This window comes from Paenibacillus auburnensis (assembly GCF_927798115.1).
GTDB classification, from domain to species: domain Bacteria; phylum Bacillota; class Bacilli; order Paenibacillales; family Paenibacillaceae; genus Paenibacillus_AQ; species Paenibacillus_AQ auburnensis.
This window is the reverse complement of record NZ_CAKMMG010000005.1, coordinates 57,672-288,357: the sequence shown is the minus strand read 5'-3', so window position 1 is coordinate 288,357 and position 230,686 is coordinate 57,672. Positions and strand designations below refer to the sequence as shown.

The 230,686-nt window shown below is 50.5% G+C and carries 213 protein-coding genes, 2 pseudogenes, 2 riboswitches and 1 other annotated feature (2 of these 218 only partly in view); of the genes and pseudogenes, 154 read left to right on the top strand and 61 right to left on the bottom strand.

Annotated features, from left to right (window positions below; all coding sequences use genetic code 11):
* From L6H70_RS18725 to L6H70_RS18705, 5 genes are all read left to right on the top strand, one after another.
* Positions 1–546, top strand: the 3' portion of a protein-coding gene (locus L6H70_RS18725) for a glycine betaine ABC transporter substrate-binding protein (protein WP_236335535.1). 330 nt of this gene lie to the left of the window's left edge; only the last 546 of its 876 coding nucleotides appear in the window; its start codon lies off the left edge, out of view; its stop codon occupies positions 544–546.
* A 269-nt stretch (positions 547–815) separates the two neighbouring features.
* The gene (locus L6H70_RS18720; protein WP_236335534.1) at positions 816–1,427 is read left to right on the top strand and encodes a TVP38/TMEM64 family protein; all 612 of its coding nucleotides are present in this window, start codon (positions 816–818) and stop codon (positions 1,425–1,427) included.
* Between the two features lie 140 nt (positions 1,428–1,567).
* Complete coding sequence (gene yunB, locus L6H70_RS18715) at positions 1,568–2,728, top strand: sporulation protein YunB (protein WP_423802855.1); 1,161 nt, start codon at positions 1,568–1,570, stop codon at positions 2,726–2,728.
* 116 nt (positions 2,729–2,844) lie between these two features.
* Positions 2,845–3,513, top strand: coding sequence for an alpha/beta hydrolase (locus L6H70_RS18710; RefSeq protein ID WP_236335533.1), 669 nt, complete (start codon positions 2,845–2,847; stop codon positions 3,511–3,513).
* Between the two features lie 225 nt (positions 3,514–3,738).
* Positions 3,739–5,439 (top strand): alpha amylase N-terminal ig-like domain-containing protein, encoded by a 1,701-nt coding sequence (locus tag L6H70_RS18705; RefSeq protein ID WP_236335532.1) that lies wholly within the window; start codon positions 3,739–3,741, stop codon positions 5,437–5,439.
* Between the two features lie 22 nt (positions 5,440–5,461).
* On the opposite strand, the gene L6H70_RS18700 is transcribed toward L6H70_RS18705, so the two are convergent.
* A complete protein-coding gene (locus L6H70_RS18700) occupies positions 5,462–6,550 on the bottom strand; it encodes a M23 family metallopeptidase (RefSeq protein WP_236335531.1) in 1,089 nt (362 codons plus the stop codon).
* A 255-nt stretch (positions 6,551–6,805) separates the two neighbouring features.
* Here L6H70_RS18700 and lipA point away from each other — a divergent pair, with 255 nt between their 5' ends.
* Positions 6,806–7,708, top strand: coding sequence for a lipoyl synthase (gene lipA, locus L6H70_RS18695; protein WP_054942999.1), 903 nt, complete (start codon positions 6,806–6,808; stop codon positions 7,706–7,708).
* 213 nt (positions 7,709–7,921) lie between these two features.
* Positions 7,922–8,527 (top strand): YutD family protein, encoded by a 606-nt coding sequence (locus L6H70_RS18690; RefSeq protein ID WP_236335530.1) that lies wholly within the window; start codon positions 7,922–7,924, stop codon positions 8,525–8,527.
* Between the two features lie 85 nt (positions 8,528–8,612).
* Here L6H70_RS18690 and L6H70_RS18685 read toward each other — a convergent pair whose 3' ends face one another.
* The 4 genes from L6H70_RS18685 to ylbJ form a co-directional block, all read right to left on the bottom strand.
* Positions 8,613–10,055, bottom strand: coding sequence for a S41 family peptidase (locus tag L6H70_RS18685; protein ID WP_236335529.1), 1,443 nt, complete (start codon positions 10,053–10,055; stop codon positions 8,613–8,615).
* 65 nt (positions 10,056–10,120) lie between these two features.
* Positions 10,121–11,287 carry a copper amine oxidase N-terminal domain-containing protein gene (locus tag L6H70_RS18680; protein ID WP_236335528.1) on the bottom strand — a complete coding sequence of 389 codons (1,167 nt, stop codon included), beginning with the start codon at positions 11,285–11,287 and terminating at the stop codon, positions 10,121–10,123.
* 182 nt (positions 11,288–11,469) lie between these two features.
* Positions 11,470–12,273: an NAD kinase gene (locus L6H70_RS18675; RefSeq protein WP_236335527.1), complete on the bottom strand. Its 804-nt coding sequence runs from the start codon at positions 12,271–12,273 to the stop codon at positions 11,470–11,472.
* A 134-nt stretch (positions 12,274–12,407) separates the two neighbouring features.
* Positions 12,408–13,673 carry a sporulation integral membrane protein YlbJ gene (gene ylbJ / locus L6H70_RS18670; protein ID WP_236335526.1) on the bottom strand — a complete coding sequence of 422 codons (1,266 nt, stop codon included), beginning with the start codon at positions 13,671–13,673 and terminating at the stop codon, positions 12,408–12,410.
* 364 nt (positions 13,674–14,037) lie between these two features.
* On the opposite strand from ylbJ, the gene L6H70_RS18665 reads away from it, so the two are divergent.
* Both L6H70_RS18665 and L6H70_RS18660 read left to right on the top strand, forming a co-directional pair.
* Positions 14,038–14,421 (top strand): globin domain-containing protein, encoded by a 384-nt coding sequence (locus tag L6H70_RS18665; RefSeq protein ID WP_236335525.1) that lies wholly within the window; start codon positions 14,038–14,040, stop codon positions 14,419–14,421.
* A gap of 31 nt (positions 14,422–14,452) precedes the next feature.
* The gene (locus tag L6H70_RS18660; RefSeq protein WP_206101912.1) at positions 14,453–15,154 is read left to right on the top strand and encodes a DUF2225 domain-containing protein; all 702 of its coding nucleotides are present in this window, start codon (positions 14,453–14,455) and stop codon (positions 15,152–15,154) included.
* Positions 15,155–15,277: 123 nt separating this feature from the next.
* On the opposite strand, the gene L6H70_RS18655 is transcribed toward L6H70_RS18660, so the two are convergent.
* The gene (locus L6H70_RS18655) at positions 15,278–15,508 is read right to left on the bottom strand and encodes a hypothetical protein (RefSeq protein WP_054942935.1); all 231 of its coding nucleotides are present in this window, start codon (positions 15,506–15,508) and stop codon (positions 15,278–15,280) included.
* Positions 15,505–15,687 carry a YycC family protein gene (locus tag L6H70_RS18650; RefSeq protein ID WP_206101911.1) on the bottom strand — a complete coding sequence of 61 codons (183 nt, stop codon included), beginning with the start codon at positions 15,685–15,687 and terminating at the stop codon, positions 15,505–15,507. The genes L6H70_RS18655 and L6H70_RS18650 overlap by 4 nt, the downstream gene beginning before the upstream one ends.
* A gap of 129 nt (positions 15,688–15,816) precedes the next feature.
* Here L6H70_RS18650 and L6H70_RS18645 point away from each other — a divergent pair, with 129 nt between their 5' ends.
* Together L6H70_RS18645 and L6H70_RS18640 are read left to right on the top strand one after the other, a co-directional pair.
* On the top strand, positions 15,817–17,616 hold the full coding sequence (locus L6H70_RS18645; RefSeq protein ID WP_236335524.1) for a M3 family oligoendopeptidase: 1,800 nt from the start codon (positions 15,817–15,819) through the stop codon (positions 17,614–17,616).
* Positions 17,617–17,987: 371 nt separating this feature from the next.
* Positions 17,988–18,401 (top strand): O-methyltransferase, encoded by a 414-nt coding sequence (locus tag L6H70_RS18640; protein WP_236335522.1) that lies wholly within the window; start codon positions 17,988–17,990, stop codon positions 18,399–18,401.
* A gap of 123 nt (positions 18,402–18,524) precedes the next feature.
* Here L6H70_RS18640 and L6H70_RS18635 read toward each other — a convergent pair whose 3' ends face one another.
* Together L6H70_RS18635 and L6H70_RS18630 are read right to left on the bottom strand one after the other, a co-directional pair.
* Positions 18,525–18,758, bottom strand: a complete 234-nt coding sequence (locus L6H70_RS18635; RefSeq protein ID WP_042180472.1) for an alpha/beta-type small acid-soluble spore protein — start codon at positions 18,756–18,758, stop codon at positions 18,525–18,527.
* Positions 18,759–18,859: 101 nt separating this feature from the next.
* Positions 18,860–19,834, bottom strand: a complete 975-nt coding sequence (locus L6H70_RS18630) for an aldose 1-epimerase (protein WP_236335520.1) — start codon at positions 19,832–19,834, stop codon at positions 18,860–18,862.
* 135 nt (positions 19,835–19,969) lie between these two features.
* Positions 19,970–20,209 (top strand) — a binding site (T-box leader).
* Between the two features lie 61 nt (positions 20,210–20,270).
* On the opposite strand from L6H70_RS18630, the gene trpS reads away from it, so the two are divergent.
* Entirely contained in the window at positions 20,271–21,260 is a 990-nt protein-coding gene (trpS, locus tag L6H70_RS18625; RefSeq protein WP_054942930.1) for a tryptophan--tRNA ligase, read from the top strand.
* Here trpS and L6H70_RS18620 read toward each other — a convergent pair.
* Together L6H70_RS18620 and L6H70_RS18615 are read right to left on the bottom strand one after the other, a co-directional pair.
* Complete coding sequence (locus L6H70_RS18620) at positions 21,257–21,451, bottom strand: hypothetical protein (RefSeq protein WP_236335516.1); 195 nt, start codon at positions 21,449–21,451, stop codon at positions 21,257–21,259. The genes trpS and L6H70_RS18620 overlap by 4 nt on opposite strands.
* Before the next feature lie 209 nt (positions 21,452–21,660).
* Complete coding sequence (locus L6H70_RS18615; RefSeq protein WP_236335515.1) at positions 21,661–22,665, bottom strand: metal-dependent hydrolase; 1,005 nt, start codon at positions 22,663–22,665, stop codon at positions 21,661–21,663.
* Positions 22,666–22,924: 259 nt separating this feature from the next.
* Here L6H70_RS18615 and cyoE point away from each other — a divergent pair, with 259 nt between their 5' ends.
* Positions 22,925–23,848 (top strand): heme o synthase, encoded by a 924-nt coding sequence (gene cyoE / locus L6H70_RS18610; RefSeq protein ID WP_236335514.1) that lies wholly within the window; start codon positions 22,925–22,927, stop codon positions 23,846–23,848.
* A gap of 17 nt (positions 23,849–23,865) precedes the next feature.
* Complete coding sequence (locus tag L6H70_RS18605) at positions 23,866–24,483, top strand: SCO family protein (RefSeq protein ID WP_236335512.1); 618 nt, start codon at positions 23,866–23,868, stop codon at positions 24,481–24,483.
* A 75-nt stretch (positions 24,484–24,558) separates the two neighbouring features.
* Here the strand turns inward: L6H70_RS18605 and L6H70_RS18600 are convergent, their stop codons facing one another.
* A complete protein-coding gene (locus tag L6H70_RS18600; RefSeq protein WP_054942926.1) occupies positions 24,559–24,915 on the bottom strand; it encodes a hypothetical protein in 357 nt (118 codons plus the stop codon).
* A gap of 196 nt (positions 24,916–25,111) precedes the next feature.
* Positions 25,112–26,284: an MFS transporter gene (locus L6H70_RS18595; RefSeq protein ID WP_236335508.1), complete on the bottom strand. Its 1,173-nt coding sequence runs from the start codon at positions 26,282–26,284 to the stop codon at positions 25,112–25,114.
* Positions 26,285–26,540: 256 nt separating this feature from the next.
* Here L6H70_RS18595 and L6H70_RS18590 point away from each other — a divergent pair, with 256 nt between their 5' ends.
* From L6H70_RS18590 to L6H70_RS18530, 13 genes are all read left to right on the top strand, one after another.
* Positions 26,541–26,981 carry a hypothetical protein gene (locus tag L6H70_RS18590; protein WP_206105287.1) on the top strand — a complete coding sequence of 147 codons (441 nt, stop codon included), beginning with the start codon at positions 26,541–26,543 and terminating at the stop codon, positions 26,979–26,981.
* A 72-nt stretch (positions 26,982–27,053) separates the two neighbouring features.
* Positions 27,054–28,199 (top strand): transglutaminase domain-containing protein, encoded by a 1,146-nt coding sequence (locus L6H70_RS18585; RefSeq protein WP_236335506.1) that lies wholly within the window; start codon positions 27,054–27,056, stop codon positions 28,197–28,199.
* Between the two features lie 98 nt (positions 28,200–28,297).
* Positions 28,298–30,436 carry a peptidoglycan D,D-transpeptidase FtsI family protein gene (locus L6H70_RS18580; protein WP_236335504.1) on the top strand — a complete coding sequence of 713 codons (2,139 nt, stop codon included), beginning with the start codon at positions 28,298–28,300 and terminating at the stop codon, positions 30,434–30,436.
* A 58-nt stretch (positions 30,437–30,494) separates the two neighbouring features.
* Positions 30,495–31,238: a Cof-type HAD-IIB family hydrolase gene (locus tag L6H70_RS18575; protein WP_236335503.1), complete on the top strand. Its 744-nt coding sequence runs from the start codon at positions 30,495–30,497 to the stop codon at positions 31,236–31,238.
* Positions 31,239–31,255: 17 nt separating this feature from the next.
* Positions 31,256–31,741, top strand: a complete 486-nt coding sequence (locus L6H70_RS18570) for a DUF456 domain-containing protein (RefSeq protein ID WP_236335502.1) — start codon at positions 31,256–31,258, stop codon at positions 31,739–31,741.
* Between the two features lie 26 nt (positions 31,742–31,767).
* The gene (locus tag L6H70_RS18565) at positions 31,768–33,393 is read left to right on the top strand and encodes a putative polysaccharide biosynthesis protein (protein WP_236335501.1); all 1,626 of its coding nucleotides are present in this window, start codon (positions 31,768–31,770) and stop codon (positions 33,391–33,393) included.
* 111 nt (positions 33,394–33,504) lie between these two features.
* Positions 33,505–33,849 (top strand): thioredoxin family protein, encoded by a 345-nt coding sequence (locus tag L6H70_RS18560; RefSeq protein ID WP_206101896.1) that lies wholly within the window; start codon positions 33,505–33,507, stop codon positions 33,847–33,849.
* A gap of 103 nt (positions 33,850–33,952) precedes the next feature.
* Positions 33,953–34,876, top strand: a complete 924-nt coding sequence (locus tag L6H70_RS18555) for a COX15/CtaA family protein (protein WP_236335500.1) — start codon at positions 33,953–33,955, stop codon at positions 34,874–34,876.
* Between the two features lie 31 nt (positions 34,877–34,907).
* A complete protein-coding gene (locus tag L6H70_RS18550) occupies positions 34,908–36,680 on the top strand; it encodes a UbiD family decarboxylase (protein ID WP_236335499.1) in 1,773 nt (590 codons plus the stop codon).
* A 36-nt stretch (positions 36,681–36,716) separates the two neighbouring features.
* Positions 36,717–37,445 (top strand): Cthe_2314 family HEPN domain-containing protein, encoded by a 729-nt coding sequence (locus L6H70_RS18545; RefSeq protein WP_236335498.1) that lies wholly within the window; start codon positions 36,717–36,719, stop codon positions 37,443–37,445.
* Positions 37,446–37,568: 123 nt separating this feature from the next.
* Positions 37,569–37,708, top strand: a riboswitch (SAM riboswitch).
* 100 nt (positions 37,709–37,808) lie between these two features.
* Positions 37,809–38,825 carry a methionine ABC transporter ATP-binding protein gene (locus L6H70_RS18540; RefSeq protein WP_236335497.1) on the top strand — a complete coding sequence of 339 codons (1,017 nt, stop codon included), beginning with the start codon at positions 37,809–37,811 and terminating at the stop codon, positions 38,823–38,825.
* Positions 38,825–39,493 carry a methionine ABC transporter permease gene (locus L6H70_RS18535; protein ID WP_236335496.1) on the top strand — a complete coding sequence of 223 codons (669 nt, stop codon included), beginning with the start codon at positions 38,825–38,827 and terminating at the stop codon, positions 39,491–39,493. The genes L6H70_RS18540 and L6H70_RS18535 overlap by 1 nt, the downstream gene beginning before the upstream one ends.
* A 54-nt stretch (positions 39,494–39,547) precedes the next feature.
* Positions 39,548–40,426 (top strand): MetQ/NlpA family ABC transporter substrate-binding protein, encoded by an 879-nt coding sequence (locus tag L6H70_RS18530; protein ID WP_236335495.1) that lies wholly within the window; start codon positions 39,548–39,550, stop codon positions 40,424–40,426.
* A 181-nt stretch (positions 40,427–40,607) separates the two neighbouring features.
* Here L6H70_RS18530 and L6H70_RS18525 read toward each other — a convergent pair whose 3' ends face one another.
* Positions 40,608–40,856, bottom strand: coding sequence for a NifU family protein (locus L6H70_RS18525; RefSeq protein WP_054942914.1), 249 nt, complete (start codon positions 40,854–40,856; stop codon positions 40,608–40,610).
* 82 nt (positions 40,857–40,938) lie between these two features.
* On the opposite strand from L6H70_RS18525, the gene L6H70_RS18520 reads away from it, so the two are divergent.
* Positions 40,939–41,193: a YuzB family protein gene (locus L6H70_RS18520; protein WP_236335494.1), complete on the top strand. Its 255-nt coding sequence runs from the start codon at positions 40,939–40,941 to the stop codon at positions 41,191–41,193.
* Between the two features lie 15 nt (positions 41,194–41,208).
* On the opposite strand, the gene L6H70_RS18515 is transcribed toward L6H70_RS18520, so the two are convergent.
* Together L6H70_RS18515 and mqnE are read right to left on the bottom strand one after the other, a co-directional pair.
* Positions 41,209–42,270: an NAD(P)/FAD-dependent oxidoreductase gene (locus L6H70_RS18515; RefSeq protein WP_236335493.1), complete on the bottom strand. Its 1,062-nt coding sequence runs from the start codon at positions 42,268–42,270 to the stop codon at positions 41,209–41,211.
* A 40-nt stretch (positions 42,271–42,310) separates the two neighbouring features.
* Positions 42,311–43,417 carry an aminofutalosine synthase MqnE gene (mqnE, locus tag L6H70_RS18510; protein WP_206101887.1) on the bottom strand — a complete coding sequence of 369 codons (1,107 nt, stop codon included), beginning with the start codon at positions 43,415–43,417 and terminating at the stop codon, positions 42,311–42,313.
* A 299-nt stretch (positions 43,418–43,716) separates the two neighbouring features.
* Between mqnE and L6H70_RS18505 the strand changes: the two genes are divergently transcribed.
* Genes L6H70_RS18505 through L6H70_RS18490 form a run of 4 tightly spaced genes read left to right on the top strand, consistent with a single transcriptional unit; the run spans position 43,717 to position 45,878 of the window.
* Positions 43,717–44,076: a HesB/IscA family protein gene (locus L6H70_RS18505; protein ID WP_236335492.1), complete on the top strand. Its 360-nt coding sequence runs from the start codon at positions 43,717–43,719 to the stop codon at positions 44,074–44,076.
* 32 nt (positions 44,077–44,108) lie between these two features.
* Positions 44,109–44,678, top strand: a complete 570-nt coding sequence (locus L6H70_RS18500) for a hypothetical protein (protein ID WP_236335491.1) — start codon at positions 44,109–44,111, stop codon at positions 44,676–44,678.
* A 38-nt stretch (positions 44,679–44,716) separates the two neighbouring features.
* Positions 44,717–45,142, top strand: coding sequence for a hypothetical protein (locus L6H70_RS18495; RefSeq protein WP_236335490.1), 426 nt, complete (start codon positions 44,717–44,719; stop codon positions 45,140–45,142).
* 52 nt (positions 45,143–45,194) lie between these two features.
* On the top strand, positions 45,195–45,878 hold the full coding sequence (locus tag L6H70_RS18490; RefSeq protein ID WP_236335489.1) for a DUF4304 domain-containing protein: 684 nt from the start codon (positions 45,195–45,197) through the stop codon (positions 45,876–45,878).
* A 251-nt stretch (positions 45,879–46,129) separates the two neighbouring features.
* On the opposite strand, the gene L6H70_RS18485 is transcribed toward L6H70_RS18490, so the two are convergent.
* Positions 46,130–46,339, bottom strand: coding sequence for a hypothetical protein (locus tag L6H70_RS18485; RefSeq protein WP_236335488.1), 210 nt, complete (start codon positions 46,337–46,339; stop codon positions 46,130–46,132).
* A gap of 289 nt (positions 46,340–46,628) precedes the next feature.
* On the opposite strand from L6H70_RS18485, the gene L6H70_RS18480 reads away from it, so the two are divergent.
* Positions 46,629–47,291 carry a YheC/YheD family protein gene (locus L6H70_RS18480; RefSeq protein WP_236335486.1) on the top strand — a complete coding sequence of 221 codons (663 nt, stop codon included), beginning with the start codon at positions 46,629–46,631 and terminating at the stop codon, positions 47,289–47,291.
* A gap of 323 nt (positions 47,292–47,614) precedes the next feature.
* Positions 47,615–47,758 (top strand): sporulation histidine kinase inhibitor Sda, encoded by a 144-nt coding sequence (sda, locus tag L6H70_RS18475; RefSeq protein ID WP_082452054.1) that lies wholly within the window; start codon positions 47,615–47,617, stop codon positions 47,756–47,758.
* Between the two features lie 141 nt (positions 47,759–47,899).
* On the opposite strand, the gene L6H70_RS18470 is transcribed toward sda, so the two are convergent.
* The gene (locus L6H70_RS18470) at positions 47,900–48,874 is read right to left on the bottom strand and encodes an NAD(P)/FAD-dependent oxidoreductase (protein WP_236335579.1); all 975 of its coding nucleotides are present in this window, start codon (positions 48,872–48,874) and stop codon (positions 47,900–47,902) included.
* Between the two features lie 327 nt (positions 48,875–49,201).
* Here L6H70_RS18470 and L6H70_RS18465 point away from each other — a divergent pair, with 327 nt between their 5' ends.
* On the top strand, positions 49,202–50,395 hold the full coding sequence (locus L6H70_RS18465) for an NAD(P)/FAD-dependent oxidoreductase (protein ID WP_236335484.1): 1,194 nt from the start codon (positions 49,202–49,204) through the stop codon (positions 50,393–50,395).
* On the top strand, positions 50,396–50,671 hold the full coding sequence (locus tag L6H70_RS18460) for a hypothetical protein (RefSeq protein WP_236335483.1): 276 nt from the start codon (positions 50,396–50,398) through the stop codon (positions 50,669–50,671).
* A 75-nt stretch (positions 50,672–50,746) separates the two neighbouring features.
* Here L6H70_RS18460 and hemQ read toward each other — a convergent pair whose 3' ends face one another.
* On the bottom strand, positions 50,747–51,505 hold the full coding sequence (gene hemQ / locus L6H70_RS18455) for a hydrogen peroxide-dependent heme synthase (protein WP_206101879.1): 759 nt from the start codon (positions 51,503–51,505) through the stop codon (positions 50,747–50,749).
* Between the two features lie 244 nt (positions 51,506–51,749).
* On the opposite strand from hemQ, the gene L6H70_RS18450 reads away from it, so the two are divergent.
* The 3 genes from L6H70_RS18450 to dnaI all read left to right on the top strand — a co-directional run bounded on the left by L6H70_RS18450 (position 51,750) and on the right by dnaI (position 54,828).
* A complete protein-coding gene (locus L6H70_RS18450; RefSeq protein ID WP_236335482.1) occupies positions 51,750–52,046 on the top strand; it encodes a YuiB family protein in 297 nt (98 codons plus the stop codon).
* Positions 52,047–52,305: 259 nt separating this feature from the next.
* Positions 52,306–53,853, top strand: a complete 1,548-nt coding sequence (locus L6H70_RS18445) for a replication initiation and membrane attachment family protein (RefSeq protein ID WP_236335481.1) — start codon at positions 52,306–52,308, stop codon at positions 53,851–53,853.
* Between the two features lie 18 nt (positions 53,854–53,871).
* The gene (gene dnaI, locus L6H70_RS18440) at positions 53,872–54,828 is read left to right on the top strand and encodes a primosomal protein DnaI (protein ID WP_236335480.1); all 957 of its coding nucleotides are present in this window, start codon (positions 53,872–53,874) and stop codon (positions 54,826–54,828) included.
* Positions 54,829–54,926: 98 nt separating this feature from the next.
* Here the strand turns inward: dnaI and L6H70_RS18435 are convergent, their stop codons facing one another.
* The gene (locus L6H70_RS18435) at positions 54,927–55,085 is read right to left on the bottom strand and encodes a YqzM family protein (RefSeq protein WP_108722093.1); all 159 of its coding nucleotides are present in this window, start codon (positions 55,083–55,085) and stop codon (positions 54,927–54,929) included.
* A 350-nt stretch (positions 55,086–55,435) separates the two neighbouring features.
* Between L6H70_RS18435 and trxA the strand changes: the two genes are divergently transcribed.
* The 3 genes from trxA to L6H70_RS18420 all read left to right on the top strand — a co-directional run bounded on the left by trxA (position 55,436) and on the right by L6H70_RS18420 (position 58,493).
* Positions 55,436–55,753: a thioredoxin gene (gene trxA, locus L6H70_RS18430; RefSeq protein ID WP_206101875.1), complete on the top strand. Its 318-nt coding sequence runs from the start codon at positions 55,436–55,438 to the stop codon at positions 55,751–55,753.
* A gap of 168 nt (positions 55,754–55,921) precedes the next feature.
* The gene (gene uvrC / locus L6H70_RS18425; RefSeq protein WP_236335479.1) at positions 55,922–57,889 is read left to right on the top strand and encodes an excinuclease ABC subunit UvrC; all 1,968 of its coding nucleotides are present in this window, start codon (positions 55,922–55,924) and stop codon (positions 57,887–57,889) included.
* A gap of 454 nt (positions 57,890–58,343) precedes the next feature.
* Positions 58,344–58,493, top strand: a complete 150-nt coding sequence (locus tag L6H70_RS18420; RefSeq protein ID WP_236335478.1) for a hypothetical protein — start codon at positions 58,344–58,346, stop codon at positions 58,491–58,493.
* Positions 58,494–58,534: 41 nt separating this feature from the next.
* On the opposite strand, the gene L6H70_RS18415 is transcribed toward L6H70_RS18420, so the two are convergent.
* The 4 genes from L6H70_RS18415 to L6H70_RS18400 form a co-directional block, all read right to left on the bottom strand.
* Entirely contained in the window at positions 58,535–60,262 is a 1,728-nt protein-coding gene (locus tag L6H70_RS18415; RefSeq protein WP_236335477.1) for a CPBP family intramembrane glutamic endopeptidase, read from the bottom strand.
* 169 nt (positions 60,263–60,431) lie between these two features.
* Positions 60,432–62,000, bottom strand: a complete 1,569-nt coding sequence (locus L6H70_RS18410) for an ABC transporter permease (protein ID WP_236335476.1) — start codon at positions 61,998–62,000, stop codon at positions 60,432–60,434.
* A complete protein-coding gene (locus L6H70_RS18405; protein WP_236335475.1) occupies positions 61,997–62,725 on the bottom strand; it encodes an ABC transporter ATP-binding protein in 729 nt (242 codons plus the stop codon). The genes L6H70_RS18410 and L6H70_RS18405 overlap by 4 nt, the downstream gene beginning before the upstream one ends.
* Positions 62,712–63,107: a GntR family transcriptional regulator gene (locus L6H70_RS18400; protein ID WP_236335473.1), complete on the bottom strand. Its 396-nt coding sequence runs from the start codon at positions 63,105–63,107 to the stop codon at positions 62,712–62,714. Before L6H70_RS18400 ends, L6H70_RS18405 begins: the two co-directional genes overlap by 14 nt.
* A gap of 233 nt (positions 63,108–63,340) precedes the next feature.
* Here L6H70_RS18400 and L6H70_RS18395 point away from each other — a divergent pair, with 233 nt between their 5' ends.
* Together L6H70_RS18395 and L6H70_RS18390 are read left to right on the top strand one after the other, a co-directional pair.
* Positions 63,341–64,699: a TrkH family potassium uptake protein gene (locus tag L6H70_RS18395; protein WP_236335471.1), complete on the top strand. Its 1,359-nt coding sequence runs from the start codon at positions 63,341–63,343 to the stop codon at positions 64,697–64,699.
* Between the two features lie 15 nt (positions 64,700–64,714).
* Positions 64,715–65,386 (top strand): potassium channel family protein, encoded by a 672-nt coding sequence (locus L6H70_RS18390; protein WP_236335470.1) that lies wholly within the window; start codon positions 64,715–64,717, stop codon positions 65,384–65,386.
* A 40-nt stretch (positions 65,387–65,426) separates the two neighbouring features.
* Here L6H70_RS18390 and L6H70_RS18385 read toward each other — a convergent pair whose 3' ends face one another.
* Positions 65,427–65,966: a hypothetical protein gene (locus tag L6H70_RS18385; RefSeq protein ID WP_236335467.1), complete on the bottom strand. Its 540-nt coding sequence runs from the start codon at positions 65,964–65,966 to the stop codon at positions 65,427–65,429.
* A 388-nt stretch (positions 65,967–66,354) separates the two neighbouring features.
* Between L6H70_RS18385 and L6H70_RS18380 the strand changes: the two genes are divergently transcribed.
* From L6H70_RS18380 to L6H70_RS18360, 5 genes are all read left to right on the top strand, one after another.
* Positions 66,355–67,458 carry a rhamnogalacturonan acetylesterase gene (locus tag L6H70_RS18380; RefSeq protein WP_236335465.1) on the top strand — a complete coding sequence of 368 codons (1,104 nt, stop codon included), beginning with the start codon at positions 66,355–66,357 and terminating at the stop codon, positions 67,456–67,458.
* Positions 67,459–67,498: 40 nt separating this feature from the next.
* Positions 67,499–69,766, top strand: coding sequence for a helix-turn-helix domain-containing protein (locus L6H70_RS18375; RefSeq protein ID WP_236335464.1), 2,268 nt, complete (start codon positions 67,499–67,501; stop codon positions 69,764–69,766).
* Between the two features lie 241 nt (positions 69,767–70,007).
* Positions 70,008–70,964, top strand: a complete 957-nt coding sequence (locus L6H70_RS18370) for an ABC transporter permease (RefSeq protein WP_236335463.1) — start codon at positions 70,008–70,010, stop codon at positions 70,962–70,964.
* Between the two features lie 15 nt (positions 70,965–70,979).
* On the top strand, positions 70,980–71,879 hold the full coding sequence (locus L6H70_RS18365) for a carbohydrate ABC transporter permease (RefSeq protein ID WP_236335462.1): 900 nt from the start codon (positions 70,980–70,982) through the stop codon (positions 71,877–71,879).
* A gap of 57 nt (positions 71,880–71,936) precedes the next feature.
* Positions 71,937–73,583 carry a type 2 periplasmic-binding domain-containing protein gene (locus tag L6H70_RS18360; RefSeq protein ID WP_236335461.1) on the top strand — a complete coding sequence of 549 codons (1,647 nt, stop codon included), beginning with the start codon at positions 71,937–71,939 and terminating at the stop codon, positions 73,581–73,583.
* Between the two features lie 109 nt (positions 73,584–73,692).
* Here L6H70_RS18360 and L6H70_RS18355 read toward each other — a convergent pair whose 3' ends face one another.
* A complete protein-coding gene (locus L6H70_RS18355) occupies positions 73,693–74,592 on the bottom strand; it encodes a LysR family transcriptional regulator (protein WP_236335460.1) in 900 nt (299 codons plus the stop codon).
* A gap of 437 nt (positions 74,593–75,029) precedes the next feature.
* Between L6H70_RS18355 and L6H70_RS18350 the strand changes: the two genes are divergently transcribed.
* From L6H70_RS18350 to L6H70_RS18305, 10 genes are all read left to right on the top strand, one after another.
* A complete protein-coding gene (locus L6H70_RS18350) occupies positions 75,030–75,695 on the top strand; it encodes a succinate dehydrogenase cytochrome b558 subunit (protein WP_236335459.1) in 666 nt (221 codons plus the stop codon).
* Positions 75,696–75,939: 244 nt separating this feature from the next.
* Positions 75,940–77,682, top strand: coding sequence for a succinate dehydrogenase flavoprotein subunit (sdhA, locus tag L6H70_RS18345; RefSeq protein WP_236335458.1), 1,743 nt, complete (start codon positions 75,940–75,942; stop codon positions 77,680–77,682).
* A 152-nt stretch (positions 77,683–77,834) separates the two neighbouring features.
* Positions 77,835–78,599: a succinate dehydrogenase iron-sulfur subunit gene (gene sdhB, locus L6H70_RS18340; RefSeq protein ID WP_236335455.1), complete on the top strand. Its 765-nt coding sequence runs from the start codon at positions 77,835–77,837 to the stop codon at positions 78,597–78,599.
* 232 nt (positions 78,600–78,831) lie between these two features.
* A complete protein-coding gene (locus tag L6H70_RS18335) occupies positions 78,832–79,656 on the top strand; it encodes a DUF3891 family protein (protein ID WP_236335453.1) in 825 nt (274 codons plus the stop codon).
* 68 nt (positions 79,657–79,724) lie between these two features.
* The gene (locus L6H70_RS18330; protein ID WP_236335451.1) at positions 79,725–80,516 is read left to right on the top strand and encodes a potassium channel family protein; all 792 of its coding nucleotides are present in this window, start codon (positions 79,725–79,727) and stop codon (positions 80,514–80,516) included.
* 29 nt (positions 80,517–80,545) lie between these two features.
* Positions 80,546–81,475 carry a metallophosphoesterase gene (locus L6H70_RS18325; protein ID WP_236335449.1) on the top strand — a complete coding sequence of 310 codons (930 nt, stop codon included), beginning with the start codon at positions 80,546–80,548 and terminating at the stop codon, positions 81,473–81,475.
* A gap of 90 nt (positions 81,476–81,565) precedes the next feature.
* The gene (locus L6H70_RS18320; protein ID WP_236335446.1) at positions 81,566–82,108 is read left to right on the top strand and encodes a GNAT family N-acetyltransferase; all 543 of its coding nucleotides are present in this window, start codon (positions 81,566–81,568) and stop codon (positions 82,106–82,108) included.
* Positions 82,109–82,319: 211 nt separating this feature from the next.
* The gene (locus L6H70_RS18315; protein ID WP_236335577.1) at positions 82,320–83,057 is read left to right on the top strand and encodes an NADPH-dependent oxidoreductase; all 738 of its coding nucleotides are present in this window, start codon (positions 82,320–82,322) and stop codon (positions 83,055–83,057) included.
* A gap of 166 nt (positions 83,058–83,223) precedes the next feature.
* A complete protein-coding gene (locus tag L6H70_RS18310) occupies positions 83,224–83,424 on the top strand; it encodes a helix-turn-helix transcriptional regulator (RefSeq protein WP_236335445.1) in 201 nt (66 codons plus the stop codon).
* Between the two features lie 151 nt (positions 83,425–83,575).
* Positions 83,576–83,761: a hypothetical protein gene (locus L6H70_RS18305; RefSeq protein WP_236335443.1), complete on the top strand. Its 186-nt coding sequence runs from the start codon at positions 83,576–83,578 to the stop codon at positions 83,759–83,761.
* A gap of 81 nt (positions 83,762–83,842) precedes the next feature.
* Here the strand turns inward: L6H70_RS18305 and L6H70_RS18300 are convergent, their stop codons facing one another.
* Complete coding sequence (locus L6H70_RS18300) at positions 83,843–84,652, bottom strand: histidinol-phosphatase (protein WP_236335441.1); 810 nt, start codon at positions 84,650–84,652, stop codon at positions 83,843–83,845.
* Positions 84,653–84,708: 56 nt separating this feature from the next.
* Positions 84,709–85,611, bottom strand: coding sequence for a LysR family transcriptional regulator (locus L6H70_RS18295; RefSeq protein WP_054942874.1), 903 nt, complete (start codon positions 85,609–85,611; stop codon positions 84,709–84,711).
* Between the two features lie 405 nt (positions 85,612–86,016).
* Between L6H70_RS18295 and L6H70_RS18290 the strand changes: the two genes are divergently transcribed.
* The 5 genes from L6H70_RS18290 to L6H70_RS18270 all read left to right on the top strand — a co-directional run bounded on the left by L6H70_RS18290 (position 86,017) and on the right by L6H70_RS18270 (position 90,868).
* A complete protein-coding gene (locus L6H70_RS18290) occupies positions 86,017–86,472 on the top strand; it encodes a chemotaxis protein CheX (RefSeq protein ID WP_054942873.1) in 456 nt (151 codons plus the stop codon).
* Between the two features lie 28 nt (positions 86,473–86,500).
* Positions 86,501–87,277, top strand: a complete 777-nt coding sequence (locus L6H70_RS18285; RefSeq protein ID WP_236335439.1) for an SDR family NAD(P)-dependent oxidoreductase — start codon at positions 86,501–86,503, stop codon at positions 87,275–87,277.
* A gap of 171 nt (positions 87,278–87,448) precedes the next feature.
* Positions 87,449–88,906: a DEAD/DEAH box helicase gene (locus tag L6H70_RS18280; RefSeq protein ID WP_236335438.1), complete on the top strand. Its 1,458-nt coding sequence runs from the start codon at positions 87,449–87,451 to the stop codon at positions 88,904–88,906.
* On the top strand, positions 88,903–89,649 hold the full coding sequence (locus tag L6H70_RS18275; protein WP_236335437.1) for an ABC transporter ATP-binding protein: 747 nt from the start codon (positions 88,903–88,905) through the stop codon (positions 89,647–89,649). The genes L6H70_RS18280 and L6H70_RS18275 overlap by 4 nt, the downstream gene beginning before the upstream one ends.
* Before the next feature lies 1 nt (position 89,650).
* A complete protein-coding gene (locus L6H70_RS18270) occupies positions 89,651–90,868 on the top strand; it encodes an ABC transporter permease (RefSeq protein ID WP_236335436.1) in 1,218 nt (405 codons plus the stop codon).
* 161 nt (positions 90,869–91,029) lie between these two features.
* Here L6H70_RS18270 and L6H70_RS18265 read toward each other — a convergent pair whose 3' ends face one another.
* From L6H70_RS18265 to L6H70_RS18255, 3 genes are all read right to left on the bottom strand, one after another.
* Positions 91,030–91,143 (bottom strand): YjcZ family sporulation protein, encoded by a 114-nt coding sequence (locus L6H70_RS18265; RefSeq protein ID WP_206101850.1) that lies wholly within the window; start codon positions 91,141–91,143, stop codon positions 91,030–91,032.
* Between the two features lie 144 nt (positions 91,144–91,287).
* Positions 91,288–92,592, bottom strand: a complete 1,305-nt coding sequence (locus L6H70_RS18260; protein ID WP_236335434.1) for an aminotransferase class I/II-fold pyridoxal phosphate-dependent enzyme — start codon at positions 92,590–92,592, stop codon at positions 91,288–91,290.
* A 202-nt stretch (positions 92,593–92,794) separates the two neighbouring features.
* Entirely contained in the window at positions 92,795–93,409 is a 615-nt protein-coding gene (locus tag L6H70_RS18255) for a pyridoxamine 5'-phosphate oxidase family protein (protein ID WP_236335432.1), read from the bottom strand.
* 132 nt (positions 93,410–93,541) lie between these two features.
* Here L6H70_RS18255 and L6H70_RS18250 point away from each other — a divergent pair, with 132 nt between their 5' ends.
* From L6H70_RS18250 to gpmA, 3 genes are all read left to right on the top strand, one after another.
* Positions 93,542–95,155, top strand: coding sequence for an aminotransferase-like domain-containing protein (locus L6H70_RS18250; protein WP_236335429.1), 1,614 nt, complete (start codon positions 93,542–93,544; stop codon positions 95,153–95,155).
* Positions 95,156–95,398: 243 nt separating this feature from the next.
* Positions 95,399–96,184, top strand: a complete 786-nt coding sequence (locus L6H70_RS18245) for a helix-turn-helix domain-containing protein (protein ID WP_236335427.1) — start codon at positions 95,399–95,401, stop codon at positions 96,182–96,184.
* Between the two features lie 462 nt (positions 96,185–96,646).
* The gene (gene gpmA / locus L6H70_RS18240) at positions 96,647–97,396 is read left to right on the top strand and encodes a 2,3-diphosphoglycerate-dependent phosphoglycerate mutase (RefSeq protein ID WP_236335426.1); all 750 of its coding nucleotides are present in this window, start codon (positions 96,647–96,649) and stop codon (positions 97,394–97,396) included.
* Between the two features lie 98 nt (positions 97,397–97,494).
* On the opposite strand, the gene asd is transcribed toward gpmA, so the two are convergent.
* Positions 97,495–98,286, bottom strand: coding sequence for an archaetidylserine decarboxylase (gene asd, locus L6H70_RS18235; protein ID WP_236335425.1), 792 nt, complete (start codon positions 98,284–98,286; stop codon positions 97,495–97,497).
* An 89-nt stretch (positions 98,287–98,375) separates the two neighbouring features.
* Positions 98,376–99,470 (bottom strand): YheC/YheD family endospore coat-associated protein, encoded by a 1,095-nt coding sequence (locus L6H70_RS18230; RefSeq protein WP_236335424.1) that lies wholly within the window; start codon positions 99,468–99,470, stop codon positions 98,376–98,378.
* Positions 99,471–99,700: 230 nt separating this feature from the next.
* Between L6H70_RS18230 and L6H70_RS18225 the strand changes: the two genes are divergently transcribed.
* Entirely contained in the window at positions 99,701–104,779 is a 5,079-nt protein-coding gene (locus L6H70_RS18225) for a WIAG-tail domain (protein ID WP_236335423.1), read from the top strand.
* A gap of 142 nt (positions 104,780–104,921) precedes the next feature.
* Here the strand turns inward: L6H70_RS18225 and L6H70_RS18220 are convergent, their stop codons facing one another.
* Genes L6H70_RS18220 through L6H70_RS18210 form a run of 3 tightly spaced genes read right to left on the bottom strand, consistent with a single transcriptional unit; the run spans position 104,922 to position 107,323 of the window.
* Complete coding sequence (locus tag L6H70_RS18220; protein ID WP_236335422.1) at positions 104,922–105,707, bottom strand: ABC transporter permease; 786 nt, start codon at positions 105,705–105,707, stop codon at positions 104,922–104,924.
* A gap of 7 nt (positions 105,708–105,714) precedes the next feature.
* Complete coding sequence (locus L6H70_RS18215) at positions 105,715–106,518, bottom strand: ABC transporter permease (protein ID WP_236335421.1); 804 nt, start codon at positions 106,516–106,518, stop codon at positions 105,715–105,717.
* Positions 106,519–106,534: 16 nt separating this feature from the next.
* The gene (locus tag L6H70_RS18210) at positions 106,535–107,323 is read right to left on the bottom strand and encodes an ABC transporter ATP-binding protein (RefSeq protein ID WP_236335420.1); all 789 of its coding nucleotides are present in this window, start codon (positions 107,321–107,323) and stop codon (positions 106,535–106,537) included.
* A gap of 407 nt (positions 107,324–107,730) precedes the next feature.
* Between L6H70_RS18210 and L6H70_RS18205 the strand changes: the two genes are divergently transcribed.
* The 5 genes from L6H70_RS18205 (at position 107,731) to L6H70_RS18185 (ending at position 111,796) form a co-directional block, all read left to right on the top strand.
* The gene (locus L6H70_RS18205) at positions 107,731–108,585 is read left to right on the top strand and encodes a glycosyltransferase family 2 protein (RefSeq protein WP_236335419.1); all 855 of its coding nucleotides are present in this window, start codon (positions 107,731–107,733) and stop codon (positions 108,583–108,585) included.
* Positions 108,582–109,484 carry a glycosyltransferase family 2 protein gene (locus tag L6H70_RS18200; protein ID WP_236335416.1) on the top strand — a complete coding sequence of 301 codons (903 nt, stop codon included), beginning with the start codon at positions 108,582–108,584 and terminating at the stop codon, positions 109,482–109,484. The genes L6H70_RS18205 and L6H70_RS18200 overlap by 4 nt, the downstream gene beginning before the upstream one ends.
* Positions 109,481–110,218, top strand: coding sequence for a glycosyltransferase family 2 protein (locus L6H70_RS18195; protein WP_236335414.1), 738 nt, complete (start codon positions 109,481–109,483; stop codon positions 110,216–110,218). The genes L6H70_RS18200 and L6H70_RS18195 overlap by 4 nt, the downstream gene beginning before the upstream one ends.
* A gap of 47 nt (positions 110,219–110,265) precedes the next feature.
* Positions 110,266–110,997 (top strand): sugar phosphate nucleotidyltransferase, encoded by a 732-nt coding sequence (locus L6H70_RS18190; protein ID WP_054942856.1) that lies wholly within the window; start codon positions 110,266–110,268, stop codon positions 110,995–110,997.
* Positions 110,998–111,148: 151 nt separating this feature from the next.
* Positions 111,149–111,796, top strand: a complete 648-nt coding sequence (locus L6H70_RS18185) for a hypothetical protein (protein ID WP_236335412.1) — start codon at positions 111,149–111,151, stop codon at positions 111,794–111,796.
* Positions 111,797–111,879: 83 nt separating this feature from the next.
* Here the strand turns inward: L6H70_RS18185 and L6H70_RS18180 are convergent, their stop codons facing one another.
* The gene (locus L6H70_RS18180; protein WP_236335408.1) at positions 111,880–112,404 is read right to left on the bottom strand and encodes a GNAT family N-acetyltransferase; all 525 of its coding nucleotides are present in this window, start codon (positions 112,402–112,404) and stop codon (positions 111,880–111,882) included.
* Positions 112,405–112,614: 210 nt separating this feature from the next.
* Between L6H70_RS18180 and L6H70_RS18175 the strand changes: the two genes are divergently transcribed.
* From L6H70_RS18175 to L6H70_RS18110, 14 genes are all read left to right on the top strand, one after another.
* Complete coding sequence (locus tag L6H70_RS18175) at positions 112,615–112,902, top strand: hypothetical protein (protein WP_054942853.1); 288 nt, start codon at positions 112,615–112,617, stop codon at positions 112,900–112,902.
* A 25-nt stretch (positions 112,903–112,927) separates the two neighbouring features.
* Entirely contained in the window at positions 112,928–113,269 is a 342-nt protein-coding gene (locus tag L6H70_RS18170) for an alpha-helical endospore appendage domain-containing protein (protein ID WP_236335406.1), read from the top strand.
* Positions 113,266–113,568: a hypothetical protein gene (locus tag L6H70_RS18165; protein ID WP_054942851.1), complete on the top strand. Its 303-nt coding sequence runs from the start codon at positions 113,266–113,268 to the stop codon at positions 113,566–113,568. The genes L6H70_RS18170 and L6H70_RS18165 overlap by 4 nt, the downstream gene beginning before the upstream one ends.
* 4 nt (positions 113,569–113,572) lie before the next feature.
* Positions 113,573–113,977, top strand: a complete 405-nt coding sequence (locus tag L6H70_RS18160; protein WP_236335405.1) for a hypothetical protein — start codon at positions 113,573–113,575, stop codon at positions 113,975–113,977.
* A 243-nt stretch (positions 113,978–114,220) separates the two neighbouring features.
* A complete protein-coding gene (locus L6H70_RS18155; RefSeq protein WP_236335404.1) occupies positions 114,221–114,745 on the top strand; it encodes a GNAT family N-acetyltransferase in 525 nt (174 codons plus the stop codon).
* A gap of 441 nt (positions 114,746–115,186) precedes the next feature.
* Positions 115,187–115,285, top strand: a riboswitch (purine riboswitch).
* Positions 115,286–115,351: 66 nt separating this feature from the next.
* Entirely contained in the window at positions 115,352–116,689 is a 1,338-nt protein-coding gene (locus L6H70_RS18150) for a 5'-deoxyadenosine deaminase (RefSeq protein ID WP_206101820.1), read from the top strand.
* A gap of 287 nt (positions 116,690–116,976) precedes the next feature.
* Positions 116,977–117,357, top strand: a complete 381-nt coding sequence (locus tag L6H70_RS18145; RefSeq protein ID WP_206101818.1) for a GntR family transcriptional regulator — start codon at positions 116,977–116,979, stop codon at positions 117,355–117,357.
* Positions 117,354–118,223, top strand: coding sequence for an ABC transporter ATP-binding protein (locus L6H70_RS18140; RefSeq protein WP_236335403.1), 870 nt, complete (start codon positions 117,354–117,356; stop codon positions 118,221–118,223). The genes L6H70_RS18145 and L6H70_RS18140 overlap by 4 nt, the downstream gene beginning before the upstream one ends.
* Positions 118,216–118,854 carry an ABC-2 transporter permease gene (locus L6H70_RS18135; RefSeq protein ID WP_236335402.1) on the top strand — a complete coding sequence of 213 codons (639 nt, stop codon included), beginning with the start codon at positions 118,216–118,218 and terminating at the stop codon, positions 118,852–118,854. Before L6H70_RS18140 ends, L6H70_RS18135 begins: the two co-directional genes overlap by 8 nt.
* A 147-nt stretch (positions 118,855–119,001) precedes the next feature.
* Positions 119,002–119,661 (top strand): RNA polymerase sigma factor, encoded by a 660-nt coding sequence (locus L6H70_RS18130; RefSeq protein WP_341482752.1) that lies wholly within the window; start codon positions 119,002–119,004, stop codon positions 119,659–119,661.
* Positions 119,661–120,860: a hypothetical protein gene (locus tag L6H70_RS18125; RefSeq protein ID WP_236335401.1), complete on the top strand. Its 1,200-nt coding sequence runs from the start codon at positions 119,661–119,663 to the stop codon at positions 120,858–120,860. Before L6H70_RS18130 ends, L6H70_RS18125 begins: the two co-directional genes overlap by 1 nt.
* Positions 120,861–121,023: 163 nt before the next feature.
* Positions 121,024–122,922: an LTA synthase family protein gene (locus L6H70_RS18120; RefSeq protein WP_236335400.1), complete on the top strand. Its 1,899-nt coding sequence runs from the start codon at positions 121,024–121,026 to the stop codon at positions 122,920–122,922.
* Positions 122,923–122,930: 8 nt separating this feature from the next.
* Entirely contained in the window at positions 122,931–124,370 is a 1,440-nt protein-coding gene (gene wsfD, locus L6H70_RS18115; protein ID WP_236335399.1) for a glycan biosynthesis hexose transferase WsfD, read from the top strand.
* 91 nt (positions 124,371–124,461) lie between these two features.
* On the top strand, positions 124,462–124,635 hold the full coding sequence (locus tag L6H70_RS18110; RefSeq protein ID WP_082452049.1) for an aspartyl-phosphate phosphatase Spo0E family protein: 174 nt from the start codon (positions 124,462–124,464) through the stop codon (positions 124,633–124,635).
* A 45-nt stretch (positions 124,636–124,680) separates the two neighbouring features.
* Here L6H70_RS18110 and L6H70_RS18105 read toward each other — a convergent pair whose 3' ends face one another.
* Positions 124,681–125,112 (bottom strand): hypothetical protein, encoded by a 432-nt coding sequence (locus L6H70_RS18105; RefSeq protein WP_236335396.1) that lies wholly within the window; start codon positions 125,110–125,112, stop codon positions 124,681–124,683.
* A gap of 57 nt (positions 125,113–125,169) precedes the next feature.
* Between L6H70_RS18105 and L6H70_RS18100 the strand changes: the two genes are divergently transcribed.
* The 11 genes from L6H70_RS18100 to L6H70_RS18050 all read left to right on the top strand — a co-directional run bounded on the left by L6H70_RS18100 (position 125,170) and on the right by L6H70_RS18050 (position 136,428).
* A complete protein-coding gene (locus L6H70_RS18100) occupies positions 125,170–126,267 on the top strand; it encodes a CgeB family protein (protein ID WP_423802852.1) in 1,098 nt (365 codons plus the stop codon).
* Positions 126,268–126,297: 30 nt separating this feature from the next.
* Complete coding sequence (locus L6H70_RS18095) at positions 126,298–127,431, top strand: CgeB family protein (RefSeq protein WP_236335392.1); 1,134 nt, start codon at positions 126,298–126,300, stop codon at positions 127,429–127,431.
* 415 nt (positions 127,432–127,846) lie between these two features.
* Positions 127,847–129,325 (top strand): glycosyltransferase family 4 protein, encoded by a 1,479-nt coding sequence (locus tag L6H70_RS18090; protein WP_236335390.1) that lies wholly within the window; start codon positions 127,847–127,849, stop codon positions 129,323–129,325.
* Between the two features lie 110 nt (positions 129,326–129,435).
* Positions 129,436–130,527, top strand: a complete 1,092-nt coding sequence (gene wecB, locus L6H70_RS18085) for a non-hydrolyzing UDP-N-acetylglucosamine 2-epimerase (protein WP_236335388.1) — start codon at positions 129,436–129,438, stop codon at positions 130,525–130,527.
* Positions 130,520–131,506: a polysaccharide biosynthesis protein gene (locus L6H70_RS18080; RefSeq protein ID WP_236335386.1), complete on the top strand. Its 987-nt coding sequence runs from the start codon at positions 130,520–130,522 to the stop codon at positions 131,504–131,506. The genes wecB and L6H70_RS18080 overlap by 8 nt, the downstream gene beginning before the upstream one ends.
* The gene (locus tag L6H70_RS18075; RefSeq protein WP_236335385.1) at positions 131,503–132,342 is read left to right on the top strand and encodes a dTDP-4-dehydrorhamnose reductase family protein; all 840 of its coding nucleotides are present in this window, start codon (positions 131,503–131,505) and stop codon (positions 132,340–132,342) included. Before L6H70_RS18080 ends, L6H70_RS18075 begins: the two co-directional genes overlap by 4 nt.
* On the top strand, positions 132,312–133,307 hold the full coding sequence (locus L6H70_RS18070) for an NAD-dependent epimerase/dehydratase family protein (protein ID WP_236335380.1): 996 nt from the start codon (positions 132,312–132,314) through the stop codon (positions 133,305–133,307). Before L6H70_RS18075 ends, L6H70_RS18070 begins: the two co-directional genes overlap by 31 nt.
* Positions 133,304–134,029 carry a glycosyltransferase gene (locus tag L6H70_RS18065; protein ID WP_423802850.1) on the top strand — a complete coding sequence of 242 codons (726 nt, stop codon included), beginning with the start codon at positions 133,304–133,306 and terminating at the stop codon, positions 134,027–134,029. The genes L6H70_RS18070 and L6H70_RS18065 overlap by 4 nt, the downstream gene beginning before the upstream one ends.
* 32 nt (positions 134,030–134,061) lie before the next feature.
* On the top strand, positions 134,062–134,637 hold the full coding sequence (locus L6H70_RS18060; protein WP_236335378.1) for a class I SAM-dependent methyltransferase: 576 nt from the start codon (positions 134,062–134,064) through the stop codon (positions 134,635–134,637).
* Between the two features lie 28 nt (positions 134,638–134,665).
* Positions 134,666–135,388, top strand: a complete 723-nt coding sequence (locus tag L6H70_RS18055) for a glycosyltransferase family 2 protein (protein WP_236335377.1) — start codon at positions 134,666–134,668, stop codon at positions 135,386–135,388.
* Positions 135,385–136,428, top strand: coding sequence for a glycosyltransferase family 4 protein (locus L6H70_RS18050; protein ID WP_236335376.1), 1,044 nt, complete (start codon positions 135,385–135,387; stop codon positions 136,426–136,428). Before L6H70_RS18055 ends, L6H70_RS18050 begins: the two co-directional genes overlap by 4 nt.
* 86 nt (positions 136,429–136,514) lie before the next feature.
* Here the strand turns inward: L6H70_RS18050 and L6H70_RS18045 are convergent, their stop codons facing one another.
* Entirely contained in the window at positions 136,515–137,585 is a 1,071-nt protein-coding gene (locus tag L6H70_RS18045) for a glycosyltransferase family 4 protein (protein WP_236335375.1), read from the bottom strand.
* Between the two features lie 181 nt (positions 137,586–137,766).
* Here L6H70_RS18045 and L6H70_RS18040 point away from each other — a divergent pair, with 181 nt between their 5' ends.
* Entirely contained in the window at positions 137,767–138,690 is a 924-nt protein-coding gene (locus L6H70_RS18040) for a YhcN/YlaJ family sporulation lipoprotein (protein WP_236335374.1), read from the top strand.
* Positions 138,691–138,843: 153 nt separating this feature from the next.
* On the opposite strand, the gene nagA is transcribed toward L6H70_RS18040, so the two are convergent.
* The 6 genes from nagA to efeO all read right to left on the bottom strand — a co-directional run bounded on the left by nagA (position 138,844) and on the right by efeO (position 146,432).
* Positions 138,844–140,031, bottom strand: coding sequence for an N-acetylglucosamine-6-phosphate deacetylase (gene nagA / locus L6H70_RS18035; RefSeq protein ID WP_236335373.1), 1,188 nt, complete (start codon positions 140,029–140,031; stop codon positions 138,844–138,846).
* Complete coding sequence (gene nagB / locus L6H70_RS18030) at positions 140,019–140,747, bottom strand: glucosamine-6-phosphate deaminase (protein ID WP_236335372.1); 729 nt, start codon at positions 140,745–140,747, stop codon at positions 140,019–140,021. Before nagB ends, nagA begins: the two co-directional genes overlap by 13 nt.
* Entirely contained in the window at positions 140,747–141,625 is an 879-nt protein-coding gene (locus L6H70_RS18025; protein WP_236335370.1) for a MurR/RpiR family transcriptional regulator, read from the bottom strand. The genes nagB and L6H70_RS18025 overlap by 1 nt, the downstream gene beginning before the upstream one ends.
* Positions 141,626–142,382: 757 nt before the next feature.
* On the bottom strand, positions 142,383–144,185 hold the full coding sequence (locus L6H70_RS18020; RefSeq protein ID WP_236335369.1) for an FTR1 family iron permease: 1,803 nt from the start codon (positions 144,183–144,185) through the stop codon (positions 142,383–142,385).
* Positions 144,186–144,228: 43 nt separating this feature from the next.
* A complete protein-coding gene (gene efeB / locus L6H70_RS18015; RefSeq protein ID WP_236335368.1) occupies positions 144,229–145,533 on the bottom strand; it encodes an iron uptake transporter deferrochelatase/peroxidase subunit in 1,305 nt (434 codons plus the stop codon).
* Between the two features lie 5 nt (positions 145,534–145,538).
* Positions 145,539–146,432: an iron uptake system protein EfeO gene (gene efeO / locus L6H70_RS18010; RefSeq protein ID WP_236335366.1), complete on the bottom strand. Its 894-nt coding sequence runs from the start codon at positions 146,430–146,432 to the stop codon at positions 145,539–145,541.
* 430 nt (positions 146,433–146,862) lie between these two features.
* Between efeO and L6H70_RS18005 the strand changes: the two genes are divergently transcribed.
* Positions 146,863–147,048, top strand: coding sequence for a hypothetical protein (locus L6H70_RS18005; RefSeq protein WP_236335365.1), 186 nt, complete (start codon positions 146,863–146,865; stop codon positions 147,046–147,048).
* 107 nt (positions 147,049–147,155) lie between these two features.
* Here L6H70_RS18005 and L6H70_RS18000 read toward each other — a convergent pair whose 3' ends face one another.
* The 4 genes and pseudogenes from L6H70_RS18000 to L6H70_RS17985 all read right to left on the bottom strand — a co-directional run.
* A complete protein-coding gene (locus L6H70_RS18000; RefSeq protein ID WP_236335364.1) occupies positions 147,156–147,374 on the bottom strand; it encodes a helix-turn-helix domain-containing protein in 219 nt (72 codons plus the stop codon).
* Between the two features lie 10 nt (positions 147,375–147,384).
* Entirely contained in the window at positions 147,385–147,867 is a 483-nt protein-coding gene (locus L6H70_RS17995) for a DUF2975 domain-containing protein (protein ID WP_236335363.1), read from the bottom strand.
* Between the two features lie 208 nt (positions 147,868–148,075).
* A complete protein-coding gene (locus tag L6H70_RS17990) occupies positions 148,076–148,837 on the bottom strand; it encodes a SagB/ThcOx family dehydrogenase (RefSeq protein ID WP_236335362.1) in 762 nt (253 codons plus the stop codon).
* A 163-nt stretch (positions 148,838–149,000) separates the two neighbouring features.
* A pseudogene (locus L6H70_RS17985) lies at positions 149,001–149,129 on the bottom strand (LuxR C-terminal-related transcriptional regulator); the annotation flags it as partial.
* A 299-nt stretch (positions 149,130–149,428) separates the two neighbouring features.
* Here L6H70_RS17985 and L6H70_RS17980 point away from each other — a divergent pair.
* The 3 genes from L6H70_RS17980 to L6H70_RS17970 all read left to right on the top strand — a co-directional run bounded on the left by L6H70_RS17980 (position 149,429) and on the right by L6H70_RS17970 (position 154,661).
* A complete protein-coding gene (locus L6H70_RS17980) occupies positions 149,429–150,613 on the top strand; it encodes a hypothetical protein (RefSeq protein ID WP_236335360.1) in 1,185 nt (394 codons plus the stop codon).
* Positions 150,614–150,834: 221 nt separating this feature from the next.
* A complete protein-coding gene (locus tag L6H70_RS17975) occupies positions 150,835–152,799 on the top strand; it encodes an ATP-binding protein (protein WP_236335359.1) in 1,965 nt (654 codons plus the stop codon).
* Positions 152,800–152,981: 182 nt separating this feature from the next.
* Entirely contained in the window at positions 152,982–154,661 is a 1,680-nt protein-coding gene (locus tag L6H70_RS17970; RefSeq protein WP_236335358.1) for a hypothetical protein, read from the top strand.
* Positions 154,662–154,987: 326 nt separating this feature from the next.
* Here the strand turns inward: L6H70_RS17970 and L6H70_RS17965 are convergent, their stop codons facing one another.
* Entirely contained in the window at positions 154,988–155,995 is a 1,008-nt protein-coding gene (locus tag L6H70_RS17965) for a site-specific integrase (RefSeq protein ID WP_236335356.1), read from the bottom strand.
* Between the two features lie 603 nt (positions 155,996–156,598).
* Complete coding sequence (locus tag L6H70_RS17960) at positions 156,599–156,919, bottom strand: helix-turn-helix domain-containing protein (protein ID WP_236335355.1); 321 nt, start codon at positions 156,917–156,919, stop codon at positions 156,599–156,601.
* A gap of 200 nt (positions 156,920–157,119) precedes the next feature.
* Between L6H70_RS17960 and L6H70_RS17955 the strand changes: the two genes are divergently transcribed.
* On the top strand, positions 157,120–157,590 hold the full coding sequence (locus L6H70_RS17955) for a hypothetical protein (RefSeq protein WP_236335354.1): 471 nt from the start codon (positions 157,120–157,122) through the stop codon (positions 157,588–157,590).
* 798 nt (positions 157,591–158,388) lie between these two features.
* Here L6H70_RS17955 and L6H70_RS17950 read toward each other — a convergent pair.
* Entirely contained in the window at positions 158,389–159,306 is a 918-nt protein-coding gene (locus L6H70_RS17950) for a hypothetical protein (protein ID WP_236335353.1), read from the bottom strand.
* 523 nt (positions 159,307–159,829) lie between these two features.
* On the opposite strand from L6H70_RS17950, the gene L6H70_RS17945 reads away from it, so the two are divergent.
* Positions 159,830–161,437, top strand: a complete 1,608-nt coding sequence (locus L6H70_RS17945) for a recombinase family protein (protein ID WP_236335352.1) — start codon at positions 159,830–159,832, stop codon at positions 161,435–161,437.
* Positions 161,438–161,681: 244 nt separating this feature from the next.
* Here L6H70_RS17945 and L6H70_RS17940 read toward each other — a convergent pair whose 3' ends face one another.
* Both L6H70_RS17940 and L6H70_RS17935 read right to left on the bottom strand, forming a co-directional pair.
* The gene (locus L6H70_RS17940; protein ID WP_236335351.1) at positions 161,682–163,025 is read right to left on the bottom strand and encodes a reverse transcriptase domain-containing protein; all 1,344 of its coding nucleotides are present in this window, start codon (positions 163,023–163,025) and stop codon (positions 161,682–161,684) included.
* A 4-nt stretch (positions 163,026–163,029) separates the two neighbouring features.
* The gene (locus tag L6H70_RS17935; RefSeq protein ID WP_236335350.1) at positions 163,030–163,611 is read right to left on the bottom strand and encodes an SLATT domain-containing protein; all 582 of its coding nucleotides are present in this window, start codon (positions 163,609–163,611) and stop codon (positions 163,030–163,032) included.
* 242 nt (positions 163,612–163,853) lie between these two features.
* On the opposite strand from L6H70_RS17935, the pseudogene L6H70_RS17930 reads away from it, so the two are divergent.
* Together L6H70_RS17930 and L6H70_RS17925 are read left to right on the top strand one after the other, a co-directional pair.
* Positions 163,854–164,198, top strand: a pseudogene (locus tag L6H70_RS17930) (GmrSD restriction endonuclease domain-containing protein); the annotation flags it as partial.
* Between the two features lie 129 nt (positions 164,199–164,327).
* The gene (locus L6H70_RS17925) at positions 164,328–164,594 is read left to right on the top strand and encodes a hypothetical protein (protein ID WP_236335346.1); all 267 of its coding nucleotides are present in this window, start codon (positions 164,328–164,330) and stop codon (positions 164,592–164,594) included.
* A 135-nt stretch (positions 164,595–164,729) separates the two neighbouring features.
* Here the strand turns inward: L6H70_RS17925 and L6H70_RS17920 are convergent, their stop codons facing one another.
* The gene (locus L6H70_RS17920; RefSeq protein WP_236335345.1) at positions 164,730–164,984 is read right to left on the bottom strand and encodes a helix-turn-helix domain-containing protein; all 255 of its coding nucleotides are present in this window, start codon (positions 164,982–164,984) and stop codon (positions 164,730–164,732) included.
* 359 nt (positions 164,985–165,343) lie between these two features.
* Here L6H70_RS17920 and L6H70_RS17915 point away from each other — a divergent pair, with 359 nt between their 5' ends.
* From L6H70_RS17915 to L6H70_RS17840, 16 genes are all read left to right on the top strand, one after another.
* Entirely contained in the window at positions 165,344–166,321 is a 978-nt protein-coding gene (locus L6H70_RS17915; protein ID WP_236335344.1) for a LacI family DNA-binding transcriptional regulator, read from the top strand.
* A gap of 394 nt (positions 166,322–166,715) precedes the next feature.
* Positions 166,716–167,705 carry a LacI family DNA-binding transcriptional regulator gene (locus L6H70_RS17910; RefSeq protein WP_236335343.1) on the top strand — a complete coding sequence of 330 codons (990 nt, stop codon included), beginning with the start codon at positions 166,716–166,718 and terminating at the stop codon, positions 167,703–167,705.
* A 21-nt stretch (positions 167,706–167,726) separates the two neighbouring features.
* Positions 167,727–168,704: an N-acetylglucosamine kinase gene (locus L6H70_RS17905; RefSeq protein ID WP_236335342.1), complete on the top strand. Its 978-nt coding sequence runs from the start codon at positions 167,727–167,729 to the stop codon at positions 168,702–168,704.
* Complete coding sequence (locus L6H70_RS17900) at positions 168,701–169,999, top strand: 6-phospho-beta-glucosidase (protein ID WP_236335341.1); 1,299 nt, start codon at positions 168,701–168,703, stop codon at positions 169,997–169,999. Before L6H70_RS17905 ends, L6H70_RS17900 begins: the two co-directional genes overlap by 4 nt.
* A 24-nt stretch (positions 170,000–170,023) precedes the next feature.
* The gene (locus tag L6H70_RS17895; protein ID WP_236335340.1) at positions 170,024–170,950 is read left to right on the top strand and encodes an ABC transporter permease; all 927 of its coding nucleotides are present in this window, start codon (positions 170,024–170,026) and stop codon (positions 170,948–170,950) included.
* 26 nt (positions 170,951–170,976) lie between these two features.
* Complete coding sequence (locus tag L6H70_RS17890; protein ID WP_236335338.1) at positions 170,977–171,867, top strand: carbohydrate ABC transporter permease; 891 nt, start codon at positions 170,977–170,979, stop codon at positions 171,865–171,867.
* A 34-nt stretch (positions 171,868–171,901) separates the two neighbouring features.
* Complete coding sequence (locus L6H70_RS17885) at positions 171,902–173,548, top strand: extracellular solute-binding protein (RefSeq protein ID WP_236335337.1); 1,647 nt, start codon at positions 171,902–171,904, stop codon at positions 173,546–173,548.
* Positions 173,549–173,594: 46 nt separating this feature from the next.
* Positions 173,595–175,328, top strand: coding sequence for a family 10 glycosylhydrolase (locus L6H70_RS17880; protein ID WP_236335336.1), 1,734 nt, complete (start codon positions 173,595–173,597; stop codon positions 175,326–175,328).
* Between the two features lie 24 nt (positions 175,329–175,352).
* The gene (locus L6H70_RS17875) at positions 175,353–177,083 is read left to right on the top strand and encodes a protein O-GlcNAcase (protein WP_236335335.1); all 1,731 of its coding nucleotides are present in this window, start codon (positions 175,353–175,355) and stop codon (positions 177,081–177,083) included.
* A 188-nt stretch (positions 177,084–177,271) separates the two neighbouring features.
* Complete coding sequence (locus L6H70_RS17870; RefSeq protein ID WP_236335334.1) at positions 177,272–178,693, top strand: spore germination protein; 1,422 nt, start codon at positions 177,272–177,274, stop codon at positions 178,691–178,693.
* Between the two features lie 11 nt (positions 178,694–178,704).
* Entirely contained in the window at positions 178,705–179,793 is a 1,089-nt protein-coding gene (locus tag L6H70_RS17865) for a GerAB/ArcD/ProY family transporter (protein WP_236335333.1), read from the top strand.
* Positions 179,786–180,889, top strand: a complete 1,104-nt coding sequence (locus L6H70_RS17860; protein WP_236335332.1) for a Ger(x)C family spore germination protein — start codon at positions 179,786–179,788, stop codon at positions 180,887–180,889. Before L6H70_RS17865 ends, L6H70_RS17860 begins: the two co-directional genes overlap by 8 nt.
* A 250-nt stretch (positions 180,890–181,139) precedes the next feature.
* Complete coding sequence (locus L6H70_RS17855) at positions 181,140–182,147, top strand: ABC transporter substrate-binding protein (protein ID WP_236335331.1); 1,008 nt, start codon at positions 181,140–181,142, stop codon at positions 182,145–182,147.
* Entirely contained in the window at positions 182,128–182,904 is a 777-nt protein-coding gene (locus tag L6H70_RS17850; protein WP_236335330.1) for an ABC transporter ATP-binding protein, read from the top strand. Before L6H70_RS17855 ends, L6H70_RS17850 begins: the two co-directional genes overlap by 20 nt.
* A complete protein-coding gene (locus tag L6H70_RS17845; protein WP_236335329.1) occupies positions 182,904–183,650 on the top strand; it encodes an ABC transporter permease in 747 nt (248 codons plus the stop codon). Before L6H70_RS17850 ends, L6H70_RS17845 begins: the two co-directional genes overlap by 1 nt.
* A 39-nt stretch (positions 183,651–183,689) precedes the next feature.
* Positions 183,690–183,923, top strand: coding sequence for a hypothetical protein (locus L6H70_RS17840; RefSeq protein ID WP_236335328.1), 234 nt, complete (start codon positions 183,690–183,692; stop codon positions 183,921–183,923).
* A gap of 94 nt (positions 183,924–184,017) precedes the next feature.
* Here L6H70_RS17840 and hisC read toward each other — a convergent pair whose 3' ends face one another.
* Positions 184,018–185,091 (bottom strand): histidinol-phosphate transaminase, encoded by a 1,074-nt coding sequence (gene hisC, locus L6H70_RS17835; protein WP_236335327.1) that lies wholly within the window; start codon positions 185,089–185,091, stop codon positions 184,018–184,020.
* 361 nt (positions 185,092–185,452) lie between these two features.
* Between hisC and L6H70_RS17830 the strand changes: the two genes are divergently transcribed.
* The 6 genes from L6H70_RS17830 (at position 185,453) to L6H70_RS17805 (ending at position 195,189) form a co-directional block, all read left to right on the top strand.
* The gene (locus L6H70_RS17830; RefSeq protein WP_236335326.1) at positions 185,453–187,807 is read left to right on the top strand and encodes an S-layer homology domain-containing protein; all 2,355 of its coding nucleotides are present in this window, start codon (positions 185,453–185,455) and stop codon (positions 187,805–187,807) included.
* A gap of 243 nt (positions 187,808–188,050) precedes the next feature.
* The gene (locus L6H70_RS17825; protein WP_236335325.1) at positions 188,051–189,718 is read left to right on the top strand and encodes an extracellular solute-binding protein; all 1,668 of its coding nucleotides are present in this window, start codon (positions 188,051–188,053) and stop codon (positions 189,716–189,718) included.
* A gap of 168 nt (positions 189,719–189,886) precedes the next feature.
* Positions 189,887–190,792 carry an ABC transporter permease gene (locus L6H70_RS17820; RefSeq protein WP_236335324.1) on the top strand — a complete coding sequence of 302 codons (906 nt, stop codon included), beginning with the start codon at positions 189,887–189,889 and terminating at the stop codon, positions 190,790–190,792.
* Positions 190,793–190,810: 18 nt separating this feature from the next.
* Positions 190,811–191,698 (top strand): carbohydrate ABC transporter permease, encoded by an 888-nt coding sequence (locus L6H70_RS17815; RefSeq protein ID WP_236335323.1) that lies wholly within the window; start codon positions 190,811–190,813, stop codon positions 191,696–191,698.
* Positions 191,699–191,777: 79 nt separating this feature from the next.
* Positions 191,778–193,547: a sensor histidine kinase gene (locus tag L6H70_RS17810; protein WP_236335320.1), complete on the top strand. Its 1,770-nt coding sequence runs from the start codon at positions 191,778–191,780 to the stop codon at positions 193,545–193,547.
* On the top strand, positions 193,522–195,189 hold the full coding sequence (locus L6H70_RS17805; protein WP_236335319.1) for a response regulator transcription factor: 1,668 nt from the start codon (positions 193,522–193,524) through the stop codon (positions 195,187–195,189). Before L6H70_RS17810 ends, L6H70_RS17805 begins: the two co-directional genes overlap by 26 nt.
* Positions 195,190–195,289: 100 nt before the next feature.
* Here the strand turns inward: L6H70_RS17805 and L6H70_RS17800 are convergent, their stop codons facing one another.
* Positions 195,290–197,887: a beta-L-arabinofuranosidase domain-containing protein gene (locus tag L6H70_RS17800; RefSeq protein ID WP_236335317.1), complete on the bottom strand. Its 2,598-nt coding sequence runs from the start codon at positions 197,885–197,887 to the stop codon at positions 195,290–195,292.
* Between the two features lie 468 nt (positions 197,888–198,355).
* On the opposite strand from L6H70_RS17800, the gene L6H70_RS17795 reads away from it, so the two are divergent.
* Positions 198,356–199,324, top strand: a complete 969-nt coding sequence (locus tag L6H70_RS17795) for a glycoside hydrolase family 43 protein (RefSeq protein WP_236335316.1) — start codon at positions 198,356–198,358, stop codon at positions 199,322–199,324.
* A gap of 71 nt (positions 199,325–199,395) precedes the next feature.
* Here the strand turns inward: L6H70_RS17795 and L6H70_RS17790 are convergent, their stop codons facing one another.
* On the bottom strand, positions 199,396–200,223 hold the full coding sequence (locus L6H70_RS17790; RefSeq protein WP_236335315.1) for a TerC family protein: 828 nt from the start codon (positions 200,221–200,223) through the stop codon (positions 199,396–199,398).
* Positions 200,224–201,120: 897 nt separating this feature from the next.
* On the opposite strand from L6H70_RS17790, the gene nifB reads away from it, so the two are divergent.
* From nifB to L6H70_RS17710, 16 genes are all read left to right on the top strand, one after another.
* Complete coding sequence (gene nifB, locus L6H70_RS17785; protein WP_236335314.1) at positions 201,121–202,497, top strand: nitrogenase cofactor biosynthesis protein NifB; 1,377 nt, start codon at positions 201,121–201,123, stop codon at positions 202,495–202,497.
* Positions 202,498–202,503: 6 nt separating this feature from the next.
* On the top strand, positions 202,504–203,370 hold the full coding sequence (gene nifH / locus L6H70_RS17780; protein WP_039876645.1) for a nitrogenase iron protein: 867 nt from the start codon (positions 202,504–202,506) through the stop codon (positions 203,368–203,370).
* Positions 203,371–203,506: 136 nt separating this feature from the next.
* Positions 203,507–204,964 carry a nitrogenase molybdenum-iron protein alpha chain gene (gene nifD / locus L6H70_RS17775; protein ID WP_236335313.1) on the top strand — a complete coding sequence of 486 codons (1,458 nt, stop codon included), beginning with the start codon at positions 203,507–203,509 and terminating at the stop codon, positions 204,962–204,964.
* Positions 204,961–206,520 carry a nitrogenase molybdenum-iron protein subunit beta gene (gene nifK, locus L6H70_RS17770; protein WP_236335311.1) on the top strand — a complete coding sequence of 520 codons (1,560 nt, stop codon included), beginning with the start codon at positions 204,961–204,963 and terminating at the stop codon, positions 206,518–206,520. Before nifD ends, nifK begins: the two co-directional genes overlap by 4 nt.
* A gap of 286 nt (positions 206,521–206,806) precedes the next feature.
* Positions 206,807–208,168, top strand: coding sequence for a nitrogenase iron-molybdenum cofactor biosynthesis protein NifE (nifE, locus tag L6H70_RS17765; protein WP_236335309.1), 1,362 nt, complete (start codon positions 206,807–206,809; stop codon positions 208,166–208,168).
* A complete protein-coding gene (nifN, locus tag L6H70_RS17760) occupies positions 208,158–209,486 on the top strand; it encodes a nitrogenase iron-molybdenum cofactor biosynthesis protein NifN (protein WP_236335307.1) in 1,329 nt (442 codons plus the stop codon). Before nifE ends, nifN begins: the two co-directional genes overlap by 11 nt.
* Positions 209,461–209,871 carry a nitrogen fixation protein NifX gene (nifX, locus tag L6H70_RS17755; RefSeq protein ID WP_206101762.1) on the top strand — a complete coding sequence of 137 codons (411 nt, stop codon included), beginning with the start codon at positions 209,461–209,463 and terminating at the stop codon, positions 209,869–209,871. The genes nifN and nifX overlap by 26 nt, the downstream gene beginning before the upstream one ends.
* Positions 209,855–210,421 carry a DUF269 domain-containing protein gene (locus tag L6H70_RS17750; protein WP_236335305.1) on the top strand — a complete coding sequence of 189 codons (567 nt, stop codon included), beginning with the start codon at positions 209,855–209,857 and terminating at the stop codon, positions 210,419–210,421. The genes nifX and L6H70_RS17750 overlap by 17 nt, the downstream gene beginning before the upstream one ends.
* 37 nt (positions 210,422–210,458) lie before the next feature.
* Positions 210,459–211,211 carry a HesA/MoeB/ThiF family protein gene (locus tag L6H70_RS17745; RefSeq protein ID WP_236335304.1) on the top strand — a complete coding sequence of 251 codons (753 nt, stop codon included), beginning with the start codon at positions 210,459–210,461 and terminating at the stop codon, positions 211,209–211,211.
* On the top strand, positions 211,208–212,350 hold the full coding sequence (locus tag L6H70_RS17740; RefSeq protein ID WP_236335303.1) for a homocitrate synthase/isopropylmalate synthase family protein: 1,143 nt from the start codon (positions 211,208–211,210) through the stop codon (positions 212,348–212,350). Before L6H70_RS17745 ends, L6H70_RS17740 begins: the two co-directional genes overlap by 4 nt.
* Positions 212,351–212,558: 208 nt before the next feature.
* A complete protein-coding gene (locus L6H70_RS17735; RefSeq protein WP_236335302.1) occupies positions 212,559–213,332 on the top strand; it encodes a Cof-type HAD-IIB family hydrolase in 774 nt (257 codons plus the stop codon).
* A gap of 247 nt (positions 213,333–213,579) precedes the next feature.
* A complete protein-coding gene (locus L6H70_RS17730) occupies positions 213,580–214,818 on the top strand; it encodes a BclA C-terminal domain-containing protein (RefSeq protein ID WP_236335301.1) in 1,239 nt (412 codons plus the stop codon).
* Between the two features lie 165 nt (positions 214,819–214,983).
* On the top strand, positions 214,984–215,439 hold the full coding sequence (locus L6H70_RS17725) for a hypothetical protein (protein ID WP_236335300.1): 456 nt from the start codon (positions 214,984–214,986) through the stop codon (positions 215,437–215,439).
* Between the two features lie 115 nt (positions 215,440–215,554).
* On the top strand, positions 215,555–217,246 hold the full coding sequence (locus tag L6H70_RS17720; RefSeq protein ID WP_236335299.1) for a glycoside hydrolase family 13 protein: 1,692 nt from the start codon (positions 215,555–215,557) through the stop codon (positions 217,244–217,246).
* A gap of 141 nt (positions 217,247–217,387) precedes the next feature.
* Positions 217,388–218,122, top strand: coding sequence for a class I SAM-dependent methyltransferase (locus tag L6H70_RS17715; RefSeq protein ID WP_236335297.1), 735 nt, complete (start codon positions 217,388–217,390; stop codon positions 218,120–218,122).
* Positions 218,123–219,163 (top strand): MBL fold metallo-hydrolase, encoded by a 1,041-nt coding sequence (locus L6H70_RS17710; protein ID WP_236335295.1) that lies wholly within the window; start codon positions 218,123–218,125, stop codon positions 219,161–219,163.
* Between the two features lie 615 nt (positions 219,164–219,778).
* Here L6H70_RS17710 and L6H70_RS17705 read toward each other — a convergent pair.
* Positions 219,779–220,375 (bottom strand): phosphatidylglycerophosphatase A family protein, encoded by a 597-nt coding sequence (locus L6H70_RS17705; protein WP_236335294.1) that lies wholly within the window; start codon positions 220,373–220,375, stop codon positions 219,779–219,781.
* A gap of 272 nt (positions 220,376–220,647) precedes the next feature.
* Between L6H70_RS17705 and L6H70_RS17700 the strand changes: the two genes are divergently transcribed.
* The 8 genes from L6H70_RS17700 (at position 220,648) to L6H70_RS17665 (ending at position 229,099) form a co-directional block, all read left to right on the top strand.
* The gene (locus L6H70_RS17700; RefSeq protein WP_236335292.1) at positions 220,648–221,766 is read left to right on the top strand and encodes a GerMN domain-containing protein; all 1,119 of its coding nucleotides are present in this window, start codon (positions 220,648–220,650) and stop codon (positions 221,764–221,766) included.
* A 188-nt stretch (positions 221,767–221,954) separates the two neighbouring features.
* Positions 221,955–222,713: a ribonuclease PH gene (rph, locus tag L6H70_RS17695; RefSeq protein ID WP_206101753.1), complete on the top strand. Its 759-nt coding sequence runs from the start codon at positions 221,955–221,957 to the stop codon at positions 222,711–222,713.
* 1 nt (position 222,714) lies between these two features.
* Entirely contained in the window at positions 222,715–223,350 is a 636-nt protein-coding gene (locus L6H70_RS17690) for an XTP/dITP diphosphatase (protein WP_236335290.1), read from the top strand.
* Positions 223,351–223,945: 595 nt separating this feature from the next.
* Positions 223,946–225,874 carry a glycosyl hydrolase family 18 protein gene (locus L6H70_RS17685; RefSeq protein WP_236335289.1) on the top strand — a complete coding sequence of 643 codons (1,929 nt, stop codon included), beginning with the start codon at positions 223,946–223,948 and terminating at the stop codon, positions 225,872–225,874.
* A gap of 286 nt (positions 225,875–226,160) precedes the next feature.
* Complete coding sequence (locus L6H70_RS17680; RefSeq protein ID WP_236335287.1) at positions 226,161–226,595, top strand: NfeD family protein; 435 nt, start codon at positions 226,161–226,163, stop codon at positions 226,593–226,595.
* On the top strand, positions 226,595–227,530 hold the full coding sequence (locus L6H70_RS17675) for an SPFH domain-containing protein (RefSeq protein ID WP_236335285.1): 936 nt from the start codon (positions 226,595–226,597) through the stop codon (positions 227,528–227,530). The genes L6H70_RS17680 and L6H70_RS17675 overlap by 1 nt, the downstream gene beginning before the upstream one ends.
* Positions 227,531–227,628: 98 nt before the next feature.
* On the top strand, positions 227,629–228,084 hold the full coding sequence (locus L6H70_RS17670; RefSeq protein WP_236335284.1) for a cupin domain-containing protein: 456 nt from the start codon (positions 227,629–227,631) through the stop codon (positions 228,082–228,084).
* Between the two features lie 178 nt (positions 228,085–228,262).
* A complete protein-coding gene (locus L6H70_RS17665) occupies positions 228,263–229,099 on the top strand; it encodes an aldo/keto reductase (RefSeq protein WP_279306771.1) in 837 nt (278 codons plus the stop codon).
* Between the two features lie 127 nt (positions 229,100–229,226).
* Here L6H70_RS17665 and L6H70_RS17660 read toward each other — a convergent pair whose 3' ends face one another.
* The gene (locus L6H70_RS17660) at positions 229,227–230,054 is read right to left on the bottom strand and encodes a CPBP family intramembrane glutamic endopeptidase (protein WP_236335282.1); all 828 of its coding nucleotides are present in this window, start codon (positions 230,052–230,054) and stop codon (positions 229,227–229,229) included.
* A gap of 94 nt (positions 230,055–230,148) precedes the next feature.
* Positions 230,149–230,686: the 3' portion of an asparagine synthase (glutamine-hydrolyzing) gene (asnB, locus tag L6H70_RS17655; protein WP_236335281.1), read on the bottom strand. Its footprint extends 1,307 nt past the window's final position; only the last 538 of its 1,845 coding nucleotides appear in the window; its start codon lies beyond the right edge, outside the window — the gene reads right to left on this strand; its stop codon occupies positions 230,149–230,151.

The following is a 230,686-nucleotide window of genomic DNA, read 5'->3' as shown; positions in this document are numbered from 1 at the left end:
GATGGCACGAAGACAGGCCTTGCCGTTCCGGCGTATATGGATATCAGCTCGATTGAAGATTTGAAGAGCAGTGATTTGGCGGGAACGCTGAATAACCGGATTGTCGGCATCGAGCCGGGGGCCGGGATTATGATGGCAACGGAGCAGGCCATTGCAGACTACGGTCTGAGTGACTATACGCTGCTTGAAAGCTCATCGGCGGCAATGGTTCAGGAGCTGGAAAAGGCTTACCGGAACAATGAACCGATTGTCGTGACCGGATGGACACCGCACTGGATGTTCGCCAATATGGACCTGAAATATCTGGAAGATCCTAAAGGTGTATACGGGGGAGCCGAGCAGATCCATACTATGGTGCGTAAAGGCCTAGCGGCGGATATGCCGGAAGTGTATCAATTCCTGGATCAATTCAACTGGACCCCTGAAGATATGGAACAGGTTATGGTTGATATTGCAAATGGACAATCCCCTGAGGATGCAGCCAAGAGCTGGGTGGAAGAGCATGCCGATCAGGTGAATAGCTGGACCGTTCAGGCACAAGAATAGCATAAAGATGCGGCTTGTCCGCTTTTGCAGCAGATGAAGATGTATGCTATGATGAAAAGAACAGATGGCTACAAAACTGTAACCATCTCTGAGGTGACGGCTAAGACGTCTCATTTTAGCCGGTGTTTGTTCTTTACATACATCTTCATATGCACTTTATAAACTCTTTTCAATAAACACCCCGTAAGGGGTGTTTTTCTTGAAAAATAAACCATATATAAGTACTCAGCGGAGCTGATGAAGCAATAGCCGAGAAAGGAGACAGCTCCATGACAGAGACCATAAACACCTGGATTGATTGGCTGCTGCAAAGTCTGGGCCTGAGCGGACCCTATATTTTGCTGGCGACGATTCCGCTTACCCTGCTGCAGAGTTTATTCGGATTTTTTCCGCTGGCGGTACTGATTGTTCTGCATGTATCCGAATTTAATATCATTGGCGGAATGCTGGTCAGCTGGATGGCCTGCAATTTAGGCTCGGTGCTTGTTTATTTCCTGTTCCGCAGATACCTGTTCGGCTGGTTCGACCGGAAATGGCGCTCCAAACTGAAGCGTTATGACAAGTGGCAGCGTTATCTAGACCGGTACGGGATATGGACGCTGGTTCTGCTGCGCACCGTGCCCATTATGCCCAGCAATATTATTAATTTAATGTCCGCGGTTTCGCCGATTAAAGCCCGGTCTTATATCTGGGGCACGGTACTTGGCAACCTGTCTTATATCTGGCTGTTTGGAACGATTGGTTCATCCCTTATTGTCCCGCGGGAGGAATGGAACGGGTTCCTGCTCTGGTATGCGGTATTCATCGCGGTTTTGCTCGGAATCTTTGTTCGTTTCCACTGGGGACATTTGCAGGAGGATAAGCGGAAACGGATGGAGTAACATTATATGATCATCGTACAAGAACGTTTCTAACAGTGCCTGCACTGGAGGGACGTTCTTCTTTTTTGCCCCCTGTCTGAATACCCTATAGTAATTAGAGGCGGCTTGACCGCAGGGATACCGGGAGGGACGAATAAAGCATGGGCAGAATTCGAAAATGGGGAAGCCGGAGAGCCGTGATGCCGAACCTGGGCCGCCTGCGGCTGCCGAAGGTGAGCTTGCACGGCTTGCCGAGACCGGCAGGGCGCAGCCCGGCATTCAAGGCGAAGCCGTCGAAAGCCGGAATTCCGCGTCCGGCAGGGCGCAGTCCGGCTTTTAAGGCAAGACCGCGGAGCTCCGCAAGCCGGCTGTCCGGACAGGGTATGACCGGCGGACTCCGGGGCGGCGGGAAGCTGTTCAGGCTGCCGAGCAGCGGCGGCAGCAGGAATGGGGGCAGCGCCGGAGCTGCACCACGGCCGCGCAGGCGGGGGCGCTTCTGGCTCATTCTGAGCCTGGTGCTGGTACTGGGCATGCTGCAGGGCCTGCGTTATGTGGAGAAGCATCTGCGCCCGCCGATTATCCACCTGGCCCAGATCCGGGTGAAGCAAATCGCCACGGAATCGATTAACAAGGCGATTACCTCCCAGGTTGCCGATGGGGGCAACGCGGAGGCGCTCATTGACTGGAAAACGGATAAGAACGGCAAAATATCAGGCTTCATGCTTAATTACAGAGAGCATATGCGGATCACCTCACAGGCGGCAGAGGTCATCCAGTCCACACTGCAGGAGCTGCATAACCGGACAGAGCATATTCCGCTCGGCCAGGCGCTGGACAGTCCGCTCATCGCCTCCTTTGGCCCTGATGTTCCAATTAAGATTGAACCGCAGGGAGCGGTGAAGGTAGAACTGAATACCCGCCAGAAAAATGCGGGCATTAATATGATTCTGGTCGAGGTCTACATTCATATCGTTACCGAAGTCGCCGTCGTCGTTCCATTTGATATGGAGCCGCAGGTGGTGGATACAGAAATTCCTGTGTCCTATCTGATGGTTGTGGGAGACGTGCCAATGTATTATTACGATAACCAGGGCAGGCCTGTCGGAGAGAATGGCAGCAACGCGCCGGGGATTGCGATTCCAGCTCCTGAACAGTCCGGTGCCAAGACCGGGGAAACGGATAGCGGGGCAGATGCCGGGGAAAGTGGAACAGGTGCGGATAATCACAATGGTGCTGCAGTCACACCGGCTTCCGGCGGCGGGGATTCAGGGAACGCGGGGAAGGCAGTGGACAGCAGCACAGATGCAGGCGGAGGGGAGTAACCATGAATTAAACCTTGACGATTACACCGTTAAGGTTTAATTTTCAATAAATGGATAAAATAAGCCGTAAAACCCGAAGTCTGCGGTAAATCCCCTATAGGAAAAGAGGACAGGTCATGAACGGCTGTTTGTTCATTCACGGCTTCACCGGCGGCGAATATGAAATCTCCCCGTTGTCACAGTTTATGGAGCAGCATAATTACCACTCCCGGACGTTTACATTGAAGGGCCATGGCGGCAGCAGACAGGATCTGCTGCAGTCAGACCGGTTTGACTGGCAGAAAAGTGCTGAAGATGAATTGAATAAGCTGCTTGATGATTATGAGGCGGTTCATCTTATCGGTTTTTCCACTGGTGCGCTGATCGCCTCCCATCTGTCTGTGCAATATCCGGCCTGTATCAAATCACTCACACTGCTGTCAACGCCTGTATTCCCGCTGAATCCGCTGGAGATTCTGAGAACGCTGGGCAGCCTCACCATGCTTAAGAATTACTTCAGCAAATTCGGCTCCACACCCGCAAAGGCCACCCGGGAATTTCAGCGGCTCGTCCGTGAAAGCTTTGACATCTATCCGCAAATAACAATTCCCACCCTGATCGTGCAGGGCAAAAGGGACCACCTGGTCAAGACCAAAAGCGCAGGCTTTCTTCAGCAGACCATTCCCTCCGAGCATAAGCAGGTGCTCATGATAGAAAAAAGCGGCCATATGCTCTGCCATTGCAACGACAGTAAGCGGGTAATGAACGAAGTACTGCAATTCATTGAAAGCTCGGGAGCTTCATGACGAAGATGGAACCTAAGTACAACGGTATACTCCAGGTAGAGCCTATTTCACAACAGTCTGTGGAATAGGCTTTTGTTGTATGGCATACGTCTGAATTACATTGACAACATATCCAGCACATGTTAATTTCGATTGAGGGAAACCGGTTTCCTAGAATCGGGAAATAGTTCATTTTATATCAACAGAACCGGATTAATCATCCCTTCAAAAGGAGACTGTATAAACATGCCGACACACTGGTTTTTCTATCATACGGCCGAAGACCCGTTTGCTTTTCCCGCCGGCCCGGGTGCATTGAAGCTGCGGTTATTCGTGCAAGGCGGCCAGCAGTTATGCTGTACCGTAATTCATTCTGACCGTTATGATTCACCCGGCAGTGAACAGCCGCTGCTGATGGAGCGGATCGGTTCTGCCGGTGCTTATGAGATTCATGAGGCCGTCATTTTAACGGAAACCGGTAAATGCAGATATTTGTTTCATGCCCAGAACCCGGCAGGTGAGTATGTATGGTTCGGAGAGAGGGGAGTGGCTGGAAACAGAGAGCATGCCGGGTCTTTTCAGTATGCTTATATGCACAGGCCCGAGGCGCTGAAGCTGCCGTCATGGAGCACCGGGGCTGTTGTCTATCAGATATACCCCAGCAGCTTCAACCACGGAACCCTGCAGGGTATCACTGAGAAAATACCGTATCTCCAGGAGCTGGGAGTAACGGCTATATACATGACCCCTATCTTCGAGTCACCTTCTGAACATAAATACAATACTTCGGATTATTACCGGATTGATCCGGCCTTTGGCAGCATAGACGACCTTAAGGCACTCGTTGAAGAAGCGCACCGCCATGGCATTAAAGTATTGCTGGATGCGGTGTTCAACCATGCGGGAGATACGTTTTTTGCGTTCAAGGATGTCCTGGAGCATGGTGAGCATTCACGCTATAAAGACTGGTTCTTTATCCGTTCCTACCCGGTCCGGCAGCTTCCCTCACCTAACTATGAGACCTTCGCTAAAGCAGAAGTCACTATGCCTAAGCTGAATATGGATAACCCCGCGACAGCTGATTATATGCTTGCCGTGGCCCAATACTGGGTGCGGGAGGCGGGAATCGACGGTTGGCGTCTGGATGTGGCAAATGAAGTGAATCCGCAGTTCTGGACACGGCTGCGCCGGGAGCTGAAAGCGGAGTTCCCTGAACTGCTGCTGATCGGGGAAATTATGCATGCATCCGGCCCATGGTTAAGGGGAGACCAGTTTGACGGCGGTATGAATTATGTTCTGCGGGAGGCGGTGCTGGAGTTTTTTGCACTGCAGTCGGGCGGACCGGCGCGCTTTATGGAGCAGCTGCTTCATGCCGAAGCCCTATGCAACGATCAGGCCAACTCGGCCATGTTCCAGCTGCTTGGAAGCCATGATACAGAGCGTTTCCTGACAGCCTGCAAGGAGAATGGACGCGGCTGGGACCGGGAAGGCACGGCGCTTAAGCGGATGAAGCTGGCTGTTTTTTTTCAGTTGACCTATATCGGTATTCCGATGATTTATTACGGAGACGAGGTTGGCATGGAGGGAGCGACCGATCCGCACTGCCGGAAACCCATGCTCTGGCAGGCGCAGGAGCAGAATGCGGAGCTGCATGAATGGTACAAGACGCTGATTGCCCTGAGAAAACAGCATACCATCCTGCAAAAGGGTAGTTTCCGCCCCTGGTTCACAGACGAAGTGCGGGGTGTACTTGGTTTTGTCCGGCGCTGGGAACAGGATAAGATCGGCGTGATCATTAATAATTCTCCGAATGCCTACCAGCTTGAGCTATGCAGCCTCCGTTCTGACAAAAATGTGCTGACTGACTTGCTCAGCGGGGCAACCATCCGGAATTCTGGTCGGATTCTCGTGGAGATTGAACCCTTCGGCTGTTTACTGCTGTACTGAAACCCGCCAGGTCGACGAATGCTTATTTGCTCCTCTTATTTTTCCTCAGAGCCCGGTACTCCTGATTCTCCCACTGCTTCAGCAGCGGATATGGATCAAAGGCCCATTCCGTGATGCCGCGGTCACGATAAATGCCGTAATGCAGATGCGGAGGGAATTTGCCCTGAGTGCCGGGGCTTCCGTAGCCGGAGCTGCCTACCCAGCCGATAATCTGGCCTGGTGTTACAATATCTCCGCGTGTGACCGACTTATCATAACCGGATAAGTGCGCGTAATAGTGGTAGCGGTTCTCAATATCCCGTATGCCGATCCGCCAGCCGCCGTAGCGGTTCCACCCTTTAGTCTCAACGATGCCGAAGCAGGTGCTGCGTACAGGCAGGCCTTGAGGGGCAAAAAGATCCGTTCCCTCATGAATGCGGGCGCCTCCCCAGCTTCGGCCTGTGCCCCAGGTGCTGCGGTAAGCATAGTTATTTCCGAGGGGCAGCGGAAAGGCGCTGCCGGATAAATCGAGCCGTCCGAAATGTTCATACAGCTTGGCAAACTGGGCCACCCTCTGGGCGGCACGGCCGTTATGATAATACTCCCAGACGCCGATACTGAAGTCATTGGCAGAATTGCCGTATTTCAGCAGATGTCTTGCCATGCTGTAGAGCAGATCGGCATCGTTAGAAGAATCAGCTAGGCCATCTCCAGAACCGTCATACCCCATTCCGCCAAAGAAACTGATCGAGTCCGGAGAAGTATCCGCCTGGTCCGGATTCAACGGGCCGGACCATACCGGACCCGGAATGCTAATGGCGGTAATGCGGGAGGATGCTAGAGCATCTGCGGGTACTTTTTTCTTGGCGATGGTCCGTTCGTATTGATCAATCGCAGCGAAGCGGAACCAGGGAATGCCGGTGGCTGCACTCATCTGCTCATACAATTCTTTTCGCGCTGCCGCAGGGTCTGCTACGCCTGCTGCGGAAGAGCTGCCGGACTGGACTGCAGGAAGGTTGACCCTCCGGGCGGCTTCAGCGGCGGCAGCCTGGCTTGCGCCCCACAGCATTGCGGCTGCGGACAGGCACAATACGGTTCTCCATGGTAGGGTCTTTTTGAATAAGGCCAGCATGATAACTACCTCCTATAATCCGGGCGTGGAATGGCGGCAACGGCCTTAGCTTAGGCAGCTGCCGGATGCTTTTGTTATAGATTGAAGCAAAATGCTGTTTTTTATCCGTTTTTGCCAAAGCTCCTGAATGAAGAGATAAAATTTAGTCAGGCAAATTTCACAAAAACAGGCAATTGCCTATTGCACATGCTATAATATGAGGCAGCAACTTTTAACCATGAGACTTATATTCAGGTGAAAGCGGGGTTTATTATTTTGACTAACCGAACAGCCAAACAGCCCAAGCCAGACTGGATTAGAATCAAGTTAACGACCGGTGATAATTATCAGGATATTAAAGGCATGATGCGGTCCAAAACTTTACATACCGTATGTGAGGAAGCGCGCTGCCCGAATATTTATGAATGCTGGGCGAACCGCACGGCTACCTTTATGATTCTTGGCGATATTTGTACACGTGCCTGCCGGTTCTGTGCTGTTAACACAGGCCAGCCCACGGAGCTTGATCTTCTCGAGCCGGAACGCGTTGCGGAGGCCGCAGAAGGTATGAAGCTTAAGCACTGTGTAGTAACCAGTGTAGCCCGTGATGATCTGAAGGATGGAGGCGCCAGCATCTTTGCCGAGACCGTGGCGGCTATCCGCAAGCGGCTTCCGCTATGCAGTGTGGAAGTGCTGATTCCTGATTTTCTCGGAGACCGGGAGAGTCTGGAGATTGTCATGAACAGCCGCCCGGATATTCTGAATCATAATATCGAAACCGTAGAGCGGATGTCTGACCGTGTACGGGCGAAAGCCAAGTACCGCCGGTCCCTGGAGCTGCTGCGCCGGGCCAAGGAGATGAAGCCGGATATTCCGACCAAATCGAGCATCATGCTTGGCGTAGGCGAGGAATGGGACGAGATCCTGCAGGCCATGGATGATCTGCGGGCAGTAGATTGTGATATATTGACATTAGGGCAATACCTGCAGCCTTCCGACAAACATCTGGACGTGGTGAAATACTATCCGCCGGAAGAATTCGCTGCGCTTAAGCAAGAGGGACTGCAACGCGGCTTCAGTCATGTGGAAGCAGGACCGCTGGTCCGCAGCTCGTACCATGCGCATGATCAGGTCAAGTCCGCTGCTAAGACCCGTGAGGAGCGTTCTGTAAGCCTGTAAGGCTTGCGGAATTTTAAGGTTTAAGGTAATAAAGGTGGGGGTTGGAGCGCGAGCGATCAACTAACCTTCGGGTTTGCTACACCACCCGCGTTGATGGGAGTCATGGAGAGGGATTTTGGAATTGGAGGAGCGGCAGGAAATCCAAAATCCATCGGAAAGACAGGCTCCATCAACGCTCCCCCTCAGATAAAATGAAAGGCAGGCGACACACGCTTGATCGTTATAGGTGGAAAAGGTTACGAGCTGATGCTCGATCATAAAGACGGCTGGAACCCGGAGGCATTTCGCGGGCGTTACAGCGAGGTCCTGGACCGTTACGATTATATAATCGGTGACTGGGGCTACAGCCAGTTGCGCTTAAAGGGCTTTTACCGGGACAATCACCCTAAGGTGAACCGGGATACAGCGATTTCCGGCATGGTGGATTATATTAATGAGTATTGCAACTTTGGCTGTGCCTATTTTGTGCTGCATAAGCTGAAGGAACTGCCGAAAGAGGGTACCTTTAAGGATATTCTGATCAAAGAAATTCCTGAACCCGGCTCGGAAGAGGAGTCCTTAGAGGAATCCGCAGATCCGGCGGCAACCGTCGGAGAACAGCGGGAGGCTCCAGCCAAATCCTCAACGAATGGAGGGGCTCCCTCCAGAGAGCATACCAGCAAGGATAGACCAGTACGCGAGCATCAGAGTCGGAATCACCGGAATAAGGACTCACAGGGCAAGAAGAACCATAAAGAGTCCCAAGGCAGACAGCACAACCAACGTTCGAATCACTCGCACAACCAGGCTCCGAATCCGCCGCAAAACCCATCAAGTTAACGGCGGTCTATCAAAAAGAGCACCTCATCAGCCATTTAAATGGTGTGATGAGGTGCTCTTTTTGTCTTACGGTGTGATGCAAATGTTATTTAACAGATAATTTCAATTGTTTAGTTGAAGCATCGTAGCTCCAAGTGAATGCGGGAAACTTCTTTGCGAAAGCACCAAGTTCAATCAATGTTTCATAGTCCTTGGAAATGGCTTCTTTGGAGGCCAGCGTGAAGCCGAATGCTTTGCCGGCTCCGTTCGTGAGCAATACCTTCTTGTTCTTGGCATCCCAAGTAATGTCACTTTCCACAAGCGCTGCGAGCACGCGTGCCGAAGCATATACCTTATTTCCCTGCTTCACCAACCCCAGGTTTCCGGCAAATGCATGACCATTGACGTCCAGGATATGGTTATCACCAGCCAGAGTGATGCTGGTCAGACCTGCAATCTGCAAGGCGGTGATCAGCTGAGCTGTGGAGCCCTCTACTTCAATATCCGGAGCCAGTCCGATATGGTTGAAGTCTTCTTTATTCGGCGTCAGATACTTCATGGTGGTCAGCTTCAGCATGTCACCATTGGAGACCGGAAGGAGGCTCTGGATCCGAGCTTTGCCGTAAGAACGGGTACCGACAATGGTTGCAAGCTTGTTGTCCCGCAAGGCGCCTGTCAACGCTTCAGAAGCGCTGGCAGTGAATTCATTGGTGAGTACAACCACCGGTACGCCAATTTTGCTGCCGGCAGTAATCGTTACCGGAGTCAGTGCACCGCTTTGATCGGAGGTGTACATCATGATCCCTGAATCTATGAATTTAGAAGCAATATTATAGGCCGAATCCATATAACCGCCTGTATTATCGCGTAAATCCAGAACCATTGATTGCATACCGGCTGCCCGCATGCTGTCAAGAACTGTGGAGAATTCTTCATCAGCATTCTGGCTGAAACCGGTAATCGTGATATAGGCGGTATGATCACCAATGATTTGTCCGGTGACTGAGGCCGAAGTGATATCATTTCTGGTCACGCTGATGGTTTTGTTGGCGCCGTTTCTGCTGATAAGCAGGGAAACCTTCGTTCCCGCGGTGCCGGCGAGTTCATCACCTGCAGTGTCACTTACCGCAACGCCATTGATTTTGAGGATGGTGTCCCCGCGTTTCAAACCGGCCTGCTCAGCAGGTGAACCCGCAATAACCTCTTCAATATATAGCTCTTTAGTTACAGGAGTGTATACCAGTCTGACACCAATGCCTACATATTCAAGATCGACCATACTCTCAAACTCAGCGGCTTCTTCTTTGGTAAAGTAGGTGCTGTAAGGATCCTCCAGTGTGTTAACCATTCCATCAATCGCGCCGCGGATCAATGTATCCTGATCAACGCCTTCTACATTATAGTTTTCTAAATACTGCATGATTTCATTAATCAGATCGGTATTCGAAGAGGTCTGCGTGTTGTCGGCTGCCAGAGCTGCCGGCGAGAACATAACAGACAGCGCCAGACAGCCGCTGAGAACAGCAGTGATCACTTTAGCTGATTTCATTAGTGGATGCACCCTTTGAGTTTATTTGGTGATGCGATTGCAATGCTTCCGAGCCTGCTGCCAGCCTAATCGAGATAGTAGAAATCATCGATCGTCCAAGTGCCGCTCTCCGATTGATAGAACAGAAAGGCCATTGGCTGTTCGTAGGTTTCCCCTGTTTCGGCATCTTTTACGGTAACTTCAGCATAAACAGCGGCTTCATCCGAAGCATAGTAGTAGATATTCGAGGTATTCAGTGTATATTGAAGATCGTAATTGTCGAAAATATCCTGCAAATCCGCCTTGCTCGATGCATCGTACTCTTCCCCGTATGAGCTCATCTGAGCCATCGTTCCGTCGATGTTCTCACTCGTCATTGCCTGGAAATACTTGTTGAGATTGTCCTTGATGGTGGTTGCATAGCCTTGCGGAATATCGGCGGATTTCATGCCTTGTTCACGTGTCAGCAGAACGGTCTTTTCCTGTGTATTGATTTCGGAAATTTTCCATACACCATTGACGCGGACGAGATTGTACAGGTATTCGACCTTCTCATCCGGGATATAATATCCGCCGGTCCGGATCTCATTCTCGACGGTGTAGACAGTGGCTTCATCGCCTTGAATACTTAGGATTTTAAGAGTCTCAATGGTAGTTTTCATATCATAATTCTTGAAAAAGTCGTTCAAGGAAGAGACTTCATCCGTATAGCTGTCCCCGTCATCCACAAGGGAGTAGTAGCTGACGGCTTTTTCCTCATTATAGTATTGAATGGCCTGCTTGATGAGTGCTGTAATTGCTTTCTCGTCGCTTGCTGCTGTTGAGGCAGCAGTGGTGATCTTCACACTTCTTTTAGCAGCATCCCAGACCGCAGTGCCGCCGGTAGCCTCAGCTACAAAACGGAGCGGGACGTAGGTGGTGCCTTTGCTGGAAATAGGGGCTACGGTCAGTTTCTTAACTGTACCGTTGACGGAAGCACGGTTGCTGCCGATTTTGAGGCTGATTGTAAGATTAGCGCTGGTACCGGTAACCGTTCCAGTCTTGGCATCCCATAACACCTGCATTCCAAGCTTTTCAAAAACAACCCGGAAAGGTACCAGCACGGAGTTATTATCAAGATAAGGGGCGCCGGCAGGGAATGTAAGACTGCTGCCGTTGACATAGACGGAGATCGGTTTAGCGGCTGCAAAAGCGGGGACCGCAAGCACGAGAGCCAGTAGGCTTACTCCAATTAAGGACAATAGTTTTTTCAACAGTTTCTCTCTCCTTTAAGTAGCAACACTATGTAAAATAGGTTCATTATACCATTTGATTTTTCGCTCTGTCTATCAATTCATGTCAGATAGAATAGAAAAGTTTGTAAAATTTACCTGCGCATAAAAGAGCCGGGATTGCTTGCATTTCCCGGCTAGTGAATCATAGTTGAGTCTGATCCTTAGATCAGAAAAGCTTCGCGGACACGGTTCCAGAAAGGGAACGGGCGGTACCGGGCAAAGCTTATTTTTTTGTCGGATACTTGGCAGCGGACAGAAATTAGATCATCCACAGGAATATTGTTATGGTCAACCGTCAGCAAAAGACGCTGATCCTTGCGCGAAAAAATGTCGCAGTGATGATGCTTGGGCAGCATAAGGGGCGAACCCATCGTACGGAATACCCGATTATTAATGGAAGCTATCTCGGCAATCTGCAGCGCTTCTATCGAAGGATGCACCATTGCACCGCCAAGGCTCTTGTTATAGGCTGTACTGCCTGACGGTGTAGAAATGCACAGTCCGTCCCCGCGGAACATTTCGAAGGTAACATCATTGATATCCATCTGGATGACCACTGTTCCGTCTACACCCTTTAGAGTGAACTCATTAAGCGCAATGTGGGAAGTGGAACCGGATTTCTTGTGTATTTCCAGCTCAAGCAGCGGATAGCGCACGATGCGAGGCTGATGTGGCGCTAAATCGGTTGTTCCGCACATATGGTCGATCAGGGCAGGCAGCTCCTCTGCCTTCCAATCTGCATAAAAGCCCAGATGGCCGGTGTGTACACCGACAAAAGCAAGATTGGGAATCTGATCGATAAACGTATGAAATGCGTGCAGCATGGTCCCGTCTCCGCCAATGGAGATGACGATTTCCGGGGACTCTGCATCCAGCTCCAGGTTACGCTCCGCCGCCAGCTTGTGAAACTGCTCCGCAAGTTTAATGGACAACTCGTCTCCGCGGTCCAGAACATAATATCTCAAGATGTACAGGCTCCTTTGTATGTTTCAGTCATACAACGATCATAATCAATCTTGACCTGGAACACAATATTTGAACCTGTAAAGAATCGCCGCGGCGGTGTGCAGAATTCCTGAGGGGAGACTCATAGTCTGACTTATGGCCGCGGCCGGCGCAGCGGAGTTTGTCGCAGCAGCCAGACCAGCAGCGACAGCAGCAGGGCTGCTCCCAGCAGCACGCCCAGCAGACCGAGGCTGGCGGCCAAGCCGGAGACCGGTGAAGCAGAGAATCCGGTAAAAGCAGGTAAAGAGCTGAAGCCTGCAGACAGCCTGGAACCAACAACGGGTTTCCAGAGAAGCAGCAGTAAGACCGCCGACAGGAAGGCGTGCACCAGCCTTGCTGCCATAAAGGGCAGATAGCGCAGGCCTGTGCCGTTCAGAATGCTTGCTACCTGGGCGTGAACAGATAATCCACCCCAAGAGAGGATGAAAGCTGCCGTCGCTGCTTTGAACTGCAGGGGTACAGAGGCAACGGCTTCACCGGCTGAACGGGCGCCTATCGTCACCTCGAAGAAGCCGCTGGCCAGCGCCGCCGACAGCCCGGGCGGGAAGCCCGCGAAGGACAGCAGGCTGCCAAGGACGCTGAACAGGGCCGACATAATTCCGGCACGGGTGAGCAGCTCCATTAGCACGTTGAAGAATACAACCAGCCCTCCGACGACAATAATAAGCTGGAGTGAGGACTGTACTGCGCTTTTGAGCAGCTCGCCCAAACTCCGTCCGTCCCTGCGCCGGGCCTCTGCCATGGAGTTCAGCGCCAAGCGGAGCCTTCCTTCGCGCTGTCCCTCCGCAGCCTGTGGCAGACCGGGCGACCCGCCAGGGTGCTTAGACATGGCAGTGGGTTTGTCCTGGCGTCCGTGAAAGGACATCAGAAGACCCACAATCAATCCGCCGCCGTAGTGCGATAGTGCCAGCACAAGCCCTAAGGAGGCATCGTGAAAAAAACCGACCGATACCGCGCCCAGCAGAAAAATCGGGTCCGAGGAGGTCGTAAAGGCCACCAGCCGCTCGCCTTCCACCCGGCTGATCAGTTGCTGCTCGCGCAGCTTTGCGGTTAATTTGGCACCAACTGGATATCCTGATACATATCCCATGGCCGCCACAAAACCGCCGCTGCCGGGGATATTAAACAGCGGGCGCATGAGCGGATCGAGCAGAGCACCGAAAAGATGCACTACCCCGAAGCCAAGCAGCATTTCGGAAATGACGAAGAATGGAAACAGCGAAGGGAACAGTACGTCCCACCAGATGGCCAGCCCGCGCAGTGCTGCGGCAAGCGTATTTGCCGGGTGCAGCAGCACCAGCAGCATACAGCCGGCCAGGAGCAGGCCCAGCAGCGGTCCGCCCAGCTTTTTCAAAGTCATAAGCAACGCCTCCCGGTCTATGGTTAGATGTATGCAGAAAGTAGGACAAACAGCACAAAAAAGTTGGGAAAGCGATTACATTTTCCTGTGATTTTCAGCTTGAATTATGGTATTATAAAATTAATTAATGCACACCTTTTTTATATTAATAATTAGGGATGGAGTGATGGTGATGAGTGTAGTTGCCGGAGTTCTGGTTTGTGCTTTTGTATATGTTATCCGGGTCTCGCTCGTCCCTCCTGGTGATGAGGAATTTAGGACCTATTAAATAACTCCCAAGGTGCTAAACTTAAGTTTAGCGCCTTTTTTTTTGGTATAATAAATTTAGCCGTACATTAATATGGAAGAAAGCTGGTAACCTCCGATGAATCCAAACGCTAGTCTATATGACAACCTGGGGGGCGCTGAGGGACTTCACCGTCTTGTGGAAGTGTTTTATGCCAAGGTGCAGCTTCATCCGCAGCTAAGCCCGTTATTCCCTGCCGATATTACTCCTGTTATGGAAAAGCAGTATCAATTTCTCAGTCAGTTTTTTGGCGGGCCTGCACTATTCTCACAGCAGCATGGCCATCCGATGATGAGAGCAAGACATATGCATGTTCCAATTACACCGGAGCGTGCCGACGAATGGCTGGACTGTATGAAAGAGGCACTGGAGGAAACCGGTGTAGAGGAACCGCTCCGTTCATTTGTTTTGAGCCGGCTTGCTGGACCCGCACATCATTTTGTCAACATGCCTGAGGAGTAAGGAGTAGTTGATCGCGAAAGGATGAGGGCATTTGACAGAGTTAGTCCCCCTGTATTCAATTAACGTAATTTGCAGCAACTGTGAACATGAATTTTCGACCTCGCGTGTGCGCCCAAGCCTTAAAAGAGCTATACGCCGTGATGCAGATTTCTGCTCCTATTACAAAGATGAGAATCCCGATTATTATGTTGTGCGCGTCTGCCCCAAATGCGGGTTCGCCTCCACGGAGAATTCAGCCGACAAGCTGGCCGACTGGCAGCGCAAGGCTTTTAACGAACAGGTTGGAAGCCGGTGGAAAAACCGGGATTTCGGCGGGAAACGCAACTGGGAAACCGCTCTTGAAACCTACAAACTTGCACTGATATGCGCTCAATGTATCCAGGATAAGGAACGGATTATTGCCAGCCATCTGCACCATATCGCCTGGATGTACCGTTATAAGGGGGAGACGGCGCTGGAGCAGCGTTTCCTGCGGTATTCCCTGGATGAGTATATCAAGGTATTTGAGAATGACGGAATGGGCGGCAATGATGCCCGCCTGATGTTTCTGATTGGTGAGCTGAACAGACGAATAGGGGAATATTTGAACGCAGTGAAATGGTTCTCGCGTCTGATTAATGACCAGAGGATTATGGACGCTGCGATGATTCGGGCGGCCCGTGAGCAATGGACGCTGCTGCGCGAACAGATGCGCGGTGAAAATGTTGATCCGGACAGCATTCCCAATCTATAGCCGTTAAGTAGCGTAGTGCAGGTGTGTGCAATCAAAAAAAGCGCAAAAAGAGATAGCCCTCTTTTGCGCTTTATAGCAGCTGTCATGGTAACAGCGGTATATTGGGTTGTTTACTCCGGTTACTCAGCGGACAACACGGTCAAACAGCAGATAGTCGGCGTCATTATCAATGACCGTCGGGCTTGTACTGCAGCAGGGGAAAACCAGCAGCTTTTTTTTGCCGTCGCGCACGAGCTGCAATTCCTTCGGCTTCATCGGCAAAAGCACATTTTCCTCGTTGCAGAACGGACAATATTGTACATACAGGTCACCATAAATAATGTCATAAGGCCAGGTATGGCTGAAAGGAATCATTCGGTTCCCTTCTCAGGTGATGCCTCTGTCCCGCTGGTACCTTCACTCTGCTTCTTGGATAATTCGGCGATTTTTTGCAGCAAAATATGTTGAGGCATATGCATCAAGTGTTCCAGGGGAACGCCCAGCTGTTTGGATAGGGTGATCGCTGTTTCCGGTGAAATTTGCAGTGGCTTCATGTTGCAGCCCTCCTAAGTTTAATGTTAGCTGTGGAGCCGCTGGCGCCACGCTTTTCGTAATTCACTTTACCATGGCTTCAGGCCAAATACAAAGAAAACCAGATGATAGCAAAGGAATGGTGGAAACCAATGAAACAACCGATATCGTTAACCTGGGATTTGGATTCTATTTTCCCGGGAGGCTCTTCCTCTCCCCAGTTTGAGGACTTTCTTAAGAAGCTCGAAGCGGATATTGAGTCTTTGCGCAAGCAGGTTGCTGTCGCTGAATCTCCTGCTGACGCAGACGCTACCGCAACGCTGGATGGCGTAATCGAGCTGCTGCAGAGCTGTGCCGGCCGCCTGACTCAGGCAGCTGAATTTACCGGCTGTCTGGGTGCCCAGAATCAGCAGGACAAAGGAGCTGTCCGCCTTTCGTCCAAAGTAACAGGGCTGCGCGCCGGGTTCGAGGGGATCAGCTCGCAGTTCGACAGTGTACTTCGCCAGACATCAGACGCAGTGTGGGCACAGTGGATGACCCGTCCTGAAATCGCACCGCTCTCTTTCGTACTAAGTGAAAGCCGTGACCTGGCCCGTGAGAAGATGAGCCCGGAGCTGGAGAGCCTTGCGCTGGAGCTTGCTGTAGACGGCTACCATGGCTGGAGCGAGCATTATGAGACGATTGTAGGCTCGATCCAGATTCCCTTTGAAGACAAAGACGGGACGAAGCTGCTGTCTGTCGGCCAAGCGTTCAACAAGCTGAGCGATGATGACGCGAATGTACGTGAGACCATGTTCCGGAAATGGGAAGAGGCCTGGGCTGCTGCTGCAGATTACAGTGCCGACACCCTCAATCATCTGGCAGGCTTCCGCCTGAAGCTGTACAAGGGAAGAGGCTGGGACGATGTGCTCAAGGAACCGCTTGGCATCAACCGGATGTCACGTGCCACCTTGGATATGATGTGGGATGTGATTACCAGAAACAAGCCGGCGCTTGTATTGTATTTGCAGCGGAAAGCCAAGGTTCTCGGCAAGGATGCATTGTCCTGGGTGGATGTTGATGCACCGGTCGGCAAATCCTCCGGCAAAATCCCTTATGAAGCAGCAGCAGCAGACATTGTTACGCAATTCCGCAAATTCAGTCCGAGGATGGCGGATTTTGCCGAGCATGCTTTCGACAATAACTGGATTGAGGTCGAAGACCGTCCGGCTAAGCGTCCAGGCGGCTTCTGTGTATCTTTCCCCGAGAGCAAGGAATCACGCATTTTTATGACCTATAGCGGCACGCCTTCCAATGTTTCGACGCTGGCGCATGAGCTGGGCCATGCTTATCACTCTTTCCTGCTCGATGACCTGCCGCTGTTCAATCAGAACTATGCGATGAATGTCGCGGAGACTGCCTCGACTTTTGCCGAAGTGATTGTAGCCGATGCCCAGGTGAAGGCATCCACTGAAGCCGATGAGAAGCTTGCATTGCTTGAAGCGAAAATTCAGAACAGCGTTGCCTTTTTCATGAATATCCATGCCCGCTTCCTGTTTGAGACCCGTTTTTATGAGAAGCGCAAGGAAGGTCTGGTTAACGCCGAAGAACTGTCGGCACTGATGGAAGAAGCCCAGAAGGAAGCCTTCTGCGGAGTCCTGTCTGAATATCATCCGCATTTCTGGGCGTCCAAGCTGCATTTCTACATCACGGATGTACCGTTCTACAACTTCCCGTATACTGTCGGGTACATGTTCAGTACGGGGCTGTACCGGTTAGCCCTGCAAGAAGGTCCATCGTTTGCTGATAAATATGATAGCCTGCTGCGGGATACCGGTGTGATGACACTGGAGGATCTGGTCTTGAGACATCTTGGCGTTGATCTTAAGAAGCCGGACTTCTGGCAGGGAGCTGTCGATTTGATTGTCGAAGATATTAACGAGTTCCTGCGGATGACCGAGCAATTTGCTTAAATGTTTGTCAAAAGTTAGACAATTCATATTTTTGAATAATGGTTTATAATGCTAAAATTATGTGTGAACGCGCAAAAGCCCCTGCTTAGGGGCTTTTTTTGATGGCTTATTTGTCGAAAATAGTCGTTATTTAATGGTAATTCTATTTATCGATAATGAAAATTGCGCATTTATAGGGACTTTAACCCAATTATGTTGAATAATGTTGTAAGCACTGTATTTAGTATCCTATAATGAGCCTAAAGCCTTATATAAGGCCTGCTAGACATAAATGCGAAGGTGTTTTTCTGCAAAAACTGAATAAGCGAAGAAGCAATGGTCAGAAAACTTAAGTTTATGCTTCTGCTAACAAAACTTTTAGGAGGAACAATATGCTACGGACAGAACAACTCTCGCTGGCGAGACAGGTGGATTTAGTGTTTAAGGAACTGCAAGAGGAATTGTCAGGGCTAACTTCCGGTACGGTTTTTATGCAAATCAGGAATAATGTCATCGGCAAGTTTGGTATCCGCCATAATCCGCTGTCCGGCCGCGGTGGTGCCATTACAGCAGAGCATGACGGACTCAGCTCCGGCCAGCAATCGTCATTCCGCCTTATGGCGCTGGAGAGCCTCAAATACAAACGGCGCTGGACACACGGCGAGATCAGCTATGAATTTGCGGTCCGCCAGGGAATGGTGGTTGTCGATGCTATTCTGGAGTCGAATTACAATATGGCCAATCTGATGATCCGCGCACCGAAAGGCCCACATTCCGGGGATGCTTCCGATCAATATTTCGGCTGAGCTATACATAGATCACCTTAGCAAAAAGCCCGCCTACGCTTCGGCAAGAAGCGGTAGACGGGCCGAAAAACTACTCCGTATCAGGTATTAGCCTGCCGGATAAATCCACTTAAAATAAGGCTACTACGAACGACCAGACAGTTGTTGTTCTGCCAGTTGTACCAGACGTTTGGTGATATATCCTCCCAAAGAACCTGTTTCGCGGGAAGTATAGTTACCGTAGTAACCGTCTTGAGGAATCGTAACACCAAGCTCCTGTGCTGCTTCATATTTCAACTGCTGCAGCGCTGCATTCGCTTGTGGAACGACCAGGTTATTGGAACGGCTTCCACGACCTTGTTGACCTGCTTGACCCATGTTTGTTCACCTCCTTCGTCCGTTGTGAAGATAGTATGGGCGCAAGGAGAAGAATTCATGCACGAGATCAGAAGGTTTTAAGGATGGTAATTATATGAAGTTTAGAGCTTAGGATAGATCATTTCAAGGGTGCACGGCAAAGTCAGCGTCTCACCAGGCTTTAGTGTAATTAATCCTGTGAAGGAATCATCCTGCTGAAGGTTTGGCGCGTCGGGCAGCCAGGTATACGGTTCGGCACATAAATACTGTTCCGCCTGGCCTTTGGTGTAAACCACCCAGTGGCGGAAATGGGCTTTGTCCGCAGTATAGCGAATCCCGTACCCGTCCTCGCGCATCAGCAGAGCTTCTGCCGGCTGACTATCTCCAATCCTCAGTACAGTGTCCAAATCCGTACCTTCCAGGTTCATTCCCTGGTGTAAAGATTCTAGTGCCCCTAGAGGTAGCAGTTTGCCGCTGGGCAGCAGCTCAGGGTTCAGTTCGTAGATGCTTTCAACCGGCAGTCTCAGGTTCCAGCGCTCCGGTTCACCATCGATCATGAACCAGGTATGATATCCAATCCCGAAAGGAATGCTGTTAGACCCCAAATGAGTAACCTTCAGCGTCTGCTGAAGCCGGGCATCCTGAAGCCGGAATGTCATTTCAAGCCGCAGCGGCTCAGGGAATTGCTCCATCCAGTGGGCATCGTCCGCAGTATTGAATTCTGTCGTTACTGCGCAGCCTTCTTCATCCTCTTCGATATCGCTTACACACCAGGACTGCGTCCGGTGCAGGCCGTGAATATGGTTGTCACCAGCTGTATTCTGATCGAACTGGTACCGGATGCCTTCGAACTCAAATTGTCCTTTGCGTATGCGCCCGGGGGGAACTAAAAGCGGGATGCCGAAATGATATGGCTTCTGCATATAATAAGCTAAGTCGCTTTCATCAGGTCTACGCAGGATTTGCCGCTGTTCCTTGTGGTCCCATAAGGAAATAACGTTGTTTCCAAGCCGCGGCAAAAGCGTGACTTCCAGCTCGCGGCTATGCAAAATATAAGTGTCATAACCGCCCCACTGCCCTTTGGTCACCTGTTTCATGAGAGATTTGCTCCTTTAACTTAACTTGATCGCAAAGAACACGAATATCCTTATCATAACAGATTTATGTACCCGTGGTTAGGCGATTTGACAACTTCTCTGTATCGCTCTATGATGAATGCATTAAGATATGATGACAATGTGATGACAGGGACAAGTAAGCGGAAAGTGCACCTTCAGAAAGCCGGTGGTTGATGCGAACCGGTGGGACACTCCTGACTGAATGGACCCTCGAGCGCCGTGTTTGAACAGGCAGCAGGCCTAAGTAGACCGGACGGTTCTTCCCCGTTAACGGAAGCTAAGGCTGTTTGGAGGTTTTTTTGAGAAAGGTCCAAACGGCGAATAAGGGTGGCACCACGGTCTCACGTCCCTTGCGGATGTGGGACCTTTTTGCGTTCACGGAAAGCGGAATAAATTGATGGAGGTAGGTACTATTATGGCTAAAAAAGTATTGTCAGGCATTCAGCCCAGCGGTTCACTGACACTGGGCAATTATATCGGTGCAATTAAGAATTTCGTAAAACTGCAAAATGAGCACGAATGTTTCTTCATGGTGGTGGATCTGCATGCCATCACGGTCGCCCAGGATCCTGCTGCGCTACGCGAGAATTCGGAATCGGTAGCGGCGCTTTATCTGGCTGCCGGCATTGATCCGAAAATCTCGAATGTCTACATGCAGTCGCATGTGCCTCAGCACGCAGAGCTGGGCTGGATTTTAACTACTCTGACCGCCATGGGTGAGCTGGAGCGCATGACACAGTTCAAGGACAAATCCTCCGGCAAAGACTCTGTCGGCGCGGGACTCTTCGTGTATCCGTCACTGATGGCCGCGGATATCCTGATCTATAATGCAGATCTGGTACCGGTTGGGGAAGACCAGAAGCAGCATCTGGAATTAACCCGTGATTTGGCGGGCCGCTTCAATCACCGGTTTGGAGATTTCTTCACGGTTCCTGAGCCTTATATTCCAGAAGTGGGTGCCCGGATCATGTCGCTGGATGACGCCAGTAAAAAAATGAGCAAAAGCAATCCGAACGCCGGCAGCTATATCGCATTGCTGGATACACCGGATATCATCCGCAAAAAAATCAGCCGGGCGACAACCGACTCGGGCCGTGAGGTTGTGTTCGATCCGGCGAACAAGCCGGAAATCAGCAATCTGATGAGCATTTATGCCGAGTGCTCCGGCATGAGTCTGCAGCAGATTGCCGATAAGTATGAAGGCCAAATGTACGGAGGCTTCAAGAAGGATCTTGGTGAGGTCCTGGTAGCGACGCTTGAGCCGCTGCAGCAGCGGTATCATGAAATCCGCAGCTCCGGCACACTTAGTGACATCCTTGCTGAGGGGGCGGAACGCGCCCGCAATGTGGCTTCCCAGACCCTGGCCGGAGTGAAGGAGCGGATGGGCTTCCTGCCTTACCGTTAAGAGGATTGCTGTCTACTGTTCTCCTGCTTGCGTCTCAGCCGGGCCTTCAGGATAAATCCCCAGCCGATGTTGAGAACACACAGAATGCCCAGCAGCAGTGCCAGCCAGATATTATAGCTGATACAGATGGAGGCGGCTGTAAGAATCAATATTGAAGAGGTTGCGAACCAGAGTGACAGACCTTTACCCATACATGCAGCCTTCCTTTCTATAATAGCAAGTGAATGAACCCGCAGCGCTCCCGCGCTGCGGGTTTTGTTTGAAGTGATCAATAGGTGAAAACGCTTTATGGTGATTGTGCCTTAAGCTGTGCCAGGCGTCAAGAGGGGATAAAACAAAGCAGTGATCCTCCTGTTTTGGAAGGACCACTGCTTTGACGGCTGTTTTACTTACTCCATAGCTACAGCTTCATTGAGCCGGGATCGATTGCAAACCGCTCGTCCAGCTTTTCGCTGCTGAGCCAGCCCACATAGGTGTTAAGCGGATGAAACTGGCTGTCCATCACGAGCACCGCCACGAAAGGGAATTGCTTGCGGTGTAAATAACGCACATCCCCCCAGCGTACAATATAACCAGAGGTCAGTTCTTCAACCTCGGCTACGGCGTAAGAGGTAAAATAAAGAAATGCCTGAATATCCGGATGTGACTTGGAATGCTCTACAGCGGGGTGAGTGGAGCACACCGCATGCTTGAACCATTCGAGCCGTCCGCCATTCAGTAAACCGACATTATAGCTGCCATCCGGTTTGGCTTTAACAACATTCCAGCGTGAAGGCGAGATCGTAGGGATGACGAAGTAGCGGTCGCCCGGATCGTGGTGCACATCCTTGTTTTTGATATTGCGTGTTATTCGAGCGTGCACAAGCGTCCGCCAAATGTAGTACACGGCCACGCAGATATACAGAATGATAAACAAGGGGGCCGGAGGAATAATCCCGCTGATCCAGAGAATGATCGCAGCAGCATGGCTGCCGAAGATAAATGGATCAAAGATATGGATGATGTTCCAGGCGATCCATTTCTCCGTAAATGGGCGTGCAGCTTGAGTTCCATAGGTATTGAACAGATCTGAGAACACATGAACGGCAACTCCGATGAAGCTCCAGAGGGCAATATGACTCAGGTTATGAAGATCTGTAAATCCGAATATCGGTCCGATAACAAGCGTAATCAAAGCCGGCCAGAGCAGCAGAAAGGGCAGAGAATGGGTGATTCCCCGGTGGTTGCGGATGTACAGGGCGTTGTTCTTCAGACGCAGTGCAGTGTCGGCATCCGGGGCTTGAGAAGCCAGTACTGTGGCGATCATAACAGCACCAGCCAGCGTCGGCTGTGAGGCAACGGCAGGGTCAACGAAAGAGAGTCCGGCGAGTCCGAGGCCCATTACAAAATGTGTTGCAGTATCCATTGGTCAGATCTCCTTTGTACGGAAGTTCCCTATTAATAACTACCCAATTTTACACCGACTTATTTAAGGGAAGAGAATAAATTTAGTCACGCAATTGTCAAATTGATGAACATCTTGGTCAATGATTGTCAAAGTCTTTCCCGGTTTGTTATGATAAAGTTAACAGCGGGGTGGATAACATTCTCAATTAAGAACGAAACAACCATTCTTAAACTCCGACGGATCGCTTAGAAGTCCCTTAGAAGGAGGAACACTATACGTGGACAATCAATTGAGATATTCCGATTCCGCAGCTGCTTCCGCCAAATCGCCCCGGGAAGGCGCCAGCTGGCGTGATTTCATTACGGTAACGAAGCCGGGCATTATCCGCTCTAACCTGATCGCTGCTTTTGCAGGATACTGGGTGGCTTCGGGCTGGGATGTGCAATACGGTAAATTAATACTGACATTGCTTGGAACAATGCTAGTCATGGCTTCGGCCTGTGTGTTCAATAATTATTTTGACCGCGACCTGGATATGAAGATGGAGCGGACCCGCGAACGCGGATTGCCGACCGGCAGACTTAAGCCAAACACAGTACTGCTCTATGCCATCGGGCTTGGTATTGCAGGTCTGGCTGTGCTGTTTGCTTTCTGCGGAGTGCTCGCCGGGCTGTTTGGCATTGTCGGCATGCTTGTTTATGTAGTAGTTTACACGCTTTGGCTGAAAAGAACATCTACATGGAGTACCTCGGTAGGAGCCATATCCGGAGCAATGCCTCCAGTGATCGGATATGTAGCGGTTACAGGTAAAGTGGATCTCGGGGCCTGGCTGCTCTTCGCCATGCTGTTCCTGTGGCAGCCGCCCCATTTCTGGGCGCTTGGCATCCGCCGCAAGGAAGAATACAGAGCGGCAGGTTTTCCACTGCTGCCTGTAGTTAAGGGAGTCCGGCGGACCAAGTTCCAGATGATTCCTTATGTCGCGCTGCTGCTGCCTATTCCGGTGCTGATGTACATGTATGATTATGCCGGAATTTTTTACCTCATTATATCTGCTGGCTTGTCCTTGGTTTGGCTGTATTTAACGCTGACCGGTTTCAAGGCGAAGGATGATGATGCCTGGGCCAAGAAAAATTTCTTTTTCTCCATTAATTACCTGACAGTCAGTCTGATCGTGCTTGTGCTGAATACGATTCACGGTTAAGAGGGGGAGAGGCGCCTGTGCATACCTTGAAACGCTACAAATGGACCTGGCTACTGCTGCTGATTGCGCTGGGTCTGGCGGTTTATTTAGCAGTCAATTCGCTGAGCTTTGCCAAAAGTAAACTGCCGGTGATCGGGGAGGTACAGGATTTCTCTCTGGAGAATGTGGACGGAAAGCAGGTCACGCTGGCCGATACACAGGGGAAGGCGCGGCTGGTCTATTTCTTTTTTACGGAATGTCCCGATGTCTGTCCGATAACGACGTATATGCTGTCCGAAACCCAGGATTTGCTGGAAAAGGAAGGCAGCTTCGGTAAGGACGTGGAGTTCATCTCCATATCGTTTGACCCGAAGAATGATACGCGTGAGGCTATCAAAACATTCGCTGACCGCTTCCATGTTAATTATGACGGCTGGTATTTTCTGCGCGGAGATCAGGAGCAAGTCCGTAAGCTTGCGGCGGATTCCTTCAAAGTTCTCATCTATGGGGACAACAAGGATAATTTCGCCCACGCCAATCTCATTGGACTGGTGGACCGGGACAATCAGCTCCGCGGGCTCTACGATGCGGGAGATTCGGAGAACGTAACGCCTGAGTTTCTTGCAGATGCATTGAACAAGCTGGCCCGCAATTAAATAATTCCTACATTAAAAAGCCTTGCTAGGCTCCGCTTCTAACGCGGCAGACCCGGCAAGGCTTTTCTTGTGCGGCTATGATTCCATAAAAGGAAGCGGCTGCGGATAGATGATATATTCCTCAAGCCCGGCTTTTTCGAGCTGGGTAATGCTGTATTCATCCGGGGTGCCCTCCACACCTGCATATCCCCTGCGGGTGTAAATATGAACAGCATCCGGAAAGGCGTCGCGCAGAATTCCGCGAATTTTTTTGCCTGAGCTGTCGTTATCCATGTAGAGATAGACATCTCCATCACCGATTTTATGCCGCAGTGACTCCAACTTGAGGGTGCTCAGTGTACCGAAGGTGCACAAAATGTCGACTTCCGGATCTAGCAGACGGCGTAATCGGCTCCGGTCGTTTTTGCCTTCGACAATGATGGTAATGGACATATGCGATCGCCCCCGTAAGTAAAGTAATTATTACGTGCCTGTGCTTAATTATATTTTACCTAAGGTTCGTCATTTTTAACAGGGCAGCGCGTAAGAGGGGTTCATTCCCCGGGAAATGTCGTAAAAGAAAGATCACCCGGCCGCAGCCGGGTGATCCCCTAAATTACCTGATCGTAATATAAAGAGCTGAGCTTACCTAAGCAGCATGACTGTTCAGGCCAGTGCGGTAAGGCGCAGGCTTGTTATCACCTCTAGGCGGAAGCAGGAGAATAGCAGTCATCAGCAGTACAAAGGCAATGAAATATGGGGATACGTAATCGCGCAGCTGTCCGGCTGCAACCGGTCCGGCAAAAGCGCCAAGAGACATTGCAATCGACTGCAGCGAGAACGTGCGGCCCAAATGACCGCCGCTGCCCAGACTGATGAACAGCGAAGCCATGGCCGGAAACAGCACGCCTTTTGCTGCTCCAAGCAGGAAGAGAACGACACCCGGAGGAATGCTGGTAAATGCAGCCAGGGTAAAGAAGCATAGAGCCATACCGAGTAGCGCGACTGCAATCCGGGTAGCCGGGGAGAGGCGATTCAGAAAAAGCAGGCTGAGCGTAGCCAGCGCCCCGAGACTCAGCAGAGAAAGAAGGATGCCTGTGGAGACCATTCCGTCCTTTCCCTGGGAAAGTGGCAGCTCGAAGAACAGCACACCTTGGGAACAGGAAACGAAGAAGGGCAGGAGATAATAGCGCTTTGTTGTTTTGGACTGAACAGCGGCCGGGCGGTCCGGTTTATCCTGTGAAGCTTGGGGTATTGAAACTGGGGACAACGCAGGAGAATGCTTCGGTACGCTGAACAAGGCCATGAGCCCGGTAGCGATCAATAGCCAGCCCAGTGTGCTGAACGTCCCGGAGTAGCCTGCTTTGTGGACGATGTAGGCTCCGGCTGCCGGAGACACGACCGAGGCCAGGGTGTGGATGATGCCATGCCCGGACATGTATTTGCCCTGGGTCTCCGCATCAGACGATAGGGAGGCCAGCAGCGTCATACAGGCAGGCGAGAGGAACGCCAGCGCAAAGCCGCTGGCCGCCCGCAGCATCAGCAGATGCCAAGGGAGCTGTGCATGTGCCTGCAGCAGCAGAATCGCACCGGCCGCCGTCAGGCTGAAGACGATATAGCGGCGGCTGCCATTGCGGTCAACCAGCACGCCGGCTAGCAGGTTGCCGGGAAGGTGAGTCAGCGAATACATGCCCATCATCCAGCCGATGAAGGCCGGCCCCGCGCCGAGTGAGATCGCAAACGGAGTCAGGATGGGATACTGGGCGTGCAGATCAAAGAAGGCCAGAAACAAAAACAAATAAAGCCACAGTGCGGTTTTCACGGAATACACCTCCTAAAGGGCCGGTCCTGCACCGGAGGGCACAGCCGGCTTTTTCAATGATAGGGATGGGATAAGGCCTACTTGTACTTTACGTGAGACCCCGGGGGCTTATACCAATTTGTTCTTCTGTAGCACATACAGCCAGGCAACCATGAATTATAAGAGGCATTCATGTATAATAATTAATATTAATGAAGATCTTGAGGGACTTGCTCCCTGATAGGACGAAATTTGTGATAGGGGTGTTGTAAAATTGATGGATCCGGCAGTGTGGTCACAATTTATTAGAGAGAACTGGCTTGTTATTGTTATAGCGCTTGTCCTGCTGTTTGCTGTAATTAATCTGGTCAAAACAGTACTTAAATGGGCAATTGTTATTGTAATCGTAGCGGGTCTATTCATTTACAGCGGAGTTACGATGGATCAGCTCGGCAACGCTGTGAATAAGGTTGCAGACAGTACTGTAAGCACGCTGAAGAGCGAAGCACAGGAAGTCATGCTGAGCGAAGCCAAAGAAGCGAAATATACTTCAGGCGGTGACGGCACGTTTACAATTACAACGCCGAATCTGGAAGTGAAGGGAACAGCAGGAGAGGACAAGGTCGAAGTGACCTTCCGCGGAGTTAGCCTTGGCAAATGGAGTGTAACCGATACAACCAAAACCTTTATCGAAGAAGCCCGGAAGAACGGTAACTAAGCCGGGAATTAAAAATAAGTTTGCCATATCAACGCTTACATGGGCAGCGGGCGACAGAAAGGAGGTCAGGGTATGCTGAACAGCTGGATCGAAAGCCTTAGTGAGGCCAATGTCATCTCAATTATATTACTGCTAATTGTACTTTTTTCTCTTTTGCAGGGCTGGAGCCGGGGGTTCAGCCGGGCAGCAGGCGGTTTGTTCGGTCTTCTGGGAACGGGATTGCTTGCTGCGGCAGCTCTGGTGATCGCTGTTCCCGCAGCGCTCTACTTATCTCCCCGTGCCCAGGTCTGGGCTGCGGGAGTTGTGCTTCCAGATAGTCAGCTAAGCGGCTGGCAGCAGTTATACTACACCGCAGTATCGGTGCTGGAAGGCTCTCCGCTGGTGCGCTTTTTTCTGCTGCTCCTTTTATGCTACAGTCTCATCCGCCCGCTGCTGGGTCTGCTCTTCCTGCTGCTGCCTTTCCGGTTGCCTAGACGGACAGCCAAGCCGCACGACAGGAAGATTACCCAGGCTAGCCGGTTAAGCGGAGCAGTCATTGGGCTTGCGATTGGGCTGGTCCGCGGGCTGGTGCTGGTTTTTGCCCTATATATTGGAGTGGGACTGAATCCGGACAGCAGCTTTAGCCGCTATGTGGAAGCCTCTCCAATCTACAGCCAGAGCGCGGCTGCCGTGTTCGAACCGCTAGCCGGTGAGAAGGTGCGCAGCAAGCTGCCGGTTCTGACCAAAGCGGTGGCCGCTGAGATGAATGATATTCTCCGGCGGAAATATGAGGTCATCGATCATGATATTTCTGCGAATATCGCGGAGGCCGCTGCGGAAATAGCCGGTCCGGGCAAGGATGAGGAGCAAAAAGCCAAGCTGCTATATGATTGGATAGGCTCGCGGATTTCTTATGACTATGCCAAGGCGGAGAACTATGAGCAGAACCGGATCTGGCATGAGCAGACGCCGCAAGATACGTTTGATACCCGGCTTGGTGTCTGTATAGACTATGCCCGGCTGTATGCGGTAATGGCCCGCTCGCAGGGACTTCAGGTGCGGGTCGTGACCGGACGGGGTTACGATGGACAAGGCGGATATGGTCCTCATGCCTGGAATGAAGTGTACATCCCTCTCAAGCAGGCCTGGATCCCGTTGGATTCCACCTGGGCCTCCAGCGGAAACTGGTTTAACGTCAAAGACTTTGATAAAACCCACATGAAAGAGGATGTACTGTGACAAAGAGGCGGTACGCCGTGAATCTATGGTACAATTCGAGAGGGATCATACCCTGGATGCTATAAAGGGTTATTTAGGATGTAAAGGAGTGAAAAATTGTGAGTTTTTTCCGTAAGCAGGCCTCTCCGCCAGACGAAACCACCAGCAAGAGTTCACTTGGCCTGCGGATTAACGTGTTTTTCTTCAGCACGTTTATTATTTTTTGTGTCATCATCATTCGTCTTGCAGTCTTGCAGTTTGTGGAAGGCCCTACCTTGACTGAGGTAGAGACCAGCCGTGATACCAAAAATGTTCCGCTTGCGGCTATCCGGGGCGTTATTCATGCAGCGGGAGGCGAAGAACTCGCTTATTCGACCTCGGTGCAGTCTCTGTACATTACGCTAACCAAAGAATACACTGCCAAAACCACTGACAAAGCAACTGGTAAAACAACACTGACCCCGGAAGCCAAAGCCAAAGGGGAGGCGCTTGCCGCCAGGCTGGTCGAGGATTTTCATAAATACGGTGATCCGAATGCAGTACAGCTGACGCAGGAGGATATCATCGATTCACTGGATCTGTATTTCAAAAAGTATTCAGGATTTATGGCGCGGCGGATTAAGGCAGGACTGACTTCAGATGAAGTAGCCTATTTTATGGAGCATAAAAGCGAATATCCGGGTCTGGAAATTGTCGAGGAGAGCAGCCGCCACTATGACAAGGATACGGTAGCAGTGCAGACGATCGGCTATATCAAGCCGTTTAAATCCTCAAGCAGTCTGGATATTTATAAGAATATTCAATCGGCCATGAAGAAGATTGATGCGGATCCCGGACTGAGCTATAAAGATGATGAATTTGTCGGGTTCGACGGGCTTGAACTGCAGTATCAGCGCGAGCTCCGCGGCAAGAACGGCTATCAGGTCATTTCGGTTAATCCTCAGAATATGGCTGAAAAAGTTGAAGAGGTTGTGCCACCTGTCAAAGGAAACGATATTTGGACCACGATCAATAAAAACATACAGCTGAAAACGGAACAGGCCATTACGGATCAAATCAGCTGGCTGCATTCCCATTCTGTCCAAGGGCAGACCCATCCGGATGCACTGACCGGCTACGCGGTTGCGATGGAGGTAGATACCGGAAATATCGTTGCTATGGCGAGTATGCCGGACTACGATACCAATGTATGGACAGCTGAAAAGATGGACACCGATGTGTGGAATAAAATCATGGGCAACTATCAGAACGGAACCATTACTCCCTATTCTTCGGGGATGTCTGGCCATGAATTTGGTTCTACGGTGCTGCTCGGCTCCACGATCAAGCCGCTGAGTGTGCTGATTGGTCTGAATGAAGGTTTCTTTTCCACTTCAACGGTTTATAACGATAAGGGTATTGCTTATTTCGGTAAAAATGATAATGCTTCAGTACGGAACGCTTCCGGTCACGTCTACGGTTCAATGGATCCGGCGAGAGCGATTGAGAAATCCTCCAACGTTTTCATGGTCGATATGGTCGGTAAGAAGCTGTGGGAGAAATACCATAACAGCGGGATCGAAGTATGGGATAAGTATATGAAGGAATTCGGTCTGGGCGTCTCGACGCAAAGCGGATTGCCAAGAGAGTATCTGGGACAGATCAACTATACCAATACTGAAGCAGCCGGCAGTGCGCAAGCCGCATTGATCTATGCTTCGTTTGGCCAGCAGGGGCGCTATACGGTGCTTCAGCTTGCCCAATATGCTTCGACGCTGGCGAATGAAGGCGTGCGGATTAAACCGCAGCTGGTAAGCAAAATTACAGACTCCGAAGGCAACACGGTTAAAGAATTCGGCCGTCAGGTGCTGGATGAGGTAACGACCTTCGATAAGTCTTTCTGGAATGAGATCAAAAAGGGCATGAACAGTGACGTTACTGCGTTCACTGATTTCCCTTATGATTTTGCCCGCAAAACAGGGACCTCACAGCAAACAGACAGAACCAACAAAAACCGCGATAACGGGGTATTTATCGCTTTTGCTCCGCGCGAAAATCCCAAGCTTGCTGTGGCTGTTGTTATTCCTGAGGGCGGCTTCGGTTCCAACAGCGCGGCGCCGATTGCCCGTAAAATTTTTGATGCTTATGACTGGGAATATGGTCTCGACGGGGTGCCGAAGAAGAATGTGAAATCAGCAGATTCCGCTGCTGATGGGGCCAATGCTGCCACACAGGGAACGGAAGCAGACACAACAGGAGCAGCGGATACAACGAACTAAGGAAATACAAATCAGCCCTTCAATATATATAGGGCACACAAGAATGGAGGGGTGGCAAATGACTGCCAAATACCGCCTGCTTGCACTGGATATGGATGGAACCTTACTGAATGATGACCAAGTGATTACCCCGAAAACGGTGGAATGGATTACAAAAGCGGTCGATGCCGGCGTTCACGTCTGCCTCTCTACCGGGCGGGCGTTCAGAAGCGCCATGCCTTACGCGGAGCAGCTTGGCCTTAAGACGCCAATGATCACCGTTAACGGCAGTGAGATCTGGCGTGAGCCCTATGAGTTATACCGCCGCTCCCTGATGGATCCGGCGTTGATTGAACAGCTGTACCATATTGCAGAGGAGTACGGCATCTGGTTCTGGGCTTACTCCACCGAGCAGGTCTACAACCGCAAGAATTGGGATGGGGACATTATGGGCAGAGAATGGCTTAAATTTGGCTATTCTACTGAAGATGATGAGATCCGCCATAAACTGCTGATGCAGCTTCAGGATCTGGGAGGACTGGAAATCACCAATTCCACCCCACATAATCTGGAGATTAATCCGCTTGGAGTGAACAAGGCTTACGGGATCGGCGAAGTCTGCAAACTTCTCGGCATCGAGATGTCCGAGGTGGTTGCGGTTGGCGACAGTCTGAATGATCTGGCGGCTATCCAGCAGGCCGGGCTGGGCGTCGCCATGGGCAACGCCCAGAAGACTGTACAGCAGGAGGCGGACGCTGTGGTCGCCACGAACAACGAGGACGGCATCGCGGAAGTCATTGAGAAATATATTCTACCATCATAACTTTAGGAGATGAAGGAATGGCAATCCTGGGTTGGGTTCTGATCATTGCTTTGTTTGCGGTAGGGCTGGCCGGGGCGGTATATCCGATACTGCCCGGTGCGCTGGCGATTTATCTGGCCTTTTTTGTGTACGGATGGTTCTTCTCCTTCCACTCCTTCGGTGTTTGGTTCTGGAGCATTCAGACACTGATTGTAGCCGTATTATTTGTGGCCGACTATGTCGTCGGTGCCTGGGGTGTCAAGAAATTTGGAGGTTCACGTGCCTCAATCATTGGCAGTACCATCGGCATAATTATTGGTCCGCTTGTACTTAATGCCATTGGACTAATCATCGGCCCGTTTGCAGGCGCGTTCATTGGTGAGTTGATTGCTGGCTCGAATCCGGGCAAAGCGCTCAAAGTCAGCATGGGTTCCTTGCTAGGTTTGTTCAGCAGCACCGTAGTTAAAGTAATTCTGCAAATCATGATGGTGGTCCTGTTCTTTATCTGGATCAGTGTGTATTAAATTAACAGCGAAGAAGGCGAAACAGTTTGTCCAAGAAAGAGTCTTTTGTCAAAGGTACGCTTATACTGGCCGCAGCGGCACTGGTGGCCCGCGTGCTGGGTCTTGCCCAGCGGGTTCCGCTGGAACACTTGTTCAATGATACGGGTAATGCTTCGTTTAACCTTGCAAACACTGTATATCTGATGCTGCTGCCGCTAGCTACGGCGGGAATACCAAGCACCTTAAGTAAGATGGTATCTGAACGCTATGCCTTAAACCGCCCGCATGAAGCCCAGCAGGTGTACCGGGCTGCGCTGATTTTTGCCGCTATCATAGGGGTGTTGATGAGCACCATCCTTTACATAGCTGCTCCTTATTATGCCGACTATGCCAAGGTTCCCGAGAGTACGCTGGCCATCCGGGCGATAGCCCCGGCACTGCTGCTCTTCCCTACGATCGCGATGATGCGAGGATATTTCCAGGGACGGAATAATATGATGGCTGGAGGGATTTCGCAGATCGTCGAGCAAATCGCTCGGGTGTCTACTGCGATTCTGCTTGCTTACATCCTGCTGCGCCAGGGTTACGACAATACCTGGATGGCGGCGGGCGCATCGTTCGGCAGTGTGCTCGGTAGCATCGGCGCTTTTGGGATCATGCTGTATTATGCGATGAAAATGCGCCGCACCGAAGAAAAGGCGGCATTGTATGAATCCAGTGTAGCCAGACTTCCGCTGCTCGGGATTTATAAAGATATTTTTAAGTTATCTATTCCGATTGTACTATCTTCGGTGACTGTGCCGGTCGTGAACTTCATTGATAACTCGTTGATTGTTCCACTGCTCAGCGGACAGATCGGGCTAAGTGATGCCACGCGTGCGCTGGGGATCTTCGGAAGCCGGGCGCAAAGTGTAGCAGGTATTCCTCCGGTGCTCTCGATTGCACTTAGTACCTCGCTGATTCCAATCATTTCTGCTGCTTATGCACGGAAGGACGAGCAGCATCTGCAGCGTCAGGTGACGCTGGCGCTTCGCATTTCGATTCTTACTGGCACGCCGATAGTAATTTCGTTGGTTGCAGCTGCGTATTCTGTTAACGGCTTGTTGTTCAGTAGTCTAGACGGCAGCGGAATCGTCGCTATGCTGACGATCGGGACGATTTTCCAGATTACGATGATGACGACCAACTCGATCCTGCTGGGGATGGGGAAATCGCGGATCTCCATGTATTATGTGCTTGCCGGGATTCTCGTGAAGCTTGCGGGCAGTTTCCTGCTCAGCAAGGTATTCGGTATTTACGGTATTATCGGCGCAACCGCACTCTGCTTTATCGTTATTACTTTGTTGAATCTGCGCATGCTTAAATCGATTGTGCCCTTTGAGATTATGGGTAAACGCTGGGGCGGCTTCACCGTTGCCGTGCTCGCGTCCGGCGGGATCGGCTACGGCCTGAACGAAGCAGGTATTATGCTGACCCACTTCATGCCTGCACGCATTGCCTTCCTTATTACCTGTCTGGTTGTGGGTGTGGCGGTTGTAATCATTTATCTGGTACTGCTGATTGTTCTGGGTGTGCTCAGCCGGCAGGAGATTGCCGGTTATCCGCGAGTTCTGCAGAAAGTGCTGAACCCGCTGATGAAACTGCAGCCTGCACGGGTGCGCATAAACGAATAATGCTATGATATTTGTTTTATTTTGTCCTTTTCAATTGACTTCCTGAGCACAATTTGCTTCACTTAGAGAGAAAGGCAGTATACAGTTTAACCCAGAAAGGATTGAACCTTAATGGATAAAATCTCTTCCCCTGCGGAATTTCAGGTTGCGATTCAATCGCCACGCTTAACAGTTGCCGTGTTCAAAGCCGACTGGTGCTCCGACTGCAAATTTATCGACCCGTTTATGCCGGAGGTTGAACAGAAGTATGAAGACCGCCTCACGCTGGTTGAAGTCGATGTAGACGCAGTCGGTGATGTCAGCCAGGAACAGAATATTCTGGGCATTCCAAGCTTTGTCGCTTACAGCGATGGCCGGGAACTTGTGCGCTTCGTGAACAAGCTGCGCAAATCCCGTGAGGAAATCGAGAATTTCCTCAACAGAGCCCTCGAGGTTTATCTGAGCATTCACAAGTAATGAAGCCTGAAGCACCGCTTTCGCCCTACCAGAGCAGAAGCGGTGTTTTTTTCAATCTCTTCATGAATTCTTCCATCCATTCCTACAAATGCGGGTGATCCAATTGACGACAACACATTTGAAATGGCTCAGCTACATAACCTGCCTCATTATGTTCCTCGCCTTGTTCGGAGGCGCCGTAGTAACCAAGACTGGCTCAGGGCTGGAATGCGGAAATGAATGGCCGCTATGCCACGGTAAGCTGATTCCGGCTTATACCATCGGCTCGCTGATTGAATACACCCACCGTCTGTTCAGCGGACTGGCGGGACTATTGTCGCTGGCCTCCGTGTATGCCTTCTGGCGTTATGGACGGAAGCAGAAGGATTTATTGGTCTATGCCTTGTTAACGCTCCTGTTCGTCGTTGTGCAGGGTGGAATGGGAGCGCTTGCGGTAATCAAATCCCAGTCTGCTGCGGTAATGGCACTGCATATGGGTTTCTCTTTGATTGCGTTTGCAAGCTCATTAATGCTGGCACTGGGTACGAAACGAAGTCTTGAATCAGGGGGAGAAAACGATAGCCGGGGGCCGGGAGTCAGCCGGGGCTTCCGCAACTTAACGTGGATTACAGCGTTATATTCTTATATTGTTGTCTATATCGGGGCTTATGTCAGCCATACAGATTCACAGGGAGGCTGCTCCGGCTGGCCGCTCTGTAACGGGGAATGGGTTCCCGAGCTTACAGGCGGCGTGGGCATCGTGTTTATGCACCGGATCGCGGCGGCACTGCTGTTTCTTCTGGTGGCTTTACTAGGCCACTTGGCGTTCTGGAGGTACAAAGGACTGCCTGAGCTGAGAGCGCTTGGCGTTAGTGCCGTTACACTCTGCCTGCTGCAGGTATTGAGCGGTGCGGCTGTGGTTCATACGCTGTATAACGAGAGATTGTACATATTTGCTGCATTGGCCCACATCCTGCTGATTGCCGGATTGTTTGGTGTACTTTGCTACATGAGTGTACGTGTGTGGCAGCTTAATAAATTGAAATAGTAATCTGCCATGTTTGAGGAGGAACGATATAGTGGGATACGGAAATTTGCGCCAGTGGACCGAGCAGCTTCGCAAAGACAAGGATCTTGCCGTAATTGAAACTCAGGTGGACCCTTATCTGGAGCTTCCGGAGATTCACCGGCGTGTGGCACGGGAGGGAGGGCCGGCGCTGTTATTTACCAATGTAAAAGGAACGCCGTTTCCCGTAGCGACTAATCTATTCGGGACCGCCCAGCGGGTCGAGAGAGCGTTTGGCAACCGTCCGGAGCAGCTAGTGAAAGCGCTGATGGGTGCAGCTGAAACGCTGCTTCCGCCTACCCTCTCCAGCCTGTGGAAAGAAAAAGCACTGATCTTCGACCTGCTGAAAGTGGGGACTAAACATGTGCCGCAGGGTGAGGCTGCGGTGCTTGGGGTATGCCGTACTTCCGATCCGCTCCGTGAGCTGCCGCGTGTAACAAGCTGGCAGGAAGCGGGAGGCCCTTATATTACCCTTCCGCTTGTTTACACAGAAAGCTTAAGTAATCCGCAGAAGCATAACCTCGGTATGCACCGGATTCAAATCATTGATGACAGTACGGCAGGTATCCACTGGCAAAAGCATAAAGGAGCCGGGTTGTATCATCAGGAGGCCGAGACTCAGGGTGAGGCGCTGCCGGTGTCCGTATTTATCGGAGGCCCCCCGGCGCTGATTGCTGCAGCGAGCGCTCCCGGACCGGCATGGCTGCCAGATCTGGTATTCGCGTCGATTGTCCTGGGCGGAAAACTGCCCATGGTCAAAGATCCGCTCGGCGGACACTCAATCCCGGCTGAAGCGGAATTTGCGCTCCGCGGACTGGTCTCTCCGTATGGGCAGAGTCAGGCGGGCGCTTTGGCCGATTATGATAAGTATAATTTCCCGCAGCATACTGCCCCCGTGATGCATGTGCAGCGGATGTGGCACCGCAAGGATGCGATTTACCCCGCGACAATTGCCGTCACTCCGCGTGAAGAGAATTACTATTTAGTGGATTTTCTCCAGCAGGTGCTATCTCCTGTCCATCATTTGGCTATGCCGTCGGTACATTCGTTCTGGACTTATTCTGAATCTGGTCCGGATGGAGTGGCTGCTGCGGTTGTACAGGATAGTTCACCGCAGGATGCTCTGGGTACTGCTTTCCGCATTTTGGGGGAGCGGCAGCTGTCTGTTAGCCGGTTCTTGCTGCTGACAAGCGAGCCGGCCGCTTTTTCCGATTTTCCTAAATTACTGGAAACTGTGCTGGAACGGTTCAACCCGGGCACCGATCTGCATGTATTTGGAAGCACAGCACGAGTGAGGCCGGACTCTTCAGAACGTGCACCCGGCCCGGACAGTCAAGCTGTGATTATCGGTACCGGACATGTGGTGCGGGAGCTTCCCCGTACTTACACGGAAGGTCTGCTGCCAGGAATTACAGAGGCCATTCCGTATTGCGGCGGATGTTTAATCGTTTCCGGTGCATCCTATGAAGAAGACCCTGAGCTTCCGGTCCGGCTGAAAACGGCGCTGCGCGAGCGGAATACAGCCTGGCCGCTGGTGATTATGGTGGATCACGCTGCTGAGGCAATCCGTACACAGACTTCTTTTCTCTGGACAGTGTTCACCCAGTTCAATCCGGCCGACGATATCTACGCAGAAGCCGAAGTGAAGCAGCACCACATCGGCTACAAGCTGCCAATTGTGATCGATGCGCGCATGAAGTCTGGTGATGATGAAGAGCAGTCGCCATGCAGGAGTACGCTGGATTTGGTGGACCGTAACTGGAACAGCTATTTCCGGCAGGGATAGTACCACATTTTTCTTCATTTTGAGGGGGGACAAGACATGCTGCGGGTATTACTGGGAGAACCTCCGCGTCAGAATAGCGGCGTGCTCGCTGATGCGATGGATAACATGGCAAAGGTGGCATCCATGCTGCGCAAGGAGATGAACGCACATGAAGACCGCAACCATGAATACCGTAAGCTGGAAGTCTGGACACGCGGGCTGATCTCCTCGCTGGATGAACTGGAGCAGAGCTGGTTCGCGGCCGCCTTTTACCGCAAATCGGTGGTTGCCGGGTATATGGATGATATGTCGGTAACGGAGCAGGGCGAATATGCCCGTTATGTTTATTTTTATAAAAATGGGTTTATCCGTGTCTTCTCCCTGTTGGACAAGCTGGGGACAGTGCTGAACAGCCTGTATAATCTGAATACAAGCCAGACCAAAGCCCACTTCTCCTATTTCACGGTACTGCGGCAGTTCCAGCTGCTCAAAGAGCATACCCCGCTGGCGGACGAACTGGAGAATATTAAGAACTCTTACCGGGAGCCGCTGCAGAATCTGCGCAAACGCCGCAATGCAGAAATCCATTATATGAATGCCGAAATGCAGGATGATCTCTGGCAGCGGCATCAGGGGCTGCACGACAAAATTCAGCTTGAGGATCTGGACAGTCATCTGGAGGATTTGAAGCAGGGTTTGGAGATGGTCTGCAAATCTTTATGTGCCGCCTTCCGGTACAGTAATGAGCAGTGGCATAAGAACGCCTCCAGCCAAAAGCGGGTGTAAGGACAGACTTACGTTAAAGCGTAAAAATCTTCCTTTGACAAAAAACCTGAAACTCACTATACTTAGGCTTGCATTATACTCTTACATTCTAAGATAACTATACGGCACTAATTTCATATCATAATCTTATCGAGAGCGGCGGAGGGATAGGCCCGATGAAGCCCGGCAACCGATTTGTATCCAGTAAAGAAACCGTACTGAGTACAAGTGTCATGGTGCTAATTCCTACAATGGCGCGGGTAACCGCCGTTGGCAGATGAGAAGGCATTGTAACTAAACACACAGGGCCTCTTGCGATCTGCAACCGATCGTAAGGGGCTTTTTTGATACATGGAAATATGCATTAAGGGGGAACGACAGAAATTGATAGAGTTAAAAGAGTTGACTAAGGTATACGGAAAAGGCAGTAAGGCAGCTACAGCGCTCTCGGGCCTAAATCTGTCCATTCAAAAAGGTGAGATATTCGGTGTAATTGGTCATTCCGGTGCAGGGAAAAGCACGCTGATCCGCTGTATCAATCTGCTGGAGCGCCCGACAAAGGGTGAGGTTTGGGTGGATGGCGTCGAGCTGACCAGCCTCAGCCAGGGCCAGCTGCAGGAGAAGCGGCGTAAGATCGGGATGATTTTTCAGCACTTCAATCTGCTGTCTTCCGCTACAGTATATGACAATATCGCTTTTCCGCTGCGTCTGGCCGGCACGCCGAAGGCGGACATTGAACGCAAGGTCAAGGATCTGCTGGTTCTGGTCGGCCTTGAGCAGCACCGGAATAAATATCCGGCCCAGCTCTCAGGCGGACAAAAACAGCGGGTTGGCGTGGCCCGTGCGCTGGCCAGTGATCCGGATGTGCTGCTCTGCGACGAAGCGACCTCGGCGCTGGATCCGCAGACCACTGACTCTATTTTGCGGCTGCTGCTCGATATTAACCGCAAGTTTCATCTGACTATTGTGCTGATTACCCACGAGATGCATGTCATTCAGAGTATCTGCGACCGGGTAGCCGTTATACATGGCGGAGGAATTGTGGAACAGGGCGAGGTGGCTGAGGTGTTCCTGAAGCCGAAGCATGAGGTGACCAAGGACTTTATCCGCAGTGAAACCCAGCAGGATGGTCCGTTAAGAGCTGCTATAGAGGCAGTAAACGGAGAGAACACCAAAGCGGTCAAGATCACTTTTCTCGGACAAAAAACCTACGAATCCACGTTATCTCACGTTGTGCGCGGCACCGGCGTCAGCTTTGCTATTCTTCAGGGTACGATCTCGACGATTAAAGATGTGCCTTACGGCCAGCTGATTGTCCGCTTTGAAGGATCGCTTGAAGCGATTGATGCTACCCTAGCGGAGCTTGCGGCACAAGGTCTTGATGTGGAGGTGATTTCGTAATGGGCGGCCTGAATTTTAATGATATTAATTGGGAAGAAATGCTGGATGCATCCGTAGCCACACTAAAAATGTTAGCCTATTCCGGAATATTCACAATTATTCTTGGTTTACCACTCGGAATTGTGTTATATTTATGGGGGAAGTCGAAAAACAATATTATCAGAGCTGTTTACTCGGTATTATCGCTGCTCGTTAATATTTTGCGGTCCGTTCCATTCCTGATTCTGATGGTAGCCCTGATTCCGCTGAGCAAGACGATCATGGGCACCTCGATTGGTGTACTGGGAACAATTCCGGCACTAGTCATCGGTGCGGCTCCATTTTTTGCCAGACTGGTGGAGACGGCACTGCGTGAGGTTGACCGGGGGGTAATTGAAGCGGCACAAGGCATGGGAGCCTCTACGGGGCAGATTGTGCTGCGCGTGCTTTTGCCGGAGGCCCGTCCGGGTTTACTAGCCGGCGTGACGATTACACTCGTAACCCTCGTCTCCTATACAGCCATGTCGGGGATGATCGGCGGCGGCGGTCTTGGTGACCTGGCAATCCGTTATGGCTACTACCGATATGAGAAAGAAGTAATGATTATCTCTGTAGTGCTGATGGTTATACTAGTGCAGCTGCTGCAGATGGCCGGTGACCGGCTGGTCCAATATTTTACCCGGAAATAAGGTACTTCCAGATATAGCCTTATTCATACACACATACTAGAGGGGGATTTACTGATGAAAAAAGTTCTTTTGACGTTGTTTAGCTTGACCTTAGTACTCGTGCTGGCAGCTTGCGGCAACAATAACAATGCCAATAATGCAGCGAACTCCGCGGCAACGAATGCACCGGCAGCAGATGCTTCCGCAGAACCTACCACTGAACCTGCAGCAGAGCCGGTAACACTTGTTGTCGGTGCGTCTCCTGTACCGCATGCAGAAATTCTGAAGGCTATCGCTCCGCTGCTTGAAGCACAAGGCATTAAACTGGAAATCAAAGAATTCACGGATTATATCCTGCCGAATACACAGCTGGCCGAGAAAGCACTGGATGCGAACTTCTTCCAGCACCAGCCTTACCTGGATGACCAAAACAGCAAGAACGGTACGGATCTAGTAGCTGTAACACCTGTACACGTAGAGCCATTCGGCGCCTATTCCAAAAAGATCAAATCGATCGACGAACTGGCTGATGGTGCAAAAGTAGCGATTCCAAACGATGCTACCAACGGCGGACGCGCTTTGATCCTGCTGGCCAAAAATGGTCTGATCACCCTGAAGGACGACACCAACATCACATCCACAAAAGCTGATATTACTGAAAATAAAAAGAACCTTGACATCATCGAACTGGATGCAGCTATGCTGCCGCGCCAGCTGGATGAAGTCGACCTGGCCCTGATCAACACTAACTTCGCGCTAGAAGCAGGTCTTGTGCCAACGAAGGATGCCCTGTTCATCGAAGGTACAGATTCTCCTTACGCCAACATTCTGGTGGCACGTCCGGACAATAAAGATTCCGATGCGATCCAGAAGCTTGCTGCAGCACTAAACTCTGCAGAAGCCAAAGCCTTCATCGAAGAGAAATACCAAGGTTCGATCATCCCGGCATTTTAAGCAGCGCCTTACGCGGCTAGATGAATAATGAAAAGACGTCCCAAGTCATGCCAATGACTGCTTGGGACGTCTTTTTTTACATGCCAGAAAGCTGCTCCGGGTTGTGGCTCCTGGAGAAATCCTCTATAATATAAAAAATCCCGGCTCTCCAATAAGAGAGGCCGGGACGTATAAAACGGGATTAGAATACTTGGACAACTTCTTCTACGCCTTCTACTTCTTCAAGTAGGGCACGTTCGATCCCGGCTTTCAGCGTGATCGTGGAGCTTGGGCAGCTGCCGCAGGCACCCATAAGCTTCAGCTTAACAATGCCGTCTTCCACATCAATCAGTTCCACGTCACCGCCATCGCGCTGCAGGAACGGACGAAGTTTATCGAGCACTTCCAGAACCTCATCATACATGGTGGTGCTTTGTGCATTCTCACTCATTTCTCAATCACTCCTTTCGTATGTTCATTATAGTACAAAAAGTTAAAAAATAAAATGGTTAGGGCAGAATAAGGAGAACAACATGAGACCAATTATTGAATTTTGTGCCAGCAATATCGGACACGGGACCCAGGCGCTTAAAGACAAGCTGGAGCTGAATCCCGAATATGATGTTATTGAATATGGTTGCCTGAATAACTGCGGCGAATGTTACCTGAGACCGTTCGCCATGGTCAACGGCGAAATCATCGAGGCGGACTCTCCGGCAGAGCTGGAGGAAGCCATCGAGACTGCCATCAAAGAGCAGGAAGCTTGGGATAGCCTAGAATTGGATTAGTCCGAAAAAGTCTAATTAACCGAAATGCCGCTTGGACATCCAGAGCACACCGCTTTTGAGCAGGCGGGGAACACGCCCCATTACAGACCGGCGGCCCATCAGGCCGAAGCCGGCATTTTTGCCGAGCGAGCCCAGGGTCCCCTTCAGCTTGATCCTGCCCAGCTTCGGAGTATCGCCGCGCCATAGTGCCTGCAGGACCTGTGCAACCTGTTCGCCTTGGGCACCGGCGGCCTGTGCGCTTGGTGCAAAGGGCAGGCTGGCACAGTCCCCGATCACGTATACTTCCGGATAGTCGGCTACATTATAATGCGGTCCGACAATAATCCGACCGCCGCGGTCTTTGGACAGCTCCAGCTGCTGCACAACTTTCACTGGCTGGATACCCGCTGTCCATACTGTTACATCGGCAGGAATTTCCTGGGTGCCGTTAAAAATGGCATCCTTTTCGACATGGGAAACCGAGACACGCCCCAGCGTCTGCACCTGATGTTCACTGAACCATTCCTCTACGTACTGCGACAGCTTGGCCGGAAAAGCCGATAAGACACGTTCTCCACGGTCCAAGATCGAGATATTGAGGTCCGGACGGCTTTCACGCAGCTCTGCGGCCATCTCTACTCCGCTTAGGCCCCCGCCCACGATATTGACTGTTCCGTAAGGCTTAATATCGTTCAGCCGGCGGTAGGTTTCACGGGTGCCGGAGAAGCTCTGGATACTGCAGGTATATTCCTCCGCCCCCGGAATTCCGTGATAATTATCCGTGCAGCCCAAAGCAATCGCCAGAATATCATAGGAAACCGGCTCACCGGATTCCAGGATGACGATCCTGCTGTCCAGGTCAATGGAACCGACCTCGCCGTAGCGTACCGTTAAACGCGGGTGAACCGGAAACTGGATGCGCAGATGATAGTCGTTCACCGTACCTGCGGCAAGGGCATAATATTCAGTCTTGATTCCCTGATAGGGCATCCGGTCAATCAAGACGATCTCAACATCGTGCGGGAGATGGTGGTCGAGTAATTCCTGGATCAGGGCAAGGCCGCCGTAGCCGCCGCCTAGGACGAGTAATGTTCTCATGCGGACCGATCTTCCTTTCAATTATGGATCATTGCTGGCGCTATTCGTATACCTTAATCTCGTTATAGAAGGTGTCCCGTTCCACCGGAATACGACCGGCGCCTTTTACGAGCCAGATCAGTTCTTCGCGGGTAATGCCTTCAGGAGTCAAGGCCCCTGCCGCGTGGCTGATCCGTTCCTTCAGAATCGTTCCGTGTACATCGGATGCCCCGAAGCTAAGGGCAACCTGAGTCAGCTGCACGCCAATATTAATGAAGTAGGCTTTGATGTGGTCGAAATTGTCCAGCATTAACCGGCTGACCGCAATGGTCTTAAGATCCTCATACGCCGAGTTGCGGCGCATAATTCCAGCATTCCGGTTCTTAGGCTGCATGGACAGCGGAATGAACACCATGAAACCGTTCGTCTCATCCTGCAGCTCGCGGATTTGCAGCATATGGCGGATCCGGTCTTCGCGGGATTCGATCGAACCATACAGCATGGTGGTGTGGGTCTTCATGCCGATTTGATGTGCCGTCCGGTGAACCTGAAGATATTCCTCTACATTTGCTTTATCAACCCGCATTTTTTTACGGTACTGGTCGGACAGAATTTCCGCTCCGCCGCCAGTTAGCGATTTAAGCCCGGCCGCCCGCAGCTCTTCCAGGACCTCGCGGATGCTGAGTCCGCTGATGCGGGTGAAAAAATCAATTTCAGCTGCCGTGTAGGCTTTGAGAGTTACCTCAGGAAAACGTTCATTCAGAGCTTTCAGTGAATCAACGTAATACTGGAAGGGCACCTTATCATTGTGGCCTCCGACAATATGGAACTCGCGTACCCCGGGATGAATATGCTGTTCGACATATTGCACCATTTCCTGACCGGAAAGGGTGTATGCACCTTCTTCGCCGTCATCTTTGCGGAAATTGCAGAATGCGCAGCGGGATTCGCAAACATTGGTGAAGTATAGACTCATATTTTCTATAAAATAGACCTTATTCCCGTTTTTGCGCAGATTGACCTCGTTGGCAAGCTGGCCGATCGTGAGCAAATCATCACTTTCATATAAATAAACGCCATCTTCCAAGTTTAATCGTTCTCCGCCGCGAACTTTCTCAATAATGCCCGCCATTCTTGCATCCGTGTGTGGTGTTATAAGTGTAGACATATGATTTCCTCCTGAAGGTTGGCGAGGCGAAAGCACCCGCAGAATTAATACCGGAATACCTAGCCGGTGCTATTAAGCATAAAAATAGAGGCGACAATAGCCTCGTGACAAATTTCCGAATTTTGCAGCGCATCGCTTTCCCTATTATAAACCTCTCTCCAAGGGTGAGCAACCAGTGGAGAAAGTTCGCATATCCGGTTCAGCCCCAGCTCTGCGACGGCACAGTTATGACTTGAGGGAAGGGGAATAGTGGAGTATACTTAGCTTTATATAGAGTATTTTTGAGGAGGCTAGAGAACATGATTACAATCAGTGAAACGGCAGCGGGACAACTCAAGTCGATGCTGGCTGAACAGGAAGTACCGAATATGTTCCTTCGCCTTGGCGTAACTCCGGGCGGCTGCAGCGGGTTCTCTTACGCTATGGGATTTGACGATAACGAAACCGATCAGGATGTATATATGGATATTGAAGGCCTCAAAGTAGTCGTAAGTAAAGATGATATCCGTTACCTGGACGGTCTGGAGATTGATTTTGAGGAATCCGGCATGACCGGAGGCTTCACCATTAATAATCCGAATGCTACCGCTACATGTGGATGTGGTTCATCGTTCCGTACGAAGGAAGATGCGGGTCAGCCGAGCGCTGAGCCGTGCTAATGTCGGTTAGGTAACCGTTTTGAACCTCTTGAATGGTGTATGATGTACTGCACTTTTCAGGAGGTTTTTTTATATGTTCCTTAATTAAGCAGAGGAAGGATATCTCGGGGAATGATCCGGGCTTTCCGCCGTTTGAGCTGATTTCGGAATGGTCAGCAGGTTTTGGAGTCTATGAGGATTTCCTGAAAGCGCTTTTCGGGACCATGATGAATGAAGAACAATTTAAGCCCATGGTTGAGCCGGCGGCGTTCAGAAAGCACATATCCCTCCTAAAGGCAGCTGAGAAAGGAGGACGCTTTTATACGCTAACGTCAATAAGGCAATACTGTAACGCAAGTGTCCTTGTGCTTAACGTAGATTGGGATGGGGACCCGGAGCCTCTATTGCATGCTCATGAACATAACCATTTCGAGTTATTCATAAGCGAACATTATGATTGCCGGATGATGAGCGGGGGAAGCCGTTCTGACCATGCGTTTTACAAATATGTAGTGTCTCCGACACTGCCTGATGAACTGTCAGGAATTGAATTTAGATTCATCCATTACAAAGGTCCATTTAACAAGAATAAGACCGGTGATGAAATCCTTTTTAAGGTGTAAAAAATGCAGACTTGCACCATCACTCAGGAGGGGTGTACATGATTAAATACATAAGACGAAGAATAGCCCGGAAAGAGCTGATTAAATTGCGGGACGAGCTCACCTTCTATGAGCCTTTGTATCCGCTAATCGGCCCGTTTCATCTGTGGTTTACGGAAAAGTGGAATTACATATGGTCGAAACAAACGAACCGGTACGAAATCGAAGCTGAGTTTTTTACTGAAATCTACACGGAAATTCCCGGGCAGCTGGTGGTATTTAAGCAGGCGATTGCGGACTATGGCCAGCTTGTCGATACGAGTTATTTCAGGGATAAGATAGCGATTATGGAAAAGATGCTGGCCGATGGTGATTCGGAACGTATTTTGACCCTTATGTTTCTGTACTTGCAGATCTTTGAGCGGGCAGAGCGTTATCTTCACCTGAAAAAAAGGGAAGCGGAGCTAAATGAATACATAAGGTAACTCTAAGCTTCAACGAAACAAGCAGCCGGAAAATAGGCAGGAGAATTACAGCATGCTTACAATGGAGTTTAGAAAACTACTGCAGTTACATCTGAAACCGCGGTTGAATCAGCTGGGATTCATGGGCTCGGACCACCACTTCCGCAAGAATTCGGATGAGCATTTTATCTATACCTTGGCTATACAAGGAAACCGGTACGGTGGATCGTGTATCATGGAGCTGGGGGTACATTTGGATTTCTTGCCCATCGGATTGAATGGAAAAGCGGACATCAATAACCTAACCGTCTACGACTGTGAATTTAGACAGCGAATAGAAGCCGGAATCCCCTGGTCTCAGCGAATATTTGGTTCCAGACACCCCCAAGCCCGATGGTTTGAATACGGGGAAAGTGAAGCCGACGCTATTAGGACGATTAATAGAATGTACAAGGTATTCAAGGTAGGTGGTCTGGAATATTATGACCAATTCAGGGGTTTTCCTGATCCTATTCTGTCCATAACCTTGGAACAATTAAAGGCTGAAAGGGGCAAACAGCAAATAAGCATGGGGGCTCCGCAGAATTTGCGTCTTGCGCTTATTATTGCCAGAACCCATGAATTCGTCGGAGATTTGGACTCTTCGTTGAAGTTTGCGGAGTGGGGGTTGAATCATCTGGGACAGGCAACCGGGCTGAAGCCGTATTTCGAAGAGTTGATTAGCCGAATAACACAACTAAGGGAGCTCTCTAAATAAGCTTGAGTCCTTAAGTTGGTCCATTGCATAGGGTATGTACAAAAGAAAACCACTCTTTTGAAATGGTGAGTTGCACTTCCATTTTTATCAAAAGTGTGGTTTCTTTTTTATGATTTTTTAGAGAGCTTGTTCGCGGAGCGTCCTCACTATAATTACTATAGAAGAAAAAGAATTTCAGCGGATCAACCAGACTATGTGCACAAGCTGTTTGCTCTATTTTTCATAGAGTATAGTATTCCTCACAGCAGGCATCAAGCGGGGACGATGAATTTGAAGTTAATCATAAATACAATCAGGGCAGCGGCCCCCAGGGAAAAAGCGATGCAGCCCGCACCGAGGATTCTGCGGCGGTCCTTAATAAACTTGAACCCGAGCGCACAGACAAGAATTGTGGTACCTGCCAAGACAACAGACATCCCGATCATCGCAAACCAATACAATACCTCGAAGAATTGTGCCATTAGGAAGCCCCCTCACACGGTTATAATACAATGAATTTTAAGATTTTTCCAGTGCGGGAAATTCGACAACGGGCAGTAATTGCCGAGGATCGTCGAAGGCACCGCAGAAAAATCAACAGTTTCCGCAATCTTCGCAAAATTCGGGTGATAGCCCCCAGGACATACGGCCCCGCTGCCATATGCCCTTTTTTGCTGTGGGGAGCTTCTTACACGGACAATCATACAGGAGGGCGGGACCTTTTCTGAGTAATCTATAGGGTAGGCTGGGATTGCGAAAGGAGAGGGGAACATGGCAGGAAGAGAACTGGCCAGCAAGTGGCTGAAAACCGAGGCGCTGCTTAGCGATTCACGGGTTGCCGGTTACATTCCACGAACGAAGGAATATAGTGCAGCCGGACTGTCAGCTATGCTGAGAAGATACGGGAACGTAGTGATTAAGCCGATTGTAGGCGGCGGGGGATACGGAGTCATCAAGGTATTCCGGAACCACCGGGGGTATGGTTTCACTTATATGCATAGAACCCGTGTATATCGTGATTTCACATCTATGAAACATGCGCTCGACAGAGTAAAGGTTAGACGGCGGTATATGATTCAGCAGGGGATTTCGCTTGCCCGGATTGCCGGCCGTCCCATTGATTACAGAGTGAAGGTTGTGAAGAACGGCGCGCATTGGGAATTCCGTTCTATGGTGGGGAGATTAGCGCGGCCGGGACTGTTTGTAACGAATCTATGCAAAGGCGGTACGATGATGAGCTGCCGGCACGGTCTGCGCAGATCGCTGCCGCGAATCAGCACTTCGGCCAAAAAAGCGGAAATGCGCCGTCTGACGCATGTCTGTATTGAACTGCTGGAAAGACACTTTCCGGGTATCGGTGAGCTGGGTTTTGACTACGCCGTCGACCAGCGTGGAAAAATTTGGATCCTCGAAGTGAATACAAGACCTAAGTAACTAATAAATTTTTAAGAATTGACGATAAAGATAATAATAGGATAGAATTGCGTTTAGTCGTGCATTTTCCGAGGTAATATGTGGTATTAATTTCTATATTATGAACATTCCAAAATATTTTTTACGCCTAACAGCGTGGAAAGCTCCTGTGCATAACTATTATCCCCATATTCCACTGCGGAGTTAACGCCTTTGTAACCCTTATTAACATATTATGCACAGGATTTCCACAGAACCTTGTGGATAGTAAGAACGCTTGTTCGAAAAAAGATAGTTTGCTATGATAGATTCAGATCCAAATAAAGGAAAGGTAGGTGAACGTTATGGTTGAATTGTCGGATGAGATGCTGTTGGACTCTTACCAAAGAGCGATAGAGCTCCAATTAGAGCATGATTTCATCGCTCTTTTGCTCGCTGAAATTCGCAAACGGAACTTACACTCTCCAGCACATGCGGTTCTACATTAAAACACATAGCTTCATTTTTGCAGCAGCTGCTTAGTCAAAACCGCAAGCGGCACAAAATAGGGTATCTTTTCAAGTTGGAGTGGAATCAACCTGAAAGGATACCCTTTTATTTGTGGATTAGGCTAGCTTGTAAGCTGCCTTCTAGAGCTTAAGATTACTGCTGTGTCCCGGGGATAGCTTGGCATCCGGATCAAGGTATACCTTAGCATTGTTAACCGCTGTAGGCGCTTCTCCGAATCCGACTGCAATCAGCTTCAGCTTGCCTGGGTAAGTAGTAATATCGCCGGCGGCAAAGATCCCCGGAATGTTCGTCTCCATACGTGAGTCTACAACGATCGAATTGCTCTCAATTTCAATGCCCCACTCAGCAATCGGACCAAGCGAAGATACGAAGCCGAAATTGACAATGACACTGTCTACTTCAATCTCCTGTGTTTCCTTGGTTTTGATATGGGACAGGGTAACCTTGGTTATGAATTCTTCCCCGTGCAGTTCAGTGATCTCCGAAGGGGTAATCACATTAACCTTGGAGGCCATCAGATTCTCCACACTGTGTTCATGAGCGCGGAATTTATCGCGGCGGTGAATCAGCGTGACCTGCTCCGCGATCGGTTCAAGCATGAGTGCCCAGTCGACTGCGGAGTCTCCGCCGCCGCTGATCAGGACCTTCTTGCCTTTGAAGGCATTCAAATCGCTTACAAAATAATGCAGATTAGCTTTCTCAAACCGCTGCGCTCCCGGAAGCTCCAGACGCCGTGGTTCAAAAGCGCCTACACCGGCAGTAATGATAACCGCCTTGCTGTGGTACTCGGCTTTATCGGTAGTCGTTACGAAATGGCGTTCATCCCGCTTCTCGACCGACACCACTTTCTCCTCCAGGCAGATATTGGACTGGAACAGCTCCATTTGCCGGGACAGGTTGTCTACCAGCTCCTGTGCGGTGATTTTCGGGAAACCAGCCACATCATAAATATATTTTTCAGGATAAAGGGCAGCGAGCTGCCCCCCCAGCTGGGGCATGCTTTCAATAAGGGTTACCGACGCCTGGCGCATACCGCCGTAGAAGGCAGCAAACATGCCGGCAGGACCGCCGCCTATAATTAAGAGGTCGCTCATAGGAACGCCGGATTGCTCTAGTGTCACGTAATATTACACCTCCGAGTTGATAGTTTCAAAATGCCATACTTAGCGTACTTACTCATTATAATCATTGTGGCACTGCCTGCAAAGGCTTTGAATGAACTGAAAATTGTGACGTTTTTTTGTATGATTATATTTGATTAAAACGATACTAAGGTTTACAATGGATATGGTTATTTTAGAAATCCTTTAAGTTTGATTGGAAATTCTTCTGAATTTAAGTGTATAAATTCACAAAAGAACCTGAATTATTTGACAAAAAATAACACATAGACAGATTCACCTGTTGGAAGGAGCCGGAACATGAGCAGTATTCCCAAAATTGTCATCCTAGGCGCGGGATATGGAGGTATTTTGACCGCCCAACGGCTGCAGAAAGCTTTGAACTATAATGAAGCAGATGTGACGCTGGTAAACCGCCATGAGTATCATTATTTCACCACCCATCTGCATATGCCAGCTGCGGGAACGGACAGCATTGAACATACACGTGTATCTATTTCCAAATTGATAGACGAATTTAAGATTGACCTCGTGAAATCTTCCGTGCAGGAAATCCGCACCCAACAGAAAAAAGTCATTCTTGAGGACGGCACGCTGTCTTACGATTATCTGGTGATTGCTCTCGGGGGCGAGCCTGAAACATTCGGTATCCCGGGACTTGATAAATATGCGCTCACGATCCGCAGCATAAATTCCGTGCGGCTGATCCGGGAGCATATCGAATATCAGTTTGCCAAATATAAAAATGAAAATAATGCCCAGGAGCATATTAATTTTGTGGTAGGAGGAGCCGGCTTCAGCGGTATTGAATTTGTAGCGGAGCTTGCCGACCGCATCCCTGCCCTGTGCAAGGAATATGACGTTGATCCAAGCATGGTGAACATCTACAATGTGGAAGCTGCGCCTACGGCACTTCCGGGGTTTGCCCCTGAGCTTGTGGAGCATGCAATGACTGTGCTGACGAAGAAGGGTGTTACTTTCAAAATCGGTGTAGCCATCAAGGAGTGCCTGCCGAATGGTGTCATTCTCGCAACCGGTGAAGAGATTAAAGCCTCGACAATTGTCTGGACCGGCGGTATCCGTGGTAACCGTCTGATTGAAGCGGCCGGCTTTGAAGCGATGCGCGGACGGGTGAAGGTTGATGAATACCTGCGCGTACCGGGCCACGAGAATATCTTTATCATTGGTGACGGCTCCCTGATGATTAACCCTGAAGGGCGTCCGTACCCGCCAACCGCACAAATCGCGATGCAACAGGGTGAATGCTGTGCCTTTAATCTGGTGGCCGCCATCCGCAGCCAGCAGCCGAAAAAGTTTGCTTTCAGCAACAAGGGTACTGTAGCTTCGCTGGGTAAAGGCCAAGGCATCGCCGTAGTCGGCGACAAGAAGTATAGGGGCTGGACAGCTGCACAACTCAAGAAGGTTGTTGATATGCGCTACCTGTTCATTATCGGGGGCATTCCGCTGGTGCTTAAGAAAGGAAGATTCTTCTAGATGCGTCACTGCAGCGTGCAAGTTCGTGGGCTGTTGACTCGTGAGGAGCTGGACCGTTACAACGGTCTGATTGAGGTCGGATCCTTCCTTGAGGACCAGAGCCGGTATGATCTGGCTTATAATATCCAGAAGGAAATTGATCTACTTATCCTGCCGGCGATTGAGCGGCTAAAGGATAAGAGCCGGGCCCGCGACCGGGCAACGGCTGAATATTTGGAGAGTCTGCGCGAAGAGGACGATGAAGACGGAGATTCTGACATAGAGCAGGTCCGTTAGTCCTCTGCAAGTATGGTTCATTATATAAATAAAGGGTGTGACTCCGCAGGAAGCGGAAGCACACCCTTTATTATTTTACAGTTTAAGCATGTCTTCAAAGGTCTCCGGAGTCAGCAGGTTGCCGACATAGAACGGGCCGAACTCGCCATAGCGGGCACTGACCTCGTCAAAGCGCATTTCATACACCAGCTTCTTGAATTGCAGCGCATCCTCAGCGAAGAGGGTCACGCCCCATTCCCAGTCGTCAAAACCGACGGAGCCGGTAATAATCTGCTTCACCTTGCCGGCATAACCGCGTCCGATCAGTCCGTGTGAATGCATCAGCTCACGGCGTTTGTCCATATCGAGCATGTACCAGTTGTCAGCAAGTTCGCGCTTCTTATTCATCGGGTAGAAGCAGATATGCTTCGCTTGCGGCAAAATCGGCTTCAAACGGGCAGCAACATGCGGATTCTGCATCGGATCGCTTCCATCCCCGGCATTGCCGCCGGCAGCATAGTTGCTTAGTTCAACAATACTGACATAGGAATAAGACTTGGTGGTATATTGGGCAAAGGCGATTTTGTTAAAGGCAGTTTCAAGAGCATTCAGGGCTTCAAGGCTTTCCCGCAGAAACATCATCACGAAATCAGCCTTCTGGCCGACGATAGCATATACTGCAGAGCTTCCTTCCTTTGCTTCCTCCACCGGACCCCATTCTTCCATAAAAGCATGCAGCTCCTCGAGGGCAACAGCGCGTTCCTCGTCATCGGCAGCTGTCCAGGCTGTCCAGTCCAGAGAGCGGAAGTCATGCAGTGCATACCAGCCTTCCAGTGTCAAAGCAGCTTCGTTCATGTTCTCACTCCTTAAAAGTTTTAAAACTTAGTTCGAAAGCATACGCTTCTATGTATGATCCGATTGATCTATTAGCATTGTATCGCAAGCGGGCGGCCAAGAGCAAACCCCCGCACCGGCATTTGCCGGGTTCGGAACTGGAACGGCAATAATGTTCATTGCTTCGCTACATTTTTTCTAGTAAACTTACTATTAAATAAGGTTTTGTGTGCGGTTCTTTATAGAGAGAGGGGATGGCGGTACGATGGGGTTTATTCCTGTATTTGTTCTGGCCGTTTTATTCTTTGTCATGATGTTTGGCATCGGCTTTATCCTTAACATGTTAATGAAGACAACCTGGTTCCCCGCATATCTGTTCGTGATCGTAATTCTGCCTGTAGTCGTCTATTCCATCTGGGACCGGAATGCAATGTCGCTCTGGGAGCACCTGAGCACCTTCCACGTCGTTGATTATCTTACCGGCATTGCCGGATTGGCTGGTGCAGTACTAAGCGGCTGGACCATCCAGAAGCTGCGGCTTGGCGGATACAAGATGTTTTAATGAAATTTATACAGCACCGAAACGGCGGCTATCTCTGCAAAGGGACGGTGATGCCGTTTTTTTCTTTGTGAAAGCCATGGCTGTTTTTTCTCGTGCCGATTTCTATTATTTTTCGCTATCGCCAGCAAGCGTTCAAAAGATGTCGATTTTACGCTGAAAAGGAGGTTATTTGGTTCTTTTTTTACATTTCCGGCCGGGTGTTTTGTGATAGAATAGAAATCTATATGAATTCGTGTAGAAGAGGGGGAGGTTTCCGCAGATGCGCATGAGTAACTTGCATCATTTCACCGAACATCATCGGTACTGCGTTTCCCGCGAATTCGGTCTAAGCCATGTGGATTCACGTATGCTGGGCTCGGTTTATCAGCCGATGGTTGGAGCCTTTGCAATCAGCCTCTACAGGCTGCTGTTCGAGCATATTCCGGCAGAAGCGATCGGCTACTCCGCAGTGGAGCAGCAGCGCAGGCTGTTTATGACGCTGGGTGTTGAACCGAACGAGAAGGGCCGTAAATATTTAGTGGATCAGGCTTCCAGGCTGGAGGCGGTGGGGCTGCTTGCAACCTGCCGGATTTACATGCCGGAGAATGATGATTATATGTATGAATACGAGCTGATGCCGCCGCTGTCACCGGCTGATTTTTTTGCAACCCAGCATCTGACGCTGCTGCTGCGTGACAAGATCGGCAAGTTCGCCGTGCTGTCGCTGCGTGAGCAGTTCTGGAACCGGGAACCGGAAGAATGGAGCCGTCGTTCGATCGGCAAAGAGAATATATCCCTGCCATTTTATGATATTTTCCAATTAAATACGCATGTGATTGATTATGAGCTGGAACAGGCCCTGGCCGAAGTGGCTACGGTGCGTCAGCCCGGATTCAGCGAAAACGGTGAGCCGGCGATCGGGTACAGCGATATCATTTTACGGTTTCCGCGGGAGTCAGTGAACCGGGTTCATGTCGAGAAGCTGCGCTTTGACCATACCCAGATGGGTGTGATTAACTACGTAGCCCGCAAGTACGAGCTGGGTCCGCAGGATTTATGCCGCTTGCTCGATGAGGATGACGTATTCACACCGGACGGCGAAGTCATACTGGATACGCTGCAGCATAAAGCGAGCCAGCATTTCCGCCAGGATATGAAACGCCAGGAGAAACGGGAAATTGCTGCCGCGAAGGTGGTTTCACTGCGCTCGGCTGTCGCCGGGGAAACGGATGATTCCAATATCCTGCAGGAGCAGCCGGTAGAGATGGAGTATTATGTGGAGGTGCCTCCGCAATTCCTGACCAAATGCGATATCCACCAATATAATATGATGCTTCGTAACGAGCCTTATACCCGGCTGCTGCAAACCTTTTTTCCGGGTGCAGTTCCGGGCCAGCTAATGGATATTTTTGAGAAAATAGATCTCAATTATAAGCTGAGCGGGGAAGTTATTAATGTCCTGATCCATTATTTGATGACAATGGTGGCTTCTGGCGGCGATCAGCGGATGAACCGCAATTTCGTCGAAGCCATTGCCTCCAATATGCTGGTGAAGCAAGTGAACACCTACGAGAAAGCCGTGCGTTACATCCGCGACCAGTCCAAGGTCAAGGGCAAAGGTGCAGCCTCCGGGTCTTCCGGAGCCGCGTCCGGAACACGCCAGCGTTCGTATGCCAAGAGCGGCGGACGGTCAGGCAAGCCGGAGATTCCGATTGTGCTCGATGATGGCAGTGCAGGAACCGTATCGGATGAAGAATTCGCGGCGATGATGAAGAAAGCGGCCGAGATTAAGGCCGGCAAGAAGAAGGGCGCTCTTAGGACGCCGTAAAGAAAGCGAGGTGCAGCAATGGAGTCTATGGGCGAAGTGCTGCGTTCGATGAACAATCCGGCTCTGCGCCAGCGTTCTCGTGATCTTGAGCAGAATTTGCTGAGCCATCCTTTGGTTAAGCAGCTTCAGGCCGAGCATCCCGAGCTGGATGAGCCGCGGCTGCGGCTTCATCTGAGCCGGCTGTACCAGTATGTACAGGAGAGCCGCAACTGCGCGAACTGTCCGGGTCTAGACAACTGCCCGAATGATTTTCAGGGCCATTACAGCAAGTTAACGGTTGAGACGGTAAACGGCTCACCGGATTTATATGAACGTAAGACAGCCTGCAATCTGAAGGTAGCCCAAGACAACCAGGATAGCATCCGCAAACGGATCCGCAGCTTCTATGTGGATGAGCGCGTGCTGAACGGCGGCTATGATGAAATGGATATTATGGGCAAGGACCCGCGCAGGGCCTCAGCCGTGAACAAAATATTTGATTATATTACCGGAGTTAAAGAAGACGGGCTGACTTCGCAGGGGATCTATCTGCATGGTACCTTCGGGACAGGCAAAACCTTCCTGATGTGCTACCTGCTCCACGAGCTGGCGGTTGCCGGGTACAGCGGCGTGATTGTGTACATGCCTGATTTTATCGAGGATCTGAAGTCGATTATGCTGGACGGCCAGAAGCTGAAGGAAACGGTAGATACACTGAAGAACTGTGATCTGCTGATTTTTGATGATATTGGTGCGGAGAATTTGAATCCCTGGGCGCGTGACCATGTGCTGGGGGCCATTCTGAATTACCGGATGAACCGCAAGCCGACTTTCTATACCTCGAATTATCCGCTGGATGGCCTGGAGAAGCATCTCAGCTTCACCAGCAAGGACGGCGAAGAGGTCTACAAAGGCCAGCGGCTGATGGACCGGATCGCTCCGTTTGTTGATGTTATTCCTCTGCATGGTGAGAATCAGCGCGGAACAAACCGATAAATCGGCTACCGGGGTATCCGCGCCGAAATATAAATAAACAGCGGGGCCGGGGACAAATAAGTCCTCAGCTCCGCTGTTTATTTTGGATACATTAGCCGTTACTCGGAAAAAATGAACTTGACGATGACCATACCGAAGAATACGACAGTCATGAATCCGGTCATTCCGAAAAACCCGGTCATTAAATCGCCCAGATCGTTGCGTGGCTCTTCGTTGATATGCTCCCGCGGGTCCCGTACCTTAGCATTGACATCCATAGCTTCTTCCTCCTTGCGGCTTGCAAGTCTGTACTGCATTAGGTTACAGTTATACATGTGAGAGAAGTCATTGACAAATAATGCGCTTTCCTCAAGTATACGGAGTCTCCGGGAAGTTGTAAAGAAGCGGAAGACGTTAAAATAATTGATTTTATACAATGTAATTGTCTAAAACATTTCCCAAAAGCGTTGTATATATGTTATACTGTGAATGTGTCGGTAAATGGTAATCTGGTTATCATATTACATGAAGCATTTTTCCAGCTAACATTACGGAGTGAATTCGCTTAAGCTAGCGCACGCTATGGAAGCGGATATTGCTTCGCAAAACTTAAAGGAGGAACAATATCATGGCTATCGTGAACGTGTCTGACCAATCCTTCGTTGGTGAAGTGGAAGGTCAAGGTACTGTAGTAGTAGACTTCTGGGCTCCTTGGTGCGGCCCTTGCAAAATGCTTGCCCCTATTCTGGAGGAATTGTCCACCGAGCTGGGAGACGGCGTGAAAATTGCCAAATTAAATGTAGACGAGAATCCGGAAACGGCTTCCCGCTTTGGAGTAATGAGCATTCCTACACTGATCTTCTTCAAAGACGGTCAACCCGTAGATAAAGTTGTTGGATTGAACTCCAAGGATTCCCTTAAGAATATTGTAGCTAAACATCAATAAGTATGATTATAACTGCTGAATCCGGGGCCTAGCGGCTCTGAACACAGGCGCCTTCGGTTTATCCGGAGGCGCTTTGTGTGTTAAACTTACCTTATCATTTAATTATTAAGTAAGCTCTGCTGTGCGGGGCTGTTTCATGACTGTGCAGTATTAGGTGGGGGAGAAATTATGGACTATAGCGATAATATCCGCAATAAGCTGGCACTGCTGCCCGACCTGCCCGGGTGCTATCTGATGAAGAATGAAGAAGGCACCATTATTTATGTAGGCAAGGCCAAAGTGCTGAAGAACCGTGTCCGGTCTTATTTTACAGGCAGCCATAACGGGAAAACCCAGCGGCTTGTCGCCAATATTGTTGATTTTGAATATATTGTTACCTCCAGCAATATGGAAGCGCTCATCCTGGAGTGTAATCTGATTAAAAAGCATATGCCGCGGTATAACGTGCTCCTGAAGGATGACAAGACGTTTCCGTATCTGAAAATAACGAATGAAGCGCATCCGCGTCTGGAAGTGACACGCCGGGTGCTTAAAGATAAAGCTAAATATTTCGGACCTTATCCGAATAGCTATGCCGCACAGCAGACCAAAAAGCTGCTGGACCGGATGTATCCGCTGCGTAAATGCGGTGTGATGCCGAAAGAAGTATGCCTGTATTACCACATGGGTCAATGTTTGGCCCCTTGCGAGAAGGAAGTCCCAAAGTCAGCGTATGATGAAATAACGCGTGATATCGCGTCTTTCCTTGGGGGAGGGCATGAAGCGGTCAAAAAGGACCTGCAGCAGAAAATGCAGGAGGCTGCCGAGGAGCTGTACTTCGAGCGCGCCAAGGAGCTGCGTGACCAGATTATCCACATCGATGCCCTGATGGAGAAGCAGAAGATTAATACTGCGGATACAAAAGACCGCGATGTGTTCGGCTATGCCGTGGACAAGGGCTGGATGTGCGTGCAGATTCTGTACATGCGCCAGGGCAAAATGATCCAGCGCCACTCGTCCGCTTTTCCGTTTTACGGGGAAGCTTACAGTGACTTCATGTCATATGTCACGCAATATTACAGTGATAACCCGGCGCTGCCGCAGGAAATCTTGCTGCCTGAGGCGGTAAGCGAGGGCACGGAGAAGCCGTCCGGAGCAACGGCCGCTGCTGCGGTGACGGCCGGCAGACTAGCCGCGGCGATGGACGGTGAAGATGCCGGCGGAGAGCTGGAGCCGGCAGAGCAGGACGCGGAACACGAAGCTGCGGCCGCCGAAGCAGCCGCGGTCGGCACGGTAGACGCAGCCGGCGGTGCTGCTGCCCTGCAGGAGTGGCTGGGCGTTAAGGTGCTTGTACCGCAGCGCGGGCTGAAGAAGCAGATGGTCGGCATGGCCTGCCAGAACAGCCGTGTGGCGCTTGACGAGAAGTTCCGGCTCATTGAACGTGATGAGGAGCGTACTTCCGGAGCGGCATTCGGCCTCGGCCAGAGCCTGGGTCTGGAATCCCTGAACCGGATTGAAGCATTCGATAACTCGAATATCCAGGGAACCAATCCGGTCTCAGCCATGGTCGTCTTCATTGACGGCAAACCTGCACGCAAGGAATACCGCAAATATAAGGTCCGCACGGTGCAAGGGCCGGATGATTATGAAACGATGCGTGAGGTGATCCGCCGCCGGTATGAACGGGTGCTGAAGGAGGATCTGCCGCAGCCGGATCTGATTGTCGTGGACGGCGGCAAAGGGCAGATTTCCTCGGCGATTGATATATTGCAGAATGAGCTGGGGCTATACATTCCGGTCTGCGGTCTGGTTAAGGACGATAAGCATAAGACAGCCCAGCTGCTGATCGGAGATTCCGCCGAACCAGTACCGCTGGCACGGGACAGCCAGGAATTCTATCTGCTGCAACGCATCCAGGATGAGGTTCACCGCTTCGCGATCACCTTCCACCGCGAGCAGCGCGGCAAATCGATGGTAACCTCGAAGCTGGATTCTATTCCGGGGATCGGTGAGAAGCGGCGGAAGCTGTTGCTGAAGCATTTTGGTTCACTGAAGAAAATCAAGGAAGCCTCTATCGAGGATTTCCGTCCGCTTTCCATCGGAGAAAAGCTGGCAGGGCAAATCCTTGCGGCGCTTAACGATGAGGAGCTGTCTTAATTAGAAGTGTTTGAATTCTATACTAGTGAATTCTTAACAGGCTGACCCTTACGGGTTGGCCTTTTATATTTTTAATACACCTAAGTGCCTCCAACCTGCCCCATGGCGAAAACAGAGGTATAAATACCTCCGAACTAGCAGGAACTCGGTCAAACGGCGAAAACAGAGGTATAAATACCTCTGATCTGACAGAAACCTGGCCACACGGCGAAATCAGAGGTATAAATACCTCTGAACTCGCAGAAACCCGGTCACACGGCGAAATCTGGGGTATAAATACCTCTGAACTCGCAGAAACCTGCTCACACGGCGAAAACAGAGGTATAAATACTTTTGATTTAGCAGAAACTCGGTCACACGTGCCTGATGTCCAAGGAGGATAATTAAGGATAACCAATACCTATGCATAAATACTATATAATTACAATATTTAATATTATATAGGGGGTCCTTTATGGGTTATATTTTTCTGCTTCCACAGTTTCTAATTCAGGTATTTACGATAGTAGTTGCACTGGTGATCTTTGACCGGTTCTTCAAAAGAAAACAAAAGGAGGTGTTTCGCAGGCTGCATGGCAGCGCTCGGAACACCTCCTTTTTATGAAATATAAGGACTAAGTCGTCTTCTCTTACGGAGTGGTTAGTTTAAATGCCTGAGGGCTGAAACGGCTCCTCCGGCCCTTTTGGCTGCGGATGACCTGACTTGTTCGGCGGATTAAACCGGTACACGATATAGCCGACCACAAACGGCATGATGATCGTGACGATGCCGGCACCGATATTTACACTCTCCTGCATGAAGATCAGTGTCGCGCCCATCAGGATGCTGTCAAATACGACATGGGCGAACATTACGGCAATGAAGCCGTAACGGAGGAAGATATAACTGAACAGTAGCCCAATGACCGTCAGTTCTATCGGCCGTGAGCTGACCGGGTAAATCGGATACAGCGTATGGCCGAAAGCCCAGATCAAGGTGGTGATCAGTGAAGCGATAAAGGTATTCTTGACGAGCTTTTTGAGCATCCGGATGCCGAACAGGCGGTAGACGGCCTCCTCGGACAAACCGGCAAGCCAGGCGACGATCGGTAGCAGCCAGGCATATCTCATATTATAAGGAGACTGGCTGGCGTCCGTGGTGGACCAGTTGTGGAGGGTATACGATAGAATAATGAACATAACCGTCTGCACACCCAGCAGAATTAGCGCCCATACATAGCCGGCACGAATACTGTCCAGCACATACTTGCCGTAACCGGGCTCTTTGGCACGCGGCCAGGGATTCATGCCTTCCTCTTGACGCCACAGGCCGTTGCCTCCAACCAGTGAGAAGTAGAGCAGTGAAGACATCAGCAGGCTGTAGAGAGCGTAGATGATGAACATGACTACTGCGGTTATGTGGGCCTCAGCGTTGTCGGCGCTTGATTCCGGCAGCATATTGTAAGTGCTGATCATCATGATCACAAAATGCACCGAGCTTAGAAAGATCCCCCGTACAAAAGAGGTATGTCCCCTTCTTAGGATACTGAAGATTAGCGCGAGAATACCCAGGGCCAGGGTTGGCAGGCCATACCCGTAAAGGGTCAGCTTTTTAGCCAGAGAGGTCTGATCCTCTACATAGGTGTCGTGCCAGGCTGGAGCGGTAAAGCCGGCTCTGAAGTAGGAGACATCCCCGTCCAGAAAACTAAACTGATAACTCAGCGGTGACTCGCCCACTTTAACCGAGCTGTCCGAATAGACAAGCCCGTAGCCTGCGTTATCAGCTTCAATCTGCAGCTTGGCCGGGTTCGCTCCCCATAGTTTAAGCCATGGGCGGGCCAGATTTTCTTTTTGTTCCAGCGTCAGGCCGCCGTCTTCACTGCCTTCAGGGTATATTCCCTTCGAAGTTCCTGCGGGGGGAATACTTCCGTAATTCAGTCCCTCGCCGGAATTAGCATTCGCGCCCAGTGCAAAGGCTGCAACCTCGCCTGTATACATATTGAGATCAACAGCAAGAAGCGGATCAGATGTACCGGAAGTATAGAGCACGGCATGAAAGACATCGAACGGATACCGTTGATCAAGCTTCTTTTTGCTATAGTCCTCCAGAAGCTTCTCCCGGGACATATAGCCGTAAAAGGAGGAGTCGGTCTGGTAGCTGACCATCCATTCATCCTGGGCAGTCTGTGAATGGCCGAGCTGCTGTGCTGCGAATGCGGCAGCTTTCGTACGTGCCTCGGTCTTGCTGATGACGGTAGTATCTTCCTCGCCCGAACCGGAGAGGAGCTGAGGGGCCACCTGAAACATAATGAATACGATAAGACCAAGCACACCCGCGAGAATGACTCTGGTGGTAAGAGGCCGCTGCTGTAAAGGCTGGCCGACGGAATTCATGAAACGCCTCCTAGTAATGGATTAATCTGAATTTTCATCCCCTTAAGTACCGCAACTGAGCGGAATGGATGTCTGTTGTGCCCGCACCTTACTTATTATAATAGCACGGGCCGGGGAGTTACAAAAAATTCCCTGTTCTTCCTTTACATTTACGTAAGTGAGGCCAGGCTTATGCTTGTTTTGTTTGCGAGGCTTTACTCTTTGGCTGCATTAAGCTGAGATGATAATACTTGGCACCCGCCGGAAGACAGCACAGCGCGAGGGGCAAAGCGATTACCGAGATCCAGCCGAGCAGACTCCAGTCGGGCAGAGCTCCCCCGGGCAAGCTGTCAGGGATCATAAATTTGTTAATCAATATACTGTGCAAAGGCCCAAGCAGTGCCAGAGGGAGCATCAGAATGGTCAGTGCTGGTGATTTCAGCAGATAATATTCGGCCTGCAGCAGACAGAGGATAACGGTCAGTGACAATGTAAAGAGCAGGAAGGAAAAGAGCAGCCAGGTCAGGGCGTAGGACAGCTCCTGAGTGGTGGTTCTGCCGGTAATCAGTCCGGTAATGCTCCCTGCAATAGCAGAGACGGCCAGAACGGTAATGATCCGCATAGCCGTGACCCAAACCATGGCAACTCCGGACAGCAGCAGAACCAGCCGGCTCTGCGGGAAGCTCAGCCACCAGGACTGATGCTTGCGTTCGATGCTGCTGCGGCTGATCATCCATACACTGCCGAACAGAACCGGCAGCATAAAGAGGGATCTTGCGATGGCCAAGCTCCCGGCTTCATAAGAGGAGCCAAAATATGCGGCAGCCGCAATGATGAACGGAAGGGCCAGCTTGAGGATGACTATAGCCGGATGCCTCTCTATCCGGTGAACCCGGCGGATACAGAGCCGGTACAGGATAATAAAAGGTGCAGTTCGGCCGGTAAGGCTGCTGCTCCGGTTGCTCCGTTTGGATGCGAAGCCCGGGCGGCCTGAAGTGAGGGCGGCAGAAGAACGGCCGGTTCCGCTAGGTACGCTAAGTCCTTTTGCGGCAATTAGCCGCATTAACTGATAGCATAGCGGCCAACCGATTAGACACAGTGCGAGTGCAGCACACAGTACATAACCTGGAGCGGTGAACTTCAGAGACTGCGTGCCGGAGTAGCTGATACTTAGAATACTGCCAATCATGGCCGGAAGTATCCATAGTAAAGTGTATGGGATCATCATCAGCAGCAGTGCTGTTTTGCCTGCCCGCAAAAGCAGGCTGACCGCCAGCCCTAAGGTAACTGCTACCGGCAGAGAGACGATTATGAATAGGGTGTAAGCTGCAATCATGTACAGCAGACCGCCAGCCGGCAGCGGCTGATACCAGCCCGCCTGGACAGAAATGAAGTAGAGGGAAACGGAGGCAGCCAGGACGGGAAACGTGAGATTCAGGTTATGGCGGAGAAGGCTGATTCCCTTGGCATACAGCAGCTTCAGTCTGGAATGCGGGAAAGACAGCATCCAATCCCGGTGGCTCTGGTTCATGAACATCAGCATATGAAGAGAAGAGATTGCAATAGCAGCTGTCCAGAGCAGGAAAACAGCATAAATAAACGGTGAACGCTCCGATGCTCTTGGGCCCGGTAGGAAGACTCCGGCAGCCAGCAGCAGAACGATAAGTGACAAGGCCAGTACTATAGGGCGATACTTCCCCTGCCTGGACAGGCTGTAACGGCTGTATTCCAGCTGGACAAGCGTCTTCAGCCCGGTCATGCGAACACTTCCCGGTAACGTGATTCCACCGATTTCCCGGAACGGCGGAGCTGTTCTACATCCTCGATACCGCGAACCCTGCCATCGCCGATCAGAATCAGCCGGTCGAAGAGCAGCTCCATTTCGCGGATATCATGGGTCGCGATGAGGAAGGTCCGCGCACCGTCAGCGAGTTCGCCCACTACAGCCGAGGCGATCCGTTCTCTGGAGATCAGATCAACGCCGGTGAATGGTTCATCCAGAATAATCAGCGGAGCCTTGCGGGACAGGCAGGTCAGGAGCTGAAGCCGAGCTTCCTCCCCGCGGGACATTGCCGAGATCAGTGACTCCCCGGAAACGGATAGCTGCTGCTGTAGTTCCTGCGCTTTGGCCTGATCCCAGTCCGGGTAGATCCCGCAGGCAAATTCCAGCCATTCCTTAACGCTCAGCCAGCCGGGGAGACTGCTGCGGTCGGGTAGCAGCGAGAGGCTGCCGAGCTGCTTCACACCTGCAGGCTTACCGAAAATTTGCACCGCCCCGGCATCTGGAGAGGCCAGCCCGGAGATGATACGCAGCAGGGAGGACTTGCCTGCGCCGTTAGGTCCGAGCAGACCGGTCAGGCTGCCTTGCGGAATATCGAAGCTGATATCGTCCAGAATGATTTTTTTCTTTATTTTAAGGTTTAGGCCGCGGCACTCTACCGCCGCAGGTTCTGCCGCTTCAGTGTTGAGCTTATAAGATGTCATTTGAATCCTCCTTATCGAATTCCAGCAATTGCTCAGCGGTGATGCCAAGTGTATCCGCTGCAGCTTTAAATTCCTTTATTGCCTTGCGCATGATAACCTTGCGTGCCTCGCCGATTACAGCATCTTCCCTGGTGACAAACGTTCCCTGCCCGCGGTAGGTGACGATCAGCCCCATACGCTCCAGCTCCTGATAGGTTCTGGCCGCGGTAGTAGGATTGACACCTCTCCCCGCAGCCAGATCTCTGACTGAAGGCAGCCGCGAGCCGGGCGGAATGAGGCCACTGATGATTCTCCTCTGAATGGCCTCTACAAATTGTTCATAGATCGGCAGCGAGGGATTGATTTGAAACTGCTCCGGCAAAAGCTCATAGGGCTGATCCATAGGGTGCTCCTTCCGAATGGAGTACTAGCTTCATGTTGTAGTGTGTATGGATAGGCACCATACAATCTGTGACTGGAGTGTACCATTACCCACCATACAATTTCAAGAGAGATTCCTCACAGCTGCAAATCAGTCTTTGTGCTGCTGGACAATAACGTTTATAATTTGTATGTTTATCTGATCCATATTACATTTGCTTATACAGACAAGAAACTTGCGAGAGGATGAATAATTTGGCTTCAACGATTCCCAATTTTAAGGAATTCAGATTCCTGAAGCTGTCTCCGCCCCAAATTCTGGTGCTTGGCTTTGCTACGGCTATTCTGATCGGGACACTGCTGTTAATGCTGCCCTATTCCAGTGCATCTGGTCATTCCCTAAGATTTATAGATGCGCTCTTCACTGCAACATCCGCGACCTGTGTAACCGGACTTGTCGTGGTGGATACCGGTACCTATTTCAGTACTTTCGGACAAATCGTTATCCTGGTGCTGATTCAGGTCGGAGGCCTCGGCTTTATGACGATGGCGACTTTGTTTGCACTCCTGCTGAAACGCAAAATTTCGCTGCGGGACCGGCTGATCCTCCAGGAAGCTATGAATCAAAGCTCAATGGAGGGCATTGTACGGCTGATCCGCAAGGTGCTGGTGTATTCACTGGTTATAGAAGCAAGCGCTGCGGTTTTGCTGTCGCTGCGCTGGGCGGCGGATATGAATGTTGGACGCGCTTTATATTTCGGTGTCTTTCATGCCGTGTCTATGTTTAATAATGCCGGATTTGACATCTTCGGAGACTACCGCAGTCTGACCGGATATGCCGGCGATCCTGTAGTCAATATTGTCGTCATGTTCCTGATTATTTCCGGGGGCATCGGGTTCATCGTCATGGCCGACCTGATTGATTACCGTAAAAGCCGTAGGCTGATGCTCCACAGCAAGGTAGTTCTGTCGATGACGGCAGCACTGATTCTGATTGGAACGGTAGTAATCTTTATTTTCGAGTTCACGAATCCGAATACGTTCGGCCAGCTTAACCTCGGCAGTAAAATATGGGCCGCATTCTTTCAATCGGTAACGCCGCGTACGGCAGGAGCCAATACCGTAGATATTGCCGGCCTTCGCCAGGCTACGCAGTTTTTTATGGTGATTCTGATGTTTATCGGCGCTTCGCCGGGTTCTACGGGCGGGGGGATCAAGACAACAACCTTCACACTAATGATCGGTGCGGTTGTCTCGATGCTGCGCGGACGTGAGGACATTGTGCTGTTCCGCTATCGGCTGGCCCAGGAACGCGTCTTCAAGGCGCTGACAATTACCTTGCTTGCCCTGCTGCTCGTTGTTGCCGTATCTATGGTACTCTCCACGACGGAGGGGCGGCCGTTCCTGATGATTTTATTTGAGACCACTTCAGCCTTCGCTACCGTAGGTCTCAGTATGGGACTGACCCCGGAATTGTCGGAGGCCGGCAAAATTCTGATCTGCCTGACCATGTTCGCCGGACGTTTGGGACTGTTGACACTGGCCTATGCACTAGGCCCGAAACAGGGTAAAGCATTGTATAAGTATCCGGAAGGCAAAATGATAATTGGATAAGGGGTTAATGAAACTATGAAAGCACAACAGTTTGTGGTGATCGGCCTTGGCCGCTTCGGATCAAGTCTGGCGCTTGAGCTGATGGCTATGGGTTATGAAGTGCTCGGAATCGACCACTTGGAAGAGCGGGTGGAGGAAATGAGCGGTCAGCTGACTCACGCGGTGATGGCTGATGCTACGGATGAGGGCATTATGCGTTCTCTGGGCGTGCGCAATTTCGACTGTGGCATTGTTGCCATCGGGGACAATATGGAACGGAGCATTTTGGCGGCAATTCTGCTGAAAGAACTGGGAATCAAGCAGGTAGTGGCGAAGGCGATCTCGATCCTGCACGGGCGTGCGCTGTCGAAGCTGGGCGTGGACCGGGTTATTTTTCCTGAACGGGATATGGGAATCCGTGTAGCGCATCAGCTGGTGACTCCTCACTTGCTGGATTACATCGAAATCTCTAAGGATTACAAAATTGTCGAGCTGAATGTGCCCTCCTGCATGGACGGAAAAAGCCTCTCAGAGCTGAATACCCGCGGCAAGTACGGCTGCAGCATTATTGCCCTCAACCGGAAGGACGGGATTATCGTTGCACCTACAGCCCATGACCATGTGAGCCAGGGAGACATTATGGTTGTCATCGGCTCCAATGAGAGCATTGAAGAGTTTGAGGATCAGGCTGTGAATGTGGAATCATAGTACAGACACGGCAAAGCCCGGACAACAGTCCGGGCTTTTGTTATTTTAGCGGCCAATTATGGATGGTTTCGAATACCAGCGAATAGGCGGATTGGATGTTCCTGCTGTTGACTTTATCGTTATATAGTCCGGTTCCCCAGAATTCCCATTTTCCCTCAGAGTTAAAATATCCAGTGGCGTATATACCGTCATTAGTGTCTTTGATATCCTCATAATCAACATCTTCAAGGATAAACGGTATATAGGATTTCTTCGACTCGATAAAAAAGAACGGGATGCCGGCGGTTCTGTACACCTCCGCGTACCTGTCCTCCGCAGCTTCCGATAAATGCTCTTTCATAATGAACACAGCATCATAGTCCGCTTTCAGGGATTGGCTGTCCAGCAGGTCCTCAAAAGTAATTGCCGAGAACCTCACCTGCTCTTCTCTGACGGTCGGGGCTTCGCCGATAACGGCCAGGTGCAGCGCCTTTCCTGTGTATGGTGGTGTGTCTACAGAATCCTTTTTGGTATCAAAAGTAATAGTACACCCCGTCAAAAGAAGGGCTGCCACGATCAGGAGCAAATAGAAAGATTTCACGTTAAAACTCCTTATGATGAGATGTGATTATGAGCATCGAACCTGAACCTGAATCATGCCGGTGCAGAACGAGGCTTCTTCTTGTAAATAATAGAAAATATGTTATTTATAATAATAGATGACCGCTGCCTTCACTACAATGGTTTTAATATCAGCATCGCTGGTTTCTGCTTATAAGGTCATTAATTTTTTGTTTTTTCTAAAAAAATTCCTAGACATATATATAAAACGTTTCTTTAAATGATAAAATAACAGTAATCGGGGTAACCATGATAAGAAATTATGTAAACGCTTATTGTAAGCGCTTCTATTTCTACCGGCTAAACAGTCCTCATGCTGCTTTGTGTTGCCTTGTAAACCAGTATTTTACTTAACAGGGGGAATAAACATGACTTTGCGTTTTGATTTTGGACCCTTCGGGGATGCAGCAGCAGGATATACCAAGGTTTCTTCATCTGATACATATACTAGTGAGCAAGGGTATGGCTTTGTTGACTCATCCCGCGTTACAGGGCATATCCGTGGAAAGAAGCCGCTCAGCGGGGATTTCATCATTCCGTTTGATACAGCGTTTCTGGTGGACGTGGAGGACGGGAATTACATAGTCTCGGTTCTGATCGGAGATGAGGAGGCACCCACCTGCACGACGCTGAAAACCAATGGAGAAAGGCTTGTGCTGAAAAATTTCTCTACCGTTGCCGGACAAACCGCCCGTCAGATGTTTGGTGTGAATGTCCGCGGGGGTCAGATTAAGCTTCGCTTCGGCGGGGCGGCTCCCCGGATCAATGCGCTTGAAATCATGCGTTCGGATGAACAGATTACGCTTTTTCTGGCGGGTGATTCTACGGTGACGGAGGCAGGTGATGAGAAGGGATTTCCGTTCTCCGGCTGGGGTCAGATGCTGCAGTTCTATTTCAAACATGATGTTGCCGTTGCCAATCATGCCGTCGGGGGGCGCAGCTCCAAGAGTTTTATTGAAGAAGGACGTCTGGATACGATCATGGAAGAAATCAAGGAAGGCGATTATTTATTTATCCAATTCGGACATAACGATCAAAAATGGGACGAGGCCCGTCATACAGATCCGCACACAACCTATCCGGAGTATCTTCGCCAGTATATTGCCGGAGCACGCGCCAAACAGGCTATTCCGGTGCTAATAACTTCTGTACACCGGAGGTATTATGATGCGGGCGGACAGCTGACGGATACACATGGCGACTATCTGGAAGCTGTAAGGCAGCTCGCAGCTGAAGAAGAGGTCCCGCTCATAGATCTTGCCGGGAAGAGCAAACACTTATTTGAAGAGGCCGGGCCAGAAGAGACTAAGTCGATCTTCCTCTGGGGCGCCCCTGGAGAATGGATGAACCATCCGGGCGGTATTATTGACAATACCCACTTTCAGGAGCGGGGCAGTCTGCGGATTGCGGAATTAGTCGTTCAAGGAATAAGGGAGCTGGGCCTGCAAAAGCTGATCATGTTTCTCAAATAGCCTAACGTAATCTTATATAGAGATCATAGGGGGATCAAACATGAAAAAAATACCGATGATGCTGCAGCTGGCATTGATTCTATTCTGTATCATGGCCATTCCGACAGCCATCCTGACCTGGTACAGCGGATCACAGATTATAGAGAACTCCGAAGCAGCCATCGGGGAATCGACACTTGCCGGGCTGAATGCCAACCGCAAATTAAATGAGAATGCCCTTGCTAATCTGGCGCAGGATACATCGAGGCTGGCAGCAACCAATATTTTTGAACCTATCCGCAGTGTGGATACGTACAGCGAGCTTAACTCCAATTACAACAACGTGAGCCGGGCGTTATCTGTATTTAAAGAGCTGCTCAATTTGAACCGCCGGGTAGACGGTGTATACTCCTCTTATTTTCACTTGGATGGCTCGGATTATGTGATTTCTACAGATAGCAGTATCACGAAGCTGGAGCACTATGAGTCACTTGATTGGACTACAAAAGCCCTTGAAGGGCGGAGAGGGATCAGCGGTGTGTGGGTTCCCCGCAAGCTGGACTCCGGCGTCAATGTGGTGTCTTATGTATATCCCCTTAACCGTCTCTCTTCCACCACGCGCGGGTTAATCGTTGTCAATATGCGTGAGAGCCAGATCGGCAATTACCTGCATGCTACAGAGGTGGGGGATAATACCACCCTGCTCCTGGCATCTGACGGCAAAGTGATTTCCTATAATGACAAGTCGCTGCTGCTTACGGACGGCTTTGAGCTGCCCTTTCTCCGGGAAATGCTGACCGAGGAAGCGAAAGAAGGGTATACGTTCCATGAGCTTGACGGCAAACGGATGGTTTATGCGTGGAGCCGCTCAGATGTGTCCGGGTGGTGGAATGTAAGCTGGAGCTCCATGGATGAGCTGATGACCAAATCCCGTGACATGCAGGGGAATATCATTTTACTTACCGGCGCTATTATTTTGCTGGGAACTGTACTGGCTGTCTTTCTGGCGACATGGTTGTCCAGACCGCTCCGGCAATTGGTGCAGACGATCCGGGCGAAAAGTGACCTGGGTGTGGTCAACAAGAATGAACTAGCCTTCCTGGATCTGGCGTTCAAACGAATGCAGGAGGAAGAGGAGGGTCTGTTCCAACTGCTGCAGGAACGCGAACAGGATACCCGGAGTCTTGCTGTTCACCGTCTTTTGCGCGGGGAGATTACGCCCCGGATCACGGAGGTTTTTCCGGAAGCATGTTACAGAATCGCCGTTGTCTCCATCGACCAGTATAGACGATATGTGGGCAATACCAATGTGGAGACACGCAGCTACCACCGGTATCTGCTCAATACGAAATACGAAAGTCTTTTTCCGGAGGGAATTCTGGCCCGCTCTGTCTATCATAACGACGGCTGTATAGTTATTGTAATGAACTTTAGCCCGGATGAGCACGAGCAATGCGGCGGCCAGATCCATCAGGCGCTGGAAACGATCCGCGATCAGTCATCAGAGCTGCTGGGACATTCGGTGACGATAGGCGTAAGCGATTTGGCTGATGCGCCTGAAATGGTCACCCAGCGGTTGTTTGAAGCGATGGAACTGATTAAGCAACGGATCATCAATGGTGCCGGAAGCATCATGTACTGGCAGGAGGAAGAGGAGAACAGCCGAAAATATATGGATTCCGAAAGCAGCGAACGGCGGATTCTTAACTTCCTGGATGCAGGCAATCTGGACGGGATTATCAAAGAGCTTCAGATCATCCGCTGCCAGATTAGCTCAGAAGAGAATATTTCTTATGACAATATCATGTTCATCTATCACCAAATGATCGGTGCGACCATCAAGCATCTCCGTGAGAATCATATCGGCACCGGAAGAATGATTATGGGTAAAGGCAATATTTACTCCATTCTGGCTGCGATGGATACGCTTGATGAGCTGGAGGAGTATTTGCATGAATTTTTCCGTGAAATTGTGCAGAGCCTGGACCGAAGCACCGATGACACCAACCATGGAGAGCGGATCATTCAATATTTGAAGGGAAATTACCGTGAAGAAATTGTATTCGAGGATATGGCGAAGGAAATCGGCATTAGTTACTCCTATATGCGCAAGATCGTGTATGAGCAAACCGGAAAAAGCATGATAGATTTTGTGAACCAGCTACGCATTGAGAAGGCCAAAGAGCTACTGATGGATACGGAATTGACGATTAAGCAAATCGCCGCTGAGGTTGGTTACTTCAATGTCCAGAGCTTCAACAGGTTCTTCCGCAAATATGAGGGCATGCCGCCAAGCAGCTACAAGTCAGCCAAGAGTAAAAGCTCCTAGGAGCTTCCTCTTGGCCGCTTGGCGGCGGCCTTTGTGTGTAAATGAAAGCGTTTTATTTTTGGGAATGCCTATCATATTTGATCATAATGACGCTGCAGAAGCTGATAAAACCGCGCTTCGATCAAATTTGATGGGGATCATCAATACTCATGATTTTCAAAACAGGGCAAAGGGAATAGCATAGAACTCGAGCCGGTTGACCTGACTGGCAAGGTAATAACTTGGTGTAGGAGGTGAAACTTTGAAAGTTGCAAGCGCTTCAAAAACAAATCATACGGCTCTATTAAGTAAGAAACAGGGAATCGGGTATTATTTGCAGCGTGACTGGCAGCTATATTTACTCGTATTATTTCCACTGGCTTTTGTAATCGTTTTCAAATATCTGCCGATGACCGGACTTGTAATCGCTTTTAAAGACTACAAAATTGCAAGGGGCTTTTGGGGCAGTGAGTGGGTAGGGTTTCAGATATTCCAGGAGATCTTCTCCAAACCTGATTTTGCCCGTGCCGTCCGCAATACGCTGCTGCTCAACATTCTGGATCTCTGCTTCAGCTTTACGATGCCGATTGTGCTGGCGATCCTGCTGAATGAGGTCAAAAGTGTAAGATTCAAACGCGTAAATCAGACGCTGCTGTACTTGCCGCATTTCCTTTCCTGGGTCATTATCGGGGCCATCGGTTATCAGCTCCTAAGTGAGGGAAGCGGTGTTGTTAACAATTTAATTGAACTCATGGGCGGGAATCGTATTCCGTTCCTGCAGGAAGACACCCATTGGCTGATCAGCTATCTGGCAATCGGTGTGTGGCAGAGTATGGGATGGGGAACCATTATCTACTTGGCAGCCATGAGCGGAATTAACCCGGAGATGTATGAAGCAGCTACCGTCGATGGAGCAGGACGCTGGAGAAAGGTATGGAATATTACCGTTCCTTCCATTCGTGCGACCATTGTAACCTTGCTGATTATGAACCTGGGGAAAGTCATGGAGGGCTCATTCGAGCGTATCTTCGCTCTGCAGAACAAGGCCACCACGGAGTTCACAACAACCATACCGGTGCTGGTGTACCGTTGGGGGATCGAGAGCGGCAATTTCAGCCGTGCGACAGCGCTCGGGCTATTCCAGTCCGTCATCGGTATTATCCTTGTAATAACGGCTGACCGCGTAGCTAAGAAGCTTGGCGAGGATGGAATATTATAAGAAAGGAGAGAAACCATGAGAGCATCAACCGGCAACCCTGCCGCACCACGTAAAGGGCGTTTGGACATCTGGGAATTGCTGATCCGCCTCGTTCTAATTATTGCTTCACTAGCGTGCTTGTTGCCGTTTCTGCATGTTGTGTCCAAATCCCTGAGTTCTGACTCATTTGTCATTGCCAACAAGGTCTTTCTTTGGCCTGAGGGAATCACCATAGAAGCGTACAAGAAAATATTTGCAGATGCCAGCATCCTTCGTTCACTGTACATCTCGGTTATAGTGACCGTATTATTCACCATTCTGGGGATGGTCCTGACCATCTGCGCCGCGTACCCGCTGTCCAGAACACAGTTTAAAGGCCGTAGAGTAATCACCTTCATCTTCCTGTTCACGATGTACTTTAGTGGAGGTATCATCCCGGACTACATGAACATTAACAATCTGGGACTGATGGATACGATATGGTCACTGGTTTTACCGTTGTCGTTCAGTGCCTTCAATCTGCTGATCATGAAGACTTCTCTAACGAGCAGTATTCCCGTAAGTCTGGAAGAATCTGCGCGGATCGACGGTGCCGGGCATTTCCGAATCCTGATTAGTATTGTTCTCCCGTTGTCCAAACCGATTATGGCGACACTGGCACTCTTCTATGCGGTTGGACGCTGGAATGCTTACCAGGATGCATTGTTCTACATTAAGCATGAAACTGACCTGCGGCCGCTGCAGCTCAAGCTGTATTATCTGGTCATTCAGGCAAGTGAAAGCTTCCAATTGGAAGCAACCCAGGTATCGCTTAGTAATCCCGAAGTACTAAAAGCATCAGTCGTTGTATTTGCCACTCTGCCTATTCTCTGCGTGTATCCCTTTGTTCAGAAATACTTCGTTCAGGGTGTTATGCTCGGAGCAGTCAAGGAGTAATCTTATGTTCCAGAATAGTAATTCTACAGTCCGAAAATTAAAATTGGGGGAATTGCGATGAACAAAAAAAGATTTGTTTCGTTAATGATGGCAACTGTCATGACGGCCGGCATGCTGGCCGGATGCTCCGGGGGAAATAACAACAATAAGAATGCTGAGTCTAACAAGCCTGCTGAGACTGCAGCCGCCAATAATCAGAGTGAAGGAAGCTCTAACGACTTTTCAAAGGGCTTTAAGGAAAGGGTCAGTCTGGATATTCCGGTCTATGAGCGTGCTTTCGAGGGCTGGAATGTAAGCGATAACTATTACACCCGCTGGGTTCAGAAGGAATTCGGTGACAAATACAATATCCAAGTCAATTATGTGCCAATTACCCGCAAGGGTGAAGTAACTGATTTCGAGCAGCTGCTGGCGTCGCATAAAGCTCCGGATATTATTTTCCACTACGATATGCCGCAGGCACTTACTTATTACGGCGAGGATGTTATGCAGCCGCTGGATTATGCTGAAATCGAGAAATATGCTCCGACTTACTGGAAAAACATGGGTGAGACGATCAAGCAATATGGTGTTGTTGACGACAAGAATATCTTCTTCTTTGCCGCACGCCCTCAAGCCGACAACTTCGTCAACGTTATCCGCAAGGACTGGGTTGAGAAGGTGGGCATGAAGGTTGAAGACTTGACTTCGCTTGAGAAATACAATGAGATGCTGGTGAAATGGAAGGAAGCCGGACTCGGTGTAACCGGCGGCAGCCTGATTCAACACAGCTTCAACTTTAACTACGCCTTCCGCGATTGGCCGGTTGACGCGAAATACCGTGCACTTTATTCCGATCTTAGCGTTGGTGACTTGACCACCGTTGAAACCGAGCGCTACCTGCGTAACCTGAACTATCAATACAATAACGGCCTCATTGATAAAGAGTTCTATCTGCGTAATGACGAGAATAAGGTTAAATCTGAATTCGTTGCCGGCAAGACAGGAAGCTACGGATTCTATCTGACAAACAATACGGATGTTTTTGCAGCTACTCTTGTGAACAACCCGGATGCTGAATTTGCAGTAGTTCCTCCATTTGCAGGTGTTCCGGAAGGCCTTAAGCCTCAGGGACGCGCTTACTGGCCGTTTGGCTTCATCATGGGGATCAACTACGAATCTACACCTGAGGAACGTGCAGCAGTCTGGATGTATCTCGAATGGCTCAGCCAGCCGGAGAATCTGTTCAAGTTCCAGAACGGTATTGAAGGGGAGAACTACACACTTGATGCTGAAGGTATCGCTCTGAAGAATCCGGATTATAAAGGCGAATCCGTTCTGTCACAGAACAACAACAAAGACTATTGGGGCCTTGTGACTGAAATTGCACAGTATCAGGATGAAGCAAAAACCCGTAAGGCGAATCTCCGCAACTGGGCACCGGCCGGCTATGAGGCTCTCGCCGATGATTTGGTGAAATATTATGATGAGACTGCGGAATTCCGTACACCTGATGCGCTGTTCACCGTTGTGCTTGATAAGGTAAACGAGTATAAGACAGACCTGGATACCCTGTTCCAGGAATTGTACGTGAAGATCGCACTTGCTCCGGAAGCTGAGTTTGATGCAACCTATGAAGCAGCTAAGAAAACTTACCTGGAAGCGGGTTATCAGGAAATCCTTGATGAGAAGCAGGCGGCCATTGACGCAGGCAAGTTCCGTTAATTCCGCTTCGCCCGAAATAACTGAATAACCGCACAGAAGAACAATCCCCGGCGGGCCGATCCATATCTTATATATGGAGGCCTGCCGGGGATTGTGTTGTTCACGTGTACTATTCGCGTCCGTCGAGGAATACTTCCTCCGTTACCTGCACGAGACAGCGTGCCGCTGTACTTAGCCCCCCGCTGCCCTGATAGATCAGGCAGGTAGTGCGCTGGGTCTGCTCCAGCTCCTTGATGTGCAGAGAGACGAGCCCGCCGCCGTTCAGCAGCTCCGGACGAAGGTACGACTTCGGCAGCAGCGCAGCAGCCTTGATCGTCGGCAGCAGGCGGACGATCGCTTCGAAGGAGTCGATCTCCATCCGCACGTCCGGATCGACCCCGCAGCGCTGGAACAGCTCATCCGTCATACGGCGGTACCAGGTGCCTTTGGAGAAGAGGATCATCGGCAGCCGGGACAGATGCTCCATCGTCAGCTTCGCGGTTAAGGTCAGGGGATGATGCTCGGAGACGACCAGCCTGAGCTGGTCCTCGAACAAGGGGATGCAGCGCAGGCCCGGTTCCTGGATCGAGGAGGCGATGATGCCGACATCGCATTTGCCCTCATTGACGGCGGAGACGATTTCATGCGTTTTACCGGTGATCAGCTTTAGCTCCGCAGCCGGATATTTATTCATATAAGCATTTACAAGCGGGGGCAATGTTGTCTGAAGCGTCGTCAGGCTGGCCCCCAGGGTGACGAGCTGCGGCTCGCCTTCCTTGAATTTGGACAGGGCCTCAAGAAATTTGGAACGCTGCTGCCGCTGCTCCAGGGCATAGGTGTAGGTAAGGCGGCCCACCTCAGTCAGCTCCAGCCGTTTGCCGAAGCGGTTGAATAACGAAACGCCAAGGCGCTCCTCCAGCTTGGAGATTTTACGGGAGAGGGCAGGCTGGGACAGATTGAGCTGGCGCGATGCCCGGTTGAGGCTGGAATGCTCCACGACCGCGGCGAAAATGTCCAAATCATCAAACATAACGGAGTTCTCCTTTGAGGAAGTCTGTAGTAATGCTGCTACTTTACGCTTGAAGGGATATGGATGAAAGTGATAAAAGGCATAGCCGAATCACTAAAGAATGTTTGCTCTATATAGAAAAAAGGCTGCTGTGTTGGGAAATGCTTGCTGTAAATGAGAATTATTATCATATTAAAAATATTCTTATGCGATTATTGTATAACGTTTAATAATTAGATTGCAATTCCCTTATAAGCGAAAAAGGAGTAACATGAAAAGTGACACAAGATATTCACATATTGTGAATAATAGAGCAATGTCCGGGAAAACAATGGATAATGGTGAAAATAAAGATTTGGCGAGCTTCTGCGGCCTTCGTTCCCCTGTTTCAACTGTACTCCCGGCGGTGTATGCTCATTAATGAAAACGCTGTTTTAATTGGAAAGGGGACACTTTGCATGAGAGGATTTTATTCCAGAAAGATTCATTCCTTGCTCGGCGTTATCCCGCTCGCATTCTTCTTCATCGAACATATGATGACGAATTTCGCGGCAGTAGAGGGTGGCGCTTCCGGTTTCACCGACAGTGTGCTATGGCTGAACAGTCTGCCGCTGGTCTTCTTCCTGGAATTGTTCGGCATCTGGCTTCCACTGCTATACCATGGAGTCTACGGGCTGTATATCGCCTACCAATCCAAGCCGAACCTGAACCGCTTCAACCTGGAACGGAACTGGCGTTATACGCTGCAGCGCATCAGCGGTATTATTACCTTCATCTTTATCGTGTGGCATCTGTTCCAGACCCGCGTCCAGGTGGCAGTCGGGAATGTAAAGCATGAAGAGCTTGGCGGCGTAATGCATGACATCGCAACCCAGCCGCTGCTGCTAGCCGTATATGTAATCGGTGTTGTGGCTGCCTGCTTCCATTTCTCCAACGGCCTCTGGTCTTTCCTGATCAGCTGGGGAGTTACCGTCGGACCACGCTCGCAAAAAGTGTCCTCTGTACTCTGTCTCGGCCTTTTCGTAATTGTTACTTCCATGTTCCTGCTGTCGCTGTTCACGTTCCGTGACAACGAGTTCCAGGCTGCAGCTTCTGCTGCACAGATCCTCCGGTCATTCTCTTAAGCGGGGTGTGGAATTTGACACGCTGCCCTTATCCGCCGCAGCATTCAATCTAGAAGCTGGACTGCACAGCAAACATTTTATATTAGCGGTACGACAAAACTTAAGCGTATGCTTCCGGAGCGAGTTTTGTCGAAGCAAATTCAGGAAGCTATCCTAACAAAACTTAAGTGTATGCTTCCGGAGCGAGTTTTGTATGAAGCCTATCAGGGAGCATATGCTCACAAAACTTTAGGAGTGAACAATCATGGCATCAGCCGATATCATTATCGTGGGCGGCGGGCTGGCCGGCCTGATGGCTACCATCAAGGCGGCAGAATCCGGCGCGCATGTTCATCTATTCTCTCTGGTCCCTGTCAAAAGATCGCACTCCGTCTGTGCACAAGGCGGCATCAACGGAGCCGTTAATACAAAGGGTGAGGGCGACTCACCCTGGGAGCATTTCGACGACACCGTCTACGGCGGTGACTTCCTGGCGAACCAGCCTCCGGTCAAAGCAATGTGCGAGGCCGCGCCGGGCATCATCCATCTGATGGACCGGATGGGCGTCATGTTCAACCGCACCCCGGAGGGGCTGTTAGACTTCCGCCGGTTCGGCGGGACTAAACGTCACCGTACGGCATTTGCCGGAGCTACGACCGGCCAGCAGCTGCTGTATGCGCTGGATGAGCAGGTACGGCGCTGGGAATCGGAAGGGCTGGTTACCAAAAGCGAGAACTGGGAGTTCCTCTCAGTGATACTTGACGATGCCGGCGTCTGCCGTGGTATTAGCGCTCAGAACCTGAAGACCATGGAAATTCATACCTTCCCGGCAGATGCGGTAATTCTGGCCAGCGGCGGTCCGGGGATTATTTTCGGCAAAACGACGAACTCGGTTATTAATACAGGAACTGCAGCCAGTGCCGTATACCAGCAGGGTGTGCATTATGCCAACGGGGAATTCATTCAGATTCATCCGACGGCAATTCCCGGTGATGACAAGCTGCGCCTGATGTCGGAATCGGCCCGCGGGGAAGGCGGACGCATCTGGACCTATAAGGACGGCAAGCCGTGGTATTTCCTTGAGGAGAAATATCCGTCGTACGGAAACCTGGTGCCGCGCGATATCGCTACCCGGGAGATTTTCAATGTGTGTGTGGACCAGGGGCTCGGTATTAACGGCGAGAACATGGTTTACCTGGACCTGTCGCATAAGGATCCGAAGGAGCTTGATGTCAAGCTTGGCGGTATTATCGAGATTTACGAGAAATTCATGGGGGATGATCCCCGCAAGATTCCGATGAAAATCTTCCCGGCTGTCCATTACTCCATGGGCGGTATGTGGGTCGATTATAACCAGATGACGAATATCCCCGGACTGTTCGCAGCAGGGGAATGTGAATACCAGTATCACGGCGCAAACCGGCTCGGCGCGAACTCGCTGGTGTCAGCGATTTACGGCGGGATGGTCGCAGGCCCCAAAGCCGTAGAATATATTAAGGGACTGAAGAAGTCGGTGCAGGACATCCCGTCCAGCGTGTTCGACAGCTTCCACAAGAAACAGACAGACAAATACGAATCTCTGCTGGCGATGTCCGGTACGGAGAATGCCTATGTGATCCACAAAGAGCTGGGCGAGTGGATGACCGCGAACATGACGGTGGTGCGTGAGAACAAGAAGCTTGAGGCCACCATCGGCAAAATCAAGGAACTCAAAGAGCGGTACGGCAGAATCAATATGAGTGATACCTCGCGCTGGAATAATCAGGGCGTTGCCTTCACCCGCCAGCTGTGGAATATGCTGGAGCTGTCCGAGGCGATGACGCTTGGCGCATTGCTGCGGAATGAGAGCCGCGGAGCCCATTACAAACCGGAGTTCCCACAGCGGAATGACGAGGAATTCCTCAAGACGACTAAAGCGACCTGGACACCGAATGGCCCTGAAATCTCCTATGAAGAGGTCGATGTCTCGCTGATTCCTCCGCGGGTACGCGACTACTCGAAGGACTAAGAAGCTCTGGAACCGGAAGATCAGCATAATGTTGTACGACGAAAAAATGAAGAAGCATTGCTCACAAAACTTAGCTTATGCTTCCGATGCGAGTTTTGTACGAAGGATAGTCGGAGAAGCTTTGCTCACAAAACTTTTAGGAGGTAACCGATATGGCGGAAACTGTTGCAGCTCCCAAAAACGTAAAGTTTATCATTACCCGCCAGGACGAACCAGAGAGCTCGCCCTATACCGAGGAATTTGAACTGGCCTACCGGCCGGGGATGAATGTAATCAGCGCGCTGATGGAAATCCAGCGTAATCCGGTCAACGCTACGGGCGATAGTACAGTTCCGGTCTGCTGGGAATCCAACTGTCTGGAGGAAGTGTGCGGCGCTTGTTCAATGGTAATCAACGGCAAGCCGCGCCAGGCCTGCGCTGCGCTGATCGATAATCTGGAGCAGCCGGTGCGGATTGAACCCATGAAGACGTTCCCTGTGGTGCGTGACCTCGTCATCGACCGCAGCCGGATGTTTAATGCGCTCAAGCGTGTCAAAGCATGGATTCCGATTGATGGTACGTATGATCTGGGTCCCGGTCCGCGGATGGCGGAGAAGAAACGCCAATGGGCTTATGAATTGTCCAAATGCATGACCTGCGGCGTCTGCCTCGAGGCCTGTCCGAATGTTAATGAAAAGACGAACTTCATCGGTCCGGCAGCCATCTCTCAGGTACGCCTGTTCAACGCCCATCCTACGGGCGAAATGAACGCCGACGAACGTCTGGAGGCATTGATGGAGGATGGCGGCATCGACGGCTGCGGCAACTCACAGAACTGCGTACGTGCTTGTCCAAAAGGCATCCCGCTCACTACCTCTATTGCTGAGATCAACAAACAGACCACCAAGCATATGTTCAAACGCTGGCTGGGTGTGTAACGCAGCATTCATACTCTAAATCAGTCACGGGCCGTCCCTCAAGGCATATTTTGCCGCAGGGGGCGGCTTTTTGCATGGGATGATATTATCAAAGTAATGTGTTTCTTTTCGCCGGGGAAATGGGTACATGGTATACATTCCGTGAATACATAGGAACAGCCCGGAAAAGCCAAACTTAAACAATTATAGATGGATATGTTATAATCTCCGTAGCTAATGAGGCTTTCAGGCCATGGAGAATCAAGGAGGAATTACAGTGATTTGTCGGGAGCAGGACGGGGCATTTGTGATGATTAAGCAGCATGAGCACGGGCGGCTGGCCGGAGAATTTGCAGCAAACTTCAAGGAAGAGCAAGTGCCGGTACCCAGACGCCGTGCGGAAGTGCTGAGGGCAATCAGCAATCATGACCGGGGCTGGATCGATCTGGACGAAACGCCTTTCTGGAATGATGCGGAAGGTGCCCCTTACAGTTTCATCGATTTTCCGGTTGTGCCGAAACTTACGTTCTATAGACGCGGCCTTAATGAGATAGAAGCGGATACTCAGTATGGTGCCCTGCTATGCAGCCTGCATTTCGAACGGCTGATTGAGGTATCAGGCGAGGAAAATCCGGAGTTGAACAACTATCTGAAGGATGAAGCGGAGCGCAGAGCGCGCATTCACCGGGAGCTGGAACAGAACGCTGATCCGATTGGCGAGGCAGAGCTGTATTACGACGCCAGGCTGCTGCAGTTCTGTGACGATCTGTCGCTTTATCTGGGACTGAATGAGCCGGGAAGTCCCAAATCCGAGGAGCATCCCTGGTGGACAGACGGTTTTTCGGGCAGCGAGGATTTCAGCTTTACATCAGGACGCGTAATTACGGCAGAATGGCAGGATGCATCTACACTGCTGCTTGAACCCTTCCCGTTCACCCGGGAGGTTGAGGTAACCTTCAGTCTGCGCCGGGTTAGCCTTAGTGATATTGAGGATAAAGGTATTGCGCGCGCGTATCATGAGACACCGGATGAAGAATGCAGTATCACCGTATCCCCCCGTCCGGAAGAGGCTGTATAACAAGCGGCGGGACAAACGGAGAGAATGAGAAGTGAGCCCGCAGGCCACACGGACAGGAGTGTAAAGCGATGGGTGGGTGGATATGGACCTTTAATGCAGCTGTAATTATTATCCTGCTGTCGTTGTGGTTTTACCGGATGAAGCTGAGCTGGATGGGCAAAGCGGTGCTGCTCGCGCCAATCCTAATTTACGTGCTGATTTCGGTCGAGGATTTGCTGAACTGGATTGACCTCGGGGCGATTGTGCCGGGCAACCGTGGGCTGCGGGGGCTGATTTTACTTTTTGTATTGGCCTCTGTGCTTTTCTATATCCTGTTTATCTTCCATGAAATTAAGCAGTCGAACAGCAAAGAAGTGAGAATGCAGCAAACGCTGGTCCGTATCAGCATCGCTGCCTTTACCTGCATTATTTTTTTTACGGTTGTATATACATCCATATATAAGCTGTTTGGACAGTCCTCCTTTCAAGGCCAGGGGCTCGGTGCTGATCTGCTCAGCCAGCTGATTACCTTTCTATACTTTAGTGTGGCTACCTTTACAACCGTAGGGTACGGGGATGTAGCTCCGACGGATAATACCTCGCGGCTGGTGGTCGTTATGCAGATCAGCTTCAGCTTCATTACGGTAGCTTATGCCCTGTCCATGCTGGGATTGTTCCGTAAAATCCTCGGTTCGGGCACGGAGGAAGAGATTGAGGCTGCGATTGAAGTAAATATAGAGAATGCCGTTGAAGATAAGCAGGAGGAGGTAGAGGAAGAGAAAGAGAAAGAGAAAGAGAAAGAGAAAGAGAAAGAGAATGAGGAAGAGAAAGAGAAAGAGAATGAGGAAGAGAAGTCTGCACAGCGTGATCCAACAAACTAATAATCAAGTTAAGAAAGGAGAATCTCCCCATGAATACAGGATCGCCCGGGACTTCTCCCAATCATGAAATAAATCCGGCAGACGGAAGCGGCCGTTATAGCGCTCCTGTACCGGAAAAAGGACGCAAAATATCCCGCCGCCAGTTTCTGGCCAGAGGAGCGGCCACAGTGTTTGGTGCAGGGCTGCTTACAAGCGGTTATGTCTGGCAGGGAGAGCCCAACTGGCTTGAGGTTACGAAGCGGGAGCTGGCCCTCAAGCAGCTTCCTTCCGCTTTTTCCGGGACCCGGCTGGTGCATTTCAGCGATGTTCATCTGGGCTTCAATAAGGATGCTCATGATGTGAAACGCCTCGTGAAGCATATAAAGGAAGTACAGCCGGATATCATCTGCTTCACCGGGGATATTGTGGACAGCAATGCCGAAGACCTGGAGGATTCCGTGGCTTTGCTTGCAGAGTTGACGGCCCCGCTGGGCAAATACGCGATTTTTGGCAATCATGATTATAAAAATACCGAGCTGTTAACCCGCTTATTGCAAACCGCCGGTTTTGTCGTGCTTAGGAATCAGTCCTATCTGATCCGGAAGGGCGGCGCGAGAATCGCGGTTGCGGGCCTTGAAGACATGCTGAAGAGTGCTCCTGATCCGGAAGCTGCGCTGAAAGGTATACCGGATGATACGTTCACGGTGCTGCTTATGCATGAGCCGGATTATGCGGATACGGCGGAAAGCTACCCCTTCCATCTGCAATTGTCCGGACACAGCCATGGCGGCCAGATCCGCCTGCCTTTTGTCGGGGCAGCATACACGCCTTACGGCTCACAGAAATACATAAACGGATTATATTATACCGCGAAAAAAGCAATGCCGGTTTATGTGAACAGAGGTTTCGGCGAAACCTATATGCCTTTCAGGCTGCTGTGCAGGCCGGAGCTTACCGTATTCACCCTGCGCCGGGCTTAGCGGAAGGTGACAGCATATCCGCTGTCCGCTGCTTAATGACGGAATGGGCTCAGGAACTTTAACCATCAGCTGCAGAGAAGAGGGGAAAATATGATTACTTACGAAACCATATCATTGATCGCCCAACAAGGAACAGCGGTTGAACTGAGGCCGATGCAGCCCGCCGAAGCCGGCAGGCTGCTGGCCCTTCTCTCGCACCCGGAGGTACAGCCGCATATTGTGCTGCGCTGCGGAGCCGGCTCCCAGAAGGCTGTGCTGGACAAACTGGTGCACCGGATGATCTATGCATATGATCCGTGCGCTTTGCATGCCGGCATCTATCCGAGAGGCGGGGAGGAGCTGATTGGAACGGTCTCCCTGCAGAACTGGAACCGGCATGAAGGCAAAGCCGTGCTCGGCTATATGCTGCATCCCGACTGGTGGGGAGCGGGGCTCGCTACAGAAGCAGTCGGACTGCTGCTGAACTATGCACGCCAGGAGCTTGGACTGGCTAAGGTAGAGGGACGCTGCCGCGGCGACAACCTGAGAAGCGAACGGGTCATGCTCAAAAACGGTCTGGCGCTGGAGCGTATCCTGCCGATGGCCGATGGCTCCGGCGATGTAATGAAAGTATTCACTTTGTTACACAATTGAAATAAAGCCGTTATCAAACTCTAACAGTGTCCGGTTAAACTAAGTACATGACCCCCTTTTGAAAATATAACTGCTGCTGGGACCCGAGGAATCGGGTCCATTTTTTTGCGTATATCCCCGGAGACTGGCGGTGCCCGAGTTTGTTGGGGTATGATAAATGGACATGTTGTAGGTTTATTATACATTCGGGAGGTATCATACTTTGAATGAAGTGCTAAGGACCTTGAACAATCATCGTTCGTTCCGCAAATATGAGCAGCGGCCGGTGGAAGCGGATAAGCTGAGGCTGATCATCGAAGCTGCGCAATCGGCCCCATCCTGGGTCAACGGGCAGCAGGTAACGGTTATTGCCGTGCAGAATGAGCAGCGCAAACAACAGCTGTCGGTGCTGAGCGGGAATCAGAAGCACGTGGCTGATGCACCGGTATTTTTGGTGTTCTGTATGGATTTTTACCGTACTAAACTAGCCGCCGAGCTGGAGGGGCAGCCGTTCGAGTCATCCGGTGATGTGGATGCGCTGCTCGTCGGGGCAGTGGATGTGGGAATCGCGCTGGAGAGTGCGGTTGCCGCTGCCGAATCCCTGGGCCTCGGCATCATTCCCATCGGCGGAATCCGCCGCAATACGGCAGGCGTGATTGAGCTTCTGCAGCTGCCGGAGTATGTATTTCCGGTAGTCGGCCTGTGCGTCGGATACCCTGGTGAAGAGCTGCCCAAGAAGCCGCGTCTTCCGCTGGAGGCGGTGTATCATGAGGAGTGCTACAATCCGGACCTGCGGGGGAGCATCCAGGAATACAACAAGGCATACCGGGAGTACCATAAAGACCTGGGACTGACGGAGCGGGACTGGAGTGCCACGATCGCTCATTTCTATGCCATGAATCCGCAGTACGGTGACGCCGGGCGGACACTCCCGCAGCAGGGCTTTACCTGCGACAATCTGCAGAAATAACAATAAGCACCGCAATGGTTAAACTGCCGCATTCCAAGATAAATGGAAGGTTTAAGATCGTGCGGTGCTTTTTTTGCAGCTAATTGCATAGTAAATATAACATTTTGTTAAAATTAGTTTACATATTTCCAGAAATAGTATATACATATATTAGGAGGTGGATTTATTGCTGACTAATAAGGTTGTGGTATGCCGGGCGGAAAAGGGGTGGACTCAGCAAGAATTGGCAGAACTAGTAGATGTCAGTCGGCAGACTATCGCGTCCATTGAGAAAAATAAATATAATCCGTCGTTAATATTAGCTTTCAAGATTTCCAGTGTGTTTGGCAAATCCATAATAGACGTTTTTGATTATAAGCAGACTTAAGTGTTTTCATACAACCAACTCAGAAAGAGAGGAAAGAGATATGGATATAACATCAATGTTGTTGTTCCTTCTTTGCATCATTGCAGCAGTTTCACAGCTTTATTTTTTTTCGTTTCAGGGCAGTAGAGAGGGAAAGGATGAGCGGGGCACGATGATTCGTAATATAGCAGGTAACCGCATGTACCTGTTGCTAAGTAATGGGATTATCATTCTGCTTGTTCTTGAATTGATTGATGTGTTCACTTCGGAGCAGTTCGTTAATATTATGCTGTACTTTATCCTTGCGGTAAGTTTGCTTGGAGCCGTGACTACATACATGAAGAGGAGAGAACTGTAGTTGGTTGAAATCAATAAGTCTTCTCAACAAAAGCCTCCATCTGCAAGTTCCTTGCAGGCGGAGGCTTTTGTAATTTTCCATCTATAGTGCTACAGTCTGTTTCTCTTTTTGCTTATAGTAGACCCAGTGTGTAAACCCGATTTCCTTGAGGCGGGCGGCTACAGCCCCCTGCTGATCCGCGACCCTGGAAGGCTTATGCGCATCGGAGCCGAAGCTGACCTCTACGCCGAAGTGCAGCGCACGCTCCAGAATGTCATCCGACGGATACCAGCCGCCGCACAGCTTGGTACCGCCTGAGGTATTGATCTCAATCGCTACACCGCATTCGCCGATGACACGGAGGCACTCGTCAATCTCAGCGGCTGCCGGGATCTGGGAGAAGTTCGGATAGTTTCCCTTCATGGCATCAATGTGGCCGAGAATCTGGAACATGCCGCTGCGGGCGGATTCGGTGATCAGCCGGTAGTACTCTGCTTTGACCGCATGCATTTGCTTCGGCCCGAGCTTTTTCCAGCGGCTCTTGTTGAAGATGCTGTCACCCTCGACGTTATGCACCGAACCAATGATATAGTCAAAGGGATAGGCGGCCAGCGTGGTCCGGTACAGTTCAGCATGCTGGGGGAAATAGTCTGATTCGATGCCAAGCAGGACATCAATTTTGCCGGCGTATTCTTTTTGCAGAGACAATACTTCTTCTACGTAGTTCGCTATTTCGGATTTGGCCATCGCGATGCGGGGAAATGCCTGCTCGGAAGGGCTGGCAAAATAAGGCGTATGATCGGAAATACCGATGACGCTAAGACCCGCGGCGATACCCGCCTCTATATAATCCCTGATACTTCCGTCGGCATGGCCGCAGCGGAAATGATGGGTATGCAGATCAAACTTCATGAGTGGAACATCTCCTTTGGCCATAGTGTGTGTACGATAGCAGCAAATGATGCTGTTTACTCAGAACCGATAAACTGGGTCTCCGGCATGCCCTTCAGATCGCTCAGGAACTGCCGCATGGCGGAATTGACGTATTTGCCTGATTTGGTAATGACCCCGACAGGATGCGTGACCTCAAGCTCGATAATCGGGACGATTTTGAGGGTGCCGCTCCGGACTTCGGCCGTAACGGACTGCTTGGAGATTACCGCTGCGCCAAGATCCAGCTCCACCATCCGCTTGACTTCCTCACTGCTCGTCAGCTCCATGATGACCTGCGGCTGGATGCCGTGCTTAGCGAGCACCTCATCGACAAATTTGCGGCCGACGGTGTCCGGCGACAGCAGAATGAGCGGTGTTTTGCCCAGGGCTTCAATGCCTGCAGATTTGACTTGGGCCAGCGGATGCCTAGGTGATACTACTAGTTCAAAGGTGTCGTAATAAAGGACGGAGGTAGTCATACCCGGACTTTGCCCGATTAGATAGCCGATGCCGACATCCACCAGACCATTCTCCACATGCTGATAAATCTGCGATGAGGACATCGATGAAATCGAAGTTTTGATATGCGGGAACTGGTCCTGGAAATAAGATAGGATGCGCGGCAAAATCTGAATGGCAATGGAGGTTGTTGTACCGAGAATAATATGTCCCTGGGGATTCTCCTCCAAATCTGCCAGACGCTGCTTCAATTCCTCCACAATACTTACAATCTGCTCCGCATGCGTAAGGAATACTTTGCCTCTGTCGGTTAAGGTAACCGGCTGATTCCGGTCAACAAGCTGCGTTTTGAACTCTTCCTCGAGGCTTTTAATTTGTGCCGAAACTGCCGGCTGGGTCAGATTAAGCAGTTCGCCCGCCTTGCGAAAGCTCATGGTTTTGGAGATTGTGATCAGTGTCTCCAGCTGGCTAATGTTCATGGACTTGCCCCCTTTGGCCTACCGAATCGTGTCGCTGGTTATTTGTATAATGTGAAAACCGGGCGTTTTCACAGGATGGCTGAGCTGACTTTACTTAGGAAAATAAGACTTTTTTCTTGTTTTCTTCTTATTCGAGGCAGTACTGAACCGACGCAGTGTGCAGGGTTTCAGAGCATACTTTGCCGGAATAATCAGGTGTATCTTACGCGGAATGTTGGTATTTGATTAAATTATAGGAGATTACAACCTGCAGGGCAACGTCGCCGCAAAAACTATCTTGAGAAATCATTCGACAAGACCATTAATTTTTGGTGAATAATGCCGATATATGAAGTATAATAAAACATTATTACTTGGGACTTTTGGTATATGACTAAAGCCTGGTAGAGGGGGGACAGCACTTTCATGAAAGCAGAAGTAATTAATCCGTTTCTAGAGTCTGCACGAATTGTAATTGAGCAGGTGATTCAAGTCTCGCCATCCACCGGTAATCTGGGAATTAAGGATATTGAACTGATCGATAATCATATATGGATTCAAGTGGGAATGACAGGTCAGTTAAGCGGAGATATCGTCTTTGGAATTGCTGAGCAGGTGGCACTCAAGATTGTATCGGCAATGATGGGCGGCTATCCGATTGCAGAGATGGACGAAATGGGGCAGAGCGCAATTTCAGAGCTGGGCAATATGATCAGCGGCAATGCCAGTACGATTCTGTCCAATCAGGGAGTATCCGTGGATATTACCCCGCCGAAGCTGATGAAGCTCGAAAGCATGTCGGTATTTCCGCGCAGAGCACTGAGCATCCCGCTTCTGATGGAAGGAATCGGGGAACTGGATATTCAAGTGATGATTTCTTAGGGTGATCATTAGGAGCTGATGGATATTCATGCAACTTAAAGATAAAATTGTGGTTATTACAGGAGCTTCGAGCGGGATCGGTGCAATCACGGCGCAGATGCTCAGCAAGCGGGGAGCTGTTCCCATTTTGCTGGCCCGTTCGGAAGATAAGCTGAAAGAAACGGCGGCCGGTATTCCGGGCGTTTTTGGACTGTACACCTGCGATGTTACTAATGAAGCCGAGGTTGAGCGGGTGTTCGCTGAAATTCTTGACGTTTACGGCAGAATCGATATCCTGCTGAACAATGCCGGTTACGGCAAATTTGCCGGATTTACCGAGATGGAGCCGCAGGAATTCGCCGATATGATGGACGTGAACTATATGGGGATCGTCCGCTGCACCAAAGCCGTTGTTCCGCATATGCTTCAGCGGGGAAGCGGGCAGATTGTGAACGTGGCCTCCATGGCCGGCAAAATCGGCACAGCCCGGGCGGTTGCCTATACGGCTACCAAACATGCGGTACTGGGCTTTACGAATGCCCTGCGCCAGGAGCTTCGTAAGAGCGGTATTATCGTTTCGGCTGTCAATCCGGGACCGATTGCTACCGATTTCTTCAAAACGGCGGATCCTTCCGGCAACTACGAGAAAAGTGTAGCCAGAATGATGATGACTCCGCAGCATGTCTCCGCCAAGATCGTGAAGCTGATGGAGAAGGGCAAAGAAGAAGTGGATCTTCCGGGGCTTGCAGCTTTCGGTATCCGCCTGTATGCCTTATTCCCCCGCCTGGCGGATAAGCTGACTTATAACGCAATGAACCGTAAATAGATATGCAGGGAAGAAGAGGCCCGTTGTTATCCGGCGGATCATCCTCTTTTCTGCGGGCTGAGCTAAGCTGATATCAGCCCCTCTCTAGAGATACGGCCTTCCATTTGGTGGAGAGGCCTTTTTGGCATATAATGATGATATTAACTCAAGCGAAAAGGATGAAATACAATTATGACTAACGCATCTTTTGCGGCCATCGGCATCCAGGAAGACCTTGTTGCCAGATTGTCGGAATTCGGCATTACCGCCCCATCCCCTGTTCAGGAGCAGACGATCCCGCTTCTGCTGGAGGGAAGGGATGTGCTGGCCGCTTCCCAGACAGGAACAGGCAAGACTCTGGCATACCTGCTGCCGCTGCTTCAAGGGATTAATCCGGAGCAGAGAGTGGTGCAGAAGCTGGTGCTGGCCCCAACCCAGGAACTGGCGATGCAAATTCTCCGCGAGGCGGAGCGGTACGGAGATCACCGCGGCATCAAGGTGATGGGACTGATCGGCGGTGCTGCGATCAAACGCCAGATCGACAAGCTGCGTGAACACCCGCAGCTTGTGGTCGGCACCCCGGGCCGCATCCGGGAGCTGATTGGCCTGCGCAAGCTGAAAATGCACGAAGTCACCACGATTGTCATCGATGAGGCTGACCAGATGTTCCAGCTTAGCGGAGCCGGCGAGGTAGCCAAGATCGTCAGCAGCGCCTTGCGCACACGCCAGCTCATCATGCTGTCGGCAACCATCGGGCCGGAAACCAAAGCATTGGCTGCCCGGGAAATGAAGAACCCGGCTGAAGTCGGGATTGATCCGGGGGTTATGACCGCGCAGTCGCTGGAACATCACTACGTGGTGGCCGAGGAGCGCAACAAGATGGATATGCTGCGCCGCGTCATCCGCCATTACAACCCGGAACGGGCGATTGTGTTCGTTAACGCCACTGAGGACATAGCCGAAGTGCAGGCGAAGCTGAACCATCTCGGCCTGAGCGCAGCGGCGCTCTACGGCGATGCCGACAAGGTTACGCGCAGTAATGTGCTGGCTAAGTTCAGGAGCGGGAAGTTCCGGGTACTAGTAGCCAGTGATGTAGCAGCCCGGGGTCTGGACATTGAGAATCTGACACTTGTGGTCAGCTACGACCCGGCATTTGATTCCGAGCACTATGTGCACCGGGCCGGACGTACAGGACGTATGGGCAAGCGCGGCCTGTCGGTTACGATTGTTACCGAGCAGCAGACCTTCATCATGCGCAAGTTTGCCCGGGAGCTGGACATTCAGCTGGATGAGCGGGCGATGTCCGCCGGCAAGGCGAGGCCGGCGGATGAAGTCCGCAGACCTGCAGGCAGCAGCCGGGAAAGTACTGCACCGGGCAGCAGCAAGCCGGTACGGACGGCAGCCGTTCAGCCGGACGCTGCGGGTGCCCGGCCGGCGCCAGCACGTCAGGGACTGGCGGGCGGCCCAAGTGCCGGCGGAGAGGTACGGCGTGAGCCGCATCATGGTGCAGGCCAAGCCGCAGGCGGACGCAGCCCGGCCGCTCCAGCGGGCAAAGCACGCATCAGCAGTAGCGAGCGTGAGAAGAACCGTAAGAATAAGGGAGCTCCGAAATGGCTCAAGGACAAAACCCCGAGAGGTGACGGTCAATGAATACTGCCCCCGTACTGCAAATTACGGGCTTAAGCGGAGGATATAGTCTAAACAAGCCGGTGCTTCATGATATCGGCCTTCAGGTACAGCCCGGTGAAATGGTTGGACTGATCGGACTCAATGGAGCAGGTAAAAGTACGACCATGAAGCATATTCTGGGGCTTATGTCGCCCCACAAAGGTGAAATTACCGTACAGGGCAAGACCCGAAGCAGCGACCCGGAAGGGTATCACAGTGCGCTGACATTCGTGCCGGAGTCGCCTCTGCTGTATGAGGAAATGACGGTTCGGGAGCATGTCGAATTTACGGCCAGGGCTTATGGCGTGGAGCGCAGCGACTATGAATCGCGCACCGGGCAGCTGGCAGCACTGTTCAATATGGAGGACAAGATGGATACATTGTCCTCCCATTTGTCCAAGGGCATGAAGCAGAAGGTAATGATTATGTGTGCCTTCGTGGCACGGCCGGCGCTCTATGTTATTGATGAGCCTTTTTTGGGACTTGACCCGCTCGGTATCCGTTCCCTGCTCGATTTTATGCTGGATCTGAAGAAATCAGGGGCTTCCATCCTGCTTAGCTCTCATATTCTTTCTACCATCGAGAATTACTGCGACCGCTTCATTGTGCTGCACCGCGGCAAGGTCATTGCCCAGGGTACTCTTGCGGAAATGACCGAAGCCGCTGGACTGCGCGGCCTTAACCTGGAGCAGCTGTTCTACGAACTGGTGCAGGGAGGGAAATAATATGGATTTGAAAGAGCTGCGCCGGCAGCGGCGCAGCCGGTTCATGGGAAGCATGCTCCCGTATGTGGGCTATGTCATTAAGAGCGGTGTAGCGATGCTGCTGCTGCTGGTACTGATAGTCTTCTCCGCCTGGTACACCGCACTGCTCCGCGATACCCCGGCAGATCTGCCGATCCGCTGGATTATGCTGATTCTGCTGCTGCCTGCAGCAGTGCACAGCAGCTTCCGGACCTATCTGCAGAGCCCGGATACGGTCTTTCTGCTCCCGCAAGGCCACCGGATGAGAGAGTACTTCGCTCCGGCATGGGTGAGCGGGAATGTATGGAAAATTCTGCGGTTGGCTTTTATCCTCATTACACTCTGGCCTTTGTACATACGTACGGACGATTCTCCGAAGCAGCTGCTGCTTACAGCCGTGGTGCTGATTGCGGTGAAGCTGCTGTCGAGCTACGGGCTATGGCGGGAAATCGCCATGCTCTCCCGTCCTGCTGCGGCCGGACTTAGACTGCTGCGCTGGGCGGTTGGCGGGCTGATGATCGGAGCATGGCTGTGGCAGCCATCACTGCGGGCATTAATCTTCATCGTCATTCTGGCGGCAGCTTATCTGGCAGCGCTCAGCGTTCCGAACCGTCATGGCGTACCGTGGGAGCGGCTGATTGCCACAGAGCGGAATCAGGGGACAAGAGCCCTGATGATGCTCGGCTGGTTCGTGGATGTTCCGGGGCGTGAGCAGCGGGTCTATGGCCGGCGCTATCTGTCCCGTTGGGGCGGCGGCATCGCCTGGCGCAGGGACAGCGCATACCGCTTTTTGCTGACTAAGAGCTTTGCCAGGGGCGATATCTTCGGTATTGTTATGCGGATGGCTGTCCTGGCGCTGCTACTGGTCTGGTGGAACCGCGCAAGCTATGCCGGCAGCGGTATCTATTTATTCTTTCTGTTCCTTACCGGTATCCAGTTGTCGGCGCTGCGCAAGCTGCACAGTGAATCGTTCTGGCTGACCGTGTATCCGCTGCCTGCCGGCAGCAAAGGGGACAATACTACACAATTTATTTTCCGTACCCAGTTGGTGTTGGTATTGGTACTGGGATGGCCTTTTCTGTTTACTTTGGGAGAACGTCCGCTGCCGGCAATCGGCAGCTTACTGGCCGGTGCGCTGCTGGCTTATTTCTTCAAGGTCTATATGAAGCGCAAAGCATTGGATCCGGACGACGATTTATAACAGCAGGAGGCCTTAAGAAGAGCATCAGCTCTCCTTAAGGCCTCTTTGCTGTATATCAAGGTGTTTCACATACCCTCATAGCTTCCGACTGATAGGAAATGGCGTGTAACACGGGAGAGGGGAGAGAGCCGTGGGCTCCCTCCCGGGATCATCATTCCCGGTTAGACAAAGAGTGAACGGCTGATGATAACCAGCAGGATAAAGAGAACAAGAATTGCACCAGTGCTTGTAAATCCAGGGTATCCGTATCCGCCGCCTCTTACTTCTTCGCTCATGTTCATTCCCCTTTCGAATGTGTGTTGTACTTGTGTACATCGTATTGTATGTGCCGGGGGAAGAACGTGTATAGGCCAATGCCGTGAGAGCCGTCAAAAAAACAGCTCCGGTTATCCCGGAGCTGTCCGCTGTACTCTAATTTGTTATTCGGCTTTTTCCAAGTCACGGATGCCTGCATATACCAGATCAAACAGATCCTCAAGCTGTTCTTCTTCTATACAGGAGAAGGCCACGCGCAGATCAGTCTCGCCCAGGGCAATGGTACCCAGGCCATATTGATGGATCAGATGGAGCCGCAGGTCTTCAGCTGACACAGTGTGCAGCTTCAGGCACATGAAATAACCGGAATTGAATGGATAATAGGTCCAGACGTCATTGCCGTATTTACCGCTGTCCAGCAGCGCCTTCACTTTGTTGGCACGGCCTTTCATAATCTGGAACTTCTCTTCCTTCTGCTCTAAGAACTGTGGTGATTTCAAGGCATCCAGCACAAACGTCTGCGACGGGTGCGCCCCGCTGGAAATCGTAGCACGGATAATGCCCAGCGTCTTCTGCTCGAGAGCGGCCAAGAGATCTTTATCCTCGGAAGCATAAGTAATGAAGCCGACACGGAAGCCCCATACGAATTCTTCTTTGGTAGCTCCGTCAATCTTGATGGCAAGCACGCGCGGATGCAGATTGGCCAGACGCCCGAATAGGGATTCCTTGAGTGAGTTTTCGAAAAAGAGGCCAAAATAGGCATCATCGCTGACGACGACGACATTAATACCTTCCTCAGCCGCGCGGAGAATGGCGGCAACGATGGCTTCCCCTTCTTCAAGGCCAGGCGTATAACCGGTAGGATTATTAGGGAAGTTCAGCAGTACGATGGCTTTGCCGCGGTCCTTCTGGGCCAGCAGCGCATCCAGCAAGCCTTCGCTGTTGAACTTCATATCTTCAGTAAAAAGCGGATAATTGACGATTTCGCTGAGACGGCGGATGCCGAAGGTCAGCTCGTAATTCTCCCAGTTCTTATCCGGATAGATGATCGCATCGCCTTCTTCTGCGAACAGGTCGGCAACAATACTAAGCCCGTGTGTCAGGGCATTGGTCACGATAGGGTTGCTGAAGGATTTGCCTTCCAGCGACGGATTCTCGCGCAGCATCTTTTCCCGCCATACGGTGCGCAGCTCCGGTTTGCCGGCAGGTGGGGCATAGCCGTACAGGTCTTTGGGACTGTAAGCGGACAGCTTATCCTGGATGACAGCAAGGTGCATAGGCATGCCCTTCTCCGTCGCGATACCGATGGTTGCATTGTATTTCTTGGCATGAGCCGTCGCTTCAGCGGATTGGCTCAGGATGCCCTCTTTCGGGAAATAGATTGCTTTGCCAAGACCCGAGAGCATATCGTACACATGTTCATTGCCTGCCTTGATGCTTTCGTTCAATTGTCCAGCCAGTGGATTCATCAGTTTCATCCTTCCGGTATTCTTCTGGGATATACGTTAACATTGCCTAACATTATATCACCGCGGTTTGCTGTCGTCACTTAAGAAAGCCGCTTTTTTTGAATACTTTTCGAAAATTTTCGAGGAATCGGCGAAGCGATTTTTGGAATGGATTTTAGGGAATCTTACTGACTCAACTTAGAAAAGCATTTTGCAAACCACCTTAACTGTGGTAAGGGCAATATTTTTTCATCATTTCCAGCGTTTCAGCATCGCGCTCCCCATTCCGCTCGGCAAGCCCTTTGGTGACCCCCGCCCGCTCATCCTCTTTCAGATTCTGGCCGAATTTAAATTTGGCCGTTAATTCTTCAGGTACGATCCGAACGACGGCAACCCCCTTCAACCGTGAACGGTACTTTGGGTCATCAGCAACAATTGGCGCATAGCCGCCCTGCGGCTGAAGCTTCTGCATGAAAAGCGACAATACAGCGGCCTTCTCCGTACTATCCTCAACAATTTCGGCTTGTCCGTAGGCGGTAACGCTTTTGAAGTAAGCGGTGGCAGGGCAGGCCAACTCGGGGTCGCTGAAGTAGGAGGGAATGAGTGCATATTCATCCGCTACTGTGAAGCAGACCTGCTGCTGCTGCCGGATGCTCTCCATTTTGCCGCCGGCATGACTGCCGTGGAAATAAAAATTACCCTGATCATAGACAAAGTTCAGCGGGGTTACCCTAGGGGCTCCTTGTTCGTCACTGGTTCCCAGAAACCCAAAGCTCATCCCCTGCAAAAATTCTCTGATTTCCTCTTCCTGCTCAATCTTAAACTCTTTTCTGCGCATCCTGCTCATCCTCTCTCCTGATGTGAAGCGTGTGCTCCATGGAATTTTATTTAGCATAGAGGAGGAATTGACAATGAAAAAGTACCGGTTTACATTAATTTTAATGGTCCACTTTTGAAATGAGGGAAAAACATGAATTTTACGCTGCCGTATGACCAGTATCTGGAAATGTACCGCTACAAATATCTGGCGTTATATCATGCGCTCCGTGCAGCGATTCTTGACGGAACCCTGCCGGGAGGGGCCCGGCTACCATCCACAAGGAAGCTGGCCGGGCTGTATCTGCTATCACGGGGGTCGGCCTCGCAGGTATACGATATGCTGCTGGCAGACGGATATATCAAGACGGAGCGGGGGCGCGGCACGTTTGTTTCGGTTGACGGCTTCTTTACCGGAACGGGAGGAAGCAGCGGATCTGGAGCTAGTAAGCCGGAAACCGGTGAACCGGGTGCAGCGGGCGATGGTTCCGGTAGCCTTCTGGCTGTATCACCAGAACATGAGGAAAAAGCTGCCGACGGGAGATACAGCGGGAATGCAGCCGGTGTAAACAGGACATCCCGTCCAGCATCTCCGGCTCCAGCGCCGATTATGCTCACAGCTTGGGGTGAACGCCTGATGGAGCGGAAGCTCTCTGTTTATGAACGGGCCGGTGCGGACTTCATCAGCTTCCGCAGCAGCGGAATGCAGATGGAGCATTTTCCGTATGCCGAATGGCGGAGCGCACTCAACTATGCGGGAGGCAAACAAGGCGGACTGCTGGAGAGCTATTGTCCTCCCCAGGGGGATGAAGGCCTGCGGCGGGCGATTGCCGCCCATTTGCGGATTACCCGGGGAATCCGCACCGATGCGGGGCAGATCGTGTTGTTCAGCGGCTCGATGCAGGGCATCGTTATCCTGACGCAGCTTCTGCTGGAACAGGGGAGCAGCGCTGTGGTCGAGGATCCCGGATTTCACGGCATCCGGAGGGCAGTGGAGATTGGCGGCGGCAGGCTGCTGCCGGGCCGGGTAGACGAGGCTGGACTTGTCCCCGAGGACTGGGAGGCACGGCTGCTGTTCGTCACACCGAGCCGCCAGTTCCCCACCGGCGCGGTGCTGCCGCTGGACCGGCGCCGCAGCCTGCTGGAATGGGCACGGCGGCACCAGGCTGTCATCATCGAGGATGATTATGACAGCGAGTTCCGTTGGGGCGGCCGGCCTATAGAGCCGCTCAAAGCGCTTGACCGGGAGGAGCGGGTCGTCTATGTCGGCTCCTTCTCTAACAGCATGTTCTTCGGGCTGCGGCTTGGCTTCGCCGTGCTGCCGTCTTCGCTGGCAGAGCCGGTCACTGCGGCCAAGGCGTTGTACGAGCCGCTCCCGGCAGGCCAGCTGGAACAGCGGGCCTTGGCCCGGTTCATGGGCACCGGCGGGTACAGCCGCCACCTACGGCGCATGACGCGCATCTACGGCGAGCGTGCACGGATCTTTCGCGCCTTGCTGGCCGCGCGGCTCGGGACGGTCTTCCAGGCGCTGCCTGGCGATGCAGGCCTGAATATCTATGCGCGCTGGCTGCGCACAGATGCGGAGTTCGCTGCCTTCCGGGCGGCGGCACGGCGGCACGGCACGGACTTCCGTGACGCAGCGCTGTACCGGATTAGGCCGGGGAGCGCGGCGGCCTGCTTTTCTTTTGCCCACCTCGATGCTGCGGCGCTGGAGGAGGGCGTGAACCGCCTGCTGTTAGCCTGGAACGATGTGCAAAATCGAACGTGACAAGGTATTATGTATTGTAAGGAAAACGTATGCTTACGAAGACAGTTTTGTTCACGAGGTAATTTCATAGAGGATTATGCTGAACAAAACTAAGCCTATGCTTACGAAGATAGTTTTGTTCAAGAAGCATTTCGAAGAAGTATAACCTGAACAAAACTAAGCCTATGCTTACGAAGATAGTTTTGTTCACGAAGTGATTTCATAGAAGATTTACGCTGAACAAAACTTTTAGGAGGGAATATTATGCTGCATGCATCGCCGTCCTCTTTTGTAATTCTGCCGGCCCTGGCGAAGATTGTCTGTGAACCGGGCTGGAGATGGCAGAAAAGAGAGAAGCCGCTGCAAAATTATGATCTATTTTATGTCTGGAGCGGGGAAGGTACGGTTGTACGCAGCGGTGTGCCTTTTCAGGTGGGCAAGGGAAGCTGCTTCCTGTTCCGCCCGGGTGATTCTACTTATGCGACACATAATCCGCAAAAGCCGCTGGTGATTACATACATTCACTTTGATGTTGCCGAAGAGGTGACAGAGATCCCAGAGCCATACCGTGAGCTGACAGAGACGGTGGAATTCGAGCATCTGCTTGCCCGTTATGTGCGTTTATTTCTGGTCAAAACCTTCGCTGCCGAGGAGGAAGGGCAGCTGATTCTGAAGCAGCTGATGATCCATCTGCTGCGTGAGGACCGGATGATGCCGGTGGAGCGGCATGTAAGCAACCATCTGACTGAAATTATCCATGAGGTAGCCAATTATGTCAGCCAGCATCCGGGTGCTGCACATCGTGTGGAGGACCTGGCGGCCCGGGCGGGATTATCTCCGCGTTACTTCTCCATCAAATTCAAGGAAATTACCGGCTCCTCGGTCCAGTCGTATGTGATCCGTGCCCGGATTGAACGGGCCCAGCATCTGCTGCTGTACGCCGGAATGAATGTCACCGAGGTGGCAGATGCGCTGGGCTACCGTGATATTTTCTTTTTCAGCCGCCAATTCAAGCAGCACACGGGGAAAAGCCCGTCCGAGATCCGCTGACCTTTGTCCCGTCCTCCCTCTTCCGGCTGCTTTGTTTCAGCTTTTTACTCCAGGGGTAAATACGTTGCAACCTGGTTTACAGAAGATTTACATACAGCCTGGAAGGGGAGAACACAGGTATGACAAGAGGACGCCGGATTTCAAATAATGCACTCAAGTGCGGGAGCGCCGGATTATGCCGGAACCGCTGGAGACGCTTGAAGCAGAATAGCGGCATGACCACAGACCAGTGGTTCTAAAGCAAGCATACTAAGACGCAAGGATACAGCGATAGATGTAAGAGAACCGGGGCCGGTAGGCATCCGGTTTTTTAAAATTTGTGTGAGACGGGCCAGCCTCTGAGCTTCAGGCGTATCCGCAAGGACCTGCCGGGGTATAAGGATAAAGAGGATGAGCGGCCCGAGATGACATATACTTAAGCGGAGCAGAAGAACTGAAATCAAAGGTTAGAGGTGAGAGGATATGTACGAAGTTGTGTTGATCCGGCATGGAGAGAGTGAATACAACCGTCAGAATCTGTTTACAGGCTGGAGTGATCCCGATCTGACGGAAAAAGGGGTTCAGGAAGCCAATGCCGCCGGCAAGCTGTTGAAAGAAGCAGGCTACTCCTTCGATCTGGCCTTTGCTTCTGTGCTGAAGCGTTCGATCAAGACGCTGAACTACGTGCTGGAGGAGATGGACCTCCTGTGGATTCCTGTCCAGAAATCCTGGAAGCTGAATGAGCGCCATTACGGGGCGCTGCAAGGGCTGAGCAAAAGCGAAACCGCCGTTAAGTACGGGGAAGAGCAGCTGCATATCTGGCGGCGCAGCCTGTCGGTCCGCCCCCCTCTGCTGGAGCCGGATGACCCGCGCTATGCCAGAAACGACATCCGCTACAAGGAGGTGCGCCCCGGCGATATTCCGCGCGGGGAGAGCCTGGAGGATACGGTCGCCCGAGTCGGCGATTTCTGGGGCAAACGGATTGTGCCGCTGATCCGCAAGAAGGAGCGGGTGCTGATCTCGGCGCACGGGAATACGCTGCGGGCGCTGATCAAATTCATGGAGGATTTGGATGAACCGACGCTGCTGGAGCTGAACGTTCCCACTGGCGTACCGCTTGTTTATAAGCTGGATGATGACGTTAAGCCGATCAGCCGCTTTTATCTCGGGGTCCCTGAAGAAGTGCAAGAGAAAGCCCGTGAGGTGGCGAACCCGAGCAAGGTGACGGAATAAGCCTCAGCCGTGAATGAGTATATGTATAATAATCAAAGCCCCGTCCAAGGGATTGCCTGCGCTCCCTTGGACGGGGCTTTGAAGTATGTCTTGGCGGTTTAAGTAGGGCGCCGCAGTGTCCCCAGCAGTTCCCCCATCTTAACCTTGGTCTCGCTCGTTAGTCCGGGCCGCGGAGTAAAGGTGCCGTTCTCAAGCAGCAGCACCACAGTAGAACCGAATTCGAAATAAGCGAGGTCCTCTCCGATCTGCCACTGATCCGCTTCAGCATCCGAATAATGGATGCTGCTGACATTCATCGCACCAACCTTCACAACGGCGGCTTCCCCGTTTGCTCCGGCAATATAAGTAATGAGCCGTTCATTGCGGCTCAGCACACTCTTCATATGTCTCATGCCGAATTCATTGACAGGATAGGCCCGGCCGCGGATATAGTCGCTTTCTATCTTGCGTCCGGTAAGCGGTGAGTGAATCCGGTGATAATCCGTCGGGCTTAAGTACAGTACGAAGAAGAACCCCTTTTTGTACAGCTCCATATGCGGAGAATGATTAAGCAATTCCTCCAGCAGGTAATCCTGGCCTTTTACATTCATAATGGTTCCGGAATGAATCTCACCCATGGCAGTTATCAAAGCGTCTACCGGACTGGCAACGACATCAGCCCCATCCGCTACTATGCGCATTCCAGGCTTCAGCCGGCGGCTGAAAAATTCATTTAGCGTGTGGTATTCCCCGGACGGCTTCTCCGCTTCGGCGGCAGGAATATGATAAGTCCGAATAAATACCGGGATCAAAAAACGGCTGAGTCTGCTATGGGAAAAAGCTCCCATTAACCGGGAAAGCCATCGGTGTGAGGACAACTCGGTCATCAGCCGCAGCAATTGTTTAACCATGATTATCTCCCTTCCATCATGCAGAGTAACGGTCCCGCTTCCGGGACCGTTACCGCTCTGCATTATATTGACATAGAATAAGAGACAAATCAATAACGGATATACCTTGCGGGCTCTTCAAGCAGGAAACGGGCATAGCCCATAGGCCTGCGGTAGCTGTCTTTCCAGGTTCCGCTAAGTCCGGCTTTCTGGAATCCATAGCGCTGGTCGCGCCCGTTGCATTCGATGAAATACAGACGCTGGTCCCTGGTGATTCCGATATCCAGCCCGATATCGGCCAGGCCGGGCAGGCTTCTCTCCAGCTGGTGAGCGATGGAGAGACTGAGGGATGTGACAGACATGCGGATGCATGCCGCTGCACTACCGGTGAATACCTGATCCAGAACAGCGGAGGCGCTTAGCGCTTCGCCGCCTCTGGCAATATTCGATACAAAACCGCCGGGTGCCGCAAGTTTGGCGAACATGCCGGTTACCTGCCACTCTCCGCCCCAGCCGCGTTGCACGGTGACCCGAAGATCAAAGGGGCGGCCGCTGAGCTCAGCCAGCGGAATGCGTTCCTGTACCAGATAGGGTACCGATGCGAAGCGTAACCGCAGCGCCCTGGGCAAAGCCTGCGGGTCCACCGTACTGCTCAGCCAGCGCCGCGAGCCGGAAGGGAGATAGCTCCAGGTCCAGCGGCGCGCACTGATCCGGGACAGGCGCATGACGCCCTTGCCGACACTGCCGCGGCATGGTTTGAGAATGAGATCAGAATAGCGGTTCATCATTTCCTTCAGCCCGGACATTCCGGTCCTAGAGTCAGGCAAAAAGCACTGCAGTGCTTCATTCTGCTCCAGCAGCCCGTGAATCTGATCTTTTCCGTAGCGGTTACATGTATTAAATATCAGGAGGCCCTGCCCCAGCAGCCGGTCGATCCCGGTGCTGCCCTGGCTGTAGATCGCCCTGTTATGAATCACGCCCGGTGTCGGGATGACGGTTCTGACGTATCCCTGCCTTCCCTTCACGTAAGCGATGCTGAATCCTGATTCCGGATTGATGTCAGAGAGCTGCAGAAAGCAGGGGATCATTCCGTAGGCGGCGGCAGCCTCCTCATAGCTTTCCAGCGACTCCTGTCCCGTTTTTAACCGGGGAACGCCCCGGTGCATAGCGGCATTTAGCAGTATTCCCACGAGCTTTTGCCCCATGTTCGTTCCTCCCGTTATCTTCTGTAATTACGGCGGTTCCCCTTCTTTAGCATTGTATGTTTGTACGGGGCCTCGGGGGATGGACGAATGCGCGGCGGCAGATGCCCTTTTTTTGAACCAGGATCTTACGGGTTTAAAGAATGGCAGGCATGCTGCAAAAGGGTGTCATCCGCCTACCTTACTGCATATGATGCCTAGGAGAAACATTCGATGGAAGGAGGAGACTGCTTGTGAAGGGCTCCAGAAAGAACCGGCATAACGGCGCTAAAAAACGACTCTATTATGTAGATAATCCCAATAAAACAGAACTGAGCATGCTGCGAAGCGGTCCAAGAGTACAGGAGGGGAATAATACGTCAGCCGGAGGTACGGATACGGTGGCGGAGGTAAGTGTGCCAGACCAGACTCTGCCAGACCAGACTCTGCAGGTTAGCGGCGTCGGCACAGCGGAGCTTCCGGCACAGCCGGCCGTCCTGGAAACGAATCAGCTGCTGAAGCCGGCAGTGGTAGAAGCGCTTGAGATTGAGGCGGTTCCTCCAGTAAAGGTGCCGGCGGCGCCGCTTATGACGGAGAAGGAACGACTGCAGAAGGTGTACACCGATGATATTTCGGAAGCCGCAGTGACCGGCCCGAAAATCGCTCCTCGGACGATCGACGGGTCCAAGCTGAAATTCGGCATTATCGGCACGCCGTGGCTGCAGGATTATGCAGTACAGAGTATTAATATCGCGGATAAGGCGATTACCTCGTCCAAACTGGCCCCCGAGTCGGTATCGGGCGAGCATTTGGCCGAAGGAAGTGTCAGCGGAGGCAAGCTGCTGGATTATTCAATCGGCGGCGAGAAGCTGAAAAACGGAAGTATCGGGCCGGAAAAGCTGGCTGACCGCACGATCGGAGGAGAGCAGATCGCCGACCGCTCGATCGCCGGCCGCCATTTGAGCGAGCTGCTGATCACCTCCGAGCTGCTGGAGGACGGTGCTGTTAGCGGCGAGAAAATTCTAAGCAGCAGCATTGTCAGCCGCCACCTGGCGAACGGCATTATAGACCGCTCCAAGCTGGCGGATGAAGCGGTATCCAGTGACAAAATTGCCGATGGCGAAATCACCGGTGCCAAGCTGGCTGAGGGCAGCATCGGCAGCCTTCATCTGAAGGAAGGGGCTGTGACCGCGAAGCATCTGGCCCCGGGTGCAATCGGTCGGGAGCAGCTGGCCAGCAAGCTGATCGGCAAAGAGCAGCTGGGTTCCGCCGTGATCGAGAGCGGGCATCTGGCCGATGGTGCAGTGGGCTCACGGCAGCTCGGGGAGAAGGCTGTACGCAGCCAGCACCTGAGTCCGGAGAGCATAAACGGGACCCATATCGGCGACGGGGAAATTAAGGGGAATCATCTGGCTGACCGGAGTATTTCTTTTGTGAAGCTGGCGGAAGGGGCTGTGGGGACGGCGCAGATTGTCGAGCAGGCGGTGACCTCCTCCAAAATCGCCGACCAAAGCATCCTGACGCATAAGCTGGCCGATGAAGCGGTGACGACCCGCCATCTGGCGAAGTCTGCAGTCCGCAGTCCGCAGATTGCCATGCAGGCAGTTACCTCCGCTCACATCCAGCGTGAAGCGGTGGATCAGTCCCACTTGAGCACTGAATCTGTAGGTTCACAACAGCTACAGGCGGGTGCGGTGCTGAATACACACCTGGCTTCCGGTGCGGTAACCGGCAAACAGCTGGCGCATGAGTCCGTCACGGCGGACCATCTCCTTCCGCATAGTGTAACTACTGCCAAATTGGCAGAAGGGGCGGTGACCGGCGCGAAACTGGCTCCCGGTTCCGTGAGCAGCAATACCATTGTCCGGGAAGCTGTGAGCGGGGAGCATATCGCTTTCTGTGCGGTGGAGGAGAAACATCTGGCAGATGCCAGCGTCAGCGGCCGGGTGCTGCAGGGTGCGGTGGTAGATACCGAACACCTGGCTCCGGGTGCCGTTGAGCGCAAGCATCTCGCCGAGAACAGTGTCAGCAGCACAGCTCTGCAGGCCGGAGCGGTGATCGGTGAGAAGCTGGCCTCAGGTGCGGTGAAGGAAGTTCACCTGGCTGCAGGGGCGGTGCAGCCGCATCATCTGGCAGATCATGCTGTGACTTCATTAAAGATATCGCCAGAAAGCATCTCGACCGATAAGCTCAGCGATTTGTCTGTTACGTCCATTAAGCTGGCTGATGGCAGTGTGAGTTCTCCCAAGCTGGCGTCTGCTGCGGTGACAGCCGAGCACTTAGCGCCGGGAGCTGTCGTTCCTGCCTCTATCAGTGATACAGCAGTGCAGGGACGACATCTGTCGCCGGGAAGCATCGGCGGGGCGCATATCCGCCCGATGTCGATCGGTAACGGGCATATCCTCCCTAGTTCAGTCTCTGCTATACAAGTGCAGGACGGCAGTATTGTCAGCTCCAAGCTGGCAGATGAAGCTATAACCTCCCGCCACCTGTCCCCCGGCAGCATTGACGGTAGCATTTTGGCGGAAGCCGCGGTGGAGAGCCGGCACATCGGCGAAGGCGAGATTACGTTGGCCCATCTGGCAGAGGAAGTCCGCAGCGCAGAAATTCTGCCGGATGGCAGCATCAGTGCAGATAAGCTGGCAGACAGCTCTGTTGGCTCATCCCAGCTGGCTCCCGGCAGTGTATATGGAGGCCACATTACACCGGAAGCGGTGGATAGCCGCCATATCCGGAGCGGCAGCATTACCTTGAAGCATCTGTCCAAGGAGGCACTGACTTCCGAGCTGCTGCCGGACGGCAGTGTCGGCGGTGCTAAACTGGCTGACGCTTCTATAGGCTCCCAGCATCTGTCGCCGGGCAGCATTGACGGCAGCCATTTGGCGGAAGCCGCAGTGCAGAGCCGGCATATCGGCGAAGGCGAGATTACGCTGGCCCATCTGGCAGAGGAAGTCCGCAGCGAAGACATTCTGCCGGACGGCAGCATCAGTGCAGATAAGCTGGCAGACGGCTCCGTTGGCTCATCCCAGCTGGCTCCCGGCAGTGTATATGGAGGCCACATTACACCGGAAGCGGTGGATAGCCGTCATATCCGGAGCGGCAGCATTACGCTGAAGCATCTGTCCGAGGAGACACTGACTTCAGAGCTACTGCCGGACGGTAGTGTTGGCGGCTCCAAACTGGCTGACGAAGCCATAACCTCCCGCCACCTGTCCCCAGGCAGCATTGACGGCAGCCATCTGGCGGAAGCCGCAGTGGAGAGCCGGCATATCGGCGAAGGCGAGATTACGCTGGCCCATCTGGCCGAAGAAGTCCGCAGCACGGACATTCTGCCGGACGGCAGCATCGGTGCAGATAAGCTGGCAGACGGCTCTGTGGGTTCTTCCCAGCTGGCTCCCGGCAGTGTATATGCTAGCCATATTAAACCGGAAGCGGTGGATGGCCGCCATATCCGGAGCGGCAGCATTACCTTGAGGCATCTGTCCGAGGAGACACTGACTTCCGAGCTGCTGCCGGACGGCAGTGTCGGCGGAGCTAAACTGGCTGATGCTGCTATAGCATCCCGCCATTTGTCGGCTGGAAGCATTGACGGCACCCATCTGGCAGAAGCCGCAGTGGAGAGCCGGCATATCGGCGAAGGCGGGATTACGCTGGCCCATCTGGCGGAAGAAGTCCGCAGCGCGGACATTCTGCCGGACGGCAGCATCGGTGCAGATAAGCTGGCAGACGGTTCAATTGGTTCTTCCCAGCTGGCTCCCGGCAGTATATATGGAAACCATATTACACCGGAAGCTGTCGATAGCCGCCATATCCGGGTCGGCAGTATTACCTTGAGGCATCTGTCCGAGGAGGCACTGACTTCCGAGCTGCTGCCTGACGGCAGTGTCGGCGGCTCCAAACTGGCTGATGCTGCCATAGCGTCCCGCCATTTGTCGCCGGGCAGCATTGACGGCAGCCATCTGGCGGAAGCCGCAGTGGAGAGCCGGCATATCGGCGAAGGCGAGATTACGCTGGCCCATCTGGCTGAAGAAGTCCGCAGCGCGGACATTCTGCCGGACGGCAGCATCGGTGCAGCTAAGCTGGCAGACGGTTCTGTCGGCTCACGGAAGCTGGCAGCCGGGAGCGTATATGGAGGTCACTTAGCTCCGGAAGCAGTGGATAGCCGCCATATCCGTAACAGCAGCATTACCATGAAGCATCTGTCCAAGGAGGTGCTGACTTCTGAGCTGCTGCCTGATGGCAGCATAACCTCGAAGAAGCTGGCAGAAGGCTCTATCGGCTCCTTCCAGCTGGCCCCCGGCAGTATATATGGAGGCCACATAGCATCAGAGGCGGTGGATAGCCGCCATATCCGGAGCGGCAGCATTACCTTGAAACATCTGTCCGAGGATACGCTGACCTCTGAATTGCTGCCTGATGGCAGTATCGGCTCTGCGAAACTGGCTGAGGGCGCAGTAGGTTCCTTCCAGCTGGCTCCGGGCAGTGTATATGGAGGCCACTTGGCTGCAGACGCGGTGGAAAGCCGGCACATCCAGAGTGGCAGCATAACGGCCGATCATCTCGCTGAAGGGGCAGTGAAATCCGAGATGCTGTCCGACGGCAGCATCGGTTCGGAGAAGCTTGCGGCCGGAGCAGTGCATTCACACCATCTGCAGCAGGAAAGTGTCTGCAGTGAGCATCTGGCTGACGGAATTCTGGAAGAGCGGCATTTGCTTCCGGAAATCATAAAACTGACGCATCTGGCAGAAGAAGTCCGCAGTGCAGAGCTGCTCCCGGACGGCAGCATTACCGCTGCCAAACTGGCTTCCGGCAGTATTGGAGAGGAGCATCTGGCCGAGGGTGCCGTTGGCGCCTCCGCGCTTCAGGACGAAGCGGTGGACGCTTCTAAACTGGCTTCCTTCGCAATTCAATCCCGGCACCTGGAAGAAGAGAGTGTGCAGAGCTACCATATCGCATCCGGCGCAGTTAATGGAGACCATCTGGCCCACGGCTCAGTCGGTATAGAGCATCTCTCCTTCAGTCCGGTACAGAGTGCCGGAAACCGGGAAGTGCTGCAGCAGTTCGGAATGACGGCATTCATGTTCAACGGTAACGCAGAGAGCGTGGATGTGACTGTACCGTTCGATGAAGCCTTTGGCCATACCGGTTATGTGCTCGTGGCGATGACCAACCAGCCTTTCTTCCATGCCTCACTGAAGAGCAGAGCCAGCGGAGAAGCGGTTGTAACCGTAGACCGTTTGCGCGAAACTCCGCATTTCTACGGTGTGTTATCTTGGATCGCCCTTGGTTCCCCGCCGGCTAAACCGGCTGTAGAGCATCGGGCCTTTGATTAAATAGAGGAACAACGGAATAGAAGGGGGAAAAGCGCAGCCGATGGCTGCGCTTTTTTGAAGGATAATATTTTGTATGTAATCCCCGAAGCAGAAGCCCCTCTTTGTGGCGTTATTTTGAGAGATTCAGGCAATAATTCAGTCCCTAGGAGCTCGCAGAACTATAGTGCTTCAATGAAAACCTCCAAACGCCAACCGAAACTGCGAAAATGGACCAGCTGAGTATAAGAAACAAAGTGTACTCCGCAAAGTGGATGGTTTTCACCACAGCTTTTGAGGCAACGGTTAAGGCTAATCCATACGGCAATACATAGCTGAGTATAAACCGGATAAAGCCTTTATAAATATCTACCGGCCGCGTTGAAAAGTAACATAGAATTCCGTGTATGGAGTCTACAAAGTCTGCTTTTACCAGCCAAAACGATGAGCACGTAAGGATAAAATAGACGGAGTACTGAATCATTAAAGCGTGAAAAATGGAAACAACGTAGAGTACAGCTTTTCCAAAGGTTAACTCCATCCCTCCCTGGATAAGCGCAAATGTAATCAGTATAACGCCAGTCAGTGCGCTTATTAATGAACCGGGATCTACATTTCTCAGACTGATCAGAAACTGGGAGTTTACCGGCTTGGTTATATAATAATCCAGTGCACCGCTCCTGATCATGCCCGGAATCGCCAAAAGGTTAAAAAATGGGCCAAACGTCCACAGCGAATCGATAATATTAAAAGTGCCGATATAGAAAAACATTTCGTATTTTGTCCAGCCGGCCAGTGTATCTACATTCGTGAAAACAAGATGCATAAAGATTAGCTGTACAGAAAAAAATGCGGCATTCGTAACGAACACTAATCCAAAATTAATTTTGTATGCCGCCATTTTCATAAGACTCTGCTCGATAAATATCCGGTATAATCTCACGTATCTCATATCAGCCTCACGCGCCTGTTCCCGTATATTTTTTTAGGCCCATTCTCCAAATGATTTTTATCAAGCCGTATAGCACCAGAATCCACACCAGCTGTATCCACAGACCCCGGTATAATGCCTCCGCTGACAAGCCTTTCGTAATCATAACGGCTGGAAAATACGTGCAATACATAAAGGGAAGCACCGAAAATGCGTTAAGCAAGGGTCCCGGGAACAGATCTAACGGAAACACTCTGCCTGAGGCAAGATCAAGAAGAATATCTTTTAGAAGGAATAAGGAGGCCACCTCTGTCATCCAAAACACAAACAAACTGATTAGGATATTGATCAAAAAGCTCAAGATCAGAGAGCATAGTACCACTACCGGGAGTAAACAGAATTGCGCCGCAGGAATTTCCGCCTGTAAATCCCCAAAACGAAAAACGATCACCGGTATGAACATCAATAGGGCAATGAGCAGGTTAAGCAGCTTCTGGGATAAGGTTTCAGTGAAGTAATACCCAAAATAATGGATGGGCCTGACCAGTAAATTATTTAAAGCTCCGTCTTTGATCTCATTAGCGACCTTATAACCGATACTCCCAACATTCGTGAAGGAAGCAATAATAAACATGAAAATGTAGTAGGTGATGATTGAATTGAAATTGTACCCGTTAATCTTACGGCCCTGAGCATTGTCGAATAACACCTTCCAGAAAGCAATTTCCGCTATGACCCTGAATACATCCATTAATGAGGTGAATATAAAATTCCCTTTATAGGCAAGGGAGGTCTGCAGATTAAGTTTCAGCACCTGGACATATTTTCTCATCGTATACACCCATCCGTTATTTATTGAATAAGCTCTCGAAAATATCATTGATCGGCAGCTCACCGGTCGTTATATCACTTAAAGACCCATCGTAAATGATTTTTCCGTGTGAGATAGCAATAATGCGGTTACACAGCTCTTCTATATCCTCCAGATAATGACTGGTCAAAATGACCGTAACCTTCTTTTCAACATTTATATACTTTAAAAAATCCCTGATCCTGCGCCTGGATGAAACGTCCAGCCCAATCGTAGGCTCATCTAAAAATAATACTTTTGGGCCATGCAAGAAAGCGCCGATGAGTTCGAATTTCATGCGTTCGCCTAAAGACAGATTTCTTAAAGGAGTATTAAGGATAGATTGTACCTCTAATAGTTCCGTTAATTCCTGAAGCGTTCGGGTATAATCAGGCTCCGTGATTTCGTAAATTTCTTTAATCAACTGAAAGGAGTCTATGGCCGGAAGGTCCCACCACAGCTGATTTTTTTGACCCATCGTGATCGAAAAGTTCTTCTTAAAGCCATGCTCTAACCGATGCGGGATATATCCCATTACGCTAATCGCACCTTCTGTAGGATGTATGATTCCTGACAGCATTTTTATGGTTGTCGTTTTTCCTGCACCATTAGGACCGATGAAACCAACAAACTCCCCTTCTTGGATGGAGAAATTAATGTGATCGACAGCCACCTTGTTCTCAAATTGTCTCAAGAATAAATTTTTAATGCCGGCTAACAATCCGGGCTCCTTTTTTGTGGTTTGGTAAACCTTTGAAACGTTATTCACTGCAATTATTTCATTCACGATGACTTCACCCCTTGATTACATGTACTTTTGTTCTTGTTATAAGAAGTTTTCTTGCTTTTCTTTCCGGCTGCCCATCCTATTTATTCTGTGGAGGCCGGCGGCTCCAAGCATCGGCTTATATCCATAGAGTAAATGAACCCCCTGGAAAAATATAGACTTATAATAATTATTTTGGTATGATGTTGAATAAGGTCTTGAAAAAAATGTACATACAAACCACGGGTCATTCATTGATCCGTGGTTTTTTTGTTTGCGGAAAATTAGGGGTTCATCTGCAGCAGGGAGGGATGGCATTTGTCCAATTTTCTGTGCGAAGGGAGACATGTGCCGTTGCGAGGGACAGCGGATTACATAGACTGTGGTGTAACCCTCAGCCCGGGAGTATGCCCTCCGAAGGAAGGTGGATGAGCTTGAAACAGCATAGACGAACATCTGCCCGCCGCTCGGGGCGGCGGGCTTCTCAAGCAGCGCGAAGAAACTCCCGGCCGCGGCCGCGGCCCGCGGCAGTACTGCCTGCCGTGAATCATCCGGAGCCTTATGTGTCGGTGATTATTCCGGCGATGAATGAAGCACGGACGATTGCCGCAGTCATTGCTGAAGCCAGAGGGGTTCATCCGCGCTGTGAGGTTATAGTGATTGTCAACGGCTCTGCCGATAATACGGCAGAAATTGCGTACAGCATGGGTGCGAAGGTCATCTCCTTCACACAGCCGCTCGGGCACGACGTAGGCCGAACTGTTGGAGCGGAAGCAGCCAGGGGTGAAATCCTGCTGTTTACTGACGGGGATCTGGTTATTCCCGCTGCGGATCTGCGCCCGTTCGTGGAAGCGGTCAGCGGCGGGGAGGATGTAGCTTTGAATAATTATTCCGGTCCGGTGCGACGCAGGCTGCCGCATCCCGTAGTGCTCTCCAAGTATGCACTCAATATTATGCTTGGACGGCCGGATCTGCAGGGATATTCCCTGACAGCGGTTCCCCATGCGCTCAGCCGGGCGGCGCTTACGGCTCTGGGGAGCGCTTCGCTGTCCAGACCGCCGCTGGCCTACGCCCGTGCCATACTGGATGGGCTGAAGGTGAAGGCGGTACACAAGGTACCTGTCGGCCGGATGAACGCTGTCCGCCGTAAGGCGGAAGGTAAAGATCCCTTGCAGGAGATTATCCTCAGGGATCACCTGGAGGCTGTCGCTCTGCTGCTTGAACGCAGGGGCAAACGGGCTGGATATGGCGATGCCGGACGGCGAAGGGAGATGGTGAGATGAAGGCCACCAGCACTAAGGCGGTAATCCGCCTGAATCAGAAACGGCGGAGTCCCGCCAGCACTTCCATCCGCCGGAACGCAGCCGGTACAGCACGATCAACCAGCCGCAAGCCTGCAGGCCGTCAGCCGCAGCGGCTGCTCAGGGGGCTTCGCGGATCGCTGTCAGTGATCATCTCGGCAAGGAATGAAGCACGTACCCTTCCGCCGCTGCTGAAGCAGGTAATGCGCCTGCATCCGCTGGAAATCATCGTTGTGCTTAACGGGTGCACTGACAACAGCTTTCAGCGCACCAGGTTGTGTCCGCAGGCGATGATCGTGCATTGTCCGGAAACGGCGGGGCATGATGTGGGGCGGGCGCTTGGTGCCAAGCTTAGCCGCGGGGATATCCTGCTGTTCTTGGATGGAGATATGGTTATACCGGCTCCGCTGCTGGCCGGGTTCGCTTCTGCTGTAGACGGTGGAGTGGATGTGGCGCTGAATGATCTGGATCATCTGCTGCCGCCATTTGGACTCAGTGATGATGTTACCCGCTGCAAGCTGTACCTGAATGCCGTTCTTGGCCGGAGCGATCTCGGAGTCAGCTCCATGACCGCGGTGCCCCATGCTTTGTCGCGGCGTGCGCTGGAAGTGATCGGCTACCGTGAACTGATGGTTCCGCCCAAAGCGCAGGCGATCTCGCTGATGAAGCAGCTGCGGGTGGAAAAGGCGGGGACAGTCAATGTGTTCAAGCAGAACCGGCTGCGGCAAGGCAATACAGGCGCAGGGAATAGGGTGGAGCAGCTGATTGCCGGTGATCATGCAGAAGCGCTGCTTGAGGTTCTTGCCCAGCGCCGGATGCATTCCGGTGAGAGTCTGCAGGAGCAGCGGCGCCAGCTGGCGGCCTGGAGGAATGGCATATGACGCTCACCAGCATTATTATTCCGACTTATAACGGGCGGCATCTGCTGCAGGCCTGTGTCGAATCGATCAGGCAGTACACAGATACGCCCTATGAAATTATTGTTGTCGACAATGCTTCGACCGACGGCACGGATGCTTACTGCCGCAATCAGCAGCTGATGTTTATTTCTCTTCCGGAGAACCGCGGCTTTCCGCTTGCCTGCAATATGGGGCTGCAGCTGGCCTCAGGCGATGAGCTCCTGCTGCTGAATAACGACGTGATCGTCTCGCATAACTGGCTCTCCAATTTGAAAGCCGCCCTGTATAGTTCGTCGGATATCGGCATCGTTGGCCCTGTGACGAATTATGCCAGCGGGCGGCAGAAGGTAAGGACTGCTTATACAGATATGCCCGGTTTTCATAGTGAGGCGTTGGCGGCGAATATCCGGAATCCTATGAAATGGATGGAAACGGTGCGGCTTGTAGGACTGTGCTTCTTGTTCAAACGAACGGTGCTTGATACCGTCGGCCTGCTCGATGAGCGGTATTCACCCGGCCATTACGAGGATGATGACTACTGCTATCGCGCCCGTCTGAAGGGTTTCAGGCTGCTGATTGCCGGCGATTGTCTGGTGCATCATGAAGGAAGCGCCAGCTTCAAGCAAGTGTATCCCACTGAGCTTCAGGAGCTGGTGGAGCGTAACCGTAAGCTTTTTATGAGTAAATGGCATTTGGATCCGGCACATTTCATCTGAAATGCTGACTCGAAGGCTAAAGACACAGATAAAAGGGAGGAAAGTAAGTGAAAGGAGTCATACTGGCGGGCGGAAAAGGAACCAGGCTTTATCCGCTGACCCGGCTTATGAACAAACATTTGCTTCCGGTCGGCAAATATCCTATGGTGTGTTACGGTATAGACCGGTTGCGCCGGGGCGGGATCACCGATATTCTCCTGGTTATCAGCAAGCAGTCTGCGGGGCAGTATACGGATTTTTTGGGCAGCGGTGCAGAATTCGGCGTATCTCTGACCTATAAAATCCAGGAAGAAGCAGGAGGGATTGCGGAAGCGCTGGAACTGGCGGAAGGATTCATTCTCCCGGGCGAACGGTTTGTCGTACTATTGGGTGACAATCTGTTTATGGATGATCTGGGCGCCTACATGGAGAAATATCAGGAGCAGCCACAAGGGACGGCAAAAGTATTGCTGAAGCCGGTGGAAGATGCACGGAGATACGGGGTTCCCGTATTCGACAGTGAGGATGCTTCCTTGATCGCCTACATCGAAGAAAAGCCGGAGCAGCCGAAGACCAAGTTCTGTGTAACCGGAATTTATATGTATGATGAAGCCGTTTTTGATATTATCCGCCGCATTGCCCCCTCGCGAAGAGGGGAGCTGGAAATTACCGATGTAAACAACATTTATGCCGGAGAGCGCAAGCTTACCTATGATGTGCTTAAGGAATGGTGGAGCGATGCCGGTACCTTCCAGTCGCTGCAGGAGGCCGGAGAAAAGCTGAAGAACACGCTGCCTTAGGGCGGCGTGTTTTTTTACTGCAACCCTTTTACGACGACTAATCTCCCCCGCTAGTGACCCTTACCCAAAATTTAGGTATACTGCGTATGTAGAGATTTAGTCTTACGTCTTTGGAACTACATAATTATTGGCTGCTACGGGAGGCATACATATGTTTAACAAGGATCTGTGTAAAGAAGCTCTCGGGAATCTGAGGGTGGAACAGTCCAGATATGAGTCGGAAAATAAGCGGCTCGCGGAAGCTGCAGAGCTGCTGCTGGACAAGCGCAGGGTGCTTAAGTCCATCGTTGATGAGTCCTGGGAGTTTGTTAATAATTTGCGGAATAAGCCCGCGGCTCTGGATACGGATCTAAAGGTCATCAAGATTGAATCCAAAAAGTTCTCTGGCCTGCTTCATACACTGGAAAATGAGATCAGCAGAGCCAATATTGCCTCCGGTGGAACAGCAGCAGCCACGGTGCCGGGATTAGCCGGGCCGGAAGGGCGGGCCAGTGGCGGAGGGACGATTCTGACCACCAGCTTACTGAAAAGCCGCAAGAATAGGAAGATCGCTGAGCAGGCGAGTACGGAAGCTGCTGCAATCCGCGCCCATCTTCGGGCGATAGAGGCAACCCGTAAGGAAATTCAGGAGATTACAGCACTAATCGTCTCCACTTCGGAGGGGCTACGCAGTACGCTGTTGCAATGCCGTACCTTCACCACCGATTACGCAGAGCTGCCGCCGGAAACAAAACAGCGGCTGGGTGCGATGGTTTATCAGGCGAAGGCCGGAGCACAACTGCTGAACCGGGTGGTTTGAGCGAATGCTTAGCGGCTGGGGGAATTAATGATTTTTGTATGGAATAAGATGGAATACCAGATGGCTTCCGGAATAGCCGGAAGTCATCTTTGCGTTTGCGGCCGGGCGATCCGCCACCAGAGAAGCTCTTCTGTTTCACGGTATTGCTCGGCTCCCAGATGTTTTAGCACTTTGTGGGATGCGAAATTATCCGGCTCCGTATCGGCGATGACCCAGCAGGCTTCAGGGTGGCTGAAGATCCATTCGTTCACACACTCCACCGCTTCTGTCGCATATCCTTGGCCCCGGTGACTCTCGTCTATGATGTAGCCGATGATAACCTCGCCCCGTTCATTGGGCTGTCCTTTCAGGATTAGGAATCCAATCACCTGCTGCTCCCCGCGGTGGATCACTGCCCAGCAAGTAAACCACAAATAATTGTCTTCATTCTGCAGCACTTTGGAATAGCGGACCTTCATCGCATATAGCATTTCTTCATCAAGTATAGAAGCTGCAAGCTTTAACCCAAGCGACTGTTCCAGTGCGGCCGCAGTATAGCGACCTACGCTTGCGGACAGCTCTGCGGCGGTTAAAGGCTGCAAATCCAAACGCTTGCCGGAAAGTATCATATATTCAAATTCCCCCGATCCATATAACTCTTACCGCCGGATGTCCAGCTGGAAAAAAGTTCAATTTCAGCATTCAGCATATTCCTGACCGCTATGACCTGTCAATATCTGCGCTGTACGATCCGGTCTGCAAGCATAGCGGTTCCTCGCACCGTCAGGGCTTCTGCCGCATATGCTGTAGCAGGGCGTTTGAGCAAAGGAGACATGAAGGTGCAGAATAAAATAACCAAGGTGCTGCAGCACATGGCCCATACGCACGAACAAATGGCGCGGATTCTTGACGCCGAACGCCACGTAGCCGTCCGTATGTCACAAATAGTCCATGATCTGCCGGATGCGGAGCCTGATTTCGGCGGATTCAGCGGACTGGTCGAAAGTCACGGTCAGGTCAACAAGAATATCATTGCCTATTTGAATGCTATTGCTGATCTGGAAGAAGCTATGGCCGAAGGGGTAGGCCGGGTAATCAAAGAATTAAGCGGTCAGGAAGAAGAGTAGCGCTTAAGCAGGCAGGAGGCGGAAAATGAGCAGAGAAAAGGCTTTTCTGCAAATGCTGGAGTCAACCGCTACGATCCAGTGGAACATCGCGATGATTCTCGAGGCCAAAGCGGTGGAAGCGGAAAAGGTAAAGCAGTGGACACAGCATCATATCCATGCTAGATCGTTCGACAGCCATGAAGAGCAGTTGAAGGAATCCCTCTCCATCCATGAGGTGATTGTGGAAATGGTAGAGGGGCTGACCAAGCTGGAAAATGGGCTGTACAGCAACTTAAAAGCAGTACTGGGCAGCGGTGAAGAGGAAAGCGGCGAAGGCTTCGGCGGCATGTCCGGTGACGGCTTCAATTTCGGGGACGACAGCAAATGAGCGGCGGGCTTCTCTCCGAACACGCCGTCAAGCTGGAGATGATCCGCTCCATCGCCCGCAGCCAGGCCGCACTCGCTGCGATTCTGGAGAGTATCGCCGAAATTACGGGGCAATCGGAGCTGACGGCCCGCAAGCTGAGTGACAATATCAGAATCCTAAGCCAATATCAAAGCGCCATGTGCCGGATGATGTCCGGTATTTCGCTGCATCAGCCCAAACGGGGAATTCCTGCTGCGCCATGGCTAAGCACGGCATGCGCAAACGGAACCTCCAAAGTACATGGAGTACAGGAGGAGTAGAAGGATGAAGAGAAAGAAAGCGATCAAGCGTTCAGGCAGGGCAGCCCGCAGACGAGTCCTGCTGTTGACCAGGAAGGCCAAAATCCGCAGAGGTGCCGGCCGTAAAACCCGTAAGCTCCGTTATGGCAAAACTACTAAGAGAGGACTTCTGCTGCGCAAGAAAAGAAGACTCCGCCGCCGGCTTGCCCGGAGAGTGCAGGTAGTGGTGCAGCCGCCGGTACAGGTCGTGCCGGTCATCGAGGCTCCGCCGGTACCGCAGGTAGTTCCGCTCCCCCCGGACCTGGGCGTCCCTCCGGAAACGCCGCCGGGAGACGCCTTTCAGCAGGGCTACACCGAAGCATACAACGTGGGATTCGACGCCGGTTTCGCCAAGGGCTTCGAGGACGGGCATAAGCTGGAGCTGGGCTGATAAGGCAGGAGGACAACGGTAAGAAGGGTGAGAAATAGTCTATAGAGGGAGCTTAGCCTGCGATTTCCCCTACTTCCTCTATAGGCTGCTAAGCTCCCCGCCTTCCTTTGTGCCTGCTAAACAAATAAGAGCCTTGCCGTGCTAAGATACCAGGCCCTCTATTGAATTTGCTCCCGGATATGATAGACTTCTCTAAAGAATCTTTGACGGGTTCAAAACTTTAGGCAGGAAAGCAGGGATACCATGAGCAATAACGAGATCCGCAAGGCACTGGCAGAGGAAACCGGGGAGATTATGGAGCTGATTGCCAAATGCGTACAAGCCATGCAGGCAGGCGGAAGTGACCAATGGGATGACAGCTATCCTAACCGGGAAGTCATCGCACAGGATATTGAACGGGGGACATTATACGCCTACATAGATAATGAAGCCATTGCCGGCATTATTGTGCTGGACGAGCATCCGAGTGAGCTCTATCAGAGCATTCAGTGGTCCCAGGAGCAGGGGCGGCATCTGATCATGCACCGGCTGGCGGTTCATCCCGAGGTGCAGGGCAAGGGCATTGCACGCAAGCTGATCGCTTTTTCCGAAGAGCATGCACGCAGGGAAGGCTACAGCAGCATCCGGCTGGATACCTATTCGAAGAATACCCGGGCGCTGGCTTTATATCCGAGTCTCGGCTATGAACGCAGGGGCGAAGTGTTTTTTCCGCACCGGGCAGTGAGTTTTCCCGTGTTTGAGAAGGTGCTGATTGTAGAAGGGGCATAGGATATGTACTGTTAACCGCTACAAAGATTGTGCTTCCCTCCGAATTCCGTTCATATAGGTTAAGATGGAATCTGTTGCACTTCCTGCAGCAGATTCCCTCAAAATCATGTGTAAAACTGAATCTACTGCACTTTATACAACAGAACTCGGTGAAAAAGGTGGTTTTGACCTGAATCCCGGAAATCTGATGTACAAAATACAATAGAAAGAGATTTACCGCAGATACTGAGCCAATCTATTGCAGTAAATACACTCATTCAAACCGTAGACTTATTTGAAGAGGGTGTATTTGGAAGTAAATGGGTAGATTATGTTAATAAACATTACATATTACTTGGATTTTGAGAAACAAAACGCATTTTTCTCTCATTTAACACCTAATTGATGTTAATAATATTGACATATAGTTTGTCTTTCGTTTATCATGGGGTTATTCAAGGGCAATTGAATAATCCTTTTTTTCGTATATCCTTAATAATTGGTTTAAGGGTCTCTACCGGGAACCGTAAATTTCTGGCTACGAAAATATGCTGCGGCATATTTTTGTAGCCTTTTTGTGTTATCTGCATGAAGCAAACTGTGAATTGAACGAGGGGGAATCGGGTTATGGCGAACATTCTGATCAAAAACGCAGAGATTATTACGATGAACAAACAGGAAGAGATCTTTCATGGAGATATTCGGATTAAAGACAGCCTGATTGTTGAAATCGGCAGCGGCCTTACGGCGCAGGGGGATGAACGGGTAATTGACGCGACGAACCGTACGGTCATTCCCGGCTTTGTACAGACGCACATCCATCTCTGCCAGACGCTCTTCCGCGGCAAAGGTGATGACTTAGAGCTGATGGACTGGCTGCGTAAACGGATCTGGCCGCTGGAGGCGGCGCATGATGAGGATTCGCTGTACTATTCCGCCATGCTGGGGATTGGAGAGCTGATCTCCAGCGGTACGACGACGATTGTTGATATGGAGACGGTCAACCATACGGATTTTGCGTTTCAAGCGATAGCCAAAAGCGGCATTCGCGCCCTCTCCGGCAAGGTGATGATGGATCAGAAGGGCGGCGATGTTCCAGAAGCGCTGCAGGAGGATACAGCGGCATCCCTTCAGGAGAGTGTGGATCTGCTGGAGAAATGGAACGGTTATGACAACGGGCGGATTCAGTACGCGTTCTCGCCGCGTTTTGTCATCTCCTGCACCGAGCCGCTGTTGAAGGAGGTGCGTGACCTGTCGGCGCGTTATAACGTCAAAGTACACACTCATGCCTCCGAGAACCAGGGGGAAATCGAAATCGTCCAGGCGATGACCGGCATGCGCAACGTTGTGTATCTGGATCACTTAGGGCTGGCGAATGAACGCCTGATTCTGGCACACTGCGTGTGGCTGGATGCGGAGGAGAAGCGGATTTTGCGGGACCGCGGAGTGCATGTCAGCCACTGCCCGGGCTCCAATCTGAAGCTGGCTTCAGGTATTGCGGATACGCCGGGTATGCTACATGACCACGTTCACCTCAGTCTGGGAGCTGACGGCGCGCCGTGCAACAATAACCTGGATATGTTCAACGAAATGCGGCTGGCGGCGATCATCCAGAAACCGCATCATGGCCCGACGACCATGGATGCACGCAGCGTGTTCCGGATGGCAACCATCGGCGGCGCCAAGGCAGTAGGTATGGAAGACAAGATCGGCAGCATCGAGGTAGGCAAAAAAGCCGACCTGGCCATCCTGAACCTCTACAACTTCCACACCTTCCCTTCCTATGATATCGACCCGATCTCCCGCATCGTCTATTCCGCCACCCGCGCGGATGTGGAGACGACGATTGTCGATGGTAAAATCCTGATGGATAAAGGACTGTTAAAGACCGTGGATAAAGACACCGTGCTGCAAGAGGCTAACCGCTCGATCAAACGGCTGCTGGTTCATTCGAAGATTAGCTAAAACATTATAGTGTATACGAATATATGAATGTACGAATTATGCCCACGATTAACGATTGTGTGGGCCTTTTTTCTGTGTTGACATAAAGATGGAATAACCTCACAATCGGAAAGATATGATTTTTGGGGTGGGAGGAATAGGGATTTTAGCGTATTTATTTTGAATAGAGATCAAGGGGTGCGAGCTTTCGCAGCCCTTATTTTTTTGGAATTGACACGTCCTCATATAATGTATATATTACATATATACACTAAATACAATTAACGTAAGGATGATGGTGCCGCAGCATGAACATATTGATTTCAAGTACATCGGGGGAGCCGATATATGCCCAGATTGTGGCCCAGATCCGTCAGCTGATTCTGCAGGGGGAGCTTGTATCGGGAACGCCTCTGCCCTCCATCCGCCAGCTGGCCAAGGAGCTGCAGATCAGTGTGATCACGACGAAGCGGGCTTACGAGGAACTGGAGCGGGAAGGGCTGATCAACTCCATCGTCGGCAAGGGTTCCTTTGTGTCCGGGGCGGATCAGGAATTTATCAAAGAGCAGCGTCTAAGGATGCTGGAGCTGAAGCTGAAGGAGATCATTGACGAGAGCAGAATGCTGGGTCTCAATTATGCTGAGCTTACAGATATGCTGAAGCTGCTATACGAGGAGGAACAGGAATGAGTGATTGCATCAGACTGGATCACCTGCACAAGAGCTATGGACATTTTCAGCTGCAGGATATCTCACTGGGTGTGAAGGAAGGGTATATTACCGGACTGATCGGCCCAAACGGGGCAGGCAAAACAACGCTGATCAAGATGATCATGGGCATGGTTCATCCCGACCAGGGAGAGATTCAGTTGTTTGGGCTGGATCACAAGGAGCATCTGCCGGCGAATAAAGACCGGATCGGCTACGTATCCGACGAGAATATATACTACGAGCAGCTTACGGTTAAGCAGATGAAAAAGGTGATTGCCCCGTTCTACAGCCGCTGGGATGAGGATACATACGGAAAATATCAGGAGCTGTTCAAGCTGTCCCCGGGCAAGAAGATCAAAGATCTGTCCAAGGGGATGAAAGTTAAGTTTTCACTGGCAATAGCTTTGTCGCATGGGGCAGATTTGCTCATTATGGACGAACCTACTTCAGGGCTTGATCCGGTGTTCCGCAGAGAGCTGCTGGATTTGCTTACGGAGCATATTCAGGACGAGCGGAAGTCGATTATTTTCTCAACGCATAACACAACAGATCTGGACCGGATTGCCGATTATATTGTGTTCATTAACGACGGGCGGATCGTGTTCCATGAGATGAAGGAGGCGCTGGCCGAGAAATATCTGCTGGTCAAAGGCGGTAAGGAACTGCTCGACCGCGACGTCCGCCGCTTATTTCTCGGTATCCGGGAGAGTGCGCACGGCTTCGAGGGGTTGATCCAGAACCGGAGTGAGGGAGAGCGTTACTTAAAGGAAACGGCTATTTGCGAGACGCCCAGCTTGGAGGAAATTATGTATTTTTCGGTAAAAGGAAGTGATATACGTGTATAATTCCCTGTATCTGATCCGTAAAGACCTCATCCTCGTGCAAAAGTTTATGCTGCTGCTTATCCCGTATTACCTGGTTATGGGCTATACGAATTTTGACGGCTATACACTGTTCGCCCTGTTCCCTGCCATGATTCTGCTTATCAATTCCTGTACACTCGACGTGCAGCAGAATAATCAAAAATTTCTGATCAGCCTTCCGGTTCCCAGACAGCAGCTGGTGCTGGCCAAATATTTGGCAATTCTGCCTTACGGACTGGTCAGCTTGGTATGTACGATGCTGCTATACCTGGTCGCGTTCCTGTCCGGCCGGACAACCGGCCCTCTTGCCTGGAGAGAGCTTGCCCTATGCCTTGCCGCTTTTCCGCTGCTTGCATCATTCTACCTCCCTCTCTATTATTGGCTGGGCCGGAAGGGGACGCAGGTGGTCAATTTTGTCTTCATCATGCTGATTATGCTTAGTGTTAGCGCGGCTTCTAAGCTGGTAGAGTGGTTGCCTGGCCTGTCGCATTGGGTGAGTACAGGCAAGACGGACAGCATTCTGCTTCCGGTTATTGCGGGTCTCGGCTATGTGCTGGTTCTGTTCTGCTCCTATCTGATTTCGCTGCGTGTGTTTGCTGCCAAGGATATCTAAGAATTATTTATGAGCCCTCGAAATGATCTCCGGAGATACGGAGGTCATTTTTTTCTGTTATATTGGCTCTAACTGGCTCTAAGACCAAACCATAAAATAGAAAATAAAGGGAACCTTTTGCCTGATAACGGGGTCGTATAAAGTGAGGTGGTGCAATTGGACCTGGAGCTGAATAAGTGGGCTGAACGGGAAAAACGGGATGAACGGGATACGCCGGATGAGCTGAAGGATGCCGAGACCATGAATGAAGATCAGCTGCGGCAGGTAATGGGCCTGTACGGAAATGATATCTGGAACTATATCTACTATCTGACCAAAAATGCCGGGCAGGCGGATGACCTCACGCAGGAAGTATTCGTGAAATGCTTTTACCGGATTGGCACGTATAAGGGAACTTCCAGCTTGAAAGCCTGGCTGTTTACGATCGCACGCAACACGGTTTTCTCGTACCGGAAATCACGGTTTTTCCGCACAAGCCTGTGGGGCGGCGGGATTCAGAGCCTTACGCCTGTGTACGAGGAGCGGCAAGGGGCAGAAGCTGGACAGCATGGCACCTTGGTGGAACAAAAGCTTGGCACTTCGCGTTCGGCGGAGATGGAATATCTGGGTAACCAGCAGACGAGGGACATCTGGGACATCATCATGAAGCTGCCGGAGAAGCTGCGCGAGGTGCTGGTGCTTGACCTGAAGGCAGAGCTGTCGGTTAATGAAATCGCCGGTCTGACCGGGCTGCCTCCGGGAACCGTCAAGTCAAGGCTGCACCGTGCGCGGCATAAAGTCCAGGACAAACTAAGGGGGATGAAGTGATGGAGGAGCATGAGCCGCAGTGGTATGAACAGGCACGCAAAGGGCCGTTCCAGGAGCCGAAATTTACGGATTCCTCTGCTGAAAAGGTGATCCGGCGTGTACAGCAGGGCAGGCCGGGCCAAGCCAAAGCCGGATACAGGTTCCGGGGCTTGCTGGCAGCAGCTGCCGTTGTCCTGGTGCTGGCAGGAGCCGGAGCGCTGTACTTGAACAGTATGCCCGCAAAAGAGGGAACCTCAGCAGGCATTACCCGGCCGGCAGAGGATAATCCTGTGCTTACCGATGAAGCGCTAAAAAAGAATGCGGAGCAGCTGATGCAAAAGCAGCTTGGCAAGAAGCTTCCTTTTGAAAAGATGGTGCGGGAGGGAAATAAGGACTACGTACAGCTCGTTTACAGAGAGAGCGAACAATCGGACTCCTACGCATTTTTCCAAATTAGCAAGGAAACGGGGGAAGTTACTATGTACAGCATGTGTGCTTCGTATGGGCCGGGAGAAATCGGCAGCAAGCTGATCGATGATGCCCGGCAAAAATTGCAGGAGCTCGGGTATAAGCGGGAATTTCAGGCTACGGGATTAACGCGTTACGCCGTATATGGACGTACGGCCAATAAGACTGTTGAGATTCAGAATGTTGTGCATGCAGAAGATGCGGACATTAACTTTACAAACGGAGCATATGTCCGGGCAGGCTTCGATATGGACCAGAACGAGGTTAGTGAGGAATTAAAGGAAGCCGGATTACAGGCGATCAGGCTGCTTAGAAGCGGCGGGGAAGAGGCGTTGACCAAAGTCCTCCGTTTCACCATAGAAGGCGCAGGCGATGAAATTACTCTGATCTATGGCACGGCTGCAGGTTCACCCATATCTGTTACTTTGGATTATGCTACGAATGCTGTCCTGGATGCGTCCGATTATTCTCTGAACGTTATTCCATCTACCGATCCTGAGAAGCTTGCTGAGTATGACAGGCAGCTGCTGGAGATGGATAATGCCAAGCTGCAGAGCGCAGCCGCTGCTATCGCCGATAAGCTGTACGGTATCCGGCTGGAGGATTATATGCTGGACAAGAACGGACCAAGGCCGGGGGTCATTACCTTTGAGAGCCGCGGGGAGGCGCCGGCCATTGAAGCCTCCTATAATCTGGATGGTGTAATGTACAGCTTCAGTGTGAAGCGGGAGAGTAATACGCTGTTATATTAATGAAGAAAAATTAGCAGCAATACATGAGACGTACGCCAATACCGGGCGGCGTCTCTTTTTGATTAACAAAACAAGTATTGCTATACTAGAGAAATCTGATATTTTACAGAAAAGTGGAAGTTATTTTACAGAAAAATACGGAATAGAAGTAAGAGGGGATAAGATGAACGAGAAAAAAGCCAAGCTGCTGCCGGTGCAGTTCTATATTGTAGCCGGATTCATCTGGCTGAAGCTGCTGCTGTTGAGAGGACTGTTTTTTGACCGGATCGCCTGGGAGTGGATTGCCGCCGATCTGGCACCGGTGCTGCTGATTATGGGGATTCTGACCGTTATTCTTCCGCGGCGCATGAAGACGGGTGCTTATTGGATCTTCAATACGATCTTATCGCTGCTGCTGTTCGCAGCCAGTGTGTATTTCAATCATTTCGGTTCGGTTCCGACCTATCTGGCCTTCTATGAGTTGAATCAGGTCTTTCAGGTTAAAGAGAGTGTGGAATCAACGATTCAAGCCATTGATTACCTGTTCTTCGCTGATCTTGTGGTGATGATGCTGTATGCACTGATCCGCAGATGGCAACGGGGGCCGGTGAACCCGGTCCGCAGCTATACCGCCGGCCGGGCGACAAGAGCCCAGCTGATTGTCATTCTGGTGGCGATTCTGGGCGGCGCCTCCTTGTCAGCCTACTCCGTTCATGCAGCGCGCAGCATTACGAACGAGCTGGTACAGGCGGAGAGCGCCGGGTTCCTGAATTATGAAGTGGTTGCGGCGATTAAGGCGCAGGAGGATAATGGCTTAATCGGCACGGGCGATATTAAGGAAACGATTGCCAAGGTAGAGCAGCTGGAGGCTGGCTACCCGTACAGTGATCAGCCTGCCGGTACAATGCCGGAGTATTTCGGTTCGCAAAAGGGCAAAAATGTAATCGTGATTCAAATGGAGGCCTTCCAGAACTTCCCGTTGCATCAATCGCTTGACGGGCAGGAGCTGACACCGGTGCTGAACAGCCTGGCCGGAGAAGGCTTTTATTTTCCTCATGTATACCAGCAGATTGGTCCGGGTAATACTTCCGATGCCGAATTTATGAGCAATACTTCGATCTATCCGATCGGCACGCTGGCCATGTCCACCGGCTTTGGAGACCGGGAGCTGCCGAGCCTGCCGCGGCTTTTGCGGGATAAAGGCTATGAGGCCTACACGTTTCATGTGAATAAGGTTGGCTTCTGGAACCGCAATGAGCTGTATCCGGCACTGGGCTTTAACGGCTATTATGATAAAGGTTCCTTCAAAAATGATCATTTCAACGCCTTCGGCGCCTCGGACGAGCAGCTATATATCACCGCTGTTGAGAAGCTCGCGGAGCTGAAGCAGAAAGGCACGCCATTCTATGCCCAGCTGGTGACGGCCTCCAGCCATCACCCGTTCAAGATTCCGGATAACTACAAAAGAATTACACTGCCGGATAATCTGCAGGATACGATGCTTGGCGATTATCTGACGGCGATTAACTATACGGACTATGCTGTCGGCACTCTGATTGACGGGCTGAAGCAACAGGGACTATGGGATAACACGGTACTTGTGCTGTATGGCGACCATTTCGGGCTGCAGCCGCAGGATGTGCCGCCTGAGCAGGTGGAGGAAGCACTCGGTACGCCGTATGATTCCCGGATCAGCCGCTTCAATATCCCGCTGATCGTGCATGTGCCGGGCATGACCCAGGGGCAGACGGTGGAACGCACCGGAGGCCAGCTGGACATTCTCCCGACAGTGGCTAATCTGCTGGGTGTCTCGCTCAAGGATGAAGGGTTTACAGCATTCGGGCATGATCTGCTGAATATCGGCCGCAATGTCGTGGGCATGCGCTATTATTTGCCTACGGGTTCCTTTTTTAATGATGAGATTATGTTCGTTCCGGGCAAAGGATTCGCTGACGGTACAGCCGTTTCGCTGGATACGCTCCAGCCGGTAGCAGATTTCAGCCCATATGAGGATGACTACAACTATATTCTGCAGCTGATGGGTCTGTCCGATGAATACGTGAAGCTGCTGCCGCAGCGCTAGGGGGAGCTATGAAAAAAAGAATATTGAAACCCGAGTACCTGGTGGCTCTTGCCGGCTGCGGCCTAATTCTCTACCTGCTGTTCCTGCAGCCTTTTGTCGGGGTAGCTGATAACGGGGATTTCAAGCGGATGATGGATACCGTCGGGCTGAATTACTATAATGCTGCTGAAAGCTATGCTGACCGTTTTTTCAGCTTCAGCCATGCAAGGTTTTCCTATGAAAATCTGTTTCAAGGCTTCTACCCTTCCTCGCAGATTCTGCTGGTACTGGTTCCGAGACTCCTCTCCGGCGTATTTCATGGCAGCTATTTTGATATCCGCCTGCTGGGAGCGGTGTATGGGCTGCTGCTGCTTGCCGCGACCTGGCTGATTGTGAAGCTCGGGGCTAAGTACTCTGCGGTGACAGGATTGCTGCTGGGAGCCGGAATGTTGTTTGTCTTTTATGATATCGGATATTTGGCGTATTTCAATTCGCTCTTCGGCGAACCGGTGTCGATGGTATCGATGCTGCTTACGTTTGCGCTGGGTCTGAGGCTGACGGTACAGGAAAGGCCAACCCGGAAAGGGCTGACACTGTTTTTTATAGCTGTATTGTTCCTGATCTGCTCCAAAATCCAGAATGCTCCGGTCGGGCTCGTCTTCTCATTGATTTTTTTGCGGCTTGGCGCACTTCCCGGGGAGGGGAACTTCCGGAGGCTGGCCCGCCGGTTCGCGGTGGCAGTGGCGCTGGTCTCGGTAGTTCTGTATATGGCGGCTCCCAAGGAACTCAAGCATATCAATCTGTACCAGACTGTGTTTTTCGGGATTCTGAATGATTCACCGGATGTACGCGGGGATCTGCGTGATCTGGGACTGCCGGAACACCTTGAGGTGCTGGCGGGAACGAATTATTTCCAGAAGGATACCGCCATCAAGCAGGATGATCCGTCGCTTACGCCGGACTTTTATGACCGGGTCTCCCATAAGGATGTGCTCTTCTTCTATATTAAGCATCCCGTACGGCTGATAGAGCATATGAAGTATGCGGCCAAGAACAGTATGGACATCCGCCCGCAATATCTTGGAAACTATGAGAAGTCGGAGGGAAAGCCGGCTGGTGCATTGAGTCAGACCTACAGCGTCTGGAGCCAGTTTAAAGACAAGCATATCCCGCATACCCTCGGCTTCCTTATCCTATTCTATCTGGTGTATTACGCCGGAGTGTTGTTCCATTATTTCCGTACAAAAGAGCTGGCGGGCCGGATCGCCGGTGAACTGCTGCTGCTGATCGGGCTGATCGGACTGTTCTCTTTCCTGGTGCCGGTCCTCGGTGACGGCAGGGCGGATATCGGCAAGCATCTGTTTTTGTTCAACGTGAGTTTTGATCTGATGGCCGTGATCATGTTCGGCGGACTTGTGCACATTGCCGTAAGCATGGGCAGACGTATTTATGGGACTTTGGGGAATTGACCCACTGTTAAATATCGAATACAATGTGTTTGGAACTTTAGTAAAAGTTTAACAAATGGCTGTACAGCCTCATCTGAGTTAGGGGGCCGCTATGGGGAATGATGATCACAGGGATCGAATTGAGCAGGCAAGGCAGGAGCTGAACAGGCTTGCCCTGGAATTTGGAATGCAGGATATAAGAGTACTCCGCCAATCCGTGAAGCTGGATGCACTGCTGAATGAATATACCGACTGCCTCACGGACAAAGACGATGTGCCTTATTAGGAAAATAATAGAATAGGGAGCTTTATAACTTAGACATCTGGACGGTTATCCCGTCCGGATGTCTTTTTTTGTGTTTGTTGGCGGTATGGGCAGGGTGGGCAGGGTGGAAAAGTTGGAAAGGTTGGCAACAAAGGTGTTTTTCCCTTTGATTTCGCGCTGGCGGGTGGAATGGACGGAAACAAAGGTATTTTTACCTTTGATTTCGCGCTGGCGGGCGGAATGGACGGAAACAAAGGTATTTTTACCTTTGATTTCCCGTTGGCAGGCGGAATGGACGGAAACAAAGGTATTTTTACCTTTGATTTCGCGCTGGCGGGCGGAAAGGGCAGAAACAAAGGTATTTTTAAAACTTTCCAGAGGGGCAATGTGACACGGTACAAGTGTATCCCAGTGGAAGGAATCGGCAAAGGTTCGGGCAACCCGGGTGATCGACAGGGGGCATCTGCCAATTTCTCGTCGGTCGTGGCAGATGTCCATGAGGCGGATGCTGACTCCGCATATAGTACTACTGTCTTGAGAATATGACGGGGCAGGGTGAAAGCCGTGAAAGCAAAAAAGAGAAGAACGCGTCCGCGGGATTATCGGGACGGCTATCAGGAAGGATACCGTCTCGGCTTATGTGAAGCTGTGAAACGCCTGAATTCTCCGGAGGTGGCAGCATGCCGGCCGTTTAAGCTGATGTATGTGCCCCAGGGCTTTGAGGCGATAGATACAGGGATCGCAGAAGCACTCAGGCTGCTGGTGAGTGAGCTGGTGCTCAGCACACCTGAGACGATGCTGGAGGTTGCGGCGCGGGAAATGCCGGGAGCAGTTCTCGTCATGAACGGACTGCATGTGTTTCCGGAGAACCATCTGGAACAAATTGATGAAATCAAAAAGCTTGGGATTCCTACGGCAATCTGGTTTGCGGATGACCCTTACTTTACCGAAGATACCTCCGTCATCTGCCTGCATTATGATCACGTATTTACGCATGAGCTGGGATGTGTGGAGTTTTACCGCTCGCTCGGGGCGGGCTCTGTTCATTACCTTCCGCTCTGCGTGAATCCCCAAATGTTCTATCCGCGCAGGACTGGACCGCAGCATCAGTTTGATATTGTGTTCATCGGCAACGCCTTCCGCAACCGTACTGCACTGTTCGACGAGCTGGCGCCCTATCTTAAGGGCAAGAAAGTGCTGATCGCCGGCGGCTTCTGGGAGCGGCTGAGCCAGTTCGAAGAGCTGTCGCCTTTCATTAGAAGCGGCTTTATCCCGCCGGAGGAAACGGCGAATTATTACAGCGGTGCTAAGCTGGTCATTAATATCCACCGGCCGTGGGAGGGCGGGCAGGATAACCGCAACACCTTTCAGCTGCCGTCACGCTCTATTAATCCCCGAACCTATGAAATCAGTGCCTGCGGAACCATGCAGCTGACAGATATCCGCGAGGATTTAGGAAGCTATTACCGCCCGGGCCATGACTTAGAGACCTTCGCCTCCACCGAAGAGCTGAAACGCAAAATCGACTATTACCTGAAGCATGAGAAAGAGCGCCGGAAGTTTGCCCTACGGGGGCTGCAGACAACACTGCGTCATCATACATTCACCGCAAGGCTGCCTCAATTGTTGAATGTGATTACTTCACAACTGTGAAATCAGAATGGGATGAAGGAGCGATTACTCATGAACAATGAATTTATAATGCCCGCACCTCCGCTGCCGCGGACACCGGCGGAAGAAGAAAAGCTGCGCGGACGCCTGACCGGCTTCAAGATAGGCTACGATGAGGGATATTTACGGGGCAGGCTCGCCATTCTGGACGGCCGTCCGGAGGAGCCGATTCCGGTGCGGAACCTTCATGTGATGTATGTAGCCTCGGGCAAAGGCTATCCTTATTCACCGCTGGATGAAGCCGTTCTTTATGCGCTGCAAAAACTGACGACCCAAGTCACTATTACCGATGTCCGCCAGAATCTGGTGGGGCTCGCAGACGCGCAGCGGCCTGATCTGGTGCTGGTGCTGGACGGTCTTGAATTGCCGCTTGATCAGGTTGCCGAGCTGCGGGGCAGGGGCATTAAGACCGCGATCTGGCTGACGGATGATCCGTATTATACAGATTTCACGATTAATATCGTAGCCCATTACGACTATGTGTTCACACTGGAGCGCAATTGTGTGGAAATATACCGCGGCCTTGGCTGCACTGAGGTACATTACCTGCCTTTTGCCGCCCATCGGGAGCACTATCGCCCGACGACAGGACGTTCACCGGTACAGCGGGATGTCAGCTTCATCGGCTCCGCCTACTGGAACCGGATCAATTTCTTCCGTGACATTATGCCGGAGCTGATGAGCTACAACACTGTCATTAACGGCATTTGGTGGGACCGTCTGCCTGAGGCTCCGCTGTACGGGGAGCGTATTGAAATCGGCAAGTGGATGACCCCGCAGGAGACTGCAGTCACCTATAGCGGCTCCAAGATTGTTATTAATCTTCACCGTGCCCATGTGGATGAATTGGATAATAACAATAAGCTGTATATTCCGGCGGCCTCACCCAATCCCCGCACCTTCGAAATCGCAGCCAGCGGTACGCTGCAGCTGAGCGATGCCAGAGATGATATGGGCACCTTCTACAAGGTCGGTGAAGAAATTGATACCTTCTCAAGCCCGCAGGAGATGATGGATAAAATCCGTTATTACCTGACCCATGAGGAGCAGCGGCGGGATATGGCACTGCGCGCCTTTGAACGGACGTTGAAGGATCATACCTACACCAAGCGCCTGAACCAGCTGTTAACCATAATCTACGGCTAACTGGCAGCGGCGGGCAAAATGTGAAAATGTGCGCTTACCAGGGGACAGGTGTCGTGCCGGCATCTGTTCCCCCTAAATATACTGAGTACTGACCTTGGCGTTCGCCCCCTTACCAGACGCAGCCAGGGTCAGCTTCAACTGAAACAAGTGGCAAGGAAAACAAAGCGGATGCTTTCGAAGCGGGTTTTACTGCGAAGAATTAATCCTGTAGCTGATGCTTCATAAAACTAAGCGAAGGCTTCCGAAGCGAGTTTTACTGCGGAGAAGTGCTTCGTAGCCTAAGCTTCGTAAAACTAAGCGAATGCTTCCGAAGCGAGTTTTACTGCGAAGAAGTGCTTCGTAGCCTAAGCTTCGTAAAACTTTGAAGGAGGTGAATGGTCGCTCGAGGCCCCTTGCCAGGGAGCGCCGAAACACCATGGCCGACAAAGCTACAATTGTCCTCTTTTCCCACGTTTCCAATACACGCAGTATAACGGGTGCAGAGAAGCTGCTGCTGTTCTTCGCCCGGGAGCTGTCTTCCTATTTCAACTGTATTCTCGTAGCCCCCCAGGATGGGAAGCTTACCCGTAAGGCCCGCAGCTCCGGGCTGAGTGTACAGGTGATCCCGATTCCTCTGGTTTACGGAATGTATACCCCTTATGCCGGACTGGAGGCGGATATCCGCAAGCTTCAGGAGAGCCGGGAATACCGCGAGCTGACAGACTGGCTTGCCGCGCTCCGGCCGGCATTCATTATTTCAAGTACCTGTGTGCATGCTTTGCCGGCGATGGCGGCGAAGTCTCTGGGCATTCCAGTCGTATGGAAGATCTCCGAGACGATCACCGACAACGATTACACCGGAATCAGCGTGGAGCTGATCCACAGGAACAGCGATGAGATACTGGCCATTTCCCATACGGCAGCGGCTTGTTTTCCGGAGGATATCCGTGAAGGCAAGGTGACACAGATTCCGCCGTCCTGGAATGACCAGGAAATGATGGTGGAAGCCTGGAGTACGCTCCGGAGTGAACGGCGGCGGGAACTGCGGGTAGCGCCCGGAGAACCGCTCATCGGCTATATTTCTTCTTTCATTAATAAAGAAAAAGGACTGGAGCATTTCGTCAAAATGGCGGTCCTGGTGAGCGCGCAGCATCCGGATGCCAAGTTTCTGGTCATCGGCACTCCGGGAGACAAAAGCTATTATGAACGCTGCGTCCGCAAGGTGAAGCTCGAGGGGCTGACCTCCCGGTTTAAATTCTACGGCTATGAAGAATCGCTTCCTTCCGCCTATTGCGCCATGGATCTGCTGGTTGTCCCCAGCCTGATCCGCGAAGGCTTCGGCATGACGGCGCTGGAAGGAATGGCCTTTGGCAAGCCGGTTGTCGCCTATGACTCCGGCGGACTGTACGAAGTGCTGCATTCCGCCGGCTGCGGCGGGCTGCTCGCCCCGGCGGCGGACATCGGCGCACTGGCCGAGCGCGTAAACAGCCTGCTGGCGGAGCCGAACCTGGCCGCCGCCATCGGCAGTCAGGCGCGGGAGCGCATCGACGCCGTCTACGGACCGGCGGCTTACCGCACGCGCCTGCAGGGGCTCGCGGAGCGCTGGCAGCTCCGCTACTGCTCCGCGCCGCCTGAGTCCGGCGGCGCCGAACCCGCCCCACCCGTGCCTCCGGCACCGGGGGGCGTCGAACCGGCGGCGGCCGCTGCGAAGCCGCCGCGCAAGGCACGCCGCGCGGCACGGCTGCGGCGCGCGAAGCTCCGGCGCGGCAAGCTGAGCCGCGCCAAAGCCCGGGCGCGCCGCAGCAAGCGCCGGGGAACGGGCCGGCGCGCAGGAGGCACCGCGCGCCGCAAAAGCAGCCGCGGCCGCAGGCACCGCGGCAAGCGGACCGGGCGGCGCGCGCATAGCCGCCGGTAGCCGCGCCACAGGCAAGGCGCGGCCGGCAGCCGGGCTGCTGTAGCAGCAACAGACATCAATTCACCCTGCCCTATTTGTAAGGCAGGTCAACCTCAAAGGGGAGTGAACCCATGAAGATCATGACGATTTTGGGCACACGGCCCGAGATTATCCGCCTCAGCGTGATCATTCCGCTGCTCGACGAGCATGCGGAGCGGCATGTGCTGGTGCATACGGGCCAGAACTTCACGGCCAGCCTCAGCGGGATTTTCTTCGCGGAGCTGGGGCTGCGGGCACCGGACTATGTGCTGCAGGATAAGCAGGCGGGACTGGGCGGGCAGCTGGCTGCCATGTTCGGAAGTCTGGAGAGCATCCTGCTGCAGGAGCAGCCGGACCGCATTCTGCTCCTGGGGGATACGAACAGTGCGCTGTGTGCCATTCTCGCGGAGCGGATGGGCATTCCGGTAGTGCATATGGAGGCGGGCAACCGCTGCTACGATTTAAAAGTGCCGGAAGAGAAAAACCGCCGTGTCATAGATGCCGTTTCCACCATTAATATGCCTTATACGCAGCAGAGCAAGCGGCATCTGGTCAGCGAAGGGTTCCCCAGCCAGCGTATCGTGCTCACCGGCAACCCGATTCATGAAGTCATTACACATTATCAGGCGCAAATCAGCAGCAGTGATATTCTATCCCGCCTGAACCTGACGGCAGGCCAGTATTTTCTCGTGACCGCCCACAGGGCGGAGAATGTGGATGATCCTAAAGCGCTGCTGCAGATTATGTCAGGGCTCAATCTGGTGGCTGAGCATTTTGGACTCCGCCTGATCTGCAGTATACACCCCCGCACCCGCTCCAAGCTGACAGAGCAATTCACGCTGACTATGAACCCGCTGGTGGAATTCCATGAGCCTTTCGGATTTTTTGATTTTGTCCATCTGGAACAGTATGCCCTCTGTGCGATTACCGACAGCGGAACCGTCCAGGAGGAATGCTGTCTGATGGGTGTGCCAACCGTAACGATCCGCAGGACGACTGAACGTCCAGAGACGGTGGATTGCGGGAGCAATGTAGTGTCGGGCGTGGAGCAGAACAGCATTCTGCGCTGTACCCGGCTGATGACGTCGCTAAGTCCAGAATGGGAGGCACCGGAAGGATATTTGACACCGGATGTCTCGGCTAAAGTAGTTAAATTTTTGCTTGGAGGGAACCTGCATGTTTAATAATAAACGGATTATGGTCACCGGCGGAACGGGTTCCTGGGGGCATGAACTTATCCGGCAGCTTCTGCCGCAAAATCCTAAAGAAATCATTATCTTCTCCCGCAGCGAGTCTGCCCAGGTAGCGATGAGCAGGGAATTCGAAGATAACCGCCTCAGCTTCATTATCGGAGATATCCGAGACAAGGATGCGCTGGTGGCTGCCTGTCGCGGGGTGGATTATGTGTTCCATCTGGCTGCGCTGAAGCATGTTCCGGTATGCGAGGATCAGCCGTACGAAGCCCTCAAAACGAATGTGGTCGGCACCCAGAATGTGATTGAAGCGGCAATTGCCAACAACGTAGAGAAAGCGATCTACATTTCCACCGACAAAGCTGCGAACCCGTCTAACTTCTACGGCATGACCAAAGCCATCGGCGAAAAGCTGTTCGTGTATGCCAATCTGCTCGGCTCAGGCACCCGGTTCGTAACGGTGCGCGGCGGTAATGTGTTGGGAACCAACGGCAGTGTGGTGCATCTGTTCATGAAGCAGATCAAGGATAAGGGCCAGGTACGCATTACCGATATGAAAATGACCCGGTTCTTCTTCACGCTCCGCGATGCGATCACCCTGCTGTTCAAAGCTTCCGAGGTCAGCATCGGCGGGGAAATCTTCGTCATGACGATGCCGACATGCCGGATTGTTGATCTGGCCGAGGTGCTGATCGAAGCCTCCGGGAGAAACGATGTCAGCATTATTGAAGCCGGCATCCGTCCCGGGGAGAAGATTCATGAAATTCTGATGAGTGATTTCGAGAGCCTGACTACGGTCGTTTACGATGAGCAGTACCTGGTCATTCTCCCGACGCTGGATATGCCTGAACTGAAAGCCCATTACCGGAATTATCCGCATGTGTCCTTCAACAGCTTCAGCTCGGAGAATAATCTGATGGATCAGGAGGAGATCAAGAGCATCCTGATCCGGGGAGGGTTCCTAGAGTGAAACTGCTTATCCTCGGCGGAAACGGTATGGCGGGTCATATGCTGGCGGCGTATTTTCGCCGCCAGGGCAAACATCACGTCTTCCATACAACCCGGGATAAGAGCGATCTTGGCGGGCTGTATGTGGATGCCGATGATGTTGCCGGCGTAGAGAAGCTGGTCGAAATGGTCTCCCCTCATTGCATTATCAATGCACTTGGGGTCCTTAATCAATTTGCCGAACGTGACCGGATCGGCGCTTATCATGTGAATGGATTTCTGCCTCACCGGCTGCGCCGCGTTGCGGACGCGGTGCATGCCCGGCTGATTCATATCAGTACCGACTGCGTGTTCGAAGGAACACGCGGCGGTTATACGGAAGAGGATACGGCCGACGGCACTTCCGTCTATGCCATTACCAAAAGCCTGGGTGAAGTCAGAGCACCCGGCCATCTGACGATCCGCACCTCCATCATCGGTCCGGAGATCCGGAGCGGCGGCATCGGGCTGATGGAATGGTTTTTGGCCCAGAAAGGCCCGGTCCCCGGTTATGAACGGGTCATGTGGAATGGAGTGACCACGCTGGAGCTGGCCAAAGCGGTTGACAAGATGCTGGATTCACAGGTATCCGGCCTGATTCATCTGGCCCACCCTGAACCGCTCAGCAAATACGAGCTGCTGCTTCATATGCAGCATGCATTCCACAAACAGGATGTCGAGATCGTGCCGGATTCTGTTCATGTTCAGGATCGTACACTTGTGAGTACGAGAAGCGATGTTCATTTCGAACTTCCTTCCTATCCCGTAATGCTCTCAGAGCTGGCGGAGTGGATGAACCAGTCAGCGATGTCCACATGAAGGGGCGGAGGCTGCTGATTACCGGAGCCGCCGGCTTTACCGGACGGCATGCTGTAGCTTATTTCCATGCTGCAGGAGCGGAGGTAACGGCTGTGGTACGCCGTCAGGCCGCCTTATCTGCGGGCTTTCCGGAGGGTGTCAGGATGCAGGAATGCGACCTCAGCGACCGGAAGGCTGTTGCCGCAATGATAGCTGAGGCCGCGCCGGACGAGGTGCTGCACCTGGCGGGCAAGAACTCCGTTCCGGAATCCTGGCGGGATCCGCTGCTCTATATGGAGACCAATGTAATGGCTACCCTGTATTTGCTTGAAGCGCTCCGTGCCCGGCCGGCAGGCCGGATTCTGGTAGCCGGCTCCAGGCTCAAATACAGACCCGGAACAGCCGACGGGCCGCCCCATCCGTACAGCTTCAGCAAAACGCTGGAGGAGCTGGTGTCACTGGCCTGGGGGACGCTGTTCAAACAGCCTGTGCTGCTGGCAGAGCCCTGCAACCTGATCGGCCCCGGCCCTTCGACCGGCTTCTGTTCTTTGCTGGCGCAGCATGTCGTGCGCAGTGAAGAAGCTGCGGCAGGAAGGAATACAGAGCCGCAGACGTTCAAGCTCTCTTCAAGGCATGTGCTGCGGGATTTTTTGGATGTGCGTGACGCCGTGCGGGCTTACGACTACATTCTGCGCCAGGGCAAGGCCGGGACCGTCTACCGCATTGATTCGGGAACTCAGCGGAGTCTGGGGGATATTGCCGGGAAGCTGCTGGCTCATGCGGAGGCACCGGTCTTAATGGACTGGGGGGCGGATACTGTGGAAGAACAGCCGGTGAAGCCGGCAGCATACGGTGAACCGGATGCTGCCGACGGCCCGGAAAAGAATGCCGCTATCCTTGGCTGGAAACCGGAAATCAGCCTTGAGCATTCCATTCAGGATATTGTCGACTATTACCGTTCCGGCAGGGGAGGAAGTTTGTCATGAACATGAATGTTCCGAAGGTCTCGGTTATTATTCCGTTTTATAATTGCCCCTATATTGAACAGGCGCTGCAAAGCGCCTTATCCCAATCCTGGCAGCCTTATGAGATCATCGTAGTCGATGACGGATCTACGGCTCATGCGGACCGGATTGCTCCGTATCTGAACCATATTCATTACCTCGGCAAAGCCAACGGGGGAACAGCCTCTGCACTGAATCACGGGATTATCCATGCTACGGGGGACTATATTGCCTGGCTCAGCTCGGATGATATGTTCTACCATGACAAGATCAACAATCAGGTAAAGTTTATGGAACAAAACGGGCTCCTGATTTCGTATACGAACTTCAACTATATTAACGGGGAATCGCAATTGACCGATATGAACGCTTCACTTGTATTTCCGGACCAGCTGGAATTTTTACGCTGCTTCCTGCAAGGCAATCCCATCAACGGCTGTACGGTGATGTTCAAGCGTGAGCTGTTCGGAGCTATCGGCTTATTTAATGAGTCACTGCCTTACACGCATGATTATGATTTGTGGTTCCGGGCGATTCTTAATGGTTACCCGCCGGTTATGCTGAACCAGTCCTTAACGGCCTATCGGCGGCATAGCGGAATGGGCACACTCAAGCATTATGACGTCATTATGGCGGAAGCCGCCGCGACGAACAGCCGCTATCAGGGAATGCTGCGCGGACTAATTGCTTCTATGGGCGGATGAGTACATGTATATCATTTGGGGGAGGAGAGCCTATGTACCGGGAAATTGAAGTGTATGACTTCCTGCCGGTTCTGCTGGAGCAGCTGAAATTCTCCGAGAGTATTCTGGATATCGGCAGCGGCACAGGTACACTGCTTGAACGTTATGAGGCTACTCTGGTGATTGGCCTGGACATTCACAGGCCTTATCTGCTGCACCGCAAATACAAATCACCGCATATTATTCCGCTTCACGCAGATGCCGGCCATATTGATAAGCTGTTTCTGCCGGGAACCTTTTCGGCGGTTACACTGATAGATTCCCTGGAGCATTTCACCATGGATGAAGGAATGGAGCTTCTGAGAAAAGCAGAGATGATTGCCTCTAACCGTGTAGTCGTGTTTACACCGCGCGGCTTTTTTCCGCAGGAAGGAACGGATCACTTTCATTTGCAGGGCGAGTATTATCAGAGGCACTGGAGCGGCTGGGAGCCGGAGGATTTTCTCAAGCTGGGGTATTCGGTTACGGTGCTTAAAGGGTTTCACCATGCCGAGAATCCGGCCTTCCGGGAAGCGTTCGGGCCAGACCACCAGCCGCTGGATGCTTTACTCGCCTGCAAAACAGTCTAGCCTACGAATTCGGGAAGGAGGTGAGCACATGAATCAGCAATCCAAGGTTTCGGTGGTCATCCCGTTTTATAATTGTCCTTATGTTCATCTTGCGGTGGAAAGCGTGCTTGCCCAGACTTATCCGGATATTGAGCTCATTGTGGTGGATGACGGTTCAACCCAGCATGCCGAGAAGCTCGCTCCATTCATGGACAGAATCAGATATATACACAAGGCAAACGGCGGCACAGCCTCGGCACTCAACCGGGGAGTAATGGCCGCCAGCGGAGCATATTTTGCCTGGTTAAGCGCGGACGACGTGTTTCACCCGGATAAAATAGAGCGGCAGATGATAGCCCTCACCCAGACAGGCACCTCCTTTAATCATACGGCTTATTACTACATTAATGAACACGGGGAGCGGGTCTCCGAGGTGATTCGTGTCCTGCTATCCGGCCGGACCGAAATGATCGCGACAATGATGAAGGGCTGTCCGGTTAACGGCAGCTCTGTTCTGTTCGATATGGATATTTTCCGCAAAGTAGGACTGTTCAATGAAAGTTTCCTGTATACCCAGGATTATGACCTGTGGCTGCGTATTCTGCCGTACTACGAATGGTCCTATATCGGGGAGCCGCTGCTGGATTACCGTGTCCACAAGGAGATGGGTTCAGTCATTCACAATGAAGCGCAAATCCGGGAGATTGAAGTCGTACAGGCAAGACACAACGGGGTTCTCGCCCAGCTGCTGAGAAAGGAGAGAGGGCAATGAGGCTGACATTCCCGATTCTGACGTTGTCCAGGGGAGGCGCGCAGCGGATGCTGGCGGAATTAGCCAACCGGCTGAGCGACATCGGCCATGAAGTGGTGATCCTTATGCCCAGCGGAGGCAATGTGGAGTATGAGATGAAATGCAGGGTAGAATTCGGCCGGGAGATAGAAAAACTGTCAGAGGATGATTTTCCCTACGGTGATGTCATCATCTCGAATTACTATACCACTGTACCAGCAGCCCAGAGGGCGAGCGAGCAGGGAAAGGGGCTGCACATAAGGCTTGCGCTTTGCTATGAACCAACCTTTCTGCCTCATAATAACCAGTCTTTTGCTTCCTACAGCATTACCCGCAATCTGATGGTGCTGTCACGCTGGCAGCAGGAAATTATCCGGCTCAACCATGGCATCAAAGGGAGAATTGTGCCGGTTGGCGTAAACGCTGACTTCACTAATATGCATATGCGCGAGGCAGCGGGCAAAAGTCTTGTCGTATCCGCAATCCTGCGCAAGCCGGAAGGCGGATTCTCCGGCCACCGGGAGCAGGAGTATCTGCTGGAGCAGCTAAATAGGGTTAAGGAACTGCACCCCGAGGTGGATATTTATCTGATTACACCTCCGGGTGAATATGCTGAGTCAGCTGCATTGAAGATGATGCTGAATGATCACCGCTACCATTTACGCACGCCCTCTAATGATACGGAATTGAGCTATCACTATAATGAAAGCGACATTTTTGTCAGCTCCAGCACCTTCGATTCCGGCTCTCTGCCTGGCCTTGAGGCGATGCGCTGCGGGGCAGCGCTGGTTACGGTCTATTCAGGAGGCAATATGGAGTACTGCAGGCACGGCCATAACTGTCTGATGTCCTACCGGTACGAGAACAGGCTTGGCCAGGATATTATTTCATTAATCCGCGACAAGGAGCTGCGCGAACGTCTTGCCCGCAAAGGGGAGAATGATTCCTTACAGTTCACCTGGGACAGAAGCGTGCAGATTTTCCAGTCTGAGCTGTTTGAGATGGTCTCGAAGCAAGGATGAACCTGGCCAATCACATGCAAAAAAAGAACCTTCAACCCCGGTAATGCGTGACCCGGCAGGCTTGAAGGCTTTTTTGCTGATAAGGATTAGAAAATAGCGAAGGAATTCAGCATTTCACGGAAGGATTGGGCATAACGCTCAGAGCCGAAACGTGAAACCATATGCATTCTGCCCTGGCTCTGGATACTGCTGCGCAGCTCCAGATTATTCATGAGCTCCAGACCTTCAGTGACAGCGGCCTCAACATTGCCCAGCGGATAAAACTTGCCGGAATAATTATGGACTATAAAGGACCGGACACCGTCGGAGTCGGTGCTAAGTACGGGGCAGGTACAGCAGACGGCTTCCGCAACTGCATAACCGAAACCCTCCGTGATCGACGTTGACAGCAGGAAACCGCCGGAGCTGGCAATAGAAGAATAATAAAGGGGCATAATATGGTTGGGAATGTTGGTGAACACCACAAGCCGGTCATTCAGTCCCAAGGCATGCAGTTCTTCATGGAACAGCTGCTTCTGTTCCTCGCTGGCAAGTTCGGGATCATGGAACATCCAGAGATGCAGATTGGGTTTGTGGCGGCGGATCTGATGGGCAATCTTCAGATATTCACTCCAGTTCTTGTTGGTTTCCAGGCGTCCTACCCAGGCGATTACCGGGTCACACGGGGGTTCGCCGGGGCGGAACCTGAAGGACTGGACATCGACAATATTAGGAATGACATAACGCTGCAGCCAGGGGCAGATAGAGATGAATAGTTCCAGCAGATGATCAGTAGGCGGAATCAGCACGGCATTACAATAGGAACGCAGATAAGGAACGGCATCTATAATCATATCCTTCGCATCACTGCGTCTTCCGAGTCCCTGGGATTCGTATATCAGAATGCCTCTATAGCCCAGCAGGCGCAGGCGTTCCATCAATAAGTAATCGGAGGTTACAATAATGGCGTCGAAACGCTCTTTTTCAAGCAGCGTGCGGATTTCTTCATCCCCTGAAGCGATGTATATGGGATAGTTCGGCTGGTTTTGGTTTGAGGAACCCGGCATGAGATACAGAACGTGGCACTCAATGCCCTCGCGCTGCAGACTCTCACACCTCAGCGTGTTCAGGGTCTCCACCCCGCCGCTGGGTACATAAAACGTAAATAGAACCTTCATGCTCACCCCTCCTGAGTTCACCTTGCGGAGCCCTACTGTCTATAGGATACGCGAATCTTTCTCAGCGCGTGACAGTGAACCGGAGGATGTGCCAAATCCTTTCAGGATAGCCCTGCCTACTGCAGGCTATGCTAAGCCTTGTTACGCTGCACATCACAGTCTAGAGATGGAGGATGAATTCATGTTGCGATCAAAGCTTAGCACGTCAGTTACAGCCGCGCTGCTCCTGGGGATGGTCAGCCTTACAGGCTGCGGAACCAACAATTCGGCAAACAGCACGGATGTGCAACCGAACAGTGTCCGGGGAACACATGACGGACGGATTCAAGTGAATTCGGTTAAGAATAATAATAATTCCTATGACAAAATGGAGATGAGTCAGGAGCTTGCCGACCGTGTCGCCGCAATGCCAGAGGTAAGCACTGCAAATGTTATGGTGGTCGGAACAAGCGCTTATGTTGCCGTAAAGCTTGACGAAACAAACGGGAAGCCGAATACTTTGGGCACTAATAACCGTACTTATAACAATGGCAACAGATTCCAGAACAATACTTCCGGCATGCTTTCCGGCACCGGCGGACCGATGACTAACGGAATGGGTGCAGGGAATGGAACTGGCGGAAGAGGAACGGTTAACGGCACTCCCGGCATGACCGGCATGGGCGGATCCATGAATGGCATACCGCAGAGCAATACCGGGACAGGGACGGTAGGAGGAGCCGGGACCGCGAATCCGGGAGCCTATCCGGGCAACGGCGGAAACGGGATACTATCCGGCAGCAATTATACCGATGGAACCCGTATGAAGCGGGATATCGATGATAGTATGGGAACCGGGATCGGCACTCGCAGTGTCGCTCCAAATAACAGCTATCAGATGAATGATAACAATGACCTGACTACGGATATGAAGGATAGAATCGCTTCCGTAGTGAGAAAGCAAAATACGGGCATCAGGAATGTCTACGTTTCGGCTAATCCTGACTTTGTGGAACGGGCCGATTATTATGCTCAAGAATTCCGTGCTGGCCATCCGCTCAAAGGCTTTGCCAAGGAATTCGGCACCATGGTTGAACGTATTTTCCCTGCCAACAGCGGAAAATAAAAGCTTCAGCCGCATAAAAATGGCTGGAGCTAGTATGCCTATAAACGGTTTGGGCTATTCTTTACGTGCGGCCCTGCGCCACAATAAAAAGCAGCCATCCTGTGATGGCTGCTTCCTTAGGTTTATAAGCGGTTATAAGCGGCATGGTGCCGGTTACCGGACCGCGACTTTGCGGCCGTTAATCCATACTCCGCTCAGATTCAGTGCTTCATCCAGCAGCAGAATATCGCCCCGTTTGCCGGCTTCCAGGGATCCGATGGTCCGCTGAAGGCCAAGGGAAACGGCAGGTGTAAAGCTGGCCGCTCTTGAAGCTTCTTCGAGACTGAGGCCCACTTCCTGAATAAGAAAGCGGAAGCCGCGGATCATCGTGAGCGTGCTTCCGGCCAGTGCCTCGGGATTATCCTTCAACGTGGCAACACCACCTTTAACAAGCACGGGCAGATCGCCAATCGTATATTCTCCGTCGTCCAGTCCGGTTGCGGACATCGCGTCGGTAATCAGCAGCAGATTAGCACTCTTCTTGAGCCGGGCGACAATTCCGATTGCCGCCGGATGCACATGAATACCGTCAGCAATGACCTCAGCACGGATCCGTTCGTCGAACAGTACTGCACCGGCAGCTCCCGGCTTGCGGTGATGGAGCGGGGTCATGGCATTGAACATATGCACAGCCTGATTCAGCCCGGCATCCGCCGCAGCGGTAACTTCCTCGAAGGTAGCGTTGGTATGTCCCAGAGCAGCTGTAATCCCGTGCTTCCGCAGCCAGGAGATTGCCTCCAGCGCACCTTCACGTTCCGGTGCTAAGGTAACCTGGCGGATCATTCCCGGGTACTGCTGCTCCCACGCTTCCAGCCATTCAATGTTGGCAGGGACAATATGCCCGGGATTCTGTGCACCAGGCCATTTGGGACTGATAAACGGCCCTTCCAGATGCACTCCGGCTAGCTGCGCATAAGGCATTTCTGCCGCCCGGTAAGCATTCACTTCGGCCAGCACCCGGTCAATATCCGCTTTGGCAGCGGTCATGGTCGTGGCCAGCATGGTGGTGGTTCCATGCGAAGCGTGAAACCGGGTGATGGTCTCCAGGGAATCGCTGTCGCTGTACATGAAATCGTAACCGGCTCCGCCATGCACATGCACGTCGACAAAGCCGGGAATCAACAGGCCGCTGTTCTCTTTACATCCAACCGGCCAGTGGGCATAAGCCTCGGGCAGCCAGGCAGCTTCTCCCGCATACTGGATGACTCCGCTGGAGACAGCGAGCACCCCCTGTTCTACCAGCCCTGAAGGGGTCAGCACTTTTCCGTAGAGCAGCTCACCGGAAGGGGTTATTTCAGCCATTTTGCAGCTCCTTTATCCAGCAGCACGACAACATTGGGATGGCTCTGCAGCAGCGAGGCGGGGCATTGGGTGGTAATCGGACCTTCCAGCGCATTTTTAACTGCTTCCGCCTTCTCTTCACCACGCACCAGCAGGACTATCTGCCGTGCTTTGAGGATACCTCCGATGCCCATTGTCACCGCCTGGCGGGGTACATCATCCAGCTTGTCGAAGAAGCGGGCATTAGCTTCCCGGGTTTCTTCCAGTAGGTCGACCACATGAGTTCCGCTGCTAAGACTCGCGTCCGGTTCATTGAAGCCGATATGGCCGTTGCTGCCGATGCCGAGAATCTGCAGATCCACCGGACCGTTCTCCTCCAGCATTTGGTCGTAGGCCAGACACTCGGCAGTAAGATCGGGTGCATTGCCGTTAGGGACATGAGTACGGGCAAGGTCGATGTCCACATGATTGAACAGATGGCCGTTCATGAAGCTGCGGTAGCTCTGGGGATGATCCTCCGGCAAGCCAACGTATTCATCCAGGTTATAAGATGAGGCTTTGGCAAAGCTGACAATGCCTTTGCGGTGCATTTCAACCAGCCGGGCATATACGCCGACCGGAGAGCTTCCGGTAGCCAGGCCGAGCACGGCTTTGGGATTGCTCTGCAGCAGGCTGACGATCAGGTTCGCACCGGTTTCTGTGAAATCTTCTTCATTATTGAATTTAAGAATGTTCATTAGGATTGGCCTCCCCGTTTATGACGGTAATGTTGGACATTCAGATAAGACTGTTCAAGCTTAGGGATGAAATCCCCGAACCGGGTACTGACCATCCCGGTAAACAGGATATCAATGATATGCAGCTGTGCGATCCGCGAAGCCATATCCCCCCGGCGCATTCCCTGCTCCAGTGAGGAGGAGAATAAGGGGATGCCGGCCAGCGTAGCCAGTGTGCTGCTTCCGTATGAGGTGAGCGAAATGGTGGAAGCGCCGCTGGCTCCGGCACAGGCTAACGCATCAATGGTTTCCGGGGTTTCGCCCGAATAAGAGACGGCAAAGGCTACATCACCCTTGGAGAGTGAGGAAGCGGAAGTGATCTGCATATGTGAGTCAGCAAAAGCAGTGCAGTTCACACCAATGCGGATCAGCTTCTGGTAGAAGTCCTGAGCGACGATCGACGAGGTCGCCATCCCGTAAAGATCGACCCGGCGGGCGTTGCACAACAGATCAATCGCACTTTGCAGCCGCTCCAGGTCAAGCAGCGAGGTGGTATCCCGGATGGAGGTCAGGTGATTGGCCTGCATTGCTTCAACAATGACCGATAACGGATTTCCGGCGACAATGTCCTGATAGGAGGATCCGCCCTCCTGCGGAGAGGCATCGCTATGCGCAAGCTCTGCCGCCAGCTTGACCTTGAAATCAGGGAAGCCTTTGAAATGCAGGACTTTGCAAAAACGTGTAATTGTAGCCGGGCTGATCCCGCACTGCTCGGCCAGCTCTGTGATTCCCATATGAACCACTTCTCCGGGGGAGGACAGGATGCGCTCCGCCAGCTTGCGTTCCATCTGGGAGAAGCTTGCCTGCTCATGCTCCAGGGCATGTAGGATAGGAGACATTTCTCCACCTTCTTTTCTTCATGATGAACGTACAACAACTTCATAATTGAAATTATTTTTATTATTATGTGTATATTAGAGAAAATTATTTTCATAATCAGAATAAAACATATTCCTGCCGGATGCAAGCAAGAGTTTTTGCGGATACGAGCGGATATTAAAAGGATACAAAGTAAATATAAAGTAGATATAAAGTGGATATAGATGTGTTGACAGCTAACTAAGTGTAAGAAACGAAGGATCAACGGATGAGATATTAGTGGGAAACCTCCAACTAATCTCTCTTATTTCACCTAACAAGGTAATTTAGGTGGAAAATCTCCCGCTAACACTCCAAAAAATACTGACATTGAGCCATACGTAAGATATTAGATGGAGAAAATCCGACTAGCGTCTGTCACCGTCCCGTGGAGAGGAAATTAGATGGAGAAAATCCCATTACTGTGCCTTCATCCAGTTAAAGCGAGCGTTCCTCATTTAGAGTCCTCATTCCAAGTAGCTAGGGTAATGAAAGTTGGATTAACAGATAAAAGTTAGTGGAAAATGCACGGATGGATGTTGGATACGCTGGATGGGAGAGTGGGAGACAGATAGGTAGATGTGGGACAGATGTGCGGATCGGCAGAAGGGTAGAGAGGGGATTGGGGGATAGAAGAACGGATAAACAGCCCAAAAAAGCGGAGAACCTCCCAAACCTTCGGGCATGATTCTCCGCTCTTATAACCCCTGATTATCGGGGATTCAGCTAGTTATGATATTAGTTAGCCGGACGCGTTTTCCTGTTAGTTCTGCCGCGCAGCATCTCCCAGAGGATGAACACCAGGACCACAAGCTGAGGCAGCAGTGTTTCCCAGGTCGGAAACAGCCCGAGCCAGCTTACGGCAGGTAATGTGTTCTCCACATGCGCGGGTAGCTTGCCGGCCACCTGGAGCGAATGAAGGCTCTCGCCAAGGAAACGGAAGACCAGATAATAGATCAGCAGGGTGGCTACGCGGAAGAACGCAGCAATCGGCAGCTTGGCGCTCAGAGCGATAATAGCATACCCCACGATAATCAGTACGGCCAGTGCGGACCCAATCCCGAGCAGCAGCTGCGGGGTTGTAATGGAGGAAGCCATCCCGGCATAAAAAATCGTTGTCTCCGCGCCTTCCCGCAGAACGGCCAGGGCCGCTACGAAAAACAGAGACCACAGACTGCCTTTGGCCAGCGCGCCATCCACCTGCCGTCCAACGTACCGGTTCCAGGCGGCAGTGTTCGATTTGTTGTGCATCCAGCGTCCGATGGTGAGCATCATTACTACGGCAACAAGTCCGGTAATTCCTTCTATGAGCTCCCGTGCTCCTCCGGAAGCCGCTTGGGATATCGTAAGCGTAAGGAGGAAGGCAAGACCTATACTGAGGATAAGACCGGATGCAGCACCTGACCAGACCCAGCGCTGAGTTTTTGGACCGCCTTCTCTTTTGAGATAGGACAGCAGGGCAGACAGTACCAGAATCGCTTCGAGCCCTTCACGCAGCAGAATCAGGGCAGCATCCCAGGCGGTGTAGGTTGTCTCACCGGCCAGGGGCGTCAGCTCCGCCAGCATGTTATCGATCACTTTCAGTGCTTCTTCAAGCTTGGGCGGATCGGAGAGCAGCTTGCCGGTGACGTCTGCACTTTCATTCTCGATATTGGTGTACGTTTTGGGCGAGGCAATTTGTACCTGGCCTTCAGCCGATGGCCAGGCGACGATGAACTGCTCCATGATACCGGCAGCACCGGAGCTATCCCCGGCTGTAGCGGCAGCGGATGCTTTGTTCAGGTAGCTGATCAGCCCCTCGATGGAAGCAGGCTCCGCTGACGAATCTCCCGCAGCAATGGCTTTGCCTTCGCTGTAATCGGAGAGCAGCGTATAAAGCGCCTCCGCTTCGGATTTGGCCGCTTCTTCACGGAGCGGCTCGGCCTGCAGCGCGATCCGCAGCAGGCTGATCTTCGTCTCCAGCTGGGCGTAGACCGCCGGATTGTCGACCCGGATGCCGCGCTCCGCAGGCGCCCAGCTGTTCACGACGGTGCGGTACGCCTCAGCCGCCGCCGTCCAGTCGGCGCGAAGCGCCGCATCCCGCGTCGCCTGGGCCGCGGGCAGCAGCTTCGCCGCCGCGCTGCGCCCGGCGGCGCTGGCGTCACTGCCGCCTGACGCGGCAGTGACGTACGCGTCCACGCTTCTCGCGAGCGTGGACAGTGCCTTAGATGCGGGCGTCTCTTCGCCCGCATCTAAGGCGAACGCCGCAGCTGCGAGTGCGGCGTCTACCTCGGCAGCCGGACCGGCGAGTGCCGGGTCCGGCGTGCCTTCGTTCGCGGTGCGCCACAGCGCTGCGAACGATTCCACATCGGCGGCGGCCGCGTCCCAGCGGCCCTGGCCGGCTTCGACGAGCGCGCTGCCGACCGGCGGCAGCAGCTCGTCCAGCGCCGGCTCCGCCGCCGCGGCGAAGGCTGCCGGCCTGCCGGGCAGCAGCAGGAGCAGGCCGCCTAAGAGCGCGGCGGCCAGTATACGGCGCCAATTGTTATGTAACAACCATCCCATAGGGGTAACCCCTTCCGTTCCATGATATTCGTGATCATATGCTTCAGCCAAGCAGCGTCTCCCCGATATATCCGCCTTCGCGGACACCCGGGAAGCAGGCAAAGACGGCACTGCCGGTATGGAGAATGTATTCATTCAGCATGTCGCTTTTGGCGAGGCGCTGCTGGATGCTGACGAACTGCTTCACCAGGTCCTTTTGGAAGCTGATGAACAGCAGACCGGCATCGAGCTGGCCTGTTTTGAGATTCATTCCGCTGGAGTACGAGTAGGAGCGGCGGAGAATCTTGACCGATCCGTCGCCGTGCGACAGCGCACTGTGGGAATTCGGTGGAACAACGGGCCGTCCGGCTGCGTCCTTCGCCTCCAGATTAAGGTCGGCGAATTCGTCCTTGGCACCGATCGGCGCACCGCTCTGCCGGTACCGACCGAAGGTATTTTCCTGATCGCTCAGCGGGGAGCGGTCCCATACCTCAACGCGCAGCTGTACGCGCCGTACGGCCATGTAGGTGCCGCCGTTCATCCAGGCGGGACCGTCGCCGCTGCCGCTCCAGACGATTTCCTGCATCGCGGCTGCATCCGTCACATCCGGATTGCCGGTCCCGTCCTTGAAGCCCAGCAGATTGCGCGGCGTGCCGCCTTTGGGATCGGCGCCGCCGGTCCGCTGGAAGCCCTCCTGCGTCCAGCGCAGCACAGCTGTGCCGCGGGCGATACGCGCCAGATTGCGGATGGCGTGGAACGCCACCTGTAGATCGTCGGCGCAGGCCTGCACGCAGAGATCGCCGCCGCACCACTGCGGCTCCAGCGCATCTCCCGCAAAAGCCGGAAGATCCGCAAACGTAGACGGACGCTTCGAAGCCAGCCCGAAACGTCCGTCAAAAAAGGCAGGCCCAACCCCAAAGGTAAGTGTACATTTGGAGGGGGAGAGCCCGTCGGCTTCTCCGGTATCGGACGGAGGCAGGTTGGGGTTGTCATTGACGTTGCCGATCAGGCTGCCTGAAGTGAGCGCGGCGGCTGCAGTGGTCCATGCTTCCAGCAGCTGCTTCACCTCGGCGAGCTTGGTTGTCGTCAGATCAAAGGCCGCAAAAACGATGAAATTCTGCGCAGGCGTCAAAATTCCGCTCTGATGACTCCCGTAGAACGGGATGGTGTCAGCATTCGCAGCCAGTGCTGCGGGGGCCGGCTCGGACGCCTTACGGGCAGCGATGATGCTGCCTGCACCGGTCCCGCCCAGCAGCAGCCCCAGGCCGCCGACGCCGGTAAGCCGTAGCATATCGCGCCGGCTTAATTTTTGGTCCATTAATCCTTCACTCGGCTTCGCCACGGGTTTTGCGGATTTATCCTTTTTCATACCGGTCACACTCCTAGAATAGTACCCATATTGGACAGCGGTTCGGCCAAAGCGTCCAGATTCTGGCTCAGCTTGCGGATCTCGTCTTCCTTCAGGGTTTCATAGGAGACATAACCATCACCGGATTTGAAAGGAGCCAGTTCGTTCAGGAGCGCGGTGAAACGTTCGCCGATCGTCTGGTCCAGTGCAGGGTCTTTCTTCGCCAGCTCCGGTTTCAGCAGCTCGTAGATTTTCTGTGCCCCCTCAACATTGGCTACAAAATCATACAGGTCCGTATGGGAGTAACGTTCCTCTTCACCGGTAACTTTGGAGGAGGAAACCTCGTTCAGCAGGCCGACGGCTCCGGTAACGAGCAGCGTGGCGTCGATATCGGTGGTTTCTACCTTGGCGCGCAGCAGCTGCGCATCCTTCAGCAGCTGATCGGCGACTTCAGACATCCCGTCAGTCGTCCCGTTTTGCCAGAGGGCCTGTTCAATCTTATGGAAGCCGCGCCAGTCAGCCGGATCTACATCATTTTCCCGGGCATCGATATTCGGATCCAGATCCCCCAGCGCTTCGGCAATCGGTTCGATCCGTTCATAGTGCATGCGTGAAGGTGCGTATAGTGCTTTGGCTTCCTCAAGCTGTCCGGCTTTTACAGCCGTGGTGAAGCTTTCGGTCATTTTGACGAACGCATCGCATTGCTCGATTACATAATTGCGGTATTGTTCAATAGCTGAGGTTAAATCGGCAGCAGCCGGTGCGGTGGTTGAAGCGGGTGCATTGGCTGCATTACTGCTGCTTGCAGCAGCGGCCTCATTTCCCGAATTATTGTTATTGTTGTTGTCATTGCTTGCACAACCGGTGAACAGAATGGAGGCAACGAGCAGCCCGGTGGGAATAGCGTAATTAAATTTCATTTAGAACACCCCTTTGTTTATGTAAAAAATAGTAGAGCAACGTCCTCATGTGTAAATGATAATCGTTATCATTTATGCTGGATTTATCATAAATCCCTGCATAGGGGCTGTCAACAAAAAAATGTGACGTATATCACAAATACAATCCTGTCCTCTCCCAAAAAGGGAGATATTAGGTAATTTGGATGCACTAAATTTGCGGACATAGGGCCGAAATCAAGATTTGCCTAAAGTGTCTCCTGTATAAACACAAGGTTCCTCCAGAAGAATACAAAACCCTTAAAGAATATGATGTTATCATACAATGGTCACAAAATATTGTCTTTTTCCTGTGGACACCTCTTTCAAAATCCGTTGGTTATGCTATAATGAAAGCGTAACCAAAAGAGCTGTTGACTATAGATTTCATCGCTCAAGGAGGATGAACGTAATGCTGGAAGGACTTAAGGAACTTAAAAACTGGGTAGTAGGAATTTGGCAGCCGGGGATGACTTCCGGAGAGGAAGACTATCTGAATATGGAATACACCGTACAGCGGCATCTGCATACGCCACAATCCCCAAGCCCGCTCACATATGAGGAACAGGCCCGGATTAAGTCGGTCAAATACCATTAATCTTAGTGGCTTCAGATAAGAAGGAATGAATAACTTAACCTGTAACCAAAGGCCGCAGGCCCGGAGGATGCTCCGGAGCTGCGGCCTTTTATTTGCTTATTTTCAGATTACTCACTGCCGTCGTCGCTTTTGTATTCCAGAATATCTCCGGGCTGGCACTCTAAAGCCTTACATATCGCCTCCAAAGTGGATAACCGGACCGCCTTTGCCTTGCCGTTTTTCAGAATGGAAAGGTTAGCCATCGTGATTCCAACCCGCTCCGAGAGCTCGGTTACGCTCATTTTCCGTTTTGCCAGCATCACATCAATATTGATTATAATCGCCATTATCTTCACCTCAGACCGTCAGATCAATTTCGGATTTTAGTTCGATGGCCTCTTTTAAAAGCCTTTGGAGCACTGCCGCAAACACGGCGATTACCATGGAGGCAAAAATCAGAATCAGTCCGATGACTATGATCCCGGGCGCATCGTCTTTCTCCGCCATAAGGTAGAAGAGCGGCATCCCCAGTACAAACAAGCCGCTGATGGCAAGCGCAGAGTATTTTATACGCTTCAGAGCCTCTACCGATAATTCCGAGAACGCTTTTTGCTTGTCAATGTAGCCTAACAGCTTAAAGGCCTGATACAGGGCGAAGTAGAACGGCAATGCCGTTGCATACAGATCGATCCAAACGAGCACCTTCAAAAAACGATAATCCGGATACAATTCAGCGGCAAATTCCCCAATCCCGGGTACCAGAAAAATGCAAATAGCAAGTACCGGAATGCCAATCAGAATAACAGCCGCCCTTAAAAAGAGTGTAGTTCCACGTTCCATAAAAAATCCCCCGCTTATTCTTGTGATTAATTCGAATTTAACACAAAATATATCGTTTTACAATAAAAAAGTGATGATAATAAATATATTATTATTGTTAAAGTGAAATATTCCTGTACCAGTAATTTCCCGCAACAAAAAAACCTCCCCTCATCCCGGAGGATAAAGGAAGGCATAAAGATGTCACTTCTGAAGCAGCTGCGGGCCGCTATTCCCGTTTCTTCCCGACTGCTCCCATATAGATCACAAATTCTTCATCACCGTCTAATGCCAAAATCTCATCAATCAGCTTTTGATCATAGATTCCAATTGCGCAAGCACCTGCACCGATGGATTCACTGGATAAATAAAGGTTTTGGCATACATGTCCAACATCAATGAGGATTTTTTTGTGGGCTGAAATATCATACTTCCATTCGGACCGGTAGGGTGTTGTACTCCATGCAAACAGTACAGCAGCCTTTTTGGCAAAGTTAGGGACAAAGGGCTGATCCAAAGTAACCGCATCAATCTTTTGTTCAAGCTCGTCCAATTCAAACATAAATAGAAGCTTGTGTTCCACCGGAAGATATCTGTAAATTCCCTGCTGAATGCCTTCTACCCGCATAATCATTAAATAGGTTTCAAAAGTATGTGTCGCCCCGCTGCAGGGTACTGTCCGCATTGTAAGCCCGTTCTTATTCATACCCGTAATCCCTTGGGTTGCCCATAATAAATAGGATAACTCCTCAAGACTTAAAGTGTCCGCCGAATAAAACCGGGTACTTCTTCTTTGATCTATACAATCAAAAATGTTGTCGTTGCTAACAACGTCTTTGCTGACCTTTGGCAAATCAATAAGTACTGAGTTCGGATCAAAGGGCTTAACAATTGGCGGTTGTGTTATTCCCTTGATCTTATCTGTTTTTATATGTTTGAATTCATGGAAATTAGATTTTAGAAATTGTCTTTGCTGCCCGTATCTTGTCATCACAAATCCTCCTGAGTTGCCTTAATAGCTTTAATGTATCATGTCAGGAATTTTTCACGGTGATCGAACTCACTATCGGCTCTTTTGGTGAGCAAACAAAAAACCTCCTTTCATCCCATAGGATAAAAGAAGGCTTAAACGTGTCACTTCTGAAGCACGGCAGCTATATTTTCAGCTCCCCAAGCTTGATCAGCTCGACAACCGCTTGCGAACGGCCTTTTACGTTTAATTTTTGCATGACGTTGGAGATGTGGTTTGAAGTACACTCATGCAGAAAAAGGTTAGACCCAATAACTTATTAGATTTTTTGGATGAATCGGATTATGATAAGGTTAACATGGAGAAGTACCATAAAGTGTATATATCTTTTCATTAAACTGCAACTTTGTTTTACATATTCAATTACCGAGGTTCTAGAGTGGATTGTACAACTAATCTTTAGAAAGGGATCTGGTTAAGGAAAATCGAATTGAATAGGATAAAATGCAAATTCCCTTTGTTCCAATCCAACTAGATATTAAGAATACTCATATTCATAAATAATCTTTTATTATGGAGGTTAATATGATTTGTCTTAATTGTTCACAAATCTTGTTTGCTATGGATAACTTATTAATTCAGTTTAACCCTGAGAGTGATTATGGGCTTCAGGTTAATGAAGAAGATATAAATAAGTGTGAAAAATGCTTCAAGGATATAATGTTGAACGATTATTATTTTGAAGATGAGAATGAGAAAGAGGATGTTGAATTTGATCTTTGTGATAGACTAGCAATTGAGATTTCAAAACAGATAGATTCTTGTTCGAATTGTGGACATGGACTGGACATGAAAGATTTACAGGCAAGCTTACAAGTCCACTTTAAAGAAAACGATGAGTGGGAATCTAAATTCGATAGCTATCACATATATACGACTTTAGAAAACCTAATTACTGAATTTACTATAGTTGAGGATAGATACTATGATGATATTATAGACTGCTTGCGGTGCCCACACTGTGGAAATGGTGGAGGGGCACGCTCAAAAGATACTATGTATGATGAAAAGTTTAATAGAGATACAGAAGTTTATACAAAGAATGAGGTTCATAGTTTTAATTATGAATTCTATGGTGAGGATTTCGATGAGATTAAAAGCCACGTACGATTTATTGACGAAAGTATCAGTATTGAAAAATTGATCGATTTTAGAGACCAATATGTAAGAAATCCAATATTTATTCGTGAGCATGAAGTGTTTGATATCTTATATCAAAAGATAGAGATGTTGTTTAGCAAAAAACAATGCTTAGAGTTATACAGAAGTAAAAGATTCTTTAGAGCCCAAATTAATACTCTTGGAAATGAGTTATATTCTGAAGAAAGAATGTGGAATGCTCCAGATTACTTGCCAAGTCAAGGCAGGTACAACTCCCACGGACAGACTACTTTATACTGCTCAAATGATGAGGGGGTTTTAAAAAAAGAGCTTCCTCTAGGCAATAATGAGGAATATAATTATGCGGAATTTCGGGTATTACGTACCTTAACTCTGATGCCTATTGACACGATCTTTGAAGATTTTGGTGAGTTTATTTACGATAACGGTAACTATAAAGGACAAATGTCTAAAAAGTATGTATTAACAAATATCATAGAGATGATTTGCAAACGAATAGGATTTAATGGATTAGCGTACACATCAGTAAAGGATCCAATGTATGTAAATTATAATATCTTTAACTTTGAAAGAGATGTTGATATTGAGATGATTTATATATATAAGATCGCATAGGAGCAGGAGCCTACTTAGGCTCCCTTTCTTATTTTTACTGCCTTATTAGTCAAGCCAGCACGGTGAACTTTTACATATATATTTAAATTTCCGTGAGACGGTTGAATTTGAATTTGAATTTGATTAAAGAGCAAGCATATATATCGTTTATCTTCTTATTGTAACTTTGATGGTACATGCTATAATTGGGTATTATTACCTAATTGATAGGTGGTGTTATAATGTCAGCATTATCAAACTTAGAAGTGCAAATTACAAACGATCATTTAAATAAAATGTTGAAGCTTAAACCTATTAGGGCGATTTCTGAATTAATATGGAATGCGCTTGATGCTGATGCTACTATGATTGACATAGTATTCGAACGAAACTTATTAGAAGGATTAGAACATATTATTATTAAAGATAATGGACATGGTATTCAGTTTGATTTTGTAGATCAATTCTTTGGTAAACTAGGTGATTCACATAAGGTTAAAGATAAAGCTAGTCCTAATGGTAGGAAATATCATGGTAAGTTAGGGCAAGGAAGGTATAGTGGATTTGTTTTAGGTAGAAGTGTTGAATGGGTAAGTGTAATTGAGCAGGAAGGCGAGTTATACGAATTTTCAATTTCAGGTCATGATAGAAATCTTAAAGTATTTGGAAAAACATCGCTAACAAAAGCAATAAGTCCATTTACTGGGACAATAGTTTCAATAACAGAACTAATTGATGATAGTGCTTGTAAAATTTCAAATAAACTGATTCTAGCGCAAGATCTAACTATGGTATTTGCACCTTATTTACTTGCTTATAAAGATATTTCAATTACAGTGGAGGGTCTCAAACTTGAGCCAGAGAAGCAAATTGTAACTACACATGATTTTCCTTTGTTTCAACAGAACAAAGAAAGTGAGCTAGTAAGGGGTTCTTTGAAAGTAATTGAGTGGAAATTAGGTAGTCATAGAAATTTGTATCTCTGCGGACAAACTGGAATAGCTTTTGAGGAAGAAACAACAGGTATCAAATCAGGATCTTTTTCTCATACTGCATATTTAATTAGCAATGTTATCGATGATCTATGGGAAACAAATCAAATTGATGTCAGGACACTGCATCCTGATTATATAGTTTTAAGAGAGACAGCAGAAACTACTCTAAGAGATTTATATAGACAAAAGCTAGTTAATGAGGCATCTCACGAAATCAAGATATTAAAGAATGATAGGATTTATCCGTATAAAGGTGAAGCTCAAACGGTTGTCGAGGAAGCGGAGAGGCAAGTTTTTGATATTTGTGCAGTTAAAATAAATCAATATTTACCAGATTTTAACAAGGTGGCGAAAAGCTCAAGAGAGTTTACATATAGATTGATGAAGGAAGCTTTACAATCTAATCCTGACAGTCTTAGGTTGATATTGAAGGAAGTCTTGAAACTACCTCCGGAACAACAAGATGAATTGGCATCAATTCTTGGTAAAACTAGTTTAGAGTCTATTATTAATACAACAAAACTTATCTCAAATAGGTTATTGTTCTTGAATGGCATTGAGCAGATTCTGTATGGAGAAGATTTTCATAAAAAGCTAAAAGAAAGAAGCCAGTTGCATAAAATATTACTTAGGGAACTTTGGCTCTTTGGCGAACAATATTCTTATGGTTATGACGATATATCTCTAAAAAATGTCTTGAAGAAGCATTTGTCAATTTTGAAAAGAGATGAGATTTCACCTGAAATTGATTATAAAAAGATAACAACTCTAGATGATATTCCGGATATTGGGCTATATAGACAGTATAAGTATGGAAGAGAAGATTGCTATGAAAACCTTATAATTGAACTTAAGCGTCCAAGTTGTGTAGTTGGGACTGAAGAAATAAGTCAAGTCAAGAGATATGCTCATGCAATTGAGAAGAATGTTCACTTTGACAAAACAAAAACTAAATGGAAGGTTGTTTTAATTGGAATTAAGCTTGATGATGAAGCTCGCTTCGAGTCATCACAAGGTGATAGAGAAGCGGGGTTAATCTACAAGAATAAAACGGGGAATATGGAAGTTTGGTTGAAAGAATGGAATGAAGTTATTCAAGAAGCAAAAGGCAAACATCAGTTTTTAAAGGAAAGACTGGAGCTAGAAGTCAAGGATAATGAAGAAGGTTTACAATATCTGAGAACTAAATATAAAGAATACATTCCTGAGTAAAACGAGATGCGACTTTTTAACCCAGAATGACACCTTATGGGTGTCTTTTTTGTTTTGAAAATTATAACTAACATATTGTTCTCAATTATTCCACCTTCGTAATAGAAGGAGTGTACATTATGGATTTTTTTGTCGATATAATATTAAAGAGAATTTATACATGTTAGGTTTGGAGGGATTATATGAGTATATCTATATTTTTTAATCAAATTCGATATATTGATAAAGCTTTATTGAAATGGATGTGGCGTAATAATATTCGTAGCGGGTTTCTTTCGAAATTTTTAAAATATGATATTTTTTTACTTTTTATTATTTTAATTTCAGTTCTACCTTTTGCAATTAAAGTCCCACTAGCTGCGGTTTTAATTACACCATATATAAGAGTTACTTTATTAAAGAGTCAAAGTGCACTAAAACGTAAAAGGAGATTAGCAACTTATTTTTTGATTAGTTTAAGTAATAATAAAAGAGATTTACAAGAGAGAGTGAAATTATTTAAACAATACTTGTATTTAGCTTTTAGATGGTTTTTAATATTTTCTTCGATCATATTTATCTTAGTAAGTGGAACAAAGTTTAGTGAATTATCAATCATTACTCAAGATCTACCGACTATTCTAAACATTATATTAGTTTTTTTTATAAGTTTGTATTTTTTTTGTCCACTATACATAAGAACATCCAATATTTTAGGACTTATTATATTACTTGTACTATCAAACCCCATTATTTCATTAACAATTATTATGAACTTAGTGAGTATTGTTGGAAGTATGATGGAACAACAGTCTCAGCTTTTTTTTTCAGGGAGGTTCGATGGGGCTCTATATATATTTGTAGAAGCTGGGTTGAATGAAGACTTTATTGGGAAGAGTCTTATTTATTCATTAATATTACAACTCATATTTGTGGGGGTACAACCAGCATATAAGCTGGAAAAGAGTCGAATTGCGTTAGAAACGGTAGCAGTAATTTTTGGCGCGATTTCTATATTAGGCCTTACATATTCAAATGAAGCTTCAAAATTACTATTTGTCTATTTGACAAATACAAAAAGCTTTGGTAACGAATTCTTTCACTATGCAAGTATTTCTGATATTGGGGAATTCAAAGTTTTTTACGAGAGGTGCTTAAAAATGATTTTGTTGCCTTACTCGTTTTGTTCTTCAATGGCAATATTAATATTTAAATATAGAGAGAGCAACTCGAAAAATAAAATGAATTCTATTATTTCAGAAGTTTCTTCGAACAATATTTTGACTTCTGATAAAAAAGTTATGTTGTTGAGAAAGGCTCTTTATTATGGAGGAGGCAATGCACGGAATATCATATTAGGTCATTATTTATTTAGTAAACTAGTTTTTTATTTATCAAAGAAGAAATCAGTTGAATCTGGATGGTTCAACATAAAAATAAAACAAATAAGTCAGTTGTTTAAATATTTTAAACTAAAGATGAAAATCGAGAAATATAATATACAATCTGATTTAAAAAGTTGGTGGTTGAATTTACATTTAGAGATATTTACTAAAATCTCCTATAAGCAAGGGATTTTTCGATTCTTGATAGTATCCGTGTTTATGATTTGTGCTATAGGAACTTACATTACTTTTAATTTAGGAGGAAAAGCAGGAATCTTTCTAACGGAATTATCCTCCTATTATGTTGAAATTTGCGGAAATGATAAGAGGTTCGCAATTTACCTGATATCAGTTTTATACCTTTTCGTAGTATGTTGTTATCTATTGAAAAGATCAATTTCTCTTTATCGAATAAATTATTTAATAAAAAAAGAGATCCTAACATTAATATTTAATTTACTATTATTTTTAATTTATTTAAACAGGATTGGATCCTGATTCTAATTCTTCCTGGATTGTATCATCTTATATGGTTCTTTGAACTGATTGAAAAAAAAGAATTTATACTAAATGAAACTACCGAAGACATCTGAATATCACTAACTGAATTGATGAACTAATTCATTTAATTTAATTTATCATCAATGTTTTAAGCTAAACGCAAATGGCAAAATCTTTAGGAGTGCGGCATTTGATTATTCTAACATCATTAAAATAAATACAAGACTGACTCCATGGAGTGATAAAACATTATTTTTGGAATTAGCATTTAAGGTCTTCCGTACTTAAGTTCTATTTTATGATTACTCAAGCCATTTGTTGAATTAAAAAGACAAATAAACTTCCATTAACCCCCATCGATTGGGTCCATGTCCTAATTCGGAGTGGACCTGATTTATTTTTTCGACAATAAATGTGAAATCCGGATGATCATTTACGTTTTTTTCTATTGAAAGATGCTTATTTCTGTTATGAAGCATCTTTCTTATCAACTCTTTTCCAACCTCTCTTTTATCCCCAAGTAAATCTAACAATCTGTTTCTTGCATAAGTATGACGAAATCCATGCCACCCTTTAGATTTTACGTGGGTCTTATCACATCCGCGTTTTAAGGCGCTCCTTAATGTTCCTGAGCTTACAATTAAAATCTTGCTTTTAGGATCTTTACCATTTAGTAAACCCCTTAAGACGGCCTCATAGGAGCCAGGGACAGCAACCTCCCTGTATCGCCCTCCCTTTGTTATCCCTTTTCCCTGTCCTTTCGGAATCAAAAGATGCAGGTAACCATTTTTTTCGACAATATGTTCTACCCTAATATTGCAAACCTCCCGGATTCTAAGACCTAAGTTAAGACTCATTTGCATAGCATTCAATACAGTAGGAGAGAATGTTTTAGCGAGTGTTTCAATTTCTGCAATAGAATAGCTTCTATCTGTGGGACGTTCGCGTTCAGAAGAAGAATAAACCCGGCTATTAACAAAAGGCGTAAAGGTTGCTTTAATCTTATCTGATTTAGAGAGTTTGTTCATACCTGACTGAAGTTTGGACAAGTGACTTTCTAGATTTATTAAATGTCCGACTGTGCAACCTTTTTGCTCATTAAATTTCATGAATGATGCATAATGTTCAGGCTTAATATCGAACAGTTTATTGATACCGAAAGTGCTTTTGCAATATTCTCCGAATTTTACTCCAGTGTCCAGGGCATCTTTGAAATACTTAATAGAATGAATATTGTCAAAGTCATTATTCTTCCTGAATTCAAGCTTTGAAGAATCAATCTGATTGATTTCTTTAAGGGCACTGGTTATCTGATATTTTATACTGGCCATGAAATGACCCTCCTAAATTAGTAGTAAAAATACTTTACTTAACTAATTGTAAAAATCAAGAAAAAACGTTCATGCTCAATAACTTATACTTAGTAGAGGAATATTTAACCTATATTTTACTAATATTACATAATATAATAATAATGTTGAGTGTTAAATATTCCTTACTAATATTAGTATTAGGGAGTACTTAGAGGGAATGAGTGATTCGATTTACGCTAATAAGTGTTTCTGCTGCTACATAATGATCAAAAATTGATAGGATGGGCTATACGATACGGAAATAGCTGGAAACTTGAACAGGCTGTGCCCCCCTCAAGGCTGCGTAGCGTTCAAATGGTTTTGACGGGTGTTTCCCATACTATGAAGCATCTGATCGCCCAGTAAGCCTTTGCTGGGCCTCCTAGACGTTGAGTAAAGGGGTGCAGGGGGGCCCCCCCACAGGTTCCCCTCTGAAAAAAAGAAATTGAGAGAGAAGTTACTGTTAGAGCCAAATGAAAAAAGTCCAATGAGGATTCTATAACGAAATAAAACCGCCTAAATGGCGGTTTTATTTCGTTAATTTATTCTTCTATATCAATTTAACCTTCTGAAATAACAGTGTTACCTAAGCAGCTCTTCGATTATATTCTCAGCTTTAAGAACCTTATTTAAATCCTGGTTCTTCAGCAACTCTACGATTGATTCAATATGGCGTTCCTTGTCAGTTAAGCCTTCTAAAGCAATAGAAAAAGGAAATAACTGATGCAAGCCAACTTCTAAGGAATTGGCTATCCGCTCCAGATTAACCAAAGTGATATTTACCTCACCACGTTCAACTTTACCAATATAAGAGAAATGAAAATCTGCCCTTTCACCTAATTCTTCTTGTGATAATCCCCGTTCTGTTCTTAAACTCCTAATAGCTGCACCAGTTTGCTTCAATATATTCTCCCGCATCTCAACACCTCTTATGGATGAGTTTATGGAAATAAAGAGTTATATTGAAGGTATCTATATTGATTAAATCAAAGTATAATTGAGATGTATACATCTCATATTGCGATGTATATTGATTTTTATCAAACTTGAAAAAATATATACATCTCATTATATATATTCATCAAAATGAAATGAGTGATCATATGAACAGTTATTCATTAACAACCACCCCGCTTGTTGCGGGGACAATCTACGAGGATAATAAAAGGGTGGAATTTGATCATTTTTTGTTTGATGATGAGTTAGCTGAAGTGAATGATAGTATTTATCAAATTAGTTATAGTAGAATGACCAAGTATTTGGAATCAATTCCCAAAGATTCGTTAATATTATTTTATTTTTGCTTTATTGATCGAATCTACTTAGGTGTACTGGATGCCTTTATTAATTTTGTCCCCAGAGTAATAGATTCGCTAGAAAATGCTCCAGAGATGACATTGAGCATATCACGATATCATTCGCTTCAAAGAGGGAATTCAGACTTTGGTTCATATCAGCATAAATATACGAAGATCAAATCAACAAAAGATCAAAATTATTATCTTGGTCGCACTATTTCTAGAGTTGATCAAACCTTTGCTGATAGGAATAATGTTGGACAAGGCTTTCATTAATATTGAATTAGGTGGAAATGTATAAGTTAAACAAGATTTTCATCGATACATGTTGTATATAAAGCATACAAGAAATATAGAATATATACATTTTGTATATATTAGAAACCCGATTTTGGTACCAAGAAAAACGCCTTAGCCTACGCCGATCCCTAATATATTTTCAATAGTATGAGGTTATAATTTCCAAGGGAATATTTAATATCTTAACCAAATATGTCTGAAACCCTTCCCTGTATATCTCTGTAAATTCAATATTTCTAATACTAGAAACACTAGATATTTATTCAAAACTAAACACCTTACGACTCCGTCGTAAGGTGTTGCATTTCAGAAAAACACTATTTAATTTTGAAGAAAAATAAAAACTGACAGTTAAAGCCGAAGCACACTTTTATCACCTTTTTTAGACCCAGTGAAAGGTAGCAGAAAACCATATAAGGTCTTTCAATTTAATATTTATTAAAAATCTTTTCATTAAGCTAATTTGCTGTACCGAAAAAATGTTAGAAAATTTATTCTTTTTTTCGTCCTTTCTTTTCTTAATGATTCGATGAAATTGTTCTGTTGAGTAATTATCATTTTTAGTTCCTCCCAATATAAATTGTTAAAGTATCTACAAAATTAGGATACCCAGCTTTTCCTAGGAAACAAGAAAATAAATGAAAAAAATATAAAGACAGCACTTCTAAAAGAATGGAAGAAGTGCTGTCTTTATTTTGGTTTGTTTAAAATGAAAAGTTATTTCATATTGGAGTCATAGCTAAACGGGTATTAGGTGACTTTTCTCCTCGCTAACTATTTACCAAAGTGAGTGTAATCCTTTGAAAAAGGATCATCGTTAGAATGCTTTTGAGTATATAAAAGGTTCTTGTTTTTAAGCACTTTTTTTAACCAAGCAATTGGATTATCTGTTATGTTTCCAGTTCTTATTCGATTTATCATTTTAAGCAAAGCTTCCTCCAAAGCTTTTGGATGATATTGATTAAGGTCACCAATTTCCTGGAGTATATCGTTTGCTACAGTGGAATCGAAGTTATATTCACACATTTTTTCAAGGTAAAGAATTTGAATGTCGGTAAGGTGTTGAAACCCTAAGTTATGTTGCTTAAATAAACCAAGAATGTTTAAGAATTGCGGGTATTGCACATTTCCATAACCCTCTTCTTCCTCTTCCTTTTTCTTTTGGTTCTCTGTTTTGTAATCTTTGAAGTTCTTTATGTTATAGTTTTGCGCTTTTTGCACAAATCCATTTTCTTTATTACTACGATTAGATTTTTCAACTTCAGGCAAATTCAACATAGGAGTTATCGATTCATCTTTATATTCTGAATTACTAAGTGCAATTTCCCAAGATTTCAGAAAATTTCCTTCTATTAGCCTAATGTGTTTGGTTGGGGCGCCATTAAATTTAAATATTTTCTCTTCTATAATGCTTAGATCAGTAAGTTTTCTCAATACGGTATCCAAATTACTACGAGAAAACCGAAGCTCCTTTTTCCAATCCTCGGTACTTTTAGCAATCCAATAATGACCCTTCTTGCTGACACGAAGCTTACTCTTACCAAATTGATCTGGGAGATACCAAAATACGATTTGACTAAGAAATAGTCCAGCTAACAAATCCCCATTAGCCATGTCAACATAAATTCTTTTGAAATCGACCGTGTCCATAGTGGTTGATTCCCATCTTAAAAAATCCTTTCGATTATTCATTGTTTACACTCCTCTTATTTTTTATTGAACTCCCATAGGTTATTTGGGTTATCCAGAAAAACAAAACGCGAAGAGCTAGACAACACAGAGTATAAAATATTTGTGAACATTTTGTGAACTGAATAGTATGGCACTCTATCATAGCATGCTATTACAAATGAATACACTTTGTTGTTTCAGATTGTCTCTCTATACTATTTGATGGAATTTCAAAAAATTTAAATCATAGGAAATTTAGTTTTTCTTATAAGCGAATAGTACAAGTCACTTCAAAAATAAACTTATAAATAAAGATATGAAGAGGAGTGTCAAAAATGCGGAATCCACGTCAGGAAAGAACATACCGAATTTCAATTCAATATGGTGACTCTGATTTAGGTGGAATTATTGATCAATTAGCAGTTCAAACCATCCAGAAGTGTTCGAATAATTTTTATTCAAGTAACCCTAGAGTTAAAAAAAATCTTATTCTCAGACAAGCACTTTGATCGTCTACGCCTTATAAAGTCATGGGGGAAAGCGTATGAACTACACAATAATAAATAAAGATAAATATACTGCGATTTATGTACGGGTCAGTACAAAAAAGTCTAGTCAAAAAGATAGTCCTGAGCATCAAGAGGGAGTTTGTAGGGAGAAAGCTCGTCAATTGGAGTTTGAAGTAGACCATAATCACATTTATGAGGATAGAGATTCTGGTACAAATATTGTTGGAAGACCAGCAATACAACAACTCATTAAAGATGCACAGCGACGTTTATTCAATAACGTGATATTCGCATCGTTATCTCGTTTCTCAAGAGACACCATGGATTCTCTTACTTTAAAACGGATCTTAGTGGATAGCCTTGGGATGAGATTGATTTCGCTTGATGAGGGTTACGATTCTTATATCGATAAAGATGAATTGAAATTTCAAATTATCTCTGCTGTTAACCAGAAAATGAGCGAACAAACTAGTTTGAGCTCTAAACGTGGCATTAGACAATCTGCACTAAAAGGTAATTTTATCGGGAGTATCCCCCCCTTTGGATATAAAAAAACCATAGTTAACGGAAGGAAAACACTTATTCCTGATGAGCAAACAAAGGATATTATTTTACTAATATTCACGTTATACACTGCACATAAAATGGGAGAAAAACAAATTGTTAATTATCTAAATAACGAAAAAAAAATCCCTTCTCCAAAAGGAGGGAACTGGGGAATAACCTCTATTCAGAGAATCTTACAAAATGAGGCATATACTGGGGTCAATGTGTTCGGTAAATATGAAACAAGAGTGAAATACAATAACATTGAAGACCTTTCAGATCGAAAAAAAGTATTAGTACAAAAGAATCCTTCAACGTGGGAAAGACCAAATTTAGCACTGACTCACGAAACTCTTATTGATAAAAAACTTTTTGATTTGGCTCAAGAAATAAGACTTCAGCGAGGTGGAGGCAAAAGAGGTGGTGTAAGGAATAGAAAAAACATTTTTGCAGGCATTATCAAATGTGAGCATTGTAACTCAGCAATGGTCTCCATGAAAACAAAGAGTAAAAATACAAATAAATTTGGCCTGGAATACAGATATCTAATATGCTCCCGAAGAAGAAGACAGGGAAATGCGGGATGTAGTAATAACTATTGGTTACCTTATCATTCCTTTAAGGATGATGCAATTGAGTGTCTAACAAAGGAAATAACTAAATTGTCGGTAGATGATTTGTTTAATAAACATATAGGGTCAATTCAAAATAAGAACGTAGAAAGTGAAGGACAACAGAAAGCTATCCAAAAGCAAATTGAATCAAACCGAAAGATGCTTTTTGAATTACGGAAAGAAAAGATGTCAACTGGTATGGACGATGGACAATACCAATTTGAGAAACAACAATATGAACAAGAACTTATGCGTTTAAACTCACAGATTGATGAAATAAACATAAATGTTGAACACAAAAAGGACTTGAGGAATCTTTATGATGAGGTGAAGGACGCCCTTGATGACCTGATTAATCTCAACTATGAAGATGAAGATGATTTTGAGGAGTTAAGACTTATTTTATTGAAATTGATTAAGCGTATTACGGTTGATGAGAAAGGGAATGTGAAGATGATAACAACATTTGGTCTAACAATATAAATTTTCACCAGTAAAGATTGTTAATACCGAGGTAATCGAGTCTCCTTTTCTAAATTAGAGTATGAGAACAATGTTGGATTCATACAAAGTATTTAAATAGGCTGACCATAGCACAGACTATTAAAAGAGGGAATTATCTGAGAAAAAACAATTCTCCCTCCAATATTCCCTACTTTTTAATAACAATATATGGTTATCTTTTGTGATTATTATTAAAAACTTTTTTTCAATGTGGTAGAAACCATTAAGAAATATTTTGCACATCCTTCTCAAGTTCTTTAATAAACTTAAAAATGTTTTTCTTGAATTTCTTTGATACTTCATTTTCAGTTAGTTTTAATACATCACGAACATCAAAAACATCTCTTAGAACAGACCTTTGTGCATCTAAATCAAAATCATCGAAATTTGGGATATAATTTGTGTTTTTGAGATTGAATACTATTTCATGATATGTTCTTACAAAACGTTTGATTCTTTTTTTGACATTTGAATCTAAATCTATTTGTTTACATAATTTTTGTATAAACCAGTCAAGGTGGTAAAGTAACTTCTGGTCATCAATTTGAGAATAGAAAAATAACCAACCATATTTTTTATGTTCGAAAACACAGCCTGTTATTTTTTTGTTTAGCTTCCAGATAAACTTTTCAGTTCCATTTTTATTGTTGAACTTATATTCAGAGAATATTTTAATTATTGATTCTTCAAATCTTTTAATAGATTCATCCCGAACGGAAAAGCCAAATTCATTTCCTATTTCCTTGTAGAAATATCCTAAGTAAGAGAAACCTTCAGAAATTTCTGCCTCTTTATATTTATTGGGACTTGTTTCAAGATCTAAATTTTTTAATTTAGTCAGAATATCATTTTTGATATATGTTACATTAGTATTTTTACAAAGAATTAGAATATCATCTACGTATCGAAAATATTTGAAATCAGTGTTAGAAACTGAAAAACTATTGTCAATATCTGATAAATATATATTTGCAAGGATGCTTGAAATAGAGATACCTTGAGGAATTCCAACTGTATTTGGAGAATGAATTTTTGTTGGAAATGGAATAGTTGGTGTCTTTAAAGAATCCTCAATTAGAGTTAATATTTCCTTTTTGCGTATCTTTTTACGTATTAGTTTCATTAATTTATCATGAGGAATTGAAGGGAAAAAGTTTTTAATATCAATTTTGATGAAATAATCAAAATGACCTGAAAGAATAGATTGTTTTAATTCATTAACTAGAGTTTGAATTATTTTATTATTTATATTGTTTTCAAATACTTTTGATAAAAATTCATTAAGCAAACTGAGAGTAACCTTATCTCTGATGGTTGGGATAGATATCTGTCTAGGAGGCTTGTCGTAACCTTTTGAAATAAGTTTTTCTTTGTAAGGAATAAATTTATAGTTACCGTTTAAAGCTTTCATTGAAATAATAGTTACATATTCATCAATACGGTTTTCAAATGAAGTTCTGTTTATTTTATCAATTCCAGGAGTGCACTTGTAGACTATTTTTTCAAAGTAGTTTTTTTTTATATTTTTAACCTGAAATTTACGTGTAAATAATTTTGAAGCTGACATTTTATCACGCCTTTGTTACAAGATATGACAATATTAGAGGGAAAAGTATAATTATGAATATTGATATAATAAATAAAACTCTTTTAAAATTAAAATACCACAACTGACTTTTACTGATATCACTTGTGTTATTAAGTACCCTTAAATAGTCCATAGGTGTATGATTTTCAATACTGTTCATGACCTTATTATATTTATTTTGTATTTTTGTAATGTCCTCTGCTCTCAAGTTATCAGGAGAGTCTTTAAGTAATTCACATTCATTATATATTTCATCAAGTTTTATGTAGCAACTTTTAAATGTGATCGCTCTAATCTTAAAATTTCTAGCGTTGACAAATATAGATAGACCGAAGAGAAGTACCGAAGCAATTATAGTGATTACGGAAATTAATTTCGCATTAGATTCATCATAAAGTGTCCATATACTTAATCCTACAATCACAAGAGTATAGTAATTAATTAGCATCTGAGTGAGGAAATCAAATTTTTCTAATCGTTCTTCAGCGTTTATTCTAGCTTTTCTAGTTATCCATATTTTATTCGACAAACTATCAAGTCTACTTTTAATTACACTTTCTGACATGACTCATTTTCCCCCGACACAAGTATTAGTAGAAAGCCCCCAATTGGCGTTACATTATTACCCAGATAGCTCTAGGTCAAAAGTAGAGAGTTTAGTCCCTGTTAATTAGTCATATTCCGTTGGGAATCTCTTGATAAACAAGATGGGGGCGATCCAATGAGAATTATGTCATAAAATGTCTTTCCCGTAAATAAGTAAAATAAATGGAGGTAGGGGCTTGATTTGAAAAAACGTTTAAACGTTACTTTTTTGCTCGGATTGAGCATTTTATTGCTACAGGCACTAAAATGAATATGAAACATTCTGTTTCTGATCTTGTCCAAAAAACTGGGTCCGTCAGTGGGTTCCACATTGAGCATATATTATCGGTTAATAAAGAAAACCTAGAACAATTCAATAACGATAAAGAAAGGTTTGAACGTGAGCGAAACCGCCTTGGTGGGCTTCTAATGTTAAAGGGTAGAGAGAATATTTCCTGTAATAATGAAGTATATACAAAGAAATTAAAGACCTATGCTTACACTCTTTATTGGAATGAAACTTTAAACAGGATAGCTATAAATATAAATTGGACTTTAATAATATGATGTCCACACATAAACTCAATTTTCGACCAATGGATACATTTAGTCCAGATGAACTTGAAGAAAGACACAAATTACTTTATGAAATGATTAAAATCATCTGGGAATAGTTATTAAATGGAGGTTGTATTGATGGAATCAATAAGTATTGATCCTGTTGTTAATAATTCTATCAAACTCACAGAAAATTGGTTATTTAATAATGGATTTGTTGTGTTGTCAAAGGCGATTAATAAACAAAGATTAGAGATTATTGCTAAGAAGGGGAATGAAAAAAATTTCTTGGTAGCATATAAACGTGATCGAACTGGTAAAGAAAATTCTAGTGAGGAAACAACATATAACATTGGTCAATTCAACAATCACAAAATGATTCCGGTTGTAATTCAAGTTATGTAACATTTTTTGAGTATTATCCCAATGGACCTAGTTTTTTTGCTGTTTTGCCTGACACGTATCACTTCAATAAATATAATCGATTGAATCAAAAAAACAAAACCTTAAATATTAAATTTTCAAGTGATTTTTTAAGTGCTATCGAGCGGGTTGTATAATCCAATACTTATGATTAAAACTCTTAGAAGAGACTGTATCAAATACATCACCTCTCAATGATGGAAACGGTACTTCAAACCACATCTCCTTGGAGATATGGTTGCGGACGGTTTTTTCACTGATGAATAACAATCCGGCAATATCCCGTGTAGTTTTGTCTTGCACAAGAAGCTCGAATACTTCGCGCTCGCGGTGCGTCAACAGAAATTTGCTGTGATGTTCGTTCCCTTTCAATGGTGTCACCCCTCCTTGCTCGGGTTTGTTTGGTATAACAAGGTAAAGGGATACAGTCAAATCATATTATGTATGCGCAATGTTAATTGTGCGGTCATTGCCCTAAAATGGGCGGGGAAGCAGACAAGCTGAAGTGTATTCCTAAGAACGTAAAAAAAACCGCCCTCCCGGCGGCAAAGACGAGTACTGTACCGGTCTGTCACGCCCTTTCGGTCACGCCAGTTTAGTCCGGTAAGCTGTTGCAGAACCAGTGTAATATATGAAATGGATTCCATAGCAAGCTTTTTTTATGAGAAGGTATTGAAGGCCGATGTGGTAAAATAAAACCAGTATCATCCTATTCAGGAGGAAGCTTGCTGATGGCCAACATTAAAGAAATCGCCCGCATCGCCGGTGTTTCTGTAACGACTGTATCCCGTGTGCTTAATAATCATCCTTATGTCAGCGACATAAAAAGAGCCGCCGTGCTTAATACCATAGAGCAATTAAACTACTCCCGGAATATGAATGCCGTGCATCTGATTACCGGGCGGACCGGAGCTATTGCGGTAATTCTGCCATATATCAATTTATACTACTTCTCGATTGTGATGGACGGGCTGGCCCATGAAGCGCTGAATGCACAGTACCGGCTAATTCTCTGCCAGAGCAACTATGCTGCCGAGGAGGAGCTGAAGGTGCTTGAGATGCTGCGCAATAAGGAGATTGACGGCGTGGTCATCGTCTCTACGGCGCTCCAGCCGGAGGTGATCGAGGAATATACGGACTACGGTCCGGTTATTACCTGCCAGGACAGCGGCGAACGGCGTTTCTCCTCGGTTTATATTGAGCATTATGAGGCTTTCTGGGATGGCCTGCAGTATTTGAGCAGCAAAGGCTACCGTAAAATCGGCTACTGTGAAGGCCGGCAGAACGGCAGCAGCGCCTCGATCCGGCAGTCCGCGTTCCGTGCATTTCTATCCGAGCGTAACCTCCCCTTCCGGGAGGAGTGGATGGTCTACGACTGTATGACGGAGGAGGATGGAGCGGGAGTGGCGCTATCGCTGCTGGACATGCAGGACCGGCCCGAGGTGCTGATCATTACCGGTGACCATGTCGCCGCCGGCCTGATCATCGAGGCCCGCAAGCACGGGCTGCGCATCCCGGAGGATCTGGCGGTCATGGGCTTCGACAACCAGCCGATCGGCCGGCTGCTCGATATCACCACCATCGACAACCACCTCTATGACATGGGCGCCGCTGCCTTCCGCATCATCCATGAGCAGATCAGGACCGGCAGCCGCGTGCCCGTACACCGCAAGCTCGATTATGAGATTATTGAGCGGGGGACGGTGTAGGGGGAGGCGGGTCTGCCATATCTCTAACCTTATGCAAGACTAAACCGCAAAAGCTCAACTGTTGCAGGCAGTTTCCGGCTAGTCGAGCTCAGGGACTGAATTAAATTTGCCTTGCTTAAAAGGTAACGCTTTCAAGCCTTTGTTCATCCGTCAGGGTGATGGAAGGTTTTTTTGCAATTTATGGATTGACGAACATTGGGAATGGTTGTAAAATCATCTCAAAGTAAAAACCTTTTAACTTTAGTAAAGATTTAAAATTGCAAGAAAAGGCGTAACTGACACGAAATGTGCGGTTTTAGTCGATACTCAGTGATAGCCATATTTCAGTGGACATATTTTTTTATTCCAAAAGTTAAATCGTTTAAACTTTTGTTTTGGAGGTATGGAACCTTAGATGAATATTCATGATGTAGCCAAAAAATCGGGACTCTCTGTAGTGACTGTATCCAGAGTTCTTAACAATTCACCTTCTGTACGTGAAGGCAACCGGCAGAAAGTGCTAAGTGCCATGGAGGAATTAAATTATTCGCCCAATTCGGCAGCCCGGAGTCTTGTGCGCGGCAAAACCGGAGTTATAGGGATGTCGATTACCAACTTTAACGACTCCTTCTATGACCGGGTGATTCGCGTAGTGAACCGGAAGCTGGCCGAGCAAGGCTACTTCCTGGCTCTGTCCATAGCCGAGAATGAGGAAGAAGGGGTTAACTTTCTGTTCCAGAAGGACCGTGTTGACGGAATCATTCTGCTGTCTCCGCTTGAGGAAAAGGAATACGTGGAGGAGCTGAAAAGAAGAAACATTCCGTTCGTTCTACTGGATAACCAGTTCCGGCATGAGGATGTTCCCAGCGTCGTCGTCGATAACTATCTGGGCGGATATGAGGCTACCCGGCACCTGATTGGCCTTGGACATACGAAGATTGCTTATATCGGCGGACCCTCGGTGTTTCTGAGTGTGGCGGAACGCAAGCGGGGTTATCTGCAGGCGCTGGATGAGGCGGGGCTGGCGCCCTTCGGCACAGATTCCTGCGGATTTACGGTAAGCGGCGGTTATGAAGTGGCCAAAAGATGGGCGCGTGAGGATAAGCTGCCGACGGCTTTCTTTTGCGGGGATGACTTTATTGCCCTGGGGCTTGTTCAGGCGCTGCGCGAAGAGGGAATCCGGGTCCCGCATGATATTTCGGTAGTCGGCTTTGATGATCAGCAGTTCGTGGGTGAATTCTACCCCCGGTTGACGACGGTCAGGCAGCCTGAGGCGCAAATGGGCAGCATCGGCGTAGAGCTGCTGATGAAGCTGATCAACGGGGAGGTGCTGCCGCCGGCTGAAACGAAGCTCGCTCCTCAGCTTCTCGTACGTGAATCAACCGCATCTGTAAGATTAACCTGAATTTTAGGAGTGAAACGATCAGTGAAGTATTACTTGGGAGTGGATGCAGGGGGCAGTAAAACCTATGCGATGATCGCAAATGAACAGGGCAAGGTCATCGGTGCAGGCAGAGGAGGAAACGGGAATCACCAGAAGAACCGCAGGGAGGCCGAGGACAGTCTGCAGCAGGCCGTATCGGAAGCGCTTAAATCATCAGGCCTAACCAAGGACCAGCTGGAGTACTCCTGGTTTGGTCTGGCAGGAGCGGACCGGGAGCCGGACTTTCAGATTTTGCGGCCTATCATCGGCCGGCTTGAGCTTCCGCGGTCGGAGATTTCCTGCGATACCTGGAATGCGCTGCGCTCGGGGACTGAGAAAAGCTACGGGATCGTGCTGATCTGCGGGTCGGGTGTCAACTGTGCCGGGAAGAATTCCTCAGGAGCTACATACCAGTGCGGCGGGTTCGGCTACCGGTTTGGTGATTTTGGCGGCGGCTATGATTTGAGCGTAGAGGTGTTCCGCAGTGTTCTGCGGGCGGATGAAGGGAGAGAGTATAGTACGGTTTTAAGCGAACGATTAATTGATCTGCTGGGATATTCCAGTGTTTCGGAGCTAAGGGAAGATTACCTGGATCATTCCAGGGACCTGCCTCCCCGCATTGCCGAGCTGCTGTTTCAGGCGGCAGATGAAGGGGACCGGGTTGCGGCCGGACTGCTGCTTAGGCAAGGCGATGAGCTGGGTTTAGCCGCGGCAGCGACGATCCGTAATCTGGGCATGGACAACGACACCTTTGACATTGTTCTTGCAGGCAGTCTCCTTACCAAGGGGGACCGCTCCGGCATCATCCGGCGGGCCATTGAGCAGAGAGTGAAGCATGCGGCTCCAAATGGCACCTTAAGCATTCTAACCCGTGAGCCGGTTGTAGGCTCGGTCATTCTGGCGATGGAAAGCAGCGGTATGCGTGTAAGCCAGGAAGTTATTCATCATCTATCACTGGGCAAGGAGGGGCTATTCTCATGAAGGAATCATTGAAGCTGGTTGTCATCGGGGCGGGGTCATCCTATACACCCGAGCTTATGGAAGGCATCATTATGCATCATAAAGAGCTCCCCGTCGGCGAAGTATGGCTTGTAGATATTGAAGAAGGGAGAGAGAAGCTGCATACGATTGCGGAGCTGAGCAAGCGCATGGTTGCTGAAGCCGGACTGCCGGTCACGGTGGTGGAGACGCTGAACCGCCGGGAGGCGATATCCGGAGCAGACTTTGTCTGCACGCAGATCCGGGTAGGGATGCTTGAGGCGCGCAAATGGGATGAGCTCATTCCGCTTAAGTACAATGTCATCGGCCAGGAAACGACCGGCCCCGGCGGAATGATGAAGGGCCTGCGGACCATTCCGGTCATTCTGGAGATCTGCAGGGATATTGAGGAGCTTGCGCCGGATGCCTGGCTGCTTAATTTTACGAATCCGGCAGGCATGGTAACCGAGGCGGTGCACAAATATTCTTCGGTCAAGAGTGTAGGCCTGTGCAACTCGCCGATTGGGTTTCAAAAATGGCTCTCCGGCTTCTTCGGCCTGCCGATAGAAAAAATTTACTCCGAATTTGTCGGCATCAACCATCTGCATTGGGTATCCGATGTTGTGGTGGGCGGAGAGAGCAAGCTGCAAGAACTTATAGATTATCCCCAGAGCTATAAGGCCAACAATGTGCCGTTTGATGCCTGGGACCACCGGTTCCTGAACGGGCTCAAAGCCATCCCTTCCTATTATTTGAGCTATTACTATATGACGGACGCCATGCTGGAGGAGCAGAAGGAAGCGGCGGCAACGACCGGATCGCGCGCAGAGGTCGTGAAGAAGGTAGAGGAGGAACTGTTCGAGCTGTACCGGAACGTGGAGCTGAAGGAGAAGCCGAAGCAGCTGGAGCAGCGCGGGGGGGCCTATTATTCAGAGGCAGCCGTACTGCTGATGCGGTCCATTTACAATGATGCACGCGATATCCAGACGCTAAATGTACGCAACAACGGCATTATTGACTTCCTGCCGGATGATGCTTCGATTGAGGTGAACTGTCTGGTGACCAGACAAGGTCCGCTGCCGGTTCCACTGCGCAAGGTTCCACAGTCCGTCAAAGGTCTGCTGGCTGCGGTCAAGCAATATGAGAGCCTGACCATTGAAGCCGCCGTGCGCGGAGACCGTGATATTGCCCTGCAGGCACTCGTCCATCATCCGCTGATGCCTTCGGTCACTGTAGCGGAGCAACTGCTGGATGAAATGCTGGAGAAGAACAAACCGTACCTGCCGTTATTTTACTAAAAGGCGCCAGAGGAGGAAAAGCGGATGAAGGCGGCCGTTAAACCGGGTGTATGGAAAAAATTGACCAATCAGTTGGATTTACAGTCCATGGTTTGGCCGGGAATTATTTTTGTTGCCATATTCAGCTACATTCCGATGTATGGCGTGGTAATGGCCTTTCAGCAGTACGATATTTTTAACGGTATTCTGGAAAGCCCATGGGTGGGATTCATGCATTTCAGAATGTTTTTTGAAGCCCCCGAGTTCTGGAATGTGATGCGAAATACGATTGTAATCAGCTTGCTCAAGCTGGTGATTACCTTCCCTGCTCCGATACTGCTTGCCCTGATGCTGAACGAGGTCGGGAGCATGGGCTTTAAACGGCTTGTCCAGACAGTCAGCTACCTGCCCTACTTCCTGTCCTGGGTCATCGTATCCGGCTTCGTGTTCTCGCTGCTGTCCGTTGATAACGGAACTGTGAATTTTGTGCTGGAACGGCTGAACCTGACCCATGAGCCGGTGAACTTTCTGGCGGTACCGGAGTACTTCTGGTCGATTCTGGTGAGCGTCAATGTGTGGAAGGAGATCGGGTTCGGGAGCATCGTCTACCTGGCCGCGATCGCCGGCGTTGACCCGGCCATGTATGAGGCCGCTTCGATCGACGGCGCAAGCCGGTTTAAGCAGATTTTTACCATTACACTCCCCAGCATTTCTCCTGTCATTATCATCTTTATGATTCTGGCCATCGGCAATCTGCTCAGTGCGGGCTTTGAGGACATTTTGCTGCTGGCAACCAATCCAATCCTGCGGCCTTACTCCGATGTTATCGACACCTATGTGTACCGTGTTGGAATACTCAATGCCAGATTCTCTTATGCGACAGCGGTAGGGCTGTTCAAAGCGGTAATCAGTGTAATTCTGCTGGTGACAGCCAACAAAATCGCCCGCCGGGCCGATGTCAGTCTCTGGTAGACCTGCAACCTATAGGAGGGTGAACAATGAGACTAAGCCTGGGCGACAAAATGATGCAGCGGACGATTTATCTTCTCTTGGCACTGATGTCGGTGATCATGCTATATCCGTTCTGGAACGCGCTGGTCATCTCTTTTAATCAGGGGAGTGATACGGCACTCGGCGGTGTGACCTTGTGGCCGAGAATATATACACTTGAGAACTATTATATTGTGTTTCAGGATCACCGGCTGCTGAATTCCTTCATGATTACGATTCTGCGGACCTTGAGCGGTACGGCATTATCCGTCTTTTTTACGGCACTGTTAGCCTATGGAATGTCCAAGAAGACTTTGCTGTTCCGCAAGCAATATATGGTATTTTTCATGATCACGATGTTTTTTAGCGGGGGGCTGATCCCTTCGTATATGCTGATCCGTTCACTGGGGATGCTGGACACCTTTTGGGTGCTGGTAATTCCGGGAATCATCAGCGTCTATAACATGATTGTCATCCGTACCTTTTTCGCTGCTCTGCCCGATGGGCTAGAGGAATCGGCCAAGATTGACGGCTGCAGCAACTATGGTATCTTTTTCCGGATTGTCATCCCCGTCTCCGGCCCGGTGCTCGCTACCATTGCTTTATTTACGGCTGTGGGTTACTGGAATGACTGGTTTACCGGAGCGATCTACATTACCAAGGATCATCTGCTTCCCATTCAGACCCTGCTGCGGCAGATTATGAACTCCAACATTATGACCGAAATCGGGTCCTCCAATGCCATTGCTCTGGATCATATGAACCGTAACCGGACGGTTACCACCAAGTCGCTGACCATGGCGACGATGATGATCGCGACGATTCCAATTATTTTAACGTACCCTTTTCTCCAAAAGTATTTCGTTAAGGGTGTGCTGATCGGTTCATTGAAAGAATAGCAGTCTCCATTTCATGAAGAAAGAAGGAAAACGAATGCGCAATCGCTTGAAAGGGGTATCACTTGTGACGGTCACTCTGCTGCTGCTGCTCACGGCCTGTAGCGGAGGCGGAAATTCCGGCGCTGCACAGAATTCGGGCGGGGAAAATTCGAATACCGCGGCCGCGGCGGATGACGGCACCGGAATTAAACCCGTAGCCTTCAGCTTTTATGGTAACTATGACTGGCTGACGACAGCGCCCTGGGGAGAGAATGAGGCGACCCGATGGATTCAGGCGAACAGGAAGGTTACCGTTGAGCCGATACAGTCAGGGGGAGCCTCCGCTGAAAAGCTTAACACTATGATCGTCAGCGGCGATTTGCCGGATGTCATCTTCACCGACCGGGGCTCCACAGTGGAACGGCTGGTGCAGGCCGGAAGACTCGTTGCGCTGGATGATTATTATGAGAAGTATCCAAACTTCAAGAAATATGTAAAAGAGTCCACCCTGAACCTGCTTCGCTCTGAGGACGGCAAGATCTATCAGATTCCTAACTGGTACACCTCCGGGCAATTCGGCAACGGCGGCTGGATGGTCAATAAAGATATCTATAACGCGCTCGGCAGACCGGCGCTGGAAACCTTTGACGACCTGTATCAGTATCTGCTCCAGGTACGTGACAAATACCCGGATGTAGTGCCTCTGGAGGTTGGTGAGAAGGGGGCAGGCCTTGATATCATGTATGGAGGGTTCAGGGAGAATGCCACCAGCAAATTCATCTCCCTTATGGGTTATCCGGAAGGCGACAAGCTGCTCCCGATCTATGATGATCCTTCCTATGAAGAAATGATGCTCTATATCAACAAGCTGTTCCGGGAACGCCTGATTACTCAGGATGCGCTGCAGCAGACCCAGGATGCGGTTAAAGAAAAGGTAAATACAGGCCGGGTGGCGGTCATGGTTGAATCGAACATCACGACCTACGGGGCGGAAGGCCATCGGGCGCTGACAGCGAACAATCCGGACAGCGGTTATGAAATCATCTGGCCTGTCCACAAAGCGGGATTGGACAAAAACAAAGTTTTTGTAAGCGGCTTTGAGACACTGGGCTGGAATGTGAACGTCATTACGACGAGGGCCGAGGACCCGGAGGCGATCTTCGCTTATTTTGACTGGATCACGGGTCCGGAGGGACAGAAGGTGCTGTTCTTCGGTCCGAAAGGCTTGTACTGGGATGAGGAGGATGCTGACGGTGCACCGGTTCCGAACGAGAAATACAAGACTACGCCGGCCAATGAGCGTACGGAAACGATGCGCAAATTCGAGGATTTCAACTGGGCGGGCAATACAACCTTTATTGATACGGCAAAAATGAGCCTCGAAGCCTCACTGTCTGCCAATCAGAAATCATGGGAGACAGTGGCGCAATCGACAGTCACCTGGAAGACGGCGCTGGATATTACGGAGTTCGTGAATACCGACCCGGTTCCGGAGACAGAGACCGGCATCATCGCCCAGAATATTCAGGATATTCATACGCTTGCCTTTGCCCAGATGGTTCAGGCGAAGTCGGATGAAGAAGTGCTGTCTGCATTGGAGACGGCCAGGAAGAATGCCAATAAAGCCGGACTGGATAAGCTGCTTGCGTTCAAGACTGAAAAATGGCAGGAGAATGTGCAGAAAATCAACGCGACGAAATAATTCTTGTCTGAAGGCTGAATGAGACTAATTATACGGAGGCGGGATTATGACATTTACATTCAAAAAGAGATTCATTGCGGCGCTGAGCTTCTTATTGGTTATTCCGGTCATAGGCACTTCTGCTCCTGTTAAGGCTGCGGGGGAGAGCAATACTCCTTTTGAGACGGAGGTTATTGTCCGGACCGTTAATCAGTTCAAGAATAAGACGGATGTCACGAATTTTATCGCACTGTCCAAGACCTACGGCGTTGATGTCATCAGCATGAACGTGAAGCAGGATGAGGATGACGAGGTTCCGTCCGGTCGTGTGTTCTATCAGAGTGATATCGCTCCAATTGCCCAGGGCTATGAGAATTTCGATGCCCTGCAGGAGGTTGTCACGGCCGCCCATGCCGCTGGGATCAAGGTTCATGCCTGGATTCCGCAGTTTCATGATCAGGAGGCCTTCCTGAAACACCCGGAATGGCAGATGCAGGCGCTGGTGAACGGGGTGCGGACGCCGTTTAAGGGTTCGAACGGCAACGAATATTTCGTTAATCCGATCCGCCAGGAAGTGCAGGAGTATGAACGCTCCATTATTCAGGAAGTAATCGATAATTATGATGTTGACGGCGTCGTGCTGGACTGGATCCGCTTCGACAATTACAACATGGACGTCAGCGATTACACGGTGGCGAAATACCAGGCACAGTTCGGTTATTCACCGCTGACCATTAATTTCAATACCGATTCGGCGAAGCGGCAGCAGTGGAATGAATGGAGAACCGAACAGATTGGCGAGTACGTGGGCGATATCCGCGAAGACATTAACCAGTCAGCGAACCCGGATGTGCAGCTCGGGGTGTATATTTTGCCGCCTGAATTTACGGAAGTCGGACAGAATGTAGCCAAATTTAAGGATGATATTGATTTTGTTGCCCCTATGGCCTATTTCGACGACTGGGATTTCAACAGCGACTGGGTGTACAGCACGTCTTACGGAATCCTGAAGGATACAAGCGACCGAATCAACGGCAGCCAGGCGGAAATTGTGGCGACGCTGGATAATGACTGGACAGACGATCAATACCAGGAGATATACCAGGGAATCCGCCAGAATTACCCGGGCGTAAAGCGGCTGTCCTTCTTTGCTTACGGGGCGTGGCCGGAATCCGAGCTGATCAAAATCCATGAACGTGAAACCTGGCCGACGCCGGACTGGACGTCCCCGGAGGATCAGGACTATCCTGCCCAATTGCCGGCCGGATGGAAGGCGCGGAATATCGGCTCCCAGCCAGGGACGGTTACGTACAGCTCCTCAAATAAGCAATTTATGGTGAGCAGCAGCTCTACGGACATCTGGGGAAATGGCGATCAGCTGAATTATATCTATCAATCCCTGAGAGGCAATGCCGAGATTATTGTTAAGGTACAGTCCTTCAGCCGCCTGGACGGCTGGGCCAAAGCCGGAGTGATGATCCGCGAGACGCTTAATCATGATGCGAAGCATGTAGATATGATGCTTACCCCTGAGAATGGTGCAAGCTTCCAGTACCGTGCAGCGACCACCGGTGTTACCGCCGACCATACTGCGGCTGCAACGGCTCCCAAGTGGCTGAAGCTGACCCGGAGCGGAAATACCTTTACTGGGGCCATTTCATCCAACGGAACAAGCTGGCAGACGGTAGGATCAGTTCAGGTTCCGATGACCAGCAAGGTGTATATCGGCCTGGCGCTCAGCAATCCCGGAGATGACTCGCGGAATAAGGCCGTGTTTGGAAATGTGAAGATTACGAACTAAGTGCAGCGCAATGGAGGCGTGAATATGGCTATGCCGCTAAGGGAAAGGCAGTATTACTTCCGTGACTATTATGATCAGGGCGAGGTACTGGTGCTGGAAGGGCAGCAGCTGCGATGCAGGCTGTCTTCCAAATTTTCCATGATCCAGAAATACGAAAGTCCGCTTGCTGCTGATAACCGGATTGTAATGATTGAAGAATCAGAAGGAGAGGAGGCTACCGAGCCTGCCAATATCACTCTCGAGCTTGAATATGACGGAGCGCTTAAGCCGGACGGTTATCAGCTGGAGATTAGCAAGGACGGTAAGATAATAATAGCTGCCTCCAATAAAAGAGGACTAAAGTTTGGGATGGATGCGCTCACCCGGCTGCTGAGCATGGAAGACGGCAAGTGCCAGCTGCCGGTGGCAACCATTCACGATGAGCCCTCTTTTCCGGTCCGCGGCATTATTGAGGGCTTCTACGGCACGCCGTGGAGCTTTGAAGACCGGATGGATGCTGTACACTATATAGCGGATCACCGGATGAACGCCTTTATGTATGCCCCGAAGGATGATGCTTATCACCGCGAGCTGTGGCGTGAGCCTTATCCTGAGGATGTTTTTGCCCGGATTGCAGAGCTGAAGCAGGAATGTGATGATCATCTGGTGGACTTCTATTATTGCATTAGTCCGGGGAACGATCTGCAGTTTCGCAGCAGGACGGATTTTGCCAGTCTGGAAGCGAAGCTGGCAGCGATGATCTCCATCGGTGTCCGGCATTTTGCCCTGCTGATGGATGATATCAACTATGCACTGTCGGGGGATAACCTTCATTACCTGGAACGCTCCGGGCTGGCTCACGCCTATGTGGCAAACTGCGTCCATACCTATTTAAGCTCTCAATTGCCGGGGTTTACACTGGCGATGTGCCCCTCGGAATACTGGTCCTATTGGGATACTGAATATAAAAGGGATATCCGCGAGAAGCTGCATGCTGACATCAAGGTATTCTGGACGGGTTCCGCCGTCTTTGCCCGGCAAATCGGAAGCAGGCATGCACAGGATAATCACCGTTATTACGGGCATGAGCTGTGGCTGTGGGATAACATACCGGTTAATGATGCCGACTACGACCGGCTGTTTCTGGACCCGGTCCGCGGGCGTTATTCACAGCTTGGCCGGACCGGGCATCAGGCGGTGGTAGCGAATCCGATGGTTCAATGGGAATGCTCCAAAATTACGCTCAATACATTGGCCCACTACATGTGGAACAGTGAACGTTATATGCCGGAGCTGTCCTGGGAGCTGTCGGTCCGGGAATTTGCCGGAGAGCTCGCAGAGGATATGATGTTCTTCTGCCGACAGAATCTGAACAGCCAGCTCTATAATGGCGGATATGAGGAACTGAACGAGGCTTTGAAGACCAAAGATATGGGCAGGCTCGATGTATATTTCGGCCGTCTGGAGAGCACCGTCTCCCGGTTAATTCAATGGGACAACAGCAAATTTAAGGAAGAAGCAGGACCTTGGCTGGACAGAGCCCTGGCGGATGTAGAGCTGTGGAGAGCGGTACGGCGGAAGGTGACCGGAACCGGGAGCGGGACGGCCGGACCCGGAAGCAATGATGAATTAAGAGGGCGGGCCGAAGCCTGTCAGGCCTTTAAGGTCCGGCTGGGCAGTGATCCGGCCTGGAGAGCGGCTGAAGCCTGGGGACTTGCTGTCCAGGAGGAGAAAAGCGGATACCGGCTGACTTTGGAAGCTGAGGACGTAACCTAACCGCTCCTAAAGTTCTGTTTGACGCTCCGCGAACGGACCGTTGCGGTTCAGCCGTTACCGGCGAAGTCCTATAAGATCTGGCAGAACCTCCGTTACCCTTACCGGGTAACGGAGGTTTTTTTGCTATAAATATCCATGCGGTTTTTGGGAATACTACCCGAAAATAGTAGTTGCAGGGAGGGTGTTCAATGAGTTCGATGGCGCACAATCCGCTTTCGCTTGGACATATTCTTGAAGAGTTCGATCAATGCGCCGATTTGAACCATCGGTCCTATCCGGAAATTGAGACTGATATTGTGTATTTTTCGCATCTGGTGGACACGACTTCATTCATCAAAGAGATTCAGGAGCCCTTTTCCAAAATCGGACTGGATGAGGTTGACCAGCTGCTGCTGCAGTCGCAATTCACCCCCGTAAGTGATCCCAAACAGGCAGTTGTCGGCATCCTGGAAGGCAATGTTGCCATTTTTCACCGGGGGATGGTCTATTTACTGGATGTATATGGCCCCGAGGCACGCAGTGTGCAGCAGTCGGAGACCGAAACGATTATTGCAGGCCCTCATGATGCTTTTGTTGAGTCGGCGCTTACGAACATATCCTTAATCCGGGGTAGACTCAAAAGTCCCCATCTCAAAATCAGAAAATTCGCTGTCGGTGAAATATCCAAAACAGCTGTTTATTTGCTCTATATCAAGGATGTTGCCAATCCGGTGTTTGTTGAAGATATGGGGCGGCGGATTCAAAGCATTGAGACGGATACACTTAACGACGGGGGAATGCTGACCCAATTTATTGAGGACATGCCGAATTCGGTGTTTCCCCAATTCCTCATTACAGAAAGGCCGGATGTTGTCGCATCCAAGCTCGCTGCCGGACGGATTGTTGCCATTGTTGACAACAGCCCTACAGCGATCAGCGCACCTGCTGCATTTTTTGAATTTTTCTCTTCTCCCGATGATTACTACCAGCGTTGGGCACTCGGTACGGCCTTGCGGCTGCTTAGATTTCTGGCATTGATAATTACCGTAACCTTTACGGCGATGTATGTCTCCGTGACCACTTTTCATTACGAGATGATTCCAGAAGCACTGCTGAGAACGCTGGCCGAATCACGCAACAGAGTCCCTTTCCCTCCGGTCTATGAGGCGCTGCTCATGGAGATCATGATTGAGCTGCTGCGTGAGGCGGGCGCCCGTCTGCCTACCAAGATCGGCCAGACCATAGGGATCGTAGGCGGTATTGTAATCGGACAGGCGGCGGTACAGGCCGGTCTGACCAGTAATGTGCTGATTATTGCCGTGGCTTCCTCCGCCATCGCGTCCTTTGTCATTCCCAGCTATATGATGAGCGCTTCTATCCGGCTGATCCGGTTCGGGATCATCATTTTGTCCGGAGTCTGGGGCAATATGGGGCTGGTGATGGGAATTGCAGCTGTTGTGATTCATCTATCCGGTCTTACCAGTCTGGGTACGTCCTATGTCATGCCCGTTGCACCGATGAAGTCAGGGGATTGGAAGGATGTATTCATCCGGGCACCCTTTTCCATGCTCAGAACCCGGCCCTCACAGGTGGGAACCTCCAACCGGGTAAGGCAAAAAAACAGAAAGTAGGAATGGTAGATATGCCAGAAAAGCTTAGTCCCTTTCATATTGCCGTTCTTGTATACATGACTCAGTCGGGAATCGTTATCTTTACCCTGCCGCGCAGTCTTGCGGATTATTTCGGAACGAACGGATGGCTTGTGTTAATCCCGTGTCTGCTGCTGTCGTCATTTAATATTTATTTGATCACCTTGGTTTTTCAGCTGGGGAAGGGGCGCTCAATCTTTGAAATTATGGAACAGTCGGTTACAAAGGTGATTTTGTATCCATTTTATCTGGGGTTAACAGCAGTTTGGCTTGTTTTTGGCTGTATGATCGGCAAAAAATATGTGCTGCTCTTTCAAATGCTTGCTTTCCCGACAACCAATCCGATGCTGTTTAAGCTGGCTATCGACGTGCTCGCCTTTATGATGCTGATCAAAGGAATCTACAAGATGTCCAATGCGGTAACCCTCTTCTTTTGGATGACTATTTGGATGTTTGGACTGCTGCTGTGGTTCTTCCCTTCTTTTCGCTGGGCGAGGTTTACTCCGTTCATTCTTCATGGCGGGCATGACCAGGTGAAAGGGGCGATGGAAGTGTATGCCGCTTATTTAGGATATGAGCTGTCCATTCTGCTATTACCCTATGTAAATAAGAATAAAAGTAAAAAGTCGATGGCCGCTATCTATGCCGGAAATGCTTTTTTATCCTTCGTCTACATCTGTCTGTCGCTGATCTGTTTCGGCTTCTTCGGCCCGGGTCAGTTAAAAAAGCTGCTGTATCCCGTGCTGGACCTACTGGCCTATATCCAGTTGCCGTTTATTGAACGGCTTGAAAACCTGCTTTACGGTTTTTTTCTGTTTTTAGTCCTGGTCACGGTTGTGATGTATTGGTGGGCTGCGCAATTGAGTATACAAAGAATCGTGCCAAAGGTGAAAACACCGGTACTACTGGTCATTTTGCTAGGCATCTCCTATTGTATCTCTTTTGTTCCCAAGACTCTGGATCAGGTCAATGTCTGGATTACTAACTTGGGCTATGTGGTGACGGGTATTGCCTTTGTTCTCCCCCTGTTATTGATCATGATCCTGCTTATTCAACGGAAAGGAGGGGCTTCCCATGTTTAAGCTGCGGCTAATTCCTGCGATTCTTCTTCTGCTGCTGTTAGCCGGCTGCAAAAGTGATGAGCGGATACTTGAAAAGCTGGGGATGGTCCAGACGGCAAGCTATGATCTCATGGACGATAAACGGCTCAAGGTGACCTATTGCGTTCCGGTTACAGATCCCACATCTAAGGTCCGCCGTGAACTCATGACGACTGTAAGCGACAGCCTAAAATCAGCGCGGCTGCAGTTCTCCCTGCAAACCGATCTGAAGGTGGTCAGCGGGCAGGTAAGAGAGACCTTATACGGAATAAAGCTGGCAAAGGAGGGCTTAGGCGATTATATCGATACACTCCTGCGAGATCCCTCTATCGCGCTGGGAGTCAGAGTAACCGTAGTTGAAGGGGATGCAGGAGATCTGCTGTCCAAGACGTTCAAGTCGCATAACGATACAGGGCGCTATATCACCCATTTGCTGGATAAGGAATCTTACGGCAATAGTGTCCCGGCAACCACGCTATATGAGTTCTCCAGGGATTTCAACGATGACGGCATTGACCCTGTAGCTCCGATTGTAAAAGACGGGGGAGACAAGGTGGTCATTGAAGGCGTTGCCATGTTTCAGGAGGACCGGTATGTGATGAGGATTCCGGCGGAGGACGGGATTATCTTTGCCCTGTTCCGCGATGATCTCAGGCAGGGGGAAGCTGCGATTAATTTAGGGGAGAAGGATGGCAGACCTGTGGTCGTCATGTTAAGCTCCCTGTTAAATAAACGCAAGATCAAAGTGCATCAACTGGCGGGCGGGCGCTTTAAGGTGGACATCTATGCTTCCATCCAAGGCTCAGTACTTGAATACACCGGAGAAGAAAAGATTAATGAGAGCAAGGCACGTCATGAATTAGAACAGAAGATATCCGAATATATCACGGCCAAGGCAGATAAGATGGTGGAGCAGATGCAGGAGCATAACGTAGACAGCCTGGGAATCGGATCTTATGTGCGGAACGGGCTGAACTACAAGGAATGGACTAGTTTAAATTGGAAAGAAGTGTATCCTGAGATAGAAGTAAAGTGTCATACCAAAGTACTCATCAAAGACTATGGCAAATATAGCTGAAGGTAGATGCTGGTTATATCTCATACACACTAATATAACGATAGTGCAGAGCCGGTGGAGGCGCTGGAACACTATCGTTTTTTTATATGCAGCCGTTATTATTTAAATTTATAAATATACAAAATAGGGCAATGGGTGTAAAATTGCATTACTTACGCTTCCCGGGGGAGCATAAAGGATTCTCTATGCCCTTATGTGAATAAATGCGCAAGCAAAATATACTAGAGAAGAGATGGAGGCAGGAAGATTCATGAAAAGAAAGAACTGGAAACACCTGATGATGCTGTTTATGCTGGTCGCTGCGGTAGGCATGGTTGCGGCAGGCTGCGGCAATAACAATACAGCAAGCGGCGGCAGCAATACAGGCTCGGCCAATGGAGCGGCTGCTACTGAGGCTCCGGCGGAAGCAGCAGTTGTAACACTGGGCCTGCTGCCTTCGATCGACGCCATTCCTTTTATCATCGCCCATGAGCAAGGCTTCGACAAGGAGCATAACGTCAATCTGGATATTCAGACCTTCAAGAGTGCCAAGGACCGCGATGTGGCGTTCCAGGCAGGCAAAGTAGACGGTATCAGCGCCGATCTGGTGGCCATCTCGATCTATAACGAAGCCGGTCTGGACGTGAAGATCACAAGTACAACAACTGGTGAATTTGACCTACTGACCGGTAACGATGAGATCCAGGATGTGAAGGATCTGAAGGGTAAAACCGTTATTTTGTCCAAGAACACGTCCACCCAATATACAGTAGCGATGATGCTGAAGCAGGCGGGCCTGAGCGAAGCGGATATCACCGTGAGTGAAGTGCCGCAGATCCCGACCCGTCTGGAGCTGCTTAAGAACAAGAAAGCCGATGCCGCTGTGCTGCCGGAGCCTTTCGTGACCATGGGGGAATCTGCCGGCCTGCGCGTGCTTAGTTCTACACATTCCGCTGGTGTCAACCCGTTTGTGCTCGCCTTCCCGCAAAGCGTAATTGATGCCAAACCGCAGGCAATCCGCGACATGTATGCCGCTTATAATGAGGCGGTAGAGTATATGAAATCTCATGATCAATCGGAATATATTGATCTGATCATTAAAGAAGTAGGCTACCCGGAAACATTGAAAGACGAGATTAAGGTACCGGAATACCAGCCAGCGAACCAAGTGGATGTGAAGGAAGTAGAAGCAGCCTTTGCCTGGGCACGGGAGACAGGACTGCTGACTAAAAATATATCGGCTGAAGATGTGATCTCCGATGTCCAGTTCAAGAATTAGCGGACTTTGCATCCAAGAACTCCAGGTTGAGTACAAGAGCGGCCAGGTGGCACTGGGTCAGGTCAATCTGACCCTGCCAGAGCACGGGATTTATACGATTATCGGGCCTTCCGGCAGCGGGAAATCAACGCTTCTGCGGGCGATTGCCGGCTTGCTGCCGAATTATACAGGAGAGCTGCTGTTTAACGGCAAACCCGTTCATGACAAAGATATCCTGGTCGGGCTTGTTCCGCAGAACTACGGACTATTGCCCTGGAAGACCGTTCATGGAAATATCCAAGTCGCGATGAAAATTACCGGGGCTGCCGGCGGGGACAAAGCGGAGCGGGAGGCGCGGATTACTCACTGGCTTAGCTCCATGGGAATAGCCGATCTGGCGGACCGTTATCCGCTCTCACTGAGCGGAGGACAGCAGCAGCGGGTAGCGATTGCCCGGGCCTTTGCCATTTTACCGCAGATTATGCTGCTGGATGAGCCGTTTTCGGCCTTGGACGCCGTGACGCGTGAAGCGCTGCAGCAGATTTTTCTCGACAATTGGCTTGCTCATCCTGCAACGGCGCTGTTTGTCACGCATGATGTGGACGAGGCTATCCTGCTGGGCCAGCGGATTATCATCCTGCCTGCAGGCAAGGCGGATTCGATAGAGGTTCTGGATAATGCCGCAGTGTTCGGGATGAAGCATGAGGAGAAACGGGGAAGTAATGAGTTCTTTGAGCAGACGAAACGGATCAGAAAGGTAATGCAGGAGAAATGGTGATGAACAAGCGGATTACCCGCGTGCTGCGGTTGTTGTTTGTCTTTTTATGCATGAATCTGGTCTGGTATATCGTCTACCTGCTGATGAATCATCCGATTCTGCCCAGTCCGGGTTCGGTCTACAAGGCGATGTTCCAGCTGGAAGGCCGGGAAGTTCTGCTCAACGTCGGCTACAGCCTGCTGCGGATTCTTGAAGGCGTTCTGCTGGCGCTGGTCATCGGTCTTCTGATTGGACTGCTGATGGGGCGCTCACCGCTGTGGAACAAATTGCTCGATCCGGTCGTTTATCTGACCTATCCGATTCCGAAGATAGCCTTGCTGCCGGTGGTCATGCTGTTCTTCGGGCTTGGAGAAACCTCCAAGGTGCTGATGATCATGCTCATTCTGCTGTTCCAGATTATCATTTCCGTACGTGACGGGGTCAAGGCAATTCCCGAGAACACCTATGATGTACTGACCAGTATCGGTGCCGGCACGGTCCAGAAATTCTGGAATGTGACGCTGCCCGGCGCACTGTCAGTCATTCTCAGCACGATCCGGATTTCGCTCGGTACGGCGATTTCTGTGCTGTTCTTCACCGAGATCTACGGCACCGAGCATGGCATGGGCTACTTCATCATGGATGCCTGGCTGCGGCTGGATTACCCGGAAATGTACGCAGGTATCATGCTGTTCAGCTTAGTGGGCTTTGTGTTGTTCCTGCTGGTCGATCTGCTGGACTACAAGTTTATGAAGTGGCGGCGGTGAGGGAGAGATTTATAAGTGAATTGTGGAGGCGGCTCAGTGATGAGCCGTCTTTTTTGTTTAATACACGTAGGAGGAGCGGGAAAACTCCCGTTGAATCCGGCATTATCGGGAAAAAGAGTGGAATTAAAGAGAAAAGTACCTTTGAATTTGGCATTATCGGGAAAAAGAGTGGAATTAGAGGGAGAAATACCTTTGATTTTGGCGTTATCGGAGAAAATGAGTGGGATCAGAGGGAAAAATACCTTTGAATTTAGACAGGTACTCAAAAATTGATAGCCCCTCTTTATCAAAAGAGGGGCTGTTTGCCTTGAGCCTATAGCCGAACTTAGCGGCGAGGCTGGTGTTATTACCATAAATGCTGCTATACTCACAGGCTATCCGTATCCGGCAGTATTTCCACCATAGCTTTTAGCAGCGCCGCCATTTCCGTATCGGTGCCTACAGTAATTCGCAGATAATCATCAATACGCGGTTTGTCAAAATAGCGGACCAGAATGCCCTGCTCCCGCAGCTTGCGGAAGATCACAGGTGCAGGCATAGCAGGATGGGAGACAAACAGGAAATTGGCCTCGGAATCCGTTACGCTGAAGCCCAGACGTTCCAGCGCAGACCGGGTGTTCTCTCTTGTCTGTACAATTCTGGTGATATTGCTGCGGGTGTAAGCCTCATCCATGAAGCTTGCCTCCGCTCCTACCAGAGCCAGGCGGTCCAGCGTGTAGGAGTTGAATGAGTTCTTCACCCGGTTAAGCCCCTCGATCAGTTCCGGCTGCCCGAGTGCATAACCGACTCTGAGTCCCGCCAGCGAACGGGATTTGGACAAGGTATGAATAACCAGCAGATTGGGATATTCAGCGATCAGCGGGACGGCAGATTCGCCGCCGAAATCAATGTAGGCTTCGTCCACTATCACTACATGGCCCGCATTTCCTTCCAGCAGCTCCCGAATCTGCCGGAGAGGCAGACCTATAGCAGTGGGGGCATTCGGATTCGGCAGGATGATGCCGCTGTTCGGCCTTTGATAATCTGCAGGAAGAATCCGGAACTGCCCGTCCAGCGGGACGGTAGTAAAGGGAAGATTAAATAAATTAGCATACACGCTGTAGAAGCTGTAGGTAACGTCAGGGAACAGCACCGGCTGATCGCGGTCAAAAAATGCCTGGAACGCAAACGCCAGGATTTCATCTGATCCGTTGCCGACGAATACCTCACCCGGGGTCAAAGCGAACCGCGCTGCAATAGCTGCAGTCAACCGGCTTGCGTTAGGGTCCGGATATAGCCGCAGATTGCCGTCCACCGCGCGGCGAATTGCTTCCAGCACAACCGGTGAGGGCGGATACGGATTCTCATTAGTGTTTAATTTAATCATACTTCCCTCTGCAGGCTGTTCTCCGGGAACATAGGGAGTTAGGGCTGCAGCAGTGGAACTCCAAAAGATGCTCATCTCATCCAATCCTCCTAAACGGGTTCTAATCTCTATCCACTATAATCCGGTTTTAACTTTAATGCAATAAAGTGATAAAGCGAAGTTGAACCAAAATGTGAACGGGAAAAATCATTTCCCGCTGCCAGTGCGGGCAGTTAGTGTTCCTTTTTAGCAGCTGCACAAGATGAAATTCAGCTTTTGCACATCCCTGTAATTTCCTGTCGCAAATAAAATATGGTAAAGATATGCATATTTAATTATAATTTAGAAGGATCGGATTTTTTCATATATTTGGAAAAGTAAGCGTATGCTTCCGGAGTAAGTTATACCGAAGCGCTACCAGGAAGTATACTCTACAAAACTTTAGGAGGATGAAATTTTGAAAAATGACAGGAATCAGTTCATTCATCAGACTACCAAAGCTGCTTTGATTACTACCGTGGCGCTCGCCTTGATGCTCCCGGGCGGGTTAGCCGCAGCGGATGCCAGTTACTCTTCGCAGTCCATAGTAGTATCAGCATCGGCAGGGCTAGGAGCGGCAGCAGCAACAGCAACAGCAGATCCGGCTAAAGCCAAGGTGACTCAGGAGCAGGCTGTGGCGAAGCTGCGGGAGTTGTTCCCTGCTCTGAAGGATGCCAAGATTTCCAATGCCCAAATCGGCACAGGGAATTCTTATCCGCCAAATCCTAACCAGCTGGTTTGGAACATTCAATGGGAATATCAAATCGGCAGTACAGGATATGGATTTTCCAGTGAGGTCGATGCCATTACAGGTGACGTGATCTCTACATATCTTTACTTCCCGTTTATGCAAGCCGACAATTATTATCCGCCTAAAGTGTCACGGGCAGAAGCTTTAGAGAAGGCCCGGAGTTTTATTGCCGCAGCAGCCCCTTCGCTGAAGAACAGTGAGCTGGAACTGGAAGAGAATACATGGATGAATGAATCGGCACTCTTTGGCCCGGTTCAATATTCGTTTAGTTTTATGCTGCTGACCAATGGTCTGCCTTCAAACAGTGACTCTGTCCGGGTTACCGTAGACGGCAACGGAAATATCATTCAATTCAATAAGTCTTTCTTTGGGCGGGAGTATCCGTCCGCGAAACCTGCTGTTTCCAAAGAACAGGCGGAGAAGAAATTTAAAGAGGGTTTTGATATCGGGCTGTACTATACCCCTGTCTATAAGAAAGGCGTAGTAGACAGCTGGGTGCTCGGCTGGAGAGCGCAGGAGGAAGCTTTATATACAATCGATGCTCAAACCGGCAAACGGATAGACTATGAAGGTAAAGAAGCCGCTCCCACACCGGTTGTCTACGAGGCAATCCCTACCGGTAAAGAAGTTTTCCAGCCGGTAAACACCGGTAAAGAGCTTACCGTGGAGGAAGCAGTCAAACGGGTTAAACAGGTAGCCACAATTCCGGCTAACCGAAAGCTGGTCTGGCAGACGCTAAACTCTAATTATCAGAATGGTAAACAGAAAGTCTGGTCGCTGGGCTGGAGTGATACTGCAGAAGCTGCGTATTCAGGAATGCAGGGACGTACGTATGCGGAAGTGAACGCGACTACCGGCGAGGTGATTCAGTTCCAGATTGAGCAATATGCCAATCCGGCAGACATCAAGACGCAGCAGCCAGTGGCCGCCGGAACGAAAAAGCTGAGCCAGGCTGAAGCGAAGAAGCAGGCGATTCAGCTGATCAACCGCTTGTATAACGGAGCGGGCAGCAATCTGAAGCTTGCCGAGCATGGGGGAACCTGGAGTGTTCTGCCGGAAGGGAATGGATACCGTTATCAATTTATCCGTTATTTCGATGGCATACCGGTAAGCAACAATATTGTTTCACTTGAACTCGACAGCTACGGCAGGCTCCGGACATATACGAACTATGGATTTGCTGACTTTGCCCTGATTACCAAGCAGCCGGCTCCAGTAGTCACCAAAGAAGAGGCGCTGCAAAAATATCTGAACACCTATATCCTGAAGCTGCAATACAACCTCATAGGCGGATCTTATGGAATGAACATGTACGTGGAGCCTAAAGTCAAACTGGTCTATATGCCGCAGCCGGCAGATACCAGTAAGCCTTATGAGGTGCTGAATGCACAGACGGGTAACTGGGTTTCGGTCTACGAGATGTACGGACAGGTGAATACTTCAGCAAGCGCGGTCGACGTGAAGGGGCATGCAGCGGAACAACAATTAACCGAGCTGCTGAAATATGGGGTCATTACACCGGACGCTGACGGAAAAGTGTATCCGGACCAGGAGATTACTGTAGTAGAATGGATTAACTATATTGCAAAAGCCTCAACGCCGTATTTTTCACAATACTCCAATATGCAGGATCGTAAGACCATAGCCGGTGTAAGTGCGGATAGCCCGTACTACGATGCTGTGAACTTTGCGGTTTCCCGCAGCTGGCTGGACAAGGATGCTGTAATTAAGCCGGAGGATAAACTCACCCGCGAGGAGCTTGCGGTTCTGGTATCCTCTTTCTTGAAATATAGTAAGCTTGCGGCCTTCCTTGGCAATGATAATACGGTAACCAGCTTCAGCGACAGTGCCAGCATCACTAATAAAGGTGCTGTAGCGCTTGTTGTCCGGCTGGGATTGCTGCAGGGTGAGAACGGCAAGTTCAATCCGCAGCAGCATATTACAAAAGCACAAGCGGCGTCCGTAATTATGAAGCTGGTAGAACTGCAAGGCAAAACCGACCAGCCGATTGGCCAGCAGTAAACTCCAGGCAGAAGCTGCCGGAGTAGTTAAGTAGCAGTTAATGTATTTTATAAAGCAAGACAGACACTTTCCCCAAAGGTGCCTGTCTTGCTTTTTCTTTTTGGCGGCTGAATCTCATGTTATGATGAAAAGCGTATTTCTGAAAAAGGTAAAGAGAAGATACCGAATGTAAATGCATACCACTCGAGCTGTTAACGCTTTCTTTATACAATGGGAATGTAGAATAAAAGGGAGGTTCATGAGATGAAAAGCAAAAACAGAAAGTTTCCTGTAATGGCAGCAGCTCTGGTTTTATCCATAGCATTTAGCGGCTGTTCGAACAATGGCGGAAATAACAGCACGGCTGACAAGGAGGCTAACGCGGCCCCGGCCCCGGCTACGGCCAATGCAGAGGTGCAGGGGGGACCGCTTACCAAATACGATCCGCCGATTACACTGACCTCAACCATGAATGAAACCGGCAAGGAGACCCTGGCAGAGGGTGATACCCACGCCAATAATGTATGGACCCGGGGATATGAGGACGAGCTGGGCATCAAAGTAACTTACGACTGGATCGTAGCCGATGCCAACTATAACGATAAAATGAACGTTACCCTGGCCAGCGGAGATTTGCCGGATGTGCTGAAGGTTAATATGGTTCAGTTTGAACAGCTGTACAAAGCTGGTATGCTCCAGGATCTGACTGAGGTCTATGATCAATACGCTTCTGACCTGGTCAAAGAGTATTACAGTGAAGAGGACGGTGCTGCCCTTAAGCCTGTGACGAAGGACGGCAAGAAGTACGCCATGGTGAGCTACGGGGGCTCGCTTGATTCCTCGGATATGGTCTGGATCCGCAAGGACTGGCTGGACAAACTCGGATTAGCTGAACCGAAGTCGATGCAGGATATCATCAAGATCGCTGAGGCTTTTGCATTTAACGATCCGGACGGCAATGGCAAGAAGGATACTTACGGGATTTCACTGAGCAAGGATCTGCCAATCAACGGCTTCCTGCTGGGTTACCATGCTTATCTGGAGACTTGGATCAAGAACGATCAGGGGGAGATTGTGAACGGGACGATTCAGCCTGAGGTAAAAGAAGGGCTTGCTGAATTGCAGCGCCTGTATAAAGAGGGAGTAATAGATCCTGAGTTTGGGGTAAAAGATTTCGCCAAGCAGATGGAGGATGTCAATGCAGGCAAAGCGGGGATGTTCTTCCTGCCGCAATGGGCGCCTTTCCAGGTCAAGGATATGATCAAGAAGGACCCGACTGTCAACTGGGTTCCTTATCCGGTACAGTCTATTGACGACCAGCCGGCTAAGACACAGAACCATTTGTCCCTCGGCGGTGTATTCGCTGTACGCAAGGGCTACGAGCATCCTGAAGCATTGATCAAGCTGCTTAATTTCCAGGCAGAGAAAATGTTCGGCGAGTCGGCAGCTACAGAGCGGGCCAAATACCTGAACGGGGATACAGGACTCGGATTCCAGAATGCCGTAGTATCCAACCTGCCGCCGAACAAAAATGTGAAGGCACAGGATGAAGTAGAGCAAGCGCTGAAAACAGGCGATACCTCCAAGATGGGGCTGGAAGCCAAATTGTTCTATGATGATATTCAGGCTTACCGCGGCGGCGATCTGGATAAATGGCATATGGAGCGGATTTTCGGGCCGCTCAGCTCACAAGGGGTTATCAAGTATTACCGGGATAATGATCTGATCGTGATGAATGAGTTCATTTATGCGCCTACCAAGACTATGAACAGCAAATCAGCCACACTGGATAAGCTCCGGTCGGAGACCTTTGTGAAGATCATTTACGGCAGCCTGCCGGTTGATGATTTCGATAAGTTCGTAACCAACTGGAAAAAGCTTGGCGGAGATGAGATCACTAAAGAAGTAAACGAGGTTGTGAAGGGACAATAGAGTTTCAAATCTACTATAGGACTGTCCGGCGGCGTAATACTGACCGCTGGCGGTCCTATTTTGCATCCAAGTCAACAGGTCAATAGAAGATACCCAAAGTCAACACGCTACACTATAAAGCCGATTTAGGGCTGTCTTATAATCAAGGTAACAAGGAGGAGACAGCATATGCACTTTAATCCCAGGCAGTTTATGCGTAATATTCCGCTGCACTTAATGATTCTTCCAGCCTTATTGCTGATCATTATTTTCAGTTATATCCCGATGGCGGGACTTGTGATCGCCTTTCAGGATTTTTCCCCCATTTCAGGATTTCGCGATATGACCTGGACGGGACTGGAGAACTTCCGTTATTTATTCGATCTTCCGGGGTTTAGACAGGTGGTATGGAACACCGTTATTATCTCCGTACTCAAAATCATTGCCGGACTGACCATCCCCGTGATTGCAGCACTGCTGCTGAATGAAGTCCGTGCGAACGGCTTTAAAAGATCCATCCAGACGATCATTTACATGCCCCACTTTTTTTCCTGGGTCATCCTCGGCGGAATCATTGTCGATGTGCTGTCTCCGAGCAGCGGGATCGTCAACATGCTCCTGAAATCACTGGGCATCCAGCCCATTCAATTTCTGGCCGATAATAACTGGTTCCGGTATGTTCTGGTCATTACCGACCAATGGAAGGAATTCGGCTTCGGAACGATTATTTATCTGGCCGCTCTGACCAGTATTGACCAGTCGCTCTACGAAGCTTCGATCATCGACGGTGCCGGACGCTGGAAGCAGACCTGGCATATTACCCTGCCGGGAATCCGCCCGATTATGATTCTGATGCTGACGCTTAGTCTGGGCAATGTACTGAACGGCGGTTTTGACCAAGTATTCAATCTGTACAATCCGCTGGTATACGAATCAGGCGATATTCTGGATACGATGATTTACCGGATTGGTTTGCAGGAAGCACAATATTCGGTTTCCACGGCACTTGGTTTGATTAAATCGGTTGTATCCTTTGTGTTTATCGGTCTTGGCTATTATCTGGCCTACCGTTTTGCTAAATACCGGATTTTTTAGAGAAAGGACTTGTGCTGAATGCATCATACCTCTAGCGCTTACCGCTGGTTTCTCCGCTTTAATTATGTGATTCTTACTGTGATTGCACTGCTCTGTCTCTTTCCGATTGTCAATATTCTGGCCATCTCCTTCAGTTCAAGTGCGGCGGTGAATGCCGGGAGTGTGACCCTTTGGCCGGTTGACTTTACCTTGTCCTCCTACCGCTACATGCTGGAGAATAACCAGTTCATTCATTCGTTCGGAACCAGCCTCCTCCGTGTTGTCCTGGGCGTATCCGTCAACCTGCTGTTCACTATCCTGGTTGCCTACCCGCTCTCCAAGGAAGCGGCTACCTTCCGTTCACGTACAGCATACGCCTGGATTTTTGTGTTTACGATGCTGTTCGGCGGCGGGCTGATTCCCGGATACCTGGTCGTTAAGGAAATGGGGCTTTTGGACAGCGTATGGGCGCTTGTTCTGCCTGGGGCGGTGCCAATCTTCAACGTGCTGCTGATGCTGAACTTTTTCCGCGGGCTGCCCAAAGAATTGGAGGAAGCAGCCTGGATGGACGGAGCCGGTCATCTGCGCACCTTATGGAGCGTCTATCTCCCGGTCTCGCTGCCGAGTATTGCCACGGTAACACTGTTCTCACTGGTCGGCCATTGGAACGCCTGGTTTGACGGAATGATCTATATGCGCAGTCCCGAGCATTATCCGCTGGCAACTTACCTGCAGTCGATTCTTCAGCAGGTGTCGGTGCAGAATGAGAATGTTACCTTTGAGCAGGCTGCGCTGCTGAATGAAATCTCCGACCGGACGACACAGGCCAGCCAGATCTTTTTATCTATCCTTCCGATCCTGGCGATCTATCCGTTTCTGCAAAGATATTTCGTGCACGGTCTGGTCGTTGGAAGTGTGAAGGGGTAAACTGTAATAAGCCAAAAGCAGGAGCCGCGTATTGCGGTTCCTGCTTTGTGCCAGTTTTGCAGGAGAGGAACATTTCCCGATGAAACCATTCGCAATCCGCTGGAATCCGAATTCCATCGTAATTAAACTGATCGGCGCCTTTTTACTGGTTATGCTGCCGCTCTGCGTGCTTAGTATCTCGATAACCTACTACAGCTCTAACCAGATGCAGGCTGAAGTCGAACGGGCCAATGAATCGAAGCTTCATTTTTACTACAGCCACCTGGAATTCGAGCTGCAGCGTATGACTGCGCTGGTTACGGAATATTCCCTTGACGATGCGCTGTCGACCTTCAGCACACGTATTCCAATCATGAGCCGTTATGAAATCGATTCCAATTTGAATGATATTCTCACTAAGCTTCTGCAGGTAAAAGAAACCAGTCCTTACATTAGTGACGTCGTCTATTATGTTCCGCAGATCAACAAGCGGGTCAGCGCCGTGGACGGTATCAGGGAAGTTACGGACAGAGAGTGGCAGAGCCTGCTAGGTACGATGGGTAATCTGAACGGAGCATTATCCAAATATCAAGACGAGCTGTATCTGCTGCGCAGCAATCCGTTTAATCTGGACAGTAATGTCCCGCCGAATTTTCTGCTGGGGATCAAGCTCTCCTCGGCGGAGCTCAAGCTGCGGCTGAAAGAATTCGCCGCCTCGGGCGGAAGTGATATTACGCTGGCGTTTGGCAGCCGTAATGAATATGTCGTTTCTTCCGCAGAAGAACTGCCGAAGCTCCTGCAGGGAAGCATCCCCGTGGCCGGCAAGGAGGCGGTTAGCGTTCAGCGGTACCGGATTGAGGATTCCTTTTATTATTCGCTCTATGATCAAGCAAACAATTTTACACTGACCGCAGATATCCCGAATACGGTTCTAATGAAGCCGATTCACATTTATTCGCAGCTGCTGCGGCTATTAACAGTTGTCTCGGTTGGAATCATCGTTCTCTTCTCTTTCTGGACCTACCGGACCATACACCGGCCTATGGCCGTACTTATCCGTGGCTTCCGCAAAGCGGAGCAGGGACAGACAGGCATCTATATCACCCATTCCCGCAAGGATGAATTCGGGTATATGTATTCACAGTTTAATGAGATGCTGAGACATCTGCACACCTTAATCCAGGAGAATTACGTGCAGCAGATCCGTACGGGGGAAGCTGAACTGAAGCATCTGCAGTCACAGATTACACCGCACTTCCTGTATAACAGCCTGTTCAGTATCAAACAGATGGCTGAAGTGGAGAATGTGGAGCTGATTAAGGAATTTTCCGATTATCTCGGTCAATATTTCCGTTATATCACCCGTGATTCTGCCCAGGAGGTTACTTTGCAGCAGGAGCTGGACCATGCGCTTGTGTATCTGGCGATCCAGAGAATCCGCTTCGGATCAAGAATCAGGGCCGAAGTCGACGATATAGAGCCGGGCTGGCGCGGGATTCAGGTTCCCCGCGTGCTGCTGCAGCCGATTATTGAAAATGTGTTCGAGCATGGGCTTCAGCATAAAAGTAAAAACGGCCTGCTTAAGATGAGTTATGAGCAGGTAGAGGACCGGCTGTCGATTATAATCGAAGACAACGGCGACAGTCTTAGCGAGGAGAAGCTTATACAGCTCCAGCGGCAATTCGGCTCTGGGGAGAGTGCCCAGGGCGAAATTACCGGACTGCTGAATGTAAATCAGCGGCTCCGCATTAAGTTCGGTTCAGGCTTTGGGCTGCAGGCGGAACGAAGTACGCTCGGCGGGCTTTGCATACGGGTTAACATCTCAATAAAAGGAGGCGCCGGAAATGCAGCGGATGATGATAGTAGATGACGAGCCGGTTATTCTGGACGGACTGTATGAGTTTTTTATGAAGGCGGATCTTCCCGATCTGGAGATTATCAAGGTGCATTCCGCTGATTATGCTATAGAATGGCTGAATGCAGTCAAAATCGATATTGTGCTTAGCGATATTTGTATGCCCGGTATGGACGGCATGGAGCTGATTCAGGAAATTGTCGGCCGCTGGCCGCGCTGCAAAGTAATTCTGTTAACGGGCCACGATGAATTTAATTACGCCCATCAGGCAATCCGCAATCCCTGTGTAGTGGATTATCTGCTCAAGACGGAAGGAATGGATAAAATCCGTTCCGCGGTAACCCGGACCCTGGAGATGATTGCCTTGGAGGATGTGGAGCAGTATCAGACCCAGTGGCTCCGCGATAAGCTTCCCCGGGCCCTTCCCCAATTGCAGCAGCAGCTGCTGCTGGATATTCTAAGGCGCACCGACGGAATTGACCGTCAGGTTCTGCAGGATGAATTCGATGCGATTCAGCTGCCGTTCCGGGCGGAACAGCAGGTGCTGCCGGTTATTTTGCGGATTGAAGCCTGGAGGAATGTAGAGACGGCTTCAGACCGGAGTCTGATCCGTTATGCTGTCGCCAACATCGCAGAGGAGCTGTTCAAGGGTAAGTCTGAAGTGAAGGCCGTGGATCTTGACCCGGGAACGATTGCTTGTTTTGTTCAGCCTGAGCGTGATCATCACTTGCCTGTGACAGAAGCCGAGCAATGGATAAAAACACTCCGTTTCGTACACGGCACCATGGAGTCGGTTCAGCAGGCATGTGTTAATTGTCTGCAAATGTCCGTATCCGTTATTGCCAGTGAAGAGGCGGTAGCCTGGCCTGAACTGAATTATACCCTGAACCGCCTGCGGCTGGCGGTCTATGATCAGCCCGGGCTGGGAATGGAGAAGCTGCTGAGGGTCAATGTTACCGAAGCTGGTGCGAGCCCAGGCGGGGTAATCAACCGCTATGCGGCTGCTGATCTGCTGCTCGATTATTTGAAGCAGCGGCTGCTTGAAGGGGATGCCGAATGGAGCGGCTTCTTCCGTAAATGGGCAGAGCTGTGCGGAGACGAAGGGCCGGAGGATCCTTTTTTCAGGCTGAGACTGCTGTCCGGGATCAGCAGTGCTTTGCTCCAGACGCTGCAGGAGCTGGGCTTGACTGAGGATGCCCTGGGCGAAATGGATCTGTCGAAGCTGCTGCATTTCAATATTCATACCCGGTGGGCCGAGATCATCACTTTCTACCATGCATTCTTCGAATGGGTAATTTCCAAACGCAGCGCCTCGTACAGACATGACGAATCCAGCATCCTGTCGATGATCCACCAGTATATCAAATCTCATCTCGGGGATGATTTGTCGCTGACCCGGATTGCCCAGGAGGTATCCCTTAATCCTTCCTATCTATCCCGCTGGTATAAGCGGACTACCGGCAAGGGCATTTCTGATTACATCCTGGATAAGAAGGTGGAACTCAGCAAGGAGCTGCTGCTGGGAACAGCGCTGAAAATGCATGAAATATCCGGCCAGCTGGGTTTCAGTGACCAGCACTATTTCTTCCGCTTTTTCAAAAAAACCGTCGGCTGTACACCGCAGGAATACCGGGAGCACAGGAAGGTTCAAGCCTAAGCCCGAGCCCGCATCCACATAAAAAGATCGTTCTGAGCGCCTATACAGCAGCGCATGCAGAACGATCTTTTTTAGTTATAGCTGAAATGGTTGCCCTTTGTTACTGGATTGCCGGAGCTTTAAGGATGGTGATGCTGTATTCCTGCTCGGTTACATGGTCTTCAGCTTTGACGGTCAGGTTGACCTGTGTGCTGTCGTCCTGCAGGGAGACGATCCTTGGCTGTGTGTCTTCGATTAGGATGCCTGCGCAGTAGAGTAAGGCATTTTTGTGTGCCGGTACGGCTCTCAGCTCTACGGTTTGTGTACCGGACGGAACCGTCAATATATAACTGTTAAGATCCGTTGCGAACGGCTGATCAAGTGATCCTGTATCAAAGCTCAGACTGTGGAGCGCTGCACTGTGATCGAAGTCTGTCATCGTCCGCAGCAGGTCAAATATTCCGTTCATCTCGCCCGGAATGACAAATTTGACCTCAAGCTCGGTGCTGTCTTTGATAGTATCTGCAGGAATCAGATAGCTTTTCGTATAGAAAGACCGCGCCTTATCGGTCATCAGCGTGTCGCTTACCAGCAGTTCGCCCTGTACATAAATGTCGATGGTTCTGCCGTTGCTGCCGGAGAAGTAAGTGACCGCCAAGAAGTTATCCCTGTGCGGAAGAACTTTAAGCTGATAGCTGAACCAGCCGTTGTTCTCCGCCTGTCTGATGTTATATCCGTCCCAGGTAGCGACCGAGGTGTTCTCACCTTTGATTTTGTGCTCCAGCTCGTACTGGTCGTTGCCTACAGGCAGGCTGTCAATCGTAGCTTCCTGTACGCGCTGACGCTGCTTGCTCTGCAGAATATGCTCCTGAAGCTCGGTTGAATCGGTTTCGACCAGATTCCAGTAAATCCCGTACCGCTCAGCATGCTGCTTGTAATGCGGAGTGAATTCCAGCCGGTTATCTTCATCGGTATTGCGGAGAACAAAGGCCAGCTCCCCGCCCTTCTGGACAAAGTTCTCTGCGAACTTATCCAGCCAACTGCTTACACTTTGCTGTGCAGGGGTGATGAAGTCCTTCACCAGCATGTTGCGGGTTGGCACACTGACGGCCACACCGGTAGCGGATTCTGCAAGATCTTCGGTTCCCAGAGCGGCGCTCAGTACAACCGGGCCATACTTGAAGGCCACCACATTAGGCGCATCCGGCAAGGTATGGTACGACGGCTTCATCGGCAGGCGGATACTGAGCGTATCTCCGTCGGTCCACAATCTGTCCAGAACCATATAACGACCCGACAAAGTTAGAGCTTGGGGCTGCCCGTTCAGTGTGATCTCAATATCACCGGCGGTCCAGTCCGGCAAACGCAGATGCAAAGCGAAGGACTGCTCCCGGCTCTTAAGCGTGCGGATTTTAAATTCAACGGTGTCCTTATATGGAAGATTTGCTGTTTGAGTCAGCTCAATGCCGTATTCCTCAGAGATCAGCTCGGAGCTAATATATTGGTTCACATAAATACTGCTGCCGCCATAGAAATAGATGCTGTCGTTCAGCTTGGTGAAGCTCTCCATGCCTGTTCCGGTGCAGCACCAGAAATGGTCGAAGGGGGAGCTGTACACTTTGAAATACCCCGTAGCCATCGGCTGAAAATACATCGTCATGCCGGTATGCGGGTTCTGCGAGGAAAGAATCGCGTTAATGAACGTATTTTCATAGAAATCCATATACTTGGCTTCCCCAGTAATCTTGAACAATTCCCGGCTAAGCTTCAGCATATTATAAGTGTTGCAGGTCTCGGCCGTGAAGTTCGAGCGTTCCGCATCCAGAATGTCCGGGTCGCCGAAATGCTCCCATTCACTGTTGCCGCCTGTAATATAGCTGTGATGGAAGACAACCATATCCCAGAACTGCTGCACGGCCTCCAGGTAAAAGCGCTCACTGTCGCCCAGCACCCGGTAACGGTTCAGCGCCCCGAGGAATTTTGGGATGGTGGTATTGGCATGCTTGCCCTTCAGAATATCCCGGCCCTCATGAACCGGAGTGAACAGACTCAGCTCATCGAACATATGGGCCGCCTGTAAGTGGCGCTCATCCCCTGAGATTTTGTACAGCTCATAGAGGCAATCATTCATACCGCCATATTCTACAGATAACACCCGCTCCTGAATTTCCGGCGACCAGCCAGAGCTGCGCTGATGCACCCAGTTGCCAAGGCCGGTGACAATCTGATAGGCAGTTTTGCTTCCGGTGGCATTATATACAGCTGTCAATCCGGCGATGATCTTGTGCATCGTGTACCAAGGTACCCAGGCAGGCTGTTTGTTCTCAACATTATCAAATAATTGCTCCGGAAAAGCTGACAGGTAACCGCTCTCAAATTGGCAGAGCGCAAGCTCGCTTACGACATACTCCAGCCGCCCAAGAAGGTTGTCGTTACGGGTGGTCTGATAGGCTTGTGACAGTGCAGTCAGATAATGGCCCAGTGTATGGCCGCGGATTTCTGTGCTTTCCCAGCCGGGATACTTTTCGCTTGTGGTTGGCAGACCCCGGTTCTCACGGAAGCCGGCAATCAGCCGGTCAAGGTCATAGCTTTTGAGATAAAGCACCTCTTTGGAGAAGGCGTTAACGAAATAGGGATCGGTAACCTGGACCTGATCCATCCGGAAATCGTTCAGCCAAGAAGGGTCTTTCGTTATTGAGACAATGTTGTTTATAGTCATTATTTTGGCTCCTGCCTGTTGAATTATTGAGCTGTCAGTCTGTTAAGTAGACTCGTCTTCATGCTCATAACTTAGCTTATATTTTCATACGATCAGTGGTAAATAGTGCAACGTTCGAATTTGTGTGAAAAGGTTAGAATTATGAGTAAATCGGGGACAGGGTGTTGTGAAATAGGTATACTGAATCGGAAAAGTGTGAATGTAAAAAAGTTAGATGAATGAAAATTAAAGATTGTATACATTTATTTGATATATTTCATTCATATATAAAATAATGGAACATATAAATCTATATTAGAGCCTTTTATAGCGTGAATATCTACCTCTTACAGTAGTTAATGGCCTATTTTTAGATTGTGTTTATAAAATTATTAATAAATTTATATTTACAAGAAATAAACGTTATGATACCTTGAGGACGGAAACAGAGGCAAGCTTAAGAGCCGCTATTGAAAAGGAGAACTGATCATGCCTAGGAACCAAGAGTATGTCAATCCGCTGGTAGAGCAACGCGCTGATCCTTGGGTGTATAAGCATTCAGACGGTTATTATTATTTCACGGCTTCGGTACCGGAGTATGACCGGATTGAGGTAAGGAGATCGCTGACGCTTGAGGGATTGGCTGATGCGGTGCCGGCAGTAGCCTGGCGCAAGTATGAGACAGGGATGCTTAGTGCCAATATCTGGGCGCCCGAAATTCATTACATCTCCGGCAAATGGTATATTTACTTTGCTGCAGCGCATACAACGGAGACGAAGGAAGGGCTGTTCGATCACCGCATGTATGTGCTGGAGAACGATGCCGCGAACCCGCTGGAAGGCGAATGGATTGAGAAGGGCCAAGTGAAAACTGCGTGGGAATCGTTCGCTCTGGATGCGACGACCTTTCAGCACAAGGGTGTATTGTATTATGTCTGGGCGCAGAAGGATCCGGAGATTCCGGGGAATTCTAATCTCTATATCTCTGAAATGAGTAATCCGTGGACCTTGCAGGGGAAGCAGACGATGATTTCCACGCCGCAGTATCCCTGGGAGGTTATCGGCTTCAGCGTCAATGAAGGGGCTGCGGTCATCAAGCGTAACGGGCGAATCTTTATCAGCTATTCGGCCAGCGCTACCGATTACAATTATTGTATGGGGCTGCTGGCAGCCGATGAAGACAGCGATCTTCTGGATGCAGCATCCTGGTCAAAATCACCGGAGCCGGTATTCTGCACATCCGAAGAGAACGGGCAATACGGGCCGGGGCATAACAGCTTTACTGTCAATGAGCACGGGGAAGATGTGCTTATCTACCATGCCCGGAACTATAAGGAGATTACCGGCGATCCGCTGTATGATCCGAACCGCCATACGCGGGCCCAGGTCTTCCGCTGGAACGCGGACGGAACTCCGAATTTCGGAGTGCCGGTCAAGGACAGCCAATTGAAGCGGTAAGCAAATAACCCGGAAGATTACACCACTGCTGGTGTGTATCTTCCGGGTTATTGTTTTAACGGTATATCTTTTTATTTACCAAGCTGTTGATCGACCTCTTTAACCGGGTTCTCGCCTTCATGCTCTTCAACTTTGTGGTTACTCATGAACCAGCCTGTAGCTGCGATGATAATAAGCACGACATAGAAGGTTGCTTTCCACCAGGTGCTGTGGGCGAAATCCTCGGACAGAACACCCAGGGAAGGGTGAGCCAGTGTAATAACAGCCAGCTTCACGCCGACCCAGCCGACGATGAAGAATGCGGCAACTTCAAGACCGGGACGGGAATGCAGCAGTTTAACGAAGAAGGAAGCCGCGAACCGCATAATAACCAGACCGATGAAGCCGCCGGCAAAAATAACAAGGAACTGTCCGCCGTCAAGTCCGCCGATGTTGCGAATGCCGCTTTCCGGAAGCGCAACCGCAAGGGCTACTGCTGCCAGGATCGAATCGACCGCAAACGCAATGTCTGCTACTTCTACCTTCAGAACAGTGAACCAGAAGCTGGACTTCTTTTTATCGACAGCCTGAGAAGTACCGCTCTCATTGGCTTCATCTGTAACGGGCTTCTTAAATAGCACCTTCCGGAATATGTGGTTCCCCGCTATAAATAGCAGGTAAATCGCGCCGATAGCTTGTACTTGCCAGATGTCCACCAGATAAGAGATGACAAAAAGTGACCCGAATCTGAAGACAAACGCCCCGGCCAATCCATAAAACAGTGCTTTTTTACGCTCCTCATCAGGAAGATGTTTTACCATAATTGCCAGTACGAGTGCGTTGTCTGCGGCGAGCAGCCCTTCCAGTGCTACGAGAACGAGCAATACCCATCCGTATTCCAATAATAATCCCCAATCCATTGCTGTTTCCTCCTCATTTGGATGTAAATATCATCAAAAAAATACCTACATTGCCTTATTTTGACCAAAATATATATAAAAAAGACCTTTACCAAACAGATCAGCCTTTGGAATAAAGGTCTAACCTGATTGGTAAAGGTCTCGCTAACAATAATTCATTGCCGATAGAGCCGGAGAATATCCTCATATTCTCGTACTGACGACTATATCTGATATATAAGCAAGTACAGGTCTCTCACCTATACTACAATCTTATATTTCTCACAGAAACGCACACATCTTCATAAGAAGACGGCAACCGTTATCTGCTCGAACAGCTACTCCCCTTTACGGGATATATTAAATTTTATAATTTCTGATATTGACTTAAAAGTATCATATATGAGCAGCGGGCGATTGTCAATGGATATGAGAATAAATATCATTAGAAGATTGGAGTAAATGGAAACGGAAACATGATACATATAGGTTATGAAAGTTAACATACGTTATGGCGATAATGCAAACATGAGGGAAATGAGGGCTTTTTAAGCTTGGATGTAATTGACGATGCCGGGTGTTGAAAATATGATGAAAGTAATTCAAGCGGTCAAGCGAGGTTGTTGTTAGATTAGCTAACACAAGTGAGATTGCCCTTAGCTCAACTGTCGTCTAGTCGATTCAAGAAAGCGGAGGCTAGTAAAACCAAGTATATGCTTCCGAAGCGAGTTTTACTGCGAAGAGGTTTCAAAGAAGTTGAGCTCCGTAAAACTGAGCAGATGCTTCCGAAGCGAGTTTTACTCGAAGCTGGATCTAGGATGTAACGCTCGTAAAACTAAGCATATGCTTCCGAAGCGAGTTTTACTGCGAAGAGGTTTCAAAGAAGTTGAGCTCCGTAAAACTTTCAGGAGGTGGGAAATGATGCAGCCGTCGTCGTGTATATCAAAGGAAGCTGAGGAGGAGATCAGCCGCCACCCTTGCTACAGCGAGGAAGCCCACCGGTTCTATGCCAGGATGCACATCCCGGTTGCTCCCGCCTGTAACATCCAGTGCAATTACTGCAACCGCAAATTCGACTGTGTTAATGAGAGCAGGCCGGGCGTGGTTAGTGAAGTGTTGTCGCCGGAGCAGGCAGAACGCAAGGTAAAAGGCGTTGCGGCGCAGCTCATGCAGCTGTCGGTGGTTGGTGTAGCCGGTCCCGGCGATCCGCTGGCGAATCCGGAGCAGACCTTCGACACCTTCGCAAGGGTGAAGCGGCATGTGCCTGATGTCAGCCTCTGCCTCAGCACGAATGGACTTATGCTTTACAGGCATGTGGATGAGATTGTAGAGCTTGGCATCCGTCATGTTACCATCACGATTAACGCCATTGATCCTGATATCGGCCGTGAAATTTATCCCTGGGTGTTTGATGAAGGGGTGCGGTACGAAGGAAGGGAAGCGGCGGAGCTGCTGATCAGCCGTCAGCTGGCAGGGCTTGAGATGCTGGCGAAGCTGGGGATTCTCGTCAAGGTCAACTCCATCATGATTCCGGGGGTCAACGATCATCATCTTCCTGCAGTGTCCAAAAGAGTAAAAGAGCTCGGGGCCACACTGCACAACGTAACACCGCTGATTATCGCACCGGGCAGCCAGTATGAAATGGACGGCCGCAAAGCGCCCCGTCCGAAGGAATTGCACAATCTGCAGGAGCTGCTGGGGCGGGACGAGATGAAGGTCATGCGCCACTGCCGGCAATGCCGGGCGGATGCCATCGGACTGCTGGGCCAGGACCGCAACCAGGACTTTCCGCTGGAGGCGATGGAAGCCGATCCGGTGATCAATCAGGAAGCGCGGGCACAGTTCCAAAGTGATCTGGATTCCAAGATCCGCGAACGTGTCAGCGCCAAGCAGGCCAGAGCCAAAGGGCGATGGGAGGAAACACCGAGAACAAGAGTTGCAGTGGCCACCAGAGGCGGCGACAAGGTCAATCAGCATTTCGGCCATGCGACGGAGTTCCTGATTTATGATACTGACGGAGCGGATGTCAAGCTGGTCGGTGTCCGCAAGATCCAGGCTTATTGTCACGGCAAGGCGGATTGCAACGGCGATAAAGCCGCTACACTGCAGGAAATCATAACTATTTTAAATGACTGCCGTATACTTCTCTGCTCCGGTATCGGAGACGGCCCGCGGGCCAGCCTGAACAAAATCGGTGTATTGCCGCTAGTCCGCAAAGGCGGGATACAGGAAGCCATTCTCGAAAGCGTGAAGTACAGTTCATATTTTGAAAATATAAACATTTCGAAGGGATGATGAATTATGAGACAAATAGCTTTCTACGGTAAAGGCGGTATCGGTAAATCGACAACTTCTCAAAACACCCTGGCTCAGTTAGCTACAAAGTTCGGACAACGCATTATGATCGTTGGCTGCGACCCGAAAGCAGACTCCACCCGCCTGATCCTGAATACTAAAGCTCAACAAACCGTGCTTCATCTGGCTGCAGAACTTGGCTCGGTAGAGGATCTGGAACTGGATGATGTGCTGCAGACCGGATTTGGCGACATCATCAATGTAGAGTGCGGCGGACCTGAACCGGGCGTAGGCTGCGCAGGACGCGGGATCATTACCGCCATCAACTTCCTGGAGCAGGAAGGCGCTTATACCGATCTGGACTTCGTATCCTATGACGTACTCGGCGACGTTGTATGCGGCGGGTTCGCCATGCCGATCCGTGAGAACAAAGCGCAGGAGATCTACATCGTCTGTTCCGGTGAAATGATGGCGATGTATGCAGCCAACAACATTGCCCGCGGGATTCTGAAATATGCCACCAGCGGCGGTGTCAGATTGGGGGGTCTGATCTGCAACAGCCGTAACACGGACCGTGAAGATGAGCTGATTATGGAGCTTGCCCGCCGGCTGAATACACAAATGATTCACTTTGTGCCGCGTGACAATGTGGTTCAGCATGCCGAGCTGCGCAGAATGACCGTTGCCCAGTACAATCCGGAGCATAAGCAAGCCAAGGAATACGAAATTCTGGCTGAAAAAATTCTGAACAATAAAATGCTGACCATCCCGACCCCGATTTCCATGGAAGAGCTGGAAGAACTGCTGATGGAATTCGGTATCATCGAAGATGAAGAAGCTGCCATCCAGAAGCTGCAGGCTTCCGGACAATAAGCAGTAAGCTGGAGTTCGGCGGGCAATTACCGGTGAACGGGAGTGGAGAGACGAAGGTTCACCGGTATAGCTCACAATGGCACAGTAGCCACGCGGGCGGCTTAGGCAGTCTGCACCATGAAAAGGAGGGTCAATAATGGGACTGGATATTGAAGCGAACAAGAAGCTGGTTGAAGAAGTGCTGGAAGCCTACCCCAAAAAAGCGAAGAAAGACCGGGAAAAGCACTTTCAGATCAATACGGAAGAAGCGCAAACCTGCGGCACATGTGCCCTAAAGTCCAATATCAAATCACGCCCCGGTGTCATGACGCCGCGTGGATGTTCATATGCAGGCTCTAAAGGTGTGGTCTGGGGCCCGATCAAGGATATGGTTCATATCAGCCACGGGCCGATCGGCTGCGGCCAATACAGCTGGGGTACCCGCCGCAACTATGCGAGCGGTACGCTCGGGATCGATAATTTTACCGCCATGCAGATTACGAGTGATTTCCAGGAGACGGATATCGTCTTCGGCGGTGACAAGAAGCTTGAAGTCATTATGCGGGAAATTACCGAAATGTTCCCGCTGGCCAAAGGGATTTCCGTTCAATCCGAATGTCCGGTCGGTCTGATCGGCGATGATATTGAAGCGGTATCCAAGAAGATGTCCAAAGAGCTGGAAATGCCGATTGTTCCGGTACGCTGTGAAGGGTTCCGCGGAGTCAGCCAATCGCTGGGCCACCATATCGCCAATGATGCCATCCGTGATTTCGTGCTCGGCAAAGCGGAGCTGGCCGAAACCGGACCTTACGATGTCAATATTATCGGTGACTACAACATCGGCGGCGATGCCTGGGCATCCCGTATCCTGCTCGAAGAAATGGGCCTACGTGTCATTGCCCAGTGGTCCGGCGACGGTACCCTGAATGAGCTGGAAATTGCCCATAAGGCGAAGCTGAACCTGATTCACTGCCACCGTTCCATGAACTACATGGTTGAGCATATGGAGAAGGCTTACGGTATTCCGTGGATGGAATACAACTTCTTCGGGCCTTCCAAAACGTATGAGAGCCTGCGCGCGATTGCCGCTTTGTTTGACGAAACGATCCAGGAGAATTGCGAGAAGATGATCGCGAAGCACAAGCCGGCAATGGATGCCATTATTAATAAATACAAACCGCGACTTGAAAATAAAAAAGTGCTGCTGATGATCGGCGGTCTGCGTTCCCGCCACACGATCGGTGCTTATGAGGATCTCGGTATGGACATCGTGGCTTCCGGTTACGAATTTGCCCATAAAGACGATTATGAGAAGACCTTCCCGATGATGAAGGAAGGGACGATCATTATGGATGATCCGACCGCCTATGAGCTGGAAGAGCTCGCCCAGAAAATGAATGTCGATCTGGTAGGTTCGGGAGTTAAGGAAAAATACGTGTATCACAAAATGGGTGTTCCGTTCCGCCAGATGCACTCCTGGGATTACAGCGGTCCTTACCATGGCTTCGACGGGTTTAAGATTTTTGCCAAGGACATGGATATGACTGTAAACAGCCCGGTATGGAATCTGATCCAGAAGAAGGAAACCGTCCAAAAAGAGGAGGCGAGCATATGAGTAAGGACAGACTGGACATTCCGGATTACAACACTCTGTTCTCGGAGCACCGGTTCGTGGAGCAACGGCTGAACAAGCAGCAATTCGAAGCCCCCTGCAGTGAGCAGGAAACCGCAGAAGCGCTCGCTTACTCCCAATCTGCCGAGTATATGGAGAAGAACTTTAACCGTAAAGCGGTTGTCATTAATCCTCATAAGGCGTGCCAGCCGCTCGGCTCGATTATGGCAGCGCTCGGCTTCGAGAAAACCCTGCCCTTTGTTCACGGCTCGCAAGGCTGCAACTCGTATTTCCGCAGCCACTTGAGCCGCCATTTTAAAGAGCCTACACCGGCCGTTTCATCTTCCATGACCGAGGATGCAGCCGTATTCGGCGGCATGAGCAATCTGATTGACGGTCTGGAGAACAGTATCGCGCTCTATAAACCAGAGATGGTTGCGCTCTGTACCACCTGTATGGCTGAGGTTATCGGGGATGACTTGTCCTCCTTTATCGGCAATGCCCGCCAAAAAGGCGTAATCTCCGAAGATTTCCCGGTGGCGTTCTGCAATACGCCTAGCTTCGTCGGTTCGCATATTACCGGCTATGACTCGATGCTGAAAGGTATCCTGAGTTATCTCTATGAACGTTCCGGCCTGAAGGCAGCCCCGGGCAGCGGTGAAGAAACAGGGGAGAAGCTGAATGTGATGCTCGGATTTGAGCCTTACACCGGCAACTTTACGGAGATCCGCAAAATCCTGGATGCTTTTGATACCAAGTATACTCTTCTCGGTGATCACAGCGGCAACTATGACTCGCCGGCTACCGGTGAATACGAATACTACTATGGCGGAACGAAGCTGGCTGATGTGCCTCTGGCCGCGAACGCGCTTGGTACGCTATCGCTCCAGAAGTACACACTGAAGAAAACGCAGGAATTCATCAGTGAAACCTGGAAGCAGCAGGTCTCCGCACTGTCCACACCACTTGGCATTAGGGGAACCGACAAGCTGCTGGAAGCGATAAGTGAACTCACAGGCCTGCCGGTTCCGGCTTCGCTCCTGGAAGAACGCGGCCGGGTAGTGGATGCACTTACCGACAGCCATCCTTATCTTCACGGGAAGCGGGTAGCACTGGTAGGCGATCCGGACCTGCTGATCGGACTTATCGGATTCTGTATGGAAGTAGGTATGGAGCCTGTGCATATCGTCTGCTCCAACGGGGATGTGGATTTCAATGATGTGAAATTCAAGGAAGAAGCCGAAGCGCTGCTCGCCTCCAGCCCGTACGGATCGGAAGCCACCCTGTATGTCGGAAATGACCTTTGGCATATGCGCTCGCTGCTGCTGACAGACCCGGTTGATCTGGCTATCGGCAGCTCGCATCTGAAATTCGCGGCCAAGGATGCGAATGTTCCGCTGATCCGTGTAGGGTTCCCGATCTTTGACCGTCATCATATGCACCGGTATCCGATCCTCGGATACCAGGGGGCGCTGAATCTGCTCAGTCAGATCGTTAATACCGTTCTGGATGAACTGGACCGCAACAATTCCGGCTTCAACTATGATCTGGTGCGGTAAACGGAATAACTGTAATTTTTTACAGATTGACTGAATGGATAAGTGATGAAAATTACTGAAATTTTCTGTAATGATATTTTATGCTTAAAATACATCATTTTGAATAAATGTAAAAAGAAATATTAAGCCCGGCGTTCTCTATACCCGTACTTTCGCCCACAGTTTCTCACAAGCGAAATGCGGGAATAGAGTAGGCCGGGATTCTTGCTAGTGATGTGTAATTGCCGTTTCTGATGCAGGTTAGCATAGAGTCAGCATCCACCTTTAAAGAAGGAGATGAAAGCCAATGGACCCTATTCGAAAAGACGAGTTTGATTCCGAGGCTTGCGGGAGCATGGCCCCCAAATCCAAGCCTTGTCCGCGGCCTAAGCCCGGTGAAGCGGCCGGAGGCTGCTCCTTCGACGGAGCCCAAATCACACTGCTGCCGATTATGGACGCTGCCCACCTTGTCCATGGTCCAATTGCCTGTGCCGGGAACAGCTGGGAGAGCAGAGGTACGCTTTCAAGCGGCCCCTCGCTTTCTCAATACGGTTTTGCCACGGATCTGAACGATTCCGATATTATTTTTGGCGGAGAAAAGAAACTAAAAGAGAGCATTGACTACATTGCCGGGCGCTTTGCGCCTCCGGCAATATTTGTATATTCAACTTGCGTGACTGCACTCATAGGCGAAGACATGGATGCCGTATGCAAGGAAGCAGGCGACCGGCTCGGGATACCGGTTATTCCGGTCAACAGCCCCGGCTTTGTCGGCAGCAAGAATCTGGGCAACCGGCTGGCGGGCGATGCCCTCCTGCAGTATGTGATCGGTACGGGTGAGCCGGAGCCGGAGTTACCGCCGGGTGTCAATCTGATCGGTGAATACAATATCGCCGGTGAGATGTGGGACATTGAGAAGCTGATGAACAGCGCGGGTATCGCAGTAACGTCACGCATTACGGGCGATGCCAGATATAAGGAGATCACCTGGGCGCACCATGCCAAGGTGAATATGGTCGTCTGCAGCCGCGCCTTGCTGGGTCTGGCCAAGGAGATGGAATCCAGATACGGAATTCCGTATTTCGAGGGTTCCTTCTATGGGGCCAAGGAGACAACATACTCCTTGCGGCAGATGGCGTATCTGATGAATGACCGCGATATGGAGCGGCGGGTTGACCGTCTGACTGAGCGTGAGGAGAGCCGTCTGATACAGGATTTACGCCCGTACCGCAAGATTCTGAAAGGAAAAAGAGCCGTGCTGTATACCGGCGGGGTCAAGAGCTGGTCCGTCATTTCCGCTCTGAAGGAACTTGGTGTGCAGGTGGTTGGGGTCGGTACGAACAAAAGCACAGAGGATGATGTGCGGCGGATTGCCGACCGGGTAGGGGACGACACCGAATATATTCCGGAAGGCGGGGCAACTCGGATTCTCAAAACCGTCCGGGAACGCAAGGCCGACATCATGATCGCCGGCGGCCGCAATATGTATGTAGCCATGAAAGAACAGATCCCGTTCATTGATATCAACCAGGAAAGACATAAAGCTTATGCTGGCTATGAAGGTCTGCTGCGCCTGGCCAAGGAGCTGACCTATTCACTCGCTAATCCGATCTGGAAGCTTGCAGCGAGCCCGGCTCCCTGGGATAAGGAGGTACCTTATGACCGTTAACAGACGGAACAAGCCGGCGTCAGTTAATCCGATAAAGATCGGCCAGTCACTCGGTGCCGTACTTGCCCTTCAGGGCTGTTACCGGGCCATGCCGCTGATTCATGGCTCGCAAGGCTGTTCAGCTTTTCCTAAGGCGCTGCTGACCCGGCATTTTCGTGAGCCGATTGCCGTGCAGACCTCTGCGCTTCAGGAGATGGATGTTATTTTTGACGCGAACCGCAATCTGGAAGAAGCGCTCAATATCGTGCTGAGCAAACACCGGCCCGACATTATCGGCATTATCGGCACGGAATTGACCGATGTTGCCGGAGTGGATTATGCAACGATGCTCAAGAGCTACAAGCGGGAGCGAAACATGCGGGGAGGGCTAGCTTTCTCCGTAGTGCTGCCCGACTTTCGCGGTTCGCTCGAATCGGGATTCAGTGCGACCGTCGAAGCGATGATTGACGAAATGATCCAGCAGGTAGGGCACCGGGGCTCAAGAACGGTAAACACCCGCCAGATCACTCTGCTGCCGGGATCTTTTCTCACCCCTGCGGATGTAATGGAGCTTAAGGAAATGATCTCTGCCTTCGGGTTTGAGGTCATTGCGGTGCCCGATATTTCCACTTCATTATCCGGACATCTGCTCACCGGCTTTTCCCCGCTGACCCGGGGCGGGGTTCCGCTGGATTCGATGCTGCAGAGCCTGCAGTCTGGATTGACTATCGCCGTTGGAGCCAGCATGGAGCGGCCGGCGAGACGGCTGCACAATGCGCTGGGTACGCCTTACAAAGTTTTTAACGGAGCGATGGGCCTTAAGGCTTCGGATGAAATGCTGCATTTCCTGCATCAGATCAGCGGTGAACCGGTACCTCTGCGCTACTGCTGGCAAAGGGAAAATCTGCTCGACAGCATGCTTGACGCGCACTTCCAGTTCGCCGGGATGTCTGTAGTGTCTGCACTTGAGCCGGATCATCTGTACTCCATATCCGCATGGCTGGAGGAATTGGGTGTGGAGCAGAAGGCACTGATTGCCTCTTATGAGACGCAGGTCGTGTCCGGTATGGAGCGCGAGGTCTGGATAGGCGACATGGATGATGCCGAGGTACTGGGCAAAGGTGCAGACCTGTGGATCAGCAATTCGCACGGAATTGCCGGAGCGCAGCGGATTGGAGCCGCGTTTATGCCTGCAGGATTTCCTGTCTGGAACGAGCTTGGAGCTTATATGTCCGTTTCAGTAGGCTACAGAGGAGCAATGGAGTGGAGTAATAAGGCAGGGAATTTGTTAATGCAAAGGGAGGCTAAACACCGTGAAAGTAGCGTTCGCCACAGATGATGGAAGCCGGGTAAATGCCCACTTCGGGCAGAGTCCGATGTTTGCTGTATATAATGTGACCAAAAATGGCGGCGATCTTGTAGAGCTGCGCAGGCTGCCGGTGGTTCTGAACCAGGATGAAGCCGGGAAAATCGAAAGCCGTCTGGAGGCCGTGGGCGACTGTACCCTAATCTTTATTATGCAGATTGGCGCTTCGGCAGCGGCGCGGGTAACACGGCGCAAGATCATGCCGGTAAAGGTTCCGTTCGGAAGCCCCATTGATGAGCAGGTGAAACGTCTGGTCGAGATGCTGCAGGGCAAGCCACCGATGTGGCTGGCTAAGGTACTGCGGGCGGAAGAAGAAGGCACAGGGGAAGGGGAGGAAGCAGATGGAACCCATGGCTAAGGAGCATTCAGCCCAGGTAGTGGGGGCTCTTGAGGGCAGAGCGCTACAGAAACGCCGCAGCCGTACCGGTCGGAAGGAGCTGGATCAGGAGATGGCGGATTCTTTTGTCCGCCGGTTATGCAATCTGCTCGATACGGAAGATTTCTTTGGCCGCTATGCCGCGCTGTCGCCGCAGGAAAAGATTGTGCAGCAGTTTCTCGCTTCCTCTGAGGACAAAAGCCAGTCCGATTTCAACTGCGCTGTCTCTCCGAAAGTACGCCAGCAGGTTCCGCTGCTTTTTCAGGCCATTGCCGGCGTGATGGAAGAAAGAAGCGGCACTATGATCCAGAGTACGGCCGAGATTAACCATGAAGGCTTCGGCCGGGGGCTGCTCTACAGCGGGCGTGTCATTCTGGTTCTGAAAAGCCTGCGGGCCGGTTTTCCCTTTCCGTTCACTTCGGAGGAGAAGGTGATCCGATACGGGGTGGAATGTGTGGAGGAAGGTTTGGCCTTCCTGGCTAAATACAAGGAAGTGACCGCTCTGCACGGCTTGCTTAGCCTGGAGGGTTAGGCGGTAAACAACTAATCAGTCACAGGGGGCGACAGGTATGGAGCAGCTTGCCGGAGGGTTGGAGATGGAACGGTATGCCCGGCAGCTGAAGCTGCTCGGAGAGAGCGGACAGCAGGCGCTGAAGGAAGCCACGGTGATGGTGGCCGGCATTGGCGGGTTGGGAGGCACGGCTGCATTGTACCTGGCAGCGGCTGGTGTTGGAAAGCTAATTTTGGCTCATGAAGGAATCATCCTCCGGCCTGATTTGAACCGGCAGATTCTGATGGATAGCGATTCCTTGGGGATGGAGCGGATCAGCACGGCAACAGCGCAGCTGAAACGTCTGAATCCACATGTGGAAATCGAGGGTTACAATGCCAAAATTGAATATGATCTTGCTAAACCTTGGGTGGAGAGTGCAGATATTGTGATCGACGCCCGATACGATTTCCCCGAGCGTTATGCCTTGAACCGTCTCTGTGTAGATACCGCTACACCGATGGTGGAAGCGGCAATGTACGGCTTCGAAATTTCACTTACGACAATGATCCCCGGCCTGACCCCTTGCCTCGAATGCCTCTACCCGGATGTGCAGCCGCAGTGGGAGCCGTTCGGATTTCCAGTTTTGGGTGCCACCTCCGGGATTGCGGGTTGTCTGGCAGCGCTGGAAGCCGTAAAATGGATTACAGGGGTAGGGACAACTTATGCGGGCGTAATGCATCGCTTCAGCTCACTCGACTTCGCCTGTTATAGCGTCCGTATTTCCCGTAATCCGAATTGCGCTTGCTGCGGAGAAGGAGGTATACCGTGAAAAGTCTCAAGCTATGTGACACGACACTTAGGGATGGTGAACAGGCGGCTGGAGTTTCATTCACGCGGGCAGAAAAGCTGGAAATCGCAAAGTTGCTGTCGGAGTGCGGAGTAGAGCAGGCAGAGGTAGGGATTCCTGCCATGGGCAAGCGGGAGCAGGAGGACATCGCGGCGGTCGCGGAACTGGGGCTTCCCATGAAGCTGATGACCTGGAACCGTTCGGCCCTTGGCGATATCGACAAGGCGCGGAGCACCGGGGTGAACTGGAGCCATGTGTCCATTCCGGTCTCGGAAATTCAGCTACAGGGCAAGCTTGGGCTGTCGCCGCTGGAAGGGCTGAATAAGCTGCTTCATGCGGCGGAATACGGGCTCAGGCTGGGCATGACGGTGTCGGTAGGGATGGAGGATTCCTCCAGGGCGGATATGAGTTTTTTGGTTCAGCTGGTGAATGCTTTATATAAAGAGGGTATCCGCAGGTTCCGTTATGCGGATACGGTATCCGCTCTTCATCCGGGGCAGATGGCCGAGCGGGTTCATACGCTGCTCGGCGAGGTTCCCGCCGATGTGGAGCTGGAGGTGCACTGTCATAATGATTTCGGGCTGGCTGTTGCCAACACACTGAGCGGGATTGCCGCCGGTGCGGTCTGGGCCAGCACCACAGTAGCCGGTATCGGCGAACGGACCGGCAATGCGGCCATGGAGGAAGTCGCCATGGCCTGGCGTCATTTGTACGGCGGCGAATGCGGCGTGCGGCTGGAGCTGCTCAAGGGGCTGGCGGATAAGGTCATTGCCGCCTCCGGCCGCAATGTCGGTGATGCCAAGCCGATTGTGGGACAGCTGGCGTTTACCCATGAGTCGGGCATTCATGTGGACGGGCTGATGAAGGAGAGGGCTACGTATCAGACGTTTGATCCTGCGGAGGTCGGCCGGGCTCACCGCTTTGTGCTGGGCAAGCATTCCGGCAGCGGCGGTGTCGCGCATGTGCTGGAGCAGCGCGGCCTTGAAGTCAGCGCCGATACGGCGGGACGCCTGCTGGAGAAGGTCCGTGAATATGCTGAGGCCCGAAAAAGCAATGTTCCGGAGGTCATGCTGATTCAGTGGCTGATGGAAGAGCAGCAGCGGGCGCAGAATGTGGTATGAATGAAGTGAAGATGACTAAAGGCTGAAGATTCAGAAGGATGATGAGGTCTTACAGGTTAAGCAGCGGCAGTTTCCGTTTATGGAGACTCGCCGCTGCTTTTTTTCAGAAAATTGACGTAACCGGAAATGAAAACTTGCATAGCTTGCAGCAAGCATCTACAATTTTGGCAGGATGAATTCAAAGAGACAGCAAGGAGAATGGAGAGCCATGATGAAGAAGACGATCTTTTTTGATATTGACGGTACAATTTATGATGAAGATAAGGTAGTGCCTGCTTCCACGAAGGAAGCCATTGCCGAACTGAAACGGCTGGGCCATAATGTCGCCATTGCGACCGGAAGAGCCTCTTATATGTTTAAGGAGCTGCGTGAAGAGCTGGGAATCGACTCGTATGTCTCACTCAACGGGCAGTATGTTGTTTTTGAAGGGAAGGAGCTCTACCTGAATCCGCTGGATACCGGAGCCCTGAAGGAAATTACACTGTTCGCCGAAAAAAACGACCATCCTGTTGCCTACATCGATGCGCTGGATATGAAGGTGAATGTCGCAGATCATGAGTACATCCACACGAGTATCGGCTCACTGAAGCTGGCTTTTCCCACGCATGATGCGGAGTATTTCCTGCAGAACGAGATTTATCAGGCGATGATCTTTTGTCCGCAGGAGAACCAGGCGATGTATGCTGAAGCTTATCCCGGGTTTAAATTTGTCCGGTGGCATCCGCTGTGCATGGATGTGCTGCCCGGCAACGGCTCCAAGGCTAATGGCATTGCCCAGATGATCAAAGCGCTCGGCGTCTCGAAAGAAGATGTCTATGCGTTTGGCGACGGGCTCAATGATGTGGAGATGCTCAGCTTTGTCGGTCACGGAATCGCAATGGGCAATGCGGAGGATGAGGTAAAGGCGGCCGCGTCTTACGTAACCAGTCATGTCAGCGAGAACGGAATTTATGAAGGGCTGAAGCTGGTGGGGCTGCTGTAGCCCATACGACTGCGAACCATATATCTATCAAAGGGATTTGTCCACCTATACTATATGCGGTTTTGTGGACTAGACGTGACAAGGCGGATCAATCATTTGCCGCAGGTATAGGTGAATTCAGCTTGTCCAGCTAGTAAATTAACCTAAGTTCCGGAAAAATAAATATAATGTCTACAAGATGAATGACCATGCCCTTCATAGGTAAATGGAGTACTATACACCATCAAGTCTGTTGGAGGTGTTGAACATGGGGAATGCACGTCTTAAGAAGAAAGAACGGAAACCTAAGGAAGAGCCTGTTTACTGCCCCCTGCCAAGAAAAAAACCACGGAAGAGTAAGTGTGCAGTAAAGAAAAAATTCCGCTGCAAACAGATTATTGTTAAAAAGCAGATTGTCCGTGTCAATATTCCGCTGGGAGCATTAGGCGCAGCGGGAGCAGCCGGAGCGCTTAGCGCTGCCGGAGCTGTAGAAGCGCTGGGTGCCGCTGGTGCGGCTGGGGCAGCTGGAGCACTGGGAGCAGCAGGAGCTGGAGGTGCTTTGGGTGCTCCCGGCGCAGCTGGAGCGTTGGGAGCTGTCGGCGCAGCAGGAGCACTAGGAGCTGTTGGAGCGGCAGGAGCGTTAGGGGCGCGAGGCGCTACCGGGGGGTTAGGTGCTGCAGGCGCCGCCGGACTTTTGGGTGCAGCCGGTGCAGCTGGTGCCTTAGGCGCGGTAGGAGCAACCGGTGCGCTTGGAGCCGCCGGAGTGGCAGGCGCACTGGGAGCCGCTGGGGCAGCCGGTGAGGCTGGAGCATTGGGCGCCATCGGTCCGGCTGGTATTACAGGCTTGGCTGGTCCGGCAGGACCCGCCGGAGCAGTAGGACCCGCCGGACCTCCAGGACCTGCGGGAGCTGCAGGTGCAACGGGAACAGCTGGCCCGGCAGGACCCGTCGGCCCGGCAGGAGCTGCCGGACCAACGGGGGCAGCAGGACCGACCGGCGCAGCGGGGCCGGCAGGAGCAACAGGCGCAACCGGTGCAACTGGTGCAACTGGCGCAGCTGGTCCTGCCGGAGCTACCGGGGCTACTGGAGCCCCAGGCGGAATAGCCCAGTTTGGGTATGTCTATAACCTCGGAGCACAGGTCGTTCCGATCGAAGCCGATGTTTCTTTTGATACCAATGGCCTGCTTACACCTGGAATTACGCATGCTCCCGGGACTACAACGATTTCGGTTACCAATGCCGGTATTTATGAGGTTAACTTCTCTGTATCGGGCGTAGAACCGAGTCAATTCGCCTTATTCGTAAATGGTGCCTTAGTTCCAGGCACGGTTTACGGATCGGGTGCCGGTACCCAGCAGAATACGGGTCAGGCCATTTTTGCCTTATCCTCCGGTGATGTGCTGACACTGCGGAACCACAGCTCGGCTGCTGCAGTTACCTTACAGACTTTGGCTGGCGGTACGCAGGCTAATGTGAATGCATCGATTGTGATCAAACAATTGGGCTAGCTTTTGATGAAATCAGGTATTTGAGCTGATCTAATATAAGAGCGGGAACGACTCCGGAAGGAGCTGCCCGCTCTTTTTGTTTTGACATATAGAAGAAATTTGCGCAACTTAGGCAGTAGAGGTCCCGTCTATTGGAGAAGATGGGAACTACACAGGGGGATGAATATGCAAAGAATGATGTTGCTGATGCTGTTCCTGGGTTTAGGGCTGCTTACCGGCTGCAGCCAGGGAAATGATCCGGTCACAGTTGAGGCTAGGGAGCTTAGCACAGATGAGGTTTCTGCTTATTTTGCCAGGCAGGGTCTGGAATTGCACAGCGTGGAAGTGCGGCCGGAGAATGTGTTTCAGAGGGAGCTAAACGGGAGGAAACCGCTGGTTTTCCTGCTGGATGAGCAAGAATTGGTCATTTATCAGTTTGCCACGGCCGGGGAACGCGAAGCGGGCTGGGCTGATTTTGAACAACATACAGCTACAGCGGATCTGGTGCCCTATAAAGCTTATCAGGAACAGTCGCTGCTGGTTTTTTATATCCATGATGAAGGTGTGGTCGGCCAGGAGCTGTACAGGCGGGTTGAGAAAGTAATTCCAGGACTGCTTGAGCTTAAGGAGAGCGGAGCCTGACCGCCCGAGAACCTTATTTTTTGAAAGGGGCGTGTGATTGTCTTCCTTCAGGGTGGTTAAGATATATTAATATATCTAACACGGGCAGGTGCCGGAGAAGCGGAGGAGAGTCCAAGTGAATCCAAAATGGTGGAAAGAAAGCGTCGCGTACCAGATTTATCCGATCAGCTTCATGGACAGTAACGGTGACGGGATCGGAGATTTGCGCGGGATTATTTCGAAGCTCGATTATTTGCAGGACCTGGGTGTGGATGTCATCTGGGTATGCCCTATTTATAAGTCGCCGAACCATGACAACGGCTATGATATCAGTGATTACTGCGACATTATGAAGGAATTCGGGACGATGGAGGATTTTGACGTGATGCTGCGGGAGATGCATTCCCGGGGGATGAAGCTGATGATGGACCTCGTGCTGAACCACACTTCCCATCAGCATCCCTGGTTCATAGAGTCGCGAAGCTCGAAAGATAATCCTAAGCGGGATTACTATATATGGCGGAAAGGCAAAAACGGCGGCCCCCCGAACAACTGGGAATCCTATTTCAGCGGGTCGGTGTGGGAGCTTGATCCGCAGACGGATGAGTATTACCTGCATCTGTACTCCAAATATCAGCCCGATCTGAACTGGGAGAACCCTGCGGTGATCGACAAGCTGCATGAAATGGTACAGTGGTGGCTCAAAAAAGGCGTCGACGGCTTCCGGTTTGACGCGATTGCCCATATCGTGAAGGCGGAGGGCTACCCTGATGCGCTGAATCCCGGCGGAACGGCTACTGTGCGCGCCTATGACATGTTCTCGAATCTTGCGCATGTGCACACGCTGCTACAGAATCTGCATGACAAGGTGCTGTACTTCTACGATATTATGACCGTCGGAGAGACGTCGGGCCTCGGACCGGAGCAGGCGCTGGATTATGTCGGCGACGGACGCCGCGAGCTGAATATGACCTTCCAGTTTGAACATATGAATCTGGATTGTGCGGCTCCGGGCGGAGGAAGATGGGATACTATCCCCTGGAGTCTGCGAGACCTCAAAAAAATCATGAGCAACTGGCAGACCGTTCTCCATGACCGGGGGTGGAACGCCAATTATTTGTGCAACCATGACCAGCCGCGGTCCGTATCACGGTTCGGCAATGACCTCTACTACCGTATTCCTTCAGCCAAAATGCTGGCGACCTTCATTCACATGCTGGAAGGGACGCCGTATATTTACCAGGGTGAAGAAATCGGCATGACGAATGTGGCCTTCGAGTCCATCGATGATTACCGGGATGTGGAAACGCTCAATTACTATGAGGAAAAGCGTACCCAAGGCGTCCCTGAGGCTGACATCATGGCGGCTATTCACAAAAAAAGCCGGGATAACGCCCGCACACCGATGCAGTGGGACGCCAGCGAGGATGGCGGCTTCACCACAGGCGTACCGTGGATCCGCGTGAATTCGAACTTCCGCGAAATCAATGTGGCCAGTGCGGTAAAGGACCCTGATTCGATCTACAACTACTATAAAAAGCTGATCCAGCTGCGGAAAAAGCATCCGGTCATTGTCTACGGTGAATACGCCCTGCTGCTGGAGGACCATCCGGAGATTTATGCTTATACCCGGACGCTGGAGGATCAGCGTCTCCTGGTCATTCTGAATTTCTATGAGCATGAGCCGGTATTCGAACTCCCTGCGGATTTTGCGGCCGGGAAGCAGGAGCTGCTGATCTCCAACTACCCTCCTGTCAAAGAAGAGGATCTGACCCGGCTGAAGCTTCGACCTTATGAAGCCAGGGTGTACTTAGAGCGGCATAGATAAGTTCAATTCAGAAGAGTTACCCTACCGTGTGAAATATGGCGGAAAGGCGACTCTTCTTTGAGTTTACAGGGAAAAGGGGGTACAATCGAAACCATATTGTACATAGAGAGATTATTGCAGGAGTGCGGGAGGAGAAGGAAGATGAGTGAATGGTTTGAGAAAAGCTTCGGGGAAGATTATTTGATTGTATACCGGCACAGGGATTTCTGCGGAGCCCGGCATGAGGTGGAGCAGATGATTGGCTGGCTGGAGCTGCCGCGGGGAGCAAAGGTCCTGGATTTGTGCTGCGGTATGGGCCGCCATTCGCTGGCCCTTGCCGAAGCGGGTTATGAGGTCACAGGCGTCGATCTGTCCGATACCCTGCTCCGTGAAGCCCGGGCCCAGGCCGGTGCCGGGGCGGTGACCTGGGTGCAGTCCGATATGCGCAGCCTGCCGCTCCCCGGCGGTTTTGATGCAGTAGTTAATTTGTTTACATCCTTCGGTTACTTTGAGGAGGATGAAGAACAAGTGAAGGTGCTGCGTGAAATTTACCGGATGCTGAAGCCTGGCGGCAGGTTCATTATAGATTTTCTGAATCCGGCGTATGTCATCCGCCATCTCGTACCGCATTCCTCACGTGAGGACGGGGATAATCTGATTGACGAGTCCCGCCGGATTGAAGACGGTTATGTGAAGAAGGACATCATTCTTACCTCCCCGGGGGATGATACGCCCCGCCAATATCACGAGCGCGTGAAGCTCTATCCGCTGGAAACGTTCCGCAGTATGATTGCGGCTGCAGGGCTGCAGATCGAAAATGTGCATGGCAGCTACGACGAAGAGGAGTACGATGAGGAGCATTCGAAACGAATGATCTTCATTGGGGCCCGCCCTTAGATGGTTTCAGGCAGAAGACTCAAAGAAGGCGGTGAAGGAGCTATGCGGAAGGCACAGATCAAGGCTTGGGAGAGCGGAATCCTTCAGGTATCCGTGCCGATGGATCCGCCGCTGCGTCAGGTGAACAGTTATTTTGTGACAGAACCGGAGGGCGGCATCACGGTGATTGACCCCGGCCCGCATACGCAGGAGGCGGAGCTGGCCTGGCAGGGCGTGCTGGACGAGCTGGATTTATCCTGGGACCATATACAGAAAATTGTGGTTACCCATCATCACCCTGACCATTACGGCCTGGCGGGATGGCTGCAGTCCCGCAGCGGGAGCCGGGTATGGATGTCGGAGCGGGCCCACGCCGAGGCGCGGATGTCCTGGGGCGCAGCGGCGAGCCTGAACGAGCAGCTGCCGCTGCTGTTCCTCCGGCACGGCATGCCGGAGGATTGGATCGTGGGGATCCGGGAGCATCTGGTGAGCTTCCTGCCCCAGGTTACCCCGCAGGCAGAGGTCAGTTATATTGACCCTGCGGTGCCGCTTGTAATGGGCGGCCGGGAGTGGACGCCGGTTCTGACCGGCGGGCATGCGCCGGGTCACGTGTCTTTGTATGAGGCCGGCAGCGGGCTTGTGTTCTGCGGCGATGCGATTCTGCCGCAGATCTCGCCCAATGTCGGCCTGCAGCCGGGCAGCGATCCGCAGCCGCTGCAGACGTTCCTGGAGGGGCTGCGCGCGCTGCGCAGCCTCCGGGTGAGCCGTGCGTTCCCGGGCCACCGGGAACCGTTCACGGCGTGGACGGAGCGGGCGGACAGCCTGCTCCGGCACCATGAGGAGCGGCTGGATACCGCCGCTCAGCTGCTGGACGGCGGACCGCTCAGCGGGTTCGCGGTCTGCGAAGCGCTGTTCCGCAGCCGCGTGTCCAGCGCGCATCAGATGCGCTTCGCCATGAGCGAGGCGCTGGCGCATCTGGCCGAGCTGGTGCGCCGGGGGCGGGCAGCGGAGTTTGCGCCTATGCCCGGCGGGCCGGTCCTGTTCGCGGCTGCGGACAGGTAGGGCTTCGCTGGGCTCAGCCCGTCCGCGCTCAGCCCGTCGCACTTTGCCAGTGGCGCTCAGCCCCGTCGCGCTCAGCCCGTCGCGCTCCGCCTGTCGCACCTTGCCAGTGACGCTCAGCCCGTCGCGCTTTGCTCGTCGTGCTCACCCAGTCGCGCTCAGCCCGTCGGCACTCTACCCGTCGCGCTTTGCCCGGCCGCTTGCAATTGCACCACAAAAAGCCATGCCAACATGGAAGGAGCCGGGATGCTCCCGCTGCTCTGTTGGCATGGCTTTTTAGTTGGCTCCGTCTGTCCTTTTAACTGCACTTCGTACAGTGAAATCTGCTATTCATTACATACAACTCACTGTAACTGCATTCTGTGCAATTACTATGCGGAAAAGGGGCTCATACGGAGTAAATACACATTTTTAGTTGTACGAAGTACAATTAAAGCTGATTTACAGCCTTATTTGCTTGATTTAATTGCACAAAGTACAACTAACTGAGGTTGTTCTATTTCAGACACGGTACCACAGCGCATTCGTGATCAGTCAGGAAAAGGTAAAATCAGTCCTGCAGTCTGGTCCTGCCATAGCGCTTACCCCGGCTCCCCGCTCCTGCGCTCTTTTGCAGGATTACTCCAGCCCATCCTCAGCCGCCAGCTTTCTGGCGGCTTCTTCGGTATCCTCCGGCGCATGCGGGAGGCCGAGTTCCTGCTCGCGTTCCGCTTGTTTGCGGTGGGCAATGCGGCTGCTGGCGGCAGCGGCCACTGCGCCGACGATGTCGTCGAGGTAGGTGTGGATCTGCCCGGTGGTTTTATCGTTCAGCCGCTCCAGCACACCGGGCTTCAGCTTGTCCACGTAACCATAGTTGGTGAAGCCGATGCTGCCGTATACGTTCACAATCGAGAAGGCAAGGATCTCGTCCACCCCGTATAAACTCTCATCATTCTCGATCATCTCCTGCAGCGGAGTGAACAGCTTGCCTTCCTCAGCCAGCACATCCAGCTGAATCCCGGTCAGTACCGCGTTCTGCACTTCGCGTTTACTCAGCACCATTTCTACGTTATGGACACATTCCTCGATCGTCAGATTCGGATAGTATTTTTGCTGCAGAAACAGAACAAGCTCAGCGATCTCTTCTAACGTCACGCCGCGCTTATGCAGCCAATACTTGGTTGCCTCTGCAACCGCTTTGCTGTTAAGACTGTAAGGGTTTTTGATATTCGCCATCGTCATCAGTCACCTCATCGGAAGGATAGGTTGATTATTTGAATTGCCACTATTATAACGGCTGCTGCTGCGGTTGTCTAAACTGCCGGAAGCCTACGTGCGTCTGCGGACATTGCGTTAGTCTTGGAGCCTTTTGATTTTTTTGAAGCTTGTCCGGATTATAGGATCCGTATTGTCCAACAATTTAGGATAAGCCGTTGTTATTTTTTGGGCACAGGGCTCGTATACATAGCAGTACAAACTGATCTTAGCATTGAAAGGGGTAATGATTCATGAAGCATATGAACACAGTCCGCGGGTTGTCAGCGGCTTGTCTGCTCACGGTTCCCATTCTTTTGTCCGGCTGCGGCCTGTTCGGCTCGGAATCGGCATCGGTTGATCCGCCGCCGGGAGAGATTGAGGCGCAAATGCTGGAAGTCAGTGACAGCACAACGCTCGATACCGGGGTGTTTGGGCCTGTTGCCGGTGAAGGAACCGCAGCGGACAGTACTACGGATAAAGCGGAAGCTGCCGCGCCCGGGGAACGGACTACCGTGTTTCTCAAGGACGCTAATGGTCTGCTGGCTCCGGTATCTCTTGCCCTTCCGGACGGTGATAGTACAGCAATGCTGAAGGATTCACTTACTGCGCTGGTCAGCAAAGGGCCGTATGCATCCGCATTGCCAGAAGGCTTCCAGGGCGTGCTCCCGGCAGGGACGGAAGTGAAGAATGTCTCCGTGGATAAAGACAAACTGGCCGTAGTTGAATTTAACTCGGCGTTTAACGACTACAAGGCTGCCGACGAACGCAAGGTCCTGGAAGCTATCACCTGGACATTGACCGGACAGGAAGGTATACAGGGTGTACAGCTCTGGGTAGACGGCAAAAAGCTCACAGAAATGCCGCTTCTGGGCACACCGCTGGATCATCCACTGTCACGCGCCTTCGGGATAAACCTGCCGAAGAATGGCCCGATGCAGATGAACCTGAGCGCGGTCACGGTATATTTTTCCGCTGCTACGCCTGACGGTGCCCACCAGTATTATGTTCCGGTCACACGCTTTGTACCCGCCGGAGAGGACAAGGTGAAAGCGGCACTGGGTGAGCTGATCGCCGGACCGGAGTCTACTAACGGCCTGGAGACTGCAATGACCGGGGGAACGGTGTTAAATTCCGTGGAAGCCGGGCAAAATGGGGTAGTTACCGTATCCCTGACTGACGATATGTTCACAGACGGCAAAAATGTGCCGGAGGAAATGCTGGAATCCGTGGTGCTGACGGTAGCGCAAAATGCCGAGGATGCTCCGGTCCAAATCCGTCTGAACGGACTTGAAACGGTCACCGGAACCAACAACGTGGACTATGGCAAGCCGGTCTCTGCTCCGGAATATGTGAACGCGCTGCCGCTGTAAAAGATTTTCTCAGGGCTAAAAGATGCTTTTGTGCCTGCTCTTTGATAGAATAAAGTTTGCTAAGCGAAAAACGGATAACGTCCTTCCCTGGATGTTATCCGTTTCTCGCGCAAAGTAGAGAATATACATCCCGCTAGGCGGAAACTACATCACAACTTTAGCTATTCAAGATGCAGGAGGAAGAAAACATGAGATCAAACGGACGTAACGACGACCAGCTCCGGCCGCTGACAATAACCACCCAAACGAATAAATATGCTGAGGGTTCAGTTCTGATTGAAATGGGAGACACGAAGGTTATCGTCACCGCGACAGTGGACGAGAAGGTCCCGCCGTTTCTGAAAGGACAAGGCAAAGGCTGGGTAACTGCTGAATATTCCATGCTTCCCCGGGCGACCCAGACGCGCAACCAGCGTGAAGCGGCACGTGGCAAGCTGACCGGACGGACGATGGAGATCCAGCGGCTGATCGGCCGGGCGCTTCGTTCCGTAGTCAATCTGCAGGCGCTCGGCGAGCGCAGCATTACACTGGACTGTGACGTTATCCAGGCGGACGGCGGCACACGTACAGCTTCGATTACAGGTGCTTTTGTAGCGATGGCGTTTGCCATTAACAAAATTGCGCTGCAGCATAAACTGAGCGTTTTCCCGATTACAGATTATCTGGCCGCGATCAGCGTCGGTGTGGTTGGCGACAAAACGCTGCTTGATTTGAACTATGAAGAGGATTCCAAAGCAAAAGTCGATATGAACGTAGTCATGACCGGCGGCGGGGCATTTGTAGAAGTGCAAGGCACCGGCGAAGAGCGGCCGTTCACCCGCCAGGAGCTTGACCAGCTGCTCGGTCTTGGGGAGAAGGGCATCTACGAGCTGATCGCCGTGCAGAAGGAAGTGCTCGGTCCGATCGCGCTCAAAATCCCTTCCGGCCAGCCTGGCCAAGAGGTGTAGGATGAACACCGGCGGTGGAATTCTGATTGTCGCAACCAAAAATAAAGGCAAGGTCCGTGAGTTCCAGCATGCTTTTGCGCCGCTTGGACTGACCGTGAAGAGTATGTTCGACTACCCGCAGCTGCCGGATGTAGTGGAAGACGGGACAACCTTTGCCGAGAATGCATTCAAAAAATCCAAAGCGGTCGGCGAGGCCCTCGGGTTGCCTGTGCTGGCCGATGATTCCGGTCTTTGTGTCGACGCTCTGGACGGCCGCCCGGGGGTCTACTCGGCGCGTTATGCCGGAGAAAACGCCCGGGATCAGGACAATAACCTCAAGTTGCTGAGCGAGCTGGAAGGGCTGAAGCAGGGCGAGGATACCGGCCAGCCGCTGCTCAGTCCCGCCCGTTTCGTCTGTGCCTTGTCGCTTTATGATCCGGCGGACGGCATGGAGCTGACGGCGGAAGGCACAGTGGAGGGCTGGATTACCTCCGAGCCGGCGGGCGGCGGGGGATTCGGCTATGACCCGCTCTTTTACCTTCCCGAGTATGAGAAGACGATGGCTGAGCTGACGCTGGAAGAGAAGCAGATGATCAGTCACCGGGGAATGGCGCTTAGGCTGCTGACGGATAAGCTGGCCGCGAAGCAGCGGAAATAGCGGGTTGGCACGGCTGGCGGCAAAACTACAGTAGTGATGCAGCATAATTCAAATGGTACCCTTCGAGGCCCTGTCCGCAGTCTTTGCGGGTGGGGCCTTTTTGTGCTGTGCGGCTACAAAATAAATTGGAAATGCAATATTACGCAGTGGCACTTTTTTAGCATAAGATGATCTTATCCCTCCAGTATGGGAATTTCCCCCTAGCTCTTTGAGCTGCAATGCTTGAAAATTAGAAGTGCCTTCACACCTTTTCATGTAAACATCCTCCACTAGCATTCACTCCATCCTTCCTACCCGTTCACACACCTGACAGCACCTTTTCTTTGGCGAGTTCAACTTAGTGAGGTAAAAGACTCCGGCACCACAGGCAGCGGAGAAGCTTCATGCGCTTTTTTAACATGTAATCTTCTATTTGGCTGCCGCTAATTTAATAGAAAGGCAAGTGAGGGTGAATCCAATTCCTGGGGGTGAGCGCCGAGTCTTCTTTTCTGAGCATGCAGGCATAAGCATTACCATTCTAGTCCGAACGCCGTCGCCGTTTCTTGTACCTGAACAGAATTGTGCTACGCATTCAACCGAGGAGGTAAACACTTCAATGCTGAAGAAACAGAAATCGAGGAAAGCTGCGCTGTTGGGGCTTGTTGCTGCTCTGATCATTACACTGGCCGCCGGACTGGGCGGCAGTGTCAAAACCGCAAATGCCGAAGGAAATTACAAGGTGGTCGGGTACTATGCATCATGGGCTGCCTATGGACGGGCTTTTAACGTAACGGATATTGATCCTACCAAAATGAATGTCATTAACTATGCCTTCGCAGACATCTGCTGGAATGGTGTACACGGGAATCCCGACCCGACCGGACCGAACCCGGTTACCTGGAGCTGCCAGAATGAGCAGGGCCAGACCATCAGCGTACCGAACGGTACGATTGTGCTGGGTGATCCCTGGATTGATGCCCAGAAAAGCTTTGGGGATGACAAATGGGACGATCCGATCAAAGGCAATCTGAAGCAGCTGTGGAAGCTCAAGGAAAAAAATCCGAACCTCAAGACTGTAATCTCCGTCGGCGGCTGGACCTGGTCGAACCGCTTCTCCGATGTGGCGGCTACGGCTGCGACCCGTGAGGTGTTTGCTAATTCTGCGGTTGACTTCATCCGCAAATACCAGATGGATGGTGTTGACCTCGACTGGGAATATCCGGTGAGCGGGGGGCTGGCAGGCAACAGCTACCGTGCGGAAGACAAGCAGAATTACGTATTGCTGCTGCAGAAAATACGAGAAAAGCTTAATGCGGCGGGCACCGCCGACGGCAAAACCTATCTGCTGACCATCGCCTCCGGCGCAGGTCCAGCCTATATCCAGAACAATAATCTCAGTGGCATCGCTGCGGTTGTGGACTGGATTAACATTATGACCTATGACTTTAACGGAAGCTGGAATACCACGACCGGACACAACGCACCGCTTTATTATGACCCTGCTGCAGCGTCTTCCGGGCTAACTGAGCCGGCAAATTATAATATCGACAAAGCTGTTACCAGCTACCTTTCTGCAGGGGTTCCGGCAGGCAAACTGGTGCTCGGCATGCCATTCTACGGACGCGGCTGGGGCGGAGCGCCGAGTACGAACAATGGGCAGTATCAGGTATCGGCCGGTATTTCCTCAACCGGCACCTGGGAGAAGGGAAACTACGATTTCAACGATCTGGAAGCGAACTACATTAACAAAAACGGCTACACCCGTTACTGGAATAATACGTCCAAAGTGCCTTATCTCTATAATCCTTCGACACAAACCTATATCAGCTACGACGATGTGGAATCCATCGGCTATAAGATCAGCTATCTGAAGGCCAAAGGCCTGGCCGGGGCAATGTTCTGGGAGACGAGCGGCGACCGCAACAAAACCCTTCAGAACAAACTGAGCGCCGAGCTAGGCGGTACTGTGGTTACACCAACCCCAACACCGACTACAACGGTGGCTCCGACACCAACAGCTACGGCAACTCCAAAACCAAGTGCCACGGCAACACCGACCGCAAGCGCAACTCCTGGCGTTACAGCGACGCCAACGCCAAGTTCTACAGTGACACCAACCCCAACACCGGGGCAATGTACAGCAGCGGCCTGGAGCTCTACCGCCATATACACGAAAGGCCAGCAGGCCTCTTACGGCGGCATATTATACGAAGCCCAGTGGTGGACACAGGGCGACCGTCCTGATCAGAGCGGTGCTTATGGGGTGTGGAAGGCGATAGGAACCTGCGGCAATACTGCTGCTTCCCCGACACCGTCCCCTTCCGCAAGCGCCACGCCTGTACCAACCAGTACGCCGACTGCAACGGTGAAACCAACGGCAATTGCAACGGCAACACCTGGAGCTGGTGCATGGACGGCAGGCATCGCGTATAAAGCAGGTGATGTGGTTACCTACAATGGAGCATCTTATATTTGCCTTCAGGCGCACACCTCACTGGCGGGCTGGGAACCGGCGACCACACCGGCTCTCTGGAAACTGAACTAATCCTGCTTACCCCGCATCCGCTGGGTATATAATTATTATTCAAACTGCAAAAAAGCTTGCGGAGAAGGAAAGGCTTCTCTGCAGGCTTTTTGTTGTGCTTCACGTATAGCGTGATCATCCCCCTTGCTCTCAAGCCCGGTATTTTTGCAGAAGTGTTGTTCTGTATTCATAAGCTTCCACAAGCTGAAATATAATGATGATGCCTGCCCCGGTTTTTAACATTTATGGAACGTAAGTGCCTTTGATTTCGTTATAGTAGTATATAGCGGAAGGTGGTGGGTCACCGATGGATGTTTGGGCGTTATGGTTAATTATAGCCGGCGTCTTGTTTGTCGTAGAGATGTTTACGTTTACATTTTATTTGTTATGGCTCAGTATCGGAGCTTTGGCGGGCGGTGTGGCAGCAATCTTGTTTCCGGAGGCTATATTCCTGCAGGTAGTGGTCGGTTCACTGGTAGCTTTGGGTCTGACGGTATTTACCAAACCTCTGGCCGCCAGACTCCGGAGCTCCCGGGGGTTCAAGGATACCGGGACAGAGATCGTCGGCAGACAGGGGCTGGTCGTGGAACCGATTGTGCCGGGGCGTTACGGGCAGGTCAAAGTAGGCGGTGATACGTGGAGTGCAACGTCCACAGAAGCGCTGGGCAAAGATCAGAAGGTTATCGTTGTTAAAAGAGGTACCACGATTATTGAAGTAGAACGATGGGGGGACACGTACTGATGCAATTAGCCATTTTAGGAATTATCGTAGTCGTTGTCGTAGTATTTATCGCACTGACGATCAAAATCGTTCCGCAGCAAAGGGTAGGCGTAGTCGAAAGGCTCGGGAAATTTAACCGCCTGCTTACACCGGGTCTGAACATCCTTATTCCGGTTATCGACCAGGTACGGACCTATCATGATTTGCGGATTCAGCAGGCCAATGTGCCGCCGCAAACAGTGATTACGAAGGACAACGTGCAGGTGCAGATTGATACGATCATCTTTTATCAGGTGGTTGGCCCCGAAGAAGCGACTTATGGGATCTCCGATTATGTATATGGGGTACGCAACATCTCCACGGCAACAATGCGCCAGATTATCGGGAAGCTGGAGCTGGATGAAACCCTGTCCGGCCGTGAAAAAATCTCCTCGGATATCCGGCTCGCCCTGGATGAAGCGACGGAAAAATGGGGAGTGCGGATCGAACGCGTGGAGGTCATTGATATTAAGCCGCCGCTTGATATCCAGGAAGCGATGGATAAGCAGATGAAGGCAGAACGCAGCAAACGTGCGATTGTCCTTGAGGCGGAAGCCGCCAAGCAGGATATGATCCTGCGCGCAGAAGGCGACAAGCAGAGTAAAATCCTGAAGGCTGAAGGTGACAAGGAAGCGCGTATCCGTCAGGCGGAAGGCATGCGCCAGGCGCAGGAGCTGGAAGCGCTCGGTCAGGCCAAGGCGATTCAGGCAGTGGCGGAAGCCGAGAAATCGCGTATCCAGCTGATCAGCAGCGCCGGACTGGATGAGCGGGTACTGGCCTATCAATCCTTCGATGCGTTGACGGAAATCTCCAAAGGTGCAGCCAATAAAGTGTTCCTGCCAAGCAGTGCCATCGAAACGCTGGGTACACTCGGTGCCATCGCTGAGGTGTTCAAGGCCAGCAAGGAGAGTAAATAAGCGGGAGGTTTTACAATCGCGGCACATTCCGTTAAAGTAAAAGCAAACGTAAATTAACTGTGGATGCTTATGCAGCACAACTTTAAGGAGAAGATACTGTGACGCAAAAAGAAATTTCTCCGCTGGTGGAAGCGCTGGGGCTGCAGCCTCACGTTGAAGGCGGATGGTACAAAAGACTTTGGAATTCTTCCTTCGAAATCCCGCACGAAACCCTTGGCGGCAGCTACTCGGGGCCAAGAGCTTCAGCGTCGTCCATTTACTTCCTGCTTCACCCGGGCGAAGCCTCGGAATGGCACACCGTGCTCTCCGACGAAATCTGGCTGTGGCATTCCGGCAGCCCGATTGTGCTCAGCCTCGGCGGCAGCGGTGAACAGCCGGAGAACGTTACCGAGGTCGTTCTCGGCATTGACGTCGCAGCCGGCCAGCAGCCGCAGGTGGTTATTCCGGCAGGTGTCTGGCAGGCGGCACGGCCGCTTGGCGATGAGCCGGTGCTGGTCTCCTGCATCGTATCGCCGGAGTTTCATTTCGACGATTTCAAGCTGATCGAGAAGTAAATAAGTTGGGTGGAGCGTCTACTGTGATTGCAGTGGCGCTCTTTTTTTTGGGGGGCGATCCGCGGTTTTGGCGGTACCGCAGCAATCTGCTATACTGTTGTTTGCATCCGGCTGATTACACAGTCTCTATTAAGGTTAAGGAAGTTTGATCAAACTATTCAAGCTTGGAGGGTGAACCATGAGCGAAATGAACGGACCGTTTACAGGTGGGCCTACATTGAATGACGGAGTAACGATGCCATGGCTGGGTCTTGGGGTATGGCAGACCAAAGACGGCGAAGAAGTCATCCATGCAGTGAAGACGGCTATTGAAACAGGCTACCGCAGTATTGATACAGCGGCCGGATATAATAATGAAGAAGGTGTCGGACAAGCTATCCGGGAATGCGGGGTGCCCCGGGAAGAGCTGTTCATCACAACCAAGGTGCGCAATCCCGATCAGGGCTACGAATCCACGCTGAAGGCCTTCGAGGTGAGCCGGAAGAAGCTGGGGCTGGATAGGATTGATCTGTACCTGATCCACTGGCCGGTGGCCGGCAAATACCGGGATACGTGGAAAGCGCTGATCCATCTGCAGAAGGAGGGGCTGGTCAAATCGATTGGCGTCAGCAACTTTCAGACGCATCATCTGCAGGATATTATTGATGACACCGGAGTGGTGCCTGTAGTCGACCAGATCGAATTCCATCCGCTGCTGACCCAGCGTGAAGTGCTGAAATTTGCGAAGGCGCATGATATTCAGGTAGAGGCCTGGAGTCCCCTGATGCAGGGTAATCTGGATGTGCCGCTGCTGAAAGAATTGGCGGAAAGATACGGTAAAACTGTCGCACAAATTGTGCTCCGCTTGGATTTGCAGCAGGGTGTGATCACGATTCCGAAATCGGTGCATGCCGAGCGGATTGTCGAAAATGCCGGATTCTTTGACTTTACCCTGAGTGACGATGACGTCAAGGCGATTGAGGATTTGAACCAGAATCACCGCTTCGGTCCGGATCCGGATAACTTTAATTTCTAAACCGGATCAATCGCGGCTGTAGGCTGTAAGGAAAGACAAAGAGCAAGTCACAGGAATGTGACTTGCTCTTTATTTTTGTCTTGCCCGGATAAGTGCAGCAACTGGTTCGATCCTGTCCCTATGCCGTTTACAGCTTAGGCGGTTGGCTGCGGCGTCTGCCGAGGGTCCGCATCAGCAGGACACCATGGAGGATGACCAGCATGCTGCAGACCATCGCCATAATCTCAGCAGCCTGGTCGCTGGCGGTCAGCAGATCGAAAATGCCGTGCCACACGATGACAGGAAGAATGCTCCAGCGGCTTCCCGCACAGATCCAGGCCAGCACGACGGAGCCATAAGTCAGGCTGATCGCCCAGCCGATAATCCCAAAGCCCATTCCTAGGTAGCTTTCGTTGAACCAGAAGGCAGGCAAATGCCAGGCCATCCAGATCAGTGCCACCAGGAGAGCAGAGGTGAACAGGGAGTAGCGCTTATGCAGCGCGGGCAGCAAATAACCGCGCCAGCCGCTCTCCTCACCGATACCGAAGGTCAGCATCCATATCCCTGATGTCATCCAGATGTTAAACTGCGGCGGCAGATCGGACGTCAGGCCGAACCTGTGCATATCCGGCATACTCCCCGTGATTAGCGTATGGGCCAGCACGGCGACCGCCCCGTAAGCAAGCGGCAGACCTGCGGCAATAGCCAGCCACTTTTTGGGGAAAGCGAGAGAAAATGCGGTTTTGCTCCAGGTGGCAATTCCTCCTCCACCCGGCAGCCGCAGGCTGATCAGGGTGCCGAGCAGCGGCCCGAAGGAGCCCAGATAGAACTGTCCGGGCAGCACCGGCATACCGGCTGCGAACTGCTTATTTAGCAGGAGCGGCAGCCAGCACAGCCAGGTGAATCCAAAGGAGACAAGAATGAAGGGAAGCAGTTTTTTTGCGGGCAGAGCAGCCGGTTTTACAGAGGTTTGCATCAAGGACAATACCCCTTTTACGAAGATATGTTTATCTATAGTTGTAGAGGTTTTTATCCTATCCGGCTGTGGGAATAATCACGGGCAGCCGCATTTATCCGATCGAAACGTTGTACGTTTTCAGCCAGAGATTTACCTGAGCCAGATAAGCAAACAACTGCGGTCCAGACATCAGCTGGCCGAACCAGGGCAGATTGCTCGACGATTCCGGCGATGCTGCGATTTCGCGGATTTTGACCGGATCGATGAACGGCAGGATCGGAGAGGAGGAATCATCGAGAATGTTCAGCATCTGTGTACGTACGGCGTTTAAATAAGCGGGATTATGCGTTTTGGGATAAGGGCTTTTTTTGCGGTAGAGGACATCATCCGGCAGTACGCCCTCCAGCGCTTTGCGCAGAATGCCTTTTTCGCGGTTGCCGACGGTTTTAATTTCCCAGGGAATGTTGAACACATACTGCACCAGCCGGTGATCGCAGTAAGGGACACGGACTTCAAGCCCTACACCCATACTCATCCGGTCCTTGCGGTCCAGCAGCGTAGGCATGAACCGGGTAATATTGAGGTAGGACATCACGCGCATTTGCGCCTGTTTGCCGGTCTCCCCGTCAAGCTTCGGAACCTCAGCCACG

Excerpts from the sequence above, each read along its gene's own strand:
- L6H70_RS18720 (WP_236335534.1), top strand. The coding sequence starts at position 816 with ATGACAGAGACCATAAACACCTGGATTGATTGGCTGCTGCAAAGTCTG.
- yunB (WP_423802855.1), top strand. The coding sequence starts at position 1,568 with ATGGGCAGAATTCGAAAATGGGGAAGCCGGAGAGCCGTGATGCCGAAC.
- L6H70_RS18710 (WP_236335533.1), top strand. The coding sequence starts at position 2,845 with ATGAACGGCTGTTTGTTCATTCACGGCTTCACCGGCGGCGAATATGAA.
- L6H70_RS18705 (WP_236335532.1), top strand. The coding sequence starts at position 3,739 with ATGCCGACACACTGGTTTTTCTATCATACGGCCGAAGACCCGTTTGCT.
- L6H70_RS18700 (WP_236335531.1), bottom strand. The coding sequence starts at position 6,550 with ATGCTGGCCTTATTCAAAAAGACCCTACCATGGAGAACCGTATTGTGC.
- L6H70_RS18685 (WP_236335529.1), bottom strand. The coding sequence starts at position 10,055 with ATGAAATCAGCTAAAGTGATCACTGCTGTTCTCAGCGGCTGTCTGGCG.
- ylbJ (WP_236335526.1), bottom strand. The coding sequence starts at position 13,673 with ATGACTTTGAAAAAGCTGGGCGGACCGCTGCTGGGCCTGCTCCTGGCC.
- L6H70_RS18665 (WP_236335525.1), top strand. The coding sequence starts at position 14,038 with ATGAATCCAAACGCTAGTCTATATGACAACCTGGGGGGCGCTGAGGGA.
- L6H70_RS18655 (WP_054942935.1), bottom strand. The coding sequence starts at position 15,508 with ATGATTCCTTTCAGCCATACCTGGCCTTATGACATTATTTATGGTGAC.
- L6H70_RS18650 (WP_206101911.1), bottom strand. The coding sequence starts at position 15,687 with ATGAAGCCACTGCAAATTTCACCGGAAACAGCGATCACCCTATCCAAA.
- L6H70_RS18645 (WP_236335524.1), top strand. The coding sequence starts at position 15,817 with ATGAAACAACCGATATCGTTAACCTGGGATTTGGATTCTATTTTCCCG.
- L6H70_RS18640 (WP_236335522.1), top strand. The coding sequence starts at position 17,988 with ATGCTACGGACAGAACAACTCTCGCTGGCGAGACAGGTGGATTTAGTG.
- L6H70_RS18635 (WP_042180472.1), bottom strand. The coding sequence starts at position 18,758 with ATGGGTCAAGCAGGTCAACAAGGTCGTGGAAGCCGTTCCAATAACCTG.
- L6H70_RS18630 (WP_236335520.1), bottom strand. The coding sequence starts at position 19,834 with ATGAAACAGGTGACCAAAGGGCAGTGGGGCGGTTATGACACTTATATT.
- trpS (WP_054942930.1), top strand. The coding sequence starts at position 20,271 with ATGGCTAAAAAAGTATTGTCAGGCATTCAGCCCAGCGGTTCACTGACA.
- L6H70_RS18620 (WP_236335516.1), bottom strand. The coding sequence starts at position 21,451 with ATGGGTAAAGGTCTGTCACTCTGGTTCGCAACCTCTTCAATATTGATT.
- L6H70_RS18615 (WP_236335515.1), bottom strand. The coding sequence starts at position 22,665 with ATGGATACTGCAACACATTTTGTAATGGGCCTCGGACTCGCCGGACTC.
- L6H70_RS18600 (WP_054942926.1), bottom strand. The coding sequence starts at position 24,915 with ATGTCCATTACCATCATTGTCGAAGGCAAAAACGACCGGAGCCGATTA.
- L6H70_RS18590 (WP_206105287.1), top strand. The coding sequence starts at position 26,541 with ATGGATCCGGCAGTGTGGTCACAATTTATTAGAGAGAACTGGCTTGTT.
- L6H70_RS18585 (WP_236335506.1), top strand. The coding sequence starts at position 27,054 with ATGCTGAACAGCTGGATCGAAAGCCTTAGTGAGGCCAATGTCATCTCA.
- L6H70_RS18575 (WP_236335503.1), top strand. The coding sequence starts at position 30,495 with ATGACTGCCAAATACCGCCTGCTTGCACTGGATATGGATGGAACCTTA.
- L6H70_RS18570 (WP_236335502.1), top strand. The coding sequence starts at position 31,256 with ATGGCAATCCTGGGTTGGGTTCTGATCATTGCTTTGTTTGCGGTAGGG.
- L6H70_RS18560 (WP_206101896.1), top strand. The coding sequence starts at position 33,505 with ATGGATAAAATCTCTTCCCCTGCGGAATTTCAGGTTGCGATTCAATCG.
- L6H70_RS18545 (WP_236335498.1), top strand. The coding sequence starts at position 36,717 with ATGCTGCGGGTATTACTGGGAGAACCTCCGCGTCAGAATAGCGGCGTG.
- L6H70_RS18535 (WP_236335496.1), top strand. The coding sequence starts at position 38,825 with ATGGGCGGCCTGAATTTTAATGATATTAATTGGGAAGAAATGCTGGAT.
- L6H70_RS18530 (WP_236335495.1), top strand. The coding sequence starts at position 39,548 with ATGAAAAAAGTTCTTTTGACGTTGTTTAGCTTGACCTTAGTACTCGTG.
- L6H70_RS18525 (WP_054942914.1), bottom strand. The coding sequence starts at position 40,856 with ATGAGTGAGAATGCACAAAGCACCACCATGTATGATGAGGTTCTGGAA.
- L6H70_RS18520 (WP_236335494.1), top strand. The coding sequence starts at position 40,939 with ATGAGACCAATTATTGAATTTTGTGCCAGCAATATCGGACACGGGACC.
- L6H70_RS18515 (WP_236335493.1), bottom strand. The coding sequence starts at position 42,270 with ATGAGAACATTACTCGTCCTAGGCGGCGGCTACGGCGGCCTTGCCCTG.
- mqnE (WP_206101887.1), bottom strand. The coding sequence starts at position 43,417 with ATGTCTACACTTATAACACCACACACGGATGCAAGAATGGCGGGCATT.
- L6H70_RS18505 (WP_236335492.1), top strand. The coding sequence starts at position 43,717 with ATGATTACAATCAGTGAAACGGCAGCGGGACAACTCAAGTCGATGCTG.
- L6H70_RS18500 (WP_236335491.1), top strand. The coding sequence starts at position 44,109 with ATGGTGTATGATGTACTGCACTTTTCAGGAGGTTTTTTTATATGTTCC.
- L6H70_RS18495 (WP_236335490.1), top strand. The coding sequence starts at position 44,717 with ATGATTAAATACATAAGACGAAGAATAGCCCGGAAAGAGCTGATTAAA.
- L6H70_RS18490 (WP_236335489.1), top strand. The coding sequence starts at position 45,195 with ATGCTTACAATGGAGTTTAGAAAACTACTGCAGTTACATCTGAAACCG.
- L6H70_RS18485 (WP_236335488.1), bottom strand. The coding sequence starts at position 46,339 with ATGGCACAATTCTTCGAGGTATTGTATTGGTTTGCGATGATCGGGATG.
- L6H70_RS18480 (WP_236335486.1), top strand. The coding sequence starts at position 46,629 with ATGGCAGGAAGAGAACTGGCCAGCAAGTGGCTGAAAACCGAGGCGCTG.
- sda (WP_082452054.1), top strand. The coding sequence starts at position 47,615 with ATGGTTGAATTGTCGGATGAGATGCTGTTGGACTCTTACCAAAGAGCG.
- L6H70_RS18470 (WP_236335579.1), bottom strand. The coding sequence starts at position 48,874 with ATGAGCGACCTCTTAATTATAGGCGGCGGTCCTGCCGGCATGTTTGCT.
- L6H70_RS18465 (WP_236335484.1), top strand. The coding sequence starts at position 49,202 with ATGAGCAGTATTCCCAAAATTGTCATCCTAGGCGCGGGATATGGAGGT.
- L6H70_RS18460 (WP_236335483.1), top strand. The coding sequence starts at position 50,396 with ATGCGTCACTGCAGCGTGCAAGTTCGTGGGCTGTTGACTCGTGAGGAG.
- hemQ (WP_206101879.1), bottom strand. The coding sequence starts at position 51,505 with ATGAACGAAGCTGCTTTGACACTGGAAGGCTGGTATGCACTGCATGAC.
- L6H70_RS18450 (WP_236335482.1), top strand. The coding sequence starts at position 51,750 with ATGGGGTTTATTCCTGTATTTGTTCTGGCCGTTTTATTCTTTGTCATG.
- L6H70_RS18445 (WP_236335481.1), top strand. The coding sequence starts at position 52,306 with ATGCGCATGAGTAACTTGCATCATTTCACCGAACATCATCGGTACTGC.
- dnaI (WP_236335480.1), top strand. The coding sequence starts at position 53,872 with ATGGAGTCTATGGGCGAAGTGCTGCGTTCGATGAACAATCCGGCTCTG.
- L6H70_RS18435 (WP_108722093.1), bottom strand. The coding sequence starts at position 55,085 with ATGGATGTCAATGCTAAGGTACGGGACCCGCGGGAGCATATCAACGAA.
- trxA (WP_206101875.1), top strand. The coding sequence starts at position 55,436 with ATGGCTATCGTGAACGTGTCTGACCAATCCTTCGTTGGTGAAGTGGAA.
- uvrC (WP_236335479.1), top strand. The coding sequence starts at position 55,922 with ATGGACTATAGCGATAATATCCGCAATAAGCTGGCACTGCTGCCCGAC.
- L6H70_RS18420 (WP_236335478.1), top strand. The coding sequence starts at position 58,344 with ATGGGTTATATTTTTCTGCTTCCACAGTTTCTAATTCAGGTATTTACG.
- L6H70_RS18415 (WP_236335477.1), bottom strand. The coding sequence starts at position 60,262 with ATGAATTCCGTCGGCCAGCCTTTACAGCAGCGGCCTCTTACCACCAGA.
- L6H70_RS18410 (WP_236335476.1), bottom strand. The coding sequence starts at position 62,000 with ATGACCGGGCTGAAGACGCTTGTCCAGCTGGAATACAGCCGTTACAGC.
- L6H70_RS18405 (WP_236335475.1), bottom strand. The coding sequence starts at position 62,725 with ATGACATCTTATAAGCTCAACACTGAAGCGGCAGAACCTGCGGCGGTA.
- L6H70_RS18400 (WP_236335473.1), bottom strand. The coding sequence starts at position 63,107 with ATGGATCAGCCCTATGAGCTTTTGCCGGAGCAGTTTCAAATCAATCCC.
- L6H70_RS18390 (WP_236335470.1), top strand. The coding sequence starts at position 64,715 with ATGAAAGCACAACAGTTTGTGGTGATCGGCCTTGGCCGCTTCGGATCA.
- L6H70_RS18380 (WP_236335465.1), top strand. The coding sequence starts at position 66,355 with ATGACTTTGCGTTTTGATTTTGGACCCTTCGGGGATGCAGCAGCAGGA.
- L6H70_RS18375 (WP_236335464.1), top strand. The coding sequence starts at position 67,499 with ATGAAAAAAATACCGATGATGCTGCAGCTGGCATTGATTCTATTCTGT.
- L6H70_RS18365 (WP_236335462.1), top strand. The coding sequence starts at position 70,980 with ATGAGAGCATCAACCGGCAACCCTGCCGCACCACGTAAAGGGCGTTTG.
- L6H70_RS18360 (WP_236335461.1), top strand. The coding sequence starts at position 71,937 with ATGAACAAAAAAAGATTTGTTTCGTTAATGATGGCAACTGTCATGACG.
- L6H70_RS18355 (WP_236335460.1), bottom strand. The coding sequence starts at position 74,592 with ATGTTTGATGATTTGGACATTTTCGCCGCGGTCGTGGAGCATTCCAGC.
- L6H70_RS18350 (WP_236335459.1), top strand. The coding sequence starts at position 75,030 with ATGAGAGGATTTTATTCCAGAAAGATTCATTCCTTGCTCGGCGTTATC.
- sdhA (WP_236335458.1), top strand. The coding sequence starts at position 75,940 with ATGGCATCAGCCGATATCATTATCGTGGGCGGCGGGCTGGCCGGCCTG.
- sdhB (WP_236335455.1), top strand. The coding sequence starts at position 77,835 with ATGGCGGAAACTGTTGCAGCTCCCAAAAACGTAAAGTTTATCATTACC.
- L6H70_RS18335 (WP_236335453.1), top strand. The coding sequence starts at position 78,832 with ATGGAGAATCAAGGAGGAATTACAGTGATTTGTCGGGAGCAGGACGGG.
- L6H70_RS18330 (WP_236335451.1), top strand. The coding sequence starts at position 79,725 with ATGGGTGGGTGGATATGGACCTTTAATGCAGCTGTAATTATTATCCTG.
- L6H70_RS18325 (WP_236335449.1), top strand. The coding sequence starts at position 80,546 with ATGAATACAGGATCGCCCGGGACTTCTCCCAATCATGAAATAAATCCG.
- L6H70_RS18320 (WP_236335446.1), top strand. The coding sequence starts at position 81,566 with ATGATTACTTACGAAACCATATCATTGATCGCCCAACAAGGAACAGCG.
- L6H70_RS18305 (WP_236335443.1), top strand. The coding sequence starts at position 83,576 with ATGATTCGTAATATAGCAGGTAACCGCATGTACCTGTTGCTAAGTAAT.
- L6H70_RS18300 (WP_236335441.1), bottom strand. The coding sequence starts at position 84,652 with ATGAAGTTTGATCTGCATACCCATCATTTCCGCTGCGGCCATGCCGAC.
- L6H70_RS18295 (WP_054942874.1), bottom strand. The coding sequence starts at position 85,611 with ATGAACATTAGCCAGCTGGAGACACTGATCACAATCTCCAAAACCATG.
- L6H70_RS18290 (WP_054942873.1), top strand. The coding sequence starts at position 86,017 with ATGAAAGCAGAAGTAATTAATCCGTTTCTAGAGTCTGCACGAATTGTA.
- L6H70_RS18285 (WP_236335439.1), top strand. The coding sequence starts at position 86,501 with ATGCAACTTAAAGATAAAATTGTGGTTATTACAGGAGCTTCGAGCGGG.
- L6H70_RS18280 (WP_236335438.1), top strand. The coding sequence starts at position 87,449 with ATGACTAACGCATCTTTTGCGGCCATCGGCATCCAGGAAGACCTTGTT.
- L6H70_RS18275 (WP_236335437.1), top strand. The coding sequence starts at position 88,903 with ATGAATACTGCCCCCGTACTGCAAATTACGGGCTTAAGCGGAGGATAT.
- L6H70_RS18270 (WP_236335436.1), top strand. The coding sequence starts at position 89,651 with ATGGATTTGAAAGAGCTGCGCCGGCAGCGGCGCAGCCGGTTCATGGGA.
- L6H70_RS18265 (WP_206101850.1), bottom strand. The coding sequence starts at position 91,143 with ATGAGCGAAGAAGTAAGAGGCGGCGGATACGGATACCCTGGATTTACA.
- L6H70_RS18260 (WP_236335434.1), bottom strand. The coding sequence starts at position 92,592 with ATGAATCCACTGGCTGGACAATTGAACGAAAGCATCAAGGCAGGCAAT.
- L6H70_RS18255 (WP_236335432.1), bottom strand. The coding sequence starts at position 93,409 with ATGCGCAGAAAAGAGTTTAAGATTGAGCAGGAAGAGGAAATCAGAGAA.
- L6H70_RS18250 (WP_236335429.1), top strand. The coding sequence starts at position 93,542 with ATGAATTTTACGCTGCCGTATGACCAGTATCTGGAAATGTACCGCTAC.
- L6H70_RS18245 (WP_236335427.1), top strand. The coding sequence starts at position 95,399 with ATGCTGCATGCATCGCCGTCCTCTTTTGTAATTCTGCCGGCCCTGGCG.
- gpmA (WP_236335426.1), top strand. The coding sequence starts at position 96,647 with ATGTACGAAGTTGTGTTGATCCGGCATGGAGAGAGTGAATACAACCGT.
- asd (WP_236335425.1), bottom strand. The coding sequence starts at position 98,286 with ATGGTTAAACAATTGCTGCGGCTGATGACCGAGTTGTCCTCACACCGA.
- L6H70_RS18230 (WP_236335424.1), bottom strand. The coding sequence starts at position 99,470 with ATGGGGCAAAAGCTCGTGGGAATACTGCTAAATGCCGCTATGCACCGG.
- L6H70_RS18220 (WP_236335422.1), bottom strand. The coding sequence starts at position 105,707 with ATGAGATACGTGAGATTATACCGGATATTTATCGAGCAGAGTCTTATG.
- L6H70_RS18215 (WP_236335421.1), bottom strand. The coding sequence starts at position 106,518 with ATGAGAAAATATGTCCAGGTGCTGAAACTTAATCTGCAGACCTCCCTT.
- L6H70_RS18205 (WP_236335419.1), top strand. The coding sequence starts at position 107,731 with ATGAGCTTGAAACAGCATAGACGAACATCTGCCCGCCGCTCGGGGCGG.
- L6H70_RS18200 (WP_236335416.1), top strand. The coding sequence starts at position 108,582 with ATGAAGGCCACCAGCACTAAGGCGGTAATCCGCCTGAATCAGAAACGG.
- L6H70_RS18195 (WP_236335414.1), top strand. The coding sequence starts at position 109,481 with ATGACGCTCACCAGCATTATTATTCCGACTTATAACGGGCGGCATCTG.
- L6H70_RS18185 (WP_236335412.1), top strand. The coding sequence starts at position 111,149 with ATGTTTAACAAGGATCTGTGTAAAGAAGCTCTCGGGAATCTGAGGGTG.
- L6H70_RS18180 (WP_236335408.1), bottom strand. The coding sequence starts at position 112,404 with ATGATACTTTCCGGCAAGCGTTTGGATTTGCAGCCTTTAACCGCCGCA.
- L6H70_RS18170 (WP_236335406.1), top strand. The coding sequence starts at position 112,928 with ATGAGCAGAGAAAAGGCTTTTCTGCAAATGCTGGAGTCAACCGCTACG.
- L6H70_RS18165 (WP_054942851.1), top strand. The coding sequence starts at position 113,266 with ATGAGCGGCGGGCTTCTCTCCGAACACGCCGTCAAGCTGGAGATGATC.
- L6H70_RS18160 (WP_236335405.1), top strand. The coding sequence starts at position 113,573 with ATGAAGAGAAAGAAAGCGATCAAGCGTTCAGGCAGGGCAGCCCGCAGA.
- L6H70_RS18155 (WP_236335404.1), top strand. The coding sequence starts at position 114,221 with ATGAGCAATAACGAGATCCGCAAGGCACTGGCAGAGGAAACCGGGGAG.
- L6H70_RS18150 (WP_206101820.1), top strand. The coding sequence starts at position 115,352 with ATGGCGAACATTCTGATCAAAAACGCAGAGATTATTACGATGAACAAA.
- L6H70_RS18145 (WP_206101818.1), top strand. The coding sequence starts at position 116,977 with ATGAACATATTGATTTCAAGTACATCGGGGGAGCCGATATATGCCCAG.
- L6H70_RS18140 (WP_236335403.1), top strand. The coding sequence starts at position 117,354 with ATGAGTGATTGCATCAGACTGGATCACCTGCACAAGAGCTATGGACAT.
- L6H70_RS18125 (WP_236335401.1), top strand. The coding sequence starts at position 119,661 with ATGGAGGAGCATGAGCCGCAGTGGTATGAACAGGCACGCAAAGGGCCG.
- L6H70_RS18120 (WP_236335400.1), top strand. The coding sequence starts at position 121,024 with ATGAACGAGAAAAAAGCCAAGCTGCTGCCGGTGCAGTTCTATATTGTA.
- wsfD (WP_236335399.1), top strand. The coding sequence starts at position 122,931 with ATGAAAAAAAGAATATTGAAACCCGAGTACCTGGTGGCTCTTGCCGGC.
- L6H70_RS18110 (WP_082452049.1), top strand. The coding sequence starts at position 124,462 with ATGGGGAATGATGATCACAGGGATCGAATTGAGCAGGCAAGGCAGGAG.
- L6H70_RS18105 (WP_236335396.1), bottom strand. The coding sequence starts at position 125,112 with ATGGACATCTGCCACGACCGACGAGAAATTGGCAGATGCCCCCTGTCG.
- L6H70_RS18095 (WP_236335392.1), top strand. The coding sequence starts at position 126,298 with ATGAACAATGAATTTATAATGCCCGCACCTCCGCTGCCGCGGACACCG.
- L6H70_RS18090 (WP_236335390.1), top strand. The coding sequence starts at position 127,847 with ATGGCCGACAAAGCTACAATTGTCCTCTTTTCCCACGTTTCCAATACA.
- wecB (WP_236335388.1), top strand. The coding sequence starts at position 129,436 with ATGAAGATCATGACGATTTTGGGCACACGGCCCGAGATTATCCGCCTC.
- L6H70_RS18080 (WP_236335386.1), top strand. The coding sequence starts at position 130,520 with ATGTTTAATAATAAACGGATTATGGTCACCGGCGGAACGGGTTCCTGG.
- L6H70_RS18065 (WP_423802850.1), top strand. The coding sequence starts at position 133,304 with ATGAACATGAATGTTCCGAAGGTCTCGGTTATTATTCCGTTTTATAAT.
- L6H70_RS18060 (WP_236335378.1), top strand. The coding sequence starts at position 134,062 with ATGTACCGGGAAATTGAAGTGTATGACTTCCTGCCGGTTCTGCTGGAG.
- L6H70_RS18055 (WP_236335377.1), top strand. The coding sequence starts at position 134,666 with ATGAATCAGCAATCCAAGGTTTCGGTGGTCATCCCGTTTTATAATTGT.
- L6H70_RS18050 (WP_236335376.1), top strand. The coding sequence starts at position 135,385 with ATGAGGCTGACATTCCCGATTCTGACGTTGTCCAGGGGAGGCGCGCAG.
- L6H70_RS18045 (WP_236335375.1), bottom strand. The coding sequence starts at position 137,585 with ATGAAGGTTCTATTTACGTTTTATGTACCCAGCGGCGGGGTGGAGACC.
- L6H70_RS18040 (WP_236335374.1), top strand. The coding sequence starts at position 137,767 with ATGTTGCGATCAAAGCTTAGCACGTCAGTTACAGCCGCGCTGCTCCTG.
- nagA (WP_236335373.1), bottom strand. The coding sequence starts at position 140,031 with ATGGCTGAAATAACCCCTTCCGGTGAGCTGCTCTACGGAAAAGTGCTG.
- nagB (WP_236335372.1), bottom strand. The coding sequence starts at position 140,747 with ATGAACATTCTTAAATTCAATAATGAAGAAGATTTCACAGAAACCGGT.
- L6H70_RS18025 (WP_236335370.1), bottom strand. The coding sequence starts at position 141,625 with ATGTCTCCTATCCTACATGCCCTGGAGCATGAGCAGGCAAGCTTCTCC.
- L6H70_RS18020 (WP_236335369.1), bottom strand. The coding sequence starts at position 144,185 with ATGGGATGGTTGTTACATAACAATTGGCGCCGTATACTGGCCGCCGCG.
- efeB (WP_236335368.1), bottom strand. The coding sequence starts at position 145,533 with ATGAAAAAGGATAAATCCGCAAAACCCGTGGCGAAGCCGAGTGAAGGA.
- efeO (WP_236335366.1), bottom strand. The coding sequence starts at position 146,432 with ATGAAATTTAATTACGCTATTCCCACCGGGCTGCTCGTTGCCTCCATT.
- L6H70_RS18005 (WP_236335365.1), top strand. The coding sequence starts at position 146,863 with ATGCTGGAAGGACTTAAGGAACTTAAAAACTGGGTAGTAGGAATTTGG.
- L6H70_RS18000 (WP_236335364.1), bottom strand. The coding sequence starts at position 147,374 with ATGGCGATTATAATCAATATTGATGTGATGCTGGCAAAACGGAAAATG.
- L6H70_RS17995 (WP_236335363.1), bottom strand. The coding sequence starts at position 147,867 with ATGGAACGTGGAACTACACTCTTTTTAAGGGCGGCTGTTATTCTGATT.
- L6H70_RS17990 (WP_236335362.1), bottom strand. The coding sequence starts at position 148,837 with ATGACAAGATACGGGCAGCAAAGACAATTTCTAAAATCTAATTTCCAT.
- L6H70_RS17975 (WP_236335359.1), top strand. The coding sequence starts at position 150,835 with ATGTCAGCATTATCAAACTTAGAAGTGCAAATTACAAACGATCATTTA.
- L6H70_RS17970 (WP_236335358.1), top strand. The coding sequence starts at position 152,982 with ATGAGTATATCTATATTTTTTAATCAAATTCGATATATTGATAAAGCT.
- L6H70_RS17965 (WP_236335356.1), bottom strand. The coding sequence starts at position 155,995 with ATGGCCAGTATAAAATATCAGATAACCAGTGCCCTTAAAGAAATCAAT.
- L6H70_RS17955 (WP_236335354.1), top strand. The coding sequence starts at position 157,120 with ATGAACAGTTATTCATTAACAACCACCCCGCTTGTTGCGGGGACAATC.
- L6H70_RS17950 (WP_236335353.1), bottom strand. The coding sequence starts at position 159,306 with ATGAATAATCGAAAGGATTTTTTAAGATGGGAATCAACCACTATGGAC.
- L6H70_RS17945 (WP_236335352.1), top strand. The coding sequence starts at position 159,830 with ATGAACTACACAATAATAAATAAAGATAAATATACTGCGATTTATGTA.
- L6H70_RS17940 (WP_236335351.1), bottom strand. The coding sequence starts at position 163,025 with ATGTCAGCTTCAAAATTATTTACACGTAAATTTCAGGTTAAAAATATA.
- L6H70_RS17935 (WP_236335350.1), bottom strand. The coding sequence starts at position 163,611 with ATGTCAGAAAGTGTAATTAAAAGTAGACTTGATAGTTTGTCGAATAAA.
- L6H70_RS17925 (WP_236335346.1), top strand. The coding sequence starts at position 164,328 with ATGGAATCAATAAGTATTGATCCTGTTGTTAATAATTCTATCAAACTC.
- L6H70_RS17915 (WP_236335344.1), top strand. The coding sequence starts at position 165,344 with ATGGCCAACATTAAAGAAATCGCCCGCATCGCCGGTGTTTCTGTAACG.
- L6H70_RS17910 (WP_236335343.1), top strand. The coding sequence starts at position 166,716 with ATGAATATTCATGATGTAGCCAAAAAATCGGGACTCTCTGTAGTGACT.
- L6H70_RS17900 (WP_236335341.1), top strand. The coding sequence starts at position 168,701 with ATGAAGGAATCATTGAAGCTGGTTGTCATCGGGGCGGGGTCATCCTAT.
- L6H70_RS17895 (WP_236335340.1), top strand. The coding sequence starts at position 170,024 with ATGAAGGCGGCCGTTAAACCGGGTGTATGGAAAAAATTGACCAATCAG.
- L6H70_RS17890 (WP_236335338.1), top strand. The coding sequence starts at position 170,977 with ATGAGACTAAGCCTGGGCGACAAAATGATGCAGCGGACGATTTATCTT.
- L6H70_RS17885 (WP_236335337.1), top strand. The coding sequence starts at position 171,902 with ATGCGCAATCGCTTGAAAGGGGTATCACTTGTGACGGTCACTCTGCTG.
- L6H70_RS17880 (WP_236335336.1), top strand. The coding sequence starts at position 173,595 with ATGACATTTACATTCAAAAAGAGATTCATTGCGGCGCTGAGCTTCTTA.
- L6H70_RS17875 (WP_236335335.1), top strand. The coding sequence starts at position 175,353 with ATGGCTATGCCGCTAAGGGAAAGGCAGTATTACTTCCGTGACTATTAT.
- L6H70_RS17870 (WP_236335334.1), top strand. The coding sequence starts at position 177,272 with ATGAGTTCGATGGCGCACAATCCGCTTTCGCTTGGACATATTCTTGAA.
- L6H70_RS17865 (WP_236335333.1), top strand. The coding sequence starts at position 178,705 with ATGCCAGAAAAGCTTAGTCCCTTTCATATTGCCGTTCTTGTATACATG.
- L6H70_RS17860 (WP_236335332.1), top strand. The coding sequence starts at position 179,786 with ATGTTTAAGCTGCGGCTAATTCCTGCGATTCTTCTTCTGCTGCTGTTA.
- L6H70_RS17855 (WP_236335331.1), top strand. The coding sequence starts at position 181,140 with ATGAAAAGAAAGAACTGGAAACACCTGATGATGCTGTTTATGCTGGTC.
- L6H70_RS17850 (WP_236335330.1), top strand. The coding sequence starts at position 182,128 with ATGTCCAGTTCAAGAATTAGCGGACTTTGCATCCAAGAACTCCAGGTT.
- L6H70_RS17845 (WP_236335329.1), top strand. The coding sequence starts at position 182,904 with ATGAACAAGCGGATTACCCGCGTGCTGCGGTTGTTGTTTGTCTTTTTA.
- L6H70_RS17840 (WP_236335328.1), top strand. The coding sequence starts at position 183,690 with ATGAGCCGTCTTTTTTGTTTAATACACGTAGGAGGAGCGGGAAAACTC.
- hisC (WP_236335327.1), bottom strand. The coding sequence starts at position 185,091 with ATGAGCATCTTTTGGAGTTCCACTGCTGCAGCCCTAACTCCCTATGTT.
- L6H70_RS17825 (WP_236335325.1), top strand. The coding sequence starts at position 188,051 with ATGAAAAGCAAAAACAGAAAGTTTCCTGTAATGGCAGCAGCTCTGGTT.
- L6H70_RS17820 (WP_236335324.1), top strand. The coding sequence starts at position 189,887 with ATGCACTTTAATCCCAGGCAGTTTATGCGTAATATTCCGCTGCACTTA.
- L6H70_RS17815 (WP_236335323.1), top strand. The coding sequence starts at position 190,811 with ATGCATCATACCTCTAGCGCTTACCGCTGGTTTCTCCGCTTTAATTAT.
- L6H70_RS17810 (WP_236335320.1), top strand. The coding sequence starts at position 191,778 with ATGAAACCATTCGCAATCCGCTGGAATCCGAATTCCATCGTAATTAAA.
- L6H70_RS17805 (WP_236335319.1), top strand. The coding sequence starts at position 193,522 with ATGCAGCGGATGATGATAGTAGATGACGAGCCGGTTATTCTGGACGGA.
- L6H70_RS17800 (WP_236335317.1), bottom strand. The coding sequence starts at position 197,887 with ATGACTATAAACAACATTGTCTCAATAACGAAAGACCCTTCTTGGCTG.
- L6H70_RS17795 (WP_236335316.1), top strand. The coding sequence starts at position 198,356 with ATGCCTAGGAACCAAGAGTATGTCAATCCGCTGGTAGAGCAACGCGCT.
- L6H70_RS17790 (WP_236335315.1), bottom strand. The coding sequence starts at position 200,223 with ATGGATTGGGGATTATTATTGGAATACGGATGGGTATTGCTCGTTCTC.
- nifB (WP_236335314.1), top strand. The coding sequence starts at position 201,121 with ATGATGCAGCCGTCGTCGTGTATATCAAAGGAAGCTGAGGAGGAGATC.
- nifH (WP_039876645.1), top strand. The coding sequence starts at position 202,504 with ATGAGACAAATAGCTTTCTACGGTAAAGGCGGTATCGGTAAATCGACA.
- nifD (WP_236335313.1), top strand. The coding sequence starts at position 203,507 with ATGGGACTGGATATTGAAGCGAACAAGAAGCTGGTTGAAGAAGTGCTG.
- nifK (WP_236335311.1), top strand. The coding sequence starts at position 204,961 with ATGAGTAAGGACAGACTGGACATTCCGGATTACAACACTCTGTTCTCG.
- nifE (WP_236335309.1), top strand. The coding sequence starts at position 206,807 with ATGGACCCTATTCGAAAAGACGAGTTTGATTCCGAGGCTTGCGGGAGC.
- nifN (WP_236335307.1), top strand. The coding sequence starts at position 208,158 with ATGACCGTTAACAGACGGAACAAGCCGGCGTCAGTTAATCCGATAAAG.
- L6H70_RS17750 (WP_236335305.1), top strand. The coding sequence starts at position 209,855 with ATGGAACCCATGGCTAAGGAGCATTCAGCCCAGGTAGTGGGGGCTCTT.
- L6H70_RS17745 (WP_236335304.1), top strand. The coding sequence starts at position 210,459 with ATGGAGCAGCTTGCCGGAGGGTTGGAGATGGAACGGTATGCCCGGCAG.
- L6H70_RS17735 (WP_236335302.1), top strand. The coding sequence starts at position 212,559 with ATGATGAAGAAGACGATCTTTTTTGATATTGACGGTACAATTTATGAT.
- L6H70_RS17730 (WP_236335301.1), top strand. The coding sequence starts at position 213,580 with ATGGGGAATGCACGTCTTAAGAAGAAAGAACGGAAACCTAAGGAAGAG.
- L6H70_RS17725 (WP_236335300.1), top strand. The coding sequence starts at position 214,984 with ATGCAAAGAATGATGTTGCTGATGCTGTTCCTGGGTTTAGGGCTGCTT.
- L6H70_RS17715 (WP_236335297.1), top strand. The coding sequence starts at position 217,388 with ATGAGTGAATGGTTTGAGAAAAGCTTCGGGGAAGATTATTTGATTGTA.
- L6H70_RS17710 (WP_236335295.1), top strand. The coding sequence starts at position 218,123 with ATGGTTTCAGGCAGAAGACTCAAAGAAGGCGGTGAAGGAGCTATGCGG.
- L6H70_RS17705 (WP_236335294.1), bottom strand. The coding sequence starts at position 220,375 with ATGGCGAATATCAAAAACCCTTACAGTCTTAACAGCAAAGCGGTTGCA.
- L6H70_RS17700 (WP_236335292.1), top strand. The coding sequence starts at position 220,648 with ATGAAGCATATGAACACAGTCCGCGGGTTGTCAGCGGCTTGTCTGCTC.
- rph (WP_206101753.1), top strand. The coding sequence starts at position 221,955 with ATGAGATCAAACGGACGTAACGACGACCAGCTCCGGCCGCTGACAATA.
- L6H70_RS17690 (WP_236335290.1), top strand. The coding sequence starts at position 222,715 with ATGAACACCGGCGGTGGAATTCTGATTGTCGCAACCAAAAATAAAGGC.
- L6H70_RS17685 (WP_236335289.1), top strand. The coding sequence starts at position 223,946 with ATGCTGAAGAAACAGAAATCGAGGAAAGCTGCGCTGTTGGGGCTTGTT.
- L6H70_RS17680 (WP_236335287.1), top strand. The coding sequence starts at position 226,161 with ATGGATGTTTGGGCGTTATGGTTAATTATAGCCGGCGTCTTGTTTGTC.
- L6H70_RS17675 (WP_236335285.1), top strand. The coding sequence starts at position 226,595 with ATGCAATTAGCCATTTTAGGAATTATCGTAGTCGTTGTCGTAGTATTT.
- L6H70_RS17665 (WP_279306771.1), top strand. The coding sequence starts at position 228,263 with ATGAGCGAAATGAACGGACCGTTTACAGGTGGGCCTACATTGAATGAC.
- L6H70_RS17660 (WP_236335282.1), bottom strand. The coding sequence starts at position 230,054 with ATGCAAACCTCTGTAAAACCGGCTGCTCTGCCCGCAAAAAAACTGCTT.